Source organism: Gilliamella sp. CG13 (assembly GCF_046635805.1).
Classification (GTDB): domain Bacteria; phylum Pseudomonadota; class Gammaproteobacteria; order Enterobacterales; family Orbaceae; genus Gilliamella; species Gilliamella apicola_I.
On the sequence record NZ_JBIDFM010000002.1, the window covers coordinates 57,672 to 288,357 of the forward strand.

Consider the following 230,686-nt stretch of genomic DNA (forward strand, 5'->3'; position numbering starts at 1 on the left):
AATGAAGTCAGTACCTTAGCAACAATACAATAATCTTTAAGTATAACTGTTTGACTTTAGGCGATTTTATCGCCTTTTTTTATTGCCTTATAGCAGTTATCTTAAATCAAGTCTGATCATAACATCATTTGATGATTTTCATGACATCGTATCAACCACGAATTCAATAAACATTTTCATTATAGCTAGCGGTTGCCTGTCAGCAGTATAAAGCATATGGACTTCCCGAGCGGGAGGTAAATAATTTTGTAATATCGGTAATAATTTATCTTGTTTTATCGCCTCATTCAGCATCGGTTCGGGTAACATCGTTATCCCCAAACCTTCAATGGCGGCAATCGCTAATGCTGAAGTATCATTTGATTGTAATGAACCAGAAATAGAAAGATTGACGGCTTTGCCATTCACCGTAAATGGCCAAACATAATCATTTTTATTTCGATTCACATATTGATAAATTAGACACTGATGATTTTTTAAATCGTCAGGAACAGCTGGTACACCATTTTGCATCAAATAGCTGGGCGAAGCAGCAAATATAAGTTGAAAAGGTTTAAGTTTGCGTCCGATCAGACCAGAATCATTTAATTGACCGATACGAAACACAATATCATAATCCTCTTTTACTATATCAACATAGCGATCACTTAATTGAATATCAATGTTTAATTTAGGATAGCGTTTCATAAAACGGCCAATGACCGGAATTAAATTATAGTGTCCATAACTGACAGGTGCACTAATCCTTAATCGACCTTTTGGCTCTTCAATAAATTGTTGGGCTAATATCTTCGTCTCTTTTATTTCTGCAAGAATTAACAAACACCGTTGATAATACTGTTTGCCAAACACGGTAAGATGTTGCGAGCGAGTTGTTCGATTAAGTAATTTTAATCCTAAGTGTTTTTCTAAAAAAGCAATGTATTTAGTCACCATCTGCGGTGAAGTATTCAATGATACTGACGTAGACACAAACGATCCTGTTTTCACCGTCAATACAAATGCTTCCATACACTTTAATAGATCCAAATTATCAACTCCCAGTTGTTAATAAATCAATTTTTATAATATTTATTATCCCTTATTTTATAAAGATAATAAAACAAAATCATTTTGGGTGTGAAAACATAAAATTTACTACGAGATAAACAGGTATTGTCAATTAAACTTCTATTGAAGACAACGTTATAGATTCAAAACTGAATAATACAACAAATTGAAGATCGCTTGTTCTCCTAAATAATGACGTGAAAAGTAAACACCTTTATATTTTAATAATTTGCGCAAAGGGGATTTGGTTCTATCAAAACTAGCTTTATATCCTGAAGTTGGTGATTGGCGTGAACTTAACCAACATAAACTGTGTTTTATTCAAAATCAATTAGTTAAAGCATAGAAATCCAATAAACAGAAAATTACTCCATAGTCTATGGAAAACCGACATAACAATTACTTTATTAAGAAATTAAAAGGAAAAAAAATGAACAATCATGTTAAAAAATACACTGCAATTACCGGCGCAAGTTCAGGCATTGGTTATGCCACTGCAATTGAATTTGCTAAACGAAATAAAAACCTTATATTGATAGCAAGAAGAGAATCACAACTAGAAACATTGAAACAAAAAATTGCCGAATTAAATCCAAATTTGGAAGTCATCATTAAAATTTGTGATTTGTCGCAAGCCAATAATGTTTTTTCACTCTTCAAACAATTAGATAGCTATTATATTGAAACATGGATAAATAATGCAGGTTTTGGGCATTACGGAAGTGTTAAAGATCAAGATTTAGATAAAATACAATCTATGCTACATTTAAATATCGAAGCCTTAACAATTCTATCAACGCTGTATGTGCATAAATATCACCATCAATCTGGCACACAAATAATTAATATCTCTTCACGAGGTGGATACACAATTGTACCCAATGCTGTCACTTATTGTGCGACTAAATTCTATGTTAATGCTTTTACTGAAGGTTTAGCGCAAGAATTAAGACAAGCAAAAGCGAAATTAACGGCTAAAGTCTTAGCCCCTGCGGCAACCCAAACTGAATTCGGTCAAAAAGCGAATAATGTCAATGAATATGACTATAATAAAAGTTTCAGCCAATATCACACAGCAGAGCAAATGGCTGGATTTTTAATGGCGCTATATGATAGCGACAACATCATCGGAGAAATCAGCACAAAAGATTTTTCATTTACATTAAAAGATAGCATTTTACCTTATTCTGGCAATGCGGCTGAAAATCAAAAGATTTAAATAGTTAAACAATTAAACCGCAACTACTAAATATTCTATTTTTAAGCTCAAAACAGTAAATTAAGCGTGTTTTGAGTTATTTATCTTTAAACTAAAAAGCTTATTGTTAAATATAATCGCTCAGAATTATTTCTAAAAATTTGTCTCATGAAAATTCTTGGATAATTACATCTGAATTAAAGTCAATAACGATCCAATCTTAGCAATTCTCTCTTCAATTTTTTTTGCTGCTCCGTCCAATGAATATCCATCATCAATCAATTCCTGAATAAGGATAATCTTCTTTATATTTGCTAAATCAAATTGACGAGATTTAGATTGTGGATCGACCGTTTTAATGATACCTTTTTCTTCCCAATAACGTAATTTCCTTACTGGAATTTTAGTCATTTCAGAAACTTCTCCAATACCAACAATCACTGTTGATAAAAAGTTATCATAAGAATTTTTTAAGGAATTTTTTTCCATATCGAAAACCTACTTATACTCAGAGTGAATACCTATTATAAAGCACAATATCTATAAACAACAAATAATGTTGTACTAAAATTAAAAATGATCCTATAATGCAATAATTGCGCTTTAACTACAATTATTGGATATTAAGAACTAAAAATGAAATATAAATTAATCATAGGAACCATGTGCATTCCTCTTCTTGCACTTGCTGTCGTTACACAACTTTATCTACTATTGCCTGTTTCAACAAACCTATTGCATTTTGTTAAATATGCAACTGCAAGTAATATAGGATTATTAACCACTATATTTGGCATTTTCTATGCTATCGGACTGATAATCTGGGGAAGTTTATCAGATAGAATTGGGAAGGAATTAACCTTAATCATTGGTCTGTTATTGCTTACTAGTATTAGTTTTATTGTTCCATTTCTGCAAAACTATTATTTATTACTTTTTGCACGTGCTGTTCAAGGCTTTTGTGCAGCTTCATTTCCACCCGTTGCTCTAGCTTGGGTTTCGATCAATCTGTCTGACAGTTCAAAACCTAAAGCAATATCAATGATCAGTTGTGCATTTTTACTTGCAGCCACTATTGGTCAATGGCTAGGATCGTTATTAATTTCTAACTCACTCTTCTATGCAATGTGGATTTTAGGAGTTATCTACGCATGCGGTGCAACTATTTTCTATTTATACTATCTAAAAAGTGAGCAAAACAAGCTTAGCTCATCAAGCACAACTCTCATTTCAATATTTTCTAAATTACCTAATATACTAATAAATAAAAAATTATTACCAATATATATATGTTCGTTATTTGTTTTACTTAGCTTTGTCGCACTTTATTCTGTACTACACCGCAGTTCACTTATTAATTGTATACCAACTTTAAGAAACATTGGCATTTTTGGCATGTTCTTTAGTCTAACTGCAAGTTATCTATTTAAGGTGATCAAACCAGCATATGTACTAGCAATATCTCTTTGCTTAATGGCATTATCATTATTTATGCATGCGTTTTTTCTGAATGATCAATTAAACTTGCTCTCAATTATATATTTTTTCCATTTCATACTAATTATTGGTCTTGCGTATGCTGTTCCATCAATGATTGTTTGTGTAGCAACACAATCAGAGATAAAAGATAGAGGTATTGCAACATCATTATACACCTGCATTTTATTTATTGGTGCAAGTCTTGGGGCATTTTTGCCGACACTTATTAATCCACTTATTTTGATAATAGCGCTTTCTATTTTACTTCTGCTCTGTGTGATACAACTCATTATCAATTTAAGATTAAATCATTAAGGAGATTGATTTATGATAAAACAATTAATCAAATTCATATTTATATTAAGTTTTTTTTATTCAACGAGCTATGCTCAACAATTGAACGAAACAGAGGAAAGTACAATGACATCAACACAATTGATAAAGATCAGAACTCAACTTGAGCCAAACTTGCAAAAATTATTAGCTAATAATGAACTTGATTTTAATCTAGTTTTAACTAATAAAGGAATGCACAACAAACAACCTGTGACGTTATATCGTTTTGAACCACAAGAAACAATGCATCTTAATAACCAACATATCTCATTTTTACTTGATGATGATTCTTCAAAATTACAAGGGTTTGTCAGATTATTGCCACAATATCAATCAACCAATACACAAGTTTCTAAAGAAAAAGCTTTAGCAATAACGCTTAAATTCCTTGAAATTTATGCACCCGATTTATTGAAAAACTATAACAATAATTGGATAGATACTCATGACGAAGAAATTATTGTTAATGGAAAAAAAGTAACTTTAACCGGTATGAAAGTAAAATGTCGTGATTTAAATACAGGACTTTACTTTTGGACAATTATTGCACCAGATGAAACTATTATGGTTTTTGAAAGAGATGTTGAATGGGATTTTATTCGAGCTGGTCGACAAACACAAAAATGGTTACATGACAGTTGGTTAAGTAAAAAATTATAAGGAAAAAAATTATGGATAATAAAGTGAATTTAAAACCAGTACCTTACACAAATTTATCTAAGGTAATATATTTATATGGATTTGCAATGTGGATGACAATTATTACATTTAATAATATTATCGATTCTGGTACCAATACGCTTTTCATAGAACAAATGATTAGTATGAGTAATTTCAATCCGGATAGTGTAATTGGCTCAGGTTTATTATGGAAAGCAATTCCTTTAAATTATGCTTCACCTATTGCTTCTTTCATTTTATGGTTTGTGGTGATTGTAGAAATAATTATTGATGTATTGATGTGGAGAGCTTTTTTCAAGGTTTTAAAATTAACAATTCAAAAAAAACAACTTGATGAAAACTGTATAGCTTGCGTCAATCTGGCTTTATGCTCTTTTATGGGAATTTTTGTTTTATTCATAACTGGAGGTATCTGGTTTGGTTATTGGATGCATCAAGGGCAATTCCAACTAGCTCATCTTATTTCAATAATAATTTCTTTATTAGGATTAATTTATTTTAATCAGAATCGCTCATCAATTTCAAATAAATAGTCTCAATGGAATGGAATATGAATAACAATAAAATTATAATCGTTAGTGAAAAGTTTAATAATTTTGCTAATCACCCTCATGTATTAACAATTAAAAAATTCATGAATTCAAAATTGAACAATCATAATTTAATCATAGGTCAAGGATTAACCGACCAACATCATCTTTTATTAAATGACTCGTTATCTGAAAAAAGCAATATTCATAATAAATTAGATAGTTCAGTCGTTAGAAATCGTTTTACACATAAACATAAAACCAAAAATATTTTAGTGGGTACCACTAAAAAAATAAATGATCATCTTTATCATTTACCTATGATTATTGATGAAAATTGTGAACTAATGGATGATCATCAAACAGGTAAACACATACAAGGTATGCTTTTAGTAGAAGCTTTTAGACAAACTTTTATTGCTGTGACAGAAGAATTCTTTCCTTTAAAAATTAAAGATAGTCACAAAGCGTATTATGTTATTAATAAAATGGATATTCATTTTCATAGATTTGCTTTTCCTTTACCGATTAACATTGAATATGAGATTGATAATAGAGAGTTTTCAAACAGTGGTACAGCTAAATTTTCTGCCAATGTTCGAGCAATTCAAAACAATAAACTTTGTGCTGAAATGATAGTAAATTTTTCTGTATATCCAAACGAATTTATTTCTACTAAAGAAAATGAATTATCTTCACAAATAATTGATATGTTAACTTGTTCTATTGAATAATAACTAATTGATTTGCATTATATGGGAGAAGTTAATGAATAAAGCTGCTTTTTTTGATGTTGATAATACTTTAATCAACATCAAAAGTATGTTTGATTTTTATCACTATTGGGCTGAAATAACAGAAAATAAAGATAAATACAATTCTTATATTAAAAACTTTAAGCAAGACATTGCTAATAATGTTCCAAGAACAATTGTAAATCGAAAATATTATCAGGAATTTCAGAATCAAACTCTAGAGAGTTTAAATGATAGAGCAAATAAATGGTTTGAAAATTTATTACAAAAAAATCCACCGTTAATACATAAAACTATAGAACGTTTAAACTTTCATAAAAAAGAAAATTTCAGGATTGTTTTTGTATCTGGTTCGATGAAACCTTTGTTAGAACCTTTAGCTAGATATTTAGGTGCCAATGATATCCTCTGCACAACACTTGAAATTGAAAATGGGATACTGACAGGCAATATTTTACCACCACAAACAATTGGTGAAGGAAAGCACGTTGCCATGAAAAACTATGCAGTAATAAATAATATTAACCTAGGAGAATCCTTTGCATATGGCGATGATATTTCAGATATACCAATGCTTGAGTCGGTAGGCAATGCTGTCTGTGTTGACCCTAAAACAGACTTGATAAAGTATGCAAAGGAAAAAAAATGGGAGATTTTATAATATAAGATTTTAACTTTTTTTATTATCAAATATCAATTTTAATTCATCTTAACAAGCGTTTTAACTTGTTAAGATGTAAAAAAAGAAAACAATTAATTACGAAATTCGCATACCCGGTTTTGCTCCACTATCAGGTGACAATAAGTAAACGCCTTCACTATCATCTTTACCACTTGCACAAAGTACCATGCCTTCAGAGATACCAAAACGCATTTTACGAGGCGCTAAGTTAGCGATCATAATCGTTAATCTGCCCACTAAAACTTGAGGATCAGGATAAAACTCTTTAATGCCTGAAAAGACATTACGAGTTTCGTCTCCTATATCAAGTGTAAGTTGCAATAATTTGTCTGATCCTTCAACAACACTTGCATTTTTAATTAATGCAACACGCATATCCACTTTTGCAAAATCATCAAAATTGATCGTGTCAGCAATCGGTTCAGCAACTTTTTCTTTAGCTGGCGTCGCTAATGCAGCTTGTTGTTTTGTTTCGTCAATCATAGCAGTAATTTTATCCATATCTATACGGTTAAATAGGGCTTTAAATTTGTTAATATTGTGTCCGGTCAAAGGTTGATTAATCGAATCCCACGTCAATTGGCTACTTAAAAATGCTTCAGTGCGTTCCGCTAATGCTGGCACAATAGGTTTTAAATAGGTCATTAAAATACGGAATAGATGAATACCCATTGAACAAATATCTTGTAATGCTTGATCTTGCCCTTCTTGTTTTGCTACAACCCACGGCGCTTTTTCATCTATATAACGATTTGCTTCGTCAGCCAGTGCCATAATTTCACGTATTGCTTTACCGGATTCACGTTGTTCAAAATAATCAGCAATTACTTTTGATTTTTCAATGAACAAAGCATAAAGTTCTGGCTCAGCAAGATTATCAGACAATTTACCGTCAAAACGTTTGCTGATAAAGCCTGCCGAACGGGAAGCAATATTAACAACTTTATTGACTAAATCACTATTAACACGTTGGACAAAATCTTCCAAATTTAAATCGATATCATCAATATGTGGCGACAATTTCGCTGCATAATAGTAACGCAAGCAGTCTGGATCTAAATGTTTTAAGTAAGTACTTGCCTGAATGAAAGTTCCACGTGATTTTGACATTTTTGCACCATCAACCGTGACATAGCCATGCACAAAAATATTGGAAGGTTTACGATGTTCACTACCGTCTAACATTGCTGGCCAAAATAGACTATGGAAGTAGACAATATCTTTACCGATAAAATGATAAAGTTCAGTCGTTGAGTTTTTATTCCAAAACTCATCAAATATCGCTTTATTATTTTTATTACAGTAATTAAGGAAAGATCCCATATAACCTATTGGCGCATCTAACCAAACATAAAAATATTTACCGGGTGCATCCGGAATTTCAAAACCAAAATAAGGAGCATCACGGCTAATATCCCAAGGTTGTAATCCTGCTTCAAACCACTCTTGCATTTTATTCGCAACTTGATCTTGCAATGTGCCCGATCGGATCCATGCCTGTAACATTTCTGAAAAAGCGGGCAAATCAAAAAAGAAATGCTCTGAGTCTTTCATTATTGGGGTTGCGCCAGAAATAACCGATTGAGGATTAATGAGATCAATTGGATTATAAGTTGCACCACAAACTTCACAGTTATCACCATATTGATCTGGGGCTTTACAACGTGGACACGTGCCTTTCACAAACCGATCAGGTAAAAACATCTGTTTTTCTGGGTCAAATAATTGTGATATTACTTTTGTTTTGATATAACCATTGGCTTTTAGCTTTTTATAAATCTGTTCAGATATCTCACGATTTTCTGGACTATGCGTTGAATGGTAATTGTCATAACTGATGTTAAATCCAGCAAAATCACGTTGATGCTCAGTTTTAACTTCTGCAATCATCTGTTCAGGCGTCATCCCTAGTTGTTGGGCTTTAAGCATGATTGGCGTACCATGCGCATCATCTGCACAAATAAAGTAAATCTCATTGCCACGCATTCGTTGATAGCGTACCCATACATCAGCCTGAATATGTTCTAGCATATGTCCTAAGTGAATTGAACCATTTGCATAAGGAAGTGCACAAGTCACTAATATTTTGCGTTTTGTTGTCATGTCAATTTAATACCTTTTATTACATAATGTCGGGAATAGTACATCAAACATGGGATTATCGCTAGATTTATGCCATAATTTAATAAAAATTCTTTCCAGATTCAGAAAAATCAGCAAACTAATGACTCACGACATTTTGGAAAGCATAAAATAATTTGGCTGTTCTCAATATTTTACTTAAATAAGCATGATAATTATACAAATCAGCATAAAAGCAGATAAAACCGTAGATAAAAAATGAAGGCTAATCACCATGGAACCCAAAAAGATTCTTGAAAATTTTGCTCATCCTACTTTGCGAAAAAATTTGATCGAATTAGGTGCAGTTAAAAAGTGTGAAATGGAAAATCAAACTTTGCATATTCATTTAACGATGCCCTTTGCATGGCAAATCACTTTTGAAGAGTTGAAAAAAACTGTTACACCTCAATTACTCGAACTTGACGGTCTAAAACAAGTCAATTGGCAAATTGATTTCAACATTGCCACCCTTAAACGAGCAAACCATCAACAAGCGATAAAAAACATTAAAAACATCATCGCTATTAGCTCTGGTAAAGGTGGAGTCGGTAAATCATCAACCGCGATTAACCTTGCGCTTGCACTGCAAAAACAAGGCGCCAAAGTTGGTATTTTAGACGCCGATATTTATGGCCCGTCTATACCTACCATGTTAGGAACCGAAAAACAACAGCCACTTACTCCCGACAATAAACATATGACACCAATTATGGCCTATGAATTAGCCAGTAATTCGATTGGCTATTTAGTCGATTCGGATGGAGCAATGGTATGGCGAGGACCAATGGCAAGCAAAGCATTATTGCAAATTTTGCAAGACACGCTTTGGCCTGAACTTGATTATTTAGTGATTGATATGCCACCAGGGACAGGAGATATTCAATTAACACTCGCGCAAAGTATTCCTGTTACTGCCGCGGTGATTGTTACCACGCCTCAAGACATTGCCTTAATTGACGCTAAAAAAGGCATCACAATGTTTAATAAGGTTAATATCCCGACGCTAGGTATTATCGAAAACATGAGCTACCATATCTGTGAAAATTGTGGGCACCACGAGGCAATTTTTGGTGAAGGTGGTGCGGCACAACTTGCCGAAAAATATCAAACTCAATTACTTGGGCAAATACCGCTGCATAAAATGTTGCGACAAGACCTTGATACCGGAACGCCAACAGTTATTAGTCATCCAGACAGTGAATTTACTGAAAATTATTGTCGAATTGCCGGGCAACTTGCCAGTGAATTATATTGGCAAGGTGAAGCGATTTTACCGGATATCTCATTTAAAGCGTTATGATTGTTAAGCTGGATATTGGTTGTTTAACGAAACAGCCAATATCAGCCTTAAATTGATAAACATTGGATTTACAATCGAATCATATTTTTCGATAATTCTTATTATTTTTTATTTTGTTGGTTGGTTTTTAAGCGGTTAAACTCCATTTTGGCTTTTGCCAGTTGTTGATTAAACTGGGCATTAGCATGCAGTTGTGCCACGACACTCGCCGCCATCACTCTAGCCGCATCAATATCACTTTGCCAATGGTATCCACAAATAACACGACTTTCACCCACTTCAAGACCTCGTTTTAAAATTTCATTTTGACGTTGTGGGTTGATTTCAGCTAACACCAGCGATATAGCAAAACCAATTGTTGTATGTCCTGAGGGATAAGATCCATTAGTAGACAGCGTTTTTTCGTCTTCTGGTCGGCAAGTGGGCTCATTGAAAAACGAAAATGGTCGGATACGATTGTAATAATTTTTCGCCGAACGAGTAGCCAGATCACCAGCATCTTCTTTCATTGTCGTAATCAATTTATAAATTTCGGGTGTTTTGATAGCAGATATATCAAAACCAAACGACGTTGAAAATTGCTGAGTGACATTTTCCTTGCTAGAGTCAGCATCAATATAAGCTTGTCTTCCTCGTTCGGTATGACGCATCGATTTACCCCAATCATACATGGCTTTATCTCTTAAAAATTCAACACTGGTAAATGAAGGAGGTGGTGGTAACAATTGTAAACTATCAGGAGCTTGATTTTCAGTAAGAAAATAGTCATTAGGATGTGTTGTTACATCTTTTATTTCTACGGCGAATGCTTGAGCACATAATAAAGAATACAACATAATACTTCTAACTAACATTTTTTGCATAGACGGCCCCCTTTTCTTTCTCGATATTGATATTCCTATATCGTTGGTATTTAAAACGATTAAATTGCCTTGTTACAATGTCCATACAATAAAGTTTTCTAAATCTTATTGTCTAATCACATTGATTTATTTGATATTAATCAATATTAAATTGAATTATTGGATTAATAAATGACATCATTTACATTATGTGACAACTATCACATTTTCATACTGTCACTTTTTATCAATAGTGATATAAAAGATCGAATCACTCTTCAAGCCGTAATGATATTTAAAATAGAGGTATCATAACTGTTTATGATGCAAAAATTTTATCTCTAAACATAAAAAATACTGCGCCAAGCAAACAACAACCAGCCCAAATATAATCAGTTTTAAAAGGTTCTTTTAAGATATAAATTGAGAAGGGTATAAAGACAGACAAACTAATGACTTCTTGAATAATTTTTAATTGACCAGCGGTGGCAACTTGAAAGCCTATACGATTAGCAGGAACTTGCAATAAATACTCAAACAGCGCAATCCCCCAACTAATAAAAACGGCAACAATCCAGACTTGATTATGCAAAAAACGTAAATGGCCATACCAAGCAAACGTCATAAACATATTACTAAAAATTAATAGACATATCGTAATAAAAAGTTGATTCATGATTATCATCACTGCTAGTGGAAAGGTATGAGTATTATATACCTGTTACGAATGAAGGTACAAAATCGATAAAGAATGCCGAGTAGTTGTCATCGAAGATGACACCATTATCTTTACTGACTGTTTAATAACGAACATTATTCATGTTATAATGACATTCAATCTATTTATCCCTTCTTTAAAAAACAACATGATAAACAATGCTAATAAACGGTCTCGAATTTGGTCGTCAATTTTATGTTTGGCATTTGCAGCATTTATTTTTAATACCACCGAATTTGTTCCGGTAGGGTTGCTACCCAACATCGCTAAAAGTTTTTCAATGGATGAAGCGCATGCTGGATTATTATTAACTATCTATGCTTGGTCTGTTTCATTATTATCGTTACCCTTAACGGTATTAACTTCAAAAATGGATCGCCGAAAACTTCTTGTTTTCTTATTCTGTTTATTCATTGGTAGCCATATCTTAGCGGGTTTTGCTTGGGACTTTTATAGTTTAATGGTAGCCAGAATTGGAATCGCTTGTGCACACGCTGTATTTTGGGCTATTACTACGCCTTTAGCTGTTCGACTTGCACCCAATGGCAAAAAAGCTAAAGCAATGGGTTTTATTGTTGTCGGCGTTTCAATGGCAACAATTTTAGGTATTCCAATTGGCACGATAATTGGACAAGTTGTTGGTTGGCGGATTACTTTTTTATGTATCGGTTTTATTGCTTTTTGTGTCATGGTTTCATTACTCTATTTATTACCGCCTGTGCCAAGCACAGACACCTTATCTATCCGTGATATTCCGAAAGTGCTTAAACGACCAGTATTACTTAATATCTATCTGTTAACAGCAATTATTATTACTGGTCATTTTTGTGCTTATACCTATATCACCCCTTTTATGATAAATGTCGGTGGTTTTAACGAAAAAGTGGTGGTTAGCATTCTATTAGCTATTGGTTTTTCAGGTATGATCGGCAGTGTTGTCTTTGCTAAATATTCTGATAGACATCCAACAGCAATTCTAATCATTCCGTTGTTATTATTAATGATTTGTTTACTTTCGCTTTATGTTTGCTCATTCAATTTAATCACTGCAATCATACAAGGCATGTTATGGGGACTTGCGATCACCATTATCGGCATGGTTATGCAAAGTAAAGTCATCGATGTTGCTCCAGATGCAGCCGATATTGCAACCTCCGTTTATTCAGGTATTTATAATATCGGCATTGGAGCAGGTGCATTTGTGGGTAGCCAAGTCTTAGTTCGACTATCAACCGAGTATATCGGATTTATTGGTGCAATATTTGTTATTCTTGCATTAGCACTCTTTTTAATATTAACAAAAAGAACATGGTAAATTGCTAACAAGAGCTTGCCAAGCAAGCTCTTAACGCTATTATTGTTGACTTAACGACTCAAGCGCTTCCCAACGTGCAAAAACTGCTTCTAGTTCAGCTTCTTTATTGGCCAAATCAGTTAAAATCGGGCTTGTCACCTCGTGGGGTTGATTAAAAAAGTCACTGTGCCCTATTTGCGCTTGTAAATCAGCTATTGCTAATTCCAATTGCTCTATTTGGCTTGGTAATTGTGCTAATTCACGTTGTTCATGATAACTTAACTTTACTTTCTTTTTCGCTTCAGGCATTTTGGTTTCTGCTGTTACCGCTTTTTCATCGGATTTAACCGGTGCAGTATTTTTATTCACCGACACGGGTTTTGCTTGCTGCTGTTGCTGTAAAGCATCAGTATAACCGCCCGCATAAATACCGATATGACCTTGTTCTTCAAAAAACCAACATTGGGTAACCACATTATCAACAAATTGTCGGTCATGGCTAACCAATAAAACAGTGCCTTGATAATCATTAACTAGTTCTTCTAACAACTCTAAAGTTTCAATATCCAGATCATTGGTGGGTTCATCGAGAACTAATAAATTACTTGGTTTTAAAAATAGTTTAGCTAACAATAAACGATTTCGCTCACCGCCAGATAATGCACGAACAGGAGTTCTGGCGCGTTTTGGTGGAAACAAAAAGTCCTGCAAATAGCCAAGCACGTGACGAGATCGACCATTAACCATCACCTCTTGCTTACCTTCAGCCAAATTATCCATCACAGTCTTTTCAGGATCCAACTCAAGTCGATACTGATCAAAATAAGCGACTTCCAATTTGGTACCACAATGGACGCTACCCGACGTCGGCTGTAAGTTACCTAACATCAGCTTTAAAAGTGTTGTTTTACCTATACCATTAGGACCAATCAGCGCAATTTTATCGCCACGTAATACTTGTACCGTAAAATCATTAACCAGTAATTTATCTGCGACTTGATAGCTCACATTATCCAATTCAAAAACAATTTTGCCCGAACGCAACGCTTCTTCAATTTGCATTTTTGCACTACCCATGACTTGGCGACGCTGTGAATGTTCTTGTCTCATCGCCTTTAAAGCGCGTACTCTACCTTCGTTACGTGTACGGCGAGCTTTGATACCTTGACGTATCCACACTTCTTCTTGAGCTAATTTTTTATCAAATTCTGCATTTTGCAACTCTTCGACACGTAGTGCTTCCTCTTTTCCAACAAGATAACTATCATAATCACCACCCCATGAAGCCACTTTACCTCTATCGAGATCAATAATACGCGTTGCCATTTGCCGAATAAAAGAACGATCATGTGAAATAAACACAATGCTACCATTAAAACTTTTTAAAAATTCCTCTAACCATTTTATCGTTTCGATATCTAAATGGTTAGTTGGCTCATCCAGTAACAATACTGTTGGCTGACACACTAATGCTTTAGCCAATGCGGCTTTACGCAACCAACCTCCTGATAAGGATGACAGTAGCGCATCACCATCCAAGGAAAGTGAAGAGATAACATTACGAATACGATTATCAAGTTGCCAACCATTTTGCTGATCTAATTGCTCTTGTAATTTAGCTAATTTAGACAGATTACTTTCACTGGGATCTTGTTCAATACGATGAGATAAATCATAATAATCCCTCAATAATTGAGCTTGTTCTTTTAAACCTTCTGCAACGAAATCGAACACATTTCCTTGAATATCTCTTGGGGGATCTTGTTGTAAACGTGACACAACAACATTATTCTCATAAATAATTTGACCTTCGTCTAACGGTACTTCTTTATTTAATACTTTAAGTAACGTTGATTTACCTGCACCATTACGCCCAACAAGACAGACACGCTCATTAGCTTCAATCGACATATCAATATGGTCGAGTAGTGGTGCATCACTAAAGGAAAGATAAGCATTTGTAAGATTGATTAATGACATAGTTATTTTTTATTTGGATATTAAGTAATATGGCGTTATTCTATCATAAAGTTGTGGTCAGCAACTAAACTCAATTCTTCAAAATTTTTTAAAATTTCACAAGCTTAAAATCACTGTTCTCTTTCATTAAACGACTAATACTGTTATATTTATTTACATAAAGGAAATAAAATAAATTTCAGTATGGAGGTTATCATGAGTCATATGTGGACATTTCAGCGTGTAGGTGGATTAGATCAAGTTGTTTTTAAAAACGCCGACGATATTATTAATCTACCCAATCTTGACCCTAAATTATGGGTCGCACTCAGTTGCCCGACGACAGGGCTAGATTTTGACAAACGAACATTGGCACTTTTGGATGAAGATCAAGACGGTCGCATTCGCATTCCCGATATATTAGATGCTATCGCTTGGACAAGAGGTAAAATTCACTCTTTTGAAACAATCTTACATTCATCAGATATTTTACCTTTGTCACAAATTAATACAGAAACAGAACAAGGTAAAAAATTATTCATCACCGCTCGCAGCATTCTTGTCAATTTAAACAAAAGTGATTGTGATTATTTAACTCAAGATGATGTACAACAATCTATTAAAATTAATGCAGGCAAACTTTACAATGGTGATTTAATTTTTCCTGCATCCGCCGAGCTATCACCAGAAATGCAAACTTTTATCAAATCAGCAATAAAAATTGTTGGGGCTGAAAAAGATATGAGTGGAGAAAATGGAATTAACATAGATATTGCCAAAACATTTGTTCAAAACTTACAAATATGGCAACAATGGCAAAAGGATATAAGTAATACACAAACACCATTTGGCGAAAATAGTGCTGAAATATGGAACCTTGTTCAAACGCTAAAACCCAAAATAGATGACTATTTTTTACGTGTGGAACTTGCACAATATGCACCACAAGCACAAACAGCATTGAACGTTGATGAGAAGTATATTGTCCCAACAGAAAATGGGTTATTATCAGACGAAGCGCTAGCCGAATTACCGTTATCAAAAATCGATACCCATAACTCTCTCGATTTGGTCAATGGGCTCAATCCATTATGGAAAGCAAAAATTACACAATTTAAAACACTCGTTTCGCCGTTATTAGCTAATTCTAATGTACTAACAGAAGAAGAATGGCAAAATATTCAAACCAGTCTGGATCCTTACGCCTCGCTGATTAATTCAAAACCTAGTATGGTTCAAACCAAAGTTTCAGTTCAACCAACCGATAGCATTGAAGATTTATCAAACAAAACGATTAAAAACATGGCAAATAGTGATTTATTGGCTCAATTTCAAGAAATGGTTGATCAAGACAATAAGACACCAATTTCAGCCTCAGATGTATTAGTTTTAGAAAAACTCGTTCTATTTCACAAACATTTGTATCGACTACTCGTCAATTTTACCTCTTTTTCTGATTTCTTTTCACTTGAAAAAAGAGCGGCATTTCAACTTGGAAAACTCTATATTGATGGTCGCTGTGCAACGCTATGTGTTTCGGTAGATAATATTGCCAAACACATTACTATGTCTAACTACTCGGAACTGTGTTTACTTTACTGTGAATGTACCAGACAAGGTGAAAAAAAGGTGATTGCAGCGGCTATTACTGCAGGGCAAGGTGATTTACTTATCGAAGGTCGTAACGGTGTATTTATTGACAATGAAGGTAATGATTGGGATGCTAATGTAGTTAAGATTATTACAAAACCAATCAGTATCCAACAAGCTGTTTGGGCTCCTTATCAACGTATTGGTCGCCTAATTACTGAACAAATTAATAAATGGGCAACCAGCAAAGATGCCGATATCGAAAAAACCGGTACGCAAGTCTTACAAAATCCAGATACCAAATTTGATATTGGTAAAAGCGTGGGTATATTTGCCGCAATTGGCTTAGCACTTGGTGCAATTGGTACTGCTTTAGCGACCATTTTCCAAGCACTATTTTCATTAAGCTGGTGGCAACTTCCTTTGGTTATTATTGGATTATTTGTCATTATATCGGGGCCTTCTGTGATTTTAGCTTGGTTAAAATTAAGACACCGTACACTTGGACCACTTCTTGAAGCATCCGGTTGGGCAATTAATGGGCAAGTGAAAATAAACTTATTATTAGGTGGATTACTCACTAGTAAAGCAGAATTACCGAAAAATGCAAAACGTAATTTACGTGACCCAATGAGAAAACGTCGTAATAAATTTGCTATTGTATTTTGGATAGCTTTAGTATTAGGTATTGGTATAACAGGTGGGTGGTTATGGCATAAAGGTCATATAACACACTTTATAGAACAACAAAAGCAAGAACTTATACAAAAAACCACAGACACAGAAAAACAATAAAAACAAATCTATCATTATCGCCGATAGTGTCGGCGATAATGATGGTATCTTAATGTTGATAAACAGGGAATTGCCGACATATCGCTAATACTTTTTCTTTTACGGCTTGGATCGTTTGTTCATCATCAATATTATCTAATACATCGCAAATCCAATTAGCCAATTCACGAGACTCCGACTCTTTAAATCCTCGCCTTGTAATCGCAGGTGAACCAATACGAATACCAGATGTGACAAAAGGACTTTGCGGATCTTTTGGCACACTATTTTTATTCACGGTGATATTTGCACTTCCTAATGCTGCGTCAGCTTCTTTACCTGTAATTTTTTTATCGACTAAATCAATCAAAAATAGATGATTGTGTGTTTCACCAGAAACGACTTTATAGCCCCGTTTTAAAATCACATCAACCATTGCTTGTGCATTTTTAACGACTTGTTGTTGGTATTGTTGATAAGCTGGTTCCATTGCTTCTTTCAATGCCACCGCTTTTGCTGCAATGACATGCATTAAAGGCCCACCTTGCGCACCAGGAAATACCGATGAATTTAATTTTTTATAAAGATCTTCACTACCACCTTTTGCCAAAATTAATCCGCCTCTTGGTCCACCAAGGGTTTTATGGGTTGTTGTGGTAACCACATGCGCATAAGGAACAGGATTTGGATAAACACCTGCTGCCACTAAACCTGCAACATGCGCCATATCCACAAATAAATAAGCACCCACACTATCAGCAATTTCACGCATACGCTTCCAGTCAACAATACCAGAATAAGCAGAAAAACCGCCAATAATCATTTTAGGTTTTGACTCATTAGCAATGGTCACTAACTGTTCATAATCAATACGACCTGCCTCATCAACACCATAGGCAACAACATGATAAAGCTTGCCTGAAAAACTAACCGGTGCACCATGGGTTAAATGACCACCTTCAGATAAATTCATACCCAGTACTGTATCGCCAGGATTTAATAACGCGGTATAAACAGCAAAGTTAGCTTGCGAACCTGAATGGGGTTGTACATTGGCATAATCAGCACCAAATAACGTTTTTGCTCGTTCAATAGCCAATTTTTCAACAATATCGACATATTCACAACCACCGTAGTAACGTTTACCTGGATACCCTTCTGCATATTTATTGGTTAACTGGGAACCTTGTGCTTGCATTACTCTTGGGCTGGCATAATTCTCGGATGCAATTAATTCAAGATGATCTTCTTGACGTTGTTCTTCACCCTTAATGGCATCCCACAACTCCTTGTCATAATCGGCAATAGTCATTTCTTTACTAAACATTTTGACTCCTTATTTTCAATTACATTGGCTTTTAGGCTGTTGGTTAACTTTACGCTTAAAAATCACGATGAATTATCCTTACCTATCCAACATTTTATTTCAATCTTTTTTATGAGTTATAAATAATATTTATAGAAATAAGATTATAAAAATCTTGATAGGCTAAATATCCGATTAATTCACCAAACGGTTATAATTTAACCTTAACAAAAAAATGTGATTTTTTAATTTATTTGTTGATAAATAACAGATTAATTACACTCAAAATTGTCAGTTAACAGCATTCTATCTAGCTATTGAGATAAAAATACTCGCTGCTTTTTATTTTTCATAATATTAAGTATATACTTATGCAAAAGTTAATCATTGAGTATTTTGTTCTATGCCACTTTCGACATTAATTGTTTTACCTCTTTTAATTATTACCGTCGTGGTTGCCTCTTTTTTTAAACGCAAAAAGTGGCAACTGCTGGTGATCAGCCTGTTGACAGTTTTTGTAGTCATGGAGTTAACCTCAATCTATTTTAGTGGCGGCTTTATAGACTACCAGTTTTACGTCAATTTAAATATCAATGACATTATACAAGGGTTATTCATTTTTAAATTACAAGCACTCTTGGTGATTGTTGTTTTTTTGGGTTTTGTATTTTTACTGTTTAAGTTAGCGAGTTTATTTAAGCGAAAATGTCATCCATTACTTCGTTTGGTATTGGCTATGATTGCCATTATTAGCATCAGTTATCACAATGGACCGTTAAGCCGTTTATACGAAATTTATCAAGTGACAAACGCACCTCGTGAATCATTCGAACAAGCACTACAAACGCTCAATATGACAGATTACACTAATAAAAATCAGTTAATTAGTCATAAAGGAAAAAATATTGTCGTCATTTCGTTAGAATCGTTTGAACAAGGTTTTTTAGATTTTGCGGATATCACACCGCATTTAAGACAATTACGTCAAACATATACTTTCTTCCCGAATATGCCAATGAGTGTTGGTAGTAGCTGGACAACTGCATCAATGTATACTTACATGACAGGCGTGCCTTTTTTAATTGGTGGGTACTCAACTTCGCCATTGATGAAAAGCAATCAAACCCAATTAATCAGTTTAGGGGATGTATTGAAACAGGCAGGCTACCAAACACGCTATGTTATGGCTGGCCCTGATTTTGCAGGTATTGGACATACCGCTGAATTACTTGGTTTGAAAGTGATTTCTGAAAAAAACTATATAGGTCAGTATCCCAATGCACCTTTTGGATTATATGACAAAGATATTTTTGATATCGCCAAAAAACAAATTAATGATATGAATGAAGCAAATCAACCTTTTGCGCTATTCATTTCAACTGTTTCAACCCATGCCCCTAACGGATTTTATGATGAACGAATGACATCGGTTATCACACCTAAAGAAGATAATATGTCATTTGTTGCTGCCTCACTGGATTATAACGTTGGACAATTTATCCAATATTTAGAGCATAATGGATTGCTCGAAGATACGGTCTTTTATATTTTTCCGGATCACTTAATGATGGGTTCGGGTACCCCTACTATTCATCGCCTATCTGAAAAAGAGCGTCAACTTTATTTATTAACCAATGCTAAACCTGAAAATTTACATAAATCACCCGATCAAACAATCTATCAAATTGATTTACCAAGATTGATTTTAAATGGTGCTCAAATTAAAAGTAATGCTAAATTTTTAACTGATTATTTAACCCAAACCGACATGGATAAAAAACAGTTTATTGAACAAAATAAATCTAAAATCGCAACGTTAAATCACTCAGCTGAATACGTTAAATAGGTCAAACATGACACTTGATACCATGATCATAGTCACTACCGTCAGTTTTTTGGGAATGATTTCGCCCGGACCTGATTTTTTTCTAGTGCTAAAAAACAGTTTAAGTTATAACCGAAAAATAGCACTACTCACGTGTTTGGGTGTCATTATCGCCATATTAATTCATATGAGTTATTGTGTTGCGGGAATCGCAGTGCTGATTACCGCAACACCCTTACTTTATAATGCATTACGTTATGTTGGTGCTGTATACCTAATCTGGATAGGCATAAAAGCACTACTTGCCAAAAATAGCGGTACTCGTTATCTAAATTGTGAATCACATGGTAGGATGATCTCATCTGGCACAGCGTTTATTCAAGGCTTTTTATGTAATTTACTTAATCCTAAAGCTACTTTGTTTTTTCTCGCTATATTTACTCAGGTACTTAGTGCTAATTCAACGCTCATTGACAAATTATTAGTGGCACTGATAATTTGGGTAGAAGCGATTTTTTGGTGGCCATTTGTTGTCTTTATTTTTCAAACCCGATCGGTACAACGATGTTACGGTAAAATTCAGTTCATCATTGATAAAATTCTGGGTATCATTATAATCGCACTGGGAATAAAAGTAGCTTTAGGTGGTTAATGCCTCGTTATTTTCCAAATTCTAATACTTAATCGATCATAAATTTATAAGAAACATGATTGACGTAAAAATTAACTCGCTTTCTTTTTGAATATTTCTCTGTTACTTGCTACACTGTTAGCTATCTAATATATATTATTATTTTCAATTTTACTTATTGAAGATCATAAATGGCACAAATACCTTCTAAAAACTCCATAGGTTAATTGAAATGGATAAATTATTAAAATATGGTCGTGAACTTCTTGAATTGGAAATTCATGAAGCTCAAAAGTTACCTAATCGGCTAGGTGAAGACTTTATTACAGCTTGCCAGCTTATTTTAACTGCAAAAGGAAAAATTGTCGTATCGGGTATTGGAAAATCGGGGCATATCGGAAAAAAAATTTCTGCTTCTTTAGCCAGTACTGGTAGCCCTTCTTTTTTTATGCATCCCTCCGAAGCGCTACATGGCGATTTAGGAATGGTAAGCGAAAATGATGTAGCAATACTAATTTCTTATTCGGGTCGAGCAAAAGAGTTTAATTTTATACTCCCTATACTTGCTTCGATGAAAGTACCGGTGATTGCCATAACTGGCGGTTTAGACTCACCCTTAGCTAAAGCCGCTCAAGCCGTAATTGATATATCGATCGAAAAAGAAGCTTGTCCTATGGGGCTAGCACCTACTTCGAGTTCGACAAATACATTATTAATGGGTGATGCGCTGGTCATAGCCGTCATGCGAGCCCGAGGTTTTAATGAAGAAGATTTTGCTCGTTCACATCCGGCAGGCAGTTTGGGTGCGAAATTACTTAATCAAGTAAAAGATGTCATGAGAACGGGAGATTTAATTCCAAAAGTTCCCCATACTGCAACAGTACTTGAAGCTATGCTTGAACTCAGCCGTACAGGTGTGGGATTAGTTGCAATATGTCAGGATAATAATAAAATTATTGGCGTATTTACTGACGGGGATTTGCGTCGATTATTATTAAAAAATGGCACATTACAAGACAGTATTGAAGCTGTGATGACAAGTCCTGGTTATAGAATACCCGCAAGTTGGAAAGCAACAGAAGCTTTAAAATCATTTAATTATCACAATATTACTGCTGCACCAGTTGTGAATAACGAAGGTGAATTAGTCGGTGCATTAAATATTCACGATTTGCATCAAGCAGGAATTAGCTAAAACTATTAATAAATACCTATTGCAAAAAGGGGCTTTCTATTGAGATAATTACCAACCTAAATTTTTGTCGTTAGACGGAGATACAAGAAAAGTTACACAATTAACTGCTTGTGAAAAGAAAGATCACGGTCAGTTAATATTGTGTTGTAAATTTTAACCAAAATTAATAGATGATGAAACTACAATGGCAGAAAAGCGAAATATTTTTCTAATTGGCCCAATGGGGGCAGGAAAAAGCACAATAGGTCGACAAATTGCACAACAGTTAGGCATGGAGTTTTTTGACTCTGATCAAGAGATCGAAAAACGAACGGGTGCCGATATTGCTTGGATTTTTGACTTAGAGGGTGAAGACGGATTCCGCGCCAGAGAAGAAAAAGTCATTAATGAATTGACTGAAAAACAAGGTGTAGTACTCGCGACAGGCGGTGGATCGGTTCTATCAAAAGAGACACGTAATCGTTTATCTGCTCGTGGGATAGTGGTCTATCTTGAAACAACCATTGAAAAACAGATGGCAAGAACTCAAAAAGACAAACGGCGTCCATTATTACAAGGAGGAAATACCCCTCGAGAACTCTATGAAGAGCTTGCTGATGAACGTGAACCACTTTATCAAGAAATTGCTGATATCACTATTAAGACAGATGAACAAAGTGCTAAAGGTGTAGCTGGTTATATCATCGATAAAATAGAGCAAATTTAAGCTACTTATTATCAAGATAATGACTGATACTGAAATAGTAATAGTGTAGATGTCAAGTTAAGGAGTAAATATGCGTGTAGATAAAGATGACCGTTATATATCAGAAAAAGCGAATAAAGACTCTACAACTTCATTCAAATTACCAAGTTTTCTTAATTATTTTTCCAAGAAAAAATTAATTATTCTTGGTTCTGCTATGGTAATCTTTTTCTTAACGCTAAGTTTTGTGATATTAAGTTCTTCAACAGAAAATGAACCAACATCATTGACGTCGCCTGACGTCGATGGTTATTCATCAACAGATATTGAAAACAGCAACAACGCTCAATCTTTAACTGATGAGTTAAACGCATCAAGTAACACACAAACCACCGATTCAAGTTTATTGCCCAACTCTACAACTGCTTCAAGATCGAATCAATCATTAGACAGTCAAGAGCCACTAACCAGTAATAGTAATATTGTGGATGAATCAAGGAAAGCTCGTAATCAATCAAATGATTCGACTATAAAAAAACCAACAACATCGTCCCTTTCTGAGAAAAATGGAGCGAATAGTCATAATACTATTTCAAGTCATAACGGAAACAGGAATAATAACAATACTATTTATATTAAAGATGATGAATACACTATTCAACTTAGTGCTTCATCATCTATTGAAAACTTAAAAAAATTTGTTGAAAAAAATAATATTACTCATTACCAAATTTACGAAACTAAACGTAATAACAGTAAATGGTTTATTTTGATTAAAGGTATATATAAATCATCAGATGAAGCCAAAAAGGCTATAAAATCTTTACCTAGTGCTTTACAAAAGGATAATCCATGGGTCAAATCTGGTGCATCTGTGAATAAAGAAAAAGCTGAAAAATAAAGGATATGGTTCATTTATCCTACCAAAGACAAAATAGGAGTATCCTTTGAAAAAACAACGAGCCTTTTTAAAATGGGCTGGAGGAAAATATGAGCTTGTGGACACCATTAGGCAGTATCTACCAGAAGGAGATCAACTGATTGAACCTTTTGTTGGTGCAGGTTCGGTCTTCTTAAATACCAATTATAAAAGCTACCTTTTAGCTGATATTAACCATGATTTAATTGAATTATTCAATTTATTGAAATCAAAACCAAATGAGTTTATTAATGATCTAAAAATATTTTTCCAACCTCAGAACAATAAGCCTGAGGCATTTTATCAACTACGAGACGTATTTAATTATAGTAAAGATCAGTATTTACGATCGTTATTATTTATTTACTTAAATCGTCATTGCTATAACGGTCTATGTCGTTATAACAACAGTGGACTTTTTAATGTGCCATTTGGTCGCTATAAAACAATCTATTTTCCTGAGAAAGAGCTAAACTTTTTTGCAAAAAAAGCACAAAATGCGGAATTTATCTGTGCCCCATACCAAGAGGTCATGAAAAAAGCAAAGAAAAATTCTGTGATATACTGTGATCCGCCCTATTTATCGCCAAATGATTCGGCTGGATTTACGGCATATTATTCAAATAATTTTGGCTATGAAGAACATAAAAAACTCTCTAAATTAGCCGAAAAAATGGCTTATAAAAACAATATTCCAGTGCTTGTATCCAATCATGATACTGATTATACAAGAACGTTATATAGTAAAGCTCGCCACCTTTATCGAGCTGAAATGCGACGCTCAATAAGCTGTGATGGTGAAGGTCGAAAAAAAATTGATGAAATATTAGCGCTATACAAATAATCCTAAAAACATTTGAGTATTGGCTTGTATGATTAGAGGTATGTTATGAAAGAGTTTATTATTGCACCGTCAATACTTTCAGCAAATTTTGCTTGTTTAGGTGAAGAAACCCAAAAAGTGATTGAAGCAGGGGCTGATGTAATTCATTTCGATGTCATGGACAATCACTTTGTGCCTAATTTGACAATGGGGTCAATGTTTTGCCAAGCACTACGTGACTACGGAATAAAAGCCCCAATCGATGTCCATTTAATGGCATCCCCTGTCGAAGAACTTATTGTCTCTTTTGCAAAAGCTGGAGCTAGCAATATCTCTATTCATCCCGAAGCAACGATTCATCTTGACCGAACGTTGCAACTTATCAAAGATCATGGTTGTACCGCTGGTTTAGTTTTTAATCCGGCTACTCCGTTAGATCATTTAGATTATGTAATGGATAAAATTGATATTGTGTTATTAATGGGAGTTAATCCTGGTTTTGGTGGGCAATCTTTTATCCCGTCAACATTAAAAAAATTACGACAAGTTAAACAACGTATTATTGAATCAGGTCAAAATATACGACTTGAAATAGATGGGGGCGTCAAAGCCGACAATATTGCAGAAATAGCCCAAGCAGGCGCTGATATGTTTGTTGCAGGGTCTGCTATATTTGGTCAGCCTGATTATAAATCAGTTATTGATGCCATGCGAAAAGCATTAGCAGGAGTAAAATATGCCTAAACTGGATGACATTCAAGCAATAGCATTTGATCTTGATGGCACACTCGTTGATAGTGTACCCGGACTTGCATTAGCAATTCAGCAAATGCTTGCCGACTTACAATTACCTACTGTTAGCAAAGATCAAGTTAAAAATTGGGTAGGTAATGGCATCGATGTTATGTTAGAACGTACCTTTAAAGCAATCGATATTACCCCAACAGCAGAATTGTTTAGTCAAGCTAAAAATTGCTTTAATCAGCATTATGATAAAGTTATCGATGCAGAAACAAAACTCTTTCCACATGTTAAAGAGACCTTAAAAGTGCTTTATGATAATCATTATCCATTAGCACTTGTTACCAATAAACCTGCACAATTTTTACCTGCTTTATTAGAATCATTAGGCATTAAAGAATATTTCAAACTGGTGCTAGGTGGTGGTGATGTTATCAAGCTAAAACCTCATCCTGCCCCACTTTATCAGGTTATGGCAACGTTTGGGCTCTTTTGCGATCAATTACTATTTGTTGGTGACTCGAAAAATGATATTACCGCAGCAAAGAATGCTAACTGCCATACTGTTGCGTTAAGTTACGGTTACAACTATGGTGTATCCATAGCGACCAGCGACCCCGATTTTTTGTTTGACGATTTCAAAGATATATTAACCTTGTTACCACTGCCTAAAGCTGAGGCAAAAAAATAAGAATGAATAGATTAGGAATAAATTATGAGTAAACCGATTGTATTTAGTGGCGCTCAGCCATCAGGGGAATTAACACTTGGCAACTATTTGGGTGCCTTAAAAAATTGGGTCGCTTTACAACAAGAATACGATTGCGTTTATTGTATTGTAAATCAACATGCTATCACAGTACGCCAAGATCCACAGAAGCTACGCAAAGCAACACTGGATACCATGGCGCTTTATTTAGCATGTGGCATTGATCCTCAAAAAAGCACTATATTTGTACAATCTCATGTACCTGCTCATGCTGAATTAGGGTGGGCATTAAACTGTTACACTTATTTTGGTGAACTCAGTCGCATGACCCAATTCAAGGATAAATCATCACGACACGCTGAAAATATTAACGCAGGGCTTTTTGATTATCCTGTATTAATGGCAGCTGACATTTTATTATATCAAGCTAATTTAGTACCGGTGGGTGACGATCAAAAACAACATCTCGAACTATCACGTGATATTGCAATGCGCTTTAATGCCCTGTATGGTGACATTTTTACTGTTCCTGAACCTTTTATCCCTAAAGTTGGTGCAAGAGTGATGTCTTTACAAGACCCAACGAAAAAAATGTCTAAATCTGATGAAAATCGAAACAATGTGATTGGCTTACTTGAAAATCCTAAAGACATCGAGAAAAAAATCAAACGAGCAATGACCGATTCTGATGAACCGCCTGTTGTACGTTATGATTTAAAAAATAAAGCTGGTGTATCAAATTTATTAGATATATTAACTGGTGTAACAGGAAAACCAGTCACCGAACTTGAAAAAGAGTTTGAAGGTAAAATGTATGGACATCTTAAAACGGAAGTGGCGACTCAAGTGATTGATATGATAAGTCACTTACAAGCACAATATCACCAATATCGTGATGATGAAGATTATCTCTTTTCAATCATGAAAGAAGGCGCTGAAAAAGCTCGAGCTAAAGCGGATATCACATTGAAAAAGGTCTATGACGCTATCGGTTTTGTATAGTCTAAAATCAAATAACATAATTATTATTAACACTAAACAGTATTATTTGGCTTAATATAGGCATTTATTATCATCATGACAATAAAAGATATAAAAGCCATTTAATTAAAATAGGTTAGTTATGAAGATTATCATTCTTGGAGCAGGACAAACAGGCAGTGCGCTTGCAGAATATCTTGTTACTGAAAAACAGAACGATGTCACTGTTGTCGATGAAGATCATGATAAATTGCAATCTTTGCAAGAGCGCTTTGATTTACAAGTCATTTGTGGAAAATCATCTTATCCACAAGTATTAGAGAGTGCTGGCGCGGAATCGGCTGATATGCTTGTTGCCGTTACCAACTCTGATGAAATCAACATGATGGCATGTCAAATAGGGCATGTCATGTTTAATATTCCGCAAAAAGTGGCGCGTATCCGCGCACCGGAATACAATGATGAAAGATATCCTTTTTTTAATAAAGAGTGTATCAATATCGACCATATCATTGCACCAGAAAACCTTATTACTAACCATATCAGTCATCTTGTTCAATATCCAGGCGCATTACAATTTGCCTCATTCAACGATACCCGTGTATGTCTAGTCGCTGTTATGGCATATTATGGTGGCGCGCTAGTTGGCAGTGAGCTATCAGAACTTAAAGAACATCTTCCGCATGTTGAAGCTAGAGTCGTTGCTATCTACCGTAAAAATCGCTTTATTCGTCCTCTAGGTTCTACCTTAATTGAAGCTGGTGATATGGTGTATTTTATTACTCCGCCAACCAATATCAAAGCCGTGACCAGTGAGCTACAACGTTTAGAAAAACCTTATAAACGAATTATCATTAGTGGCGGTGGCGGCATTGCACTTGCACTGGCTAAGCGTTTAGAAAATGATTATCAAGTCAAACTAATTGAACGCAATGCCGAACGAGCAGAACTCATTGCTGAACAGTTACTTAATACCACGGTATTACATGGCGAATCATCAGACCAAGAATTGCTATCCCAAGAACAGATTGAACTGACAGATCTTTTTATTGCGGTAACCGGTGATGATGAATCCAATATTATGTCATCAATGTTAGCGAAAAGAATGGGCGCAAAAAAAGTCATCGTCTTAATCCAAAAACAAGCTTATCTTGAACTCATTAATGACAGTGTGATTGATATTGCTATTTCACCCCAACACGCCACTATTTCTGAACTTTTAAGTCATGTCAGACAAACAGGCATCGTCAAAGTTGTATCACTACGACAAGGCGAATCTGAAATTGTGGAAATCGTTGCGCATGGTGATAAAGAAAATTCAAAACTGGTCGGAAAAAACATCAATGGATTAAAACTACCTTCTGGGGCAACAATCGGCGCAGTTGTACGTGATGAAGATGTTATTATTATCAACACGGATTTAACGATTGAAGAGAATGATCACCTGATTATTTTCTTGCCGGATAGAAGAGCGATTACCGATATCGAAAAATTGTTACAATAACATTTAAATCGAAATTTTCTATTATACAAACTTGTTAAAAGCCAATAGGCAGTTCATAATATAAGCATAATTTTGACTCGGGGTGTTTTTTATTCATTAAAAAAACTGAGAGTTTACCCGTTGAACCTGATCTGGATAACACCAGCGTAGGGAAGTCTAGCCATTCAACTTTACAATAGGCAAATTCTTCCCGATAAATCAAATAAGGAATGAACATGTCAGTAACTACGTCTCTTCAAATCACTCAAGTTACACCTTTTATTAATCTTGTCAAAACGCAACGCCCATTAGTTCATTGTATAACAAATGATGTTGTACAAAATTTTACTGCTAATGTCCTACTTGCTATTGGTGCTTCACCAGCAATGATTATTGCTGAACAAGAAGTGGCTGAATTTGTTAAAATTGCTAATAGTTTACTGATCAACATCGGCACAATTAATCACAATACTGCCAAAAGTATGCTACTTGCAGCAAGTCAAGCTCAGCAGAGCCAAACTCCATGGGTACTTGATCCTGTTGCCGTTGGTTCGGCACTTGCTTATCGTACCGAAATTGCGCATCAATTATTATCATTTAAACCCACCGTTATTCGTGGCAATGCTTCGGAAATCTTAGCGCTAAGCGGTCAATTTGCATCATCAAAAGGCCCGGATAGTCAAGACTCGACAAAATCCGCTTTACAATATGCCAAACAATTGGCACAAGACTACCAGACTATCATCGCTATGACTGGTGACATTGATTATATTACTGATGGTCATACGACTTACGCTATAGCAGGCGGTGATATTGCTTTAACCAAAATTACCGGAACAGGCTGTTCCTTATCTGCTATGGTTGCAGCGTTTATTGTAAATTCAACCGATCCACTTTTAGCCACAGCAGCCGCTTGCTTTATGATGAAAAAAGCTGGAGAAAAGGCAAATAAACAGCTTGGATTAGGCAGTTTTGCCGTATCGTTATTAGATCAATTATCACTATTTTATTCATCATACTAATAGGGACGTAGCATGCAGAAAAAGTTGGATCTTACTCTCTATTTAGTGCTTGATCCGACACTATGTGGAGGAATCAGTGGCATGGTCGACACAACCAAAATTGCCGTTGCCAACGGTGTAACCGCCGTACAATTACGATCAGAACAAGAATTGACAGGCAAAGATTGGTATAAAGCTGCTTTAGCCTTAAAAGAAGCACTCAGTCAGACATCGGTACCGCTATTGATTAATGATCATGTTGATATTGCTTTAGCTGTCGATGCAGATGGTGTGCATGTTGGTCAAAATGATTTGCCCGTTGATGTAGCTCGCCGATTGATCGGTAATAATAAATGGTTAGGGCTATCTGTTTCGAATCAGCATCAACTTGAAACCGTGCCTTGGCAAAACGTCGATTATATTGGAATTGGTCCTGTCTATCCTACCTCGACCAAGAAAGATGCATCCTCGGCACTTGGTATTGAGCAGTTAACTCAATTAGTCAAAACCAAACATTGCCCTGCTGTTGCCATTGGCGGTATCGACATAACAAAAGTAACAGAAGTGATGCAAACAGGAATTGAAGGCGTTGCAGTCGTATCGGCTATTTGTGGTCAATCCAATATTGAACAAGCAACCACTTTACTAATCAATAAAATACATCAAGCTAGATAGGAAGCAACATCATGACAATTACAGCCCTAACTATTGCTGGTTCAGATCCCAGTGGGGGAGCTGGCATCCAAGCCGATCTCAAAACGTTTTCGGCACTTGGTGCGTATAGCATGTCTGTCATTACCGCATTAACCGCACAAAGTACCCAAGGTGTTGATGCGGTATTGGCAATTCCCACCGAATTTATCGAAGCAGAATTTAACACCTTATATCAAGATATCCACATTGATAGTGTCAAAATTGGTATGCTAATGAATAAAGAAATTGTCACAACTGTCTATCAGTTATTAAAAAATCATCCTATACCATCGATTGTACTTGATACTGTTATGATTGCTAAAGGAGGGCATGCTCTTTTAAAACCCGATGCCATCACCGCCATACGAGAGCAATTATTGCCATTAGCAACAATTATTACACCTAACTTACCCGAAGCCGCAGCGCTTTTAGATTGTGATGAAGCGAAAAATGAAGATGAGATGCTAAAACAAGGGCAAGATTTACTTAAACTAGGTTGTAAAGCGGTACTAATGAAGGGCGGGCACTTAGCCAGTCAAGAAAGTCCCGATTATTTAATTACCTCAGACCAAACAATCCGGATGACATCCCAAAGAATTCAAACGAAAAATACGCACGGTACAGGTTGTACCTTATCAGCCGCTATTGCGGCTTTATTACCTAAAAACAGCTTAGAACACGCGGTTAAACAGGCGAAAGAATATCTTCACGGCGCCATACGCCATGCTGATGATTTAAATATTGGTAAAGGGATTGGACCAACACATCACTTTTATCGTTGGTGGTGATTCAAAAACACAATTGACGCATATTTGCGAACACTCTCTTCAAATTTTTCAAATTATGAGTGATTAAAAGAGGATGTAAAGTAGGTTTTGGACGTTTTAAACGTGTTAATGAAAACAGATAAATAAAAAAACTAACGTCCAAATTTGTTTGCTTGAATATAGGTTAATTAATATGAAATACCTACAAATTCATACCCAGCTTCATTGATAGCCGCTATAGCGGCTTCTTGTGAAATGGTCCCGTCTTCGATATCAACTTCATGTTTAGCCAAATCAATGGTTACTTTCGCTTTTGGATCAATATCGTTAATCGCTTTAGTAATCGTATTAACACAGTGCTGACAACTCATATTATCGACAATTAATTTCATAGTTGACCTCTCTTTTCAATTAAATCTTATCAGAATTCGGATCGCCTAAATTAGCGTAGGCTTTATAATTGTGTTCGATCCATTGACCCGCATTATTACTCGTTTGAAAATAATCAAACCCAGTAGTTTTCATCATACTTTGTGGGAAACAAAAAAGATTGCGTACAGTAAAAAAATGAAGCTAAATTTTTTGAAACGTCCACAATATTGTTTGCAAAAAGCATGCTTCAGTTACAAAGCCACAATGACATTATTTCTTTTATCATACACAATTTTTTATTCTGATAAAACTGGTTCTGACATATTATCGTTTTGCGTATAAGGTATTGCCTTTAGCATATCGAATTATTGCGTGAATGTTGCGAATTTTTTTGTTCGACGTTGTCATCGCAATACTTTTTAAAACTAGAATTTGTCAGGCATCTCTTTTATCGTTTCGATTTACTCATCAACGTGATTCACTTTAGCTTCAAATAAACTGGAATTTATAGGATACAAATAAAAACATCTCAATCATCTTTTCATGTTCAACACTTGGAATCATTATCAGATAACAAACGGAACAATCTAGGATTAATAGCATCATTTTCACTAATAGTGAATGGTTAACAATCTAAGTTTATCCATGGTTATCATAATTTAAAACGCCAAGATAATTTTTTTATAGAAAAATTTATTCATGCATTTAATTTATTTACTCTCTGAATTAACAACAAAAAATGCTATAAATCCAGAACTTCTTTGACACTATTGCTTGTTAAACGTTATACTAAAGGCGATATTTTGTACATCTGAATAGTTAAGCACTTTTTCAAAAGCAGTTTAAACATAGGGGGGTGTAATTTGGGTATCTTAAATAATATTTTTTCTAAAATCTTTCCAAGTGCTCAAGCGGCTGTCGGTAATGTCGCTGATGCCGTTAAAAATCAAGTCAACAGCATTACCGGTCATGATAAAGATGCCGCGTCAAATAATCAGAATCAAGACCAAAATCAAAATCAACAACATTCAGACAACCAAACGCCCATTTCGGACGTGGATGTTATGTCAATTCTTAATAATTTAGCGAGCAAATTTCCTGAAAAACTTAATTGGAAAACATCGATTGTTGATCTTTTAAAATTATTAGGAATAGACAATAGTCTAGATGCTCGTAAAAGATTGGCAAAAGAACTTAATTACACGGGTAGTACAGATGATACCGCTGCAATGAATACTTGGTTAATTAAAGAAGTATTTAAACGAATTGCCGAAAAAGGCGGTAATATTACCCATCTATTTTCTTAATCAAAGATTGTTACGTGATTTGTTATCCACCTGGTCTTCGGGTGGATTTTTTATATAGCATATTGTAATTCGTTCGACTCAATCAACGGCATTACGCTTTAAACGAGTGTAATCGATTCATTGCGGCTTCAAAGCTTTGTGATAATAAAATATCCGTGCAACGTGCAGATTCATCAATCGCTTTATCTATTAGTTCTTGCTCGGGCTTAGAAGGTTTATTTAACACAAAACCGACCACTTTATTTTTATCACCCGGATGCCCGATACCGATTCTTAATCGATAAAAATTTGGATTATTGCCTAATTTGCTAGCAATATCTTTCAAACCATTGTGACCACCATGACTTCCGCCAAATTTAAATTTCGCAATACCCGGATTTAAATCAAGTTCATCATGAGCAACTAAAATTTCTTCGGGTTTTATCTGATAAAATGAAGCCATCGCTTGAACAGCTTTACCACTTAAATTCATAAACGTGGTAGGCACTAATAAACGTATGTCATGTCCTGCGATATTGATACGTGAACTATAACCAAAAAATTTAGGATCATTTTTTAACGGTTGTTGATAACGTTGTGCAAGCAAATCAACATACCATGCCCCTGCATTATGTCGAGTTTGGGCATATTCATTTCCAGGATTGGCCAGTCCTACAATAAGTTTTATGGTTGTCATGATGTTTTAATTGTTAGCTGTTGTTACTTGAAGATGTTAAATTAAAAAGCCCCAAAAAACGGGGCATCTTTATCATTAAAAATCAATTATTGATGGAACATTGCAGAAATCGATTCTTCGTTGCTTATGCGACGAATTGCTTCTGCTAACATTCCTGATAATGTTAATTGACGTACATTTTTCAATGCTTTAACTTCAGCTGTTAATGGAATAGTATCACAAACGACTATTTCATCAATGGCTGAGTTTTTAATATTACTGACGGCTTTACCCGAGAAAATCGGATGCGTTGCGTAGGCAAATACTCTTTTAGCACCACGTGCTTTTAATGCATCAGCGGCTTTGCAAAGCGTTCCTGCTGTATCAATCATATCATCGACTAAAATACAATCTCTATCAGCAACATCACCAATAATATTCATCACTTCAGCTTCATTCGCTCGTTGACGACGTTTATCGATGATCGCCATATCGGTGTCATTTAACAGTTTTGCAATAGCACGAGCTCGCACCACCCCACCAATATCCGGAGAGACAACAATTGGGCGTTCAAAATCACGTTGAAGCATATCTTCTAAAATCACAGGGCTACCAAATACATTATCCACTGGCACATCAAAAAAACCTTGGATCTGTTCAGCATGAAGATCAACCGTTAATACTCTATCAACACCGACAGTTGATAAAAAGTCAGCAACCACTTTAGCTGTGATCGGAACCCGTGCAGAACGCACTCGACGATCTTGTCTAGCATAACCAAAATAAGGAATAACAGCGGTAATACGACCTGCAGATGCTCGACGCATTGCATCAATCATAACAAGCAATTCCATTAAATTATCATTGGTTGGTGCACAAGTTGATTGAATGATAAAAACATCCTCACCACGGACATTTTCATTAATTTGAACGTTCACTTCTCCATCGCTAAAACGACCAACAACAATATCACCAAGAGAAGTATAAAGACGATTAGCTATACGCTTTGCTAGCTCAGGTGTAGCATTGCCAGCAAAAAGCTTCATATCAGGCACGAGAAATCCTCAAGCATGTAATCATGATTACGTATCCGTAATCGGTTAAATCGGAGTGACAATTATATAATCATTTGGCGATCATGCTCAACCACATTATAAAAAATTATCAAAATAATTTAACCTGCCTAGCAAAATAGTGTAAGAGTCCATGGGTAATCAATATGTTTTTTGACGTCAACTTAAAATCGAGTAAACTAAGTAATCATCGCTATTTTAGAGTAGCTTTCAATTAGTTTAAATCAATTTTACAACACAAGTAGATAATCTAATGGCAGAACAATTACATACAGATATTGAAGAACAAAAACCGAAACGAACAATACGCAGTTTTGTGCTACGACAAGGTCGTTTGACCAAAGGTCAAGAACAAGCATTACAAAATTTATGGCCCGTCTTTGGTGTCGAATATAATGCGGGATCGCCCATTCACTTTGAACCTAATCAACACGTCGTTTTAGAGATTGGATTTGGTATGGGTGCATCACTCATCGAAATGGCAAAAAATGCCCCCGAGAAATCTTTTTTAGGTATTGAAGTACATAAACCGGGTGTCGGAGCTTGTTTAATGGCGATCGAAGAAAATCAATTATCAAACTTAAATGTGATGTGCCATGATGCAGTCGAAGTTTTAGAAAACATGATTGCTGATAATTCATTAGATAAGGTGCAAATATTCTTCCCTGACCCTTGGCATAAAGCAAGGCACAACAAGCGTCGAATTATTCAGCCTGCTTTTGTCGAACTTATCAGACGTAAATTAAAAGTTAATGGTATTTTACATCTAGCAACAGATTGGCAACATTATGCCGAACATATGCTTGAGGTGTTAAATCAAGCGACAGGTTATAAAAATTTATCATCAACAGGAGATTATATTCCAAGACCAGCAGACCGACCTATTACCAAGTTTGAAAAAAGAGGTCAAAATCTTGGTCATGGTGTTTGGGATTTACAGTATCAAAAACAATAACGTTATTAAGGAGCCGTTATGGAAAATCAAACTCTTGATTTCATTTATCATCGTCGTTCAATTCGTGCTTATAAACCCACCCCATTGACGCAAAAGCAAATAGCATCGATGATTCAAGCAGCACAATCGGCTCCGAGTTCTAACTTTCTTCAATGTTCAACCATTATTCGTATCACAGACAGTGATAAGCGAAAAAAATTAGCTCACTATTCAGGTGATCAAAATTATATTTATCAAGCTCCCGAATTTTGGGTGTTTTGTGCCGATTTTAATCGACATTTTCAAATTGATGCAACGATTCCTCTTGAACGAGCCGAACAACTTTTAGTGGGTTGTATTGATACCGCCTTGATGGCGCAAAATACGGTTATTGCAGCGCAATCGTTAGGATTAGGTACAGTCTATATTGGTGGTTTACGTAATAATATATCTGAAGTGACACAATTACTAGCCTTGCCAAAATATGTTATCCCCCTTTTTGGTCTCTGTATTGGGTATCCAGATCAAGAACCCGAAATGAAACCAAGATTACCGAGTGAATTAATCTTTTTCGAAAATCAATATCAACCAATCAATCAGACATTATTGGCACAGTATGATGAGCAAATAGAGGATTATTATCAAACTCGTAGTTCTAATCAAAAAGAAGGCGGATGGAGTAACAAAATAGCTGAAACGATCTACAAAGGACAACGAGAATTTATTCTCAACTATTTACATCAACAAGGCTGGGTGAAACAATAATGAACAATCACTATCAATTGGATAAAGTCGTCATATTAAGCCGACATGGAATCCGTACACCATTACAAAATACACTTGAATTTTTAGAACAAGCCACGCCGTTTAAATGGCCTAAATGGGATCATCCTTATGGTTATCTAACTACCCGAGGCGGTGCGCTAGAAGTTTATTTTGGACGATACTTAGCGACATGGCTTGAAAATCAACATATTCAATACCAAGCAACTTCTTCTGATGTGTTTGTGTATGCAAATAGTTTACAAAGAACCGTTGCTACAGCTCAATTTTTGACAGCAGGTGCTTTTGCCGGATATGACATCCCCATCAATCATAAATACCCTATTGAAAAAATGGATTCCATGTTTGATCCTAGTTTACGTAACGATTCTGACGAATTTAAACAAGCTGTTATTAAGGACATTGATGAAACTGTTACAGCAGAATCAATCTATAAAAATTTAGCGCCTGCTTATGAAATTTTAGCCGATATTTTAGACTATAAACATTCCAAATTTTATGCACAATATCAATGTGATTTAGCCGATATTCCTGTTGAAGTTTATTTGAAAAAGCATGAAGAACCTGCTCTGTTAGGTGCATTAGCGATTGGTGTTAGTGCAGTAGATGCATTTTTATTACAATATTATTCGGGCTTTCCCAAAGAACAGATTGCGTGGGGAAGAATCAACAGCCAAGCACAATGGCAACAACTTATTCAGATACGTAATCAATATCTAAACTTAGTCTGTCGAACTAAAACGCTTGCCAAACATTCTGCTACCGAATTGATTAATATGATAAACAATCTTATGCATCATGATGATCGAAAAATTCATTTACTTGTGGGACATGATAGTACCATTGCTTCATTATTCGGCGCATTAGACTTTGAACATTATCAGTTACCGAATCAATATGAAACAACACCAATCGGTGGTAAGGTAATTTTACAACGTTTTCGTCATTTAGAGTCTGGAACATACTATTTTAAAGCCGAATACGTTTATCAAAGCTTTGAACAACTATTTACCGGTGCTCAAATCAGTATGAATAACCCACCACAACATTTTACGTTGCAGCTTAAAAATGCCATGCAAAATCAAGATGGATTTTATGACTGGCATGATTTTGAGCAGCGTTTAAACATGTTTAAAGGATGATTTAATCAATTCACTTCTCACGTCAGCATTTATCCTACATGGCGTGAGATGATTTTAACATTTAGCTCCCTGTTATGGTTAAATACCCCTGTTATATTATCTCACCTAATCACTAGCCCCAACCTTATCTTCAAGGAGTGGATAAAATAGATAAAAACGGCTTCTTGTTTATTAATGTAACCGATACCATAAAAGTTATCTTATTTTCGCTCAACATGTAAACTGCATATTAACGCTATATTTCATTTCGTTGTAAGCAGAATCGCCTCATGAATAAATTGATAATATTAAATAGAATAGAGTTATCTTCTTGAATTCTTTGAGTTGAATTAAAACATCGTCATCAACAAAACATCTTACTCATAAACAACAAAATAATGTAATCGATTTCATAAAGTGTTATCTAGATCACTTTTTTCATCATTTTATGGTGATACTATCCACCATAAAAGAGAAGCAAGTTCATCCATAAAAAAAATATGTAAACGATTTCTTAATGAATGCAGGTTCATTCAAATTCGATTAAAGGAAGTAAATTATGAATCAAAATACTAAGTCAGCAAGGCATAATAAGAATTATTGGATTTTCAGTTTTTATTTCTTTCTCTACTTTTTCATCATGGGTGCCTATTGCCCATTCTTTCCCGTTTGGCTGAAAATGAACGGGCTTGATGAAGCCAAAACTGGCTATGTTTTTTCGTTTATTTCATTTTTTGCACTACTCTTCCAACCTTTATTCGGTTTAATTTCAGATAAATTAGGACTAAAAAAACATCTCCTTTGGCTTATTACTCTACTTTTAGTCTTGTTTGGACCATTTTTTATTTATGTGTTAGGGCCTCTTCTACAATTTAATGTTACTGTCGGTGCGATAGCTGGAGGGTTTTATCTTGGCATGGTTTTTAGTGGTGGTGCGCCTGCTATTGAAGCCTTGGTTGAAAAAATAAGCCGACGCAGTGGATTTGAATTTGGGCGTTGCCGTATGTTTGGCTGTTTTGGTTGGGCAATTTGTGCATCATTTGTTGGAATTATGATTTCGAAGAATATTAATGCGGTTTTTTGGCTCTGTTCTGGTTTTGCATTATTTCTACTTATTTTAGTGAAATTAGCCGATCCCGCTAAAACTTCCACCACCGATATCGTTGAACAAATGGGATTAAATAAGCCGGAATCCTTTAATTTTAAACTCGCAGTCGATTTATTAAAAATGCCGAAACTTTGGTGTTTTATGCTTTATATAATTGGCGTCGCCTGTACTTATGATGTTTTTGATCAGCAGTTTGCAAACTTTTTTACGTCGTTTTTTTCCAGTGAACAAGTCGGTCAAGAAGCCTTTGGTTATGTCACAACACTCGGTGAAATTTTAAATGCAACCGTCATGTTTTTTGCTCCATGGATTGTGAAAAAAATTGGTAGCAAAAATACGTTATTAGTTGCCGGTGCTATTATGTCAATTCGTATAACTGGCTCAGCATTTGCCAGCAATGCAGTTGAAGTTATTATTCTAAAAACCTTACACATGTTTGAAGCGCCACTATTACTTGTCGGGGCATTTAAATATATTACTAAACACTTCCCTCTACGATTATCGGCAACCGTTTATTTGATTGCATTTTGTTTTGCTAAACAACTTTCAACGATGTTTATGTCCACACTTGCAGGTCTAATGTATGTCGAAATTGGATTTACAGGAGCCTATCTGGTGCTTGGTTTGATTGCATTTAGTTTTACATTTATTTCATCTTTCACTTTATCCGGACGAGGGCCTTGGGATCTATTCATACCTAAAAATAAACACCCGTCTGAAATACAACAATAACCAAATTTTTAACAATTTAAGATAAATTGAGGTTTCTATATGAAAGTATTCGTTACTGGTGGTTGTGGATATATAGGAAGTCATACCTGTGTTCAATTGATTAAAGCAGGTTATACGCCAATTGTGATAGATAATTTATTCAATAGTAAAGCATCGGTATTAAAAAGAATCCAACAAATTACGCATCAGCCAATCAATTTTTATCAAGGTGATGTACGAGATGCCAATTTATTAGCGCAAATTTTTAATGAACATGATATTCAAGCAGTGATCCATTTTGCGGGTTTAAAAGCCGTCGGTGAGTCGGTATATAAACCACTTGAGTATTATGAAAATAATGTCTATGGCAGCATTGTGTTAATGAAGGCAATGCGTGATGCAGGCGTCAAACAATTAGTTTTTAGTTCATCCGCAACCGTTTACGGTGAATCAGCCCCCGTACCTTATGTTGAAACCTTGCCACAAGGTTTACCAACCAGCCCTTATGGAAAAAGTAAGTTAATGGTCGAACAATGTATTATGGATTTGGCTATTGCCGAACCTGATTGGTCATTGACTTTACTACGCTACTTTAATCCTGTGGGGGCTCATCCTAGTGGATTAATAGGCGAAGATCCTCTTGGTATTCCTAATAATCTTATGCCATTTATTACCCAAGTTGCTGTAGGAAAAAGAGAATCATTGGCGGTGTTTGGAAATGATTATCCGACGCAAGATGGAACGTGTGTTCGTGATTTTATTCATGTTGTTGACTTAGCTGATGGTCATATCGCCGCATTAAAAGCTGATCATAATCAATCCGGTGTCCATATTTACAATCTAGGATCAGGTGTTGGGTATAGTGTTTTACAAGTCATCGAAGCATTTGAGAAAGCGTCAGGAAAACCGTTAAAGTGGCATTACGCACCCCGACGTGCGGGCGACCTACCCGCATTTTGGGCAGATGCAAAAAAAGCAGAACAGATACTCGGGTGGAAAACCCAATTAACGCTTGATGATATGGTCAGAGATTCTTGGAATTGGCAATCGAATAACCCACAAGGTTATCCTCAAGATTAATGAAAAAGATGAAAACCAGCAATATGTTAAAAGAGGCAAACATGCAAATATTTAATCCTGTTGATCATCCCCACCGTCGTTATAACCCATTAACGGCTCAGTGGGTCTTAGTATCACCGCATAGAGCCAAGCGACCTTGGCAAGGTCAACAAGAAACACTAAATCAAGAACAAAAACCCAGTTACGATCCTAACTGTTTTTTGTGCCCCAGCAATAAACGGGTCACGGGTGATAAAAATCCGGACTATACAGGTACTTTTGTATTTACTAATGATTTTGCCGCATTAATGGATGATACTCCTGATTCGCCGCCAGCTGATGATCCTCTTTTTCAAATGCAAAGCGCCAAAGGAACCAGTCGAGTAATCTGTTTTTCCCCCGATCATAGTAAAACCTTGCCAGAATTAGACTTAACGGCAATTGAGGGAGTAATTAAAACTTGGATATCACAGCAAAAAGAACTAAGCCAAAATTATCCTTGGGTGCAAATATTTGAAAACAAAGGTGCTGTAATGGGATGCTCTAATCCTCATCCACACGGACAAATTTGGGCAAATAGCTTTATCCCAAATGAAATCGCTCGTGAAGACCAGAATATGCATCATTATTTTGAAACCTATCACCGCAATTTATTAGTTGATTATGCCGAAAAAGAATTGATCTATCGTGAGCGAATAGTTGTTGAAACAGAGCATTGGCTTGCTGTCGTGCCTTTCTGGGCAACATGGCCATTTGAAACGTTATTATTACCCAAAACACATATTGCACAATTAACCTTATTAACCGACGACCAACAGATTGATTTAGCGGTGGCGCTGAAAAAATTAACAAGTCGTTATGATAATTTGTTTAATTGCTCTTTCCCCTACTCTATGGGTTGGCATGGCGCACCATTTATGCAAGGTACCACTGACTATTGGCAAGTTCATGCTCACTTTTATCCTCCTTTGCTTCGTTCAGCGACAGTCAAAAAATTTATGGTAGGTTACGAAATGTTAGCTGAAGTACAACGGGATTTAACGCCTGAACAGGCAGCTGAAAGACTGCGCAATGTCAGTGATGTTCATTATAAAGATAAAAAGGATAAATAGATGAAAGCATTAATCGATAAAACTAAACAAGCTTTTGCAACCCTATTTGGTTATCAACCCGATATCACTGTGCAAGCACCAGGACGAGTCAACTTGATTGGTGAGCATACCGATTATAACGATGGTTTTGTATTACCTTGTGCGATTAATTATGGCACTGTAATAAGCTGCCATAAACGTACCGATAAATTAATACGTGTAATTGCCGTTGACTATGATAATCAACAAGATGAATTTTGGCTAGATTCCCCTATTGAGAAACATTCACAATATCAATGGGCTAATTATGTTCGAGGTGTAGTAAAACATTTAAAAAACTATGCAAATACCCTTTATGGTGTTGATTTAGCAATTAGCGGTAATGTCCCCCAAGGTGCAGGATTGAGTTCATCGGCTTCGCTTGAGGTGGCTATCGGCAAAATGTTTCAAGTTCTAAATAATTTACCTTTAGATGGCACTAAATTAGCATTAATCGGTCAGGAAGCGGAAAATCAATTTGTTGGTTGCAATTGTGGAATTATGGATCAATTAATATCGGCACTTGGACAAGATCATCATGCTTTACTTATTGACTGCCGTACGCTCTCTGTTCATCCAGTTTCAATACCCGATGATTTAGCTGTTGTTATTATTAACTCAAATATTAAACGTGGATTAGTCGATAGCGAATATAATACTCGTCGTAGGCAATGTGAAGCAGCAGCAACAGCGCTGGGCGTAAAAGCATTACGAGACGCCACATTATCAGATTTATTGAAAATTAAACCAACGCTTGATCCTACCGTTTTTAAACGTGCACATCATGTCATTACCGAAAATGAACGGACTTTACTGGCATCTCATGCACTTGCACGTCGTGATTACAAATTACTATCGACATTAATGGCGCAAAGTCACAATTCAATGCGTGATGACTTTGAAATTACAGTACCTGCTATCGATTATCTGGTGAACATTATCAACAAGGTTATCGGTGAACAAGGTGGAGTTCGTATGACAGGTGGCGGTTTTGGCGGCTGTGTTGTTGCACTGGTAAATAAAAATAAAGTTGATGCAGTAAAAACCGTTGTAAGCAATAATTATCAGAATAAATTTGGTATTAAAGAAGATATATATATCTGTCAACCAAATGAAGGAGCGCACGCCATATGTCTTTAACAACGATCATTACACTATCTAATAAGCAAGGGATGCAGATTAAATTATCTAACTGGGGAGCGACTTGGCTTTCTTGCTTAATACCGGTTGATAATAAAAATCGTGAAGTACTTCTTGGTTGTAGTTCGTTAGCGCAATATCAACAACAACATGCTTATTTAGGTGCAACTATTGGGCGTTATGCTAACCGTATTGCTCATGCATCTATTGAATTAGGCGATAAACGCTATCCGCTTGTTGCCAATGAAGGTAAAAATCAGCTTCATGGCGGAAAGTTAGGCTTTGATAAGCAATTATGGCAAATTGATGATCAATCTAATCAACAAGTCATTTTCAGTTTAATTTCTTGCGATGGTGATCAAGGTTATCCCGGTGAACTGAAAGTTCAAGTGACCTATCAACTTACAGATAATAATCAAGTTATCATCAAGTTCAATGCCTCTACCACGCAAACTACTGTGGTAAATTTAACCAATCATGCTTATTTTAATTTAGATGGCGAAACAAGTAACACTATCCTCAATCACACTTTACAAGTCAATGCTAACCAATTTTTGCCCGTTGATAATCATGGCATACCTGATGACAATTTAGCTAGTGTCGCTGAATTTGATATGGACTTACGCCAAGCAAAACGATTATCAGACCGATTACTTGAAAGTTCTGAACGACAAAAAACAGGTGGCTATGATCATGCGTATTTACTGGACAAAACCCAAACAATTGCCGCGCAATTAACCTCATCCGATAATAAAGTGACCATGAATGTCATAACGACCAAACCAGCGTTACAAGTTTATACCGGTAATTTTCTGCAACATACACCTAACCGTCATAATGGGGAATATGACAATTATGCAGGTATCGCGCTAGAAGCACAATTTCTACCAGATAGCCCACATCACCCCAAATGGCCACAACCTAGTTGTTGGTTAACACCTGATGAAACCTATCAATATCAAACGATCTATCAATTTTTAATTGAATAATATTATATCAATTGAGTATGTAAACGGAAAAATGAACACTTAATGCTATATGAGCTAACACCAATGGAGTTAAGTCCAACTGGATTTAATGGGACTTACTACCACGGTAACACCTCAATTTTATTCAATGCGCGTTTATAACCAACGATGAATATTCCGATAAAACCATCAAAGCTTTTTGTCAAGTTACCCTAACAATTTTGATAAGAATTCGGTATGATAGAGCTATCATGGCAAATGGACATTATGATTGATGAAAAGTAAAAGTTTAACTGCAATTTTTCCGGGAACGTTCGATCCAATTACTAACGGGCACATCGATTTGATTACTCGAGCTTCGCTGTTGTTTCCTCGATTAATTGTTGCAATTGCGGAAAATCCGAATAAAAAAACGTTATTTAGTTTGAAAGAACGGGTCAATTTAGCATCCAGTTCAGTTGAACACTTACTTAATGTACAAGTGATTGGATTTGATAATTTAATGGCAGATTTTGCACAAACTCATAATGCAACGGTCATTGTTCGAGGTGTTCGAACCACTCAAGATTTTGAATACGAAAGACAATTAGCCGAAATGAATCGCGCATTAAAACCGGATTTAGATACTTTATTTTTAATGCCATCAATGACTATTGGTTTTATCTCTTCAACCATTGTGAAAGATGTTGCTTATCATGGTGGCAATATTACCAATTTAGTTCCTTTACATGTCAAAACAGAATTGTTAAAACGGTTAACATAACGTTGAATTTATATGGTTATTTTTTATACTCCACCTTCAAAAAAACAAGCTCCACAAAAATTAACGGTCACCATCTCAGCGATAGATGCCTTCGGACAAGGAATTGCAAATCACAAAGGCAAAACTATTTTTGTTAAATCAGCCTTACCCGATGAAACTGTTGATATCCAGTTGACAGAAAATAAAAAAAATTATGCTAAAGCGAAGGTCATCAAATACCACAATCAAAGTGCCCAACGGGTAAAACCATTATGTGGCTATTATCAAAAATGTGGTGGCTGTGAATTGCAGCATATTTCAACGGATTTGCAGCAAAGTGCAAAGTATCATGCGCTCATTAATCTCATACAAAAAGAAAGTGGGCAATCGTTAACTCATATCACTGACTCAGCACCGCTTATTATTGCTGATCAACCTTATCATTATCGCCGACGAGCCCGACTTTCAATAAATATTGTAAAAGGTGAATTATTTATTGGTTTTCGTCAGGCTGAATCAAATCAAATTATCAATATAGAATACTGTCCTGTATTGGTCGAAAGCTTGGATCAGTTACTCGCTCCTTTGCAAAAAATATTACGTCAAATTAAATCAAAAAAATCACTTGGGCATATTGAATTGGTTGCTGTTGATAGTGGCATTATCATGGTATTAAGGCATACTTTTCCTATGACCAATGAAGACACTCAGTTACTAACAAACTTCGCTGAAAAAAATGGTATTTCACTCTACTTTCATGGCATAGATTTACAGCACATTACCGGCCATACGGAACATTATTATCTAATCAATCAGTTAAAGCTTACTTTTAGTCCTTTGAATTTTATTCAAGTCAATAGCAACGTTAATCAAAAAATGATTGAACAAGCGCTTGATTGGCTAACATTAACATCAACCGATAAAGTTTTAGATCTCTTTTGTGGTATGGGTAATTTTTCATTACCTATGGCTACCTATTGTCAATCATTAACGGGCGTTGAAGGCGTAGAAGAACTAGTTGAAAAAGCGAAATTAAACGTTATATTAAATAGCAACAAGGTTTGTGCCGAAACTCATTTTTTAACGAGTAATTTAGAGGATAATCAACAATTTTTTACATGGAATCAATCACAATTTGATAAAGTTTTATTAGATCCTGCCAGAGCTGGGGCATTTAATGCAACAACAGAAATTGTTAAAATGGCTCCGTCAAAAATTGTTTATATCTCATGTAATCCCGCAACATTAGCGAGAGATAGCAAAGTGTTAACTCAAGCGGGTTATAACATTGCTCAAGTAGCAATTTTAGATATGTTTCCACAAACTAAACATATTGAATCAATGTTGTTGTTAACCAAATCAGGATCATAATTATGGTATCAATTAGAGGAGCACACCAACATAGTGAAGAGCATTACTCTCTTGCACAGTTTGATGTCGAACAATGGGCAAAACAAGAATTACAACTGACTAACGCGGATAGTTATCAGACGTTTAAACAAGTCTGGGATTTTTGCTTTGAAAGCAGTGCCGGTGCAGCTGAGCAAGTCTACTGTTTTCAAAATGCCGTTGAAATGGTTGAAATATTATCCACACTTAATATGGATATCAACAGTTTATGTGCGGCTTTGTTGCTCCCTTTCCTTGAAACTAAGATTATACGTCGAGAAGATATTCCTGAAGATTTTGATCGTGAAATGATGCACATTATTTCTAGCATTGTTCGAATGAAAGAAATTCGTCAACTTCGCGCCATCCGCAATGGCAGTGCAACGTCTGAACAGATTGATAGCATCCGCCGTATGTTATTGGCAATGGTTAATGATTTTCGCAGTGTAGTGATAAAAATTGCCGAACGCATCACTTATTTACGTAATTTGTTAAATGCTCCACAAGAAGAACAAGTACTGGCTGCTAAGGAGTGTTTTAACATTTATGCACCGCTTGCCAACCGTTTAGGAATTGGTCAATTAAAATGGGAGCTGGAAGATTTTTGTTTCCGTTATCTCTATCCGAATGAATATCGCTTTATTGCTAAAAAATTACACGAAAAACGCCTTGATCGTGAATCCTATATCAATCATTTTGTTAAGCATCTACAAGCGTTAATGAATAAAGATCATATTCGTGCAGAAGTTTATGGACGCCCGAAACATATTTACAGTATCTGGCGAAAAATGGAACGCAAACACCTTGAATTTGAAGATCTTTATGATATTCGTGCTGTACGGATTATTTGTGATCGTATTGAAGATTGTTATAACGCATTAGGTATTGTCCATAGTCATTATAAACATATTGCTAAAGAATTTGATGATTATGTTGCCAACCCCAAACCAAATGGTTACCAATCAATTCATACCGTAGTGTATGGCCCAGAAAATAAAACGATTGAAATTCAAATTCGAACTGAGCAAATGCACAATGATGCTGAATTAGGCATTGCTGCACACTGGAAATATAAAGAAGGCAGTACTGATAAAATGACTGCTTATGATCAGCGAATTACTTGGCTACGAAAATTATTAACATGGCAACAAGAGATGTCTGAAAGCGGTGAAATACAAGAAGCCGTACGTAGCCAGATTTTTGATGATAGAGTCTATGTCTTTACGCCTAAAGGTGATGTGGTTGATTTGCCTACTGGCTCAACACCGCTTGATTTTGCCTATCATATTCACAGTGATGTAGGTCATCGTTGTATTGGTGCAAAAGTTGGAGGACGAATTGTACCATTTACTTATAACCTAAAAATGGGCGATCAAGTTGAAGTAATCACTCAAAAACAACCTAATCCAAGCCGAGATTGGTTGAATCCAAATACCGGATTTGTAAATAGTAGTCGGGCACGAGCTAAAATTCAGGCATGGTTTAAAAAACAAGATCGACATAAAAATATAGCAGCTGGTCAACAAATTTTAGAAGATGAGCTGGAACCTTTAAATATCAGTTTGAAAAGCGTTGAAAAAATGCTGATTGATAAATATAACGCCCATTCCTTTAATGAAGTTCTTGCCGGTATTGGTAGTGGTGATGTCAGAATAAATCAATTGGTCAATTTTGTTAATGCCCAAGTCAATAAACCTACCGCTGAAGAAGAAGACGAAGCGGCATTAAAACAAATTGTTCAAAAATCCAATTCACAAACGAAAAATATCAATAAAACCGGTAATAAAAAAGGAAGTGAAATTATTATTGAAGGTGTCGGTAATTTAATGTGCACTATTGCAAATTGCTGTCGTCCTATTCCCGGTGATCCAATTGTCGGTTTTGTAACTCAAGGGCGAGGTATTTCCATTCATCGGGCGGATTGTGAACAGTTACAGGATTTAAAAAATCACGCTCCTGAACGAATCACCAGTGCGGTTTGGAGTAATGAAACCAATTCAAGTTATACCATGGTGATACAGATCATCGCTAACGATCGGAGTGGCTTATTACGTGATATCACAACCATTTTAGCTAACGAAAAAGTCAATGTACTTGGATTAATAAGTCGAAGTGATATGAAGCAACAATTGGCTAACATTGATGTCGACATGGAAATCTTTGATCAAGACTCGTTAAATCGTATACTCAATAAAATAAAACAGCTACCCGATGTCATTGAAGCAAGACGCCAGCAAGGGTGAGCTATTTTTTAAGCCACCCTCACTACCTTAAGTTTTGCTCAGACATCATTTCGTAATGTGATTTAGTTACGTTCTAACACTTCAAAGTAATAATCGTAAGGATTTTTATCATCAGCTTGATGATGTTCTTGAAAAACTGATTGCCAAGTTTCGGGGGCATAATTAGGAAAATAAGTATCACCTTGTAAATCAGCATCAATATGCGTTAAGTAAAGTCTATTGATAAACGGTAAAACTTGCTGATAAATATTGCCACCACCAATGATAAAGACTTCCTGACATTGTTGACTATTGGCCACTACCAGTGCCTCATCAATAGATGAGACCCAACTTATATTAGGGTTTATATCTGATTCGGCTTCGGTTTTTGCTTGCCTTGAAATAACAATATTATGTCGATTGGGTAACGCTTTGCCGATAGATTCAAACGTTTTCCTGCCCATAATAACAGGTTTATTAAGCGTATTTTTTTTAAACCATGCCAAATCAGCAGGTAAATGCCAAGGCATCTGATTGTTAAAACCAATAACACGATTATGTGCCATGGCAACAATGATACTAAGTGTCATGTGAGTTTGTTTATACATAACCTAAAGCTTTAATTCGTTGATTTACATTTTTGGGAAAAACAGTTTGCGCCCAAAGTCGTTGACTTAAAGAAAGCAAAGACTCTTTTTGCCCATTAACAATCCAATTAGCAAGTTCAGTTGCAACATCAGGATAGACCGTTGGTTTTGGCGAAGGTAAATCTAACCAATACTTAAGTTTAATGCTATTTAAGGTTTCCATCACCGTTGCCATATCTAATGTATGTAAACATTGAGCATTATAGATTTGTTCAAACTGACCCGAGACAGGTTTAGTCAAAATCTTTTTACCCAAAACTAATGCTTCAGATATTAGTGCAAATCCCGTGTTAGAAATAATCCCCGAACAGCTTATTACCGCATCCATAAAACCGTCACGACAAAGAGGGTGCAAAGTAACATTATCGTTTTGTGATAATTGCTTTATATTTGGATGAAAACAGATAAATTGATGTTTAGGAAATTGTTTAAGTAATTCAACAATTTCAGTCATATTTTCAAATGGCAAATAAACAACAATGGAACCATTTTCGGTAGGCGCCACTTGAAATGAATCAATCATGGGTGGCAATAATTTATGTCCAAAATGAAACCAGTGTAAACCAATTGGCTTGGTTACTGGCGCATAATACTTCATGATCACATTTGCAATCAGTCCATATTCTTTGGGTTTTAAATACTGACAAACCGCCTGATTACTGATACCTAAGCATTCTCGATGCTGATGATGAGCAGCCCAAGCGCTTACCGGCTCAAAATCACTAATAATACAATTATACTTTGATAAGTCCAGTTCGCGAACATCTTTAATTAACCGAAAAGCACGGATGCGTTGAACCGTTTTACGAAAATTTATCTTTCCATTGACTGTTGCAAAGGTAACACCCCGAAAAGTCTTATAATGACCAAAAACGTCCATATCAAAATAATCTTTTGGATCACGCCCACTAAAAATATACTCAACATCAGCGCCTGCCTTTTTTAGCGCTTTGGCTAAAGTTCGACATCGGCTAATATGACCATTTCCTGTTCCTTGAACACCAAAAAGAATTTTCATATTGTAATGATTAGTCAATTAAAATTACTGCATATCATACCAGAAGCCTAAACAATTATCTTGCTTATTTTAAACAATAAAGGGGAATTTTGAGACAAATTTGAAAATGAGTTTAAGGGTCAATCGCAATACGAATTTCATTAATTCGCCAAACTTAAAAAAAGTCTATAGTTGATTTTTATAATTAATATAGTTATTCAATCTGTTAGCTTTCAATTATACTGTTTAAAAATAAGAAATGTTTAAAAAACGTGCTATATCGTGACGTTTGAAGTACAATATTGCTTATTAGCGATTTGATGCGTTGTGAGATTGTAATATGTCAGTAAGGATCCTCAATATACAATTTAAAGGCATCGTTGTGTTAACAGCGGTTTTGTTGCTGTTTGGTTATTCTGTACTACCATTATCAAAAATGGGAAAGTCTTTTGACTCGACTTGTTTTTTAACGACTCATTCCATTTTAACATTCGATCAAAGCTTGGATCCTCATCACGCTAAATCTTTATCATCAAAAATAAATTGTTCATTAATCAATCATTGTGCTGTATGTGGGGCAATCGTTTCAAACTATGCCATTAACCTCGATAGGCAAATCAACTTTACACATTTTTTATCACTTAAATTCATTGCAAATGATAATGAATTTATTCCTGAATTAAGACCACCACGAATTGCTTAATAAGTTATCGCTATTAGATAGTAGTTGTTAATCACTATCAGTTATAAACAAACGTTATCTATCGTTATGTTTGCTCACATCACGATTTCAGCGTTATTGTTAAATCAGTTAATTTATTATGGGAATATTATGAAACGTCGACATTTTTTAATGAATTTTACGGCTGCTGTAGGTGGATTAGTTGCAACCAAAGCCATTGCTAAAATGGAACATACCAAGATGACGGGTATGACCTGCGAACTCAATTCTGATGATTGTAACAAGGGGGATAATATGCACGAACATATGAATATGAACATGAATATGAATCACGATCAAAAACCACAAAAGCTTTTGCCTACTTCCTCACTAAAACAGAACGACAATTTACCCAGCTTGATCAATTTAAAAAATGAAAGTAATCAACCGGGTGTATTTGAAGCGACCTTACACCTCAAACCCGTCAAAATTGCCTTAACACCTGAAATTACGACGGAATTTTGGGCATATAACGGTATGATTCCCGGCCCTAAAATTGAAGTTAACGAGGGTGATCACGTTAAAATCACAGTAAAAAATGATCTGCCACAAGCCACGACCGTGCATTGGCATGGTTTACTTATTCCATCGAATCAAGATGGTAACCCTCAAGATGCCATTCCAGCGGGAAAAAGTCGTGTTTATGAATTTGACGTTCCTAAAGGAAATGCAGGCACATTTTGGTATCATCCTCATGGACATGAAACAGTAGCTGAACAAGTTTATCGAGGTTTAGCTGGAACATTCATCGTTCGAAGCAAAGATGATCCTTTAAATTCTCTTCCTGAACAACACTGGTTCTTTTCAGATTTAAAATTAACGGATAAAGGTGAAATTGCCGATAATACCATGGTTGATTGGATGAACGGTCGTGAAGGTCAATTTGTATTAATTAACGGTAGTTATCGACCTAAAATTAAAGTTGATTCAGCGACACGTGTAAGAATCTGGAACGCTTGTTCAGGTAGATACCTGAACTTATCCATTCCTGATTGTGATGTCTTTTTAGTGGGGACTGACGGTGGATTATTGTCTGAACCTGTATCACTAAATAAACCATTACTGTTATCCCCTGCCGAACGGGCAGAAATTGTTATTCTACCTAAAAAAACGGGGACGGTTTATTTGCAATCTATCGGTTACGATCGAGGCAAAATGGGCAATGTACCACCTGAACAAGATATGTTACTTGCAGAATTAGATTTAACGCAGTCAAACTCAATCACCTTGCCATCAACACTTCGTACCTTACCAAAACTTGGACAAGCCACCGCACACAAAAAACTGGAATATACCGAAGTGATGGACATGAAAGAGCCGCGTGGCGGAATGTTATTTTTAATCAATGGCAAACGCCATGATATGAATCGTATCGATCTTGAAAGTAAAATTCACGAGGTTGAAGAATGGACTATTCATAATAACTCTCATATGGATCATAACTTTCATATTCATGGTGCACAATTTATGGTCGTTTCACATGAATTTAATGGTACCAAAACACTCCCCCAATACGTGGCATTAAAAGATACAGTAAATCTTCGACCCCATGAAACAATCACGATAAAGATTCAACAAAATATGCCCGGATTACGCATGTATCATTGTCATATCATTGAACATGAAACACTGGGTATGATGGGTCAATTGATGGTAAAATAGTTTTTTATCTTTATCTATCTTGTCATTAAACGTTCGACAAGATAGATAAATTTCCTTTTTAACTGAATCTTCATTTTCTTGATAACAATACAAGTAATAAATGTTTTTCATTTTGGCAAATAATGCTAACATATTGCCACTATGATCATGACTAATTTCTGGCAAATACTCAGTAAACGCTTATCAATCAAAACAGCTTTATCGCACTTATTATTAGGTGTAATTGCTACTGGGTTTAGTTTATGCCAACAAGATGCTATTCCTAATGAGTCAACGGTTTCTCACGTTGGGATTATGGCGAACAATGAAATCGTTCAAGATCAACAAGTGTCAATCCGAAAGGTGTCACCATCGTTAACCAACCCCAAAAAATTCAGTACCAATACTGTCTTTATGGCGACTAATTACGATATTTTATCCACCAATAAACCCATTCAAATAACTTCACATAATGCGATAAGAGCAGGTCCTAAAAACACTATTTAATTTAAGAGTTTATTACTTAATTTTTATGTTGTTATCTAAGGTGTCGACCTTACATTCCCTATTAGAAGAAGAAAGAGAAATTTATGTTATTAAAATTATTAACTAAAGTTTTTGGTAGCCGTAATGAACGTGTGCTAAAAACCCTGCGTAAGCGTGTTGAAAGAATTAATGCATTAGAACCTGCAATGGAAGCATTAACTGATGATGAACTTAAAGCAAAAACAGTTGAATTTAAACAAAAATTAGCATCAGGTACCCGTTTAGATGATATTTTAGAAGAAGCTTTTGCCGTTGTCCGTGAAGCCAGTAAACGTGTTTTTGGTATGCGTCATTTTGATGTTCAGTTAATTGGTGGTATGGTTTTAAATGAGCGCTGTATAGCCGAAATGCGTACAGGTGAAGGTAAAACGTTAACCGCAACATTACCCGCTTATTTAAACGCATTAACAGGCAAAGGTGTGCATGTCGTCACGGTCAATGATTATTTAGCACAACGTGATGCTGAAAATAATCGTCCTTTATTTGAATTTTTAGGTTTAACCGTTGGTATTAACCTGCCCAATATGCCGCCAGCAATAAAACGAGAAGCTTACAGCGCTGATATCACTTATGGTACCAACAACGAATATGGATTTGACTACTTACGTGACAATATGGTGTTTAGTAAAGATGCGCGTGTTCAACGACCATTACATTATGCTTTAGTCGATGAGGTTGACTCAATTTTAATTGATGAAGCAAGAACACCGTTGATTATTTCTGGGCAAGCCGAAGACAGCTCAGATAAATATGTGAGTGTTGATAAAATTATCCCTCATCTTATTCGCCAAGAAAAAGAAGACTCAGATCAGTTTCAAGGAGACGGTGACTTTTCAATTGATGAAAAATCACGTCAAGTTAATCTAACTGAACGAGGATTAATTAAGGTAGAAGAACTACTAATTAAACAAGGTATCATGAAAAATGATGAGTCGCTTTATGCGCCAAGTAATATTGTGTTAATGCATCATGTCAATGCGGCACTACGAGCCCATCATTTATTTCATCGTGATGTCGACTACATCGTTAAAAATAACGAAATTATTATTGTCGATGAGCATACTGGACGAACAATGGAAGGACGTCGTTGGTCTGACGGCTTACATCAAGCGGTTGAAGCAAAAGAACATGTTAAAATTCAGAATGAAAACCAGACGTTAGCTTCAATCACTTTCCAAAACTATTTCCGTCTATATGAAAAATTAGCCGGTATGACGGGTACTGCCGATACTGAAGCCTTCGAATTCCATCAGATTTATGGTTTGGATACCATTGTTATACCAACTAACCGCCCAATGCAGCGTAAAGACCAATCCGATTTAGTCTATATGACTGAAAAAGAGAAGATTGCAGCCATTGTCGCTGACGTACAAGATTGTGTAAAACGAGGACAACCAGTACTAGTGGGGACTGCATCGATTGAAAAATCAGAATTGGTATCCAATGCATTTAAAAAAGTTGGCATTAAGCACAACGTATTAAATGCCAAGTTCCATGCCCAAGAAGCAGAAATTATTGCTAATGCAGGGAGTAAAGGCGCTGTCACTATTGCAACCAATATGGCGGGTCGAGGTACCGATATTATGCTTGGCGGTAACTGGCAAAGCGATTTAGCAAAACTTGAAAATCCTACTCAAGAAGATATCGAAAAAGCTAAACAAGCATGGCAAGTTAAACATGAAGAAGTTATTGCACTGGGCGGGCTTTACATTTTAGGTACAGAACGACATGAATCCCGTCGGATTGATAATCAGTTACGCGGTCGTGCTGGTCGTCAAGGAGATCCGGGCGGTTCACGTTTTTATTTATCGCTTGAAGATCCGCTGATGAGAATCTTTGCGTCAGAACGTGTTGGTAATATGATGCGTAAATTGGGTATGAAAGAAGGCGAAGCGATCGAACACCCATGGGTCAATAAAGCGATTGCGACTGCTCAAAAGAAAGTTGAAAGTCGTAACTTTGATATTCGTAAACAATTGCTTGAATATGATGATGTTGCCAATGAGCAACGTAAAGCAATTTATCGTCAACGAAATGAGATACTGGATAATACTGAAATTAAAGATACCATTACCGTAATCCGTGTTGATGTATTTAATGCGCTCATCGATCGTTATATTCCACGGGAATCAATCGAAGATATGTGGGATGTACCAGGACTTGAATTAGCGCTAAAACGTGATTTTGATTTGGATCTTCCAATTGCTAAATGGTTGGATGAAGAACAAAATCTTTATGAAGAGTCACTTCGAGAACGTATTATTCAAATTGCTCAACAAGCTTATGAAGAAAAAGAGCAAGCAGCAGGTTCAGAAGCATTTAGACATTTTGAAAAAACAGTTATGTTACAGACGCTTGATAACTTGTGGAAAGAACACTTGGCTGCGATGGATTATCTACGTCAAGGTATTCATCTACGAGGTTATGCGCAAAAAGATCCTAAACAAGAATATAAACGTGAATCCTTTAACATGTTTGAAGACATGTTAGAATCACTAAAATATGAAGTTATTGGGATATTAAGTCGTGTTGTTATTCGTTCACAAGAAGAAGTGGAAGAAGCAGAACGTCAACGCATTGCTGAAATGGAAAAACTATCAGCTAAGCAACATGCAAGTCATGAATCAGCTTCTAATATCGAAGGTGAAAGCGAAAACAATACAAGCTCAACTCAACCTAGAGTTCGCACTGAAGCCAAAGTGGGAAGAAATGATCCATGTCCTTGTGGTTCAGGTAAGAAGTATAAACATTGTCATGGTGCTGTTCAATAAGCAAAAAATTTAGTATCATCAAACATTATTGATGATTTAATCAGCGATTATCATCGTCGTTTAAATTCAAGGGAAAGTGTTCACTTTCCCTAATTTTACGGATAGATAAACAGAATTATGAGAAAACATACTGAAATAGCAATAGGAATTATACGTTCGGAAAATTGTCAAATTTTTATTACCCAACGTGGAGAAGACTCTCATTTAGCGGGTTTTTGGGAGTTTCCCGGAGGAAAAATAGAAGTAGGTGAAACACCTTATCAAACTTTGCAACGCGAGATTGCTGAAGAAGTTGATATCCAAATCCATGATGCTCAATTTTTAAAAGTAGTGAAACACAGCTACGATGATCGTGATATTACCATTCACGCTTATTTAGTAGAAGAATGGGACGGCGTTCCATTTGCTAAAGAAGGACAACCCAGCCGATGGGTAGATCAAGAAGAATTGAATGCGGATGAATTTCCTGATGCAAATCGACCTATAATCGAAATGTTAAAGAATCTCGATAAACAAATTTAAGAAGTAATTGCCATAAATTGTTAAAATCACATCATTTTCAAATTAGCTATGCGCTATTTAGACTTTTGGTGAATTCTTTGTTCAGCTAACGCTAAAAAAATAATCCCGATGATTATACTTATTGCGCCTATAAAGCGTGTTAATGTAATCTTTTCATTAAACACCATTACCGACACTAACATTACCGTAACAACTTGTAAATGCGAGGCTGCAAAAGCAGGGCCAACTGGTGCTTTTTTTAACAGTACCATCCAGGTCACAAATGCACCGGTATAACCTATCATGACTAAATAAGCCCAACAGTGGCTAAAAATACGTAATAACCAATCAACACTCAATTCGAAAGGCAAAGCCGATATTGCTGTCAGCTTAAAACTGGTTTGACCAAAAGTATCAAAAAAAAGCAGTAATATAAAGCCAATTAAATAGAATTTTTTCATTCCGTGAGTCCTACTAAAACTACTCCTGCTGTAATAAAAAATATCCCTAACAACCGAAAACACGTTAGGTGCTCTTTAAATAAGATTCGTCCTGCTAACATGACCGTTATCATATTAAACGAACCCAATAAAATACCTTGTGACAAAGGCACTTCGCTTAAAAAAGCTAACCAGAAAATAAAACCAACAAAATAAGATCCAAAACCAATCCAAAGCCAAAAATTACCAAATAGTTTATGCCAATAATCTAAACCTTGATTATGCTTTGAGGTAATCGCTGCATATTTAAAGGCGATTTGACCGACCGTGTCACAGCCGATATTCAATAGCCAAAGAAAAATAATTAAGGTTGACACGACTGACACACTCCATGAATTTCCAACACGCTGTGTTTAATCAAAAATTGACTTTGTTGTGCCAGTTGTTTTAGTTGTTGTTCAATATTTGCTGAGTGTTTTTCAAAAATTTGTCGGCATTTATCACAAATAAAGAGAATTGAAAGATGATCGGGGTCTTGAAAATGTGGGCAAACAATATAACTATTGCTTGATTCAACTTTATGTATAAAGCCTTGCTCAAGCAGAAATTCAAGGGCACGATAAATAGTCGGTGGTTTGGCTTGGGGTTCACTGACTTTTAATAAATCTAAAAGATCGTATGCACTCATAGCCTTATTTGCCGTTAACATGATATCTAAAACTGTACGACGTTGGGTTGTCAATTTAATACCGCGTTTTTTGCATAAGGTTTCAATCTTTTCAATTATCAGATTATGCATCGTGTTTCCCTTGCCAGTAATCATTATTTATTTAATGCTGCTCTTCTTCGTCTTATTTCTTTAGGATCGTTGATTAAAGGGCGATAAATTTCAATACGATCACCCTCTTTCACTAGTTCATCAAGCGAACAACGTTTTCCATAAATACCAATTAGATGATCATCTAATTGAATGCGACAAATAGATAAGATATTGGATTTTACTATTGCTTGCAAGATATTCGTCGATTCTTCAACCTGACAATCAATTATTGTCGGATTATTCGGTAACGCATACACAACTTGAACCGTTATCATATTAATAAATCTGCCTTGCTCGATTGGAAAACGCTTTAACCATATTTATCATCACATCTTTAAACATTGGGGTAAAAGTCATGTCTAATAATTTATTTTGAAATTCAAAATCTAAACTAAAACTGATTTTACTTTGGTTGTCAGAAAGTGTAGTAAACTGCCATTTGCCCGAAAGGTGCTTGAATGGGCCTTCTAAAAGGGTTAAATCGATTGAATTAGGTTCATTAATTTGATTTAATGTGGTAAATGATTTTTTGAAACCAAATTTTTCAACTTCAATAAATGCAGCAATAATATTATCCTGTTTTCTAATAATTCCCGTTGCGATACAATCGGGAACAAATTCAGGATATCGCTCAATGTCATTGACTAATGAAAACATTTGTTCAATTGAATACGGTTCAATAACTTCGTGAAATATATGTGCCATAACATTAATTAATTAAAAATAAAATTTGTGGCATATATTAACACGTAACTCTATAATAACGCACATTATGACTAAGAAAAAATCACACAAACCCGGTTCGGCAACCATTGCATTAAATAAACGCGCACGCCATGAGTACTTTATTGAAGAGGAAATTGAGGCGGGATTATCCCTACAAGGTTGGGAAGTTAAATCCCTGCGTGCAGGAAAAGTAAATATTAGCGATAGCTATGTACTGCTTAAAGACGGGGAAGCATGGTTATTTGGTGCAACCATTACACCATTAAATGTGGCTTCAACACATGTTGTCTGCGATCCCATGCGTAACCGTAAATTGCTTTTGAATGAACGTGAATTAAATTCGCTATTTGGTCAAATCAATCAAAAAGGTTACACAGTTGTTGCGCTTTCATTATATTGGAAAAATGCTTGGGCAAAAGTCAAAATTGGTGTGGCTAAAGGCAAGAAAGAGTACGATAAACGAACGGATATCAAAGAACGGCAATGGCAGGTTGATAAAGCGCGTATCATGAAAAACGCTAATCGCTAATCGCTAATCATCTTATTATTACTTTTGTCTCTCATCGTAAAAGCTATGGATGGCGTTTAATGTGTGGTTTGATGAAAATCGCGTTATGCTTTAGCGCTTTAAAATTAAGCAGATCATCTATAGTGTTTACACACGTCAGTGCCATAGTTTGAAAATCTTGTGCAATAGCATCAATCGGATAATAAGAGTAATCCAGATAAATATTATAATCATACGAACATAAGCAAATTTGGTCTGGATTAACTTTAACCTCGACTAAATAGCTCAACACTTCCTGCAATAAATTACCGGACGGAGTAAAAATAGCTTTCGGTAAACGCCCTAATTTTTGATGCAATCGTTTGAGTAAGTCATAACCTTTATTTGGGCAATAACTATCACAAATGATCCAGTCAGAAGCTGGCGTTAAGCCTGCATTCGTTAAACCTTGTTTAAATCCTTGTAACCGAGCACGAATTGAAGTGAGTTGTGCATCACAACCAATAAAATAAAACTCATTTAATTTTTTTGCATAAGGTTCGATTAATTCAGCTACCGATCCTATTGCCTCACTTGTAATAAATGGAAGTATGGTATGCTCAATATAACGATCAAAAAATAACACCGGAGTATGTTGATTAATACTCATGTAAAACTCATCGCTATCTAGTGATGTGACCACTATCATTGCATCCACTTTTCGTTCAACCAAATTTTGCGCTACATTAATTTCAACCTCTTTATTATAGTGGCTACAAGTAATTAAAAGCTGAATATTTTTTTCCCGAAATGATGCTTCTAAATGGTGTAAAAACATCGAAAAAAACGAGTTCGACATATCAGGAACAATGACACCAATTGTATTGGTACTCTTCGCCTTGACTAAGTATCGACGAATATGCGATTGCTCTTTATACTGCTCAGCTATTGCAAGCACTTTTTGGCGTGTAAGAGATGAGATTCGATATTTTTTATCTCGTTTATTAAAAATATGGCTGACGGTCGTTGCCGAAACGCCAGCCAAACGAGCAATATCATTGATTCTTAATTTATTACTCGCCATATTTCACCTTCCAGACTATCGTGGTGTGCGTTGTTGTTTATTGGGAAAAGTCGGGTTGTGATTTTCCGACGGATTTTGATACCAATACGCCACGCTGGCAATATCATCACAACGTTCATACAATCTTATATCATCATTTCCGATCTGTTGAAAAGCTAACTTAATATTTTTATGGAAAGCAACCGGATCAGGTAAATGCCAACGGTATAAACCATGCATCGGAAGTGCATCATCGCCGAAGCCATGTACCGGATTTGAATCACCTGTTTGAAAAAAATCCCGTGTAGCATCTCGATTAGTTTGATAAGGATAGCCCATAAACAGTGTTTGAAAACATTTTGCTTTAGGCTTACCTTGACTGTCACGATTATGAAATGCCCATGCCCCACCAAAATAGTCTTCTGAGCCAGTTGAATGTTGTGTTGGATACGCACTATCATCATCCAGATAAAATTTGAACTCGCCTTCTCCCCACCAATACCGTTCTAAAGCGGTTAAGGCTAAATACGTCCCCACATAATAGCCATGACCTTGTACGTTATCTAATATGACATAATCTTGTGCACACTGAGTTACACGCTGACGACGCCATTGTGCATGAAAATAGAGAGGCTGTTCGAACGGTTTTGGCATGATGGCATAATTAATAGTGAAAAAGAAATGTTGTAAATCTGCTTCATGCTCGTTGTGAATTTCTATTCTGGCTTTTTTATTGAATGGCATTCTAAAATAACAGTTAAATCCCCCTGTTGGATTAACCACAATCGGTAATGAATTGATATCACATCTTGCTCCAAATCCATTACAGAAAAAATCACCAATTGGGCTTTCAACTGACGGTATTGTTTCGTCATCCCAGTAGATACGAATAACCACATCACGCAAGACAAAACTACCACGATGTGTTCTATCGGTTAAGGTAAACCACATATGTCTAATTTCAGCAGGCCCGCTAATTTCTGCAATAGTTATTTTTTCCCCTGCGGGAATCGAGATACACCCTTGTCCTTTACGGCTAGGGCCTAAAGCACTCGCTTTCATACAAGACTTACCCTTTTCGCCTGTCATATTTTCAGGTGAAATAGTTCGAGTTTGTTCAAAGTTAAATTGTGTCACTGAATTGAATATATTCATTTTTAATCCTTAATATGTCTTAATAAATTCTTATTATTACCGTCTAAAAGATATGTGTTTTTATTAATCTTTTTTTTATGTGTTCCCTTTTTGGTCTCGACTTAAGAAGAAAATAGCAAAAATCATAAAACCTAAAACCACCAAACCTAAATTATTAAACGTCGTTGCGGCGCCAGCGGTATCATAAATGTCGCCAACATAAGTTGAGAACAAAATAACCCCAACTGAACCTGCGACTTGATAACCAATCAGGAAAACAGTGGCAGAAAGACGAGCATTAAAATTGTTATCAATATACTTAAAAACTGAGACTAAAATGGTTGAAATTTCTAAACAATGCATCAGCTTAATAATGGATATAATGACAATGCTATCAACATGAGCAGTTAAAAATATTCGTGATGCCGATATAAATGCAGCAAAAATAAGCGCATTTTTTGCGCCAACTCGATTAACAACAAAAGGAACACAAAACATGACTGCAGCTTCTAAGAACACTTGAAAAGAATTTAATAAACCATATAAATGATAACCATCATTTACATCGGTAAATTGTTGTGTGAAATAGACAGGAAACAGTTGCTGATCATAAATATTATAAAGGCTATAAGTGCCTAATACATAAATAACAAATATCCAAAACTTTTTGAGCGCAAACACAGAAAGGATTTCATTAAAGGTCAATTTTTCTTTCTTTTGAAATACCACACTTGAGGATTGAGTTAAGTCAGGTTTAAAATTGAGATTTAAAATCATAAAACAGAGACCGACAATTGACGCTGCCCAAAAATTAAGATGGGGATTAATACTTATTAAAATTCCGGCGATAAAAGTCCCTACTGCATAAGCAATACATCCCCAAGTTCGACATTGTCCAAATTCAAATCCAAACGCCCGACTAATCTTTTCACAATATGAATCAATCAATCCCATACCTGCGACCCAACCAAATCCTAAAAAGAAACTGCCAAAAATCACACCAACATAAAAGTTATGCTTTAAAAGTGGTTCATAAATATAAATTAATGCAGGTGCTGCGCAGGTGATAATAATACTTTGAAACCAAATAAGGTGTTTTTTTAAGACTAATTTATCTTGATAAACACCATATATAATCATGATAATTAACGAAATAAAGTAGTTAAATGAATAAATGATACCCGTTTGTTTCGCTGTTAAACCAATCTCTTTACTAAGCCAAATTGAGTAAAAAGAGAAAACAAAACTGCCTGCTGCGTAATACATAAAGCTATAACAGGAAGCAAACCAATAAGTTGGTTTTTTATAAAATTCACTTGTCATAATTTATCCTATGAAGAGTTAACCACTGATAAGGAATATAAAGAGCTAAAAATTTAGCTTTAATGGGTTTATTGGATAAATGTGATCCACATCAAAAATTATTTCTAAGACTTGCAATAAACAGCAAAATTCATCATGGTGTTTTGTTAACAATAGGTAAATCTAAAAGTAAGATAATCATTATGCTGATAAATTCAAAAAAATTTGAACGTTGAACTTTAAAACAAGATATCAGACAACTTTTTAATTCATAAATCGCAACAAGGTGGGTTTACCCATTGAATGATTAAAAATGTTTTAATTAGACGCCATTAACTGTGTTTTAAATGATCAAAAAATGAGGAATGTCGATTCAGCAACTTGCGTGAGACGATAAAATGTAACACGGTTAAGTATCCCTAAAAAATCTAACTTATAACTGCAAGATAGTTAACCTATATTAGATATATAAATTTAGTGAAAAAGACATCAAATTTAACTCAAACATATATGACAATCTAAAAAGTTGACACACATGATATAGCTAAAATATAACAACAATTTAAGATGGTTTATCGACTTGTCAGTTATGTAAGAATTGATAAAAATAGTATAAAAAAAATTAGAGTTACATTATTTAACTCTAATCAATTAGATGTTATTTTAAGGTTATATTTAAACGACTTAGGTATTTTAAAAAAATAAATTATGACCGAAAAACAAAATGAATATCACAGGCTTTATCAAGTCATCGCATCAGAATTAAAAAATCGGATTATTAGCGGTATTTACCCAATAGGAAGCAAATTACCTTCAGAAAGATTGGTGTGCGAAGAGTTAAAAGTTAGTCGTTCTGTCGTAAGAGAAGCAATAATCATGTTAGAAGTTGAAGGTTTTGTTGAAGCACGTAAAGGATCGGGTATCCACGTTATTGGCAATAGCTCGCTTAAAAACCTTTCATCAACTTCAGGAGGATTAAATTTTGTAAAAAGTGGGCCTTTTGAACTGTTGCAAGCACGCCAACTTATTGAGAGTAATATTGCTGAATTTGCTGCCACACAAATCACCAAGGGAGATATTGTTAAATTATTAGAAATTCAACATAATGCTCAAAAAGAAGATCATCATCGCGATCCCTATTGGGATATTAAATTCCATACTCAGATTGCCATGATTACTCGTAACAGTGCTTTAACTATCATTGTTGAAGAGACATGGCAACAGCGCACGTTAAATCCTTTATGGAAAAAACTTCATGAAAATATGCCAGAACAAACCATTAATAATTGGGCAGATGAACATAACCAAATTTTGGAAGCTTTAATTAATCGAGATCCTAAAGCAGCAAAATTAGCGATGTGGCAGCATTTAGAAAACACTAAAAAAGCACTTTTTGATGCTGCAAATAAAGATTTTGAAACAAGACGTGATCACTATTTATTTTCTGATAATCCCGTCATTAGTATCAATAACAATGAATTAGACTAAACTAAACAAATCATCAAGCTTTAACTCACTCGTAGCTATCAACTAATTAAAAATAAATTTAGCAAAATTAATTGACGCTATCTTGTGTTTAAGGCTCAAAATGATAATCGATAATGACTTTTATTACTTTAAATGCATTGATCACTTATCGTTGATCGTCAATTTGAATGCCTAAAGGCGGTTCAAAATGAAACTTACTGAGTTCTACTTTTCCAAGTTTTTGGTGCGATAGATCATAAAAACTGCGTTGTCCATCTTCCTCAATAATCGTAAAATTGGAAATCATTCCGCTTGGTAACACTGAAATGATAAAATTCTGACTTGAACTGTCTGTTGGCTTTAAAGTGAATGAATCTTGTTTACGTGTAACTTGATAGTGGTTCCAAATAGGATTATGACTATCGGTAATTAAAAGCATTAAACGATTATCAACGGCTTTTTTTAAATCCATCACCGTGACTTGTTCGACTGTTGGCGTATAGACCCACATATTACTTCCATCCGAAATAATAGTTGTTTCCTCTGGCTCTGTCATTTTCCAATTGAAATAGTAAGGTCTTGTTACCCAAAGATCCCCCTTTCCTTCCTGAACTTGCTGATTATCTGCTGTTTTTACATCTTGTGAAAAGCGTGCATAAAATCCGTCAACTTTGTCTAAACGCTGTTGTAAGACCTCCTTATCACCTGCCCAAGCGGATACGCTAACTAATAATCCCATTAATACTAAAAATTGTTTCATAACGAATCCTTACTTTTTTTATCTATAACAAAGCGTTAAATAGTGTTCGTAAATCTGATTAGGTCAAAATATTACCGTTTTTCGTTAAGTTCGAAAAGTTATTTTCTTTTCTTTTTCACTTATCAATTAACAAGTATATAATATAATGAATTTTTCAAACTTGGATACCACCTGTTATGCCTAGCATGTCATTTGATTTTACGACCGATGAATTTCAGCCTTTAGCGGCAAAAATGCGTCCACGTAATTTATCAGAATACATTGGACAAACTCAGCTACTAGGAGCAGGAAAACCATTACCGAAAGCCATTGAAGCCGGAAACCTTCATTCAATGATCTTATGGGGGCCTCCGGGAACTGGGAAAACCACATTAGCTGAAATTATAGCGCATCATGCTCATGCTAAAGTCGAAAGAATTTCGGCAGTCACATCCGGAATCAAAGATATTCGTGAAGCCATTGAGCGAGCAAAAATCAATCAGCAAGCGGGTATCCGCACGATCTTATTTGTTGATGAAGTTCATCGTTTTAATAAAAGCCAACAAGATGCATTTTTACCTTATGTTGAAAATGGTACAGTTACTTTTATTGGGGCGACAACTGAAAATCCGTCATTCGAACTCAATTCAGCGCTGTTATCACGAGCTAGGGTTTATTTACTCAAATCATTAACCAATGCCGATATCGAAAATATTTTACAACAAGCCATTGATGATCCGGTTCGAGGTTATGGCAATAAACATGTCGTGTTACCACCAGAAACAAAAAAACAGATTGCTGAATTTGTTGGAGGGGATGCCAGACGTGCACTGAATACACTTGAATTATTAGTGGATATGTCCGGTGGCAATGAACTAACACCAGCGTTACTCAAAGAAGTCATGGGTGAGCGTAGTGCCAGATTCGATAATCAAGGTGACCGATATTATGATTTGATTTCTGCCGTCCATAAATCAATTCGTGGTTCTGCGCCTGACGCTGCATTATACTGGTATGCAAGAATCATTACTGCTGGTGGTGATCCCCTCTATGTTGCTCGTCGATTACTGGCAATTGCCTCTGAAGATGTCGGGAACGCCGATCCAAGAGCAATGCAAGTTGCATTGGCGGCGTGGGATTGTTTTACGCGTGTTGGCCCCGCCGAGGGAGAACGCGCCATTGCGCAAGCTATAGTTTATTTGGCTTGTGCACCGAAAAGTAACGCCGTCTATCTTGCTTTCAAACAAGCTATGAGTGACGCGCAGTCTAAGCCAGACTATGATGTACCTGAACATTTACGTAATGCACCAACCAGTCTAATGAAAAATTTGGGCTATGGAGCACAATACCGTTATGCACATGATGAACCTAATGCTTTTGCAGCAGGTGAAAATTATTTTCCGCCTGAAATGGCTGATAGTAAATATTATCAACCAACTGATCGTGGTGCAGAAAAAAATTATGCCGATAAACTTGCATGGTTAGAAGCCCAAAATAAAGCAAGCGCAATTCAACGTTATAAAAAACAAAAATGATTCATAAGTAAAACCTTTCTAAACCATTTTATTTTATTACAGAAAAAAACGTTTACTAACCGATAGTTAACAAAATAAAAAAATGTTAACTGACTAATAAATACACTATATATAGTAATAAAATGATTAATAGGCACTATATATTGTATATTTTGACAAATATCAATTATGATAAGCTCCACAAAAAACGGGATAAAACTGGATGGAAAATGAATAAATCAATATTTGTGACCAAGCGAGATGGTAAGAAAGAACCTATCAATCTTGATAAAATTCACAAGGTAATTACATGGGCAGCAGAAGGATTAGAAAATGTTTCGGTATCTCAAGTTGAATTACGTTCACATATTCAATTTTATGATGGGATCCGAACATCTGATATTCATGAAACAATTATTCGAGCTGCCGCCGATCTTATATCGCAAGATTCACCAGATTATCAATATTTGGCTGCACGTTTAGCCATTTTTCATTTACGTAAAAAAGCGTATAACCAATTTACTCCTCCACCACTTTATGAACATGTAAAAAAACTAGTGGCAAGTGACCGTTATGACAAACACTTACTTGAAGATTATACGCAAGAAGAGTTTGAACAAATGGATAAAATTATCGATCATTGGCGTGATATGTCTTTTTCGTACGCAGCAGTAAAACAGCTTGAAGGAAAATACTTAGTTCAAAATCGGGTAACAGGCGAGATTTATGAAAGTGCACAGTTTTTATATATTTTAGTCGCAGCTTGTCTTTTTGCTAATTACCCTAAAGATACGCGTCTTAGCTACATCAAACGCTTTTATGATGCAGTCTCAACTTTTAAAATTTCATTACCAACGCCAATTATGGCCGGTGTTCGCACCCCAACACGCCAATTTAGTTCATGTGTACTTATCGAATGTGATGACAGCTTAGATTCTATTAATGCGACGGCAAGCGCAATTGTCAAATATGTGTCACAACGTGCAGGCATTGGGGTTAATGCGGGCAAAATTCGAGCGCTTGGTAGTTCAATTCGTGGTGGTGAAGCTTTCCACACCGGTTGTATCCCATTCTATAAATATTTTCAAACAGCGGTAAAATCCTGTTCACAAGGCGGTGTTCGTGGTGGTGCTGCAACGGTATTTTACCCGCTTTGGCATTTAGAAGTCGAAAGTCTATTGGTTTTACGTAACAATCGAGGTGTTGAAGAAAACCGTGTTCGACATTTGGATTATGGTGTTCAGATTAATAAATTAATGTATCAACGCTTAATCCAAAACGAAAACATTACCCTTTTTAGCCCGTCAGATGTTCCGGGTCTATACGAGGCGTTTTTTGCCGATCAAGCAAAATTCGATGCGTTGTATCATCAATATGAACAAGATGTAAACATTCGAAAACGTGTAGTGAAAGCGGTAGAACTCTTTGCCCTGTTAATGCAAGAACGTGCATCAACTGGACGTATTTATATTCAAAATGTTGACCACTGTAATACTCACAGTCCATTCAATGCTCAGCTTGCGCCTGTACATCAATCTAATTTATGTATGGAAATTGCGTTACCAACTAAACCGCTGAACAATGTCAACGATGAAAAGGGTGAAATAGCACTATGTACACTGTCCGCCTTTAATTTAGGTGAAATTCAATCGTTAGATGATTTTGAAGAGCTTACCGATTTAACGGTTCGTGCCCTTGATTCACTGCTTGATTATCAGGATTACCCTGTTCCTGCTGCTCGCAATTCATCCATTAATCGCCGTACATTAGGCATTGGTGTCATTAACTATGCCTATTATTTAGCAAAACATGGGGTAAAATATTCAGACGGCAGCGCTAATAATTTAACCCACCGCACGTTTGAAGCGATGCAATATTATCTTTTAAAAGCATCAAATAACCTAGCGAAAGAAAAAGGTGCATGTAACTTATTTAACGAAACGACCTATTCACAAGGGATATTACCGATAGATACCTATAAAAAGGATCTTGATACCATTACAAAAGAGCCATTACATTATGATTGGGAATCACTGCGTGAATCAATTAAAACTCATGGTCTACGTAATTCAACCTTATCGGCGTTAATGCCTTCTGAAACGTCTTCGCAAATATCTAATGCGACTAATGGTATCGAGCCACCTCGAGGATATGTCAGCGTTAAAGCATCGAAAGATGGCATCTTAAAGCAGGTAGTACCTGACTATAAAGATTTAAAAAACTTCTATGAACTACTTTGGCAAATTCCTAATAACACGGGTTATTTACAATTAGTTGGTATTATGCAGAAATTTATCGATCAATCAATTTCGGCTAACACCAATTATGATCCGACAAAATTCCCGAATGACAAAGTACCGATGAAACAGCTACTTGCTGATTTATTAACCGCATATAAATTTGGTGTCAAAACACTCTACTACCATAACACACGTGATGGGGCGGAAGATATTCAAGGGGATATTGCACTAACTGAAAGTGATGACGGTTGTGAAGGCGGGGCTTGTAAAATTTAATTGCCCTTTTAGACAAAAACAAAGCATCACTTTAAAAACATTCAATGGGGGATTTTGATCCCCCAATATTGCCCCTTTTCCGCTGTCGACAGGTAGTGGTAAAAGTAACTAAATTCAGTTAGGAGTACGATTATGAATATGAATTACAGTACCTTTTCGCATGTACATAACGATCAGCTTAAAGAACCCATGTTTCTTGGTCAACCGGTTAATGTGGCGCGTTATGACCAACAAAAATATGAAATGTTCGAAAAATTAATCGAAAAACAACTTTCGTTTTTTTGGCGTCCGGAAGAAGTCGATATATCTCAAGACCGCATTGACTATGCGGCACTACCCGAGCATGAAAAACATATTTTCATTAGTAATTTAAAGTACCAAACATTATTGGATTCGATTCAAGGTCGTAGTCCAAACGTTGCTTTACTCCCTTTAATTTCAATTCCTGAACTTGAAACTTGGGTAGAAACGTGGTCGTTTTCAGAAACAATTCACTCTCGTTCTTACACACACATCATACGTAACATTGTCAATGATCCCTCGGTGGTATTTGATGACATTGTGACAAATAAAGAGATCCAAAAACGTGCGGGTGACATTGCGGGTTATTATGATGATCTAATTAGCTATGCGAGTTATTACAACTTATTAGGTGAAGGTAAACACACAGTTAACAATAAAACCATTACCATAAGTTTACGTGAATTGAAAAAGAAACTGTACCTTTGCTTAATGAGTGTTAATGCCCTTGAGGCCATTCGTTTTTATGTCAGCTTTGCTTGTTCTTTTGCTTTCGCTGAACGAGAACTAATGGAAGGAAATGCAAAAATCATCAAACTCATTGCCCGTGATGAAGCCCTTCACTTAACGGGAACTCAATTTATGATTAATACGCTTCGTAGTGGTGAAGATGATCCTGAAATGGCTGAAATCGCAAAAGAGTGTGAACAAGACTGCTATGACCTGTTTTTACAAGCAGCGAATCAAGAAAAAGAGTGGGCAGCATACTTATTTGAAGGCGGTTCAATGATTGGCTTAAATAAAGATATTTTATGTCAATATGTTGAATACATCACCAATATTCGTATGCAAGCGGTCGGATTGAAATTGCCTTACGAGGTAAAATCTAACCCGATTCCATGGATCAATAATTGGTTAGTATCCGACAATGTTCAAGTTGCGCCACAAGAAGCCGAAATGAGCTCTTATCTAGTCGGTCAAATTGATTCTGAAATCAATGAAGATGATTTGAGTGATTTTACTTTATAATTTACGCTGTCATTAAAACTTCCTATCCTGACTTGCACAGGTTTAGTACTAAAGCCTGTGCATGTTTTGTCTTTAGCGGTTAACCAAATCTAAGTAATTACAATCCAATTTCTTTTTTTAATTTATATTACATTTCTTAATGTTTGATTAATAATCTTTTTAATTGTATTATTTAACCGATATTAGTTAAATAAATCAAAAGGAAGTAAGAAGTAAAATGAATAAATTCATGGTAAATTTAATTGCTATTACGTTACTATCAGGTTGTAAAGTTGAATTAGCACCGACAGTAAACCTTAGCGACGTGCAAAGTGAAACAGCAAAAACCGTACAGTCAAAAATATTGATTGAAGTTTCATCATGTACTGACTTTAAAGATTCACGACAAGAATCATCCACGTTAATAAAAGCAAAAAATGAAATTCAAAAAATTTTTGCGGATGCAAAATATATTGAATGTTATCGAGAAAAAATGGATTCTAAAGCAGTATTTGAAATACCGATTATGGTAGGAGGAAAAACGGGTAATGGTGATATCCAAATACGCAATAACGAGTCAGGTGGTATGGTTGTTGAAATGTCAAAAAAATTAGAACAAAAGATCAGTAATCACCAAAATTCGACATTTCGCAAAATCAATACATCAATCAGTATTAACGTCAATAATGATTTGAATCAAGCACAACAAATTATTGGTTATGCTATCTATCTTGATAACAATGCGATTCCTGTATCTAAGTATGATTTAAAACCAGGTCAGCATACGATAAAATTATCTGATGTTTCGGTATCTGCAATATTAACTAAGGGTTCCGCTTTAGTTTATGAAAATGCTAATGATTCAATCGATACAAAAAATTAGCTATAACTAAAATAAAAGCCTATCAACGCTTTTATTTAGTTTATGATATTTAAAATGTAAGGTAAAAACTATCGAATTGCTATTTAGCTTGACGAAATTATGTTGTTTTTTTGGGGTATAAATCATAATAGATAACAGTAAATGTTTTCGTGTTAATTACTATCAATATTTGAAGCATAATTAAATAAAACTGTGTTATATTGTAGTTGCACTAACGTTTGAAACAGTACTATTCATCGATCTTGAAAAAACTTACTTCATTTTTACTTACATTAATTATAGGTTTTAATATGAAAAAACTTTTATTGAGTAGTCTTGTCGGTTTAGTTTTGGTTGGTTGTGGTGAAAAAAAAGTAACTGAAGAAATGCTTATTGGTGAGTGGGATTGCACATTTTCAGGGCAAGAGGCAAAATGGGAAAATGGTAAATTTTCTGACTATGCACCACTCAAACAAGATAAAGGGATGATTAAGTATTTTATGAAGGACAATACCTTATTTTTCAATTTTGGTACAGATACATCTTATCCATATAATTTAAAAGCTTATTATAATGATTCAATGGATATAAAATCCAATAATGGTGTTACATCAAAAACGCAAAAGACCATGAACTATTTATCACCGGACAAATTCAAAACAACGGAATTAACTGAAATTCTTATCGATAATGCTCCAAACGCAAATCGAAAAATGAATGTAGAAATAAATTGTGACCGTGTAAAAAATTAAAACAAAAGTTCAAGCAACAAACTAAACTGTTGCTTGACAGTCTGTGAAAATCAGGTGACGATATGATTATTGAATGGTCTTAATTTTATTCCCATGACGCAAGTGCATTTAATTTATCCTATTTCACCACTTGATTTTAGTGATGCTGAGATAAATATTAACTTTCTCAAACAACACCTTGACCAATTTCAACAATGGTCGATGAAGCAATTTAAACAAAATGCAGATATTGATGAATTAGTGCATCTACGCAGTCAATTTATCGATAAATTACTTGCACGATTATGGTGTTATTTTCAAATTCCCGATCAAACTTCATCAACTTTAAAAAATAATCGTATTTCATTAATCGCTGTCGGGGGGTATGGGCGAGCAGAGCTACACCCTTTGTCAGATATTGATATTTTGATATTAAGTGATTATCCGCTTAATTATGACATCGAAAAACAAATCGGCAAGTTAGTACGGCTGCTTTGGGATCTTCATTTGGATATAGGTCATAGTGTCAGAACGCTAAAAACGTGTTTGCAAGAAGCTAAAAACGATATTACTATCATGACCAATTTAATTGAATCAAGATGGGTTGCGGGTAATAATCCATTATTACAAACCCTTCGACAACACATTTTTAGTGATAAAATTTGGCCTTCTCCTGCTTTTTATCGTGCTAAAATTGCCGAACAACAAGCCCGGCATCAGCAATATCACAGTACAACTTATAATCTTGAACCTGATTTAAAAAATAGTCCGGGCGGTCTACGGGATATGCAAATTATTCAATGGATTGCGATTCGTCACTTTGGCGATGAATTTTTGCAAAAAATTGCTGATTTTCATTACCTCACTCCAGAAGAGGTAGACGAATTTAGAACTTGTCGTAAATTTTTATGGCGTATTCGTTTTGCCCTTCACAGTGTCATTACTCGCTATGACAACCGATTGCTTTTTGATCGTCAATTAAGTATCGCCAAGCTTTTAGGCTATCAAGGTCAAGGAAATGCACCTGTTGAACAAATGATGCATGATTACTACCGAATTGCACACAACGTTACTGAACTCAATCAGATGTTACTGCAATTATTTGATGAGTCTATTCTTGAAGTTAATCCAAGCAATAAACCCTATGCTATCGATGAGCACTTTCAAATCCGAGAAAAATTAATTGATGTAAAAGATGATAGTATCTTTAAAAAAGATCCGACAATGATACTGCAACTGTTTTACACCATTTTGCTCAATCCTCAAATCATCGGTCTCTATTCTAATACCATTCGTCAGTTACGCTCTGCAAGGCGAAAACTCACCACATTATTATGTGAACACCCTAAAGCCAGAACACTATTTATGTTAATCATTAAGCATCCGGATGCCATTGCAAAAGCAATTTTACCCATGCATCGTTATGGTATTTTAGCGGTCTATATACCTGGTTGGAAACATATCGCTGGTATGATGCAATTTGATCTATTTCATACCTATACAGTTGATGAACATACGGTACGATTATTAATAGAGCTTGATAGTTTAAAATCAGAACAAGGGAAACAAAAGCATCCTAATAGCTCAAACGTTTTTGCTAAATTATCCAAACCTGAACTGTTAATTATTACGGGTTTATTTCATGATATCGGTAAAGGTCGACATGGTGATCATTCTGAAATTGGTGCTAAATTAGTTGAAAAATTTTGTCAATTACATGAGCTTGAAACAAAAGATACTGATCTGATTATTTGGTTAGTACGCTATCATTTATTGATGTCAGTCACGGCACAAAATCGAGACTTACAAGATCCTGCTGTGATTCAAGAATTTGTTCAACAAGTTAAAAGTCGGCGTCGCCTTCAATATTTACTCTGCTTAACCGTTGCTGATGTGTGTGCGACAAACGAAACACTTTGGAACAGTTGGAAACAAAGCTTAATACGTCAACTGTATTTTAATGCCGAACACTTATTTGATATTGGAATACACCAAATACCGGAACAGCGGAGTATTGCTCGTCAACACAAGCAAGAAGCACTATCCATCTTAATCGCTCAAAATTATGATGAGCAACACATCAAAAACCTTTGGCTAAACTATCGGGTTGATTACTTTTTGCGCTACACTACCGAACAGATTGTGTGGCATGCTCAAAATTTGTTAAACCACGACTTAACGCAAACACTAGTTATGATCAATCCGACGCCGTATCATGGTGGTACAGAAATCGTTATTTACTCACCAGACCGACCTTATTTGTTTGCTACCGTCTGCAACAACTTAAGTATGCACAATTTAAATATACTTGAAGCGCTTATCATCACCAATAAACAAGGATTTGCGCTTGATACCTTTATTGTACTGGAACCTAACGGCAATACCGTTCAATCTGATCGCTATGAAGGTATAATAAATGCACTTGAAAAAACATTACAACAACCGACTTATAAAGGTGTTACGGTAAAACCGCCTAAACAACGATTACGCTATTTTTCAGTGCCGACACAAATTAACTTTTTATCATCCTTTAACGAAAGTCAAACCTATATGGAATTGATTGCTTTAGACAGACCAGGACTTTTAGCTTGTGTTGGAGAAGTTTTTGCTAACTTAGAGATATCTTTAAGGAGTGCCAAAATTGCCACTATCGGCGAACATATCGAGGATCTGTTTATTTTGACCGACAAACATAACCATGCCCTTGATGATGATACTTGTCATAAACTAAAACAATCCATCATTGTTGCGCTCGATGCAATGAATTAATCACATAAATTAAAGATAATAACTATGCAATTTTTTACTATTTTGTTTCCTATTTTTTGTATTTTCGTGGTGGGATTTATTGCGCAGAAAAAATTACATTTTGATGTGGCAAACCTGTCCAAAATGTCACTGTATGTGCTTTCACCCTTTTTGGCATTTAAAACATTTTATACACATACCTTAACAACAGAATACTTATTCTATATTTGCTATATTTTTGGTCTCTGTTTTGCTCTAGTCATCATTATTTCGATTTGGTCTATTTTGATGAAATATTCCAGCAAAGAACGCTGTGCAATGATTTTAAGCGCTTGCTTTATGAATAATGGTAATTATGGCACACCCGTATTGCTTGTCTTTTTTGGCACAATAGGATTTGATCTGGGCGTAATTATGATGGTGCTACAACAATTTGTCATGAGTACTGTTGGTATCTATTATGCGGCAAAAGGTAGCGCACGAGATGATATCGTTACGCAAAAAGATGTCTTTAACAAAGTTATTCGAATGCCTGTGGCGTATGGGGCGTTTTTAGGTATCCTTTTTCAACTTTGTAACATTCCCTTATCTAAATCGATTATGACGTCCATTGGGATGATTGGTGACGCATCCATCGTGGTGATTATGATTATATTAGGTATGCAATTAGCGAAAATAAAAATCACCCAACTGGATTATCCTAAATTATCTTTTGCACTCCTCACTCGGATGATTCTATCGCCAATTGTTGCTTGTGCCATGGTCTACTTCATGCCTATTGCACCGGTATATAAGCAAGTGCTAATAGTACTAGCGGCGATGCCAAGTGCAGCAAACACGACATTAATGTCGGTACAATTTGACACACACCCTGAACTTGTATCAAGTGCCACTTTTTTCAGTACTTTAATCAGTTTAATTACCCTACCGATTGTTCTATCTTTGGTTGGAGCACCTATCCCATATTGATTCATGATCTCTCGAGCTGAGAGATCTTATCTTTCACCATCAAAAACCATTTTTTTGATAAACGTTATCTGGATTCGGCCCTACGCGTTGATTTTGGTTAAGTCCATTAATCGCTTGTATTTCATCTGAAGTGAGTTCGAAATCAAAAATATTAGCATTCTGCATAATTCGATCCGGATGTGCTGATTTAGGGATCACAATGTAACCATTTTGAATATGCCAGCGTAATGTCACTTGTGATGCTGATTTCTGATATTTATTACCAATTTTAATAAGAAGCGGATCATTAATGACTTTGTTACGAGCCAACGGTGACCAAGCTTCAATAGCAATCTTTTGTTGTCGTAAATATTCCACTAATTCGATTTGAGTTAAATAAGGATGAATCTCGATTTGATTAAGCATGGGTTTAATATTTGCTTTGGTTGAGAGTAATTCTAAATGCGAGATTTGAAAATTACAAACGCCGATTGCCCGCACACGCTTTTCTTCATACAGTTTTTCGAACGCCTTCCATGTATCAAAAAAAGTGTCACTTAATGGCCAGTGAACTAAAAAAAGATCGAGGTAATCAAGCTGTAAATCTTTTAGCGACTGATTAAAACCCGCTAATGTTTTATCATAACCTTGATTGCTATTATTGATTTTAGTGGTAATAAACAATTTATCACGTGCGACATGGCAATCTTTAAGAATTTGCCCGAGTTGCTTTTCGTTCTGGTAAAGCTGAGCGGTATCAAACGCTCGATATCCCGCATTAATAGCCGCATTTACTGCACATGATAATTCATCAAAATCAGTTAATTGATAAGTGCCAAAACCGAGTTGCTGCATTGCTACATGATGACTAAGCATTACTTTACTGTTGATCGAAATCGTCATGATAACCCCTTCTATTTTATTCAGATTATTGATCAATTATATCGATCATATCGATATTATCAATTAATTTAGAGTATTATCTCTTCTTCATCACCATCCCAATCTTTTTCGAATTGATTCACAAACTCAACCAATATAGCGTGACGTTTTAATGCGATTTTTTTAGCAATTTGTGTATTCATCCTATCTTTGAGTAAAAAGAGTTTTTCATAAAAATGGTTTATTACTGTATTAGGTTGTTTATAGTTTTCTTCATTTAATGATGTTCTGGGTAATATAGTGGGATCATACATAATATTGTGCTTGTTACCCCCATAGTAAAACGTCCGAGCGATACCAATAGCACCAATGGCATCTAATCGATCTGCATCTTGTACAATTTGCCCTTCTAACGACAATTCTTTTTTTTGAGTAAGATTTTTTCGATATGACATATTTTCAATAATGTCAAAAATATGTTTAATTTCGCTTTGACTGATCGTTTGTTGAATTAAAAAATCGTGTAACTCACTCATGGCGTGATTCACATCTGATACCACTTTTTCATCGATAACATCATGAAGATAGGCACTTAAAATCACGATAAAGTAATTGGCTGTTGGCTCATGTTTTAAAATTTGTTTTGCCAATTTAACTACTCTTTCAATATGCGCCATATCATGACCAGAAAAATCGTCAGCAAGTTTTTGTTTAACAAAAGTTTGAACATTATTGATAATTTTTTGTTGATCGACCATTTTCTTTGATTCCTGACTCATTCGATTTATCACTTCCTTAATGTGGGACACTATTTTGAGATATGATTAACATTTAGGTCAAATTATGCTTGATGCCATTGATAAGCGAATAAACTAAGATGACCTAAAATTTTAGTTAACAAAAAAGAGGCGATTTTTTTCTACTTTTTTGATTTGATAGAATGATATAAATCAAACTATCTTTTTAATTTAACTTTTCGCTCGGATAATAACACACCACAGAGCGTAAATAATGTGCCAAACGCAGCAAGCCAAGTAAACGGCTCATTCAATATAATTACCGCACCAATAATCGTTAATACAGGGACCAGATAGAGATAAATGCTAATCTTTACAGCCCCCACTAATTTCACCGCATAATTCCAAGATACAAAACAAATTGCAGATGCCCCTACGCCTAAAAACAGGATATTAAATAGATTGGTTGTATTGCTAAATCGGGCTAAATTTAGTTTAAAATCGAATAAATAAAGTGCTGGAAGCATGAGCAATAAACCATAAAAAAAGAATCGTCGGGTTAATAAAATCGTGTTATACCCTCGATGACTACTTTTTTTAGTTAAAATCGAATAACATGCCCAAAATAAACAGGCTAACATAGCGAGCAGATCACCAAGCGGATTCATGGCAAGCACATATTTACCATTAAAACAGATTAATCCAACGCCAATCGAGGCAAATAAACAACCAACGTAAAAACGCTTAGGTGGTGTTTCAGCCTTGAGAAAAAACATAGCTAATAGCGCAGTAAATATGGGGGCTAATGTTGTGATAATTCCTACATTTGAAGCAGTAGTATAGGTTAATGCAATATTTTCACATAAAAAATAACAGGTAATCCCACATAATCCAGCACATAAAAACATGAACTCTTGTTTTACTCCTTGCCAAACTAACAAACGAGGGCATAGAATCCAGAGCGTTACATAACCCAGTAAAAAACGAAAAAATAAAATCTCTATCGGTTTAAACTCAATTAATAATGTTTTGGTGGAAATAAACGTCGTTCCCCAAAAAAACACAGTCATTAATGCAATTAAATGCCCCTGTGTTCTTTTTGTTAATAACATAAAGACCTCAATCTTACAGCAATGTAGCCCTTTCTGAGTAAATTTTTACTCACTTTTTAAAGGCATTGATAAATATATTAGGAATAATACAAAAATTATGTCTAGTGCTTACTTGATTTTGTTAAAAATAATGCTATTTAAGAATATGCACTTATACTAACGCTATGCTCTTTTGTGTGCAAACAATTTCAAGTCGTTATAATGATAGGTAAATATAAAGAAGAAAGATGACAGATAAAAAAAATCCACCCGAAATTCGAGTGGAGGGCAAAAAATGAAAAAACGTAATCTGTTAATATAGACAAGCAAAAACCCAAAAAGTTCAATTTAATTTCAGATATTTTTGAAATTTTATTAAAATAATTTTTAATTATTTGATTTATCTTTATTTGTTTAATTAAATTTTTTTCAAAAAAAGTAAAATTTTTTACTTTTTCAACATCCACTAATTAATCATGTCAGCTTTGTAACCCATCCCCTCTAACGCTAGTTATAAAGTCACATTTACAAATGAAACTATTTAACGCTTTTAATAAGAGCAAAACTATCATAAAACAAACATTTGATTGCCTAACCAAAACTAAGCTAACTTGTATTCATGCTTGATTTCACCTATAATGTCCCGATATTGTATTACGTTACTTATCACAATTGGGGCTGATTCTGGATTCGACGGGATTTGCGAAACCCAAGGTGCATGCCGAGGTGCGGTAGGCCTCGTAAATAAACCGCAAAAAAATAGTCGCAAACGACGAAAACTACGCACTAGCAGCTTAATAACCTGCATAGAGCCTTCTCTCCCTAGCCTCCGCTCGTAGGACGGGGATCAAGAGGAGTCAAACCCAAACGAGATCGTGTGGAAGCCTTGCTTGGGGCGGAAGCATTAAACTTAATCAAGCTAGTCTATCGGTAGCGTGTTTGTCCGCAGCAGGTAGGCGAAATCTAAAGACAAACTACGCATGTAGTACCAAGGATGTAGAAATTTCGGACGCGGGTTCAACTCCCGCCAGCTCCACCACATACTGTTCCATAGCAGTTTATTAAAGCAATTAATTGATTGAAAAATAAAGAATTAATGGATTTTTGCTCCACCCCTATCCAAACTAATCCGAGGGAGTCTAACTCAAATTGGCATATTGATTGGCATACATGATATGGATTATACTTTTCGTATGCCAAAAAGGAGATAGTCATGGGGGAAAACAACAAAGCCATTATCGAATAGTGAAATACAAAAATCTCGAGCCATTGATAAAGAGTTATCACTCTATGATGGTGATGGACTTTATGTGTTAATTAAACCGTCAGGTAGAAAATTATGGCGTTTCGTTATCAACGTCCTGATTTTGGAAAAAGAACTGTTCTTGGATTAGCAACTTATCCTCATATATCGCTCGCCGATTCACGTAGTATTCGTCATGATTATCTTACTTTATTAGCAAAAGGTATCGATCCACAAGCCAATATCGCGTAGCAAGAAGAGTAAGACTGTCATTTTCATATTAATTATCGATATGATCACTAGATCATGAGGAAAAAAGTTTATTGATCTAGAAATTTCACTTAAAGTGATATCATTTATTAATACATACGTTAAATGGAAATCACATGAAGATACATTATTTTAAACAATAAATTGCTCTCCAATTGCCTAATTATAAAGTTGTTTATCGTTCATTTCCTAAAAGCGATTTTGGTTCTCTTGAACGAGTAGAAATAGATTAGAAAAGTAAACTTGGTGGAATTGATTTTTAGTCAATGATTTGGCTAAATCTTGATATTTAAGACTAAATTATTTATAAGAAAGTTCTGAATAAACTATTAGATCCAAATGAAGAACAAGAAAAAGGAGCAAGTAATACAATTATTTATTGTGATTTTTTTTTAAATTAGCTTTAATTAAAAATTTCATTTAAAATAATTAATCAACTAATTTAATTTTTGTTGTAAATAAAACTTGTTATGAATAGTCCTAATCAAATAAAGAAAAATATTATCAATTGGATATCTAGTGGTAATTCAATTTATGATTATCAAGATAGCGATGTTATGATTGATGAATTATGTTTTTTGGAAAGAAGAAATAGAGCTGATTTGGTATATGCAAATGGTAAGCTAACAGCTTTCGAAATTAAATCCAAAGCTGATAGTTTGATTCGATGGGAGTCTCAATGTTCTGCATATTTGAAAGTTTTTGATTCAGTTTGGTTGTGTTGCCATAATAAACATGCTTTGCGATCTTTAAATATAACTCCAAAAGAAGTCGGAATTATTATTGTTGATGATACAAAAACAGGATTAGCTATTCTTAGAGAAGCGAAAAAAAATAATAAAATCAATGCATTTTATCTTTTAGATTTGCTCTGGCGAAGCGAGCTAGATGAATTATGTATTGAAAACAATTTAAAAATAATTAGAAAAGAAAAAATTAAGGAAGTCAGAACTAGAGTCAGTTATGAGATCCCTCTTGATATTATTAGAAATAAAGTATTGCAAAAACTCAAATATAGGTATGGAAATAAAACCAACTTAATGCATTCTAGCTATTGATGTTATATGCTGATTTATTCTTATTCCATTCCAAGTTCCAGAATTACCATACTTGCGTTTTTGTGTTGCAATATCTGAAATACATTGATCTCCCCAGCTATAGTCTGTTCCATGATAAAATGGTTCCACAATTATTGAATTCGCTAAATTCATATATTTATAGAATTCGTGGCTAGCCCCTGTTTTCATTTGATACCAAAAGTAATCATGGTAATAAGTTACACACGGGATTATTTGCATTCCAGGTATATAGTCAATCGCCGATATAGGATTAGTTGATCCGTAATCACCATAAATTAAATTAAGGTTAGGATATGAATTTTTAATCTTAAAATATAAAGGTAAATCCAAATTAGGTATTTTTTCCCAAACGTCTCTGTTTGCAGTTTTTTGAGAAGGAAAAGATGTCGATATAATTGATAAGTCTATTTGTGGATAAAATAACGAGAGTTGTTCTAATAATTCAGATAAATTATTTTCAATTATGTTTATATCATTATCTACAATTGATCCTAGGTCTAAAATAACTAAATTTGATTTAATGTTACTTGAAACTGATAGTAGTGAAAAAAGATTATTAATGGAGTTGCTAGATAAATCGATTAGCCGAAATGCTATCTTTTGATAAGGTCTATTTTGTAATTTCAAGAAAAACTGAACATTATCTCTCATTGTTGATGTTTTTAAAATACTAACTACTGGTATTAAATTTTTATTAATAACTAATATTTTTTCATAAAAATCAAATTTTCGTTGAAAAGCATTATTATGATCTAACAATCCGTAATGAATATTGTATTCTGTATTAATATCTGAGATAATTGGAGAAACATCAACCATAAATTGATGTTCACCCCATTTAGGAAGAAATTCCTTAAACAAATAATCTTTTTTTGATTCTCCCCTTGTATTAATAAATGGCAAAACATTTTTTTTATCATTTTTATCAATATTAATCAAGGCATGAATATCATTTTTTCCTAATTTTAAATTCACAACATGAAACATATTAGCTCCTTATATCATCTGTATTATTTATTCTTCTTTTTCAAAAGACGCCAAAGCGTTTTGATAGCATTATATACCGGTATAAATTATTCGTAATCTAGTGCATCAGATAAGAATTTTATTTTCCCTACTTTTAAAACTTCCAAGTAATGAGCAAAAAATAATGCTTAAATATCAATATTTTATTTGCTATTATTTTGTATTAATCGATATGATTCATTGTTTTTAATTTCTATCTAGATAAAATTTAGTTGTTCCTTAATCAAATGTTAAACAACAAACGAATTTTTCCACTAAAAGCCACTTTTCCATTCACCAACAGAAAATGTAATTTTCCCTTGAGATGACATTATTTTTAATTAAAAAATTTCAATTTTTTTATTCAAATTCTACTCACATTCCTTTTTACTCAAATTAAAGTAAGTTATTTCCGTGTGATAAATATAAAAATATTTATTTTGCGATATTTTGAATAAGATATTGTTAAAATTGAAGCGATGAGTGTGAAGTTTACAATGTGGCAGGTTTTTACCTATTAATATATCTGACCTTAAGGCAAGATATTATGATTTATTTTGTATTCACAAATTAAGCTTAATTGATTTAATATTAGTTAAAAAATCAATAATCTAAAAATTTTTCTAGTTTTTCAGTTACTGCTTTCAAATTTATACAATTTTATATTTTAAATATTCTTTAAAAATTGTTAACAATATCTAAACGTAAAATTACCCTTTTTTTGAACATTTTGCAATAGTTAATTTTAAAGAGTAACACTATGAAAATTCATTAAATTTAAATGCAGTAACCTAGTTAAGTCTTATTTTCCAATACAAAACGAACTGAAGATACGACCTAATAAATCATCTGAAGTGAATTCACCAGTGATTTCGCTTAGCGCTTCTTGGGCAAGTCTGAGTTCTTCGGCAAGAAGTTCACCAGCATGGAAAGCCGTCAGTTGGTACTTACCATTGTTGAGGTGTTCTGACGCTTTTTCGAGTGCTTGCAGGTGTCGTCGACGTGCTAAAAAGCCGCCTTCAGTACTACTGGTAAAACCCATGGCTTGTTTTAAGTGATCACGAAGTAACGTTACCCCTTCCCCTGTTCGTGCAGAAAGTTGGATAAGTGAGTAACCATTGACTTGATTGTAACCTAATGCTTCACCAGTTAAATCTGCTTTGTTGCGTATGACTGTAACAGGCATATTTTTGGGTAGCCGTTCTATAAATTCTGGCCATAACTTTTCGGGATTGGTTTCGGTTGTGGTGGTGCTATCGACCATAAATAGTACCCTATCTGCTTGTTCAATTTCTTGCCAAGCTCGTTCAATACCAATGCGTTCAACTTCGTCACTGGCATCACGTAAACCCGCAGTATCAATAATATGTAGGGGCATACCATCGATATGAATATGTTCACGTAATACGTCACGCGTTGTGCCTGCAATATCGGTAACAATCGCCGCATCACGACCCGCCAGCGCATTAAGTAAGCTTGATTTACCGGCATTTGGACGACCAGCTATCACCACTTTCATCCCTTCTCGTAACAGTGAGCCTTGTTTTGCTTCTTGGCGAACTTCGTTTAAGCGAGTAATCACTTCATTAAGTTGTGCTTCTATTTTGCCATCTGATAAAAAGTCGATCTCTTCTTCAGGAAAGTCTATTGCGGCTTCGGTAAAAATGCGTAAATGAATTAATGATTCAACCAATTCATTAATTTTTTTCGAAAACACGCCTTGCAAAGATGAAATCGCTGATTTTGCAGCTTGCTCAGAACTTGCATCAATTAAATCGGCTATGGCTTCGGCTTGGGCTAAATCTAATTTATCATTCAAAAAAGCACGCTCTGAAAATTCACCCGGCTTTGCAATACGGACGTTAGCAATCTCTAATACCCGTTTTAAAAGCAAATCTAAAATGACAGGCCCACCATGTCCTTGTAACTCTAGTACATCTTCGCCCGTAAAAGAGTGAGGATTAGGAAAAAATAGCGCTATTCCTTCGTCTAAGGTTGTGCCGTCAGAAGCTAAAAATGGAAGATACTCCGCATAGCGAGGTTTTGGTATTTTACCGAGTATCGCTTGCGCAACGGTTTGCGCCTGTGGCCCCGAAATTCGCAAAATGCCCACACCACCTCGACCGGGTGGCGTTGCTTGTGCAACAATGGTATCTGTTTTCATATATGTTTGTAGCTGATTTAAATTTGAATGCCTAATAATAGCATGGACGCACGGCAAAAACAGTAGTGACTATGGGTTTTGCCGTTATTCATTGATTATTTAAGTGATAGAATCAGTCGGCTGATTATTCATCTTTCTTTGGATGATCGAATAACCAAGAATTTGCCAATGCTAGGGGTTCTCGGATTAATGCGACATATTTTTCTTCATTTCCCCACCCTAATGGTGCCGATAAACCTGATATTTCGTTAAAGCCTGAACGTTTAGCCAGCATTAGCGAACGCAGCATATGAAAATCATTAGTTACCACAACTGTCTTGCCTAACGGCAATACACGATTGGCATACACAAATTGTTGAGCTGTTCGCGTCGATTTATCTTCTTGGTATACCCGTTTTGGATCAATACCTTTATTAATTAGATATTGTGCCATCACACTTGCTTCGGTCGCCGACTCATTATTACCTTGTCCCCCACACACAACAACTTTCGTTCGTGGATTACGTTGTAAATAATCGTAGGCAACATCTAATCGTTGGGCTAAGGTGTAATGAGGAACAGCAGGATTACCTACAACAAGTGCACCTAATACAACTAAGGTGTCGGCATCTGGCGCTGGCTTTTGTTTAGAATAAAGATAAATAACGATGTTAGTGATAACAAAATAAGTCAAGATTAACGCTAAGCCATACTTAAATAATTTGGCGATCATTTCTTTTAACTCCTATTTTTTATAACAATGTTCAAAATGGTCATTGACTAATCCCATTGATTGCATAAAAGCGTAACAAATTGTTGACCCAACAAAAGAAAAGCCTCGTTTTTTTAATGCCTTTGATAGTTTATCAGATATATCGGTACTAACAGGCACTTCACTAAGGTCTTTGTAGTGATTGATAATTGGTTTACCGTCGACAAAAGACCAAATAAATGTCGAAAAATCTTCATTATTACTTTTCATTGTTAGATAAGCTTGTGCATTTTTTATAATACTATTTAGTTTTAATCGATTTCGAATCAGTCCTTTGTTTTCGAGTAAACGTTCAACATCTTTTTGGGTTAATGTAATAATTTTTTCAGGGTTAAAATCAAAAAAACAGCGCCGATATTCTTCACGTTTTTTCAATACGGTGATCCAAGATAATCCCGCTTGTTGTCCTTCTAAGCAGATTTTTTCAAATAATTTAAGACTATCATACTGGGCAATTCCCCATTCGTTGTCGTGATAATTTATGTATAAAGGATCGTTTGAAACCCAGTCACAGCGTATTTTTGTTTTAGTCATCATCCCCAAATTCATCCTTAGTTAAAATAGTTTATTGATAGTACAACATAAAATAATTAAATGTTTTAATTATTATAAATCAAATGTTCAGTTTTACCGCATTCATTAAATTTTTTTATGATGAAATTAAATACAATTTTTTATGGCAGAATGTTATTTTTATAACAAGTTTTAGTTATAAAAGAGTCATTTTCTTTATTTTCTATTTTATATTAACCATACAATTAAGGTTTTTTCATGAGTCAATCTGAAATTAACGCAGAATGGCAGCCTGCTGCAAGGCCATTAAACAGTAAAGATTTAAAAACATTAGTTTTGTCTTCTTTGGGGGGAACGTTAGAATTTTATGATTTTGTCATCTATGCCCTGTATATCGATACGATTGTCAAACCTCTTTTTTTACCTCATACGTTATCACCTTTAACATTAGATCTTTTTGCATGGGGAATTTTTGCTGCTGGCTACTTGGTTCGCCCTGTTGGCGGTATCATTATGGCTCATTTTGGCGATAAAGTCGGTCGCAAAAAAATGTTCACACTTAGCGTGGCAATGATGGCTTTACCCACATTTATTATTGGTATTTTACCCACCTACGAAACCATTGGAATTTTTGCACCGTTGTTATTATTAGTGATGCGTATGTTGCAAGGAGCAGCCATTGGCGGTGAAATGCCGGGCGCTTGGGTTTTTATTGCTGAACACGTGCCAAAACAACGTTATGGCTTTGGTGTCGGAACCTTAACTTCGGGTATTACTGGGGGTATTTTACTTGGTTTTATTGTGACCATTATTATTGATCTTTGTTTTAACCAACAAAATATTTTAGATTATGCTTGGCGGATCCCTTTTATTGTTGGTGGTATTTTTGGTGTCATTTCGGTTTATTTGCGTCGGTTTTTATCCGAAACCCCTATTTTCAAAGAATTAGCTGCCCGTAAGGCAATTGAAAAAAATATTCCTGTCATCTCTGTTTTAAAAAATCATAAAACGGCGTGTTTGATTGTAGCACTTTTAACTTGGTCATTATCCACTGCGATTATGGTGGGTATCTTAATAACACCTGGTCGTATTGTTGGTGGGATGTATCATTTTGCTAATCTGGATTGGCGAATTGGTGGTTGTATTGCAGCATTAACCTTAACTATCGGTTGTGTTATTTCTGGTTGGTTAGAAGACAAACTGGGGACAACAAAAACAGTGATCATAACATGGGGTGGTTTAGCTGTGATGAGTATCTATTTTTATAATACTTTGTCACCAACAATTTCACTTACTGAATTATATTTAACTTGGGCAATATTTGGTTTATTTATTGGCGCTGTCGCCATGACACCAATCATTGGTACAAGAACTTTTCCACCTGCGATTCGTTATTCGGGTTTATCGTTTTCTTATAATTTAGCCTACGCTTTATTTAGTGCCATTACACCGACTTTAACAATTTATCTTTTAAGCCCCGACCATTTACTGGGTCAATATAGTTATCTTGGTGCAGGTATTTATATCTCGTTTGTCGCGTTAATTGCAGTTGCGGTGGGTTTTTATCCGTTAGCAAAAAAAGGTTGGTCAAATAAACCCAATAATAAATAATTCTATCAATAAAAAAGCAGGATGTTTCCTGCTTTTTTATTCTATTTTAAATCCAGACAAATCGACATTTACCGCATGGTGACAAATTCTTCTGCGGCGGTTGGATGAATGGCTATGGTGTTATCAAAATCTTTTTTGGTTGCGCCCATTTTGAGTGCTACCGCAAAACCTTGTAATATTTCATCCATACCATAACCGATACCATGAATACCGATAATTTTTTCTTCATCACCAACACAGACTAATTTCATTCGACAAGGTTGGCGATGCTGTGTTACAGCTGTATACATCGCGGTAAATGTTGATTTATAGACTTTAACGTTTTCTTGTCCATATTGCAAAATCGCTTCAGGTTCTGTTAATCCAACAGTACCAATTGCAGGATGCGTAAAGACAACAGTTGGAATATTGTTATAATCTAGATGTTCATCAGGTTTATTATTAAATAACCGTTCAGATAAACGACGTCCTGCAGCCACAGCAACAGGGGTTAGGGCTGTTGCGCCTGTATCATCGCCAACCGAGTAAACACCGGCAACATTAGTGTTTTGGTACTTGTCTACAACAATAAATCCATTATCGTTAACCTTAATACCTGCCGCTGCTAAATTCATATTTTGTGTTGCGGGTTCACGACCAATTGCCCAAATTAGACAATCAACAGTATAACTTTCTCCATTTTCAAGGTGTAATGTTAACGAGTTATCACTATTTTTAGTCACTGATTTTGGTATCGCAAACGTGTGGAGTTGTTGACCTTCGCTGGCTATGACTTCCATTAAGGTTTCAATGATGAGTGGATCAAAACTGCGTAATGGTGTCGCTTGGCGTATAAATTGATGAGTTTGAGAACCTAATGAATGTAATACGCTGGCTATTTCACAAGCAATATACCCTGCTCCCACGACAGCTACACGTTTAGGTAAAGCTTTGAGCGCAAAAAAACCATCCGATGTAATACCATGTTCCGCACCAGGAATATTTGGTATACTCGGTTTTCCACCGACCGCTATTAATATGTGATCGGCGGTATATTGTTCGCCATTAACGTCAATAGTGTGAGAATCAACAAATTTGGCATAACCATAAATGACATCAACTTTATTATTAGTTAGTACACGGTCATAAGATTGATGTATTCGGTCGATGTAGGCGTTTCGGCTAGCCAGTAGTTTATCCCAACTAAATTGATTGATAGTCGTATCGAATCCATAATCAGAACCATAATGATTGATTGCTTCAGCAATTTGAGCGCCATACCACATGATTTTTTTGGGCACACACCCCACGTTCACGCAAGTCCCACCTAAAGATTTTGCTTCGATGATTGCGCATTTTTTGCCATATGAAGCCGCTCGGTTTACCGATGCAATGCCACCACTACCACCACCGATTGCAATATAATCATAATGTTTAGTCATTAAATTTCCTTCGTGCTGATTACTAAAATTAGCTATTAGCTTTGCATAAAGTGAAAAATAAAAAAAGTATTTATTTTAAAATTTAACAATAGTTATTAACGATTAATAATTACAATTAGTATATTTTTATTTAATAAATCATTTTTCTAATGGGTTAATTTTTAATATTAATATATTGATTTTAAATGATTTTTTAACAGCGTTGTTTCCAGTTATTGTGATAGGGTTTTTAGTAATACATAAAAATATCAAAAATTAGGGACTATGTTAAAGCGTTCGTTTTTTGTCAGTATTGGTCGATGCTGCCCTTAGAATCGGTTTGTAGAAGGGACAAGTGACCCCATTGTTGACGTAATTTTATGCCAGTCTCAATATTTGTATTTTTGAGCTTTCTTTGCTTGCATCAAAGTCCGTATTTATTGTGTTTGTTATTCATTATTTTCGTCTTCATCATGTTTACGGGGTTGATAAAAACGGGCGAAAAAAGTCCCAATTTCGAAAAGTAAACAAATTGGTATCGCTAATAATATTTGTGAAAATACATCAGGTGGGGTAACAAACATAGCAACGGCGAACACAGCCACAATGATGTAAGGTCTTTTTTTCCGTAAACTTTTTGGTGTGGTCACGCCAGTCCAACAGAGTAGTATAATGGCGACAGGGACTTCAAAAGCAAATCCGAATACCACAAATAACGTCATAACAAAATCAAGATATTTGGTGATATCGGTATTTATTGCAACATCAATCGGTGCTGTGTGGATAAAAAAGTAAAATGCAAGTGGGAATACCACAAAATAAGCAAAAGCAATACCTATATAAAATAGCACTGTGCTTGATATAATCAGTGGCACGACTAAACGTTTTTCATTTTGATATAACGCGGGTGCAACAAATCCCCACACTTGATAAAGTACATAGGGAATAGAAATAAATATCGCCACCACTGCCGTTAATTTAATGGGTGTAAAAAAAGGGGCTGCGATATCAGTTGCAATCATGCTACTACCTGTAGGTAATTGACTAATTAACGGATTAGCAACGATGTGATAAATATCATTAGAAAAGTAAAGTAGACAAATTAAAACCAATAAAATACAGATAATACAACGTAAAAGTCGTGTTCTGAGTTCAACAAGGTGTCCAATTAAAGGTTGAGATGCGTCGTCTGTCATGGTTTGTCTTTATTTGGGTTTTCAATATCGGTTTGAGTTGCTGAATCAATCTCTTTTTGTAACGATTCCGTCACACGTTTTAAATCATCAATTGATTCTTGAATTTCAGGTGTTAAGTTGGTTAAACCACTTTGTTCTGCTTTTTTTAAACTATCTTGTAACTCTTGCAGTTTTAACTCTTTGTTGAGTTCAAGTTGAACCGTTGCCGACATTCGTCGTAATACTTTAATCCAACCTGCTACTGTTTTAATTGCGATAGGCAAACGCTCTGGCCCTAATACCACCAGTCCAATAATTAATACTAATAATAATTGACCAAAGCTGATATCGAACACAACCTACTCTTTTTTTGTCGTTTGTTCATCGTTAGAGGAGTCTACAGTTTCAACTTTATTAGGTTGTTCTGTTGATGTTTTTTTATCATCATCCTCATTCATTGCTTTTTTAAAGCCTTTAATTGATGCACCAAGATCCGAACCTAATGAGCGTAATTTTTTGGTTCCAAACAGTAATACAATAACTGCAATTAATATGAGTAATTGAGGCCAACTTGGCATCATGATAATTATCTCCGACGTCATTTGTGATTTGATTATACACTTAAATTATCAGATTCCCAAATAACTCATCTAATGAATAATTAGCATAGAGATAAATGATATAATGAGTATTCCTATTGCACTGTATAAAATTCGTTCTCGTTTTTTTCGACACGTTAGTTCGTGATTAATCTGTCTAATTTGATGATTCATCTGTTTTGTCATGCGTGCGTAATCATTAAGTTTTGCAGGCAGTTCGGGCAAGAGCGTTCGCCATTGTGGTAATGAAGCCCATGCTTGCTGAATAATTGTTTTAGCACTATATTTGTCTTCATACCATTTTTCTAAGAATGGTTTAGCGGTTTGCCATAAATCGAGTTCTGGATATAGTTGACGCCCCAAACCTTCAATATAAAATAGCGTTTTTTGCAATAAGATTAATTGTGGTTGAATTTCCATTTCAAATCGTCTGGCAACATCAAATAGTTTTAGTAAAATTTGTGAGAATGAGATTTCAGCCAACGGTTTTGCAAATGCAGGTTCACATACGTTGCGCATAGCCATTTCAAAAGCAATCGGATCGGTAGATTCAGGAACCCAACCCGATGCAATATAGGTTTCAGCTATTTTGCGATAATCTTGATTAAAAAAGGCAAGGAAATTTTCAGCAAGATAGTACTGATCATCTTCTGTTAAAATTCCAATAATAGCGCAATCAATTCCAATGTAACGGGGGTTTTGTGGCTCGGTAATGTCAACAAAAATATTGCCCGGATGCATATCAGCATGGAAAAAATTATCTTTGAAAACCTGCGTGAAAAAAGCTTGAACACCTCGTTCAGCTAGCAGCTTCATATCAATGTTGTGTTGTTTAAGTGTTTGGCTATCACCAATTGGCACACCTTTAATGCGTTCCTCAACTAAGATGTTTTCTCGACAGAGTTCTTGATAAATGTAAGGTATATATAATATGTTACTATTAATAAAATTGTCACGTAAGCGTATGGTATTATAAGCTTCTTGTTTTAAGTCTAACTCTTTCATTAAGGTAAGTTCATAATCACGTACGATTTCAATTGCTCGCAACTTTGCACCGAACTTAATGCGTTTAGTAAACTGTTTGGCAAGCCAATACATTAAGCCGATATCCGCTTTTATGACTGGTATAATGTTAGGACGCAATACTTTAATGACAATTTCAGCTTGGCTGCGTTTTAATATGGCAGTATGAACTTGTGCAATCGATGCCGATGCCAATGGTTGTTCATCAAAATCTGAAAAATAATGATCAATTGGCTGACCTAGTGCTTTTTCGATTAATTGTTTTGCCACCTTCCCGTCAAAAGGATCAACTTGGTCTTGTAATTTAGCTAAACTGTCTGCAATATCTTTAGAAAGCACATCTCGACGAGTTGATATCATTTGACCAAATTTTATCCATACTGGCCCAAGCTCTTGCAATGCTTGACGTAATCGCTCGCCAATTTCTTCATGTTTTGCTTTCGGCCTTATCCAAAATAAACATGATATTAAAATTGGTAACCACTTTGAAAATCGATTAGTTGGCAATAATTCATTTAATTGATATGCACGAAAAACGGTTAATATTTTATAGAGTCTGAAAAATGTCATTAGATTTCATCGCTTAAAATTTAAAACCAGTATGTAACGCCACAATACCACCTGTCATGTTGTGATATTTGACATCTACAAATCCTGCATCTTCCATCATTTTTTTCAATGTTTTTTGATCAGGATGCATCCGAATTGATTCGGCTAAATAACGGTAACTGTCAGCATCATTCGCAATAACTTTGCCCATTAACGGTAACATAGTAAATGAATAAAGATCATAAGCTTTATTTAAAATTGGGTATTGCGGTTTGGAAAATTCAAGAATTAATAAACGACCACCAGGTTTTAATACTCGCCACATGGATTGTAATGCTTTATTTTTGTCAGTCACATTACGTAGACCAAAAGAAATGGTAATACAGTCAAAAAAATTGTCCGCAAAAGGTAACTCTTCAGCGTTAGCTTGCACATATTCAATATTTTTGAATAATCCTTTGTCTCGAAGCTTTTCGCGTCCAACTTTTAACATGGATTCATTGATATCAGCGAGCACCACTAATCCGTTAACGCCGACTAATTGTGAGAATTTTGCAGTTAAATCTCCAGTGCCACCAGCAAGATCTAATACTTTTTGACCTTTACGCACACTGCTATATTCAATGGTAATTTTTTTCCAAATACGATGAATACCAAATGACATTAAATCATTCATTACATCATATTTGTCGGCAACGGAATGAAAGACATCCGCAACACGTTTTACTTTATCTTGTTTTAAAACTTGCGTAAAACCAAAATCTATTTTTTCTTGATTATCGTTATTTTGTTTGTCAGAAGATTGAGACATAAAATTTACCCATCACAAAGATTTAGGCTATTTTAGCATAAGCCAGAATAAAAGTGATGAACTAAATCAACAACCTTTCGACCATATTGGATACGGTTTCAAAATATTCTAATGATGAAAGATTTGGGTCAAAATCTTTTTCATGGATGACCAAATCAAAATGATAATTTTCTTTTAATGCGTTTAAAACTTGATGTTCTTTATCAAACACTTGCTGATAATAATGTGCTAACGTATCAAAATCGATTGAAGCAAACAGTAATTTATTAGCCTGTACTTCAGCACTCGATATCCGTTCAACATGTAACATTGCAATTTTAAGGTAATCAGCCTCACTCAAATAACGCTTATTATGTGAGTTTGTTAATTCCCGCTCGATATAATTAATATAGCCATTTGATACGTATTGCGTGTTATAAATATTAGCGAGCTGTATTGGAAGTTCTTTAAATATTTTTTGTCCTATAATCGCCACTTTTCTAACAAAAAAAGGCTTGGCAGCTTGTGCAATAAAAGACCAATTTTGGTAGGGGTTTTCGCGTATTTGAGTAGCACTAATATTTATAAAGTTGCGATCAGCATCAATAATAATTGCTGGGCAACCGAAATAAAGCTCATGATTTTTTATATCTTGAGGTTCACTGGTAAATATAACCGTTGGTTTGATTTTATATTCATTCAAAATAAGTTTGACACGATCACTCCAGTCTTTCCAGCCATTTGGATAAGACTGGATTCCAGCTTCATCTAAAACATGAATATGAATATTATGACGGTCTTTGAAGGTTTCTTTCAACCATGTGAATCGATCACTGACTTTAGGTTGTTTTGATAAATGGCTTTTGTCAAACAGTTGTTGATCACGTGATGGTTCACAGCCAAGAAAAATATGTAATTCATTGACCTGACTCATCGCTTTTTCAATTAAATATATATGTCCACTATGTAGAGGATAAAACTTACCAAAAATTAAACCAACTTTATGTTTAGACTCCATACCACTTACCAATGCATTTAAAACTTGTTAACAATCTACAGAAAAAATATTCATTTTCTAACCAATTGATGCTATTTAACATATACTCTATTTTATCAAATCCCATTAACCTTTATAGGTATTAATGTTTTGAGCAAAAATAAAGTAATCATATTTTTTAATTATAATGTTGATAATAAGATACCTGTAGCAACAGAAATATTTAGTGCCGCCATATTATCATTACCGTGTAAATGTACAACTACATCTGCACATTCTACCAGTTTTCGATTAATTTGTTGAAAAATAACGATAGCGACTTTTTTATTGAATTTAATTTGGTGTAATTCACTCGATTTAATTGACTTAACCGGGCATGGTAATAAGGCAACAATCTGATAATCATGTTGTTTTAATCGTTCAAGCGAAGCAACAAAGTCATCACTCTTTATCGACTCAATCGCTTCGATTCCCCCTTCGGCAATACGCATTGCTGCGCCACTATTGAGTAAATTAGTCTGACGCAATATGACACCGTTTACACCATAAAATGCGGCGCTTCGAATAATTCCACCTAAGTTATGGGGATTATTCACATCATCAATTGCTAAAACACAATCTTGGTTTTTGCCACTATTTTTTTCGAGGTAATCGACTAATGTAAGTGGTATACGTTTTTTAACAATTAAACAAATCCCACCATGATGCTCCGTTTGGGTTATTTTCGCAATTTGTTCAACCGATACGACATCGTAGCCTAAACGTTGATTGACTAACCAGCTAATTAAATCTTTAAACTGATAGGTCATATCTTGAGTAATAAATAATTTGACGATTGCTGAGCGTCGATGTTTGAAAACAGCTTTACAACTGTTTTCACTATAAACGAGGGTTTCTTCTTTACGTTGACGATATTCATCATAACCATAAGTAGGTGTTTGCTCATTATCACGAACTTTTTTCTGCCATGGGGAATCATGTTCGACAAATTGACCATACTTAAAATTTGATTCTAAATTACGATTCAGTTTTTCTGTCCCGGGTTTATTGGTTTTAGGTTTAAATACTTCAATACGGTCATTTACTGATTGTCTAATTTTGGTTTTAGACTGAAATGAATCTTTTTTAAAATTGTCTTTACGACCCGTCATTTTCTGCTGAGTTGAGCGAGAACGTTTCTGAGGTTCACTGTTCTTCGCATAAAAAATGGTTGGTTTATTTTTTTCAGAATTGTTGTTCATTTCAATCTCACTTTTGGTCAGTTATCGTGTACGAATGGTTGGAGCTATTTTATCTAATACACCGTTAACAAATTTGTGGCTATCAGCAGCACCAAACGTTTTTGTTAGATCGATTGCTTCATTAATCACGACTTTGTACGGTACATCTTGGCGTTTGGTTAATTCATATAGCGCAATTCGCAATATTGCTAATTCAATTAGACCTAGCTCTTCAACTGTACGTTCAGTGAGGTATGGCGCCATTTTATCATCTAACTCTGCTGTATTTTTACCCACCCCATTTAAGAGTTCTCGAAAATACTTGGAGTCAACGCCTTTCATATCTTGTTCTGCAATAAAACTGGTCTCAACATCGGCAAGATCATTTCGGGAAACTTGCCAAGAGTATATTGCTTGTACCGCACACTCTCTTGCTCGACGACGAGGATTGACTGATGCCACTAACTTACTCCTTAATTGCTTTAATAACGTTTAGCATTTCAAGCGCAGTTAATGCTGCTTCAGCACCTTTATTACCCGCTTTTGTGCCTGCACGTTCAATAGCTTGTTCTATAGATTCAGTTGTTAAAATACCAAATCCAACTGGGATCGAATAATCTAGGCTTGCACTTAATAAACCAGAACTTGATTCGCCAGCAACAAAATCAAAATGCGCCGTACTACCTCGAATCACGGTTCCTAATGCAACTATTGCATCATATTTTTTGGATTGTGCTGCTACTTTTGCCGCTAGTGGGATCTCATAAGCACCAGGTACCCAAATGACTGTAATGTTTTTATCATCGACTTGCCCAATACGTTTTAATGCATCGGTAGCGCCATTAACAAGACTATCATTTATAAAATGATTAAAACGTGCCACAATAATGGCAACTTTTGCTTTTGGTGCGATAACTTTAGCTTCAATAGTTTGCATACTAATTCCTTATCAATTGATTTTTAAATGCAATTTCACTATCTTTATTCGTGAAAAAATAACTGCCAAATTGTATCACAAACTGCAGATTTCTCCTATTAGCAAATAGCGCTACGAGCAAGATCTTTACATCAAATATCTAAAAATAAGACTGTACTATTTTTAAAAATAATTTAATTAAGCTCATATTGTAGATAATCAATTTAGAATAATTGATGTTTTAAGACTGATCACTCATTTTAGTTTTTATTTTCAAGACGATGTTTTAATTGACCAGTCATGAAAAATAAAAAAATGAATGAGAATTAAATTTATTTTTTAGTACTTGCAAGCTATTTTGAAAGAATTACAATGGTGGCTAAATTTTTTATGAGGGTAAGATTAATGTATATTGATAATATTCGAAATGAGTTAAATGAAGCAGCTGATGTGTTAAATAAATTTATTTCAGATGATAAAAATTTAGAACATATTCAGCAAGCCGCTATATTATTGGCTGATTCGTTCAAACATGGTGGTAAAGTGCTATCATGTGGGAATGGCGGTTCTCACTGTGATGCTATGCATTTTGCAGAAGAGTTAACAGGACGTTATCGCAACAATCGCCCTGCTTATCCTGCAATAGCGATATCTGATGTTAGTCATATTTCGTGTGTAGGTAATGATTTTGGGTTTGATTCGATTTTTTCTCGGTATATCGAGGGTGTAGGTCAAAAAGGTGATGTACTACTAGGTATTTCTACCTCAGGTAACTCTGCTAATGTGCTAAAAGCAATTGAAGCAGCAAAACAAAAAGGGATGAAAGTGATTACGTTAACCGGTAAAGATGGCGGTAAAATGCATGGTCTTGCTGATGTGGATATTCGAGTTCCCCATTTTGGTTATGCTGATCGTGTTCAAGAAATTCATATTAAAGTGATTCACATTTTAATCATGCTAATCGAAAAAGAGATGAGCAAGTAAATGTGCGAATTATTGGGCATGAGTGCGAATGTGCCAACAGATATCTGTTTTAGTTTCACCAGTTTAGTCAAACGTGGTGGTGATAAGGGCCCGCATAAAGATGGGTGGGGTATTACTTTTTATGAAGGTAAGGGGTGCCGTACATTTAAAGATCCTGAACCTTGCAGTTATTCGCCTATTGCCAAACTTGTTCAACAGTATCCAATAAAGTCAAAAGCAGTCATAGCCCACATTCGCCAAGCAAATCGAGGAGGCGTAGCACTTGAAAATACGCATCCTTTTACGCGTGAGTTATGGGGAAAAAATTGGACTTTTGCCCATAACGGGCAGCTAACAGGTTATGAAGATCTTGATATGGGGATATTTGAACCTGTAGGTCTGACTGATAGTGAATATGCATTTTGTTATCTCATTAATCAACTTCACAAGAAATATCCGCAAAAACCCAGTAATGATCTGGAAGTATTCAGCTATATTAAGCAATGCGCTGACAAACTAAGCCAACTTGGGGTATTTAATATGTTACTCTCTGACGGTCAATATGTTTTTGCTTATTGTTCAACTGACTTACATTGGATAACACGTAAAGCACCTTTCGGAAAAGCAAAACTTCTTGACGAAGATGTTGAAATTGATTTTCAAAAACACACTACGCCTAATGATATCGTCACAATCATTTCAACGTTGCCATTAACTTCTAATGAAACATGGTACAAGCTGAATACTGGAGAAGCGATTTTATTTAATAAAGGGGAAATTAATCCGTTTTCTTCATTTTAACTCACAATATTGAAACTTTATTTTAAATTAATACTGTAGAAAGCCGACAACTGTCAATTCGATTAGTATTAAAATTATTAAAGTTGCATACCAAAATCCGATTTTTATATCGAGCAACTTATATAAATAAACGGCGATAGGTATAAGCCAACAAACTTCGCCATAGCCAATTCGAATTAATTCAATCCCACGCAATAGTTTTACTTTTAAATTACTCTGATTTGTTGTTCAACATTCTCTTACAGGCTTGGCAATAAAAATACCTCATTTAAACAATGCAATTAAAAGTGGTACTACCAATAATGTTTTTGTAATACCAATAATCAGAATCCCAAAAGACATTAACAATAAAGCCGGCATGTTAGACCCTGTTTCTGTGGCAATATTTGCCCTTTCTGTTATGTAGTATTTGGGATTATATTGGCAATTATTTTAATCTTTCAGCTAAATAACCTTGATAGTCAGGAATTTCAATTTCTATTTCTATTTCTTGCGTAAAAATGGAGGATTGAATCAGTGCATTAGCGGTTGCTTGATTAGTCGCAACCGGAATATTCCAGACCGTTGATAAACGAAGTAAAGCTTTGACATCAGGATCGTGTGGTACCGCATTGAGCGGGTCCCAAAAAAAGATAAGAATATCAATTTTTCCTTCGGCAATTAATGCGCCTATTTGTTGATCGCCACCCATAGGGCCGCTAAGCATAGGTGTAATATTTAGACCTGTTTCTTGTTTAATTAATGTTCCCGTAGTTCCTGTACCACATAAATGATGATGAGAAAGCTCTTCTCGATTTTTTTTACACCAATTTAATAATGACTCTTTTAAGTGATCATGTGCGACTAAAGCAATATTTTTTTTGGCAGCTAACTGACGAGTGGTATAACGCATAATGTTGTCCTAATCTATTATTATTGCTGATGTTTTTAACAGAGTATCAATTAAAATTCAAGTTTTATTTGATTAAATTAGGGACAATAAAAAAGGCACCGAAGTGCCTTTCAAAAATATCAAATTGCAATTAATTAGAATTGATAGATTAAACCAAGTGCAACAGTATCTTTTGTTGTCGCTTTAATTTCTGATTTGCTAAATGTGCTGCTATCATATAATGCACGACGTGCACCGATATCATCTTTATCTAACAAGTTGATTTTATAATCTACAATAGCTTGTAAGTTTTTGTTGAATGCATAAGTTAAACCAACATCAACATATTTAACAAGGTCATTACCTTTAAGCCCTGCATCGCTAGAATAGCTAGAAGCATCTTTAACTTTGTGTTGGATATAAGCAACAGATGGAGTTAAACGACCAATATCAAAGTCGATTCCGTATTGAGCAACAATTTCAATACCTTTGGTTTTTAAGTCATCTGCATTGTGGTTAGATGATGCATTATCCCAACCATATTTTTGTTTACCTTGAATATATAGCGCAGCTAAATAAACATTGTCATTGTCGTATTTGATACCTGCTGACCATGCTTTAGCATTTTTGTGACCACTAGTTTGAGTGTAACCAGCACCAACAGATAAACCAGTATCAAGCACATCCCAATCGATAACAGAACCCCATGCTTCCGCACTATCATGACCGTTGTTACGATTCACTGCATTGAAATGGCTAGTTGAGCTGTTATCACCGTTATCAGCATATTGAACAGCAAAGCGTAAACCATCAACTAAACCGAATAGATCAGTATTACGATAAGTTGCTACAGCTTTAGTACGTGCAGATAATGCATAAAGATCATTATTTGAAGCATCACCACCAAATTCTGGTAAAACGTCTGTATAAGAAGTTAAAGTTTTTAGCACACCGTCATTACGACCATAATCGAATGAACCAAAATCACCAAAATTCAAACCAGCAAATGCATAACGAGTTTCGTTGTCAGCATTTTTACCAGTTTTAGCTTCGTATTCCCAACGTCCGTAACCAGATAACCAGTCAGTAACTTGAGTTTGACCTGACATACCTAAACGTGCAGTCGTTTTATCACCTTCGCCTGTTTGGTTGTTTCTGTCAGTAATATAGTTTAATGCATAAACTCGACCATAAAAATCGACTTTATTGCCGTCTTTATTCCACACTTCAATAGAAGCGTTTGCAGTACCTGCAATTAAAAGAGCAGGAATAGCGATTGCTAATAGATTACGTTTCATTTTGTTACCCTCATAGGTATTTATATTTTTAAAGATGCAAATTACTTTGCTCTCGGTTAATAAATAACTGCAAAATTAAGCAATTATATTATTACTGTGATATCTTGTATTAGATATAAGATTTCTGCTTACATTGCAGATAAACAATGCAAATAAGTAAATTTCTACGAAATTTAGTTTATTTTAGTACCTACAATAAATTTTTTTAAGCATAAAATGTTTTTTTGGGCGGGAATAAATTCAAAAGGCGATAAAAAAGACACCTAAGTGTCTTTTTTATAATTTAAGAAGAATTAGAATTGGTAGATTAAACCAACACCTAACACATCTTTTGTACCTGGAGTATTTGCTTTCTTATGACCACGATTATTAGTCGTATTCATCGCTGCACCAATGTCTTTATGGTCAAGTAGATTAAATTTATATTCTACGATAGCGCTGAAATTTTTGTTAAGATCATAAGTTGCACCTAAAGATACGTATTTAGCCATAGGTGAGCTATGAGATCCTGAACGGTAATGCGCTTTATTATCACCATCATAACCACTTGTTAGTTTATGTTGAACATAAGCTAAAGATGGAGTTAAACGACCAACATCTAATTCAATGCCATATTGAGCAACTAATTCGATACCTTTAACTTTTTCATCTGCAATATGACCTTTATGATCGATATAACGATTTTTTAACTTGCTTTGGAAATAGTTAGCAGCTAAATATAAATTATAGTTATCGTATTTAATACCAGTAGCCCAAGTATTGTGACGTTGATCACTTGAAGTTGATTGAGCATAACCAATACCTGCAGTTAAGCCTGTGTCAAAAATGTTCCATTGAACGTTTGTACCCCAAGCTTCTCTTGATTCACCACGAATATTATCTTTAGTAAGTGAGTTATCACCATTATCAGCATATTGTACTGCAAAGCTGATATCATCATTTAAACCAAAGAAGTTATTGTTACGGTAAGTTGCTACAGCTTTAGTACGAGCAGAAAGCACGTTCCAATTGTTGTTTGCAGCGTCACCACCAAATTCTGGTAATACGTCTGTATATGCAGTAATTGCTTTTAATACGCCATCATTACGACCATAATCAAATGAACCGAAGTCACCAAAATTTAATCCAGCAAATGCATAACGAACTTCACTATGACCAGGTTTTTGATCATCTTTTCCAGATTTAGCTTCATATTCCCAACGACCATAACCAGATAACCAATCTGTGATTTGGGTTTGACCTGACATACCTAAACGAGCAGAAGTATCATCGCCTTCACCTGCTTGACCACGATCAGTGATGTGGTTAGCTGCTTTTACACGACCGTAAAAGTCTACTTTATTACCATCTTTGTTCCAAACTTCAATAGATGCATTTGCGCTAGCTGCAACTAAAAGTGCAGGAATAGCGATTGCTAATAGATTACGTTTCATTTCTTACCCTCATGGTTATTTATTAAAAGACACTAACTAAAAAGTTTAGTGCCTATTTATGTACAATGATTATTCATCCAAAAATAATATTACTATTATTTTCTTCCACTTTTTACAGTAGTGTAAATTATGTATAAAAATTTTTTAAAAGCAAGTGAACTTTTCGTTAATTTTGATGTCTAACCCCAAAAACGAAACCGTTTGATTATAATTTATACATATTTGCTAATTATCACTAATTTGCGTTTTATCATAAACATCCAAAAATGTTTGTTTATTTATACCAGTTAAAAATTTGCATTTCGTGGCGTTCTTGGGAAAGGAATCACATCCCTTACGTTTTGTACGCCAGTGACATAAACAATTAAGCGCTCAAATCCAAGACCGAATCCAGAATGAGGAACAGTACCATATCGACGTAAATCACGGTACCACCAATAATCTTCTTTTTTAAGCCCCATTTCGTCCATGCGCTTATCTAACATATCTAAACGCTCTTCACGTTGCGATCCGCCAATGATTTCGCCAATGCCTGGCGCTAACACATCCATTGCAGCAACCGTTTTACCATCGTCATTCATACGCATATAAAATGCTTTAATATCTTTTGGATAATTTTTAACAACGACAGGCGCTTTAAAATGCTGTTCAGCTAAATAACGTTCATGCTCTGACGCTAAATCGATTCCCCAACTCACTGGATTTTCAAATTTGGCATCACAGTTTTGTAAAATAGTAATGGCATCGGTGTAATCAACTTGAGCAAAATCGGCATTAATAAAGTTCTCTAAACGATTGATTGCTTCTTTATCAATATGCTGAGCAAAAAATTGCATATCATCAGCACGTTTTTCAAGCACGGTTTTAAAGACATACTTCAACATATCTTCTGCAAGTTTTGCATTATCATTTAAATCAGCAAACGCAACTTCAGGTTCCATCATCCAAAATTCAGCTAAATGGCGTGTTGTATTGGAATTTTCAGCTCTAAAAGTTGGCCCAAAAGTATAAACTTTAGACAATGCACAAGCGTACGTTTCTGCATTTAATTGCCCTGACACCGTTAAAAAAGCTTCTTTTCCGAAAAAATCTTTATCAAAATCGACTTTCCCCTTGTCTGTTTTAGGTAGATTTAACATATCAAGAGTGGAGACACGGAACATTTCACCTGCACCTTCAGTATCTGATGCGGTAATAATTGGCGTAGAAAGCCAAAAAAAGCCTCGTTCATCAAAAAATTGGTGAATAGCTTGCGCTAATGTATGACGTACACGAGTAATCGCGCCAACAATGTTGGTTCTTGCTCTTAAATGAGCAACTTCTCGTAAATATTCAATTGAATGACGTTTAGCAGCCATTGGGTAAGTTTCAGGATCATCAACAAATCCATAAACCTCAACTTGTGTTGCTTGTAGCTCGTATTTTTGTCCTTGTCCCGGAGATTCAACAACTTTACCTGTTACTTTAACTGAACAACCTGCCGTTAACCGTAAAATATCTTGTTCATAATTTGGTAGATCTTTTTCTATAACAGCTTGAATGGGATCAAAGCACGAACCATCATAAACAGCTAGAAATGAAATACCGGCTTTCGAATCACGGCGTGTTCTTACCCAGCCTTGAACAGAAATAGTGCTACCAACAGCAATTTTGCCTTGTAACACATCAACAATAGGAGCAACTGAATTCATTTTAATTATCCATCTCTATATTAATTAAGTTAAATAGTATTAAAAATAATACAAGTATATTCTAAATGCCACTTAGTTACCTAACTTTAGTCTCAGTTGGCATTAAATTAAATTTTTAAATAAAACATTTATAATTTGATTTACGTTTTTTATAAAAATAAGTTTAATGATTAACGTTAAACGTTCTTTTTAATTCATTAATAAAAGCTAAATCTTGCGATATTGTCTTACCTGGACTATCTGACAATTTTGCAACAGACTGATTATTGCATTGCGTCAATTTCAATACGATATTTAAGGCTTTGGTATTTGCTTCAGTAGACGGAATATCACACGCCAGAAAGCCCCCGATACCAAAAGACAATTTTACTCGATGGTGAAAATGTTGATAAATCTTTATCGCTTTGTCAAAAGTTAAACTATCGGAAAATACTAACATTTTTGTTTTAGGATCAATCCCTAATTGTTGGTAATGGGCAATCGCCTTTTCACCCCATTCAATCGAATCACCCGAATCATGGCGTAATCCTTGATAGTGATTAGCAAAGTAAGTATCAAAATCACACAAAAATGCATCCATGGTAATACAATCTGTTAGGGCTACCCCCAAATCTTGAGGATATTCATCTAACCAAACTTTAAGCGCTGTTTTTTGGCAATCTTGCAAAGTTGGGGTTAATCGCTGATGAGCTTGAAACCATTCATGTGCTTGAGTACCAACAGGGGTAAGTCCTAGTCGATAAGCCAGTAAATAGTTACTGGTACTATGAAAATTGTCAAAATGGTTTTTTAGGTAATCGACAACAGCAGATTGTACGGCAAATGAGTAACGCCTTCGGGTTCCAAAATCCATTAAATTAAAGCCCGACATATCCATATTTGCAGTTTGCTCTTTAAATCTTGTTAATTTATTTTTGAGTTGGGCTATAGCTTCCGACACGCCAATATTAGGAGAACGATCTCTATGTGCTATTTCGCTAATAACTGCCAGTAATGGGACTTCCCATAAAATTACATCCAGCCACTTTCCTTCAATTCTTATATCAAGTCTTCCTTCTCGATTAGTTATCGTCAATAATTGACTATTAAAACGCCAATTCTTGAGCCAGTTTAAATAATCAGATTTAAAAAAGGAGATGCCAGATAGATAATGAAATTCATCATCGGAAAGCGTTAATGATTCCATTAATTTGACTTGATGTTTTATTTCATCAGCATATTGACCTAATAAATCATCACTTCTACAACGAAACTCCGCAACGACAGTGGTATCTGGGTAATGATGAAAAACGGCTTGCTGCATATGCAACTTATAAGCATCAGTATCTAAGATTGATGTAATTATAGCTGGTAACATGTCTTTTTGTTGTTAATACTCTAAAAAAATTCTAGAGATTATAGCAGAATAATATTGAAGATATAGATTAAATATATAATAACCTATCTTCATTAGGCTATAATATTAATAACAAACCAGATTAAATAATATAACCTAACTATGCTCAAAAGAATTAATTAAACATTATCAATAACGATAAGTGCAGTTGTGAAAATCATGCAATATTTATCGAATTTTAATTATTTATAAAAATAAAAGGCACAATAACTATGACAACGAATAATACCAAAACACAACCAACTGCAAAGTATCGACTGGACTATAAAGCACCCGATTTTACCATTACGGATATCGATCTTGATTTTAACTTATCTGCACAAATCACAACAGTCACGGCTCGAAGCCATATTATACAAAAAAATGCTAAAGCCTCAGACTTAGTTTTAGATGGAGAAGACTTAACATTAATCGCTATCAATATCGATGAACAGCCTTGGCAGGATTATCACATTACCGACTCAGGCATTATTATCCACAATGTTCCATCAGATGAATTTACACTAACCATCGTCAATGAAATAAAACCAATTGATAACACTGCACTAGAAGGATTGTATGTTTCTGGAGAAGCACTTTGTACACAATGTGAAGCTGAAGGATTTCGTCATATCACATACTATTTAGATAGACCCGATGTTTTAGCGCGTTTTTCAACTCGAATTACCGCCAATAAACAACAATACCCATATCTGCTTTCTAATGGTAACCGCATTGCACAAGGAGAACTTTCAGACGGTCGTCATTGGGTACAATGGCAAGATCCATTTCCTAAACCCGCCTACTTGTTTGCATTGGTTGCTGGAGATTTTGATATTCTTAAAGATCAGTTTATAACTCGTTCAAACCGTAAAGTTGATCTGGAGATTTATGTTGATAAAGGCAATTTAGATCGTTCACATTGGGCAATGACCAGTTTAAAAAATGCTATGCGCTGGGATGAAACACGTTTTGGATTAGAATATGACTTAGATATTTTCATGATTGTTGCCGTTGACTTTTTTAATATGGGTGCTATGGAAAATAAAGGTCTAAATATTTTCAACTCAAAATATGTCCTTGCCAAACCAGAAACAGCCACTGACGATGATTATTTGGGTATTGAAGGTGTAATTGGTCATGAATACTTTCATAATTGGACAGGCAATCGTGTTACTTGTCGTGATTGGTTTCAACTTAGCTTAAAAGAAGGTTTGACGGTTTTTCGTGATCAAGAGTTCAGCGCGGATATGGGCTCTAGAGCCGTTAAGCGAATTGATGATGTTAAAATCTTGCGTAGTGTCCAATTTGCTGAAGATGCAAGTCCGATGTCTCATCCTATTCGTCCTGATCAAGTCATAGAAATGAATAATTTCTATACAGTAACTGTGTACGAAAAAGGGGCTGAAGTGATACGAATGATGCATACCTTGTTAGGCGAAGATAAGTTTCAAGCTGGCATGAAACGCTATTTTGAACGTCATGACGGAAGTGCAGCAACTTGCGATGACTTTGTCGCTGCTATGCAAGATGCTTCAGGCATTGATTTAACACAATTCAAATTATGGTACAGCCAATCAGGTACACCAGAATTAACCATTACAGATAGCTATGATGAAAAAAGCAAACACTATTATTTAACTATCGAACAAAACACGCCTGCAACCTTAGATCAAGCTGAAAAGAAAGCTTTGCATATACCTGTTGATATTGAATTATATCAACATAACGGCGAAATCATTAAACTTGAGCATAACCAACTGCCAATTCATCACGTTTTAAATTTAACACAAGCAAAACAACAATTTGTTTTCGATAACGTGAATGAAAAACCGATTATTTCATTATTACGTGATTTTTCTGCACCGGTAAAAATGACCTATGATTATCAAGATAGTGATTTGATTTTTTTGATGCAACATGCAACCAATGCTTTTAGTCGTTATGATGCTGCGCAAATGCTATTAATTAAATATATTCGGGCAAATGTTAAAAATTATCAAGATAATCGACAACTAAACCTTCCTGATTCAGTTATCGATGCATTTAGAGCAATATTATTATCCGAATCAACAGATCCCTCTCTTATTGCCCAAATCATCACTTTACCTTCGGAAAATGAACTAGCCAATTTATTTAGTATCGTTGACCCAATAGCCATCTATCAAGTCCGCCTGTTTTTATTAACGTGTTTCGGTAATGCACTTTATGATGAATTAACCGCATTTTACCGTCACAATAAAATCGAAAATTATCGGATTAAACATGAAGATATTGCTAAGCGCTCATTAAAAAATGCCTGTTTGATGCTTTTAGCCCATGCCGATGAGAAATCACAAGCAAATCATCTGGTTCATCAACAATATTATCAAGCAGATAATATGACAGATACCATCGCTGCATTAACAGTTGCTGTTAAAGCTCAGCTTGATTGTCATCAAGAACTTTTAGCCGATTTTGATAATAAATGGCATCAAGACGGATTAGTAATGGATAAGTGGTTAGCTTTGAATGCATCGAGTCCAGAAAAAAATGCACTTTCAACGGTGAAAAAACTTTTAACTCATCGATCCTTTTCGCTCAGTAATCCCAATCGGATTCGCGCTTTAATCGGTGCTTTTGTTAATAATAATCCTGTAGCTTTCCATGCAACTGATGGGAGTGGATATCAATTTTTAGTCGAAATATTAATGGAATTAAATCAAAAAAATCCGCAGGTTGCGGCAAGATTGATCGATCCATTAATCAGATTAAAACGTTATGACCAACGACGTCAGCAACAAATGCGTCAAGCACTTGAAATCTTATTAAAACTGGATCATTTATCAAAAGACTTATATGAAAAAATTAGCAAAGCTTTAGCTGCATAATACTCAACACATCATCCTGTTTTCCTCGAACGGGATGATGTTAAAATTATTTGAAACTTGATATGTTTTTGCTTTATATTCAGACACAAATAAAACATCCAACTTTTTACCATTACTTAACAATATTAAAAATCATGATCAACATAAAATCTATTACACCGACAGAACTTGCAGAAAAATTAAATCAGAAACATCCTCTGTTTTTACTTGATGTACGAGAATCTAATGAAGTAGCAATATGCCGCCTTGAAAATTCCGTCCATATTCCAATGAATCTTATCCCACTTTATTTAGATAAAATACCCGATGAAATCGACATTGTACTTTACTGTCACCACGGAGTTCGGAGCCTTAATGTTGCCAATTATTTAGCTGAAAATGGTTTTGATACTGATTATCTTTATAATCTTAGTGGTGGGATTGATGCTTGGGCATTAACCGTTGATACGCAAATGCCAAGATATTAAATGCCCGCCTTCACAACGGGCACATTTTGGATTTTATTCTTGTGGCATCACCCAATAACCATTTTGATTGTGAGCTTGCATATAATCCTTAAATTGTTGGGATTGATAAATACGTTTAACATCCTGCGCCCATTGACTGTTTTCATTACCTTCATTCACCACAACCATAATTTCTAAATCGGGGACAATGGTTTCCAAAAGCAATGCTTTGCTTGAATCAATGTTGGCCGAATAAACAATACTCCCCGGAATGACAGCAAAATCAAGCTCATTAAGAACTCTAGGAATATTTGCCGAATCCATTTCAATAATATCGATGCCCTTTAAGTTTTCAGCGATATCATTTTTACTCGCTAAAATAGGATTCGTATTTTCTTTCAATTTAATCCATCCTGCTTTTTCAAGTAAATTATAAGACCGTGCAGCATTTGAAGCATCTTGAGGAATCGCCACTTTAGCTCCAGAAAAAACCTTATCTAATGATTGATATTTATTAGAGAAAATCGCCGCAGGTACCGATGGCACATGCACAACTGGCTTTAAATTAGCTTTGCGTTGGGCATTAAATACATTCATATAAGCAGTATGCTGTGCAACGGTTAAATCAATGCTTCCTTCACTCAATGCCACATCTGATTCTAATAAATGTGGGAAATTAACCAATTTAACTTTATATCCTTCTAATTCAAGAATAGGTTTTACCGCATCTCTAAAAAGATCATTATACGGGCCGGGTGATACCCCCATACTAATCTCTTTTTTGGTTTGATTATTAGCTTGTTTTGAGGAATTATCACAAGCGATCATTAAACATGCAGAACTAAATAAAGCCACAATAGCAATATGTTGTAAAAATTTATGTTTGATAAAACCATTTTTCATTTGAGTTACCCTTTATCGGCTATCGACATTTGTTTTACTCTAGCACAGAAATAATGGTTTATTTATTCCAAGTTATTCTATCTTATAACTTTTTGGAATAAGATATAAAAAACGATTATTAGGTTGAAAAATTAAGCTGTGCTAACGTTAAAAACATCTCATAATCATTTTTTGGATATATTATGCATCAGCCCATTGCAAAAACTATTCATCAGCTTTTCGTTACATTACATCAAAATCCTGAGCTTTCAAATCAGGAGTTCAATACCACTAAAATATTGAAAACGTATTTAGAAAAAGCAAACATTAAAATTTTAGAATTAGGTGCTAAAACGGGGGTCATTGCCGAAATAGGAACAGGTTCACCTATTCTGGCTTTACGAGCTGATATTGATGCGTTACCCATCCATGAACAAACAAATTGTGATTATCGTTCCCAAAATAAAAATGTTATGCACGCTTGTGGGCATGATGTACATGCATCAATCTTAATGGGAGCGGCTTATCTTTTAAAAGAACACGAAAAAGATTTAACAGGGACCATTCGTTTACTATTCCAACCTGCGGAAGAAAACTTTAGTGGAGCCCTACAATTTATCAAAATTGGGGCATTAAAAGGGATAGATGCCATACTCGGTTTACACAACAACCCTAATTTAACCATTAATCAAATGGCATCACGAGCTGGCCCTTTTTCAGCTAATGTTGATCGCATTGAAATTATCATAACTGGTGTTGGAGCACATGCAGCAAGACCTGAATCGGGTATTGATCCTATTGTTATTGGTGCACAAATTGTAAACGCCATACAAACTATTTCAAGTCGTTCTGTAAGTGGTCTTGATGCTGTAATTGTCAGCATTACTAAATTTGAAGGTGGAAATACTTGGAATGTGATACCTGAAAAGGTTGAAATGGAAGGCACGGTAAGGACCCTTACACCGCAAATCAGAGCTAAAGTCAAACAACAGTTAAGGTCTATTATTGAACATATTGCTATTGCAATGGGCGCAAAAGCTGAATTAAAATGGTTCGAAGGCCCTCCATCAATCATAAATGTAGAAAAATGGGTCGAGCTTGCAAAAAATATTGCGAGACAAGAGGGTTATGAAATCATTGATTTTCAACCTCAATTAGGCGGTGAAGATTTTGCCCATTATTTACATCATGTACCGGGCGCATTTATTAACCTTGGTTCTCAAAGCCCTTATGCACTTCACCACCCTAAATTTCAAATTAATCCTGACATGATAATACCTGCAGCAAACTATTTAGCTAAACTTGCCAAACAAGCGCTTATCCAAATAGACCAAAGTTAATAGGGACGCAAGAATGATTAGATTTGAAAATGTATCCAAGCAATATGAGCGAAACGGCATCACCACTCAAGCCTTAGACAAGATCAACTTAACCATTGATAAAGGGGATATTTTTGGCATCATTGGTTATAGTGGTGCAGGCAAAAGCACCTTAGTTCGTTTAATCAATTACCTTGAAAAACCGACACAAGGTCAAATCATTATACAAAATCAAATTTTGAATCAACTATCCGGTTCTGAGTTACGCCAAGTTAGGCGAAAGATCGGCATGATATTTCAGCACTTTAATTTACTTGAATCAAAAACCGTTTATGAAAATATTGCTATTCCTTTAATTCTAATCAAAAAAGATAAACATACAATTAAACAAAAAGTAAATGAATTATTAGAATTTGTTGGATTAAATGACAAAGCAGATAGTTATCCTAAAGAGCTGTCTGGCGGACAAAAACAGCGAATCGGCATAGCAAGAGCGTTAGCCAACGATCCGGATATTTTACTTTGTGATGAAGCAACTTCAGCGCTTGATCCTCAAACTACACGAGCAATCTTAGATTTAATCAAAAAAATCAATGAAAAATATAAAATAACGGTAGTATTAATCACGCACGAAATGCATGTTATTGAACAAATTTGTCATAAGGTAGCCGTAATGGAAAAAGGTAAAATTATTGAACAAGGCAACGTGCTGGATGTATTTGGACACCCACAACACCAAACAACTCGAAATTTTGTCAATTCAGTCATTAGCAATCAAATTCCAAAGGGTGTCGTTGAAAATTTGTTAGAAGTAGAAGGTAAAAAAGACAATATTAAACTATTTAAACTTGAATTTTTAGGACGTTCAGCCTCAGAACCCGTTATCAATTCGCTTATTTTAAAACAAATTGTTGTGGTTAACATTTTATTTGCTCATATGTCAGAAATTGAAAAAACAGTTTTAGGCAGTATGTTTATTCAGCTAAAAGGTAACGATAGCAATATCCAAGAAGCTGTACAATTCCTTCGAAAACATGGCGTACAAGTTACTGAAATAAACCACTGGGAGGAAAACTAAATGCAATTTTTGACCAATACTCTTGAATATTTCAAAGCTAATTTTTCAACCACCGTGACAGTTGAACAATTTATCCAAGCGAGTTATGAAACATTTTATATGGTGTTTTTTGCTTTAATATTGGGCTCCGTAATTGGTATTTCACTCGGTGTTTGTTTAGTGACAACTCGCCCAGGAGGATTGCTTGAAAATAATCGAATATATCGGATTATGAATCCTATTATTAATTTAGTTCGTTCGCTACCTTTTATTATTTTACTAGTGGCAATTGTCCCTTTTACTAAATTTATTGTGGGTAGTTCGATTGGTACAACAGCAGCTATCGTGCCTTTAACATTTTATGTCGCCCCTTACATTGCTCGCTTAGTTGAAAATTCTTTACTTGAAGTAAACAGTGGCATTATTGAAGCCGCTGAATCAATGGGGGCAACACCAATCCAGATCATTTGGTACTTTATATTACCTGAAGCATTTAGTTCATTGATTTTAACCCTAACCACTGCCACTATCGGCTTAATTGGAGCGACAGCAATGGCAGGTGCAGTTGGCGCAGGCGGCATTGGTGACTTAGCCATTTCATATGGTTATCAACGTTTTGATACCACAGTTACCTATATTTGCGTGGTCATTTTAGTTATTGTGATTCAATTGGTGCAAAGCACAGGTAATTTTTTAGCTCGCAAAGCAAGGCATGAATAAATCAGAATATGTGATTATTATTTGAACCGATTAGAAACGCAGCTTAATGCCAGACTAAAAAATGATTTAACACGCTAAAAACCTCATTTAGTTTTTTTGACTATTACAAATCAAGATTCAGTGATTTTTAATTAAAAAATGCTTTTTACCTTAAGCATTACCATAATATAAGGATTGACAATATGTTTTATCGATTTCTTTATTTGCCATTATCAAGTAAAATAACGTTAATTTTAATTAATTAAGGTAGTGTAGGAATCATAGTGACTGACTCATTACAGCAAAATTTGGTTGAAATTCATGATATGTCATTTTATCGAGGAACAAGACCAATTTATAAAAATATGAGCTTGAATGTCCCAAAAGGCAAAGTGACAGCGATTATGGGGCCTTCAGGTATTGGTAAAACCACGCTACTACGTCTAATCGGTGGTCAATTAAAACCTCAATCAGGAAAAATATTATTCGATGGTGAAGATATTCCAAGTATGTCTCGCGCCCGACTCTATGAAGTTAGAAAACGCATGAGCATGCTATTCCAATCTGGCGCACTATTTACCGATCTTTCTGTTTTCGATAATGTTGCCTACCCGATTCGTGAACACCTTGATTTACCTGAGCCTGTATTACACAATTTAGTATTGATGAAACTCCAGTCTGTTGGTCTTCGAGGCGCCGCCCGTATGATGCCGTCAGAATTATCCGGAGGTATGGCAAGGCGAGCCGCGCTAGCCAGAGCCATTGCCCTTGACCCTGATTTAATTATGTTTGATGAACCTTTTGCCGGTCAAGACCCAATCTCAATGGGCGTCATTGTTAAATTAATCTCAGAAATCAATCAATCGCTTGGATTAACCTGTATTGTTGTCAGTCATGATGTGAATGAAGTCCTTAGTATTGCGGACTATGCTTACATCGTTGCTGAACAACACATTATTGCAGGCGGAACCTCACAGCAATTACGCGAAAATGACGACTTGCGTGTAAAACAATTTCTTGAAGGCTTAGCTGATGGACCAGTCCCTTTTCATTATCCCGCTGATGACTATAAATTAGACCTAAGCCGAGGTATATAACATATGTTTAATTTACTTGAAAGATTGGGAAAATGGTTAATTAATCTTATCGCTTTAATGGGGCGTTCAGGGATGATGCTTTTTGGAGCACTCATTGGACGTCCACAATTTGCGAAACAGTTCCCATTACTGGTCAAACAATTTTATTTTGTTGGCGTACAATCTTTAACGATTATTATTGTATCTGGACTTTTTATTGGTATGGTGCTTGCACTACAAGGTTATTTTATCTTAACCACATTTGGTGCTGAGGCAAGTTTAGGTATGATGGTTGCGCTGGCTTTATTGCGTGAACTAGGCCCTGTTGTTGCTGGATTATTATTTGCTGGACGTGCCGGCTCGGCGTTAACAGCTGAAATTGGTCTCATGAAAGCTACCGAACAACTATCAAGCATGGAAATGATGGCAGTCGATCCATTACGGCGTATTATTGCACCCCGTTTCTGGGCTGGATTTTTCTCTATGCCGTTTTTAACGGCTATTTTTGTCGCAGTTGGTATTTTAGGTGGTGTATTAGTTGGCGTTGATTGGAAAGGTATTGATGCAGGATTTTTTTGGTCTTCCATTCAAAGTAATGTTGACTGGTGGCATGATTTAGGCAACTGTTTTGTAAAAAGTTTTGCCTTTGCAATTGCCAGTACTTGGATTGCACTTTTTAATGGTTACGATTGCGTACCAACATCTGAAGGAATTAGTCGAGCAACTACCAATACAGTTGTTTATTCATCATTAGTTATTTTGGGGTTAGATTTTATTTTAACCGCATTAATGTTTAGTCATTGAGGTCATTAAACATGAGTCGTAAAGTCGAAATTACAGTTGGATTATTCATGGTACTAGTCATTTGCTCAGTACTATTTTTATGTTTTCGCGTTACCGATCCTACATCTTTTACTAGCCATAATTCATATCGAGTATACGCCGTATTTGACAATATTGGCGGATTAAAAGTTAGATCACCAATCAAAATTGGTGGGGTGGTAATTGGTCGAATAACCAATATTAGCTTAACATCATCAGGAAGTGATATTTATAAACCGTATGTAACAATGGATATCGATAGTCAGTACAATAAAATTCCAAGCTCCAGCTCACTATCAATCAAAACCTCAGGAATTTTAGGTGAACAATTTATTGATATCAATTTGGGGTTAGATCAATCGACCGAATTCGCCATTGACGCATTAGATGCCCCTGATGCCACTAATACAACGGCTCAAAAAAATGACAAACCACCTTATTTTCAAGAAGGATTTGTTGTTAGCAATACTAAACCAGCAATGGTGTTAGAAGATTTAATTGGTCAGTTTCTTTATAGTATGGGTGATTCATCAAATAAAGAAAAGAAACAAAATACGCAAGATACAAATGAACAGTAAGGAGTTGTCATTATGTTAACCAAATTTAAGCAAACTATTTTTTTAATTTTCGCTTTAGCAGTTAGTATGTCAGCTTTTGCTGAAAATAATCCTTATGATGAAATGCAAGTGGCCGCTGACAAAATTTTTAGTACCATGAAAGCACAACAATCAGCAATCAAATCAAATCCTAATTTGCTCAAAGATATTGTGAGATCTGACCTATTGCCTTATGTACAAGTCAAATATGCGGGTGCGCTAATTCTAGGCAACGCCTATAAAGATGCGACCGATGCGCAACGTACAGCCTATTTTAATGCTTTTGAAAACTATCTCGTTCAAGCTTTTGCGCAAGCATTATCTATGTATAATGGGCAATCTTACCAAGTTGAAAAAGCGAAAGATTTAACTGGAAAAACATTAATTTCTATTCGAGTATTATTAAATCAACCAGACAAAGGTCAACAACCATTACGTATTGATTTTCAATGGCGAAAGAACTCGGTGACGGGTGAATGGAAAGCTTACGATTTAATTGCCGAAGGGGTAAGTATGATTACTACCAAGCAAAATGAATGGTCAACTATTTTAAGACAAAATGGTATTGATGCATTAACGAAGCAATTAAATGATCTTTCCAATCGTAAAATAGACCCGAATCAAAAACCTAAAGGTTAACTTAACATGTCACGAATCACAACCGAAAAGCAACAAGATATATTATATCTAAAGGGTGAGCTTGATGCTCACTCCTTAAGTGATATATGGTCAATACAAAATACACTATTAAAAGAGGTGAAAAAAATTGATGTGGCACAGCTGATTCGTGTTGACTCTTCGGGACTTGCCACACTTGTCTATTTTTGTAATAAATATAATGTTACTTTAGACAGTGTGAATCCTCAGTTACTTACTTTAATTGCGCTTTATGATTTACAACCAGTGATACTAAAATAAGTTACGCTCATCTTTAATCAAAAGACAAATTAAGATAATATGAATAATATTCAACATAAAATCACAAAAAATAATGAGTTTTAATAATGGACAAACAGCAAATAATAGATAAATTAAAAAGTTCACTTAATCTTGAGGAAGTGCATGTCATGACTAATGATGGTAGTCATTTTCAGGTCATTGCTATTGGTGAATTATTTGCAGATCTAAGCAGAGTTAAAAAGCAACAAGTTATTTATGCTCCTCTCGCAGAATTTATTAATGATAACCGTATTCATGCCTTATCAATTAAAACTTATACTCCAACAGAATGGCAACGTGAGCGGAAATTAATGGGATTATAGTGCCCTCTTCATCAAAACTAAATGAATGGCTATTTCCATAACCTGATGTTCTATAAAACAACAATATCATTGTACAAAGGTATCGCAACATGACAAACCCATTACTAAAAACTACACCACTTCCTTTATTTTCTCAAATCAAGCCTGAACATGTTTTACCTGCAATTCAAGAGGCTTTGAAAAATTGTCGTCATACGATTGAAACCGTATTAACTAAAAATAGTCAATACACTTGGGATAATTTAATCCAACCCATTGATGAAATGGACGAAAAATTTAGTCGAGCATGGTCTCCAGTAAGCCATCTTAATTCTGTAAAAAATAGCCCTGAACTTAGAGAAGCCTATGAAGCTTGTTTGCCATTATTATCAGAATACAGCACATGGGTTGGACAGCATAAACCGCTTTATCAAGCCTATAAACAGATTAAAGAAAGTGAAGAGTATACCAAACTGACTAAAGCGCAAAAAAAGGTGATCGATAATGCATTACGTGACTTTGAGTTATCCGGAATCGGATTACCGGAAGATGAACAAAAGCGCTATGGTGAAATCGTTGCTAAACTTTCGGAACTCTCCTCTAAATATAGTAACAATGTTTTAGATGCGACCATGGGGTGGACAAAATTAATCACAAATTTAGATGACCTTACAGGCATGCCAGAAAGTGCATTAGCAGCAGCTAAAGAGCAAGCCAAAGCCAAAGGTCAAGAAGGCTGGTTACTCACCCTTGATATCCCAAGTTATTTACCTATTATGACTTACTGTGATAATCGTGATCTGCGTTTTGAGCTTTATCAAGCTTATAATACAAGAGCATCAGACCAAGGACCCAACGCGGGTAAATGGGATAATACTGAAATAATAAAACAAATTTTATCATTGCGTGATGAGCTAGCACATTTATTAGGCTTTGAGACTTATGCCGATAAATCCTTGGCAACTAAAATGGCTGAATCTACACAGCAAGTCATCGAATTTTTAACTGATTTAGCAAGTAAGGCAAAACCGCAAGGCGAAAAAGAACTAGCCGATTTAAAACGTTATGCTTACGAATTTTTTGGCGCTAGTGATATTAAACCTTGGGACATAGCTTATTACAGTGAAAAACAAAAACAATATCTTTATACCATCAATGATGAAGAGTTGCGCCCTTATTTCCCAGAGCAAACTGTTATAAATGGTCTATTTGAAGTTGTTCATCGTGTATTTGGCATTACGGCAAAACAACGACAAGGCGTCGAAGTTTGGGATCCTGAAGTTAAATTTTATGACCTGTATAATACAGATGGTGAATTAAAAGGTAGCTTTTACCTTGACTTATATGCTCGTGAACATAAACGAGGAGGCGCATGGATGGATGATTGTATTGGTCGTATGCGTTTTGCGGATGGTCACGTGCAAAAACCAGTTGCTTATTTAACCTGCAATTTTAACCGCCCTATTGGCGATAAACCTGCACTATTTACACATAATGAAGTCACAACGCTATTTCATGAGTTTGGACATGGACTTCATCATATGCTGACTGAAATTGATGTCTCTTCAGTTGCAGGAATCAATGGTGTGCCATGGGATGCAGTTGAATTACCAAGCCAATTTTTAGAAAACTGGTGCTGGGAACCCGAAGCATTAGCGTTTATTTCTGGACATTATGAAACAGGTGAACCTTTACCTACTGAAATGCTTGAAAAAATGTTAGATGCTAAAAATTATCAAGCAGCGCTATTTATTTTACGTCAGTTAGAGTTTGGGCTGTTTGATTTTAAACTTCACAGTCAAAAAGATCCTGATATTTTAGAAACATTAAAGCAAGTTCGAGAATTAGTCGCTGTGGTTCCAACTGTTGAATGGGGACGATTCCCTCACGCCTTTAGCCATATTTTTGCAGGGGGCTATGCCGCAGGTTATTACAGCTATCTCTGGGCTGAAGTATTATCAGCAGACGCCTTTTCTCGCTTTGAAGAAGAAGGCATTTTTAATACAAAAACGGGAAATGCTTTCCTTGATAATATTTTATCGCAAGGTGGAAGCGATGAACCTATGACACTGTTCAAAAACTTCCGAGGTCGCGAACCCCAACTAGAGGCTTTACTACGTCATTATGGTATCCACTAGTACTCATTCTGCTCAGCTAAGCCAATTAGCTGAGCAGTGGTTGTCCACACATGGAGATCTTCCGTTTGTCCTACTTAATCAACATGATCAGCTAGCGCTACAAAAAACAGACGAACCTAAATTAGGTGCCATCGCTGTTGATTTTACTTCTGGCGTCATGGCGCATCGCCGTCAATTTGGTGGAGGACGCGGTGAAGCGATAGCAAAAGCTGTTGGGGTAAAAGGTGATTACTTACCTACCGTCGTGGATGCAACGGCTGGGCTTGGACGTGATGCATTCGTATTAGCGGCTGTAGGTTGTCATGTCACCATGTTTGAAAGACATCCTGTCGTTGCGGCTTTGTTAGACGATGGTCTACAACGTGCCTATCAAGATCCCAATATTGGTAGTTGGCTTCAGCAGCATTTACATCTTATCTATCATTCGAGTATTAATGGACTTGATTCCTATCCAGATAAGCCAGATGTTGTCTATCTTGATCCGATGTTTCCACATCGTCAAAAAAGTGCGCTAGTCAAAAAAGAAATGCGTATTTTTCAACAATTGGTAGGGAGTGATAGTGATGCAGACAATTTATTAGCACCGGCAAGGCGCTTAGCTAAAAAACGGGTTGTCGTAAAAAGACCGGATACTGCACCTTTTCTCGCCAATGAAAAACCAACCGCTGAAATTAAAACCAAAAATCACCGATTTGATATATATACCCCTGTCAGTGCACTATAGGAATGATAAATATTATGCGATTAGATAAATTTCTCGCTCATCATTTAGGCATTAGCCGTACAATTGTTAATAAAGAATTAAAAGCGAAAAAAGTTACCGTGGATGGTGAAATCATAAAATCAGGAGCTTATCAACTTAGTCCAGAACAACTTGTCGAATACGATGGTTATGAAATCATACCCATCACACAAAACCGCTACTTTATGTTGAATAAACCTCAAGGCTATGTCTGCTCGACGGATGATCCTGATCATCCAACAATTCTCTATTTTATTGATGAACCCATGTCTGAAAAACTTCATGCAGCAGGACGACTGGATCTAGATACGACTGGACTTGTGTTATTAACCGATGATGGTCAGTGGTCACATCGCATTACATCTCCTAAGCACCATTGCGAAAAAGTATATCAAGTGACGGTTGAACACCCATTAACCGATAATTTAATTGAAATATTTCACAATGGCATCCAGTTAAAAAGTGAAAAAATACTGACAAAACCGGCTAAACTGACAATTATCGATGAATTTCATGCGGAATTAATAATTAGTGAAGGACGTTATCATCAAGTTAAACGAATGTTTGCGGCGGTAAATAATCATGTTATTGCATTGCATCGCAAACAAATTGGCAATATTATTCTCGATGTTCCTGAAGGTGAATATCGTCCGCTTACGGAAGATGAGATTAAATCATTTTGTAAATAGCCAATATAAAGCCGTCATTAATAAGTGAATTTAATGATCAAGCTAATTTAATCGAGCCATTATTATCAAAAAATGAAAAGTTAATAATTAATGAAAGCCAACAATCCATGAAGGAATCGCTACGTGCAGCCCTATGACAAACCAATAGAGATCAACATCTCGAAAAAAGCACTTATTTTTATTCTTGGATTATTATCTATGTTAATGCCACTATCCATAGATATGTACTTACCAAGTATGCCAACCATCGCCGAAAATTTTCATGTTTCTGATGCAACAGTACAACTCACCATTAGTTGTTATTTATTGGGATTTTCATTTGGTCAACTCATTTTTGGTCCTTTAACTGATAGCTATGGGCGCCGTTATGTCTTAATTTTTGGGTTAATTATTTTCATATTAGCTTCTATAAGTTGTGGAATTGCGGCCAACATTCATCAATTGATTACGGCTCGATTTTTTCATGGTATAGCTGCTGCTGCAACAGCTATCGTTGTGAACGCATTAATGAAAGACATTTATCGTGATCGTGATGAGTTTTCTAAAATGATGTCTTTTGTTATGTTAATCTCAAATGTCGCTCCGCTACTTGCACCGATTATTGGCGGATTTGTATTATATTGGTTTAATTGGCAAGCCAATTTTTTTGCCCTTGGATTAATTGCATTGTTGTGTTTAGTATTCGTTTTTACGGCTATTCCAGAAACATTAAGTCAATCTAAACGAGATAAATTTAGTTTAACGCGCATTCTCAGTAATTTCATAACGTTATTTCGGCATAGACAAGTATTGTCTTATATGATGATCGGGGCATTTTCAGGGGCTGGATTATTCTCATTTCTTAGTTTAGGGCCATTTGTCTATATGAACTTGCATGGTGTCGAATCAATCCATTTTGGTTATTATTTTGCGCTCAATATTACCGTAATGATTATAATGAATACGATTAATAGCCGTTTTGTTCGCCGTGTCGGTTCAATCAAAATGATGCAATTTGGGCTTTTAATTCAATTTATCATGGCTATCGCACTTACAGTGGTAACTATAACCAATTTAGGGTTTATCTATTTAGTTATCTGTGTAGCGGGTTATATTGGTTGTATATCAACCATTGGCGGAAATAGCATGGCGGTGGTGTTGGATTTCTATTCTCATATTGCAGGCACGGCATCTTCGCTGGCAGGCACGCTTCGATTTGCGGTAGCGGGGGCTATTGGTGTAATACTTTCTACGTTAGTCGCTGCTCATCCCCAGACAACCGTTAATCATAACATGAGCGAATGGCTCATGGTTGGTTCAATGGTAATCTGTAACTTTATTGCGGTCAGTTTATTTTTGCGTATAAAATCTTTCAGAAGGAATGAACAATGATCTATCAATTGGGTGATTTAAAACCACAAATTCATCAACGCTGTTTTATAGCTAATTCGGCGGATATCATTGGTAATGTAGTTTTAGAAGAAGGTGTTTCAATTTGGTTTAATGCCGTTTTACGAGGTGATATCGCACCTATTCACATTGGCAAAAATAGCAATATACAAGATAATTCAACGATACATATTGAAACGAATATTCCGTGTATCGTAGGTGAAAATGTCACCGTTGGCCATAATGTTATTCTTCATAGCTGTACCATTGACAATAACGTTTTAATTGGCATGGGCAGTACCATATTAAATGGTGCTAAAATTGCCAAAAACTGTTTAGTCGGTGCCAATTCCCTTGTTACGCATAGCTTACCCTATGAAGAAGGTTGCTTAATTCTTGGCTCCCCAGCTAAAATCGTACGTAAATTAACGCAAGCAGAAATCGCAGCCAATATTGAAAATGCACAACATTATGTTCAAAATGGCGAAAGATTCAATAAAACGCTCAATCTTGTCGATTAATCGTAGCCCAATAAATTGTGATTTAAACATATTCACTCTGTGAGAGATTGCAATTTATGGTAAAATACCAACCATTTACTGCGATATTTTTAAGGTACATGTTTGAAAAAGCAAAAAATCACAGGAAAACAGATAATAATTGAACTTATTCTATTAGCGTTAATAGGATTATCCGTTTGCTTGTTTTTATCACTATCGACTTATAACTCATCGGATCCGGGTTGGTCACGTACGGCTTGGCATTATCCTGTCAGTAATTTTGGTGGTTTAATTGGTGCCTATGCTTCCGATATTTTGTTCCAATTTCTAGGCTATATTGCATTTAGTTTACCTGTCATTATTGCATTAATTTGTGTACAGTTAGTTGGTTATTTTTATCGACATGCTAACGAACCGATTAATTATTTCAGTGTCTCTTTTCGGATAATTGGTATTTTAGCCTTTGTTTTTAGTAGTACGGGTTTTTTTGCATTAAATATTAGTGATCCAAGCGAATTTGAAGCTGGTGGTTATCTTGGTTCAATCGTCATAGAAAATCTTTTACCTATGATGAATAACTTTGTTCTTTCTTTGATTCTTCTTGCTGTTTGTTTTGCTTGTGTTACTTTATTAACGGGGCTATCTTGGCTTTACATAATTGAAAAACTTGGTGCTTTTGTTATGGTTTTGCTTACGCCAGTAAAATGGTTATTGTTATCCCGTCGTGTCAATCACGTTAATCAAATCGATACTGACCCCAAAAATCAAAAATTATCTCAAGACCAAGAACCTCAAATAACACTGTCAATCAATTCAAATAGTAGTCAATTAGATATTATGGATGATTTTCAAACAAATATAAGCAGTGAGAATAGTGAGCCGTCATTAGAAACAAGCATTAATAAAACATCTGATAGCTCAACAACCTCTTTAGCGGCTAACGAGAATGAACAACTCATCAAAACAGCAGCAGAGCTACTACAAACATTAGAAACATCAAAACAAACGCAATCATCCAAAAAAACATCGAGCAAAAAGAATAGCAATGAACTTAATCAAAGTGATATCTTAGCTCGTATGGAATTGATTTTGAAAAACATCAATGAACAACAAAATCAAGACCAGATAACTCAAGCTGACGGTCAAGACTTTCAAGCTAAAAAGCTTGAAATAACAGAGCCTTTTGAAGAAGATAAATACACTATCACCGATGCGCCGAGCAAACCGTTATTTACCTTAACGCATAATGCGAACGAAACAAAACCCGATAGTCAAATTATTGTACCCCACGATGAAGCAACCAGAGAAATATCATCTTTTAAAGAAGTAGTTACACCTTTTACCACAAAAGTTGAAAATCAGAATCAATTTGAAGTTGAAAACCAAATAACACCACAACCCGAAGATGTCGACATTGATGTACTTAAACAAGAAAACCCAATCATCGATGATATATATCCAGAAGAGGTAAGGCTTGAGGAGACTCAAGTGCAAACTTTTGCTTTACGTGAAAATGACAGCGAAGAGGAAGAGAATGATGAGGGTGAAAGTTTGATTCACCCATTATTAAGACGTGATGATAAACCATTACCAAAACCAACCACACCACTGCCGTCATTAAACTTGCTTACTGCACCACCAACAGCACGCATTGAAGTGGATCATGCAGCCTTAAATGCGATGTCAGAATTGATTGAAAAAAGCCTTTCTGACTATCGAGTCAAAGCGAAAGTTGTCGATTACATGCCTGGCCCAGTTATTACTCGCTTTGAAATTGAGCTTGCACCAGGTATCAAAGCTGCTCGTATTTCTACGCTAGATAGGGATTTGGCACGTTCGCTTTCAATGCCATCTGTACGTGTGGTAGAAGTCATTCCAGGCAAACCTTATGTTGGCATAGAGTTACCGAATAAAAATCGACAAACAGTCTATTTTAGAGAAGTCTTAGACAGCCCACAATTTAGAAATGCCCAATCGCCACTTACGGTCGTGTTAGGTAAAGATATCTCAGGGCAATCTGTAGTTGCCGATTTAGCAAAAATGCCACATTTATTGGTTGCCGGTACCACGGGGTCGGGTAAATCCGTTGGTGTCAATGCCATGATTTTAAGCATCTTATATAAGTCATCGCCAGAAGATGTCCGGTTTATTATGATTGACCCTAAAATGCTAGAACTGTCGATTTACGAAGGGATCCCGCATCTATTAACACAAGTCGTGACCGATATGAAAGACGCCGCTAACGCCCTTAATTGGTGTGTTAATGAGATGGAAAAGCGTTACCGACTTATGTCAGTTTTAGGTGTACGCAATATTGCTGGTTATAATGAAAAAATTAAACAAGCAGAAGAAATGGGTAGACCGATTCCCGATCCACTTTGGAAACCAACCGACAGTATGGATCTCAATATGCCGACATTGGAAAAATTACCTTATATTGTCGTCATGGTTGATGAATTTGCCGATCTTATCATGGCAGTAGGTAAAAAAGTCGAAGAATTAATTGCAAGGCTTGCTCAAAAAGCACGGGCTGCGGGTATTCACCTTGTATTAGCAACGCAGCGTCCATCCGTAGATGTAATTACAGGTTTAATCAAAGCCAACATCCCTACGCGTATTGCTTTTACAGTGTCGAGTAAAATAGACTCACGCACTATTTTGGATCAAATGGGGGCAGAATCGTTACTTGGTATGGGAGATATGCTATATCTTGCGCCTAATAGTTCAATTCCGATACGTGTTCATGGTGCATTTGTCCGTGATGAAGAAGTCCATGCGGTCGTTCAAGATTGGAAAGCACGTGGTACGCCAAAATACATTGAAAATGTCACCGTAGCCACCGATGACGGCGAAAGCGGTAGTTCAGATAGTCTTGACGAAGAACTGGATCCCCTATTCGATCAGGTTGTAGAATTTGTTGTTGAAACTCGCCGAGCTTCAATTTCAAGCGTTCAGCGAAAATTTAGAATTGGTTACAACCGAGCAGCAAGAATTGTGGAGCAAATGGAAGTCGAAGGCATTATCAGTGCGCCAAGCCACAATGGAAATCGTGAAGTACTTGCTACATCATCGCATAATGATTACTAGTTCTTCAATTACCAATCTATTTTTAAATAGATTGGTAATGTGCCAGTTTAATTCATTCAGTTACCTTTTCTAACAATTTCAAAAAGACAAGCAAGTTTGACATTTCATATAGGTATTAATCATATAGGTATTAATCAATAATGAACGATTATTCAAAGCAAGTGGCATTCATAGAATCAAAACTGATTAAAGATCAGCAATCTTTACCAGTACAATTTGCCATTAAAGCTCTAATCAGAGAGATATGCTTATCACCCAAACCTGGGCTGGTTGATATGAATAATAACGGTGCTCACCGTGATATGAATTTTCAAACTTTTATTGCCAGTATTGAGGCAATATCGTGTTGGTTTGAACCCTTCTATCAGTATGGAATAGATTCAGCTAATAAAGATCCTCATCTTTTTTTAACTGATATAAGACCTATCGGGATACAGTGCGAACAAGCGATGTACCATGCTACACATCAAATTAATACCCATAAAGGTGGGATTTTTGCTTTTGGTTTGCTACTTGGCGCTATCGGTAGATTAACGAAACAACAACGAGAAATCAATATTCAAAGTATCAGCTATGAAGTGTCGACAATTTGCCAAGGCATTGTTGATCATGAGCTTAAACAAAATCATCAAATAAAATCTGTCGGTGAAAAGCTATTTAAACTACACAACCTATCTGGCGCACGAGGAGAAGCAGAATCAGGTTATGCTACAGCAATAAATATCTCGCTCCCTATTTACAAACAGATGCAACATAATGGTTATAATGAAGAAGATTCCTTATTACAAGCATTGCTATACTTGCTTGCCTATAATCAGGATACCAATTTGGTATCAAGAGGAGGGCTTGAGGGTTTAAACTTTGTCAAACAACAGGCTAAGCAGATTATTTTGCAAGGTGGCATTACACACCCAGATGGCATTCAGCTATTAACTCAACTTGATGATAAGTTGATTGAACGCAATTTAAGCCCTGGTGGTTCTGCTGATCTTATTGCAATAACCTGGTTTTTGTCTCAATACTAGCAAAAAATGATATTGATCAAAAAAAATTTAAAATAATATTGATTATCATTACTAATGATATATTATTTCACCCCCCAAAGTATTAAATTAACTTAAAAAAACAATGAAATTGAAATCAATATCTTTATTAGTAATCAGTGCTTTTAGCGCCAATTGTGTACAAGCTTACAATCATGATGTGACTACAGACATTATTTTACCTTTCAACCAAATCGATGAACGTTATTTTTTAACAAATAGCAGCACTACACCAGTGAATATTATTGCAGAAAATGGTTTAACGATTAAAGATGATGCATCTTTCCATTTGGGTTTTAGTGGCAAAACAGCTACCGAACCCGCCTCAAATGCACAAGGTGACATTAACATGTTCATCAAAGGCAATTTTCAAATCTATAATGACACGTGGATTGGTAAATTTGATACCAAATTCTTTACCCAATATTTAGGATTACACAGTGATTTTCCTTTTGATCCTATAGAGCACGATATTAACGTTCATGTTTCGGGTGATATTAATGTTGAGTTAGGTGCAGATAAACAACGAGGTGGTTTGATGATTTTAGCCGGTAACGTAATGCGCACCGGCCCAAATTCTACAGGAAAAACAACGGTTATTGTTGACGGTGATACGAATATTCGTAGTGGCGATAATCATCTAGCTGGCACCGCCTCTGCCCCTGCAAGACTGACCACCCGTACCTTTAATTTAACGGGCGGAGACATTGAAATCATTGGTGCAAAAACAGTATTAGAAACGACAAACAAGGATTCTAATCGTTCTTCTGTTTTAATAGGTAAAACAGGCAAAATGATTGTCATGCGAGAGGGAACGGTTGATGTCAGCCGTGGTGGTAATTTCGATGTTGTAGATCAAGGAATCTTGAGTGCCAGCCGAGGTAATGGTTTTATAAAACTCGCACCAAATGGACAAGTAAATGTTGGTAAAAATGCGACAATCGAATCCTCTAAGGGTTCACTGTCAATTAGTGATCAAACCAATAAAACATCTCAACTCAATATTGATGGTATCGTTAGCTTTGGTATTTCTGATACCAAACAGGTCAATGTGATACGCGGTGATAACATCAATCTTTCATCTAATGCCAAATTTTCAGTAACAGATGACTTTATCAAAAATGGATTGAAATATACGACAACCGATGTAAATGCGACAGTTTTAGCCGCAAATAATAAATTAACGATACACTCTATTCAAGACGGTCAACTAAAACCACTTGTTCAAAATATTTATGGGGACTTGAACTTTAAGCAATCGGGAAATGAACTTGTATTTGTCAATGCGAGCAATGTCACCAATTTCGATGATGTAAAAAATGCACAAAATGCAGCTAAACGCCAAGTCTCACGTTATTATCAACAATCAGGTATTTCTTCAAAAAATGTCGCAAAACGATTGACCGATAATTTGGTAAAAGTCGCTTATGAATCAATGTATAACACAAATAATAATGAAATGATAAGTAAAACTAATACCAAAGCTGGGGAATTAAATTGGCAAATACTCAGCAATATGGCACGTGGTAATTTAGCCATTGAATCAAAAGGAACGACACTATTTTTTAATCAAAATATCGCTGGGCTTTATAATAACAATCATGGTTTACACTTAACTGAAATCGCAATGAATTCACTGAATGATACCAAAGCCATTTTAGATAAACGAGGTCACCAATTTCATCTAAACCAAGGTGAAGAAAATAATTTATGGGTTAACCTGACTCACCATTATGAAAATACCGATAATAATCAGGGCATTTCTGGATATAAATACACCTCTAATGGCTTTATGCTCGGGTTTGATAAAGAAGTTATCGATAATCTTTTAGTGGGTAGTGCCATTGGTTATTCCACAGGGAAATATAAGGATAAAGCGGCTTCATCAAATGATTCTGATATCCATCAATATCAAATTCAGTTATACAGCAGTTATAAATTTCCTAATAATATGCTTGGGTCTACGTTCGCAGGTTATTCCTTTGGAAAAAATGATTTAAAAACTCACGATAGTTTTAATACTATTAAGGAAAAATTTAATAATAGAACGTGGAATTTTGGTGGTGCTGTTGGCTATCATTGGCAAAATACCGAAGAATTTGCAATGATTCCAAGTATTGGTTTAACTTATATTTATACCGAAAATAGTGCTCACAATGTTAGCTATAATCAAATCAACTTGGTTAAATATGGTCAAGCGACAAATTCTGCGGTATTGATGCCACTTGATTTGACCACAACATATTCTTTCTTCAAAAATAAGGATAGTCAATTAACTTTAACGGGTCAAACCGGCTATACTTTTAATTTTAGTCGCAACAAATTTGATAGTGATATTACTCTTAATGGTATCAATGGTTTATCTAAAATGCGTAACTATTCATCAAACAGGACTAAAAATCAATATAATTTAGGGGCTGGAATCAATTATCAATATCAGTTGATAAATTTAAATCTTGATTATCAATACTTTGGTCAAAGTAAAAAGAATAGTCATTATTTTACAGCAAGTGCTAAGATAGATTTCTAAAATTTCAAACTTGATTGTATTAAAGTTCGCAACATAAAACTATGGTGGTAAAATGTATCACCTTAGTTTTATATTAAATAATATCTTTCAATCGTTCTTGATATTCAGTATCATTCGTAAACTGCCTTTTAATGATAAAAACGTACATTTATCACTGATGTCTTTAATAAAAATTAGCTATTTACTTATTTACTCTTCTGATTTTAGCACTTAACACTATTATCAAATATAAGGAATACGTTATGACAATCTTTGAAGAAAAAGCATTAGCATTAAGTACAAAACTGCAGTGTAAATTTCATCATGCTTTAGATAATCAGCCTCAATATATCACTTTAGCCATGGAAAAGGTTTTATTTCAGATCCAATACTGATGATAACCTTGCTTCTGAATCTATTTTACCGAATGCATTTGAATCCAAGTTTACTAACGTATTGATGAATAAGTCAACAATACAACCCATAGCCAAAAAATCATTAATTAAATCGATAGAGTATGGAGTCTGTAAATAGCGTATTTAATTAATAATTTTTATCTCATCTGCATTCATATTGTTGAACCATCAACTTTATTGCTGAAGAATAAAATATGAAATCTATGATTAATCAATTAACGCTTAAAACTAAGCTTATCAGTTTGATTTGCGCTGTATTTATATTTTCAGTTGTTGTTCAATATATTTATATTATCTATGTGATAAACAAAGAGTATTTTTATCTGTCTTCCCAACGATTTAAAAATATTGCCGAATTAGTATCAACTAATCATAATCTCATTGATCAAGTCAGTAATCCCACGTCAGACAATTTACAAGCAATCCAACATTATACCGAACAAGTTCGCCAACTTTCTTTAGTCGATTTTATTGTCATTTTTAATATGCAAGGTGTACGGTATTCGCATCCCGATATAAATAAAATAAGAGAACCTAGAGTAGGTGGCAATGAACAAAAAACGTTACAAGAAGCGCCCTATCAATCCTCATCAACAAGAACATTTGACGATTCAATTAGCGCAATGAGTCCGATATTCAATGATAAACGTCAACAAATTGGTATGGTTTTAGTTGGACAAACACGCCAAAAAATTAATTATCTGGCTTCAAAGTCAAGCCAACCAATCGGGTTATCATTATTTGTATCCTTTACGTTAGCTGTTATTTTAGCTTGTTTGTTATCGCGTCATATTTCGAAACGATTTTATGGATTTAAACCTACCCAAATGGCTCAACTTTTTGAAGAACATAATGCCATTATTAGAACCGTCAAAGAAGGCATAGTGGTGATTAACCGAAATGGATTAATTTCACAAATTAATGATGAAGCCGTTAGAATATTACATATGGATAAGAGTAAGGAAAACATTATCGGCAAGCCCATTAGCACCCTGATTCCTAATACACGTTTAAATGAAGTTATGAACAAGGGGATTGCTGAATATGATTGTGAGCAAAATATTGATGGTGTGGTAATTTTGATTAATCGTATTCCATTATATGTAAAAAATAAATTAGTTGGAGCCATTGCTTCTTTTCGTGATATAACTGAAATACGCCAGTTAACAGAGAAATTAAAAGACATTAATCGTAATGCCGACACATTACGTTCTCAATCACATGAATTTAGTAATAAATTGCATGTAATTTATGGGCTAGCCTATCAAGATAATAAAAAAGAATTAGTCAATTATCTAGAAGGTATTATTGGCAATAAACAACCAAAATTAGATGAGATTAGTCAGTACATTAAAGACCCCATTATTGCTGGCTTTCTTAATAGTAAATTGAGTCGAATAAAAGAATTAGGGGTATCGTTAACTTTTAACATTAATGGAATGCTCGCCCCTATTTCTAATCACTTAGTCATTCATAGTTTAATCACTATTCTTGGCAATCTAATCGATAATAGTTTAGATGCCGTTCATAGTTTAGCTGATAAAAAAATAGAGATAAATTTTACTATCCAAAACGGCTATTTTTACATCGAAATCATGGATAACGGGATAGGTATTTCTGAAAAAGAGGTAAAGCATATCTTTCAAAAAGGCTATTCAACCAAAGGAGATAATCGTGGTATGGGATTATATTTGGTTTTATCTTGTGTTAATGAACTTGGCGGTAATATTCAGTTATTCAATCTTGGTAAGAAAAAAGGAACATGCTTTAAAATATCACTGCCATTAGCAGTCCTTTATCGAGAAGTATCATAATTGTAATGACCTGATAATTTATAAATATGTCTCATGAAAATGAAATTAAATAACATATAAGTTACCTAATTGTAGTTAACCGCAATTAGGCTTTAACATTTATTATTTATCTAACGTGATTTCATCCAACGATAAACTAAAACTTGGCACAAATATTTCTAAAAAATAATTCATTTCAGGACTTCCACGTTCAGACAATGTCTTTTTCAAACGCTGCTCAGCCAATCTAAACTCATTATTACCAGCACTAAGCTCTTCAATCGTCTTAAGATAAGCACATAACGCATCAGCCTGTTTGACAATGTTTTTTTCTGTTTCATCATAAAAGTCATCATCAATGAGCGTTCTAAAATCATCTTGTAACTCTTGCGGTAACATATTAATTAGCTTGTTTTGGGCAATTTTTTCAATCTTTTTGTATTCTGTTGTAATTTGAGGATTATAGTATTTAGTCGGTGTAGGAAGGTCTCCAGTAATCACTTCAGATGCATCATGATACATAGCTAATAAAGCGATTCTTTCAGGATTAACTTTTCCATCAAAATGTTTGTTTTTGATGATTGCTAACGCATGTGCAACAAAAGCAACTTGAAGACTATGCTCAGATACATTTTCTATTCTAACATTGCGCATTAACGGCCAACGATTAATTAATTTTAATCGTGAAAGATGAGCAAAAAAATGGCTTTTATTCATATCATCATCTCATGAGTTATAAAAACAAAAACGCTTCCATTAAAAAATGAAAGCGTTTAAATTCATTTTTAAAACAAATTGTTAAGCTAAAACAAGCTGTTTTGTACCCAATGCGAGCGGAACAGTTTGATCATCAGCAAATGTAACATATTCCCATGCACTTTGTTTAGCTAACAACGCTTGTAATAATTGATTATTTAATGCGTGTCCTGATTTGTAACAAATCACTTCACCTATCATGTTGTGACCACTCATATACAGATCGCCGATAGTATCTAGCATTTTATGGCGAACAAACTCATCCTCAAATCGTAAACCATCTTCATTGAGAACTTTATAATCATCCACCACAATGGCACAATCTAAACTACCACCTAAGCACAAACCTTTAGATTGTAATGCTTCGATATCTCGCATAAAACCAAATGTTCTTGCACGGCTAATCTGACGAATGAAAGATTCAGATGAAAAATCCAACTGATAACGTTGAGAACTATTATCAATTGCTGGGTGATGAAAATCGATTGTAAAATCCAATCTGAATCCACTATATGGTCTCACTTCAGCCCATTTATCCCCATTTTCAACACGTACCGTCTCTTTGATGCGTAAAAACTTTTTAAGCGCATTTTGTTCAACAATGCCAGCATCAAGCAGCAAATAGACAAACGGGCTTGCGCTACCATCCATAATAGGAATTTCTGGTGCATTAACCTCAATAATAATATTATCAATACCCAGTCCTGCTAATGCTGAATTGATGTGCTCAACCGTCGAAATACGCACATTATCTTCATTAACCAGACAGGTACAAAGCATTGTATCGCGAACCGATTTAGCATCCACAGGAAAATCAACATAAGGATTCAAATCAGTTCGACGATATATAACACCCGTATTTTCAGGAGCAGGACGCAACGTCAAAGTAACTTTTTTGCCAGTATGTAAACCGACACCAGTTGCTTGAATTGTCTTTTTTAATGTTCTTTGTTTCATTAGCACCTACTGTTTTTTTATTTGTTTCTATTGAACTATGACAATAAAAAATCAAATAAGTTCACTTTTAATTCGCTTGTTTACGAATAAAAGCAGGAATATCTAAAATCTTATTTTCTTCAAGCGGAGAAATTGCTTGTTCATTCACTACTTTAGCTAATTTCTCTTCTTGTTGACCCAAATTGTTATTTTGGCTAAACAATGAGTTTTGTTGAATTGGTTTGGTTATTTTCGCTTCAGGACGTTTATCCATACCAATACCCGTTGCAACCACAGTAACACGAATTTCATCTGACATATCTGGATCGAAAGTTGTACCAACAACTACTGTTGCATTATCAGAAGCAAAAGCTCTTACCGTGCTACCCACTGTTTCAAACTCTTCCAAACCAAGATCCAAACCAGCGGTTACATTAACTAATACACCACGCGCACCAGATAAGTCGATGTCTTCAAGTAGTGGACTTGAAATAGCCATTTCAGCCGCCTCTTCAGCTCGATTATCGCCACTTGCACGTCCAGAACCCATCATAGCATATCCCATCTCTGACATCACTGTTCTAACGTCAGCAAAGTCAACATTGATATGTCCTGGTTTGGTGATTAATTCTGCGATACCTTGCACAGCACCTTTTAATACGCCATTTGCTGCGGCAAATGCATCTAATAGTTTAACACCACGACCTAAAACTTTTAACAATTTATCATTTGGTATAGTAATAAGTGAATCGACGTGTTTTGCTAACTCAGCGATGCCTTGTTCAGCAAAAGCCATACGCTTTTTACCTTCAAATCCAAATGGTTTAGTCACAACAGCAACCGTCAAAATACCCAATTCTTTAGCAATTTCGGCAACAACTGGAGCAGCGCCCGTACCTGTGCCACCGCCCATACCAGCGGCAATAAACACCATATCAGCACCTTCAATTGCACTGCGGATGACCTCACGATCTTCCTCGGCAGAGTTTCTACCCACTTCCGGATTAGCACCTGCACCAAGACCTTTAGTCACATTCGTGCCGATTTGGATAGTTTGACCTACCTTAATTCTTTTCAATGCTTGCGCATCAGTATTTGCCGCAAAAAATTCAACACCTTCAATATGCTCAGCAATCATATGTTCGACAGCATTACCACCGCCACCACCGACACCAATAACTTTAATGACTGCTGCTGGTTCATCATCTGCAACCATAGGCTCAAACATAACTTATCTCCAAATATACGATCTAAGGACATTGTACATATAACCGCCAACAATGTCCACGAAGTTCTTGAAATATATTAGCTAAAATTCTTTTTTAAACCAACCGGTCAATCGTTTAGCTATCCCTTTTAATGATGACTTATGATTATCTTTGCCATCATCACTTAATAAACTTTGTTTCCCGTAATGTAATAATCCTACTGTCGTTGAACAATAAGGCTTTTGTACATAATCAGTTAATCCTGAAATATTTAACGGCTGTCCTACACGAACTTGATTTTGAAAAACTTTTTCAGCACACTCCACCATTCCTTTTATTTGTGCTGCACCACCAGTTAATACTATACCTGCAGCTAATTGATATTTTACATTTTGTTTTTTTAATTCATCTTGTAGTGATAATAATTCTTTTTGTACTAACGATAATAATTCTGAATAGCGAGGTTCAATGACATCAGCCAGTGTTTGACGTTGTAAAGAACGAGATGGTCGACCACCGACACTTGGCACATCAATAACTTCATCTTTACCAATTAATGAACCAACAGCACATCCATAACGAATTTTGATATTTTCAGCATCCATTGGAGGAGCACCAAATGCATAAGCGATATCGCTCGTCACGACATTTCCTGCATAGGGGATGACAACTGAATGACGTAATGCTCCGCCTGTGTAAACTGTCACATCCATCGTTCCACCACCAATATCAATGACACAAACCCCTAACTCTTTTTCATCATCAGTTAATACTGCATAGCTTGATGCTAACCCCGAAAAAATAAGCTGATCAACTTTCAATCCACAACGTTCAACTGCTTTTACTATATTCCTTGCCATATCATTATGACAAGTGACTAAATGCACTTTCGCTTTCATCCGAACGCCAGATAATCCTATTGGATTTTTAATTCCTTCTTGCAAGTCAATGGAATATTCTTGCGCAATTACATGTAATATTCTGTGTTCATCTAGTATTCTTACTGATTTGGCAGTATGAACAACATTCTCAACATCTTCGGCAGTCACTTCTTCATCGGCAATTGGCACCATGCCTATCTCATTTTGACAACGTATGTGTTTGCCAGAAAGACTTAAATAAACAGAGGAAATCTGGCAATCAGCCATCAATTCAGCTTGATCAATTGCACGTTGGATTGATTTAACTACAGACTCAAGATCGTTTACACCACCTTTATCAACCCCCTTTGATGGGCAATGTCCAACGCCGATGATATTGACAATACCATCGGGAAGAACTTCGCCAACAAGAGCGAGTACTTTTGATGTACCTACTTCTAGTCCAACCACCAATTTTTTTTCTGTTGCTTTCATATTTCAGCCTTAAATTATTCCCTACTGAGCCATTTTTTCTCTTTGTACTGAAATGCCATTCTCATAACGTAAATCAGCGACCGTTATTCTTTCATCAGCTGGTATTCTTGATTGAATTTCAGGAAATAATTTGATAAATCGTTGATAACGTTGTTCGATATGTTCGTTACCTAACATCAATTTTATTTCATGATTTTCTTCACAAAAATCGGCTATACACTGTTTCACCATTAGCTGCCAAGCATTTCGCTCATCAGCTATCGCAGATTGAATATGCAAAGCTAATTGATTACTAGCTAATTTTTTTGAAAGATCATCTAATTTATAATACGTTTCTAATACTGGTTTTGCTTTACCTTCCGGACCATAAAGTCTGGGTAATTTTAACTCGCCAATACGATCTAGCGGCACACTAAATACATTTCCATTTTTATCTAGTAAAAATAAATCATTCCAATAAAAGACCGGTTTGTACTCTTCGACATAAACAATTAATTTATCTGGCCATTGCTTACGTACACTAACCTGCTTTACCCACGGAAATCTTAATATTTCTTGTTGTATATCATTTACATCTTGACCAATATAAGTATTAGGTAACCCTAATCCCAGAATCGCTTGTCTAAGGTCATCTTCGGTCGTATAAGTGTATTCGCCACTAAAATTTAATTGTGACAATACCATCTGCTCTGGATCATCCATCCAATTTTTAACACTTTGAATGACCCAAACGCTAATAACGATAATTGTTAGTAGAAACAAAAAGCCAATCAACTGCTCTTTGCTACTAAAAATAAGCAAGCGCCTAGTTTTTAGGTTTTCCCTTCTATGAGCGGCTTGCCGAATTTGTTTCATAAAATAAGGCCAGTTATATTGTTGCTGAATTCAAGATTCGACTAACAAGCTCTTTAAATGACCAGCCATGTTGTTTTGCAGCCATGGGAACTAAACTATGATCTGTCATTCCTGGTGCGGTATTAACTTCTAACAAATAAGGGATTTGATTAGCATCAAACATAATATCAACTCGTCCCCAACCTCGGCAGCCAACCGCTTTATAAGCATCAAGTGCTAACTTACGGATCTCTTGCTCTTTTTCATCAGATAATCCACTTGGGCAAAAATACTGCGTAGAATCTGACAAATATTTTGCATCGTAATCATAAAACTTTGTCGCCGGTTTGATATGAATTGACGGTAAAACGTCTTCTCCAACAATAGCAACGGTAAATTCTGATCCAGATAAAAATGATTCAACCATAACAGAATTATCATATTTAAAAGCATGTTCGAGAGCTGTCTTAAGCTCATTAGCGTGATTAACTCGCGTCATTCCTACACTTGAACCTTCATGACTTGGTTTTACAAATAGAGGAAGCCCAAGCTTTTGCACAATGGCATCAGTATCAATTGAGCAGCTCTTTTCTACCATAACATAATCAGCAACTGGTAAACCTAGTGCTTTCCAAACTAATTTAGTTTTTAACTTGTCCATAGTTAGTGCAGACGATAAAACATCACTACCGGTATAAGGAATATTTTGATAAGTCAAAATTGCTTGAACAATACCATCTTCACCACCACGGCCATGAAGAATGACAAATGCTTTAGTAAAGCCATCTTCTTTTAAGTTGGTAATTGGTTGATCTTTAGTATCTATAAGATGGGCATCAACTCCACTAGCCAATAATCCTGCTAGTACAGCTTGACCTGATTTAAGCGATACTTCTCGCTCTGCAGATGTTCCACCATACAATACCGCAACTTTATCAATCATTATAGACCTTCTCCTGAAAAAATTTGAGCATCGGCTAACTGACGTGCAATACGACCTACACTACCCGCGCCTTGAGTTAATAACAGATCTCCACCTTTTAAAATTTCTTTCATCATTTCAGGTAAGAGATCTAAATCTGAAACATAAATCGGATCCACTTTGCCCCGATTACGAATTGAACGGCACAAAGAACGACTATCTGCTCCGGCAATCGGTTGCTCACCAGCAGAATAGACGTCTAACATTACAAGCGCATCAACCTGAGATAGCACTTGAGCAAAATCATCAAATAAATCACGAGTACGTGTATATCGATGAGGTTGGAATAGCATAACTAAACGACGACCCGGCCAACCATTTTTAGCCGCTTGTATCGTTGCATTAACTTCACTTGGATGATGACCATAGTCATCAACCATCATAATGTCTTTACCATTAGCATGCGGAAAAACGCCTAGTAAATCAAAACGCCGACTTGTACCAGCAAATTTTGCCAATGCATTAATGATCGATTGATCATCTATGCCATCTTCAGTCGCTGCAATAATTGCGGCCGCTGAATTTAAAGCATTATGTTTACCGGGTGCATTTAATTCGATTTCTAAATCATTACGATCTGGACGACACACAGTGTAGTAACTGACGCCTCGTTCTTGGCGATAATTTTTAATTACCACATCCGCTTCTTCACTAAAACCGTAAGTAATAATTTTACGTCCAACAATCGGTAATAATTCACGATTAATTGGATCGTCATAACACATCACCGCTAGACCATAAAAAGGTAAATTACGCAAAAAAGAGATGAATGTTTGTTTAAGATTTTCCACACTACCTTGATAGGTGTCCATATGATCTGGTTCAATATTGGTAACAATAGAAACCATAGGTTGTAAGTGTAAAAATGAAGCATCACTTTCATCTGCTTCAGCAATAAAATAACGGCTACTACCTAATTTAGCATGCGTGCCTGCCGCTTTAACTAAACCGCCATTAACGAACGTTGGATCAAGTTTCGCTTCGGCATAAATAGCGGTGACCATGGCGGTTGTCGTTGTTTTACCATGTGTACCCGCAATAGCGATACCATATCGGAAACGCATAAGCTCGGCTAACATTTCAGCCCGCTGAATAACAGGAATACGAGCTTCCCGCGCTGCTACAACTTCAATATTATCTTGTGAAATTGCGGAAGAGATTACGACAACGCTTGAATTAATCACATTTTCAGCTGCATGACCAATCACAATTTTCGCACCTAATTTTTTTAGATGCTCAGTAACAGCATTTTCTGCAATATCTGAGCCACTAATTTCGTAACCTTCATTAGCAAGAACTTCAGCAATTCCTCCCATACCTGCGCCACCAATACCCACAAAATGGATATGTTTGACACGTTTCATTTGAGGAATAATTGCTCTTAATTCTGCTAATTCCTTTGTATTCACAATCTAACTCCTAAATATTCTGTAGTTGAGTATTTTGTTTATTTTTTATTGAGCTTTTTTAATTTTGTAAAATTCTAATTATGCATTTTAAGCTATTATTATCTAAACATTGATCTAACCTGCAACATCTTGACACGATTATTACATAAAGTTATATCAAAAACTAATTATTTTATCACTGATTTTATCGTATCTGCCACTCTTTCGGTAGAATTTGTAATAGATAGACTTTTCGCCTTAACCGCCATTTCGATTAATTTATCTCTATTTAAATTTCTTAACACACTCATCAATGATTCGCTATTAAAGTCAGGTTGTTCAATAATCTTTGCAGCATCAATATCTGAAAGCGATTTAGCATTCCAAAATTGTTGGCGATCTTTATGCATAAAAGGGACAAAAATCGCACCAATGCCGACAACTTCGATTTCACTTACCGTTAATGCCCCACTGCGACAAATCACAATATCCGCCCAACGATAGGCTTCTGCTACATCAGTAATAAATTCAGTCACTTTATTTTTTGTCATATCACAATCTTGATAGGCTCGCATAACAGGTTCTAGCATGCCTTTTCCTGTTTGATGCCAAACAACAAATTTATCGGATAATTTTGTCATTACCTGAGGAACAACATCATTGAGTACTTTTGCCCCTTGACTTCCGCCCATTACTAAAACTCTAATTGGTTCTTGACGATTTTCAAAACGTTCGTTAGGTTCAGCAATAGTTAATAAATCGTCACGAACAGGATTTCCTACTACTTCAGCTTTTGGAAAAGCTGTCGGAAATGCTTGTAAAACTTTAGTTGCAATTTTTGCAAGCCACTTATTAGTTAACCCTGCTACACCATTTTGCTCATGTAATACGACAGGAATTCCTAATGTCTTCGCTGCAATGCCACCCGGCCCAGACACATACCCTCCCATACCAAGTACAACATCCGGTTGATAAGTTTTTAAGATTTTTCTGGCTTGTAGAACCGCTTTTAAGATTTTATAAGGTGCTTTTAGCATTGCAGCAATTCCTTTACCGCGTAGACCTGATATTTCTATAAAATCAATCTCGATGCCATTTTCAGGGACTAAATGCGCTTCCATTCGATCTGCTGTGCCAAGCCATCTGACTTGCCAGCCTTGTTTCATTAAATAATGCGCAACGGCAATACCTGGAAAAACATGTCCACCTGTACCACCTGCCATAACTAATAATTTTTTCATTACTTTATTGACCTTATTCTTGCTTGGGCTTGTTGTTGTCTAAATTCAAAATCGATTCTAAGTAGGATCGCCACAGCCACACTCATTACAATTAAACTCGATCCACCATAGCTAATGAAAGGTAACGTTAATCCCTTAGTAGGTAACATTCCAGATGTTACCCCCACATTAACAAAGGTTTGAAAACCAAACCAAATACCGATTTGGCAAGCTAAATAGCCAGAAAATTGTAATCCTTCATTTAATGCTCGATACCCAATCGCCAATCCCTTAAAAGCCAGAGAAAAAAGTAATGTCAGCAGGAAAATGACGCCAAGATAACCAAATTCTTCCGAAATAATAGCGAAAATAAAATCGGTATGGCGTTCAGGTAAATAACCTAATTTCAGAATCGAGTTACCCATTCCTTGCCCAGCAAATCCTCCATTACCAATTGCTATTAATGAATTCACTAACTGGTAACCTACACCATTAGCATCTTCCCAAGGATTAAGAAATGTTAATAACCGTTTTAAACGGTATGATTCAAATAATATTAAACTGACAACCGCTGCAACACCTGTCGATAAAATAGCGATAAATTGCCACAACTTTGCACCAGCGATAAATAGAATTCCGATAGTAACAATAAATAATACAATTACTGTGCCTAGATCGGGTTGAAGTAATAGCAAAATGGAAAGCACAGCCATAACGACCATTGGCTTAAAAAAGCCCCAAAATCCATTTTGTACTTCATCTGACTTTCGAGTCAAATAACTTGCTAAAAATACAAATAAAGCCAATTTAGCAAGCTCTGCCGGTTGAAAGTTAAAAACGCCTAGCGGAATCCATCTTGCAGCGCCATTAATGGAAGACCCCACGCCTAAAACAGCAACAAGCATGATAATTGTCATAATGAGTAATACTGTTCCAAATTGCTGCCAACGTTTCATTGGGATCGATAAGGTTATACACATTAAAACAAGTGAAATACCCAGCTGTATGAGTTCACGCTGAGTATAGAAAAAAGGATTATTATCATTCGATGACATTGATGCTGATGTCACCATAACTAATCCGAATATCATCAATCCAAATACCGTCCAAAGCAATTGATTATCAAAAGGGACGTGAGGATTAACTTGCTTTTTTATAGCCAACGAAATCATTTTTCACTCCTTTGCGCATATTGTTTAGCCAGAAGTGCAAATTGATTTCCTCGCTCTATATAGTTTTTAAATTGGTCTAAACTTGCACAAGCTGGTGAGAGTAAAACAATATCGTTAGCCTCTACTTTTTGAGCGATTATTTGCATAGCCTCAGCTAATGTCGCAGTCATTGTTGTGATTTTGGGTGCTAATTTTGCTAATAACTCACGATCTCGACCAAAACAAAAAATCTCAAGATGACTATTTTTTAGATATGGAATTAATGGAGAAAAATCAGCTGATTTTCCATCACCACCAAGCAATAAAAATAATTTTCCATGACATACGACACTTTTTAAAGCAGCTTCCGTACTACCTACATTGGTTGCTTTAGAATCATTAATCCATTTGACCCCATTTTGTTCCAAAACTAATTCAAAACGATGAGGTAAACCATGAAAGTTGGCTATTGTTGCTAAACTAGATTGTCGTGATATTGATAATTTATCTGCAATAGCTAATGCTGCTAACGCATTGAGATAATTGTGGCTTCCCGTTAGTTTCATTGTGTTAGTCGATAAAACGGGCTTTTCCTGCGCAATCAAATGTGCATAATCATCATCCAGATGATAATCGCCTGAATGTAAGCCAAATAACACATTATGACTATCTTTTTCTTTTGGAAAAGTTAGTTTATCATCATGATTTACAACACAGTATTTTGCATTCACATAAATTCGTTGTTTAGCCTCTACATATTGTTTGAGTCCTAAAGGATACCTATCCATATGATCTTCTGAGATATTCAAAATCGTTGCAACCGTTGCATGCAAACTGTGCGTGGTTTCAAGCTGAAAGCTAGACAGCTCAAGTACGTACACATCGCAATCTTGAGCCAGTAAAGATAGTGCAGGTTGACCTATATTGCCACCGACACCCACTTTGATACCTGCAGACTTAACAATTTCACCAACTAATGTCGTCACCGTCGTTTTGCCATTAGCGCCTGTGATTGCCACAATCTTTTTATTAGGTAGTTGATTAACTTCACGACAAAAAAGCTCTATATCGCCAATGATTTCGATACCTTTATCGGCAGCTTGTTTGAGTTCAGGGGTTGATAAAGCGATACCAGGGCTAACAATTATTAAATCAGCATCGAATAGCCAATCGACATTTAAATCGCCTAAATGATAGGCAACTCGTTGATCCAGTTGTTCTAATCCTGAAGGTAATAAACGAGTATCAATTACTTTAGGAATAACATTTTGCGCAAGAAAATAGTCAACACAAGAAAGCCCTGTGACACCTAACCCAATGATAACAACATTTTTACCCTGATAGCGAATCATGATTCAATCCTGATTTAATTTAATTAACGTAATTTCAAGGTTAATAAACCAATTAAGACGAGCATTAACGAAATAATCCAAAAACGTACAATAACTCGAGGTTCTGGCCACCCTTTTAATTCATAATGATGATGAATTGGAGCCATTCTAAAAATTCGTTTGCCACGCAATTTAAATGAACCTACTTGTAAAATGACAGATAGGGTTTCAATAACAAATATTCCCCCCATAATGAGTAATAAAAATTCTTGGCGTAAAAGTACGGCGATAATTCCAAGTACTCCACCTAAAGCCAATGAACCGACATCACCCATAAATACCATTGCGGGATAAGTGTTAAACCATAAAAAGCCAAGCCCTGCACCAATGATAGCAGTACAGACAATCATTAATTCACCACTAAATTTGATATAAGGTATATGCAAATATTCTGCAATAATTGTATTCCCTGTCGCCCACGATACCAGCGCTAAGCCCGCTGCCACAAATACCGTTGGCATAATTGCAAGTCCATCAAGTCCATCCGTTAAATTAACAGCATTACCTGACCCAACAATCACAACATAAGTGAGTAAAATAAATACTAATCCCAACTGAGGCATGACATCTTTAAAAAAAGGGACAACCAACACGGTTACTGAGCTATCTTTTCCATATACATAAAGGCCAAAGGCAACAATAAATGCAATAACAGATTGCCAAAAATATTTCCATCTAGCGATAAGACCTGCCGTGTTTTTTCGAATAACTTTTAAGTAGTCATCAGTAAAGCCAATAATGGCATAACCAATCAGGACAAATAACGCCACCCAAACATAAGGATTACGTAAATCTGCCCAAAGAAATACTGATAACGAAATCGACGCAACGATTAGCGTCCCGCCCATTGTTGGCGTTCCTTTTTTGCTTAAATGGGATTCCGGTCCATCATTACGTATTACTTGTCCAATTTGTAATTTTTGTAACCAATCAATGACTTTTTGCCCCATTATTAACGATATCGTTAGCGAGGTTAATAGACCCAAAATAGCTCTTACGGTTAAATAAGAAAATACATTAAAAAAGGTAAAATATTTCACTAAATATTCTGATATCCAAACCAACATAATTTTAATCCTAATTTATTTTTTGTTGTTTAATTAGTTCTATAACGTCTTCCATTTTAGCACTGCGAGAACCTTTAACTAGCATGGTTAAGGTTGGATACTGACGCAATAACGTTATAAGGTAATCTGCTGCATCTTGTTTATTATAAAAATGATGACCGACTTCACTTGCTTGGCTAATGAATTGGCTCAATTTACCGACACTGACAACACAATCAAGTTTTTGTTGTTTAGCTAATGTGCCAATTTGTTGATGATATTTTTGAGCGTCTTGCCCTAATTCACCCATATCGCCAACGACGAAAACTTTATAGCCCGATTGTTTTGCCAGAACATTAATTGCAGCAGACATTGAACCCACATTGGCGTTATAAGTGTCATCCCAAATTAATTGATTTTGGTTTAATTTAATCGGGAAAAGCCTTCCTTTAACTGGTTTTAATGTTGATAATCCTTGTTGAATGCAATCTAAGCTTGCTCCGACAGAAATCGCTAAAGCTGAAGCTGCAATTGCATTTGAAACATTGTGTAACCCTATTAATGGTAATTGGATTTCGCATTCACCAAACGGTGTATGTAATTTAAATGTGGTCACATCTGCCATTTTAATATGACTTGCATAGAAATTGGCTAATGGATTCTCTAATGAAAAAGTCCAAACAGTTTTATCTGTTAATTGCTCAAACCATTTATCTGAACAGCTATCTAAATTGATGATAGCAATACCATCTTTAGTCAATCCTTCAAAAATTTCACCTTTTGCGGTAGCGACACCTTCAAGTGAACCAAAACCTTCAATATGCGCTTCTGCAATATTATTAATTAATGCTGTTTGTGGATGAACTAACTGAGTTGTATAAGCAATTTCACCAATATGATTAGCACCTAGTTCTATCACAGCAAATTGATCATCTTTTGTTAATCTCAATAGTGTTAATGGTACGCCAATGTCATTATTGTAATTACCTTGAGTATAAAGCGTTGTTCCACAATTTTGTAGAATGGCTGCCGTCATTTCTTTAACTGACGTTTTACCCGATGATCCGGTCAAGGCAACAATTTTAGCGGAACTTTGTTGACGAATAAAACCGGCAATTTGCCCCAACGCTTGACGTGTGTCTTTAACCACTATTTGTGGAATAGAATTATCCTCAATTGGGTGATTTACGATTACGGCAACGGCACCATCTTTAATTGCTTGTTCGGCAAAATGATGACCATCAAAATTCTCACCAACAAGTGCAATAAAAAGCGATTGTTTTGTAATTTTACGTGTATCAGTACTAATAACATCAATCATAAAATTACCGTCATGAATATTTAATAATTCACCGTCTACAATTGTTCTGATTTGCTTAATATTTAATGGAATCATGATTGATTCTCTACCCCTAAAAGCTGTTTCACTGTTTCTTGGTCTGAATAGTGATGTTTCGTGTGACCCACGATTTGGTAATCTTCATGACCTTTACCCGCAATTAATATCACATCATTTGGTTTAGCTTCTGAAAGTGCTTTTTTGATTGCTTGTACTCTGTCAGTAATAATCTGAACATTTGAATTATTGATGATACCTTGCTGAATATCATCAATAATTTTTGTTTCATCTTCTGTTCGTGGGTTATCATTCGTCAAAATAATTTTGTCAGCATATTGCGCAGCGATTTCTCCCATTAAAGGTCTTTTGCCTACATCTCTATCACCACCGCAACCAAAAATAACCCATAATGCACCTTTACAGTGAATACGACTTGCTTGGAGTGCTTTTTGTAAAGCATCTGGCGTGTGAGCATAATCCACAATAAATGTCGGGCTATTATTGGCATGTAAAACCTCCATTCGCCCACAAATAGGTTTGAGAAATGAAGCCATATTCACAACAGCGAAAAATGGGAAATCAAGCGTTAATAGCGTCGCTACACATAATAATAAATTTGAGACATTAAACTCACCCAGTAAACGACTGTGTATAATGGTATCGCCCCAACTAGAATGCATATGAATTTTGGCACCCTTATCATGATATTCAATCATCGACACACCAACATAAGGTATATTTAAGTTTTTTAATTTACTTAACGATTTGGGTTGACACGATACGGCTGTTACCTGAGAAAGCTTTTCAATCCAACGTTTCCCATAATTATCATCATAATTAATAATTGCTTTGCCTGCACTTTCGACTTGTCTTTCTTTATTATTAGGCGTAAATAACGACCATTTTGACTTAGCGTATTTACCCATTGTTTTGTGATAATCAAGATGATCTCGACTTAAATTAGTAAAAACTGTTGCAGCAAACGTAACACCTTTGACACGATTCATCACTAAACCATGCGAAGAAATTTCCATGGAAACCACTTTGACATGTTTTTTAACAAAATCGGCTAAATATGTTTGAATTTCAACGGATGAAGCCGTTGTATTGTTTGACGGTTGAAGATGATTATAGATCCCATTTCCAATCGTTCCTAAAAGTGCAACTTTCTGATTTAACAGATTAACGCATTGGGCAATAAGCTGAGTGACTGTCGTTTTACCATTAGTACCTGTCACACCAATAACAGATAATTTTTTAGAAGGTGAATGGTAAAAATGATCGGCAATGCTAGAAAGTTTTTTAGATAGTTGAAAAACTTTAACCTGAGGAATATTTCTTTTTCCATGCTTGATATAATTGATACGTAAATCATCAGATTTTCTATTTGTTTCAATTAATATAGTCACCGCACCAGCTTCTAAAGCTTGAGGAATGAATGATTTACCATCAACGACATTTCCCTTGATAGCGACAAACACATCATTTTTATTTACCATACGGCTATCAATACATATATGATTGAGCGAAAAATCTTTGATCGCTTGATCTTTGTTTCCACCTAATAAACTAAATAAAGTTTTAAATGTGCATGTAGCCATTAATACCACCTATCAATAAATAATCATTTGGCCATCAACTTGGCGATCTGGTTTGACATTCATAGTTCTTAAAACTCCCCCCATAATTCGGCTGAAAACAGGTGCTGATACAGAGCCACCGTAATACTGACCCGCTTTAGGATTATCAATCACAACAACCAGAGAATATTTTGGTGCTGTTGCTGGCGCAATGCCTGCTGTATAGGCTAAATATTGATTAACATAGCGCCCACCAGATAATTTTTTTGCCGTACCAGTTTTAACAGCAACACTATAGCCTGGTACAGAAGCTTTTGTACCACCACCAGTGACAGCAACAGCTTCCATTAATTGGACAACCGTTTTAGCAATTTTTTCGGGTACAACTCGTTCACCTTGCACTGGTTCAGTGACTTTTAATATCGAAACAGGTCGATAAATCCCATAATTCCCGATAGTTGCATACGCTCTTGCTAATTGTAATGGCGTGACACTTAAACCATAACCAAAAGAAAAGGTAGCTCGTTCAATATCCGCCCATTTTCGTGCTCTATCTGCTGCAATTGAACCACTGACTTCACCGCCTAAACCCAGTGATGTGGGTTGTCCCAACCCGAAACGACTATAATATTCAACTAGTTCGGCGGGTTGCATTTGTAATGCGAGTTTACTGACACCAACATTACTTGATTTTTCTAAAATTCCTGCCAAATTCAGGGATTTTTGATATGACACATCTTTGATTTCATAGCGATTGACATAAAAAGGTCTGGTATCAACTATCGTATTAAGATCTGCAATCTTTTTTTCTAAAGCGGCCATTACAACCAGCGGTTTTACGGTCGAACCCGGTTCAAATGCATCAGTAACCGCACGATTTCGCAATGAATTATAATTAATTGATGATCGATTATTTGGGTTATACGATGGACTTGTTGCCATCGCTAAAATCTCCCCTGTATGAACATCAACTAAGACCGCAGTACCACTGTCAGCTTTGTTAAACTCAACAGCCTGACTAAGCTCGCTGTAAACCAAAGACTGTAAGCGTTCATCAATACTCAATACTAAATCCGATGCCTTTTCACTCTCAGTGCGCTCTAATTCCTCAATGACGCGTCCAAATCTATCTCGTCTTATTATTCGTTGACCCGATTCACCGGTTAACCATTTGTTATAACTTTTTTCAATCCCTTCTGAGCCTTTCTCATTACGGTTTTCATCGGTATCCGTTAAACCGATTAATTGGGCAATACTTTCAGCTGCCGGGTAAAAACGCTTCGAGGTCTTAGCAAATGCAACTCCCGGTAACTTTAACTTTTTCAAATAATCCGATATTGTTGGCGTAACTTGTCTGGATAAATAAACAAATCGCATCGATGGATTACTTAATTTTTGCTCCAGTATGGCTATTGGTATATTTAATGCTTTTGCTAATCCTTGCCATCTTGCATCATTCGTATTCACGCCACCTTTTTGAATAACTAATTTTGGATCAGCCCAAACATCATACATCGGTACACTCACGGCCAATGCTCGCCCGTTACGATCAGTTATCATAGCCCTTGGCGCATCCATATCCTGACGACGTAAAGAACGTTTATTACCTTCAGCAATCAGTTTATCAGGATGAATGATTTGTAAAATTGCCATTTGAATAATAAGCGCAATAATGGCAGCAATAATTAAACTGTAGACAACATAAAATCGCCCGGGTGCAAAAAACTGCTTTTTACTATTCAATTTATTAGTTTTAACCGCTTTCTTGTTTTTAGTGAGAATTTTCATTATTTACTCTTTATCACTATCACGGTTTCATTTTCAGGAGTCACGTAAGACATCCCTAGTTGATTTTTAGCTTTAGCTTCTACGCGTTTTGGATCGGCAAGTACATTTTCTTCGATAACTAAATTACGCCATTCACTTTCTAATACATCTTGCTCTAACAAAAGTTGCTCACGTTCAAATAACTGCTTGCGAACTTGTTGCGTTGTAATTAGTACTGCACCAGCTGATACGACAATCAGTAACAATAGAAATAAGGACATTTTTTGATGACCAAATAAATCACCAATAATTAAGCCAAACAAGCTTTTATTCGGTTTTCTTTGACTATCTACTTCAACGTAGATATTGTCTTGATAACTTTCACTGTTTGGGTTAGTGTTCATTTTTCTTTTCTGCTATCCTCAGTATTGCGCTTCGAGCACGTGGATTATGATCAATTTCATTAGGACTTGGTTTAACTTTTCCAAGTGACTTTAATTTAGCGCTGCCATATTGTTTTATTTGTTGCTCTGTTAGTGGCAATCCCGCTGGTAAAACAGGACCTTTACTTTGTTTATTTATAAACTGTTTCACAATTCTATCTTCTAAAGAATGAAAGCTAATCACAGCAAGTCTTCCTTCATTCGCAAGAATTGACAGACTATTATTTAACGCATGTTCTACTTCTTCTAATTCGCTATTAATATAGATACGAATGGCCTGAAAGCTACGTGTTGCAGGATGTTTATTTTTATCTTTTCTTGGTGTCGCTTTTTCAATGATATTCGCCAATTCCAATGTTCGGGTTATAGGCGAAACTTTATTCTGTTCAACAATTGCTTTTGCGATTCGTTTCGCAAATTTTTCTTCGCCAAAAGTTTTTAACACCCAAGCTATATCATCTTCATCACTTTTAAGTAACCATTCACTTGCGGTCAAACCCTGATGAATATTCATACGCATATCGAGAGGGCCATCACGCATAAAAGAAAAACCCCGTTCAGGGTCATCCAGTTGTGGCGAAGATACCCCCAAATCTAATAAAAAACCATCTATCTGACCTAATAGACTTAAATTATCAATGTATTGATATACATTGGAAAATTCTCCTCGAATAAAAGTAAATCTAGGGTCAACAATTTTTTTTGCTGCTAATTCAGCTCGTTCATCACGGTCAATAGCGATTAATCTACCTTGTTCGCCAAGTTGTTCAAGTATGAGACGTGAATGTCCACCTCGTCCAAAGGTTCCATCAACATAGATGCCATCTTTTTTAATATTTAGTGCGTCTATCGCTTCGTTCAATAAAACTGTAGTATGTTGATAATCCATCAATTTTTACTCATATTAAATTGTTAAACTTTTCAAATTACTGGATAAGTTTTCCATATCGGTTGGCAAAGCGGCAATGTCCTCACCAATTTGTTGATACCATATTCCTTCATCCCAGATTTCAAATTTATTGGATTGTCCAACAAACATTGTCAGTTTTTCTAGCTTAGCGTAGGTACGTAACGTTTGTGGTAATAATATTCGACCGGAATTATCCATTGAACACTCGGTTGCATAACCTAATAATAGGCGTTTGATCCTTCGTTCCGCTTCGACAATAGAGGATAAAGTCGAAAGTTGTTGTTCAATCATTTTCCACTCAGTCATCGAATAAAGGGCAAGACAAGGATGATATAAACCAATTGTGCATACCATGCCTTCAGACAATAATTCCCGATAGCGAGTGGGGATAGCCATTCGCCCTTTACTATCGATATTGACTGAAATTGCACCACTAAACATTCAAGCGCCCTTATTCATGAAAATTTTGCTAATTTTTATTTGTTATAAATCAAAATATTAAATAATTTGTACTTTATTACCACTTTATCCCACTTTTTACCACAAAAATTTACAAAATAATAGATATTTAATTAATTAATTTTTTAATAATTGCAGTTGGATTTTTTCATTAGCGTGTTGCAAATTAACTATCAGTTTTATATGAAGTTAAATAAAAAAAGGACATCACTCTGTAAAATTTAAGATTATTTCAATGTTCAACTAAACTTATCTTTGCTAACCAAGATTATTAACATGTATAAAATGTAAACATTGCAGATATTAAGAAAGGTAAAACAGTATTGATGACAATAAACAGATAACAACTTTGATTAAAAAATTAAATTCACAGCAACTAGTTGTGTATTAATTTCATTAAAATCAAAGTAATATTAAAGATAGATATTTGCCAACCTGTTGGTTGGCAAACAAAAAATTAATTAGCGAGGAGCCCAAAATCCTATCACATTAACGTTGTCTTGCTGTATAACTGCCCTTATTGGCATCTGGTTAAAATCGGTACCTTGTTCAGCTTGTTCTAACACATTAATTTTACTTTCACCGACTAAATGTAAATAAATATTTTTACTACTTAATATGATAGGCAGTGTTAGAGTGATACGGTCAAGTGGTGCCGTTAAGGGTGTCATACCAATCACTTTTCGATTTGAGTGCATATCCAAGCCCAATTTTAAATTATCAGCTCCCGGAAACAGCGAGGCAGTATGACCATCTTCACCCATTCCCAAAATCAAAACATCAAAAGGCATCGGTACTTTATCTAAAAGCTGTTCTGTAACTTCAGCACCATCAAACGGATTATCACAACTATTTTTTAAACCAACAAAATTTGCAAGTTTTGCTTTATTTTGTAATAAATAAGTCATGACTAATTTTTCATTACTGGCATCATCCGTATCATCGACCCATCTATCATCAACCAAAGTGATATAAACGCGATTCCATGCTAAGTCTTGTTGACTGAGCAAAGTAAATAAAGGAATTGGCGTTTTACCACCCGAAACCGCAATAGATGCATGGCCTTTTTGTTCAATAGCCTGCTTAAGATTATTCACTATACGAGCAGTAAGTTCTTCATTTAAAACCTGACTATTTGCATATCTATTAAGTGTAAACATATTGATGTTCCTTTATTCAAATTCGTGCCAAGAATGCCCATCTTTTGTAATTAAAGCAACAGAAGCAACCGGTCCCCAAGTACCAGCTTGGTAAGTTTTCGGCGGCTCTTTTTCTGAATTCCAAGCACTAATAATAGAGTCTACCCATTTCCAAGCCGCTTCTACTTCATCACGATGAACAAACAATGCTTGGCGACCTCGCATTACTTCAAGCAATAGTCGTTCATAAGCATCGGCACTATGCTGTTGAAAAGCCTCATTAAAGCTTAAATCAAGTTTAGTCGTTTGTAAATTATGTGTGCTATCTAAACCCGGTACTTTGTTCAGAATTTCAATGTCCAAGCCTTCATCAGGTTGCAAGCGAATGGTTAATTTATTTTGTGGTAATGCAGGATAGGATTCACTAAATATATTCAAAGGCAATGATTTAAAATAAACCACGACTTCCGCACATTTGCTCGCTAAGCGTTTACCTGTACGTAAATAGAAAGGCACACCAGCCCAACGCCAATTGTCAATATCAACTCGAATAGCAACGAATGTTTCTGTGCTGCTTTCTTTATTAGCGCCATCTTCTTCTAGATAACCCGGTACGTTTATTCCATTAACAAATCCTGATGTATATTGACCACGAACAACTTTATCATGAAGGTTTGTCTTATCAATAGGTCTTAGCGCATTGAGCACCGCTATTTTTTCATTACGCAAACTTTCATCTTTCAAATTAGCCGGTGGAGACATCGCAATCATTGTCAAAATTTGTAACAAATGATTTTGAACCATATCACGCATTTGACCAGCTTTATCAAAGTAACCCCATCGACCTTCAATGCCAACTTGTTCAGCAACGGTAATTTCGACATGATCGATAGAATTACGGTTCCATAAAGAGGCAAAAACCGGATTAGCAAAACGTAAAGCTAAAAGGTTTAAAACCGATTCTTTTCCTAAATAATGGTCGATACGATAAACCTGCGATTCATCGAAAAATTGTGCAACAGAATCATTAATATCACGAGATGATTGCAAATCCGTACCAAGGGGTTTTTCCATTACAATTCGATTGTGTTTTTGGTTTAATCCAGCGTGCGCTAAACCTTTACAAATTGTACCGAAAGTCCCCGGATGCATTGCAAAATAAAAAATTGCTGTACGATTCTGCTCGAGTTTATTTTTTAAATCGTTGAAACCAGCGATATCATTAACATCTAACTTATGAAAATTAAGACGTTGGCTAAATCGTTGCCAAATATCTTCATCTAATGGTTCTGACATAAATGTTGTAAGTGCTTCTTTAGCCACTTCACTGTAAGCAGATTTATCCCAATCTGCACGACCAACCCCTAATATTTTGGTTTCTTCAGGCAGTTTTCCATACTTTTCTAATTGATATAAAGATGGTAATAATTTACGCCTTGTCAAATCCCCTTTAGCGCCAAAAATGACTAAATTGCAAACTGGGACATCAGACATGGTTTTCTCCTAACTAAAATGATATCAATATGTTTTATTCTATTATGTTGAGTTGTCAGTGTCACCCAGTTAATGCTATAAATCATAACAATAGGCATTTGCCTAATTTAATCTAACACAAAAACAAAAAGGTCACCGTCTGGGTGACCTTTTGTTAGAAGCATTATTGGATGATACACCAATGCGTGAATCTAAACGCGCACAAAGTCCATATGAACTAATTTAGGCTTGAATGGATGACGTTGTACAGCTTGTACTTTTGCTTTAACCGCTTTACCGTCAACTTCAATAGTGAGCACTTCAGAATAAAATTCTGGTTTTTCTTGCATATTGAAAATATGGTTGTGATCAAGCACAACAGATATTGCAGGTTCAGTTCCACCATAAATAATAGCTGGGAATTGACCAGCGTGACGCAGGCGGCGGCTCGCACCCTTACCATGCTCTTTTCTAACTTCTGCTTTTAATGTAAACATGTTTATTTCTCTATGTTATTTAAATAAAAAACCAATTACAGGCGACCCAGTAGTTGGTTATGAAATTGGCGCTTTAAAAAGCTTGAGGATTATAAAGCGTTATGCTTGTAAACGCAAACAATTAATCAATTGGTCAATAGAATTGATTGCGTTTAAACATAACTCGCTATGCAATATTAGACCAATTTAATTTTAAAGCCATATGACGTTTTTTGTGTTGGTGATAATTTAAATGTTTGATTAATACACGCACTTTCAACACACACCATCTTTTTATATTCTTGGTCATCAAAATCAGCCATCGCTTTAGCTTTATCTGTCCATGGATTCCATGTAACAACATCACTAGCATTAATGTTTGTGAGCTCAATTGTTCGACTAGTATCATTTATGGTTAGGGTGTTTTCAGCATGGGTATAAATACGATCGACTTCTTGATTAAAGGTTAATTGTCCATTAATTGTTGGTTTATTTTCAACAGACAAACGATCTTGATAAGTATTACCTAACCCTTTAACAGTCACATCATCGATATCACTAATACCAAAATAAGTATGTAATGCACTTGTTGCCTCAAAATCACCTTGACAACTTAATGTAACTTCACAGCTCTTGCCGACATGAATCGTTAACCAAATTTTAAAAGGTTTGGCAAAATAGGATTCAGTTTGGGGATTATTCGTTAATGACAAGATGATATCGACACCATTAGCATCTTCCTTGCATGAGTCTAACGTCCATTCAACAATACGTGCAAAACCGTGTGAAGGATTACCTAATTGCCCAAACCAAGGCCAACAAATGGGTACACCGCCACGAATAGCCGTTCCTTTTTTAAAAAAGGTTTTTTCACTTAACCAAATAACTGGGGACGTTTCGGTTGAAGGTTGCCAAAATAATAAATGCGCACCTTGTAGTGATATCGCTGCCGTGCATGTTTTATGGTTAACCGTTAAAATGGGTAATTCACCAAAATGCGATTGTTTTACTGAAGGGCTTATTGACGCTGCTGACAAACCATTATCCAAGATATCGTTAACAATACTCATACTTTCTCCTACAAAAAATAGTCTAACCGATAATTAATATCGAAAATTAATCGTGATTGTACGCTCTTTACACGAAATTTAAAAATACCAAAATAGTAAAAAAAGCTTTTTTTCATGAATTGAAGTAAAATAGTGCAACATTTATATAACCATTCATCAACCGCTATTAAGTTTCAGGATAGGCAGATGTTTTCATATAAAATTCCACTTAGCTTATATATACATATGCCTTGGTGTGTACAAAAATGTCCTTATTGTGATTTCAATTCTCATACCATCAAAAAAACACCTGATTATCGTGCTTATATTGATCATTTGATTAAAGATTTACAGCAAGATATAGCACTTTGTCCTGAACGCTCGATCCATTCGATTTTTATCGGTGGTGGTACGCCAAGTTTATTTTCAGCCGAATTGATTGATCATCTGTTAACCAAAATTAATGAACTAATTCCAATTGAAAAACAGGCCGAAATCACCATCGAAGCTAATCCAAATTCTGTTGATGCAGAAAGATTTACAGGCTATCAACAAGCAGGAATAAATCGTATTTCAATTGGAGTTCAAAGTTTTCAAACTGATAAACTCATCAGATTAGGACGCGTTCACAATCCCCAAGAAGCAATCAATGCCGGGAAATTAGCACATAAACTAAAATTGGACAGTTTTAATTTAGATCTAATGCATGGACTTCCCAATCAAAGTTTAGATGATGCCTTGTTTGATCTTAAACAAGCCATAGCCATTAATCCTCCCCATTTATCTTGGTATCAATTAACCATTGAGCCTAATACACTTTTTGGATCTAAACCACCTGTCCTTCCTGATGATGATAAACTTTGGGAAATTTATCAAGTTGGACACCAATTGTTAACTCAACATGGTTATCAACAATATGAAACGTCGGCTTATGCAAAACCGGAATTGAAATGCCAGCATAATTTAAATTATTGGCGATTTGGTGACTATTTAGGGATTGGGTGTGGTGCACATGGTAAAATAACCCAACCTAATGGGGACATTATTCGTACCGTAAAAACACGTCATCCCAAAGGGTATCTCGAAGGGCGTTATATCGAAAAATTTTATACCGTACCAAAGGAAGATCTTGCATTCGAATTTTTTATGAATCGTTTTAGATTATTTGAAGCAACACCTAAAATTGAATTTGAGCAACGGACTTTTTTACCTTTACAAACAATTGACAGGCAAATTAATTTAGCAATTGAAAAAAATTACCTTACTGAGGATAAAGAATATTGGAAAATAACTGAACAAGGAAAATTATTTTTAAATTCTTTACTTGAGATTTTTTTATAATTACTTAGTTGATTTATAATAATTATTTTGAATTTTACGCAAATTTAACATTATAAATACAAACATTTTAGAAAAAAATTTACATCGAGTTACATACATTTACTAAAAAATAGTGCATAATATATCCGACAATGTATTTATTTCATTGTTTTCCTATTCCTTATGTTTTCCCAATAACCTAGTTATTGGGACTTTTTTTATCTGCCACCCACATTAAAAAAGTTTACGATATTTAATTAACTTTGGAATTGAAAATAAATCTTTCTAATTCTGTTAAGGTAGAGGTGCCTTCCATTGGACCTTTTTGTGAAACGGCTAATGCACCACTTGCATTTGCATATTGCAAAGCTTTTTCAACACTAAATCCCGCAAGCATTAAACTGACAAATGTTGCTGCAAAACAATCTCCTGCGCCTGTTGGATCGATTGATTGCGTTGTAAAACTATCGACATGAATCTTTTTAATCGTATTTTGTTCATCATAACCATAATAAGTTGACCCCTTCGCTCCACATTTTACAACAATATGTTTGATCCCTTTTTGAAGCAATTTTATTATGGTTTCTTGTTCGTTTTCATTATTATGGTCGGCAAAATAATTCACTTCACTTTCACTAGGTAAAAAGATATCAGTATATTCCATGATATAACCAAAAGATTGCTCCATCTCTTGAATATTAAACATTTCTTTGCGTAAATTTGGGTCGAAAGAGATAGTCCCTCCTTTTCGTTTGATGATATCTAATGCTTTGCGCACTGCATCAATTGCTCGAAACGAATACAACGACGAGCCCATAACATGTAAATGAGTACAATCTTTCAACAAGTTTTCGTTGATATGGTTGAATGAAAGAAGACCGCAGGCACTATTAGGAATATTGAAAATAAAATCTCTTTCATTAGAATTGCGGTATGATACGAAGGCGCTACCCGTATTAGCTTTATTATGAAAAGTGATGCCATCCGTAATGACACCATCTTGTTTAAGCCGATTAACACACATTTTGCCAAAGGTATCTTTACCAACACAGCTAAAAAACACGACCGGAAACCCTAACTTTGCCACTTGGTCAGCAAATATAGCTGGCGCACCACTCGGAAAAGGGCCTATAAATTCGCCTGTTTGATCGAAACGCTGATTTTGTTCCTTTGCTAAAAATTCAACTAGTAGCTCCCCGATAGAACAAATCTTAAAATTCACATTATGCTCCTAATTCATTTTGGTAAATGACACTAAATTTATTTGCGGCAAATTGTTTGAAACTAGAATCTAATAATTGCTGATGATATTCGGTTACAGCCGGTCGGGATAAGATCATCACATCCATATTTTTTAGCTTTCCAATGCTATGATCATCATTATAAACAACACGCTGAGGTAAAATACCAATGATGTGATGAGCTTTTTTGATTAATTGTTGATATATACTGATTTGCTCAGTATCTTCAATTATTATTTGGTTATCATGATTAATGGCGGTTAATTCAACAATAAAATGTGAAATCGAATAATCATTTAAAATTGAATCGCTGATATCATTATGCAAAATATTATTTTTTAATAATACACCACCAGTAAGCACAATATTAGCATCGGTGAACTCTTTCGCTAATTGTGCATTATTAATATCATTCATGATTAATTTTAATGATTTTTTAACATGCAAATAGGGAATAAGCTTTCTTGTAAGTCTGCCATGACTTAAAAAAATGGTATCGCCATCATTAATATAATTTAAGCAATTCTTCACTAAATCAATATCATAAATATCATCAACAGGTAATGAATTATTCGCCGCTACAATATGCGTTTTATTATTTGTACCTTCTGGTGACAAATAAATTGCCCCACCAAAAGAACGCTTTAAATATCCTTGTTGTTCTAAATAGGTTAAATCTTGACGAATAGTAACAGTTGAAACTTGAAGCATGTATGATAACTCTTCAACTTTAATTTCACCTTTTTTTCTTACTATTTCCGCAATATCCAATCTACGTTTCAAAAGGGCTGAAGACACTTTAGCCAATTTTAATGTCCTGTATTACATAAAACGAATTAAGATTAATGATAATAGAATTTATCATACAAGTGGTCAACAATAATTAATAAGTTATGTTTTATCGAAGATACCACATCTTAACATTATCAAAATCACAGGGTTACATGTTAACCATTTAAATTTATCTTTATCAATTTAAATTACTTTTACTGTTGAATAAATGTTCAGTTTTGTGATCCAACTCACGGTAATGACACTGGCATAACTTTCGTTTTGCAATCATAATTTAATAAAAATACTTTCATTTTAAAATTTAGTTCTGGTTGCAAATCAATTTAAGGGGTTGTCATATGTCGATCATTTCAAGTCATAATATGTTAAAAAAAGCACAGCATGAACATTATGCCGTTCCAGCTTTTAACATACATAATTTAGAAACCATGCAAGTTATTGTTGAAACGGTTGCCGAATTACAGTCCCCTGTAATATTAGCCGGTACGCCTGGTACATACTGTTATGCCGGTACAGAAAATATTATTGCCATTGCCGAAGCGCTATCTAAAAAACACAAAGTACCATTAGCCGTCCATCTCGATCATCATGAAGAATATGATGATATCGTTGAAAAAATTAATTCAGGGATACGCTCAGTCATGATTGATGGCTCTCATTTCTCTTTTGAAGAAAATATTGCATTAGTAAAACGCGTTGTTGATTATGCTCACCGCTATGATGTGAGTGTTGAAGCTGAATTAGGTAGGCTTGGTGGCGTTGAAGATGATCTTGTGGTGGATGCTAAAGATGCTTTATATACCAATCCTAAACAAGCAGTTGAATTTATTGAACGAACAGGAATTGATTCACTTGCCATTGCAATTGGGACTGCTCACGGTCTGTATAAATCCGAACCTAAATTAGATTTTGATCGACTTTCTGAAATTCGTTCTATGGTTGATATCCCACTGGTATTACATGGCGCTTCAGGTGTTCCAGACAAAGATGTTCGTGAATGCATTCAACGTGGTATTTGCAAAGTCAATGTTGCAACGGAACTCAAAATCGCCTTTTCTGATGCGCTAAAACACTATTTTATCGAAAATCCAAATGCCAATGATCCTCGACATTACATGAAACCAGCAAAAGCAGCAATGAAAGAAGTGGTTAAAAAAATCATTACAACATGTGGATGTGCCGGTAAACTCTAAGAGGTCAATCCTATGATCTATACTTTAACACTTAATACGGCAATTGATATGAATATCCGTTGCCAAGGTCTTAATCCCAATGCAGTGAATCGTACTTCACATACAGAATATAGTCCCAATGGTAAAGCTGTTAACGTTTCAATTGTTTTGAAAAAATTTAATAAATCGACATGTGCATTGGGCTTTTTTGGTGGATTTTCAGGAAAATATATTATTGATGAACTCACCAAAATGCAGATTGAAATCAAACCTTGTTTTATCGATGATATCACTCGCATTAACGTTTTTATTAATGATGGACAAAATGAATATAAGTTAGTGGGGAAAGGGCCTTTTGTGCCAGATAAAAAGAAAGCTGAAATGCTAAACATCATTGATTCTCTCGATCACAATAGCTATTTAGTCATCAGTGGTAGCCTACCTAAAAACATCGAGCCTGAATATTATCAATCTGTTTTAGATATATGCCAAACCAAAAATATTCAAGTTATTTTAGATATTAGTCATCCTAAACTCGCTCAATTACTTACTTATAAACCGCTATTAATCAAACCCAATAATGATGAACTGAAAGACATTTTTGGATTAGAAACCCAAACAACGGAACAAGTCATTGCATCGTTATCAACGGTACATTCACTTGGTGCTCAAAATATTTTATTAACTATGGGGGAAAAAGGTCTTTACTTTTCAGATGGTCAGCATGTTTGGTTTTGTAATGCCGTACCAATCAATTTGATCAGTTCTGCTTGTGCAGGCGATGCGTCACTTGCTGCATTTCTTAGTGAATGGCTACCAACACAAGAACACGTTGAAAAAGCAATGAAAAAAGCCTCTGCAACAGGGGCTAATGTTGCAGAATCAGATGGATTAGGTCTACTCGATAAAATCAGTACCTATATGGAGAAACTTGTAGTTACCCAAATTAAATAAAGGGGGCGTTATGAAGAAGATACTTGCTGTAACAGGCTGCCCAACCGGTATCGCACATACCTATATGGCAGAAGAAGCGCTAAAATCAGCTGCGCAAAAAGCAGGAATTGAAATTAAAGTAGAAACCAATGGTGCAAGTGGTGTTGATAATGCAATTACCGAAGCTGATATGGCAAATGCCATTGGAGTGATTATTGCGGCAGATAAAGATGTTAATCCTGATCGCTTTAATGGTTTACCTGTTATTGAAGTTCCCGTTAAAGAGGGTATACACAAAGCTGTAGCATTAATAGAGCAGATTACTTCAGGGACGGTTCCTATTCGTAAAGGCGTACAGAATAGTGTTAATAATGCGAGTTTAAACCAAGTGGAAGTCAAAGAATCGATTGGACGCCAGCTCTATAAACACTTAATGAGTGGTGTGTCAAACATGCTGCCTTTCGTTGTCGCTGGTGGTGTACTCATAGCTTTATCATTTTTATGGGGTATTTATTCCGCAGATCCTAATAATGAACAATATAATGAATTTGCAGCAATGCTTAAACAAATCGGTGGAAAAGCATTTGACATTATGGTGCCTATTTTCACCGCTTTTATAGCCCATTCCATTGCAGGTAAGCAAGGGATGGTTGCTGGTTTTGTAGGTGGATTAATGGCTACGGCTACTGGAGCAGGTTTTTTAGGCGGTATTCTCGCTGGATTTGCTGCTGGTTATCTGATGCTGTATCTCAAAAAATGGTTAGATCATCTACCTCGCTCTTTCGAAGGACTGAAATCAATTTTTATTATGCCATTAATCGGTGTATTTGTTATTGGTGCAGGGATGTATTATCTCGGTAAACCCATCGCCATAGCGAATAACACAATGGCTGTATGGCTTGGTTCATTACAACATACTAATCCAATTTTACTCGGTATTGTCATTGGCGCTATGTGTTCCTTTGATTTTGGTGGCCCTATTAATAAAGCAGCTTATGTAACAGGTACTATGTTATTGGGTGAAGGAAATTACTATTTTATGGCTGGGGTTTCAGCTGCTTGCATTGCACCGCCTTTTGTTATCGCCTTTTCGACGACCATTTTCCGTCAAAAAGCCTTTACAGAAGAAGAACGTGCTGCGGGTATTGTCAATTATGTTCTCGGTTCCACACATATTACCGAAGGCGCAATTCCATTTGCGGCAAAAGATCCTTTGCGCGTCATTCCAATCATGATGTTATCGTCTGCCATTGCATCCGTATTGACATTTCTATGCCAGATTCAAGTGCCTGCTCCACATGGCGGCTTTTTAGTACTGCCACTGGTAAATAAACCATTTTTATGGGTAGCTTGCATTTTTATTGGTGCGCTGGTTGGCGCTGTGTTACTGGGTTTACTGCGTATGCATGAGAAAAGAAAATCAAAATCGATAACAATGCGTTAATTAATTAACAATTAGTTAGACATTAAACAATTATTCAGGATAAATTTTAAACAGGAACACCATATGAATAATTTAACCTTATCAATCAATGATATCTCGATTTTAAATGGTAACTATTCCAAACAAGAAGCCATTAAGTTAGTCGCTGAAAGTATGATAGCATCCAATTTAGTCACCAATGACTATACTCAAGCAATGTATGATAGAGATGCGCAAATATCGACTTTTTTAGGTAATGGTATTGCCATTCCTCATGGTACCACCGATAAACGTGATAGCGTATTAAAAACAGGTTTGAAGATTATCTATTTTCCGAAAGGCATTCACTGGGATGAAGATGATAATATTGCTTATGTTGTCGTAGGCATTGCAGCAAAAGCTAATGAGCATCTAAATATACTGCGTCAACTTACTCGAGCGGTGATTGCTGAAAATACCTTAGCACGCATACATGCCGTTCAAACTCCCGAAGAGTTATTGGCTATTTTACAAGGGTAATTAATATTTATCCTCCTATGAGTGTGGATCACCTTAGCTCATAGGAGATAATCACAATCTAGTGGAATTGTGATAACTATTGAGTTCCATAAATTTGCATTTATCAGACTTGCAAATAGTCACTATAACTTGCATCTTTGTAAACATATTTAAATGAATATTGGAAATGAAGACTATTTTCGTTTAAGAATAACTCTCAAATCTTCGTCAATCATTTCAACTGACTCAAAGTGAAATTGTGGTGCGAATGCAAGTTTTTGCAGATTGGGCAATATACACATATTTAACGCATTATGTCCCAATAATTTAGGGGCATAATAGATAACAAGTTCATCCACTAAATCTTGTTCAATTAATGCACCTGCCAGATGAGCGCCAGCTTCAACCCAAACCGTATTCATCTGTTTTTCAGCCAATAGCGAAAATAATTTAGATAAATCTATTTGCTTGCAATGCGTTGGTTCAATAATTATTTTGATATTTGGCTTTTCTATGGGAGTATCGTTTTTTCGTATCACCCATGTTTCACCAGATTGATTAAAAATATTTTCAGTTCCTGTTAACTCATCTTGACTGTCGATAATGACTCGAATTGGTTGTCTAACATCTTCTAATGAATATATTTTTTGTACGTCATCCGGCAATTCATTATATCTAACCGTTAAACTTGCATTATCTGCTTGTACCGTCGCCCGAGTACTTAAAATACAACTGGCTTGAGCACGAAACTGTTGTACATCTTCTCTTGCCTTGTTTGAAGTTATCCACTTGCTTTCACCCGATGCCATGGCAATTTTTCCGTCTAACGAAGCCGCCAGTTTCAGTTGGACAAAAGGTAAGCCTGTGCGCATGCGTTTTAAAAAACCTTTATTAATCGCTTCCGCTTGGTCAGCTAAAATCCCTAGGGTTACCTCAATACCTGCATCTTGTAAACGTTTAATGCCCTTACCTGCAACATTAGGGTTGGGATCTTGCATGGCGATAACGACACGTCTAACCCCTGATTGAATTAATGCATCGGCACAAGGTGGCGTTCGACCAAAATGACTACAAGGCTCTAAAGTAACATAAGCGGTTGCACCTTTTGCTTGTTGTCCCGCCATTTGTAGGGCATAAACTTCTGCATGTGGTTGACCCGCTTTTTGATGATAACCAGTACCAATAACTTGATTATCTTTAACGATGACACACCCGACATTAGGATTAGGCGTTGTCGTGAAACGACCCAGTTTTGCAAGCTCAATCGCTTGATGCATGTAAACGTGATCTTGATCAGAAATTGTTGTCATATTATTAATTATTTTTGTTGTAATTTAGCAATTTCATTACTAAATTGTTCAATATCATCAAAACTAAAATAGACAGAAGCAAAACGAATATAAGCAATTTTGTCTAAATTTTTAAGCTCCTCTATGACATAGTCACCAATTAATTTTGCAGGAACTTCTCGCTCACCCGTTGCTCTCAGTTTAGACTTAATACGTGTAATGGCATCTTCAATAGCATCAAAACTAACAGGACGCTTTTCAAGTGCACGCTTAATGCCATTACGGAGCTTTTCTTCGTTAAATGGTTCACGAACTTTATTGCTTTTGATGACATTAGGCATGATTAATTCAGCAACTTCAAATGTGGTAAAACGTTCATTACACTCCACACATTGACGACGGCGACGGACTTGGTAGCCTTCTCCAACCAAACGAGAATCAATGACTTTAGTATCTTCAGCATTACAAAACGGACAGTACATAAAACATCTCTATAATGACATAATATACATTACAATATCTGAAAATGTTAATTTAAACAAGGTTTACCTTAATAAAGTCAATTTGTTTTTGAAAATTAGCCTGAACACTTAAATATCCAGCCAAACAGACCGTCGCCAATTCAGCGACGGAAAGCGAATTACCAATCTAACTGAATCAAAAAATCACGTAATTTGACAAAATCATCAGGCATATTATGCGAAAGTAACGGCATATCTGCACGCTCAGCTAATGCTTTAGGTAATGGAATGGTTCGCCCCAAAATATCTTCAACCACTTCTTTGAATTTTGCAGGGTGTGCAGTACCTAAAAATAATCCATATTCACCGGTTTGCAGTTGGTCACGAAGCGCACGATAAGCAATAGCGCCATGCGGTTCAGATAAATAACCTTTTTTATCCAGTTCACGAACGGCTTGTTTAGAAACTTCATCGGAAATAGCGGCATGTCCAAGTGTTTTTAAAACCCAACCTTCACGGTGATAAATTTCTTCTATACGTGGCCAGTTATTAGGTTGGCTCACATCCATTGCATTAGATAGCGTGGCAATAGTAGGATGAGGTTCCCATTTGCCCGTCTCTAAATAACGAGGAACGGTATCATTAGCATTAGTCGCGGCTATAAAGCGTTTGATCGGTAACCCCATCGTCTTGGCTAATAATCCGGCAGTTAAGTCACCAAAATTACCACTTGGCACCGAAATGACCAACTGTTCTCGTTGCTTTGACGTGAGCTGGGCATAGGCTTCAAAATAGTAACAAATTTGGGCGAGTAACCGGCTAATATTAATTGAATTTGCTGAATTTAAACCAATTGCTGTCTTTAACTCTTCATCATCAAAGGCTTTTTTAACCAAAGCTTGGCAGGCATCAAAATCACTTTGAATAGCAATAGTATGAATATTATCGCCCAATGTACAAAAGAGTTTTTCTTGTAGAGGGCTGATTTTTCCTTGTGGATATAAAATTACCACCCGAATATTAGGTAGATGATAGAAAGCATGGGCAACGGCAGCACCAGTATCACCCGACGTTGCCGTTAAAATAGTGATTTTATCATCGGCAGCAACTTGAACTAATGCTTGCGCCATAAAGCGCCCACCAAAATCTTTAAAGGCAAGTGTTGGGCCGTGATATAACTCTAAAGTACCAATATCATTTTCAACTGCTGTGACTGGCGCAGGAAATTGAAAGGCATTATTAACTAAACGTTGCATATCTTGATGACTGATTTCATCGCCAATAAATGCGGATAAGATTTTGGCACTTCGCGTTACAAAATCGAGTTTTAATAATGATTCAATTTCGTTTGCAGAAAATTTTGGCAATATTTCTGGAAAAAAAAGCCCTTGGTTTCGTCCTAATCCTTGCTTAACGGCCTGAGCAAAGCTAACTTGCTGAGCGTGATCTTTTAAATTATACAATTTCATGATATTTTCCGATAATCTTTATGCTTTAATTGGTTACACTTTTTGACAACCTTTTTAGCGTTTAGTCAGTCATAAATTAGAATAGGTTTAAGTTTAACTCACGTTTCAAAAATGGATAAACTTAAATTACTCTTGCCCCTTGTTGATCAATTTTACAAATATGCGTAAACCCATCACTATTTTGTAAATAGCGACTTTTAAGAAGTAGTTCGATTTGCTGCGCAGTCTCTAATTTATCCGCAATAACAAACATGGTTGGTCCAGAACCTGAAATGCCTGAAGCTAATGCACCAAGTTGTTTTACACGTTGCTGTGTTTCATCAAAGTTTGGTAACAACTGTTTGCGATAAGGTTCAGCAATATTATCGATCAGCATGGCAGCGGCTAATTTAGATTGCTGGGTATAACAGGCATGCACAAAACCTCCTACATAACGACCATGAGCGACACAATCTGATTTTTGATATTGTGCAGGTAAAATAGCCCGTGCTTCAGCTGTTGAGACTTTGATTCCCGGATAAGCCATAACCCAATACCAATCTTCAAAATGAGGAATAGATTCACTGATTATGCCCATTTCATCTAGAATCAGTTGTATGCCACCTAAATAGCAAGGCGCAACGTTATCATAATGCACACTACCAGAAATTCGTCCTTCCAGTTCACCCATCATTTTAAGCATTTCAATTTGATTAAAAGGTTGACCAAAATACTCATTTAAGGCAACAAACGCACCCACGACTGAACACGCACTTGACCCTAAACCTGAACCAATAGGCATATTTTTTTCAAGTGTGATACTAACCGGTAACGTTTTACCCATTGCTTTACAAAAACGCTGCCAACATTGATATACAATGTTGTATTTAGGGTCTCGTGGCAATTTTTTAACAAACTGACCTTTACTAACCAGTTTAAATTCTGTTGATGATTCAACAGTGATACAATCACCCAGCATCGTTCCACTTATTGGGCTAATCGCTGCACCTAAAATATCAAATCCAACACTGATATTCGCCATTGATGCAGGAGCATAAACTGTTATGGATTGATGTGTCATTTAACCTCCGATTTTTCCTGAAGTTGTACGCAAAATATCGGCAAACACACCCGCTGCAGTGACATCATTACCTGCTCCATAACCTCGCAAGACTAATGGGATTGGCTGATAGTAGCGAGTATAAAATGCTAAAGCATTTTCACCATTTTTAACTTTATAAAGTGGGTCTTCACTATCGACGGCTTCAATTTTAACACTACATTGTCCGCCCTCAATGCTGCCTACATAACGCAATACTTTGCCTTCTTGTATCGCTTTTTCGGATTTTGCTTTAAATTCAGCATCCAGTTGCGGTAATTTTGTCATAAACTTTTCGATACTTCCTTGCGCATATTCTTTGGGTAACACCGATTCCACTTTTATCTGATCTAACTCAAGTTGTAATCCTGCTTCACGGGCTAAGATTAATAGTTTTCGAGCAACATCTGTCCCTGATAAATCATCTCTTGGATCGGGTTCAGTAAAGCCTTTCTCTTTTGCTAGCTTCGTCGCCTCTGATAACGACATGCCTTCATCGAGTTTACCGAAAATAAAAGAAAGCGAACCCGACAAAATACCCGAAAATTTAATGAGTTCATCACCGGCATTGAGTAAATTTTGTAGATTTTCAATAACGGGTAACCCTGCCCCCACATTGGTATCATATTGGAACTTACGTTTACTTTTTTCAGCTTCTTGTCGTAAACGTAAATAATAAGCCATTGAACTGGTATTCGCTTTCTTATTAGGGGTAACCACATGGAAACCATTGGCTAAAAAGTCTGCATATTTATCAGCCACTTCACTACTAGAAGTACAATCAACCAAAATTGGATTGAGAAGACGATTATTTTTAGCAAATTCAATTATGCTTTCTAAGGTATAAGGAATGTCAGATTGTTTAATCTGTTCTCGCCAATTTTTTAGATCAATGCCATCACGATTTAATAAACTGTGTTTAGAATTAAACAGACCGCAGACCCGCAGATCAATCTGTTTATTTTTAAGCCATTTTTGTTGGCGTCCTATCTGATCAACCAGTGCTCCCCCTACACCACCTACACCAACGACAAAGACATCTAACATTTTGTCGGTGCCAAATAGCATTTGATGAGTAACACGCACCCCCATTACGGCGACATCATTATCCACAACAACCGAAATTGAGCGTTCAGATGAACCTTGAGCAATAGCCACAATATTAATATTAGCTCGCGCCAAAGCAGTAAAGAAATTAGCTGATAGACCTCGTAGCGTGCGCATACCATCACCAACCACCGAGATAATAGCAAGCTTATCAATTACTTCAATCGGCTCCAGTAATCCATCTTTTAATTCTAAATAAAATTCATCATTTAATGCTTCTTGAGCTCGATATAATTCTGTTTGAGGAATACAAAAGCTAATACTATATTCAGATGAAGATTGCGTAATGAGTACTACCGAAATACCGGCATAAGACATGGCAGCAAAGACCCGTGCCGACATGCCGACCATTCCTTTCAAACCAGGGCCAGATACATTAATCATAGCCATGTTATTGAGATTAGTTATGCCTTTTACTGGTGTTGTTGAGTCAACGACATTGGCACCGATCAATGTTCCCGGCGCATCAGGATTATTGGTATTTTTGATGAGACAAGGTATTTGGAACTGAGCAATAGGTAAAATAGTTCTTGGATGAAGCACTTTGGCACCAAAATAAGATAGCTCCATGGCTTCTTGATAAGACATAGTCTTGAGTAATTTAGCATCCGGTACAATACGAGGATCACAAGTATAAACGCCATCGACATCCGTCCAAATCTCGCAACAACTAGCTTGTAAACAAGCCGCTAACACGGAAGCGGAATAGTCAGAGCCATTACGCCCAAGCACAACGAGTTCCCCTTTATCATTTCCGGCGGTAAAACCAGGCATCAATATTATATGGTCTTCAGGGATATGCATATCACTAATTCGATGTGTGGATTGAGCAATATCAACCGTTGATTCCAAGTAGTCACCTTCTGCAATTAACATTGCCACTGGATCAATAACCGTGACGAAATGCCCTTTTGCTTTAAGCAGAGCTTGCATAATGGCAATAGAGAGTTTTTCACCTCGACAAATGATAGAAGCATTGATGCTATCGGGGCATTGTCCTAATAAACGAATACCTTCAAGTAGCTGTTTGATATGATTTAACTCATTTAATGCAAAATGTTTCATGGCTTCGTAAGCAAAATTTGGTTGTGCTTTTGAAAGACCTTCTAACAAATCCGCAAAGATTTTTTCCGCTTCATAAAGGTTATTTTTAATATCTTGCCCATCAACCGTTTTCTCAACCATCGCTACTAAATGGTTAGTGATTTTTGCCGGCGCCGATAATACTGTCGCTGTTTGCTCTTGTTTAGCATTATTCTCAATAATTTCTGCTACTCGCAAAAAACGTTCTGCATTAGCGACAGATGTTCCTCCAAATTTTAATACTTTCATATCACACCCACCCTTACTATCCTAAGTTATGTCATTGACCATCCAAAATACCATTGAGCCAAAACGTCTGATAAAAACTCATTGCAGTTAAATAAGATTTTTTTCTTATCTTGCCTGAAGTCGTTTCATCTTATAAGAAATTTTGAACCTCATATCTTCAATACAAAATAAAAACCCGCCTTTTTTGGCGGGTTTTCTTATATTTTTTAGAAAAATATCAACCCGCCCTAGATCGCATAATGGTGCCTAAGGTGATAATAATGCCTGTGATTGTCATTATTATGTTCATGATATTCCCTACTCTGTTTTTATTGCTATACAAAATAAAACAGCCCGACATTTTCATGTCGGGCTGCTATATCAAAATACTTTTTTGCTATTTTCGTATTCATTAACCACTTTGTTCAATGCTTGATATATGCTTTGTGCATCTTGTTTTTTCAATGCTTCATCAAGGATATTTAAATACGATAACATCAATTTTTGATTATCTTCGGCAAACTGGGGTGATACTTCCTGATCTTCATACAACATGACATAAGTTCGCGCAAACCCAAAAATCAAAAAATACACGGCAGCATTTTTTGGATCGTCTTGAATTAATGAGCGCATAGCTTTACGCAGTTTGACATAACTATCTGTGCCCGGCAAACTTGTCGCAAATGTTTTTGTTACTTCAGAGAAAGTCATTGCCATAAACCTTAATCAAAATTATAGGATAAAAGAATAGCAATCCATTAGCTTAAGTGCAAGTCTATTTTGTTTACTAAACTTAATTTTTTACTATTCTAAAAAACAATTAATTTATTTTGTTTTACTCTTTAAATACTGATAATCCTGCTTGAGCTTGAGCCACAGGCATAATTTCAATCGAAGTCACATTAAAATGTGGTGGTGTATTGACTAACCATGAAATGGTATTGGCAATATCGTCAGGTGTAATATAATCCACACCTTTATAAACAGCAGCGGCTTGTTCATTATTACCATGAAATCGCACATTAGAAAATTCAGTTCCGCCACATAATCCCGGTTCAATATTGGTCACTCTAATTTTTTTACCCAGTAGATCTGTTCGTAAATTGGCACTAAATTGTTTTACAAAAGCTTTAGATGCACCGTACACATTACCACCTTTATAGGCATAACTCCCCGCAACCGATCCAAGATTAATGATATAACCAAAATTACGTTCAACCATTCCCGGTAAGATTTGATGAGTTAAATGCACTAACCCAATAATATTTGTTTCAATCATGGTTTCCCAATCGTCATAATTAGCTTGATAGGCAGGTTCCATCCCTAACGCCAAGCCAGCATTATTAATGAGGATATCAATGGGTTGAAATTCTTTAGGAAGTTGTAACAATAGGGATTCTACCGCATCATTTTTGGTCACATCTAAAACCAATGGTAAAAAATTGCACCCCAGTTCGCTGGCAAGACTTTTTAATTTATCTTCTCGCCTAGCAGTTCCGATAACTTTGTAACCATCAGCAATCAACTTACGACACGTTGCTTGACCAAAACCTGAAGATGCCCCTGTCACTAATGCAATATTCATCGTAAATCTCCTTATTGATTAATTTATACCTTTGAGTATAGCCCTGAAAGCGTCAACATGCCTTATCAAAAAATGGCAAAGTAGTCATGTTACACTCATCTAACTTAAGAAATAAGAATAGGAAGTATTCTTTACAGTAACGTGTAAAGAATAAAAAACCCGCTATTTAAGCGGGTTGATCATTAACTTTTCCTTTGGCGGTTTGTTCAGCGGGTTCTTCATCTTTTAATGGAACAATCAAAGTATCAATATGCGTATTATTGATAAGTTGACGAGCGGAAGACATTAATTTACTCCAGAAATCTTGATGATGACCACATACAACAAGATCGACGTTGAATTCATGAATAGCTTCAATCAATACCTGACCAAACTCCCCATTACCTGATAATGTATGAGCAATAGGATAACCAGCATCATCGGCTAATTTATTTAAAGCAATATGGGCATCTTCGGTAATTTTATCCTTCATATCATTCATATTAATATCAACTAAACCTGTGTAAAGATCAGAATAATTAATACCAACATGAATCAATGAGACTTGAGCATTATAAGGTCTTGCCATCGATACCGCTTTTTCAACAAGCACTTCACTTTCAGGTGATAAATCCACTGCGACTAATATATGTTTATAAGCCATTGTTCTTTACTCCTTTCTTTTTTGGCGCTCAGATTAAAAGTAAAATTAATATCTTCTTTTTTACTACTAAATTAATTTTTGAGCAAGCCAAAAAAGTGATCCAGATAGCAAAATTGAAATTGGCAATGTTAAAATCCAAGTTAATGCAATATTTTTTATCGTTTTGCTTTGTACCCCACCACCATCAACAATCATGGTACCGGCAACCGATGAAGAAAGAACCTGTGTTGTTGATACAGGCATTCCTGTATAACTGGCGATACCAATTGATAATGCGGTTGTAATTTGCGCTGACACACCTTGTGCATAAGTCATCCCTTTTTTACCAATCTTTTCACCAATGGTGATTGCAACACGTCGCCAACCAATCATAGTGCCTAATGCCAGTGCTGAGGCAACAGCAATAATAATCCAAACAGGTGCATACTCAACGGTTTTGAGTAAATCATTATTTAAAGATTTTAAATATTGTTTATCTTCGGTGGAAACATTAGGTTGTTTTGCAACATGCGATACGGTATCGGATAAACAAAGTAAAATACGTCTTGCTTGTGAACGTTGATCGACCGTTAATGCTTCATAATCATTAAGTTTATTAAATAATGAATTAGCAATACCGATCGTCATAAATGAACGAGAGTAGTCGCAGTGATATTGATTAATATCGGTTGTTGGAATTGTTGAATCGATAGCTGGTTGATGACCAATTACGCTGGTTAAATCTTTTTGATGTGAAACAAAATACTCTTCAATATTGTGAATTGCATTACGCGTATTAGTGATGTCATAAGTAGATGCACTCATATTCACAATAAAGCCTGCTGGTGCAATTCCCATTAAAACTAACATTAACAAACCAATCCCTTTTTGCCCATCATTCGCACCATGTGAAAAGCTAACACCTGCTGCTGATATAATTAACATGATACGGATCCAAAAAGGAGGTTTCTTTTTACCATAGAGCTTTTCACGCTGTTCTGGCGTCATAAAAATACGTTCTCTTTTTTTACTGCTTTTTTTACTTTGACCTTTACGAGTCCAATATTTACGCAATAAAAATATCATTAAACCCGCAATGATTAACCCAACCAGAGGGGAAACAATTAATGACAGGAAAATTTGAATCATTTTAGGAATATTAAGCGCTTCAATAATTGAAGTATCCATGATAAATGCGTTAGCAAGCGCAACCCCAATAATTGAACCAATTAAGGTGTGCGAACTTGATGCAGGAATACCGACATACCATGTCCCTAAATTCCAAATAATGGCAGCAAATAAAATTGAAAAAACCATTGCCAGTCCATGCGCTGAACTAACATTGAGTAATAAATCGGTTGGTAAAAGGTGAACGATTGCGTAAGCAACACTTAACCCACCCAAAAGTACACCAAAAAAATTAAACACGCCAGCCATAAAAACAGCGAGTTGTTCTTTCAATGCTCTTGTATAAATAACAGTTGCCACAGCATTAGCTGTGTCATGAAATCCATTAATTGCTTCGTAAAAAAGAACAAAAAGCAATGCAAAGACTAATAATATAATTGTTGAAAATTCTAAATCAGCAAATAGATGAAACATAATATATCTTTCTGTAGTTAATGGCGGCTCTATTATCCTTGAGAATAAGGCAATGAGCAAAATAATTTTTATATTTTTCGCTTCGCATAACGAGCGGCTAAAAAGGCACAAATCATCAATTGAATTTGGTGAAAAATCATTAAAGGTAAAATCATTATTCCCATAATCGAGATAGGAAAAATAACACTTGCCATAGGAATACCACTAGCAAGACTCTTTTTTGACCCACAAAATACAATGGTGATTTCATCTTCTTTATTAAAGCCCAATAATCTTGCGCTATAAGTAGTGAACAATAATACAAGAATTAATAATAAAATAGAAAAAAAGATGACACTAAATAGCGATAACACGCCAACTTGAGACCAAATTCCATTTACGACAGCGTCACTAAATGCCACATAAACCACTAAAAGAATAGATAAACGATCCGTTTTAGAAATGATATTTTTATATTTGTCTACCCATTTGCCAATATACCGTCTGGATAAATGACCAATAATAAAGGGTAACATTAATTTGAGCATAATTGAGCTAATGGCATCCATGATATTCATGGATGCAACAGCCTGTGTATGCATCAATAAACCAACTAATACAGGCGTGATAAAGACACCTAATAAAGTGGATGCTGAAGCACTACAAATGGCCGCAGCGACATTACCTTTTGCAATTGATGTGAAAGCTATAGCGGATTGAACGGTGGCAGGTAGAACGCAAAGGTAGACAAATCCTAAATAAAGATTTTCAGAGAGGAAAGTTGGCACCAATAATTGCATCATGACGCCCAAAATCGGAAAAACCACAAAAGTGGTGATAAAAATCAGCAAATGTAATCGCCAATTTTTAATGCCAACAACGATTGCTTGAAAAGAAAGTTTTGCACCATGCATAAAAAACAGTAAACCAATGGCGAAGGTGGTCAAATGTTCGAATGCAGTTTTGGTTTCACCTTTACAAGGAAACAAGCTAGCAGTCAGCACAACGCAAATCAGAATTAATAAAAATGGATCTATCTTAAAACGTTGTAATATATTCATAATTAACAGTTTACACGTTAAAAAAATCGCCACAATTGTGGCGATATAGTTACAAATAAAAAAATACTATTCTAAAAAGCTACGTAACACGTCTGAACGGCTAGGATGACGCAATTTACGCAGTGCTTTGGCTTCAATTTGACGAATACGTTCACGTGTTACATCAAACTGTTTACCAACTTCTTCAAGCGTATGATCGGTATTCATATCAATACCAAACCGCATACGTAAAACTTTTGCTTCACGTGGGGTTAATCCAGAAAGAATATCACGTGTTGCGCTACGTAAACTTTCAGATGTTGCCGCATCTAATGGTTGCTCAAGAGCCGTATCCTCGATAAAGTCCCCTAAATGTGAATCTTCATCATCACCGACTGGGGTTTCCATTGAGATTGGTTCTTTGGCAATCTTAAGTACTTTACGTATTTTGTCTTCAGGCATTTGCATGCGCTCTGACAACTCTTCTGGCGTAGGTTCACGACCGATTTCTTGTAACATTTGACGTGAAATACGATTCAATTTATTAATCGTTTCAATCATATGTACTGGAATACGGATAGTTCTTGCCTGATCCGCAATCGAACGAGTAATCGCTTGTCTGATCCACCAAGTTGCATAGGTTGAAAATTTATAACCACGACGATATTCAAACTTATCAACTGCTTTCATCAAACCAATATTACCTTCTTGGATAAGATCTAAGAACTGTAAACCACGGTTTGTATATTTTTTAGCAATAGAAATCACTAAACGTAAGTTTGCTTCAACCATTTCTTTCTTGGCACGACGAGCTTTTGCCTCACCAATAGACATACGACGATTAATATCTTTAATCTGTTCGATAGAAAGATTAGTTTCCGTTTCAATTTTTTGAAGCGATTCAATTTGTGCAGCAACTTGCTCTTCAAACTCTTTTAAATTAGCGGCAAAAGCCCCTTTTGAGCTTGATGCTTTAGTAAACCAGTTCATGTTATTTTCATTACCCGTAAAATAGGTCATAAACTGTTTTTTCGGCATTTTACTTTGTTCGACACAAATCTTCATAATGACACGTTCATGTGCTCTTACACGATCCATCATGCTTCGCATATTGTTGACTAGAATGTCGAACTGTTTACCAACTAAACGAAATTGCTTAAATATTTCAGATAAATTTTCGATCTCTTTTTGTGCTTTTTTGTGAGCTCGTCCGTATTTTTTGATCGCTTCTGATGTTTTATCGTGTTGCTCTTTTAATTCAGCAAATTTAGCACGTGCAACTTCAGGATCGATAGAGACATCATCGTCTGCTGAAGAATCGCTATCTTCATCTTCGCTTTCATCATCACTGTCATCAAGTTCGATGTCAGCTTCACTATCTTCCAAATCTTCAGGAAGTGCATCACCTGATCCTTCAGCATTAGGATCAACAAAACCAGTGATTAGGTCGGATAATCGTACCTCACCACTTTCGGTTAAATTATATTGTTCTAAAAGATATGTAATTGCTTCTGGATATTCTGATACCGACGTTTGAACTTGGTTAATCCCATCTTCAATACGTTTGGCTATATCAATTTCGCCTTCACGAGTTAGTAGTTCAACTGCCCCCATTTCACGCATATACATACGGACGGGATCGGTTGTTCTACCAATTTCTGACTCAACATTTGATAATACCAATGCCGTTGCTGCTTCAACGGCTTCTTCATCAGGGACATTATCTGAAAGTAATAAATCATCAGAATCTGGGGCTTCTTCAAGCACTTGAATCCCCATGTCATTAATCATTTGGATTATATCTTCAATCTGATCTGAATCAATAATCTCTTCAGGCAAGTGATCGTTGACATCAGCATAGGTTAAATATCCTAACTCCTTACCTCGAATGATTAGGAGTTTAAGCTGTGATTGAGAATTTTGCTCCATAAAGGTATCCACATTAAAGTTGTTCGGTCATGTATATTATATATGTAAAACGCGGTAAAATTTGGTTCTACATATACCCAATATTTAGTCTTTTTTCGATAAAACAAGTATAAGTGTCGCTAATTCTTTTTTCTCTGCGGTACTTAAGCCGGAGACTCTCTCTTTTGCGATCAGTTCATCTTGCCGTTGGGCGAGTATATTATCATATAACTCTTTTAACGTATGCGAAAAAATTGACTCTATTTGATTGTCTTGATAATGGTGCTCCCATATTGCTAACCGATTTAGTTGCTTATAAAACGGTTTATCAATATATTCAGTTAAGATCTGTGCAGTAGTTATATTTGGGTAATGTTGGCATAATTCAAGTAGTTCAATAAAAATTTCAATCCCCGCCATTTTCACTTGACTGATAGCTTTAATATCGGTGACTAGCTTAGCAAGATAAGGGTACTGAATTAATAAGCCGATTAAAATACGCATAGTAGTAAGTTTTACCTGAGACACAGGCGTATTAACCACCGTGGTTGTATCGTTTTTAGTGCGACTTGCACGCAAAAATTGCTCAAGCTGAGACACATCAAGTAAACCCAAATATTTACCTAATTGTTGCAACAAGTTTAAACGGAATGCTTTTGCTTTTACTTGATCAATTAAAGGTAAAGCGAGTGAACTTAATTTAGATTTTCCTTCAGGCGTTTTTAAATCAACTTGTTTCAAAAGTTCATCAAATAAAAACTTAGATAAATTTGGTGCCCTTTGTAAATAGGACTCAAATCCATCTTTACCTATTTTTCGAACCAAACTATCCGGATCTTCATCTTGTGGTAAAAAAGCAAAAGTTATCTCTTTACCGTCAATTAAGCAAGGTAATAAAACATTGAGTGCTCGCCATGCTGCACTACGCCCAGCATTATCGCCGTCATAACAAAATAGGACAGAATCTGTTGCTCTAAATAACAGCTTAATATGCTCTTCAGATGTCGCTGTACCAAGTGCCGCAACTGCATAATCTATCCCAAATTGGGCAAGCGAGACAACATCCATATATCCTTCAACCACCATCAGTTGTTTAGGATTACGATTCACTTCTTGTGCTTCATAAAGACCATACAACTGAAACCCCTTATGAAAAATAGGCGTTTCGGGTGAATTGATATATTTCGCATTATCATTGATGATCGTTCGCCCACCAAAGGCAATCACATTACCTTGTCTGTCACGAATCGGGAACATAATTCGACCACGAAAGCGGTCATATTGGTTACCATTATCATTCGTGACTAACATACCAGCTTGATTATAAAGCTCGGCTTCTGCTTTGCTTTTAACCACGTTTTGTAAGGTTAATCGCCATTCATTTGGCGCAAAACCAATTTTATACCGATTGATAATTTCGGCATTCAATCCGCGTTGTTCAAGGTATTGATTGGCATCTGTTGATGTTGGTTGGGCTAATTGTTGCTGATAAAAATGGGTAATTTTAGCCATTAACGTATATAAATCTCGGCGAATATTTCGAGATTCAATATGTTTGGATTGGTCTATTTGCTTGTTTGCGCTATCGACATAAGGGACACGGATCCCTTGCATATTGGCTAGCTCTTCAATAGCTTCTGGAAATGATAAACGTTCATATTGCATCAAGAAAGTGACGACAGAACCCGTTGCACCACAGCCAAAGCAATAATAGATCTGTTTTTTTTCGTTAAGCGAAAAAGAAGCCGTTTTTTCATCATGAAAAGGACAACAACCAAAATAGTTATTTCCCTGTTTTTTCATTTTAACACGTTTACTGATCACATCTAGAATGCTAGATCGAGCAATCAGTTCTAAAATAAAATCGCGAGGAATTTGACCTTTCATAATGAACGTTCAACCAATATTGGCATTTTAGAAAGACAACAAGCCGTACCTTGTGTACGGCTTGTAAGAATTCTTTATATTAAAAATATAACAAATTGATTTTTATATCAATTTAAATTTTAAGTATAAATAATCGCAAAAATATTAATATAAACGAGTGCGACGAGCGTTTTCTCTTTCTAATTTCTTAGCATGACGTTTAACAGCCGCTGCTTTAGCGCGTTTACGAATTGTCGTTGGTTTTTCGTAAAATTCACGGTTACGAACTTCAGCTAAAACTCCTGCTTTTTCGCAAGAACGTTTAAAACGACGTAATGCTACATCGAAAGGTTCATTTTCACGTACTTTAATTACTGGCATGTGCCTCTCACCTCAAAATTGGTTAATATCACAAAGGACTAAAAATTAGTGCGCAATTTTACCTCTAATCAACGTATGTTGTAAAGTAAAAATTTGATTTATTCTAATACAGCAAATTAATTTGCTAAACAGCTTTTGGCATCAGATAATTACTCTAATTTTAATAAGAAAAAATAAGCAGGAGCTTTTATGTCACCATTTATTACAGGTCAATATCCTAAGCGCCGACTCAGACGTAATCGGGCACAAGATTTTAGCCGACGTCTAATTGCCGAAAATAATTTAAGTGTTAATGACCTGATTTATCCGGTTTTTATTGTTGAAGGAAATCAGATTACTCAACCGGTTGCATCTATGCCAGGTGTAAACAGAATGAGCATTGATGTGTTATTGAAAGAAGCCGAACAAATTGTTCGATTAAGCATTCCGGTTTTATCTTTATTTCCCGCTATTGAACCTGAAAAAAAATCGCTTCTTGCAGAAGAAGCTTATAATGAAAATGGTTTAGTCCCAAAAGCCGTACGTGCATTAAAAAAAGAATTTCCTGAGCTTGGCATATTAACCGATGTAGCACTTGATCCTTATACGACGCATGGACAAGACGGTATTATTAATGAACATGGTTATGTTCTAAATGATGTTTCTGTCGAAACACTTGTTAAACAAGCCTTGATGCAAGCTCATGCTGGTGTTGATGTTATCGCACCAAGCGATATGATGGATGGACGCATTGGCGCAATTCGTGACGAACTCGAAGCCCAAGGTTTTCATAATACGCAAATAATGGCTTATTCCGCCAAATATGCCTCGAGTTTTTATGGCCCTTTCCGAGATGCAGTCGGCTCAGCTAAAAATATAAAAGGTGGAAATAAAAAAACTTATCAACTTGACCCATCGAATAGCGATGAAGCCTTGCAAGAAATTTATCAAGATTTAAGTGAAGGTGCTGATATGGTCATGGTAAAACCCGGCATGCCTTATCTTGATATTATTCGCCGAGTGAAAGACACCTTTGCCGTTCCGACTTTTGCCTATCAAGTATCTGGGGAATATGCCATGTTAAAAGCAGCAATTGAAAATAATTGGTTAGATGAAAAATCAGCAATTATGGAATCATTACTTTGCTTTAAACGAGCCGGTGCTGATGGCATATTAAGCTATTTCTCTAAACAAGTCGCCGAATGGTTAAATAACACTTAACAAAATTAATTTTAACCATTTATAAAATTGACATGCATAGATTTGCATGTCGATTTTTACCCGCCTCTTTATTTAAGATTTTGGTAAACATAAAATTAGTTAACCTATTATAAAATATCTAGATTTTAAAATCATCTTAATTGTTAATCGTCCATTAATTTAGTTTTCTTAAAATTTCAATATCGAGAAAAAATTTCTTAAAAAAACTTCAAAATTTACAAATCAGAATAATGTAAAAAAGTGTTAGCTCACCTACTTGTTAAGCTAAATATCTGATAATATTTGTGATAGCAAGTGATTAGGGAGTAATAAATGATTTATGAATTAGTTCCATCTGAATTACACAATGATCTTAATAATTTTCTTCATAACTTAAGAAGAATAACTCTGCAACGTTTTGAAGCATGTCCATTTTGTGGTAAAAGCGATTTTTATTTGATTCGGACAAACCCGACCAACACTTATCGTTGTAAAGCATGCAATAAGTATTCTACCGCGGCGACGAATACTCCTTTCAATCGTTTGACACCATTTAATTGGTTAGAAATAATATTCACTTACCGTATAAAAAATAAAAGCTATCAATATATTGCCAAAAAATTAGCATGTTCACTTGAAAAAGTTATACGACGTGATCATGCAATCATTCAATATTTAAAAATAAATTATACTTGTTTATACAGGTGGTATACCGATAATAAACAAGCCAAAATCACCACAACCTTAGAAGAACAACATCAAGTCATAAACACCAAAATAATGGCATTACTCAATGAAAAAACGCCTACTTGTCTCCATTGTGGATCATCAGAAACAATCAAAGTCGGAACACGAACATGCTATCGATGTAAACGTTGCCGACAAAGTTTTAATATTTTAGGTGATACCCAATTAAATAAATTACCTAGAGCAGACTTATGGTTACAATTTATCGATTTATTAGTATCAGGTGAAAATAATTTACAAATCGAAAAAAAGATGAATTTTAGCAGTAACACTGTCAGACGTTGGCGTTCTGCATGGTGTGACATGATGAAAAACTGGGATTGTAATGCATTAGCGGTATGGTGTAGCCGTCACTAAAATATGAATATTTTTAAGAAAACAAAATGAAAACGTTTAAACTTAAAAATATTCATTAAACAGATAAAACAACTTTAATCTTCACCAAATTTATCGTAATCACGACATAGCGCAATAGTATCTTCGATTAACCGTCTTGCTATTGTGCCATATTCTGGGATTTTAGGAAGATTGGAATAATGATACCAACCAGCATCAACTAATTCGTTTTTATCTATTTGTATCTCTCCGCTGTCATAATCAGCTAAATACGCCATCATTAGCGAATTAGGGAATGGCCACGGTTGTGATGCCACATAACGGATATTTTTTATTTGTATCTTGGATTCTTCGAAAACTTCTCGCTTAACGGCCATTTCCATTGTTTCGCCAATTTCAGTAAATCCCGCCAAGACAGTATATAAATCATCCTGATTATGACGAACATGCTTTGCAAGTAAAATTTTATTTTTGTCTCGAATAGCAACAATGATAGAAGGTGAGATTTGTGGATAATAACGCTCTTTACAGTTATCACACATACAACACCATTCCGTCTTACTGATATACATCTTGCTTCCACAATAGCCACAATACTTGTGAGAACGATAAAATTCAGATAATTGAACTGCTCGCCCTGCCATATGGAATAATGATTGATCGGCTTCATAGGTAAGCAAAGATCGAATAGAACTCATAGAGTTTTTCATTTGCTTGCAAATAAGCCAAGCCGTTTGTCCATTCCATTCACCGATTGGTTGTGCAAGCTCTTGAGTAAAACCCAGTTCGTTTGCTTGTCCAAACGGCACTTTACCATTCGGTAACCATAGACGCCCATTTTGACTAACAAACCAATATCCCTTTTCATCTCCGGTTAAATGTAATTGTTGCTGTATATTCATAATTAATTAATACTCAAAAACAGATACGAAAAAGGAGGATTTTACTCCTCCTTCAAATTCTCATTATTTCTTTTTCTTTTCGTGAAGACCTTTTTTCTCTAATTCCCAATAGATAATACGTTGCTGCGCAATCGTAAATAAATTACTGACAATATAGTATAAAACTAAGCCAGATGGGAACCATAAGAAGAATACTGTAAAGATTAATGGCATATAGGTCATCAATTTTTGTTGTAATGGGTCTGTGACAGGTGTTGGTGACATCTTTTGAATTAAGAACATTGTCCCACCCATTAATAACGGTAAAATATAATATGGATCTTGTGCTGATAAGTCATGAATCCAAAGGGCAAATGGCGCATGACGGAGTTCGACACTATTACCTAACATATAGAATAATGACAAGAAAATTGGCATTTGAATCAATAGTGGTAAACAACCCCCTAACGGATTCACTTTTTCTTGCTTATAAAGCGCCATGGTTTCCATGCCCATTTTTTGTCGGTCATCACCATAACGCTCTTTTAACGCTTGTAAACGAGGTTGTAATAACTTCATTCTAGCCATTGAGCGATATTGCGCACGTGTTAATGGGAATAAAATACCACGAACGATAAACGTGATAGCAATGATTGCAATTCCCCAATTACCAACAAAACTTTGGATAAATTTCAATAAATAAAATAGAGGTTGAGATAAGAACCATAACCAACCATAATCCACAATTAAATCAAGATGTTTTGCTGTTTGCTTTAATTCGCTTTGAATTTCAGGCCCTAACCACAATTTTGCACTAATCGTTTGCGTACTGCCTGCTTGCACTGTCGTGGATTCACCTTTAAAACCAATGGTTGCTTGCGAATTCTTCGCTGCAGCTCGAGAATAGAATAAATTCTTCTGATCCTGTGTTGGAACCCAAGCCGATGCAAAATAGTGTTGCAACATCGCGACCCAGCCTGTTGTTGTTTCGATAGATAACGCTTTATTTTTAATATCATCAAAACTGTATTTGCTATAATTTGTATCAGCGCTAGAGTAAGCCGTACCACGGAAAGCACTTAGCCCTAATCCACCACCGCCTTCAGTCACGGCATCATGAGGTAACTCAATAGTCTGTTTTAACTGCCCATACATCGCAACTTCAACAGACGTTGAACTTTGGTTATCAATTGCGTACTCAACATCAATTGCATAACTGCCACGATGTAACACATAATATTTAGTGTATTTCACGCCATTGATTTGATAACTGAGCGGTACGCGCAGTTCATCTTGCCCGTCAGCTAACGTATATTCGGTCTGCGCTGTTTGATAAACAGGACGTTGAGAGTTTTGCGTCGCATTATCAGGGCCATCTTTACCGGTTAAACCACTTTCGGCAATATAAACATAATCAGGACGTGAGGTTAACAATTGAAAAGGTGTACCTGAATGGAGAGTCTGCTCATATTTTAATAATTGAGCCGCTTGCACATCACCGCCATAAGTATTAATGGTAAGTGAAAGAACATCAGATTTGACAATAATGCTCTTACCAAGCAGTGAAGCATCATTCGAATCATTATCACTAACATGTTGTGTCATTTGATTGGTAATAGGTGGTTTAGGGGCATGATCCTCTTCCCAAGCCTTCCAAATAAAAAACGATACAAAAAGTAAAGCAATAACTAAAATATTACGTTGAGATCCCATTAGTGTTTTTCTCTATTGTTTTTAATATTAGGAGGAACAAGATCTTCTCCTCCCTCATGTAAAGGGTGACATTTTAATACACGTTTCACTGTTAGCCAACCTCCTTTTAATAATCCAAAGCGTCTTAGCGCAATTATTGCATACTGAGAACACGTTGGGGTAAAGCGACATTTTGGACCAAATAAAGGGCTAATGACTTTTTGATAAACACGAATCATTAAAACAAAAATATTTATTATCAATAATTTACAAGCCATTACATGCTGTTTGATAATCAATAAAATTTTGTTCAAATTTGGTGTTTGCCGACAATTTTTTGGCATAGTTTATCTAATGTAGCGAAAAGTTGTTGATTATCTAATTCTATAACAGGTTGCTTCGCCATTAAAATAAAATCAATGTTAGGTAATTGATGTTGATGATGACGGAAATACTCTTTAGCAAGTCGTTTGATCCGATTACGCTCATGTGCTCGCTTAACCTGCTTTTTAGCTATAGCAAATCCCAAACGTGGATGCGATAACTGGTTTTTACGAGTAATTAGCGTAAGGAAAGGCGATCCCGCTCGTGTGGATTCTTGAAAAACATAATTGAAATCAAAGGGAGTTAACAAGCGCAACTCCCGAGGAAAAGTGAGTTTAGTCACTCAACTTTAAATTAGCTAGAAACAGTTAAACGAGCACGGCCTTTAGCACGACGGCGAGCAAGAACTTGACGACCGTTTTTAGTAGCCATACGTGCACGGAAACCGTGAGTTCTGTTGCGTTTTAATACTGATGGTTGAAATGTGCGTTTCATGACGATTTATATCCAAATCTAATTTATCAACAAGTTGTAGAGTAAAAACTCCACAGCATTAATTAAAGAGGTCGGAATTATAGAGGCTATTTTATTTTTCGTCAATGAGATTTTAAAAGATAAATGATATAAAAATAACCTAAAATAGTCATCACTGCCGTAAGTATCAGATATCATGTCACCCTTTAATTTCGAATAAATTAATCATTAAAAGTTAGGACTCGCTTACTTTTTTCACCGCCGACTTCACGTGCTAATTTAGGAACTAAATAACCCGATACCTGTTCAGATAACTGCTTCATTAATTGTTTAGCGTGCTTGTCTTCTACTAAAAAATGAGCGGCACCTTGTACTTTATCTAATAAATGTATGTAATAAGGCAAAATACCATTATCAAACAGCTTATTACTCAATTGTGCTAACGTCGTCACATTATCATTAATATTTTTCAATAACACACTTTGATTAAGAACGGTCACATTATGTTGCTTTAATTGATTAACCGCTTGTGACACATCATCATCAATTTCATTAGGATGATTAATATGCGTGACAACAACAATTTGTAAACGACTTTTAGCAAAAAGTCGACAAAGTGTAGCGGTAATACGAGAAGGAATCACTACCGCTAAACGGGTATGAATGCGTAGCCGCTTAACATGCTTAATTTTTTCTAATTCACTGATTAAATAATCCAACTCATGATCTTTAGCCATTAATGGATCACCACCAGATAATATGATTTCATCAAGTTCTGGATGATTCGCAATATAATCTAATGCAACCGTTAAATTTTTTTTATTACCCTGATTTTCATGATAAGGAAAATGTCGCCTAAAACAGTAACGGCAATTAATCGCACACGCCGTTTTAGTCATCAACAAGGCTCGATTGTGATATTTATGCAATAATCCCGGAATAGCGTTATCTTGTTCTAGCAACGGATCGGCACTAAAACCACTAACTTCAATCATTTCATTATCATTACAAAGCACTTGTAACAATAGCGGATCCGTATAGTCACCCTTCTTCATTCGATGAATAAAAGCCATAGGAACTCGAAGCGGAAACTGTTTTTTCGCTTGTTTCATTGATATAGAAATCGTATCTGGATCCAAATCTAAATAACAATAAAGTTGCTTGATATCGGTCACAACATTAGCAAGATCAAAAATCCAGTCATCTTTATTTGGTAGTTCAACTTTTTGCTGTATAATATGGCTCATTTTTGTAATTCAGAATGATAGTTGGAGCTTTTATGGCATCTTATAGTACTAATGAGTTTAAAGCCGGTCTTAAAATAATGCAAGATGGTGAGCCGTGCGTAATTGTTGAAAACGAATTTTATAAACCCGGAAAAGGGCAAGCAATTAACCGCGTTAAAATTAAAAAATTACTTTCTGGTAAAACCGTTGATAAAACGTTCAAATCAGGTGAATCAGTTGAAGCTGCCGATGTTGTCGATATGAATCTAACTTATTTATATACCGACGGTGAATTTTGGCACTTCATGAATAACGACACATTTGAACAATTATCTGCTGATGCGAAAGCGGTTGGAGACAACGCTAAATGGTTAGTTGATCAAGCAGAATGTATCTTAACATTATGGAACGGACAACCTATCGCCGTTACCCCACCTAATTTTGTTGAACTTGAAGTTATCGAAACAGATCCAGGTTTAAAAGGTGATACAGCAGGAACTGGCGGTAAACCGGCAACATTATCAACTGGTGCTGTTGTCCGTGTACCACTGTTTGTACAAATTGGTGAAGTACTTAAAGTTGATACACGTTCAGGCGAATACGTTTCACGTGTTAAATAAAATCGGTTAAGTATCTTAACGATTGAAAGAATATAGCGAGGCTTAAATAGTCTAGCTATATTCCAAACAACGCTCACAAAGTTACTTGTTAACATTGATAAAATATCTAAACTCTTTTTTATCCTTCATTTCCAGTTTTCAAACAACGACTAATAGTTATTTAGCACCGATATAACCTAATTGTCGCCATGATTCATAAACTACCACCGCAACGGAGTTAGATAAATTCATGCTACGGCTATTGGCTAACATAGGAATGCGAATTTTATGATCTTGTGGAAGCGCATCAAGTATAGAAGCTGGTAATCCCCGTGTTTCTGGGCCAAACATCAAAAAATCATTGTGTTTATAACTAACTTCACTATGTGACTTTTGCCCTTTTGTGGTTAATGCATAAACTTGGGTGGCTAAATCAAGTTGATTTGATTCTAAAAAATGATGAATATTTTTATAACGTTTTACATCGACAAACTCTTGATAATCCAATCCTGCACGCCTAAGTTTTTTATCATCCCAAAAGAATCCCATTGGTTCAATAATATGTAAATTAAAGCCCGTATTTGCACAAAGACGGATAATATTACCTGTATTAGCAGGAATTTCGGGTTCGAACAAAACAATATTTAATGGCGCTTTAGACACAACAATTCTCTTCTATTTTTTATTTTGGATAGGCAATACTATCACAACTCTTAGTCCCCCTAACGGACTTTTCTCTGCTTTAACAGTTCCGTGGTCTCGTGTAATCGCATTACAAACAATAGCTAAACCTAAACCTGTCCCACCTGATTCACGATCTCGTGCTTCGCTGGTACGATAAAAGGGTCTAAAGATCTGTTCTAATTCATTATCTGCCACCCCTAACCCATCATCGTCAATAGTAATAGTTAGGTGTTTATGATGCGCAACAAAATCCACCACAATTTTATGATTTGAATAACGAAAAGCATTGCGTATTACATTTTCAAGCGCACTACATAACGCCGCTGGATAACACAAAATAGTCTGATTGCTGGGTGGATTCATAATTAAGAAATCTTTTCCAATTTGTTCTGCTTCAAATGTGGCATTATCAAGTACTTGCTTAAATAACACATTAATACTATTTAATTCCCGAATCTCATTATTATCATATTGATGTCTGGCTAATGATAATAAATCTCCAATCATGGCATCGAGTTTTAAGGCTTCATTATTAATACGAGTGACTTCTGTGCCTTCGCCTTGCTTACGACGCAATAATGATGCGGCAAGCTGTAAACGTGTTAATGGTGTTCGTAATTCATGAGAGATATCGGAAAACAAACGTTGCTGAGATTCTTGCATTCGTTTCAGTTCCCGTAACATATGGTTAAAACTTGCACCTGTTGCTTTATACTCAGAAGAACCAATTGTTTCGAGATCTGGCCACTCTTGTAAATTACCTTTAGCAACCTGATCAGCTGCACTTTTTAAACGTCTTGCTGGTTTTGCGATACTCCAAGATAACCAAAGTAAAAATGGCGAGCTAATTAACATCGTTAATGCTAACAACAAAAAGGGATGATCGAAGATAAGGCTAACAAACTGCGATTGAATATCCGATGCTGGTTGTAAAACATACAATTTATATTGCTCTTTAGCGTAATTAACCAGAAATGGACCGATGATTTCTTGCGAACCATAAATCTTTTTAGCAGGATCATCAACATTATGAGATTTTTCACTAAAGTTTTTTACTAAATCTATGTTTTTAGTATCTGCGGTTATGATTTGCTCATTGGGTGTTAAGATAAATAAGAATTGTTCGGATTTTTGATGATTATCCATAACAACAATAAAACGCATCCACCAACGAAAACTATTTTTAGGAACATTGATTAGCTCTTTTTCGAGCTGATTAGCGAGTATATTGCCAGTTTCTTTTTCTTTATTCGCCAAATAAGTTAAATTTCGGGAATCCAGAGTCGGCAAAACGATAATCAGCATCAAAAAAAAAGCTATTGTAAGTAAGAATATAGTGAATATTCGGATAGTCAGACGATCAAAAATCCACATATCTTCTTACCTTTTTAATAAACAACATCTAACTTTGTAACAGATCATCATTCTGATCTACGACAAATAGATAGCCCTTAGATCGCAATGTTTTAATCCACGGTAAGCCATCACTACGGGGTGGAAGCTTCTTACGTAAATTAGAAACATGAACATCAATTGAACGCGCAAGAGGAATAAACTCTTTACCAAGCACTGTTTCACTCAAGGTATCACGAGAAATTATTTTTCCTGCATTTTCAAGAAGTTTTAATAATATTTGAAATTCGGTGCCTGTTAATTCAATATATTTGTCATCAAAAGAAACAGATTGTTGCTTTCGATTAACGGTTAATTTATCAATCGTATATTGAAGAGACTTCTCACCAAAGCCACCAACTAAATTATCCCAACGTTTACGACGTAATAGTGCGTTAATCCGCGCAACTAACTCCCTATCATTAAATGGTTTCAAGATATAATCATCTGCACCAAGTTCAAGTCCAATAATTTTGTCAAACTCGTTGTCTTTAGCTGTTAAAAAAATAACTGGAACCGTGTATTTATTTCTAAGTTGAGATAAAACACTTAATCCATTCATTTCAGGCATCATAATATCAAGTAATATAAGATCAATGGTATTATCAAACTTATCTAAAGCCTGTACTCCATTATTAGCTGTTACAACTTCAAATCCTTCTAATTCTAATAATTCACACAACAACGAGGCTATCTCTGGATCATCATCAACTACAAGTAATTTGTTCATTACAACCCTCTTAATCCTATTGATTCATAATATTTATATTTTAATTAAAATTAATCCTATTATTGATATAGCTTTTATTTTTTCCTTACCGTTATTATATATGCAAAAAGTGCTAACAATATACAAAATTCTTAGCAATTTTATTCTTTAAATATTTTAACGTTACAAAAACCCTGTTCAATAAGGTATAAAGCCTGTAATTTACTCATTACACCTCGTGCACAATAAAGTAAATATTGCTTAGATTGATCTAAATCGCCGAATTGAGTGGCCAACTTATAAAATGGAATAAGCTTAACTTCAACATCGCTTAATTCAAGAGGCTGATCTTCTTGTTCATCTGGGGAACGAATATCAATAACCACATGTTCATCATTAAGTTTACTAACAGTTTCTACTTGCGTGATAGTTGTATCGGCTTGTTTAGCAATTTCGCGGATATCGATATTTTCAGCTTCGTCAACCGCCTTATCTAAAATAGAAAAATCAAAATTCAACTCTTCGGCTTCAATTTTTTCTTTTACAGCCTTCACGGTTGGACTTTTCGAAATCACACCACAAAATTCTGGCATCGTTTTAGCAATATCTTCCGTTCCAATCTGACGAGCAAGATTAATAATAGTTTCTTTATCATGCGTAATAAGAGGACGTAACACTAAAGTATCACTGACATTATCGATTAAGCGTAAATTGGTTAAAGTTTGACTTGAGACTTGCCCTAAAGCCTCACCAGTCACTAACGCTTCGACCTTATAGCGCTGAGCAATTTTTGAGGCAGCTCGAATCATCATTCGTTTAAGAATAACGCCCATTTGACCGTCATCCACCTTTTCAAGAATCTCACCTACCACGTCGGCAAAATCGATAGCAATAAAACGAACTTTATGCGAACTCCCAAAACGCTCCCATAAATAGTGTGCCATCTGTTTAACACCAATTTCATGTGTCTTACCGCCAAGATTAAAAAAGCAATAATGAACACGACAGCCACGTCTAATGAGCATATAGCTTGACACACCAGAATCAAAACCGCCTGAAATTAACGAAATCACATCTTCTTGTGTGCCTGTTGGAAACCCACCAATACCATCATATCGACCTTTAACAAGCAACAACTTATCTTTATCAATTTCTAAATTAACGGTAATGTCAGGGCGAGTTAATTTCACTTTAGATGAAGCAACATATTGATTAAGCCCCCCACCGACATAACGCTCAACATCAATCGAGGTAAAATCATGTTTTCCTCGACGTTTAACCCGTACACAAAATGATTTGTTTTCGATTAACGGCGCATAGTAATTCAATGCTTTTTCGAATATGTCGTGAATATCCACATAAGGCAGCTCATCGACCGCTAAAATATGATGAATACCGGGAATCCGGATTAATAAATCAAGAATTTGCGCTTCACTGTTGGCAACTTTTGGACGGACTTCAATAAAATCCCAATGACGAATAACCGCAACGTCTTCAATATGACGTTTCAAAATGTTACGAATATTACTGGTCAATATTTTTATAAAACGTAAACGAACAGATTCACTTTTAATGGTAATTTCAGGAAACAGCTTAACAATAAATTTCATAAAACAACGATACTATAATAAAAATGGCGACATTATACTGATTTTTACCCCGGAAACATACAATTGATTACGATAAATACAGAAAATAAGAAAATATACTTGCTTGTTTGTCACACTTTCGCTAATATTTCGCATCTATAAATTTTTGTTGTATAACACTTAAAAAGTGACAGGTTAAAATGTACGGAATTTTAATAGCAGGTTATTTGGTTATTGCTTTAGCAATAATTGTACTAGTATTAATACAGCGTGGTAAAGGTGCTGAAATGGGCTCTTCATTTGGGGCAGGTGCATCTGCAACCTTATTTGGTTCATCAGGCAGTGGTAACTTTTTAACACGTACAACTACCGTTTTAGGTGTGCTATTCTTTGCATTAAGCATTGTGTTATCTAACATGGTCGGTACCAGTAAATTCAGTCACATTGACGTGAATGAAAGTACGCCTGTGACAACACAACAAAATACAAGCGAACAAGCAACACAACAAACAACAAATGATAATCCGACATCGGATATTCCAAATTAATTACGGCGCCGTGGTGGTGAAATTGGTAGACACGCTATCTTGAGGGGGTAGTGCTCTAAGGGCATGCGGGTTCAAGTCCCGCCCACGGCACCAATTCAATAATCAACAACATTCTTCAAAATCCTTTAAAACACATTAAAATCAGCATAAATAAGGCTTAAAGCCTAGTTTGCTATTCTTCAAGCGTCCATAAGATATATTTACAACCACATTATTTATGTTATACGTATCTCATATAACTAAAAATCGTATAACGATGGCTTGTATAACTGTCCTATTAACAGTTACTCAAATCAAAACAACTAAATTATAAGATAAAGATTATTCGTTATCAGACGGCAACAATTTATTTTTGAGTTTAATTTGGTTTGATTATTTTTATTCTTTTGCTTTTGAATAAGGTTAAGGTATTGGTTGATATAAGGCTTAATCACTTAAATTATTCTCTTTTTTTAAATTGCGATTAATATTTGTTAATACTGGTTAATTTTTCTTATGTTATCACTACACTAACAAGAAATGACTACATATTATTTTCTTTTTAAGCTATTCTATTAAGTACGCTATAACTAATTTTTTTGTTATAGCTTTTCTATTAGCCTTTAATCATTTGGCTATATTACTTAATCCAATTTACTAAACCAAACAATGGAATATATCATGAAAAAATTCATTCCTATATTATTCTTATGTAGTTTGTATGGTAGTAATAGTTATGCAGATGAAAGTCAAAATAGTTTCCAAAAACAACCTCAATCACAAACAAATACCGATTATACTGAATATAAAGCTCATTTAGCCGATAATCTTTCTTTGTCATTTTTTGTTGATAGCCAAGAACAAAAAGCCATACCCGTGTTATTGAAAGATGGCAAAAAATATCAGCCAATTAGTATCAAATACTGTATTAAAAATTCTGATGCTTGCTGGCGACAAATTATTTATCATAATTCACTTTCTCATATTAGTTACAACCTTGATAAACCCGAAAGCAGAAAGAATTTATTGATATGGAAAATAGAGTATCTCGATAATGGTCAATTAGCTGAAACCGATTTTACACAGGCGCCAAAAACAGGAGCTTTACCTGATGGGGATGATGATTATGATCCGTATATCCTTTGGCAATCAGACTTGAGCAATTATTAGTTCAAAATAATGTCAGCAAATAAGTTAATATAATAAGAATTAGCAAATCGATAATTTGCTTTTTGATTATATTAACTTATGTTTTCTTTAAAAAATGAAATTTAATCGGTCACCACAAATTAGAATTTTATTCTTCTAACTCAATTTGTATTGAAAACTCACGTTAATTTACTAAAAAAGCATTTCTAAAATTATCTTTTCAAATCAATAATAATGGCGATAACTAAAATAAGAAATATCCTATATGAATATCTAAATTTTCCTTAAAACTTAAGCAGTTTAAAAAATTTTATAATTAACAACTAGTTGTTAAAATTGTATTTTTATGTTAATTTGCATCATCAATTTAACAATCTTATAGTTAGACATAAGAGTTATTGGATATTTAATAAGGATATGTATGTTATCAACTATTATTATTATTCTAATTTTTATCACCGGTTGGTTATTCTTTGCCTATAATAAACTACGTGGTTTAGCCGAAAATGTTAAGCAGACACAGGCTAATATTTATGCTACGGTCAAAAAGAGACAAGATATAGCACAACGACTTTCTGATATTGCTTCGAGCTATGGGAATCACGAAAAGCTTACACACTTTACCATTACTGAAAGTGACAGCATTAGCAACGCAGCTACCCGCACATCACAGACTTCTCAGATCTTAGGGAATGTTCAAATGTTAGCTAATCGATATCCTGATTTAAAAGCCAATACAACTTACCAACAATTAATGGTTCAATTAGATGAAATTGAAAACTCCGTTCTGATACGAAGAGAAGCTTATAATGCAGCAGTACAAGTATATAATTCCACTCGCGGTAGTGTTCCTCATCTATTCTATGCTAGTAAACTAGGATTTGGTGAAGCGGCCTATTTTGAAATGGATCAAAATGGTACTGAACAACAAGTATCGTTTAAAACCGACGATGGTAAAATATTAAGAGACACAATTGGTAGAATGGCCTCAGTAGCTTCAGGAAGGGTAAAAAAAATTAAAGAAAAAACAAATAATAACTCAGAAGATAATCAGTCCAATCAACAAAATTAGTTAATCCTATTTTTACACCTTCAGCCTTGTTGTTTTATCAGAATAACAAGGTAATCTTCATTTAAAATAATTTTTTGTTTTTCATAGCAATTAATTAAATTTTTAGCATTCTATAGTTGTAGGTTTCAAAAATGAAGGTAAAACACTCTTCTGGATATTGTTAACCCATACCTAGTCAATTTTGATATTCTTTTTATTAAAAGCTAATTGAGGAATTTAATATCAGACAATAACCTCTTTATCGACTTTCATCAATAAAGAGGTGGTATAAATCAATCCAGTATTCCGTTATGCAAAGCCTTTTAATCCAACCACATGAACATGTTCTTGATTGTTTATCACTTTACGTACCAGTTTGTAGGTTGTACCTTTTTCTGGACTAATGTTTTCAGGTGCAGCAATAATAAGCTGCATTTCTAACCGTTCACAAAGTTCAAAGAGTGTGGCAATAGACTTGGCATCAAGTCGAGCGGCTTCGTCCAAGAATAATAAACGACATGGTGAGATGTCTTTATTACGTAAGCGTTTGGATTCTTCTTCCCAACTTTGTATAACCATTAATAGTATTGACATACCGGTACCGATTGCTTCACCGGTTGATAATGCACCACTTTCAGCACGTAACCAACCATCTGCCCCCCGATTAACTTCAACATCCATTTCTAGATAGTTGCGGTAATCAAGTAATTCTTCACCAATATTTTGTGCGGTTCGTTGTCCCATATCGATATGAGGATTTAAACGTTGATAAAGTTTTGCTAACGCTTCAGAGAAGGTTATGCGGTTATTGCTGAAGAGATCTTGATGCTCGTTCTGGTCATCGGCTAATGCCGCTAACAGTGATGAGTGAGCTTCACGAATCGTGACATTTAATCGTACACCATTCACCTGTCCAAATGCCACCGCTTGCAAACCTTGGTTAAGCATACGGATACGGTTTTGTTCACGCTGAATAGTTTTACGGATAATATTTGCCACACTTTTTGAGCTGATCGCTAACTGTTGCTCACGTGAAGTTAATTCTTCGGTCAATCGTGATAATTCAATTTCCATTTGTTCAATGGCTTCAATTGGGTCATCCGTTTTAACGATATCTTGGCGAATTCGCTCACGAAGATGTTTATAAACCGCAATGTAAAATTGAATTTTACGTTCTGGTCGTTTTGGATCTTCGGATAATCTCAATACATCACGTAAGTGCTCGTTATCGTTGACCGCTAAACGTAGTGAACCTAACGCTTTATCCGACATTGAACGTAGTTCATCTGCACTTAAATATGCCAGTTCACGACGATGTAATCGGCGTTCAACACTGTTTTCTTTAACTAGACGTAATACTAAGCACCACCCTGCTTTAGCTTCAACAACTTGTTCTCTTAGCTGTTTATAATCTCGCAGTGTTTGAGCAAGTCGTTTTTGCATTTGGGTCATTTCGCTTTCACACATAATGAGCTGCTTTTCAAGCGAAGTACAATGTTGACGATTACTATTCAGTTTTTGATGAATTTCATCACGACGAGCTCGAGCACGTTCTTCAGTGATCGCATCCGCTTTCACACCAATTTGATCTATTTCTTTATGCAGTTCATTAAGCATATCTCGTTTAGTTTCAAAGGCGCTTTTTAGTGAAGCTAACGTTTGATTATATTGATTATACTTATCTTGATATTGCTGCATTTGACTGCGTGCTTCAGTTCTTTGTGCTTCAACAATTTCTAATCGAGCGCGCAATTTTTCGTTCAAATCAGTATTTTCATTCAACATTCCAGCTGAATCTTCGTAACTAAAGTGAGCCCGGCGTTGCATCACTTCCGTAAGTGCAAAGACTTGCTGGCGAATAGTGTGTTGCTGTGCTTTAACGATGTTGTATTGTTCACGTAATGCTTCGTTTTGCTCAGGATCACTTTGTAATACAGCAACTAACGGTTCAAGCTCAGAAACTGTATGGCGATGACGGCTGACGTATTGCGCCGCATCTTGTGCTTCAGCAACCTGTTCACGCAATTCATCTACTCTATCCGCTAAATCATCATCAGCCAGTAAATGCATTTGAGCAACTAATCGGTTTACTGTCACTAATTGCTCTTTACAATTGGCAACTTGCTGTTGATTTTGTTTATCAATCGATTCTTGTGATGTTAATTGACGTTCAATTTCATTGCGTCTTGTCGCTAATTTTTGCGCTTCAGCTTCGGGATCGATATCAAAGGCAACCGATAAATATTCACCAATAAATTGACCAACATTTTGTTCAATACGTTGTAATTTTTGTAAATCAAATGAGAGGTTAGCATAACGTTCATGCAGTTCATCTCGCTCTAATGATAGTTTTTCAAGATGAATTTCACGTGCTGCTCGCCCAAATAACGGAACTTTTGGAAAACTGGAGAAGCGCCATTGGCGTTCACCTGTTTTAACTAATACAGCCTTATTCATCTCTTCACAATCAAAAACACTATCATCAAATGAGGATGGATCACCTTCAATAAAATAGATATCTTCTGGATAATCTTCTTCACTGGTGGTCAGATTTTCAAGTTGTGCTTTAACTTGCGACAAATCCGGCACCACAATTGCTTGACGTGATGGACCATATAACGCTGAGAAGTAAGGTGCATCATCAATGGTGACATCTTCGTAAATTTCAGAAAGTAATACACCATTAAATCGCTCAGCTAATGCAGATAAACGACCATCATCAACCCCACTTGGTTGATTAAGTTGTTCAATTTGAGTATCTAATTGATTTCGTTTGAAGGTTATCTGATCGCGTTCTGTAACTAATGCGCGTTCTTGTTCAAGTAGCTGTTGCATATGTTGCGTAACAGCTTGACTGTGGGTAAAGCTTTGTCCAGTTTGCTCTTGTAGGGCAATTAAGGCATCTTGTGCTTTTATCCACATTGGTGCTTTTTGTCGATAATCCGCTATTTTGGATTGAATTTGTTCAAGTTCTTGTCTGAATTCGATTCGTTTTTCACTTGATTCATTGGCCAATATTGCGTTTTCATCAAGTTGTATTTCAAGTTCTTGTTTCAACTCGTCAAGTTGATCATATTCAATTTGGCGACCAAAACGTTTACAGAATTGGGTTAATAGTGATTCGGCTTCTTTTTGTTCAAAAAAGCGTTGTTCTAATTCATCAAGTTGGAGTTGTAAATGTTCTGCTTGTTCAGCTTGATAACATTGTGACGGCCATTGTCTTAATGCTTCTTTGGCTGCACGCCAAGCATCACTACGAACAACATCGCCGACTAATTTCACCACTAATTGATATGCCCGATCAAATTGATTTATCGCTGCATCAGAAACACTGAGTCTTTGCTCCATTTCAAGCACTTGATCAGTTATTTCTTTTTGTTTTTCTTCAAAAATCTCAAAATGATTTTCGATATTGCTTATGCCTAATTTGGGTAATTGACATAAAGATTGAGCATTTTTTAGTGCTTGCAAAGCTTGTTGATATTGAATGGCACGGGTTTGTTGTACATCAAGCGCTTGTTGATAATCCGCTAATTGCGTTTTGATTTCATCCACTTCGCGTTCGGTGTGTTCGACTTGATCTCGATAAGTTTGATACTGTTCATTTGCTTCAAGTACAACTTCATTTTGCTCTTCAAGTTTTAAATTGAGATCATCTAAATCGGCTTGATAACGGTCAATTTTTTCTTGTTGGCGTAGCGCTGTTTGCGCTAAATTAAGGTGATCATTGGCTGCTTGTAAGTCGGTTTCTAAGTCACTTTGTGCATCTTGAAACTCTTTAAGTTCTTTTGCCATTTCAACTTGGCGGAACTGGTTACTAATGAGCAAATCTTGTGTTTTAAACATATCACGACGCAAACCCAGCACCGATTCAATATGTACACGACGCTCGTTAGCATGACGCATATAATCCGCAGCCACATAATCGGTTGATTCAGTGATAAGATGTTTAAATAGGTCTCGGTCAGATTGAGTCACCCGAATAGCTTCTAGTGTCATTCGGTTTTCACGAAGTGCCGCTTCCATATCCTGAAACGCTTTACGTACACCACTATTTTCAGGAAGTAAGTAATCACGAAGTGAGCGAGTAATCGCACTTGAAATACCACCATATAGTGACGCTTCAATCAATCGGTAATATTTACTACGATCGGATGAGGAACGTAAGCGCTTAGGTAATACACCAAAGTCAAACATAACCGAATGATAATCGGTAATTGAATTAAATTGCTTAAAGATAACGCCTTCTATTGTTTCGACTTTATCTTTTAATTCAGGCAAGGATAAAATTCTTGCTTGTTTATCATTTAAACGTTCGGTTACCAGTTCAGTTGGGCTAATGCCAACAGGTAAACCTTGTAATAGAAAAGGTTTGATATCGACTTTTTTATCACGCCCAGCCACTTGCTGTAATCGAACACCGCATATAATTCGCTGATTACGTGAGTTAATGACATCGAGCATGGAATAACAAACGCCAGGTTTTAATTTACCGTGTAGACCTTTATCACGTGATCCTGATGTTGCACCGGCTTCAGTAGTATTTCGAAAGTGTAATAGTGTTAAATCAGGAATTAATGCGGTCACAAACGCCGCCATGGTTGTGGATTTACCTGCCCCATTCCCCCCTGAAAGCGTGGTGACAAGTTGATCTAATTCAAATGTTCTGGCAAAAAAACCATTCCAGTTTATTAGGGTTAATGAGTGAAACTTACCGTGTCCAATCATAATTATTCAATCTCCTCATTAACATCTTCTTCTTGTTCTTCGTTATTATCATCGTCTAGGATAAGCGATGATTCGATTTTGATTGCTTCACCGTCTCGAATTAAACGTAATTGCGCTTCTTGTGCATCATCACTACTACGCACGTCTGCACCAAAACGGAAGATAGATTCGTTGATACGAAAACGGCTACTGTCATTTCCTACAATAAAAAATATCATGCCTAAACGACGTAATCGATTAAGTGCCGTTTTGACTTTATCAAATAGCTTTTGTCGATCCAAATCTGATCCAGTCGACCGTTGATTAACTAATTTAAGTAATTTACTTTCATCCGCTAACGAAACAAGTTCGTCAAAGAGTTCTTGTAAGGTAAAAATACCTTCATGCGCTAGCCGTTCAGGACTGAGATATAAGTAACAAAGGACTTTACCAACTAACATATCAAGTTCTGATAATACCGAACGGGGAATTAATGTTGTTGAACGAGGACGAAGGTAAAAAAAACCTTCTGGTGCACGAATTAATTCGACATTATAACGTTGATAAAATTGTTCCAGTTCAAGTTGAAAATCCATTAAAAAGGCGTGATTATCGAGTTCATCTATACCGATATGACGTCCGGAACGCAATAAACTATCAAGCTCAGGAAAAAGGGGATTGGCAATTGCCTGTGCTAATTTAACGGGCATATATTTATCGATAGATGCTTGGGAACTTGCCGCAATGCGCCCCATGACTTCATCAAGATGATGAGCTGTTTGTTCTAATTCTAAATCTTTAGTATCTGTTGATGACATGTGCTTGTACCTTAGCTCCATAATCGTTAATAGGTTTCCATTCGGCTGGGATACCGAGTAAATCATTTTCGGCAATCCCTAAACGAATAGCCTGATCGATAAATAATCTTGCAATATCAAAATGTTGTTCTCGAGGGAACTGTGCTAGATAACTATGAATAGCGATACTCATATCCAGTGGTTTATTTTCTTGTTTGAAGACCAATAAATTTTGTTCGATATGGGCAATAATGTGTTCTTGAATCTCTTCAATCATTTCAAATTCAAGTTCTGACGGTAATTCACCTGTTACTTCTGCTTCATGTAGTGCAAGTTCTTCATCACGCATATCAAGTAGGCGATCAGCATTGGCAAAAATAAGTGACCATGGTAAATCGAAATAGCCTTGTATTGATTTACGTAATCGCTGTGAAAAGACTCTATTTTTATCTAAGTCAATAGCGGTTCGGATAAATTTATGAACATGGCGATCATAACCAATCCAAAGATCAATCGCCTTTTGTCCCCAGCCAATAATACGATCAAGTTTGCCTTGTAAATCCATAACCACATTATTGATTTTATCAAGTTCAGGATTATCCATGGTTGCATCTTGAATCAAGAGCAGACTTGCTTGGAGTTTATCGCCTGCAGCGGCGAGTGTATCTTGCAATTCTCGTAATGTTTGTGACGTTTCAGTGAGTAAGCCTTCACAACTACTAATTGCTGCTTGCCAATCTTGGCTTAATAATGCCGAAATATTTTGTTTTACATCCGCTTGTTGCTCATCCATTACCCGTTGGGTAATATCAATACTATCAAAAATCTCTGCAACGGAGTATTTCAAGGGTGCAAAAACGTTACGATGCCAGTGAAGATCATCACCACCTTCTAGTGCTGCATCAGCCGCACGTTTTAGCTCTTGAGCAACAATAGAAAGCTGAATTGATAAACGTAACGTAGAAAATTCTCGTTGACGAATATAGTAATCCGAAATGCCTATTCCCAAAGGCGTCAAACGATAAATTGAATAACCATCCGTCATTTCGCTAGCAAAACGCGTAATTAATCGCTGGCGTACTAAATCATTAATGGCATTATTTGCTCGAACAGCAATGGTATCTTCACTCTGTTCAAAAATTTGTGATACATGCCTGAAAGCATCAATTAATTCAGATTCAGTCATTTCACCATCAAAGCGTTCGCTATTTAAGACGGCTATCGCCAATAAAAAAGCGAGCCGTTCAACTGGCAAATTAATTGAAAAATCATTTTTTTTTGCCCAAGAGACCAGTTCTGGCACTGATTGGGAAAAATCCATCATAGTGGTTCCTTAATAATAGATGCTCAATTGTTGAATGCGCCCTAAATATAAATGAGTAAGACAATATATTGCGTTAAGGACAAAATACTTTTGATTATATAACAAATTGTAATAGTTAAAAATAGCAAGTTTAAGATTTGTTATTCATAATATGTTTTTATATATCAAAAAAATAAAAACATAATTTGGTTATTTATATTCAAGAATTGTAATGCAATTATTTTATTACTAAAGCGATCAAAAACGAACAAAACATATTTTATATTTAATTATCATATTAAACATTTTTTGATGATCAATAATTACACAAATAGCATTGACTTTTTTTATATCGATATGATAATGATTATCATTTTCATAAAATATAAGGATTTTTATCATGCGTAAATTATTTGTACTCATCTTATCAGGAAGTGTTACTTGTATGATATCACAATCGCTTTCTGCTCATGGTATTTGGATCGCTAATCGGGTTGATCAAAAGCAAATCGTTTTAGGTGAAGGCCCGTTAGATAATGGTTATCAAACGGAATATGTAAAAAAGATTCATGCTTATAATGGTAATTGGACTTCTTTACCGATTAATCAAAAAAAACATCAAAATTATGTGACCGTTGAACCGACAGAAAATACCGCTGTTGTAACGGTTAGTTTTGATTATGGTTATTGGACTAAAAATGCACAGGGTAAATATGTTAATCTTCCGATGAATAAAGTAGAAGGAGCGAGTAAAGGAACCCATGCCATTAAATACAGTGTCAATTATTTATCATCCGTCAACGCACCTAAACGGGTTGAAGATATTCCGTTACAAATAGTACCAGCAGTTGATCCAACTCAATTAAAACGCGGTGATAATTTACTCGTAACGGTGTATAAAGATGGTCAGCCATTAACAAATACTGCTGTTATTATCGATGTCGTTAATAATTTAGATAAAACGGTTACAACTGATGATAAAGGTCAAGCGACCATTACTATTCCTAATCAAGGCTTAAACGTAGTAGGTGTCGAAATAGGTTTTCCCCTAAAAGATAGCCAACTTGCGACTCAAGAAAAATTTTTTACAACACTAGTTTTTACACTCATGCCAGAAGAAGATTAATTTAAACAATAAAAACGGGATTAAAAAATCCCGTTTTTATCTTGATTTTATACTTCAGCTTCGACAGGTCGAGGAATAAAGAAACTACAAACTAAGGCTAAAATTGTAATGATTAATCCTAATAACATTCCATTAAAATAACCCTTAACGGTATAACCACTTATCATTTGTACAGCAGGCAATAAAGCAAAACTTAATCCTGCACCTAAATTAAAAGCCCCTGCATTCATGCCTGGCAGAAAACCTAAGTTTTCTTTAGGCGATAAGACTATACCAAGACCATTTAAAATGATATTCGCCATTCCTGCATAAAAAATACCTAATGCAATAACACCAATAATTAATATCGGTAGTGAATCAATCCCGTAGAACATGATCATTAATTGACTAATGACACATCCTATTAAACCTAATTTAAGTACCTTATTGTAACCTAAACTTGGCGCCAAACGTCCAGAAAATGGCCCTATCAACCACCCAATTAAGGCATAAGGTGTTAATAAAATAAGTGAAGCCCAATCAGCTTCTAAACCAAATCCGATTTCAGTATTTTGCGCTAATGACATCACTAACCCATTAACGACGGCAAAAATCCCTGTCATAGTTAATAGTGTGGTTAACAATATTGCCCAAGTTGCTCTGGTTTTTAAATGTACTATCGTTACTAATGGTTGTTTACTGGTTTTTTCTGTTTTCCAAAATAGAATAAAACAGATACCAGCAAAAATAGTTAATCCTATGACTTTAAACCAGTTGGCAAGGGCTAAATTCCCTGCTTCATTTAGCGCTAGTAACAATGCAGCAACGGTAAGCACAATGAACAGCACGCCTAACCAATCCATTTTGGTTCCTTCAGAAGGTTTAGACTCAGGTGCATAACGATGAACAAAATAGGTAGATAGCGCTGCGGAAATCGCAATAACCCAAAACACCGAACGAAAACCGCAATAAGTTGCAAGCAGACCGCCGGCAATTGCATCTATGCCAGCAATACCGCCATTTACAGCAGTCACTATGCCCATTAACATGCCATATTTTTTGACATCTTTAACTTCATGACTGAGCATCAGTAAACAAAGTGGAACGACTGGCCCTGATACACCTTGAATAATTCGCGCAATATATAATACAACGATATTCGGTGCAACCGCTGCAAGCACCGTACCTAATGTCATAATAAACAACATAATCGTTAAGACTTTTTTACGACCTTTTATATCACTTAAACGGGGTAAAAATAATGAAAACAGTGCAGCAGAGGTAAAAAAAGCGGTTTGGGATAATCCGACTTGAGCGTCGTTAGAACCTAATTCTTTAGCAATAGTGACTAATACTGGGCTTAACATACTCGCATTGAGTTGAAATGCTACACAAGCAGCAAGCAATGCAAACATTAATGTTAGCATACTATTTTTTTTCTGGCTTAATTCGGCCATATTTTACCTCGTTAATACTTATTATTGGACAATACTTGGTTTTACCATAACCTCAACAGCAAATTACAGAGCTATTAATTGTTACGTATAAATCAAAACAACACTGTTTTGTGTTTATAAGACTGACACTAAAAATCCCAACGATTTAATATCAATTGGGATAGGTTAACGTTTTATCTCGCCAGCATTATTTACTGATTTTTCCATAAATCTTTTTAATTGAACTATTTTTATTGAATATTCTGATAAATTCCAAGTTTTATACGATGAATCACAAGCCAACTAAACCTGTTTTCTTTCTAATAAATGCAAAGCTATCAGTAGAAGGAATGATCAATTTTAGGTAAACTAACACATCTATTTCTTCCTTAATTAGTTCACTATCAAAAAGATTTAATCACATTGGTTGCAGGGTAAATATTTTAATTTTAATTCACAGATTTAAAATCCAATTATTATTAAATTTAATATTAATATTTCGATAATAAAAAATAAATTCCCTACTCGCACCGTCGCTAATTTATGCTAAAATCGAGAAACATTTACAAGCTCACTTAACATAAGGACGTAACGCAATGCATATCGGTATACCTAAAGAACGGTTAGCCAATGAAGCAAGAGTTGCTGCTACACCACAAACTGTTGGACAACTGTTAAAACTTGGTTTTACAGTTTCAGTTGAACAAGGTGCTGGACATGCTGCTCATTTCGAAGACCAAGCTTTCATTGATGCTGGAGCCACAATTCAAAATACTCAAGATATTTGGCAAAATGACTTAATTCTTAAATTTCACGCACCAACTGATGAAGAAATCGCGTTGATGAAAGAAGGATCAACTCTCATTAGCTATATTTATCCTGCTCAGCATAAAGAGTTATTGGAAAAACTTGCTGCCAAAAACATAACAGTCATGGCAATGGATTGTGTGCCACGTATTTCACGAGCACAATCACTTGATGCATTAAGTTCAATGTCTAACATCGCTGGTTATCGTTCAGTTATTGAAGCGGCAAATCAATTTGGTCGTTTTTTTACCGGTCAAGTTACCGCTGCAGGTAAAGTCCCACCAGCAAAAGTTTTAGTCATTGGTGCCGGTGTTGCCGGTCTTGCTGCAATCGGTGCAGCGGTGAGTTTAGGTGCAATTGTTCGGGCATTTGATACTCGCCCTGAAGTTGCCGAACAAATTAATAGTATGGGCGCTGATTTTTTAGAATTAGATTTTGAAGAAGAAGCCGGTTCAGGCGACGGCTATGCAAAACAAATGTCAGCAGCTTTTATTGAAGCTGAAATGGCTTTATTTGCTGAACAAGCCAAAGATGTGGATATCATCATCACAACCGCTCTTATCCCCGGTAAACCTGCGCCGAAGTTGATTTCTAAAGAAATGGTAGAATCAATGAAACCAGGTAGTGTGATTGTAGATTTAGCGGCACTAACAGGTGGTAACTGCGAATTAACCAAACCAGGTAAAGTTTTTGAAACCAATAATAACGTTAAAATCGTTGGTTATACTGATTTAGCTAATCGTATGCCTGCACAAGCCTCACAGCTTTATGGTACGAATATTGTTAATTTGCTAAAACTGCTCGCTAAAGAGAAAGACGGCAATATTGATATCAACTTTGATGATGTTGTTATTCGTGGTGTGACAGTGGTTAAAGATAAAGAAATCACTTGGCCTGCACCACCAATACAAGTGTCGGCTCAACCGCAACAAAAAGCGACAACGCCTGTTGTAAAACCCGAACCGAAACAAATGGCACCACAAAAAAAATTTGGAATTCTGGCTCTGTTAATCATCGCCTATTTTTGGATTGCTAATTCAGTTCCGGAAAGCTTTTTAGGGCATTTTACTGTTTTTGCCTTATCCTGTGTTGTGGGTTATTACGTTGTTTGGAATGTCACCCACTCTTTACATACACCACTTATGTCTGTAACAAATGCGATTTCAGGCATTATTTTAGTCGGTGCCATATTGCAAATTGGTGATGATAATGGTTTAACGACTGCCATTGCCTTTGTAGCTATTTTGATTGCTAGCATCAATATTTTTGGTGGATTCTTTGTTACTCAAAGAATGCTAAAAATGTTCCAACGTGGCAAATAGAGGGGAGTATCAATAATGTTCAGTAATGGAATTATTCAAGCAGCCTATGTGATTGCTGCATTACTTTTTATATTTAGTCTACGTGGACTTTCAAATCAAGAGACAGCTAAATCTGGTAATATTTACGGTATGATCGGCATGACTATTGCACTTATTGCTGCCGTTGCAAGTATTAAAGGTGGATTGCATTGGATCATTATTGCCATGATTCTGGGTGCTGCTATTGGTTTATACCTAGCCAAAAAAGTCGAAATGACGCAAATGCCTGAACTGGTGGCATTACTTCATAGCTTTGTTGGGATGGCAGCAGTACTTGTTGGTTTAAATAGCTTTTTAGATTTAAATAGTGCAATACTGATATACCATAGTAGTGAAATGACCGTCCATTTAGTCGAGATTTTTGTCGGTATCTTTATTGGTGCAGTAACATTCTCAGGTTCTATTGTCGCATTTGGCAAACTTAATGGACGCATTAGCTCAAAACCGTTATCTATTCCAAATAAACATTATTGGAATTTAGCTGCAATTGTTGTCTCAATCATTTTAATGTTTACGTTCATTGAGCTAAAAACAGGCGCTGGCGCACTGGTCTGCTTACTTGCCATGACCATTATTGCATTCGTATTTGGCTTCCACCTTGTTGCATCTATCGGTGGTGCAGATATGCCTGTGGTTATTTCGATGTTAAACTCCTATTCAGGTTGGGCTGCCGCCGCTGCCGGATTTATGCTAAGTAATGATTTATTAATTGTTACCGGCGCATTAGTTGGTTCTTCAGGCGCCATTCTTTCTTATATTATGTGTAAAGCAATGAATCGCTCTTTCATTAGCGTTATTGCAGGCGGTTTTGGTACTGACGGTAGCTCAGCTAACACTACTGATGAAGAACAAGGTGAATATCGTGAAATGCAACCTGCTGAAGTTGCACAAACGTTAAAAGAAGCGCGTTCTGTCATTATTGTTCCGGGTTATGGTATGGCAGTTGCGCAAGCACAAGGCGCTGTCAGTAATATTACAGAAAAACTACGTGGTATGGGAATTGAAGTGAGATTCGGGATTCACCCCGTTGCAGGACGTTTACCAGGTCACATGAATGTATTATTAGCAGAAGCTAAAGTCCCTTATGATATCGTACTAGAAATGGACGAAATCAATGATGATTTTCCTGATACAGATGTTGTTTGGGTCATTGGTGCAAATGATACGGTTAACCCTGCGGCAGAAGAAGATCCAAATAGCCCTATCGCAGGCATGCCTGTACTTGAAGTTTGGAAAGCGAAAACGGTGATTATTTCTAAACGTTCAATGAATACGGGTTATGCAGGCGTACAAAACCCACTATTTTTTAAAGAAAATAGCTATATGTTATTTGGCGATGCGAAAGATAGTGTTGAAAAAGTATTACAGAATCTGTAATGATTATTGATTAAATCATTTTATTTAACTGCGGTTTAAACCGCAGTTTTTTTATAACCAAATTATAGGTTTTATTAAATAAAAAAATTAAATTAGCGATTTTCGAGTTTAATTTGTTCTTTATGATAAAGATAATAGGCGCCACGTGAAACCATACGAAGTTGAAATATAAGATCTTCGATGAGTTCCTGACGTTGAACGATATCAAAATCAATTGCTTCGGCACCCGCATTAAATGCAATGGTTACCATTGCCGCTGCTTGAGCTTCATTATAGTAATGGGGCATGTTATTGGCATTATCAAGATAATCAACCAGTTCAACAATAAAATGTTGTATTTCGCGAGCGATAGCGGAGCGAAAAGCTGATGAGGTTCCGGCTTTTTCACGTAGTAATAATAAAAAAACTTTCGGATTTTTATCAATAAACTCAATGAAAGTTGTGACAGAGGTGCGTAAGACACTGCCTCCTTTCTCAATACGTTTTCGAGCTTGACGTAATAATTGACGAAGTGTTAGACCACTTTCGTCAACCATTGCTAAACCTAACTCATCCATATCTCGAAAATGACGGTAAAAAGAGGTCGCTGCAATACCTGCTTCACGTGCAACTTCACGCAAACTTAAACTTGCAAAACCTTGCTCTGCGTTAAGTTGATTAAATGCTGCATCGATTAAGCTACGGCGTGTTTTTTCTTTTTGTTTTGCACGCACGCCACCTGATTTGCTATTTTTCATTTTTATTTTTAATAACTTTAAATAAATTGATTCGTTCTAAAATAATTATTTCGCCACGTTAAGTAATTTTTCTTTTTCAGCAAATACTTTTGGCATATGATCACGAATTGTTTTAGCAATGGTTTCATAACGAGACCGTAATGGTGAACCTGGTCGATAAATCAGCTCAATACTTCGTGAAGGAACAGGATCAGTACAAGGGATATAACAAATATTATCACGAGTTCGCTCGTTTGGCGCGGCTAACTCAGGAAATAAAGTAATTCCACGACCGGCTGAAATCATACTGCGTAAAGTCTCAAGACTTGTTGCTTTAAATTGCTTGTCTTCGTCGATTCCAACTTGGAAACAATAACCCATAGCGTGTTCACGTAGACAGTGTCCGTCTTCTAACATGAGGAATTTTTGCCCTTTCAAATCTGAAAGCTTGATGGTTTTTTGATTAGCTAAATCGCTATTTGTAGGTACAGCTAAGAACATTGGTTCATCAAATAAAGGTAACTCAATAAATTGTGCTGTCTCTTTAACTTGAGCAACAATCGCACAATCAAGTTTACCACTTTCAAGTTGTGCAACAATATTGGCCGTTTGAGCTTCGTGCAAATAAAGTTCTAATTGAGGAAAAGATTCATGTAAAACCGTGATGACATGAGGCAATAAATAAGGTGCAATGGTGGGAATTAATCCAATATGCATTGGCCCTGACATCTCTTCACCTTGGCGGCTTGCCATCTCTTTCAAAATTTGGATATTACGTAATATCTCTTTGGCTTGTTCTACAAGCATCATGCCAGTTTGAGTAAATAAAACCTTGCGACTAGTGCGTTCTAACAACATTACGCCAAGTTCATCTTCCAATTTTCTGATCTGTCCACTTAAGGTTGGTTGACTTACATTACAAGCATCAGCTGCTTTACGAAAATGCCGGAATTCAGCTAAAGAAACAAAATATTCTAAATCACGAATATTCATAATGCCCCCGATAAGTTATCAGTTAATAGTATATACTCAAGTGATTTTGGGAACTTAATTGCAGTATAAAAATTAACGGTAAAAATGTCTTGTAATCATGTTTTAACGTTGTGTCTGTTGCTGGAAATTATTGTTTCCCTACAATTAACTCAAAAAAATTCAAGTATAAGTTTAAATAATTATAATCAGTTCCATGATATTACATAGATACAAACGAAATTAAATAAGTCGTTTTGATTGAACGATATTACTATATTGTACTATATAAATAAATGTTATTTTTGATAATTGTATTTAAAAAAATCAGATAGAAAAATCATTGACTGTTTTACGACGACTTATTCAAGGAGTTTAATGATTACTTAATAGTTATTGGTTTGAGCCGTGGAAAGTTAAATTCAATTAGGCTATAATTCGGTATTATATTTGGTTTACAATTTATAACAAATTTTGAGGTGCGCTATTTTTAAACAAGTTTCCCGCTTTTATCGTAAAATGTTTTGCCATGATAAACACCCTGAATCACATTATGTGTCCATTCCTCGTAATGAACATAATATCTCTCGCAAAGAGATAAGTGAAAATGCGCTTAAAGTACTTCATCGATTAAATAAACAAGGGTATGAGGCTTATTTAGTTGGAGGGTGTATTCGGGATCTTCTTTTAGGCAAAAAGCCAAAAGACTTTGATATTACAACCAATGCGACACCAGAACAAATACAAAAGATTTTCCGTAATTGCCGTTTAGTTGGCAGACGTTTTAGACTTGCCCATATTATGTTTGGTAAAGAAATTATTGAAGTGGCAACTTTCCGTGGTGAACATGATAATCAATTGGATCAAACCAATATGTCTAGACGTTCGCAATCCGGAATGTTATTACGCGATAATGTGTACGGAACCATAGAGCAAGATGCTATCCGTCGGGATTTCACCATAAATGCACTGTATTACAGTTTAAAAGACTTTAGCTTACGTGATTATTGTGGCGGTATTGCAGATTTACAAAAAGGTCTAATTCGCTTAATCGGCGATCCTCAAGTACGCTACCGAGAAGATCCGGTCAGGATGTTAAGAACGGTACGCTTTGCCGCTAAATTGGATATGGAAATTGAAGCACAAACAGCAAAACCCATTAAGCACCTAGCACCATTATTGAAAAATATTCCAGCTGCTCGACTTTTTGATGAGTCGCTCAAACTGTTACAAACGGGAAATGGTTACGCAACTTATAAATTATTAAAAGAATATCATCTTTTTGAACAACTTTTTCCAGCTATTAACCGATTGTTCACAAATAATCAAAATAGCTTTTTAGAAAAAATCATTGAGCAAGTTCTTAAAAATACCGATTATCGCATTGCTAATAATAAAAGGGTTAATCCGGCATTTTTGTTTGCTGCATTTTTTTGGTACCCAATTATTGAGCAAACACAATTGACTTGTATTGAAGGTGGTTTGCAATTTCACGACGCTTTTTCTGTTGCTATTAACGATGTTCTTGCTGAACAATGTAAAGTGCTCGCCATCCCTCGACGGTTAACCTCTATTATGGGCGATATATGGCGTTTACAGCTACGCATGAAGAAAAGAGAAGGCAAGCGAGCATTTGCAATTTTAGAAAATCCTAAGTTTCGTGCTGCTTATGATCTTCTAGAAATGCGAGCATCAATTGAAAAAGGCGAATTACTTGAACTGGCTAAATGGTGGGATGAATTTCAATTTACATCGCCTGAAAAACGAGTAATCATGGTCAAACAACTCAATAAAACATTTAAACGCAAAGGAAAACGTTAATTTTTCATTCGCACTTTTATAAATAACCGTTATAATGTGTTAATTATAAAAAACATAATTAATTTTAATCATTGATGAAAAAATTAACGCCATCACTAATCACATTAACCATAGTTTTTTCCTTATATAACAATGTTTGTTATGCTATTGCTTTGCCAAAATCTGATAGCAATAACGCTCAATGTCTAAATAATGTGCCTAGATTTGATCGACCATTAGTCAATGGTAATATCAATACATTACCGGTTAATGCTGAATCAAACGAATTTGAAGCTAACTATCCAAATACAGCCACTTACAAGGGTAATGTATCAATTGAACAAGGCAATCGGGTTATAAAAGCCGATAAAGTGACAATAAACTCACAAAATAATACCCAAACCGTCACCCTCGATGGCAGTATCAATTATCAAGATAATTTAATTCAAATGAAAGGCGATCATGCATCGATGAATCTTAATAATAACGATACTGCAATAACATCAAGTAAATACCATTTGGTAAATCGCCTTGGTCGTGGTCAAGCCGATGAAATCAAACTTGAGAATAATCGTTATGTGATCTTGAAAAATGGTAGTTTTACGTCTTGTCCTATTGATAACAATACTTGGAGTATCAAGGGTACAACCGTAATTCATGACAACAAAGAAGAATTGCTTGAAGTTTGGAATGCGGTTTTTCGAGTGGGAAAAGTACCTGTTTTATATTCACCTTATTTACAATTACCTACCGGAAATAAACGACGCTCAGGGTTATTAATGCCGAATCTTAGCTTTAATAACAAAGATGGCGTTGATTTTTCGCTACCTATTTATTGGAATATTGCACCTAACTATGATGCAACTTTTCAACCAAGAATCCTAGTAAAAAGAGGATTTCAATTAAAAACTGAGTTCCGTTATCTTAACGAACTTGGTGCGGGTACGCTTGCCTTTGATTGGCTACAACATGACAGTCAATATAATAAAGACCGTGATAATAAAGCCAATGGTATTAATTATGATGATAATCGTCAACGCTGGTTATTTTATTGGAAAAACGATGAACTGATTAATTACAATTGGCGACTAAAAATTAATGCTACACGTGTCAGTGATAACCAATATCTTTCGGATTTAGATTCCGATTATGTTTCATCAACGGCGGGTTACCTTTCTCAGCTTTATCAGTTGGGTTATAACGACGAAAATTGGGACATTACATTAAGCCAATTAAACTTTCAGACTTTCCGTACTAATTTAAAAGATAATCTTTATCAAACTCAACCGCAGTTAGATATTACCTATTACAATTATGATTTCGGGCCATTTAAATTTAAAAACTATGCGCAAATCAGTCATTTTGTTAGCAAAGGGAAAAATGAACCTAAAACTTGGCGTACTCATATCGAACCAACATTAAACTATACGTTAACTAATTCTTGGTCTTCGATATCAACTGAAGCTGGTTTTATGGCCACTTATTACAATCAGGATTTACCGAGTAATAGTAACCGTTTCAAAAATCTTGATAAAAATGTCAGTCGATTTATACCCAAAATATCGGTTGATGGTAAAATTATTTTTGAACGAGATACAACCCTTATTGAGGGTTATACCCAAACATTAGAGCCACGTGTAAAATACATTTATATACCTTATAAGAAACAATCAAATATATTAAATTATGATTCGACCTTACTCCAATCAGACTATATTGGATTATTTAGGGATCAACCTTATAGCGGTCTAGACCGAATTCCATCTACTAATAAAATTTCAACCGGTATAACAACACGTTTCTATGATATAAATAAAGTTGAACGATTCAATTTTTCGATTGGGCAAACCACGTATTTTACTAAATCAAGAACCAGTGAAAACAATACCAAATTGGATAGAAACTCTGATACTGGTAGTATAACTTGGGCAGCAGACAACTTTTGGCAAATTTCAGATGAAATTGTATTTAGAGGTGGGGTGCAATATGATACTCGCCTTGATGCAATATCATTAGCCAACAGTATTTTTGAATATCGTCCTTCGAGTAATAAATTAATTCAATTATCATACCGTTATGCAAATCATAAATACATCGATACGGTTGATTTAAACTCGATTTATAATAACTATAAGCAAAATATTTCTCAAACTGGTATTATGACTACTTGGCCACTTTCTGAAACACTTTCAGCAGTTGGATCGTATTATCATGATGTCAAAAAAGGACAAATGGTCGATGGGTTTGTTGGATTACATTACAGCGACTGTTGTTGGGGGATGACAGTGCAATATGGACGAAAACTAACTGATTGGAATATCGATACGCATAAAAGTAAATATGAAAATAAATTGTCTTTAAACTTTGAATTACAAGGATTTGGACGCCGAAGTGACGCAAAAGCAAAAATGTTAAATTACGGCAAACTTCCTTATGTCTCAGCGTTTGAATAAATTGTTCAAAAAAACATAATCAATTAATTTATTACTATAGCAATGACACTATAGCAAAAAAATGAGTTAAAAATATGAAATTATTAAAACTAATTATTGCGTTAAATTTAAGTTTAAGTATTGGTTTGCTTAATCCTTTAACAGCAAATGCTGCGCCACGCGTTATTGAGCAGGTTGCTGCTGTTGTCAATAATAACGTCATTTTAGAAAGTGATGTTCAAGAAATGCTTAAAACCATTAAAGCAAGCACAAATCCTAACAATTTACCGAATGATAAAATACTTCGTCAACAAATCATTGATCGTTTAATTGTTGAAAACTTAATATTACAAAAAGCAGCTAAAGCTAAAATTACAGTCAGTGATGATGAAGTAACTAAAGCAATAGCTCAGATTGCAAGTGAAAATGGCATGACCGTCAATCAATTACGCAGTAAGTTATCAACGATGGGAATTAATTATTCAGCTTATCGTGAACGTATTCATAACGATATGCTAATTGATCAAACCCGTATGAATGAAGTTAGACATCGTATCAATATTTCTGACAAAGAAGTGGAAAATCTATCAAAAAGTTTGACCAAACAACTCACGAATAATTTAAGCGTAAAGATTAGTCACATTTTAATTGCTATTCCTGAGAAAGCGTCTAAACAACAAGTTGATGTTGCAACCGAAAAAGCACGGGATGTAATCAATCGAGCTAAAAAAGGCGAAAATTTTGCTAAACTGGCTGCCTCATATTCAAACGATGATCTTGCCTTAAAAGGCGGTAACATGGGGTGGCGTAAACTCAACGAGCTACCAACGATATTTGAAGAACGTTTAGTTCGTGCACCTAAGGATAGCATCATAGGACCAATTCGTTCTGGGGTAGGATTACATATTTTAAAAGTTGATGATACTCGCACTGAAAAACCAAAAGCAATTACTGTTCAAGAAGTGGATGCTCGTCATATTTTGATTAAAACAAATGTCCTTGTTACAGACCAAATAGCTAAACAGAAATTAACAGACATTCGAAAAGCAATCGTGAGTGGTGCTACCACTTTTGAAGCAGCAGCGAAAGCGTATTCTGAAGATCCCGGTTCAGCCGATAACGGCGGTAATTTAGGTTGGAGTATGCCAGAACGTTATGATACCGGCTTTAAAAATGGATTACTTAAACTTAAAAAAGGTGAAATCAGTCAGCCTGTTCAATCTGCTTATGGTTGGCATTTAATTCAGCTACTAGATACCAGAAAGGCAGACAAAACCGAATCAGCAAAACAAGATCATGCTTATCGACTTATATTTAATCGTAAATTTGCTGAAGAATCTCAAATCTGGATTCAAGAATTAAAAGGTGACGCATATATCAAAATCAAAGGTGTAGATGATAATGAATAATCGAGTTCACCAAGGACATTTTGCCCGTAAACGTTTTGGGCAAAACTTTTTACATGATGATTATATTATTGAAAGTATTGTTGCCGCAATTCAACCTAATAAAGATCAGGCACTTGTTGAAATTGGGCCTGGTCTTGCAGCACTAACTATACCCGTGAGTAAACTTGTCGATCACCTTACTGTCATAGAAATTGACCGTGATTTGGCGGAAAGACTAAAACAAAATCCTTTATTAACTGACAAGTTGACCATAATCGAACAAGATGCACTTAATTATGACTTTAATATACTTGCAACTGAATTAGGTAAACCATTACGCGTGTTTGGTAATTTACCTTATAATATTTCCACACCTTTAATGTTTCACCTTTTTGAATTTGCAAATATCATCACTGATATGCATTTTATGCTACAAAAAGAGGTGGTTACACGCTTGGTCGCAGCGCCGAATAGCAAAGATTATGGTAGATTGAGTGTTATGGCACAATACTATTGCCAAATCATTCCCGTTTTAGAAGTTCCTCCGAGTGCTTTTAAACCTGCGCCTAAAGTTGATTCGGCGGTAGTTAAATTAATCCCTTATAAGCAAAAACCTTACTTAGTTAATGATGTTAAGATACTTTCTCGATTAACTACTGAAGCCTTTAATCAAAGGCGTAAAACGATTCGTAATAGCTTATCCAATATGTTCTCTGTAGAACAACTCATTGAATTAGATATTGATCCAACGCTACGAGCTGAAAATTTAACTGTGCAGCAATATTGCCAGCTTGCCAACGCATGGAAATGATGTCATGGCAAACTTACTTATCGGTGATATTCATGGTTGTTATGATGAGTTTATGCGATTGCTTGAAAAAGCTGGATTTTCCTCAACCGATACGTTATGGTTAACCGGTGATCTTGTAGCACGAGGTCCTAAATCATTAGAAGTTTTAAGATTTGTCAAAACGAATACCAGCCAAATTCGGCTGGTATTAGGTAATCATGATCTTCATTTGTTATCAGTTTATGCTAATGTTACGCCGCCTAAAAAGAAAGATAATCTTGAAGAGGTGATCAATGCACCAGACTATGATGAATTGATGAATTGGTTACGTAAACAGCCTTTAGTTCAAATTGATGAAAAGTTAAAAATCATTATGACCCATGCAGGTGTCTCACCGCAGTGGGATATGGAAACATTAAAAAAATGTGCTCATGATCTCAATAAAATATTATCTAGTGATTCTTATCCCCTCTTTCTTGACAAAATGTATGGAAACTTTCCGGATGAATGGTCATCTGAATTACAAGGTTTTGATCGTCTACGTTATGCCACCAATGCGTTAACACGTATGCGATTTTGTTATGATGATGGTCGACTTGATTTTTATTATAAAAAACCACCTGAGCAAGCGCCAACCAAACTTAAACCCTGGTTTTTAATTCCTAGCCAAATACCGCCTGAATATTGTATCGTTTTTGGACATTGGGCGGCACTGAATGGTAAAGGTACGCCGGAAAATATTTTTGCACTTGATACGGGATGTTGTTGGGGTGGAAAATTAACTTGTTTAAGATTTGAAGATAAGAAGTATTTTAAGAAAAGAAATATTGAAGCTAAAAAATTAGATAAATCATTATGAAAGGGTCATTTACTATGTCTGTTTTATCCGTCATTAAATCCATATGGAAAGTTATCAATTTCCTAAGAGAGCTTTTTTTTAACATTATATTCTTGATTGCCATATTACTCATTTCAAGTTTTATTGCATTATTTAAAGAATCACAAAGTTTAGACGACGTTCCACAAAATGGCACATTAGTTTTAGATCTTGAAGGTGTTATTGTTGATAGCACACTTTATAATGATGATATTTATCATTTACAAAACAAGATATATGGAAAACGAGTAAATCTTGCTCGAGAAAACAGTTTATTTGAATTAACACAAAAGATAGATCAAGCTGCCGCAGATCCAAATATAGAAAATATGGTATTAAGATTAGATAATTTTGTTGGGGCAGATTTGAGTTCACTACAATATATAGGTAAATATCTCACTAAATTTAAAAAGGCGAATAAACCCATTTATGCCTCAGGCACAAACTTTAATCAAAGCCAATATTATTTAGCAAGTTATGCTGATAAAATTTCTCTTACCCCGCAAGGTGCCATTAATGTCTATGGGCTTGCTGCTAATAACCTATACTACAAGACTTTACTGGATAATTTAAAAGTGAACACGCATGTTTTCCGTGTTGGTACTTACAAATCAGCTATCGAGCCTTTTATCCGTAATGATATGTCTGCTGAAGCAAAAGCGAATACCACAAGATGGTTAACATTGATGTGGAATAATTATTTAAATGACATTGCTTCCCAACGAAAACAAGCACCATCACAACTGGTTCCTAGTCCGGAAATCATGCTATCTAGATTGCACGAGGCTAATGGCAGCATGAGTCAGTATGCGTTATCAAATGGTTTAGTGGATTTCGTAAAATCGGATTACCTTTTTGAACAAGATTTTTATGAATTTGTTCTAAAAGGTAAAGATTTACCTGAAGTCAGTATTTATGACTACAAATTAAAAGATGATAAAAAACAGGATACTAATTCAGTTTCTAAACCGCTTATTTCTATAGTTTTTGTGAATGGTACGATTTCAGATGGTGAAAATGATAGCAATATCGCCGGCAGTCAAGAAATTGTTGATCAACTCAGAACAATTCGTGAAAATTTAACCGACAATAACATTCAAGCTGTTGTGTTAAGAGTCAATAGTCCTGGTGGCGGTGTAGAAGCATCAGAAGCCATTCGTAGCGAACTTGAAGCATTACATGAATATCAAATTCCTATTGTGGTTTCAATGGGTGGTATGGCTGCGTCAGGAGGATACTGGATTTCAACTGCATCGGATTATATTGTTGCTAGCCCTAATACGATAACTGGATCTATTGGTATTTTTGGAATGATTCCAACTTTTGAAAACTCGCTTTCTCATATAGGGGTTTATAGTGATGGCGTGTCAACTTCTCCATTGGCAAATAATAACTTTGCTAAAAACTTGCCTGAAGAGATGAATCAACTCATACAGATGAATATTGATAATGGTTATAGTACATTCATTTCTTTGGTGGCAAAATCACGTAAAATGACCACAGAAGCAGTGGATAAAATTGGTCAAGGCCAAGTTTGGCTAGGTGAAGAAGCCTTTAAAAATGGGTTAGTAGATAAACTAGGTGATTTTGATGATGCCATTGAAATCGCCGCAACGTTAGCTAATTTAACTGATTATCGAATTGATTGGCAAAAACCGGAAGTCAACTGGTTTAGCGCTTTTTATTCAGATATGATTGCTATGTTACCAAAATCAACGGCGGAAGTTTTATTTGAAAAACTTCCTGAAGTAAAACAAATTCGTGAACAAGTTTCTTTATGGGATAAATTTACTGATAAACAAAATCGCTATATTTATTGTCTGAATTGTGCTGATGTTAAATAACATCATCTTATGCCACCAAAATTTTGGTGGCATAATTTTATTTATTACCTTCCTGATAAAAGTATCGCATTTTATTCATCGCATCTTGAATGTATTGATAGTTTGGCGTTTGATCAACTTCATGATTTCGTGAATCCATATAATGGCTAATACCCATTCGATTAACAAAATAGATATTATCCAACGTTCGTACCGCATAAGAACTGTAATTTGACATTAACAACCAATTTCTATCTGTGATTGGACTAAATAAATCATACCCTGTTGAATAATCAGATATGTCATTTTGAACATGTAAATAATGTTTCATTAACGAAGGTACAACATCTTCATGACTTGTCAAACGTTGACTATTTTCCTGAAGGATTTTTATATCTTTCGCTCCAATGATAATAAAAGGCACCTTAGTTTGTGCATCGGTATAATTCCCATTATGCCCCCAAAACCCTAGTCCATTATCATTGATTTCTTGAGAATGATCACCCGTAATAATTATTAACGTATTATTGAGTGTTCCCGATTTTTTTAGTTCATCATAAATATTTTGCATCAAATAATCATCATAATAGACACTCTGTTTATAACGATTAAGAATTGGCAGTGGATTAGTATTATTATTCAAGGTGATATAATTTATATCGCCTACGGGTTTATACTTTACTTCAAAGTCATTTGGAAAATCATAACCATGAGGAGCATCATAAAATAAAAACGAAAAAGTCGGTTTAGAGGTATCCCGATTTTGATACCAAGCTAGCCAATCATTGGTCATCTGTTTATCACGATATGAAGGCGTACCATTTGGACTGCTAATTCTCAAATTTTTAATGGTTACAAATGCTGTGCGGTCAAATTCAGGAGACGAAACTTTAGCAGAGGTAAAAATACCAATATTATAATTTTGTTGCTGTAAAGTAGTAATAAAAAGTGAGGGAATACTATTACGCAAAAATGCATCCCAATAAGTACCAGGGATACCATAAAATAATCCGAAAATTCCAGTACGGGTTGCATTACCTGTTGAATAATGATTATCAAAAATGACACCATTATTTTGTTTAACAAATCGATAGGTATTGGGTGAATTATCTTCATTGAAAGTATCGTAACGCCATGAATCTAAGACGATAAACATAATATTCATTTTTTCTTTATTTTCAGGATCAATCACTAAACTATTTTTAGGATAATAGATATTTGCACTTGATTTGGTGTACTGATTAATCACTTTACGCTCCCCTGCTTTATCAAAAAAACCCATGATTTTTTTTGAAGTAAAGGGACGATAAAGAGGAAGATACTCTTTAACTACCATAATGGGTGAATAAGCATAATAGAAAGCCACCATATGGATTACATGACTAATTAACGCAGCACCCAATAACATGATTGTGGCTATAACAATCATTCGTGTCTTCTTTCGATGATCTTTTGATTTAGTCATCTTTTTATCTAAAAAACACAGAATAAGTAATTCGATACAAAATACTAAAGTGGCAAGTGCTAACATTACAATATAAGTAATAATTGAAAAATCTACCACTTGTCCAGAAAAGACTAATGAAAGAACTGATTGATTAATATGAAAGCGATATTGTTGAAAAACAATCGTATCACAAAATAATACTATCTGCGCTAAACTAACCAACAAAGCAGCAATAGTATTAAAATAACATTTTTTTAACCAAATTAAAGAAACGAGAATCAAAAAAATCAGAAGATAAAATGAAAAAAAATGCCCTAGCACGGCAAAAAATGAAAAAAAACCACTTTGCCATGAAAACGTGACTCCAGGTATCAAAAAGTATCTGATTGCAATTATGGATGAGATGAAGGTATTGATTAAAATAAATGTATATAATTTTTTCATAATAATTGATTACTTTTAAAAATATTCAGCCATATATCAATTAGATAATACAGTAAGATATAATTAAAATTCCATTTACAGAAAAGTTGATGCTTAAAAGTTGGATTACAACGAGAGCAATAAGGGCTCAAAAGAGCCCTTACTATATGAATAAATTTGAAACTATCGACGATCAGCAAAAATTCTTAACAACAAAATAAACAAGTTGATAAAATCAAGATAAAGCGTTAATGCACCAAGAATAACATAACGTCTAAACATATTCGGGTCATCTTGTGATATGTTTTCGCCTAATTCTTTTAATTTTTGAGTGTCATACGCTGTTAACCCTGCAAAAACAAAAACACCAATATAGGTTACTGCCCACATTAATGGTTCACTTTGTAAAAATATATTTACGATCGAAGCGATAATAATACCAACTAATCCCATAAATAGGAAACGCCCAAAACCGGATAAATCACGTTTTGTCGTATACCCATAAAATGCAAGTGCACCAAACATACCCGCAGTGATAAAGAAGACGCTTGCTATTGAAGATGAGGTATAAACAAGGAAATAAATAGAAAAAGTACAACCATTTAAGACTGAATATAACATAAATAATGTTGTCGCCGCTGCACCTGATAATCGGTTAATTAAACCAGAGATAACAAATACTAATCCAAGCTCAGCAATCAATAGAACCCACATTATGTTATATAATACTCGCATAAGATGCACATTCGTTGATGCAAACCACGCAATCATTGCCGTTAAAAGCAAACCTACCGTCATCCAACCATAAACATGACTCATATATGTTTGCACACGGCTACCGGATTGTTCAATAATTGAACCATTAGGAGTATATCCTGCCATTCCTTACCTCTCATTAAAAATAAATTGACATAACATAGCTATTATATAGTAAATAGTAATTAATACCATTTTTTCAATGCATCAACATCAGATTTTTTTGCTTCAACCCAATTATTACCATCAATAGTATTTTCTTTTTTCCAAAATGGTGCTTCATTTTTTAATATATCCATAATAAACTCAGCTGCCGCAAATGCATCTGAGCGATGTGCACTACTCACCCCAACAAATACAATTTTTTCATTAGTTTTAATATCACCCACTCGATGAATGACAGCGATTCGACTCAATTGCCAACGTTGTCTAGCTTGTACAACAATATTGCTCAATACCTTTTCTGTCATTCCCGCATAATGCTCTAAATAAAGTCCAATGGTCTTTTTTTCTGTACAACGAACTTTACCAATAAATGTTACCACCGCACCATCTTGTGGTAATTCAGAAAGCCAGCTAATAATTTCATTAGTATTAATCGATTCATCGTCAATTTTAATTATCTCCATTTTATCCTCCCGTTACGGGCGGGAAAAATGCAATTTCATCGCCTGATTGAATAATATAGTTAACATCCACAAATGTTTGATTCACTGCACATAATACTGTTTTTTCTTTTAATGCCAATGCCCACTTATCACCGCGTTGACTAAGTTGTCCAATAAGTTCAGAAATAGACCAGTGTTCGGCATTCAATTTAATATTATCTATTCCAACTAACTCTCTGGTTTGAGCAAAAAAAATAATTTTATTCATGATGTTCTTTTTCTATGTTTGTGCAACAAAATCACCAGATTTTCCACCTGTTTTTGATAGCAACCTTACTTGTGTTATTACCATATCTTTTTGAACTGCTTTACACATATCATAAATGGTTAATGCGGCAACCGAGGCAGCAACCAGCGCTTCCATTTCAACGCCGGTTTGCCCATTTAATCGGCAAAAAGATTCAATTCTTATACAACTTCTATCAATATCTGCTTGAATATTGATCTCAATTTTAGTTAATAATAATGGATGACATAAAGGAATGAGGTCCCAAGTCTTTTTTGCAGCTTGAATCCCGGCAATTCGGGCTGTTGCAAAAACATCACCTTTATGATGTTTTCCTTGAAGGATCATATTTAATGTTTTTTCATTCATTAAAATTATTGACTCTGCTTTTGCTTCTCGCGTTGTTATTTTTTTTGCTGAGACATCAACCATGTGCGCATCACCACGCTGATTAATATGTGAAAATAACTCTGACATCTTTTATCCCTTTCATAGTCATCAAAAATCCGATAAGATCAAGATAGCAAATTTTACAACTTGAAACCACTTTTCACATCTTAAAATTAGATTTCATGGTGTAGCTTTTGCGAGTTTATTCAATTTTACGTACAATACGAATTTAATTTAACCATTGATGTGATTTTTCATGCTTATCGCTCATGTAGCTTTACCTGTACCATTACACCAGCTTTATGATTATCAATTAACTATGCCTGCTCAAATTGGTATGCGGGTCAAGGTTCCTTTTGGGTATCGTGATGCTATTGGTATTATTGTTAGTATCGATAAACATACCGATGTTGATATTAATCATTTGAAATCCATAAAATCAATTGTTGATGAAACACCCGTATTTAATGATTCAATATGGCAATTATTAAATTGGGCTGCAAGTTATTATCATTACCCAATAGGTGAGGTGTTATTCCATGCTTTACCCATTTTATTAAGACAAGGGCGAGCAGCAAGTAAAGATGAAATTAAGAGATGGCAATTAACTGAGCTTGGTAATGAGTTCAATATTGACTCAATGCCTCGTGCAACCAAACAAAAACAACTATTATTAGCCTTAAAAAATAATACGCTACAAGAAACCGACTTCAATTCAGCTGTCTATCTTGCATTACAGAAAAAACAGTTAATAGAACAAGTCCGTTGTTTACCAGAAAGTAATGAATGGCAAACTTGCTATACAACAAATACAACGTCAATTGAGCTCAATGCACAGCAATCAAATGCCATACAAAGCGTCAATAAACAGATTGATAATTTTAATGTGTTTCTTTTAGAGGGAGTGACCGGTTCAGGCAAAACTGAAGTCTATTTAAATATTTTATCTCACGTGTTATCAATGGGAAAACAAGCATTGGTATTAGTACCTGAAATCAGTCTTACACCACAAACCATTACCCGATTTAAACAACGTTTTAATGCACCGATTGACATTTTACACTCAGGATTAACGGTCAAAGAAAGACTGGGGGTATGGTTAAGAAGTCGTAATGGCGAAACAGCTATTGTCGTTGGAACACGCTCTTCACTTTTTACACCATTTAAAGAGTTAGGTATCATTATTATCGATGAAGAACATGATAGCTCTTATAAACAACAAGAAGGTTGGCGCTATCATGCTCGAGATTTAGCAATAATCCGAGCCAAAATTGAAAATGTTCCGATTTTGTTGGGTTCTGCAACGCCTTCACTTGAAACACTCAAAAATGCTATCTATCATAAATATCAGTTACTCCCGCTTACTGAAAGAGCGGGTAATGCAACGCTGGCTAAACAGTCTATTTTAGATATTCGAGGTTTAACCCTCGATGCAGGATTATCACAGCCATTAATTGAGCAAATCCAGAAACACTTATCTGATAATAATCAAGTCATGCTCTTTTTAAACCGACGGGGTTTTTCACCATTACTAATCTGCCATGACTGTGGTTGGATTGCAGAATGTCCTCGTTGTGACAGACCCTATACTTATCATCACAAACAGCATAAATTGAGTTGTCACCATTGTGATACACCACGAGCTGTTCCTCAACAATGCCCTAAATGTGGATCGACTCACCTCGTGCCAATTGGATTTGGAACTGAACAGCTTGAAAAAAGACTCGAAGTTTTATTCCCCGATATTAAAGTTAGTCGCATTGATCGCGATACAGTCAGTAAAAAAGGCGCATTGAATAATTATTTACATGATATTCAACAAGGCGGAGCTCATATCTTAGTTGGCACTCAAATTTTAGCGAAAGGCCATCATTTTCCAGATGTTACTTTAGTTGGAATTATCGATGTAGACGGAGCGCTATTTTCAAGTGATTTTAGAGCAACAGAACGATTTGCACAAATTTATACTCAAGTTTCTGGTCGGGCAGGTAGGGCAACCAAAGCTGGCGAAGTTATTTTGCAAACCTATCATCCAGATCACCCACTTCTTAATATTTTATTAAATGAGGGATATCAAAAATTTGCAAGCGTAACACTACACGAACGTCAATTAACACAGTTACCCCCTTTTAGCTATCAAGTATTGATCCGTGCAGCAGATCGTAATAATCGTTATGCTCCCATTTTTTTACAAAAAATTCATGACTGGTTAAAAGCAAACTGTGATTTAGGTTTATGGCAACTTGGCCCGATGCCTGCAAATCAAGCCAAAAAGGCAGACTACCATCGGTGGCAATTACTTTTACAACATACTAATCGCAAATTGTTACAAGAAATATTGGATAAACTTATTCTCAACATTGAAAAGTGGGGAGAAAGTTCACGAGTACGTTGGAATATAGATGTCGATCCGGTAGATTATTAGGGTTAGGCATTTTCCACCAATATGAATTGGTGGAAAATAATATCACAACGCTATTTTCCCGATGTTTTTATCAAGAGTGGCTTGCCCGATACCAGAGACTTCTTTAAGTTGTTCAACCGATACAAATGGTCCAAATTTTTCACGATATTCAACAATTTTTTGAGCTTTACTTAATCCAATTCCTGTTAATATTTTTGTCAGTTCTTGCGCTGACGCAGTATTAATATTAACTTGAATGGTCTGCTTTTGTTCTTGCTTAACGGGTGATATTGGCGTTGGTTCCGCTAAACTGATTGATGAAAAGATAAAAGACGATAGTAAAATACCAAATAATGAAATTCGTTTCATATAATTAACCTCTAAAATAGTTACGCAATTAAATTTGCGTTAGCACTATCTCATTTAATTTAATGAAACGATTTAACTTGTTATAAAAATGAGAAAAGCCACACAAGTGGCTTTTAGTTTTAACAGTGTCTATATCAAATTTTCGATGTATATCACAAATTTGAGTTTGGCATAATTTCAATTTTTGCTTTAGAACGCATATCCGTAGCTAAAGAATTATAGGTATTTTGCAAATAATAACGCAGTAAATAAGATGAAACATCTTGCCACTCACCATCTTTAACTTGTGTTAATACCGTGATATAAGCATCATGTTTATTGATATATTCAACCCCATAGACACGTTTATCGGTTGCAGAAGGAACTAAATTAAACACCATATCAACCACTTTCCTATCAAGTTCATTAGAATCTCTTTTCAAGATATAATTGGTAGAAAATTGTACTTGTTTTGATGTGCCTTTTTCATTTAACTCTTTCACAATATCATCCACTGTTGATTTAAAACGACTATCAACAATATCATCATAAAGTTTTTGATGTATTTCGTTTTTTACCTCTTCAAATGAAGCAATTCCTTCAGGTTTATAATCGACAACTTGAATGATAAAATCTGACATGTCTAAATCTCGTCCTACAGGTATTATTTCTGAAATTTTACCCGTCACTTTATCATCAGCAATCATGTCGCTACTAAATATGACATCTCGTACTTCTGGATAACGAGCAATTGAACTTGCATCATTATAATAAGTCCAATCTGTTTCTTTAACGTCTAAACCAGCCTCTTTAGCTATCGCATCGAAATCGTTAGAATGGTTAACTAGCGCTGACTTCATTTTATCTTCAGCATTTTCAAAATGTTGTTGAATTTTATTTTCTTGAAGCTTGGTCTTAATTTGGTATTTTGCATAATCATAATCCATAGATTTAGCTTTTTGTAAATCATCTAGTTTGACAATGACATAACCACCTTCGACTTGTATTGGTTTAGAAACTTCACCAATATTGTGTAAATTTGCCTGTTTAAAAGGTTGTGGTAAGTCATCATTATCAGCAAACCAACCTAGTGAACCATTTTTGCCATAAGGGGAAACATCTTCATTCTGATTAATATTCTTCAATACTGTTGAAAATTCGGTTCCCGATGATAGGTCTTTGACGATATCTTCAGCTTGATTATAGTCTTTTACAAAAATCACACTAAACGATTTTTTGGCAGGATAGGTATATTCCTTTAGGTTATCATTAAATTCTTTTTTAATGTCTTTATCATCAATACTGATAGTGTTTAGATAATCTTGCTTAGAATTTGCTATGTATTTAAATTTAACTCTTTCCTTTCTAAAAAAAGAATTTTTATGCTCATCATAGTATTTTTGCTCATCTTCAGTCGTAATATTGACATCATCCATTTTGACAATAGAAGAACTGATTGGCGCGGCATAAATAGTTCTTGTTTGATCAAGTAATTGTGAAAAATCAGAATCATTTGGTACAACAAAATCACTATAGATTAATGAACTGATAAGCTGTTGTCGCTGTGCAGCTGCTCTAATAGACTCCGCATAAGCCTCTGGTGTAAAGTTATTTGCCGCAAGAAGATTTAAATATTTTTGATTACTAAACTTTCCGTTTTCAAAAAATTCCTTTTGCTTGCTAATCATTTCTTTTAAACGATCGTCACTAATATTAAGGTTGAGCTCTTTAGATAATTGATAAGCGAGATAGTTATTAATTTGATCAGCAAGAACATCTCGACGAATTTGTTTAATAAAAGTGCTATCACCCATCGCTCTTGATGATTCTGCACTAGCCTGAGCCTCAAATTGCGCTCGACTAATCCCTTCACCATCCACTTTCGCTATATATATTTGTTCATCACGTGCACTATTACCGCCACTGAACACGCCGGTAAAAATAAAACTTATAATAATTATAGCGAATATAATTTTAACAGCTACATGGTTTGCAGCTGCTCGGATTGTTTCCATCATTTCTAAAGATTCTCCATAAAACCAATAATTAATTTGGCAAGTATAGCATATTTACTAAAATAGGCTATTGTCAGAATGTTAAGCAAAAAAAAAGATCAACATGCGTTGATCTTTTTAAAATTTAGATAATTAATTTAATCGAGCTGGCACTTCAACATTCCCTTTTACTTTTTTAATGGCCTTTTTAGTCGGTTGTTTTAAAGTAACTTTATTGGTAACAGGTTCCATTCCAAATGGGTTATTTTGAAGTGCAACGGTTATAACATCATCAATCCATTTTACAGGTATAATTTCAACTTCAGATTTAACATTGTCTGGGATGTCTTCCAGATCTTTGACATTATCCATTGGAATTAACACGGTTTTAATGCCACCACGATGTGCTGCAAGAAGCTTTTCTTTCAAACCACCAATTGGTAACACTTCTCCACGCAATGTGATCTCACCTGTCATTGCAACATCAGAACGAACAGGATTACCCGTTAATGTTGATATTAATGAAGTACACATAGCAATGCCTGCACTTGGACCATCTTTTGGTGTCGCACCATCTGGCACGTGCACATGAATATCACGTTTTTCATAAAAATCACTATTGATACCCAATTTCTCCGCTCGAGAACGAACAACTGTTAATGCAGTTTGAATGGACTCTTGCATAACATCACCTAATGATCCAGTATAGGTAAGTTTTCCTTTACCTGGAACACTGACAGATTCAATAGTTAACAAATCACCACCGACCTCTGTCCAGGCAAGTCCAATAACTTGTCCTATTCGGTTTTCATTATCCGTTTTTCCATAATCGAAACGTTGCACGCCTAAGAACTCTGCTAAATTAGCTTGCGTGACTTTCACTTTTTTCAATTTACTATCTAGCGCTAATTGTTTAACAACTTTGCGACAAATTTTGGCTATTTCACGCTCTAAACTTCGCACACCTGCTTCACGAGTATAATAACGAATAATACCGATAATGGCAGAATCTTCAATGTCAATTTCTTTTGATTTTAAGCCATTATTTTCAATCTGTTTAGCAATTAGATGTTGTTTAGCAATATTCAATTTTTCGTCTTCTGTGTAACCAGAAAGTCGAATCACTTCCATTCTATCAAGTAATGGAGCAGGAATATTCATTGAATTTGCCGTTGCAACAAACATCACATCGGATAAATCATAGTCAACTTCCAAATAGTGATCACTAAATGCATTATTTTGCTCTGGATCAAGAACTTCTAATAAGGCAGAAGCAGGATCACCACGCATATCAGATGCCATTTTGTCAATCTCATCTAATAAGAATAATGGATTTTTCACCCCAACTTTAACCATACGTTGAATTAATTTACCCGGCATAGAACCGATATAAGTACGTCGATGTCCACGTATTTCTGCTTCATCACGTACACCACCTAAAGCCATTCGGACATACTCTCGCCCTGTTGCTTTAGCTATTGACTGACCAAGCGAAGTTTTACCAACACCTGGCGGCCCAACTAAACATAAAATAGGGCCTTTTACTTTATTGACTCGTCCTTGCACAGCTAAATACTCTAAAATTCGGTCTTTGACTCTCTCAAGTCCATAATGATCCTTATCTAGAATCTTTTGAGCAGCTTCAATATCTTTTTTCACTTTACTTCGTTTATGCCAAGGAACTTGTAACATCCAATCAATATAACCACGTACCACGGTCGCTTCCGCTGACATTGCTGGCATCATCTTAAGTTTATTAAGTTCAGCCATAGCTTTTTCTGTGGCTTCTTTTGGCATTTTTGCTTTAGTGATTTTGGTTTTTAACTCTTCAAACTCATCAGGTTTATTATCAATATCACCCAATTCTTTATGAATAGCTTTGATTTGTTCATTTAAGTAATATTCTTTTTGCGCTTTTTCCATTTGTTGTTTTACACGCTGACGAATATTTTTTTCAACTTGCAACAAATCGATTTCAGCTTCCATCATTGCAATAAGCAATTCGAAACGTTTTTCTAAATCAGCTGTGACTAGAATTTGTTGTTTCTGATCCACTTTCAAAAATAGCGTTGCCGCAATAGAATCTGATAATTGTGAAGGTTCTTTTATTAAACGAATTGAATCAACCACTTCTTGTGTGATTTTTTTGTTGAGTTTTGAATATTCTTCAAAATTAGATAATACAACGCGGACAAGCGCTTCATTGAGATCTTGAGCGCGTTTTTTCTCACTAAGTGGTTTAATATTAGCAATTAAAAAGTCATCATCATTTTGATCAACAATATCAACTATTTTAGCTCGCTCTACGCCTTCAACTAAAACTTTCACTGTGCCATCTGGCAATTGGAGTAATTGTAGAATATTCGCTATCGTGCCAATTTCATATAAATCTTCAATATCTGGATCATCTTGCGATGGATTTTTTTGGGTAACAAGAAAAACTTGCTTATCCATTTCCATTGCACTTTCAAGGCAACGTATAGATTTATTTCGTCCTACAAAGAGAGGGATCACCATGTGTGGGAACACAACAACATCACGTAATGGTAAAATAGGCATAATCATTGATTTAGTTTGTTTTGTTTTCATATTGTTCTCTCTGGTAATACAAACTTATTAGGTAGATATTGGGATTGTTTTGAGATATTCAAGCCTATTTTATTATTGTTTAAAACATATTATTCCTTAAAAGCCTTGACGAATTCAATCACTCATAATGTTTAGTTTTACTTATACAATTTTTTCATCAGTATACTGCCACTTTCATGGCAGTTTATTTCTATCATTAAGCTAAAAGTTTCGTGTTATCTCGATACACTAGCTTAGGTGGTTGAGATTTTTCAACCGTGTCTTGTTCAACAATCACTTGTTTAATATTTTTTTCTGATGGTAAATCATACATCGTATCTAATAAAATATTTTCAACAATCGAGCGTAAACCACGCGCCCCTGTTTTACGTTGCATCGCTTTGACGGCTATGGCGTCTAAAGCTTCTTTAGAAAACTCAAGATCTACACCATCTAAATCAAACAATGCTTGATATTGTTTAGTTAATGCATTTTTAGGTTCAGTCAATATACTGATTAGCGCATCTTTATCCAATTCAGATAGTGTACCAATCACAGGTAACCGTCCAATAAATTCTGGAATTAAGCCAAATTTCACTAAATCTTCAGCTTCGATTTGGGCTAACAGTTCAGATTCAGAAGCTTTTTGCTTGGTACTTTTAACATCAGCGCCAAAACCGATTCCTGTATTAGTTGAAACACGATTTTCAATGACTTTATCCAAGCCACTAAATGCGCCACCACAAATAAATAGGATTTTTGATGTATCAACTTGTAAAAATTCTTGTTGAGGATGTTTACGTCCCCCTTTAGGTGGAACGGATGCAACCGTACCTTCAATAATTTTTAACAATGCTTGTTGAACTCCTTCGCCCGACACATCCCGTGTGATTGATGGATTATCTGATTTTCGTGAAATTTTATCAATTTCATCTACATAAATAATACCACGTTGCGCTTTTTCAACGTCGTAATCGCAATTTTGTAGTAATTTTTGAATAATATTCTCAACATCTTCGCCCACATAACCCGCTTCCGTTAGCGTTGTGGCATCGGTCATTGCAAAAGGAACATCCAGATATCGAGCCAATGTTTCAGCTAATAATGTCTTTCCACTACCTGTTGGTCCAATTAATAAAATATTACTTTTACCTAATTCAACATCTCTCGGATTAGAATAGTTGCGTAACCGTTTATAATGATTGTAAACCGCTACAGATAATACTTTTTTGGCGCGATCTTGACCAATAACGTACTCATCAAGATGTGCACGAATTTCATGAGGGGTTGGTAAAGGTTTACTGATAAACTCTTCATGGGAAAGAAAGTTTTTAGTTTCCTCTTTCAAGATATCATTACACAAACCAATACATTCGTTGCAAATATAAATAGATGATGGCCCTGCAATGAGTTTACGAACTTCATGCTGACTCTTACCACAAAAAGTACAATAAAGTAATTTTTCGGAATTTGTTTTATTCACTTTAACCACCTACCTAGTCTGTTATTAAGATCGTTTACTGTATATGGCATCCACTAAACCATATTCAACCGCTTTTTCAGCAGACATAAAGTTATCACGATCTGTATCTCTTTCAATCACGCTAATATCTTGACCTGTATGCATCGCCATAATTTTATTTAATCGACTTTTAACCTGTAAAATTTCTTGAGCATGAATTTGTATATCAGAAGCTTGACCTTGAAAACCGCCTAATGGTTGATGGATCATCACTCGAGCATTAGGCAAGCAGTAACGTTTTCCTTTTGTACCGGCAGTTAGAAGTAAAGACCCCATTGAACAAGCTTGGCCTAAACAAATAGTGCTAACATCAGGTTTGATAAATTGCATCGTATCATAGATTGCCATTCCTGCTGTTACTACACCACCAGGTGAATTGATATAGAGATGAATATCTTTTTCAGGATTTTCGGCTTCTAAAAATAGCATTTGAGCAATAATTAAATTAGCCATGTTATCTTCAACTTGACCTGTTAAAAATATAATCCGCTCTTTCAATAAACGTGAATATATATCATAAGCCCTCTCTCCACGAGAACTTTGCTCAACCACCATTGGTATAACACTCATAAATGGTTCCAAAGGCATTTTTATCTCCTAATTAAACAAAATAGCCCAAACAGATAATCCTTATTTGGGCTTTAAAGTAATTTTTTTAAACTGAATAAAACTGCTAATTAAGCCATTTGCTGATTCATTAATTCAGAAAATGAAGAATTTTTATCAGTTACTTTTGCACTAGCTAATAACAGATCAACAACTTGATCTTCTAGCGCTACAGAACGGATATTGTCCATCGCTTTTTTATCTTTGCGGTAATATTCTATCACTTCTTTAGGATCTTCATAAGCCGTTGCTATTTCATCAATCAATGTTTGCACACGAGCCTCATCAGCTTTGAGTTTATTACTTTCAATAATTTCACTGAATAATAATCCAATACTGACACGTCGTTTTGCTTCAGCTTCAAATAACTCTTTTGGTAGTTCCATTGGTTGTTTCATGTTGCCACCAAAACGTGATAAAGCCTGTTGACGTAATACATCAACTTCACGATCGATTAACGCAGTTGGAACGTCAATTTCATTATTTTTAACCAATCCATCGATAACTTGTGATTTGATTTTGTTACGAATTGTCGCATTAAGTTCACGTGTCATATTTTTACGAACTTCAGCGCGTAAACTTTCGATTGTTCCATCAGCAATACCAAAACGTTTAATAACATCTTCAGTCAGCTCAGGAAGTTCAAGCTCTTCAACTTTTGTCAATGTTGCAGCAAATACAGCTGGTTTACCTTTCAAGTTTTCAGCGTGATAATCTTCCGGGAAGGTTACATTAATATCAAACGAATCACCTGCTTTATGCCCAATAATCGCATCTTCAAAACCTGGGATCATTCGACCTTGTCCTAAAACTAATGCAAAATCATTAGCTTTTCCACCTTCAAACTCTTCTCCATCTACTTTACCCACAAAATCTAAAGTCACTCGATTTTGTTCGCCTGCAGCTTGTTCTGTTACTTTCCAAGTACCTTGTTGTTTACGTAGTGTTTCAATCATAGTTTCAACATCTGCATCGACAACTTCTGCAACAGGTTTTTCAACTTCAATTTTATCTAAATCTTTAACTTTAACGTCAGGATAAACTTCGAATTCAACGTTAAATGTGTAATCTTCTCCATTTTTATATTCTTTAGGAGTATAAGTTGGAGCACCAGCTGGATTTAATTTTTCTTGAATAATCGCATCAATAAAACTTTTTTGCATTAAATCACTTAATGCTTCTTGTAAAATTGAAGCACCGTAACGCTGTTCAACAAGTTTTAAAGGCACTTTTCCTTTACGGAAACCATCAATACGAACTTTTTTAGCCGTATTAACTAATTCTTTATCAATAGCTTTTTTAATATTTTCAGCTTTAATAGTAATTGACAAACGTCGACCTAAACCTTGTGTTGTTTCTACCGAAACTTGCATCTTTATACCTCGGAATTATTGAATATATTCAGCCCATAAATAAATCATCAATGATATTTGGGCTTAAAAAAATTATAAAATAGGTTGGCATTATACCGACCGAAACTGGCTACGTCGAGCTATTTAATAGTTTCTTCTCAAGTGATTTCAAGCGTTTATTCATTTCATCAATATGTAAAACTAATGAAGCGGTTTTTCGCCATATTTTATTCTCTTGCAATGGAATACCTGATGAATAAACGCCTGGCTTAGTGATCGGGCGCATAACCATGCCCATTCCAGTCACAGTGACTTGATCACAAATTTCCATATGTCCATTGATTACACTTGCGCCACCAATTAAACAATGACGTCCTATAGTCAGACTTCCTGCCATTATTACACCACCAGCAACGGCAGTATGGTCACCTATAATATCATTATGGGCAATTTGGCATTGATTATCAATAATCACCCCATTACCAATCACGGTATCATCAAGTGCACCACGATCTATCGTAGTTGATGCCCCAATTTCGACATTATCACCGATAATAACACGTCCAAGTTGAGGGATTTTAATCCATTTACCTTTGTCGTTCGCATAACCAAATCCATCAGAGCCAATAACGGTTCCAGATTGAATCAGGCAATTTTTACCAATAACGCAATTATGATAAACAGTTACATTAGCCCACAATTTAGTGTCGGCACCAATAGTCGTATTTTTTCCTACAAAACAACCCGCTCCGATAATGCAGCCATCCCCTAAATGTACACCGCTTTCGATAACGGCATTAGCACCGACCGAAACATTAGCGCCTAATTGAGCGGTAGGGTCGATCACAGCAGAAGGCGCGATATCTTTGGCAGGATCAGGGGTTGTATCAAGATATTGTGCTAATTTTGCATAGGCAAGATAAGGATTTTTAACAATCAATGCAGCACCGTGCCAATACTTAAGGCTATCTTCAGTCATCACAATAGCAGAAGCTTTACATTCTGCTAATTTGCTTTGCAATTTTTGATCCGCCAAAAAAGTGATTTGCCCAGATACAGCGCTTTTCATTGAAGCTATACCGGTAATGAGTATATCTGCATTACCGTGTAATTGTGCGTCAAGATAGTTTGCTAGTTGCTCTAAACGACAAGCCAACATTATTTTTTGACCTTTTCCAATACTTTTTCAGTGATATCAACGGCATCAGAGGCAGAAAGTGCTGCTTCGGCTTTCAAAATAAGATCATATTTTTCAGTAGCAACAATCTCTTTAACTGCACTTTGAATTTGTTTCAATAATTTTTCTGCTTCTTCATTTTCACGTTTACGATATTTTATTGAAAAATCTTTTGCTTTACTTTCAAAATCAGCAATTGTTTTATTTAATTTGCTTTTTTCCGATGCAGATAGTGTTGGACCATCTTTTTTCAAACGAGCACTTGCATTCTTCGCTTTTTCTTCTTGATCTTGTAACGATTTGATTTGTGATTCAAATTCCTTATCTAATGCTTTACCAACGGCTTCCCGTTGAGGCATTTGTTGTAATACAGACATCACATCTATAACACCAATTTTTATTTCTGCATTAGCTATACCTGTATAAAGAAGCGCTGCACTAAGACTAATAATAGATATAATTTTTTTCACTTTTTTCACCTATGTGTATTTCATTTAATTACAACATGGTTTTACCATGTTGAACCTATGTTAAACTGGAATTGTTGAGACGAATCGCCGTCATATTTCTTAAGCGGTATTGCGTAAGAAAATACTAATGGTCCAAGTGGTGACATCCACTGTACTGCAACACCTAGCGAAACTCGTATATTTGAAGGAGAACTGTAATCATGCAAATGATTACCTTTTAAGTTCCATTCGGTATCCCACACCGTACCTGCATCAACAAAGAATGATGTTCGAATACTATCGGAATACTTTTCACTAATAAAAGGCGTTGGAACAATTAATTCAGCACTTGCAAACGCTAATGCATTACCACCTACCGCATCTTTAGACTCTACACATCCTGAAGTATTATTTAAATTACTACAGTTTGCTCTATTAAAATAGACTGCTTTAGGCCCAACAGTATTGGATTTAAATCCTCGAAGCACGGTCGAACCACCTGCATAAAAGTTTTCATAAAATGGTAGCTGTTTTCCACCAAAACCATTTCCATAACCTAATCGACCACGCGTTAAGAATACCCAATTATGATCGTTATCAAGAGGATAATAATAAGATGCATCTGCAACCACTTTATAGAAGCGGTTATCAAATATTGGAGCCGTAATTTTTGCGTTAGCCGATACTTTTAAACCTTCTGTCGGGAAATAACCACGATTTAATGAATTATATGTCCAATTCGCATTTAATAATAAATCATTAGTATCATAGGTCATGGAGTGTTTATTTTTAGTGTTTTCACCCATTGAATGGAAGTAACGCCACATACCATATTGTGGTTTCATATCGGATAATTTCCGATTAGCATACTCGCTACCAAAACGGATAAAATTATTTTCACTAATTGGGAAACCTAAATTAGCTGATGCACCCCACAACTTACTTGAATAAACAGATTCATCATCATCATCATCTGCTTTATAAGTATTGTAATAAATGCTTCCACCTAAGCTCACCCCATCAATAGTAAAGTAAGGGTTTACAACTGATATCGATGCAGTTTTATCGGTATTTGTCGTATTTACATCGAATGAAACACTATTACCCGTACCTAACCAGTTATCTTGCGAAATACCAGCATTAAAACTAATACCACTATCAGAACCAATACCGACACCAAGTTTGATGCTACCTGTGTTACGCTCCGCGACTTTGTAAGTAATATCAACTTGATCTTCGGCCCCCGGAACACGCTCAGTTTCAACATCTACTGATTCAAAAAATCCTAGTCGACTTAAGCGATCTTTACCTAATTCTACAAGTCCATTACTCAGCCAAGAACCTTCCATTTGACGAAGTTCACGACGGATAACACCTTCACTTGTTATGGTATTACCTTCAATGTTGATATTACGAACATAATAACGCGGCCCTACATCAACAAACATAATTAATTTTACGGTATGCGTTGAATCATCCATTTCAGGTTGAATACTGACTTTTGGATAAGCATAACCAAAATTTGCAAGTAGCTGTTTTACATTATCTTCAATATCAGTAATTTTTTTACCATTATACAGATCACCCGTTGAAACACGCTCTTTTGCTATTTTAGTAATCGCATCCTTATGTCCGGCAAAATCCCCTTTGAAGTCAAAATCAGATAATTTATATTGTTCACCTTCATGAATATTGATAGTGACATAAATACCTTTCTTATCTGGCGTTAAACTGACTTGCGTGGATTCAATATTAAAACGCGCATAACCTCGATTTAAGTAGAAGCTTTGTAATTCATCTAAATCAGAAGCTAATTTTTGTTTTTGATATTTGCGATCGCCAAGCATGTTCCACCACGGCACTTCATCACGCAGTGAAAAGCGTGAAATTAGCTCTTCGGACGAAAATGCCTTAGCCCCAACAATGTTGATTTGATCGATTAACGCTGATTTACCTTCCGCTACAACTAGCTTTAAATCAACGCGGTTACGAGATAATGGTGTGACAACAGCTTTAATTCGAGCATTATATTTACC

Annotated in this window: 204 protein-coding genes, 1 tRNA gene, 1 other RNA gene, 3 pseudogenes and 1 riboswitch (2 of these 210 only partly in view); of the genes and pseudogenes, 99 read left to right on the forward strand and 110 right to left on the reverse strand. The window is 35.5% G+C overall.

The window, feature by feature from the left end:
- Positions 1-33, forward strand: the final stretch of a protein-coding gene (gene tolC, locus ACGH6R_RS04230) for an outer membrane channel protein TolC (protein ID WP_267349733.1). 1,317 nt of this gene lie to the left of the window's left edge; 33 of the gene's 1,350 nt are visible here — the last part of the coding sequence; its start codon lies off the left edge, out of view; the stop codon is at positions 31-33.
- A gap of 105 nt (positions 34-138) precedes the next feature.
- Here the strand turns inward: tolC and ACGH6R_RS04235 are convergent, their stop codons facing one another.
- Positions 139-1,011 carry a LysR substrate-binding domain-containing protein gene (locus ACGH6R_RS04235; RefSeq protein ID WP_411598987.1) on the reverse strand — a complete coding sequence of 291 codons (873 nt, stop codon included), beginning with the start codon at positions 1,009-1,011 and terminating at the stop codon, positions 139-141.
- A 469-nt stretch (positions 1,012-1,480) separates the two neighbouring features.
- Here ACGH6R_RS04235 and ACGH6R_RS04240 point away from each other — a divergent pair, with 469 nt between their 5' ends.
- Entirely contained in the window at positions 1,481-2,269 is a 789-nt protein-coding gene (locus ACGH6R_RS04240; protein WP_411598988.1) for an SDR family NAD(P)-dependent oxidoreductase, read from the forward strand.
- 165 nt (positions 2,270-2,434) lie between these two features.
- Here the strand turns inward: ACGH6R_RS04240 and ACGH6R_RS04245 are convergent, their stop codons facing one another.
- On the reverse strand, positions 2,435-2,737 hold the full coding sequence (locus ACGH6R_RS04245) for a MerR family transcriptional regulator (RefSeq protein WP_411598989.1): 303 nt from the start codon (positions 2,735-2,737) through the stop codon (positions 2,435-2,437).
- Positions 2,738-2,911: 174 nt separating this feature from the next.
- Here ACGH6R_RS04245 and ACGH6R_RS04250 point away from each other — a divergent pair, with 174 nt between their 5' ends.
- The 5 genes from ACGH6R_RS04250 to ACGH6R_RS04270 all read left to right on the forward strand — a co-directional run bounded on the left by ACGH6R_RS04250 (position 2,912) and on the right by ACGH6R_RS04270 (position 6,690).
- Positions 2,912-4,042 carry an MFS transporter gene (locus ACGH6R_RS04250; RefSeq protein WP_411598990.1) on the forward strand — a complete coding sequence of 377 codons (1,131 nt, stop codon included), beginning with the start codon at positions 2,912-2,914 and terminating at the stop codon, positions 4,040-4,042.
- Between the two features lie 105 nt (positions 4,043-4,147).
- A complete protein-coding gene (locus ACGH6R_RS04255) occupies positions 4,148-4,723 on the forward strand; it encodes a hypothetical protein (RefSeq protein WP_411598991.1) in 576 nt (191 codons plus the stop codon).
- 11 nt (positions 4,724-4,734) lie between these two features.
- A complete protein-coding gene (locus ACGH6R_RS04260; RefSeq protein WP_411598992.1) occupies positions 4,735-5,277 on the forward strand; it encodes a DUF2165 family protein in 543 nt (180 codons plus the stop codon).
- 17 nt (positions 5,278-5,294) lie between these two features.
- A complete protein-coding gene (locus ACGH6R_RS04265) occupies positions 5,295-6,008 on the forward strand; it encodes an AfsA-related hotdog domain-containing protein (RefSeq protein WP_411598993.1) in 714 nt (237 codons plus the stop codon).
- A 34-nt stretch (positions 6,009-6,042) separates the two neighbouring features.
- Positions 6,043-6,690 (forward strand): HAD family hydrolase, encoded by a 648-nt coding sequence (locus ACGH6R_RS04270; protein ID WP_411598994.1) that lies wholly within the window; start codon positions 6,043-6,045, stop codon positions 6,688-6,690.
- A gap of 96 nt (positions 6,691-6,786) precedes the next feature.
- Here the strand turns inward: ACGH6R_RS04270 and metG are convergent, their stop codons facing one another.
- Positions 6,787-8,814, reverse strand: coding sequence for a methionine--tRNA ligase (gene metG, locus ACGH6R_RS04275; RefSeq protein ID WP_411598995.1), 2,028 nt, complete (start codon positions 8,812-8,814; stop codon positions 6,787-6,789).
- Between the two features lie 253 nt (positions 8,815-9,067).
- Between metG and apbC the strand changes: the two genes are divergently transcribed.
- Entirely contained in the window at positions 9,068-10,135 is a 1,068-nt protein-coding gene (gene apbC, locus ACGH6R_RS04280) for an iron-sulfur cluster carrier protein ApbC (protein WP_411598996.1), read from the forward strand.
- A gap of 101 nt (positions 10,136-10,236) precedes the next feature.
- On the opposite strand, the gene ACGH6R_RS04285 is transcribed toward apbC, so the two are convergent.
- Together ACGH6R_RS04285 and ACGH6R_RS04290 are read right to left on the reverse strand one after the other, a co-directional pair.
- On the reverse strand, positions 10,237-10,998 hold the full coding sequence (locus tag ACGH6R_RS04285) for an acid phosphatase (protein ID WP_411598997.1): 762 nt from the start codon (positions 10,996-10,998) through the stop codon (positions 10,237-10,239).
- A 298-nt stretch (positions 10,999-11,296) separates the two neighbouring features.
- The gene (locus ACGH6R_RS04290) at positions 11,297-11,653 is read right to left on the reverse strand and encodes a DMT family protein (RefSeq protein ID WP_267359414.1); all 357 of its coding nucleotides are present in this window, start codon (positions 11,651-11,653) and stop codon (positions 11,297-11,299) included.
- A gap of 190 nt (positions 11,654-11,843) precedes the next feature.
- On the opposite strand from ACGH6R_RS04290, the gene ACGH6R_RS04295 reads away from it, so the two are divergent.
- Entirely contained in the window at positions 11,844-13,010 is a 1,167-nt protein-coding gene (locus ACGH6R_RS04295; RefSeq protein ID WP_267349746.1) for a sugar transporter, read from the forward strand.
- A gap of 39 nt (positions 13,011-13,049) precedes the next feature.
- On the opposite strand, the gene ACGH6R_RS04300 is transcribed toward ACGH6R_RS04295, so the two are convergent.
- Positions 13,050-14,969 (reverse strand): ABC transporter ATP-binding protein, encoded by a 1,920-nt coding sequence (locus ACGH6R_RS04300; protein WP_411598998.1) that lies wholly within the window; start codon positions 14,967-14,969, stop codon positions 13,050-13,052.
- Positions 14,970-15,164: 195 nt separating this feature from the next.
- Here ACGH6R_RS04300 and ACGH6R_RS04305 point away from each other — a divergent pair, with 195 nt between their 5' ends.
- Positions 15,165-17,333, forward strand: coding sequence for a hypothetical protein (locus ACGH6R_RS04305; RefSeq protein ID WP_267380811.1), 2,169 nt, complete (start codon positions 15,165-15,167; stop codon positions 17,331-17,333).
- A gap of 49 nt (positions 17,334-17,382) precedes the next feature.
- Here the strand turns inward: ACGH6R_RS04305 and glyA are convergent, their stop codons facing one another.
- Positions 17,383-18,639 carry a serine hydroxymethyltransferase gene (gene glyA, locus ACGH6R_RS04310; protein ID WP_411598999.1) on the reverse strand — a complete coding sequence of 419 codons (1,257 nt, stop codon included), beginning with the start codon at positions 18,637-18,639 and terminating at the stop codon, positions 17,383-17,385.
- 382 nt (positions 18,640-19,021) lie between these two features.
- On the opposite strand from glyA, the gene ACGH6R_RS04315 reads away from it, so the two are divergent.
- The 13 genes from ACGH6R_RS04315 to thiD all read left to right on the forward strand — a co-directional run bounded on the left by ACGH6R_RS04315 (position 19,022) and on the right by thiD (position 31,092).
- Positions 19,022-20,464, forward strand: a complete 1,443-nt coding sequence (locus ACGH6R_RS04315; RefSeq protein WP_411599000.1) for an LTA synthase family protein — start codon at positions 19,022-19,024, stop codon at positions 20,462-20,464.
- Between the two features lie 7 nt (positions 20,465-20,471).
- Positions 20,472-21,095, forward strand: coding sequence for a LysE family translocator (locus ACGH6R_RS04320; RefSeq protein ID WP_267359403.1), 624 nt, complete (start codon positions 20,472-20,474; stop codon positions 21,093-21,095).
- A 211-nt stretch (positions 21,096-21,306) separates the two neighbouring features.
- On the forward strand, positions 21,307-22,269 hold the full coding sequence (gene gutQ / locus ACGH6R_RS04325) for an arabinose-5-phosphate isomerase GutQ (protein ID WP_267349756.1): 963 nt from the start codon (positions 21,307-21,309) through the stop codon (positions 22,267-22,269).
- A 184-nt stretch (positions 22,270-22,453) separates the two neighbouring features.
- Positions 22,454-22,975 carry a shikimate kinase AroK gene (gene aroK / locus ACGH6R_RS04330; protein ID WP_065558794.1) on the forward strand — a complete coding sequence of 174 codons (522 nt, stop codon included), beginning with the start codon at positions 22,454-22,456 and terminating at the stop codon, positions 22,973-22,975.
- Positions 22,976-23,045: 70 nt separating this feature from the next.
- Positions 23,046-23,855: an SPOR domain-containing protein gene (locus tag ACGH6R_RS04335; RefSeq protein ID WP_411599001.1), complete on the forward strand. Its 810-nt coding sequence runs from the start codon at positions 23,046-23,048 to the stop codon at positions 23,853-23,855.
- Positions 23,856-23,901: 46 nt separating this feature from the next.
- A complete protein-coding gene (locus ACGH6R_RS04340) occupies positions 23,902-24,717 on the forward strand; it encodes a Dam family site-specific DNA-(adenine-N6)-methyltransferase (protein WP_267349761.1) in 816 nt (271 codons plus the stop codon).
- Positions 24,718-24,762: 45 nt separating this feature from the next.
- Positions 24,763-25,440, forward strand: coding sequence for a ribulose-phosphate 3-epimerase (rpe, locus tag ACGH6R_RS04345; RefSeq protein WP_411599002.1), 678 nt, complete (start codon positions 24,763-24,765; stop codon positions 25,438-25,440).
- Positions 25,433-26,128 (forward strand): phosphoglycolate phosphatase, encoded by a 696-nt coding sequence (locus ACGH6R_RS04350; RefSeq protein WP_267380815.1) that lies wholly within the window; start codon positions 25,433-25,435, stop codon positions 26,126-26,128. The genes rpe and ACGH6R_RS04350 overlap by 8 nt, the downstream gene beginning before the upstream one ends.
- A gap of 24 nt (positions 26,129-26,152) precedes the next feature.
- Complete coding sequence (gene trpS, locus ACGH6R_RS04355; RefSeq protein WP_411596525.1) at positions 26,153-27,148, forward strand: tryptophan--tRNA ligase; 996 nt, start codon at positions 26,153-26,155, stop codon at positions 27,146-27,148.
- Between the two features lie 121 nt (positions 27,149-27,269).
- Entirely contained in the window at positions 27,270-28,631 is a 1,362-nt protein-coding gene (gene trkA, locus ACGH6R_RS04360; RefSeq protein ID WP_220215588.1) for a Trk system potassium transporter TrkA, read from the forward strand.
- 68 nt (positions 28,632-28,699) lie between these two features.
- A riboswitch (TPP riboswitch) is annotated at positions 28,700-28,801 on the forward strand.
- Between the two features lie 45 nt (positions 28,802-28,846).
- Positions 28,847-29,632: a hydroxyethylthiazole kinase gene (gene thiM, locus ACGH6R_RS04365; RefSeq protein WP_411596524.1), complete on the forward strand. Its 786-nt coding sequence runs from the start codon at positions 28,847-28,849 to the stop codon at positions 29,630-29,632.
- A gap of 12 nt (positions 29,633-29,644) precedes the next feature.
- The gene (gene thiE / locus ACGH6R_RS04370) at positions 29,645-30,286 is read left to right on the forward strand and encodes a thiamine phosphate synthase (protein WP_411599003.1); all 642 of its coding nucleotides are present in this window, start codon (positions 29,645-29,647) and stop codon (positions 30,284-30,286) included.
- A gap of 8 nt (positions 30,287-30,294) precedes the next feature.
- Positions 30,295-31,092 carry a bifunctional hydroxymethylpyrimidine kinase/phosphomethylpyrimidine kinase gene (gene thiD / locus ACGH6R_RS04375; RefSeq protein ID WP_411599113.1) on the forward strand — a complete coding sequence of 266 codons (798 nt, stop codon included), beginning with the start codon at positions 30,295-30,297 and terminating at the stop codon, positions 31,090-31,092.
- 167 nt (positions 31,093-31,259) lie between these two features.
- On the opposite strand, the gene ACGH6R_RS04380 is transcribed toward thiD, so the two are convergent.
- Positions 31,260-31,463: a heavy-metal-associated domain-containing protein gene (locus tag ACGH6R_RS04380; RefSeq protein ID WP_411599004.1), complete on the reverse strand. Its 204-nt coding sequence runs from the start codon at positions 31,461-31,463 to the stop codon at positions 31,260-31,262.
- Positions 31,464-32,306: 843 nt separating this feature from the next.
- Here ACGH6R_RS04380 and ACGH6R_RS04385 point away from each other — a divergent pair.
- Positions 32,307-32,750, forward strand: a complete 444-nt coding sequence (locus ACGH6R_RS04385) for a DUF3597 domain-containing protein (RefSeq protein ID WP_267349771.1) — start codon at positions 32,307-32,309, stop codon at positions 32,748-32,750.
- A 91-nt stretch (positions 32,751-32,841) separates the two neighbouring features.
- Here the strand turns inward: ACGH6R_RS04385 and pth are convergent, their stop codons facing one another.
- A complete protein-coding gene (gene pth, locus ACGH6R_RS04390) occupies positions 32,842-33,426 on the reverse strand; it encodes an aminoacyl-tRNA hydrolase (RefSeq protein WP_324100926.1) in 585 nt (194 codons plus the stop codon).
- A gap of 86 nt (positions 33,427-33,512) precedes the next feature.
- Entirely contained in the window at positions 33,513-34,460 is a 948-nt protein-coding gene (locus tag ACGH6R_RS04395; RefSeq protein ID WP_065558808.1) for a ribose-phosphate pyrophosphokinase, read from the reverse strand.
- A 271-nt stretch (positions 34,461-34,731) separates the two neighbouring features.
- Between ACGH6R_RS04395 and trmB the strand changes: the two genes are divergently transcribed.
- From trmB to relA, 11 genes are all read left to right on the forward strand, one after another.
- The gene (gene trmB / locus ACGH6R_RS04400; protein ID WP_411599005.1) at positions 34,732-35,433 is read left to right on the forward strand and encodes a tRNA (guanosine(46)-N7)-methyltransferase TrmB; all 702 of its coding nucleotides are present in this window, start codon (positions 34,732-34,734) and stop codon (positions 35,431-35,433) included.
- Between the two features lie 18 nt (positions 35,434-35,451).
- Entirely contained in the window at positions 35,452-36,177 is a 726-nt protein-coding gene (nfsA, locus tag ACGH6R_RS04405; protein ID WP_220215615.1) for an oxygen-insensitive NADPH nitroreductase, read from the forward strand.
- Complete coding sequence (locus ACGH6R_RS04410; RefSeq protein ID WP_411599006.1) at positions 36,177-37,337, forward strand: histidine-type phosphatase; 1,161 nt, start codon at positions 36,177-36,179, stop codon at positions 37,335-37,337. Before nfsA ends, ACGH6R_RS04410 begins: the two co-directional genes overlap by 1 nt.
- A 538-nt stretch (positions 37,338-37,875) precedes the next feature.
- The gene (locus tag ACGH6R_RS04415; RefSeq protein WP_267349776.1) at positions 37,876-39,156 is read left to right on the forward strand and encodes an MFS transporter; all 1,281 of its coding nucleotides are present in this window, start codon (positions 37,876-37,878) and stop codon (positions 39,154-39,156) included.
- Between the two features lie 39 nt (positions 39,157-39,195).
- Positions 39,196-40,215 carry a UDP-glucose 4-epimerase GalE gene (gene galE, locus ACGH6R_RS04420; protein ID WP_411599007.1) on the forward strand — a complete coding sequence of 340 codons (1,020 nt, stop codon included), beginning with the start codon at positions 39,196-39,198 and terminating at the stop codon, positions 40,213-40,215.
- A gap of 41 nt (positions 40,216-40,256) precedes the next feature.
- Positions 40,257-41,306 (forward strand): galactose-1-phosphate uridylyltransferase, encoded by a 1,050-nt coding sequence (gene galT / locus ACGH6R_RS04425; protein WP_411599114.1) that lies wholly within the window; start codon positions 40,257-40,259, stop codon positions 41,304-41,306.
- On the forward strand, positions 41,307-42,464 hold the full coding sequence (gene galK / locus ACGH6R_RS04430) for a galactokinase (RefSeq protein ID WP_411599008.1): 1,158 nt from the start codon (positions 41,307-41,309) through the stop codon (positions 42,462-42,464).
- On the forward strand, positions 42,455-43,453 hold the full coding sequence (galM, locus tag ACGH6R_RS04435; protein ID WP_411599009.1) for a galactose-1-epimerase: 999 nt from the start codon (positions 42,455-42,457) through the stop codon (positions 43,451-43,453). The genes galK and galM overlap by 10 nt, the downstream gene beginning before the upstream one ends.
- Positions 43,454-43,706: 253 nt before the next feature.
- Positions 43,707-44,195 (forward strand): pantetheine-phosphate adenylyltransferase, encoded by a 489-nt coding sequence (gene coaD / locus ACGH6R_RS04440; protein ID WP_267359378.1) that lies wholly within the window; start codon positions 43,707-43,709, stop codon positions 44,193-44,195.
- 12 nt (positions 44,196-44,207) lie between these two features.
- Positions 44,208-45,545, forward strand: a complete 1,338-nt coding sequence (gene rlmD / locus ACGH6R_RS04445) for a 23S rRNA (uracil(1939)-C(5))-methyltransferase RlmD (RefSeq protein ID WP_411599010.1) — start codon at positions 44,208-44,210, stop codon at positions 45,543-45,545.
- A 2-nt stretch (positions 45,546-45,547) separates the two neighbouring features.
- The gene (relA, locus tag ACGH6R_RS04450; RefSeq protein WP_411599011.1) at positions 45,548-47,806 is read left to right on the forward strand and encodes a GTP diphosphokinase; all 2,259 of its coding nucleotides are present in this window, start codon (positions 45,548-45,550) and stop codon (positions 47,804-47,806) included.
- A 62-nt stretch (positions 47,807-47,868) separates the two neighbouring features.
- On the opposite strand, the gene folA is transcribed toward relA, so the two are convergent.
- Together folA and ACGH6R_RS04460 are read right to left on the reverse strand one after the other, a co-directional pair.
- Complete coding sequence (gene folA / locus ACGH6R_RS04455; protein WP_411599115.1) at positions 47,869-48,375, reverse strand: type 3 dihydrofolate reductase; 507 nt, start codon at positions 48,373-48,375, stop codon at positions 47,869-47,871.
- Positions 48,376-48,385: 10 nt separating this feature from the next.
- Positions 48,386-49,450 carry an MJ1255/VC2487 family glycosyltransferase gene (locus tag ACGH6R_RS04460; RefSeq protein WP_411599012.1) on the reverse strand — a complete coding sequence of 355 codons (1,065 nt, stop codon included), beginning with the start codon at positions 49,448-49,450 and terminating at the stop codon, positions 48,386-48,388.
- 319 nt (positions 49,451-49,769) lie between these two features.
- Between ACGH6R_RS04460 and ACGH6R_RS04465 the strand changes: the two genes are divergently transcribed.
- From ACGH6R_RS04465 to mutT, 5 genes are all read left to right on the forward strand, one after another.
- Positions 49,770-50,132 (forward strand): hypothetical protein, encoded by a 363-nt coding sequence (locus tag ACGH6R_RS04465; protein ID WP_411599013.1) that lies wholly within the window; start codon positions 49,770-49,772, stop codon positions 50,130-50,132.
- A 129-nt stretch (positions 50,133-50,261) separates the two neighbouring features.
- Positions 50,262-51,812, forward strand: coding sequence for a multicopper oxidase family protein (locus ACGH6R_RS04470; protein ID WP_411599014.1), 1,551 nt, complete (start codon positions 50,262-50,264; stop codon positions 51,810-51,812).
- Between the two features lie 147 nt (positions 51,813-51,959).
- The gene (locus ACGH6R_RS04475) at positions 51,960-52,298 is read left to right on the forward strand and encodes a hypothetical protein (RefSeq protein WP_411599015.1); all 339 of its coding nucleotides are present in this window, start codon (positions 51,960-51,962) and stop codon (positions 52,296-52,298) included.
- An 83-nt stretch (positions 52,299-52,381) separates the two neighbouring features.
- Positions 52,382-55,108 carry a preprotein translocase subunit SecA gene (gene secA, locus ACGH6R_RS04480; protein WP_411599016.1) on the forward strand — a complete coding sequence of 909 codons (2,727 nt, stop codon included), beginning with the start codon at positions 52,382-52,384 and terminating at the stop codon, positions 55,106-55,108.
- 117 nt (positions 55,109-55,225) lie between these two features.
- Positions 55,226-55,630, forward strand: coding sequence for an 8-oxo-dGTP diphosphatase MutT (mutT, locus tag ACGH6R_RS04485; RefSeq protein WP_267349800.1), 405 nt, complete (start codon positions 55,226-55,228; stop codon positions 55,628-55,630).
- Positions 55,631-55,683: 53 nt separating this feature from the next.
- On the opposite strand, the gene ACGH6R_RS04490 is transcribed toward mutT, so the two are convergent.
- Genes ACGH6R_RS04490 through ACGH6R_RS04510 form a run of 5 tightly spaced genes read right to left on the reverse strand, consistent with a single transcriptional unit; the run spans position 55,684 to position 57,574 of the window.
- The gene (locus tag ACGH6R_RS04490; protein WP_267359364.1) at positions 55,684-56,070 is read right to left on the reverse strand and encodes an EamA family transporter; all 387 of its coding nucleotides are present in this window, start codon (positions 56,068-56,070) and stop codon (positions 55,684-55,686) included.
- Positions 56,067-56,426, reverse strand: coding sequence for an EamA family transporter (locus ACGH6R_RS04495; RefSeq protein ID WP_267349804.1), 360 nt, complete (start codon positions 56,424-56,426; stop codon positions 56,067-56,069). The genes ACGH6R_RS04490 and ACGH6R_RS04495 overlap by 4 nt, the downstream gene beginning before the upstream one ends.
- Positions 56,414-56,848 carry a zinc uptake transcriptional repressor Zur gene (zur, locus tag ACGH6R_RS04500; RefSeq protein WP_065558826.1) on the reverse strand — a complete coding sequence of 145 codons (435 nt, stop codon included), beginning with the start codon at positions 56,846-56,848 and terminating at the stop codon, positions 56,414-56,416. Before zur ends, ACGH6R_RS04495 begins: the two co-directional genes overlap by 13 nt.
- 23 nt (positions 56,849-56,871) lie before the next feature.
- Positions 56,872-57,144, reverse strand: a complete 273-nt coding sequence (locus ACGH6R_RS04505) for an RnfH family protein (RefSeq protein ID WP_267349808.1) — start codon at positions 57,142-57,144, stop codon at positions 56,872-56,874.
- A gap of 1 nt (position 57,145) precedes the next feature.
- On the reverse strand, positions 57,146-57,574 hold the full coding sequence (locus tag ACGH6R_RS04510; protein WP_267349810.1) for a type II toxin-antitoxin system RatA family toxin: 429 nt from the start codon (positions 57,572-57,574) through the stop codon (positions 57,146-57,148).
- A 67-nt stretch (positions 57,575-57,641) separates the two neighbouring features.
- Between ACGH6R_RS04510 and smpB the strand changes: the two genes are divergently transcribed.
- Positions 57,642-58,124: an SsrA-binding protein SmpB gene (gene smpB / locus ACGH6R_RS04515; RefSeq protein ID WP_065558829.1), complete on the forward strand. Its 483-nt coding sequence runs from the start codon at positions 57,642-57,644 to the stop codon at positions 58,122-58,124.
- A gap of 43 nt (positions 58,125-58,167) precedes the next feature.
- On the opposite strand, the gene ACGH6R_RS04520 is transcribed toward smpB, so the two are convergent.
- The 3 genes from ACGH6R_RS04520 to ACGH6R_RS04530 all read right to left on the reverse strand — a co-directional run bounded on the left by ACGH6R_RS04520 (position 58,168) and on the right by ACGH6R_RS04530 (position 61,602).
- Positions 58,168-59,166: a substrate-binding domain-containing protein gene (locus ACGH6R_RS04520; protein WP_411599017.1), complete on the reverse strand. Its 999-nt coding sequence runs from the start codon at positions 59,164-59,166 to the stop codon at positions 58,168-58,170.
- Between the two features lie 15 nt (positions 59,167-59,181).
- Positions 59,182-60,300, reverse strand: a complete 1,119-nt coding sequence (locus tag ACGH6R_RS04525) for a glycoside hydrolase family 172 protein (RefSeq protein ID WP_411599018.1) — start codon at positions 60,298-60,300, stop codon at positions 59,182-59,184.
- A gap of 75 nt (positions 60,301-60,375) precedes the next feature.
- Positions 60,376-61,602 carry an oligosaccharide MFS transporter gene (locus ACGH6R_RS04530; RefSeq protein WP_267380834.1) on the reverse strand — a complete coding sequence of 409 codons (1,227 nt, stop codon included), beginning with the start codon at positions 61,600-61,602 and terminating at the stop codon, positions 60,376-60,378.
- A 687-nt stretch (positions 61,603-62,289) separates the two neighbouring features.
- Between ACGH6R_RS04530 and ACGH6R_RS04535 the strand changes: the two genes are divergently transcribed.
- The gene (locus ACGH6R_RS04535; protein WP_267349820.1) at positions 62,290-63,069 is read left to right on the forward strand and encodes a GntR family transcriptional regulator; all 780 of its coding nucleotides are present in this window, start codon (positions 62,290-62,292) and stop codon (positions 63,067-63,069) included.
- Positions 63,070-63,214: 145 nt separating this feature from the next.
- Here the strand turns inward: ACGH6R_RS04535 and lolA are convergent, their stop codons facing one another.
- Positions 63,215-63,808 carry an outer membrane lipoprotein chaperone LolA gene (gene lolA, locus ACGH6R_RS04540; RefSeq protein ID WP_065558834.1) on the reverse strand — a complete coding sequence of 198 codons (594 nt, stop codon included), beginning with the start codon at positions 63,806-63,808 and terminating at the stop codon, positions 63,215-63,217.
- 176 nt (positions 63,809-63,984) lie between these two features.
- On the opposite strand from lolA, the gene ACGH6R_RS04545 reads away from it, so the two are divergent.
- From ACGH6R_RS04545 to ACGH6R_RS04575, 7 genes are all read left to right on the forward strand, one after another.
- Positions 63,985-65,322 (forward strand): replication-associated recombination protein A, encoded by a 1,338-nt coding sequence (locus ACGH6R_RS04545; RefSeq protein WP_411599019.1) that lies wholly within the window; start codon positions 63,985-63,987, stop codon positions 65,320-65,322.
- 209 nt (positions 65,323-65,531) lie between these two features.
- Positions 65,532-67,817 carry a class 1a ribonucleoside-diphosphate reductase subunit alpha gene (gene nrdA / locus ACGH6R_RS04550; protein WP_411599020.1) on the forward strand — a complete coding sequence of 762 codons (2,286 nt, stop codon included), beginning with the start codon at positions 65,532-65,534 and terminating at the stop codon, positions 67,815-67,817.
- 138 nt (positions 67,818-67,955) lie between these two features.
- Positions 67,956-69,086 (forward strand): class Ia ribonucleoside-diphosphate reductase subunit beta, encoded by a 1,131-nt coding sequence (gene nrdB, locus ACGH6R_RS04555; RefSeq protein ID WP_363317376.1) that lies wholly within the window; start codon positions 67,956-67,958, stop codon positions 69,084-69,086.
- 217 nt (positions 69,087-69,303) lie between these two features.
- A complete protein-coding gene (locus tag ACGH6R_RS04560; RefSeq protein ID WP_411599021.1) occupies positions 69,304-69,948 on the forward strand; it encodes a hypothetical protein in 645 nt (214 codons plus the stop codon).
- 290 nt (positions 69,949-70,238) lie between these two features.
- The gene (locus tag ACGH6R_RS04565; protein ID WP_411590275.1) at positions 70,239-70,679 is read left to right on the forward strand and encodes a hypothetical protein; all 441 of its coding nucleotides are present in this window, start codon (positions 70,239-70,241) and stop codon (positions 70,677-70,679) included.
- Between the two features lie 69 nt (positions 70,680-70,748).
- On the forward strand, positions 70,749-73,427 hold the full coding sequence (gene glnD / locus ACGH6R_RS04570) for a bifunctional uridylyltransferase/uridylyl-removing protein GlnD (protein WP_411599022.1): 2,679 nt from the start codon (positions 70,749-70,751) through the stop codon (positions 73,425-73,427).
- A gap of 24 nt (positions 73,428-73,451) precedes the next feature.
- On the forward strand, positions 73,452-74,375 hold the full coding sequence (locus tag ACGH6R_RS04575) for an AEC family transporter (protein ID WP_411599023.1): 924 nt from the start codon (positions 73,452-73,454) through the stop codon (positions 74,373-74,375).
- 39 nt (positions 74,376-74,414) lie between these two features.
- Here ACGH6R_RS04575 and ACGH6R_RS04580 read toward each other — a convergent pair whose 3' ends face one another.
- The 3 genes from ACGH6R_RS04580 to ACGH6R_RS04590 all read right to left on the reverse strand — a co-directional run bounded on the left by ACGH6R_RS04580 (position 74,415) and on the right by ACGH6R_RS04590 (position 77,085).
- Positions 74,415-75,257, reverse strand: coding sequence for an aldo/keto reductase (locus ACGH6R_RS04580; protein ID WP_267359344.1), 843 nt, complete (start codon positions 75,255-75,257; stop codon positions 74,415-74,417).
- Between the two features lie 68 nt (positions 75,258-75,325).
- Positions 75,326-76,015, reverse strand: a complete 690-nt coding sequence (locus ACGH6R_RS04585) for an HD domain-containing protein (RefSeq protein WP_267359342.1) — start codon at positions 76,013-76,015, stop codon at positions 75,326-75,328.
- A gap of 176 nt (positions 76,016-76,191) precedes the next feature.
- On the reverse strand, positions 76,192-77,085 hold the full coding sequence (locus ACGH6R_RS04590) for a DMT family transporter (RefSeq protein ID WP_267349843.1): 894 nt from the start codon (positions 77,083-77,085) through the stop codon (positions 76,192-76,194).
- 653 nt (positions 77,086-77,738) lie between these two features.
- On the opposite strand from ACGH6R_RS04590, the gene ssrA reads away from it, so the two are divergent.
- The 3 genes from ssrA (at position 77,739) to ACGH6R_RS04605 (ending at position 79,635) form a co-directional block, all read left to right on the forward strand.
- Positions 77,739-78,103: a transfer-messenger RNA gene (gene ssrA, locus ACGH6R_RS04595) on the forward strand.
- A gap of 300 nt (positions 78,104-78,403) precedes the next feature.
- A complete protein-coding gene (locus ACGH6R_RS04600; RefSeq protein WP_411599024.1) occupies positions 78,404-78,559 on the forward strand; it encodes an integrase arm-type DNA-binding domain-containing protein in 156 nt (51 codons plus the stop codon).
- A 488-nt stretch (positions 78,560-79,047) separates the two neighbouring features.
- Positions 79,048-79,635, forward strand: a complete 588-nt coding sequence (locus ACGH6R_RS04605) for a sce7726 family protein (RefSeq protein WP_411599025.1) — start codon at positions 79,048-79,050, stop codon at positions 79,633-79,635.
- Here the strand turns inward: ACGH6R_RS04605 and ACGH6R_RS04610 are convergent.
- The 4 genes from ACGH6R_RS04610 to ACGH6R_RS04625 form a co-directional block, all read right to left on the reverse strand.
- Positions 79,615-80,643, reverse strand: coding sequence for a beta family protein (locus ACGH6R_RS04610; RefSeq protein ID WP_411599026.1), 1,029 nt, complete (start codon positions 80,641-80,643; stop codon positions 79,615-79,617). The genes ACGH6R_RS04605 and ACGH6R_RS04610 overlap by 21 nt on opposite strands.
- Positions 80,644-81,463: 820 nt before the next feature.
- Positions 81,464-82,825 (reverse strand): tRNA uridine-5-carboxymethylaminomethyl(34) synthesis GTPase MnmE, encoded by a 1,362-nt coding sequence (mnmE, locus tag ACGH6R_RS04615; protein WP_267352301.1) that lies wholly within the window; start codon positions 82,823-82,825, stop codon positions 81,464-81,466.
- A 124-nt stretch (positions 82,826-82,949) separates the two neighbouring features.
- Positions 82,950-83,537, reverse strand: a complete 588-nt coding sequence (locus ACGH6R_RS04620; RefSeq protein ID WP_267380845.1) for a YdcF family protein — start codon at positions 83,535-83,537, stop codon at positions 82,950-82,952.
- Positions 83,538-83,549: 12 nt separating this feature from the next.
- Positions 83,550-84,113, reverse strand: coding sequence for a DNA-3-methyladenine glycosylase I (locus ACGH6R_RS04625; RefSeq protein WP_411589896.1), 564 nt, complete (start codon positions 84,111-84,113; stop codon positions 83,550-83,552).
- A gap of 234 nt (positions 84,114-84,347) precedes the next feature.
- Between ACGH6R_RS04625 and ACGH6R_RS04630 the strand changes: the two genes are divergently transcribed.
- A complete protein-coding gene (locus ACGH6R_RS04630; protein ID WP_411599027.1) occupies positions 84,348-85,700 on the forward strand; it encodes an MFS transporter in 1,353 nt (450 codons plus the stop codon).
- 68 nt (positions 85,701-85,768) lie between these two features.
- Here the strand turns inward: ACGH6R_RS04630 and gorA are convergent, their stop codons facing one another.
- The 10 genes and pseudogenes from gorA to ribE form a co-directional block, all read right to left on the reverse strand.
- On the reverse strand, positions 85,769-87,121 hold the full coding sequence (gene gorA / locus ACGH6R_RS04635; protein WP_267352305.1) for a glutathione-disulfide reductase: 1,353 nt from the start codon (positions 87,119-87,121) through the stop codon (positions 85,769-85,771).
- 428 nt (positions 87,122-87,549) lie between these two features.
- On the reverse strand, positions 87,550-88,296 hold the full coding sequence (gene tatC / locus ACGH6R_RS04640) for a twin-arginine translocase subunit TatC (RefSeq protein ID WP_267352306.1): 747 nt from the start codon (positions 88,294-88,296) through the stop codon (positions 87,550-87,552).
- Positions 88,296-88,631: pseudogene (tatB, locus tag ACGH6R_RS04645) on the reverse strand (Sec-independent protein translocase protein TatB); the annotation flags it as partial. The gene tatC and the pseudogene tatB, both read right to left, overlap by 1 nt.
- Before the next feature lie 3 nt (positions 88,632-88,634).
- A complete protein-coding gene (tatA, locus tag ACGH6R_RS04650) occupies positions 88,635-88,856 on the reverse strand; it encodes a twin-arginine translocase TatA/TatE family subunit (RefSeq protein ID WP_267352308.1) in 222 nt (73 codons plus the stop codon).
- Between the two features lie 69 nt (positions 88,857-88,925).
- The gene (ubiB, locus tag ACGH6R_RS04655) at positions 88,926-90,467 is read right to left on the reverse strand and encodes a ubiquinone biosynthesis regulatory protein kinase UbiB (protein WP_411596487.1); all 1,542 of its coding nucleotides are present in this window, start codon (positions 90,465-90,467) and stop codon (positions 88,926-88,928) included.
- A gap of 13 nt (positions 90,468-90,480) precedes the next feature.
- Positions 90,481-91,257, reverse strand: coding sequence for a bifunctional demethylmenaquinone methyltransferase/2-methoxy-6-polyprenyl-1,4-benzoquinol methylase UbiE (gene ubiE / locus ACGH6R_RS04660; protein WP_411599028.1), 777 nt, complete (start codon positions 91,255-91,257; stop codon positions 90,481-90,483).
- 61 nt (positions 91,258-91,318) lie between these two features.
- Positions 91,319-92,254 carry a multifunctional transcriptional regulator/nicotinamide-nucleotide adenylyltransferase/ribosylnicotinamide kinase NadR gene (gene nadR, locus ACGH6R_RS04665; protein ID WP_411599029.1) on the reverse strand — a complete coding sequence of 312 codons (936 nt, stop codon included), beginning with the start codon at positions 92,252-92,254 and terminating at the stop codon, positions 91,319-91,321.
- A 161-nt stretch (positions 92,255-92,415) separates the two neighbouring features.
- Positions 92,416-93,474: a TrmH family RNA methyltransferase gene (locus ACGH6R_RS04670; protein ID WP_267352311.1), complete on the reverse strand. Its 1,059-nt coding sequence runs from the start codon at positions 93,472-93,474 to the stop codon at positions 92,416-92,418.
- A gap of 21 nt (positions 93,475-93,495) precedes the next feature.
- A complete protein-coding gene (gene nusB / locus ACGH6R_RS04675; RefSeq protein WP_065558858.1) occupies positions 93,496-93,915 on the reverse strand; it encodes a transcription antitermination factor NusB in 420 nt (139 codons plus the stop codon).
- Positions 93,916-93,919: 4 nt separating this feature from the next.
- The gene (gene ribE, locus ACGH6R_RS04680; protein WP_411589901.1) at positions 93,920-94,390 is read right to left on the reverse strand and encodes a 6,7-dimethyl-8-ribityllumazine synthase; all 471 of its coding nucleotides are present in this window, start codon (positions 94,388-94,390) and stop codon (positions 93,920-93,922) included.
- A gap of 384 nt (positions 94,391-94,774) precedes the next feature.
- On the opposite strand from ribE, the gene lpcA reads away from it, so the two are divergent.
- The gene (gene lpcA, locus ACGH6R_RS04685) at positions 94,775-95,353 is read left to right on the forward strand and encodes a D-sedoheptulose 7-phosphate isomerase (RefSeq protein ID WP_267352312.1); all 579 of its coding nucleotides are present in this window, start codon (positions 94,775-94,777) and stop codon (positions 95,351-95,353) included.
- A complete protein-coding gene (locus ACGH6R_RS04690; RefSeq protein ID WP_267352313.1) occupies positions 95,354-96,133 on the forward strand; it encodes a class II glutamine amidotransferase in 780 nt (259 codons plus the stop codon).
- 427 nt (positions 96,134-96,560) lie between these two features.
- Here ACGH6R_RS04690 and ACGH6R_RS04695 read toward each other — a convergent pair whose 3' ends face one another.
- The 5 genes from ACGH6R_RS04695 to pncB all read right to left on the reverse strand — a co-directional run bounded on the left by ACGH6R_RS04695 (position 96,561) and on the right by pncB (position 102,783).
- A complete protein-coding gene (locus ACGH6R_RS04695; protein ID WP_411599030.1) occupies positions 96,561-97,025 on the reverse strand; it encodes a methylglyoxal synthase in 465 nt (154 codons plus the stop codon).
- Positions 97,026-97,159: 134 nt separating this feature from the next.
- Positions 97,160-98,302 (reverse strand): porin, encoded by a 1,143-nt coding sequence (locus tag ACGH6R_RS04700; RefSeq protein WP_267352315.1) that lies wholly within the window; start codon positions 98,300-98,302, stop codon positions 97,160-97,162.
- A 293-nt stretch (positions 98,303-98,595) separates the two neighbouring features.
- Positions 98,596-99,735 carry a porin gene (locus ACGH6R_RS04705; protein WP_065558864.1) on the reverse strand — a complete coding sequence of 380 codons (1,140 nt, stop codon included), beginning with the start codon at positions 99,733-99,735 and terminating at the stop codon, positions 98,596-98,598.
- Positions 99,736-100,022: 287 nt separating this feature from the next.
- Positions 100,023-101,426: an asparagine--tRNA ligase gene (asnS, locus tag ACGH6R_RS04710; protein WP_065558865.1), complete on the reverse strand. Its 1,404-nt coding sequence runs from the start codon at positions 101,424-101,426 to the stop codon at positions 100,023-100,025.
- A gap of 163 nt (positions 101,427-101,589) precedes the next feature.
- The gene (gene pncB, locus ACGH6R_RS04715; protein ID WP_411599032.1) at positions 101,590-102,783 is read right to left on the reverse strand and encodes a nicotinate phosphoribosyltransferase; all 1,194 of its coding nucleotides are present in this window, start codon (positions 102,781-102,783) and stop codon (positions 101,590-101,592) included.
- 251 nt (positions 102,784-103,034) lie between these two features.
- Here pncB and pepN point away from each other — a divergent pair, with 251 nt between their 5' ends.
- A complete protein-coding gene (gene pepN, locus ACGH6R_RS04720) occupies positions 103,035-105,671 on the forward strand; it encodes an aminopeptidase N (protein WP_411599033.1) in 2,637 nt (878 codons plus the stop codon).
- A 137-nt stretch (positions 105,672-105,808) separates the two neighbouring features.
- A complete protein-coding gene (locus ACGH6R_RS04725) occupies positions 105,809-106,138 on the forward strand; it encodes a rhodanese-like domain-containing protein (RefSeq protein WP_411596546.1) in 330 nt (109 codons plus the stop codon).
- Positions 106,139-106,171: 33 nt separating this feature from the next.
- On the opposite strand, the gene ACGH6R_RS04730 is transcribed toward ACGH6R_RS04725, so the two are convergent.
- Positions 106,172-107,020: a MetQ/NlpA family ABC transporter substrate-binding protein gene (locus tag ACGH6R_RS04730; protein ID WP_411599035.1), complete on the reverse strand. Its 849-nt coding sequence runs from the start codon at positions 107,018-107,020 to the stop codon at positions 106,172-106,174.
- A gap of 182 nt (positions 107,021-107,202) precedes the next feature.
- On the opposite strand from ACGH6R_RS04730, the gene ACGH6R_RS04735 reads away from it, so the two are divergent.
- The 20 genes and pseudogenes from ACGH6R_RS04735 (at position 107,203) to ACGH6R_RS04830 (ending at position 128,115) form a co-directional block, all read left to right on the forward strand.
- Positions 107,203-108,339, forward strand: a complete 1,137-nt coding sequence (locus tag ACGH6R_RS04735; RefSeq protein ID WP_411599036.1) for an amidohydrolase — start codon at positions 107,203-107,205, stop codon at positions 108,337-108,339.
- Positions 108,340-108,352: 13 nt separating this feature from the next.
- Positions 108,353-109,396 carry a methionine ABC transporter ATP-binding protein gene (locus ACGH6R_RS04740; RefSeq protein WP_411599037.1) on the forward strand — a complete coding sequence of 348 codons (1,044 nt, stop codon included), beginning with the start codon at positions 108,353-108,355 and terminating at the stop codon, positions 109,394-109,396.
- On the forward strand, positions 109,397-110,095 hold the full coding sequence (locus ACGH6R_RS04745) for a methionine ABC transporter permease (RefSeq protein WP_411599038.1): 699 nt from the start codon (positions 109,397-109,399) through the stop codon (positions 110,093-110,095).
- Between the two features lie 263 nt (positions 110,096-110,358).
- Positions 110,359-111,171 (forward strand): phospholipid ABC transporter ATP-binding protein MlaF, encoded by an 813-nt coding sequence (gene mlaF / locus ACGH6R_RS04750; protein WP_267352324.1) that lies wholly within the window; start codon positions 110,359-110,361, stop codon positions 111,169-111,171.
- Between the two features lie 3 nt (positions 111,172-111,174).
- The gene (mlaE, locus tag ACGH6R_RS04755; protein WP_065558871.1) at positions 111,175-111,954 is read left to right on the forward strand and encodes a lipid asymmetry maintenance ABC transporter permease subunit MlaE; all 780 of its coding nucleotides are present in this window, start codon (positions 111,175-111,177) and stop codon (positions 111,952-111,954) included.
- An 11-nt stretch (positions 111,955-111,965) separates the two neighbouring features.
- Positions 111,966-112,550: an outer membrane lipid asymmetry maintenance protein MlaD gene (gene mlaD / locus ACGH6R_RS04760; RefSeq protein WP_267352325.1), complete on the forward strand. Its 585-nt coding sequence runs from the start codon at positions 111,966-111,968 to the stop codon at positions 112,548-112,550.
- 12 nt (positions 112,551-112,562) lie between these two features.
- The gene (gene mlaC / locus ACGH6R_RS04765; RefSeq protein ID WP_065558873.1) at positions 112,563-113,207 is read left to right on the forward strand and encodes a phospholipid-binding protein MlaC; all 645 of its coding nucleotides are present in this window, start codon (positions 112,563-112,565) and stop codon (positions 113,205-113,207) included.
- A 6-nt stretch (positions 113,208-113,213) separates the two neighbouring features.
- Positions 113,214-113,486: an STAS domain-containing protein gene (locus ACGH6R_RS04770; RefSeq protein ID WP_065558874.1), complete on the forward strand. Its 273-nt coding sequence runs from the start codon at positions 113,214-113,216 to the stop codon at positions 113,484-113,486.
- Positions 113,487-113,572: 86 nt separating this feature from the next.
- Complete coding sequence (locus ACGH6R_RS04775) at positions 113,573-113,830, forward strand: BolA family protein (protein ID WP_065558875.1); 258 nt, start codon at positions 113,573-113,575, stop codon at positions 113,828-113,830.
- Between the two features lie 89 nt (positions 113,831-113,919).
- Positions 113,920-115,947, forward strand: a complete 2,028-nt coding sequence (gene prlC / locus ACGH6R_RS04780; protein ID WP_411599039.1) for an oligopeptidase A — start codon at positions 113,920-113,922, stop codon at positions 115,945-115,947.
- The gene (locus tag ACGH6R_RS04785) at positions 115,934-116,671 is read left to right on the forward strand and encodes a class I SAM-dependent methyltransferase (protein WP_411599040.1); all 738 of its coding nucleotides are present in this window, start codon (positions 115,934-115,936) and stop codon (positions 116,669-116,671) included. The genes prlC and ACGH6R_RS04785 overlap by 14 nt, the downstream gene beginning before the upstream one ends.
- A 14-nt stretch (positions 116,672-116,685) precedes the next feature.
- Positions 116,686-117,378 carry a 16S rRNA pseudouridine(516) synthase RsuA gene (gene rsuA / locus ACGH6R_RS04790; protein ID WP_411599041.1) on the forward strand — a complete coding sequence of 231 codons (693 nt, stop codon included), beginning with the start codon at positions 116,686-116,688 and terminating at the stop codon, positions 117,376-117,378.
- Positions 117,379-117,501: 123 nt separating this feature from the next.
- Positions 117,502-118,749: a Bcr/CflA family multidrug efflux MFS transporter gene (locus tag ACGH6R_RS04795; protein WP_267352330.1), complete on the forward strand. Its 1,248-nt coding sequence runs from the start codon at positions 117,502-117,504 to the stop codon at positions 118,747-118,749.
- Entirely contained in the window at positions 118,746-119,267 is a 522-nt protein-coding gene (locus ACGH6R_RS04800; RefSeq protein ID WP_411599042.1) for a gamma carbonic anhydrase family protein, read from the forward strand. Before ACGH6R_RS04795 ends, ACGH6R_RS04800 begins: the two co-directional genes overlap by 4 nt.
- Positions 119,268-119,369: 102 nt before the next feature.
- Positions 119,370-119,906, forward strand: a pseudogene (locus ACGH6R_RS04805) (DNA translocase FtsK 4TM domain-containing protein); the annotation flags it as partial.
- 885 nt (positions 119,907-120,791) lie between these two features.
- Positions 120,792-122,333: pseudogene (locus tag ACGH6R_RS04810) on the forward strand (DNA translocase FtsK); the annotation flags it as partial.
- Between the two features lie 140 nt (positions 122,334-122,473).
- Positions 122,474-123,358, forward strand: coding sequence for a triphosphoribosyl-dephospho-CoA synthase CitG (gene citG / locus ACGH6R_RS04815; RefSeq protein ID WP_411599043.1), 885 nt, complete (start codon positions 122,474-122,476; stop codon positions 123,356-123,358).
- A 103-nt stretch (positions 123,359-123,461) separates the two neighbouring features.
- On the forward strand, positions 123,462-125,906 hold the full coding sequence (locus ACGH6R_RS04820; protein ID WP_411599044.1) for an autotransporter outer membrane beta-barrel domain-containing protein: 2,445 nt from the start codon (positions 123,462-123,464) through the stop codon (positions 125,904-125,906).
- Between the two features lie 242 nt (positions 125,907-126,148).
- Entirely contained in the window at positions 126,149-126,280 is a 132-nt protein-coding gene (locus ACGH6R_RS04825) for a hypothetical protein (protein ID WP_267352334.1), read from the forward strand.
- A gap of 215 nt (positions 126,281-126,495) precedes the next feature.
- Entirely contained in the window at positions 126,496-128,115 is a 1,620-nt protein-coding gene (locus ACGH6R_RS04830) for an ATP-binding protein (RefSeq protein ID WP_411599045.1), read from the forward strand.
- A gap of 102 nt (positions 128,116-128,217) precedes the next feature.
- On the opposite strand, the gene yfbR is transcribed toward ACGH6R_RS04830, so the two are convergent.
- From yfbR to ACGH6R_RS04935, 21 genes are all read right to left on the reverse strand, one after another.
- Positions 128,218-128,811 (reverse strand): 5'-deoxynucleotidase, encoded by a 594-nt coding sequence (yfbR, locus tag ACGH6R_RS04835; protein WP_411599046.1) that lies wholly within the window; start codon positions 128,809-128,811, stop codon positions 128,218-128,220.
- A gap of 81 nt (positions 128,812-128,892) precedes the next feature.
- Complete coding sequence (gene lpxC, locus ACGH6R_RS04840; RefSeq protein WP_267352337.1) at positions 128,893-129,807, reverse strand: UDP-3-O-acyl-N-acetylglucosamine deacetylase; 915 nt, start codon at positions 129,805-129,807, stop codon at positions 128,893-128,895.
- A gap of 67 nt (positions 129,808-129,874) precedes the next feature.
- Positions 129,875-131,014, reverse strand: coding sequence for a cell division protein FtsZ (gene ftsZ, locus ACGH6R_RS04845; RefSeq protein WP_065558885.1), 1,140 nt, complete (start codon positions 131,012-131,014; stop codon positions 129,875-129,877).
- Positions 131,015-131,095: 81 nt separating this feature from the next.
- Positions 131,096-132,349, reverse strand: a complete 1,254-nt coding sequence (ftsA, locus tag ACGH6R_RS04850) for a cell division protein FtsA (protein ID WP_065558886.1) — start codon at positions 132,347-132,349, stop codon at positions 131,096-131,098.
- A gap of 21 nt (positions 132,350-132,370) precedes the next feature.
- On the reverse strand, positions 132,371-133,204 hold the full coding sequence (locus ACGH6R_RS04855) for an FtsQ-type POTRA domain-containing protein (RefSeq protein ID WP_065558887.1): 834 nt from the start codon (positions 133,202-133,204) through the stop codon (positions 132,371-132,373).
- 13 nt (positions 133,205-133,217) lie between these two features.
- Positions 133,218-134,126: a D-alanine--D-alanine ligase gene (locus ACGH6R_RS04860; RefSeq protein ID WP_411599047.1), complete on the reverse strand. Its 909-nt coding sequence runs from the start codon at positions 134,124-134,126 to the stop codon at positions 133,218-133,220.
- Positions 134,126-135,574 (reverse strand): UDP-N-acetylmuramate--L-alanine ligase, encoded by a 1,449-nt coding sequence (gene murC / locus ACGH6R_RS04865; RefSeq protein ID WP_411599049.1) that lies wholly within the window; start codon positions 135,572-135,574, stop codon positions 134,126-134,128. The genes ACGH6R_RS04860 and murC overlap by 1 nt, the downstream gene beginning before the upstream one ends.
- Before the next feature lie 167 nt (positions 135,575-135,741).
- Positions 135,742-136,794, reverse strand: a complete 1,053-nt coding sequence (gene murG / locus ACGH6R_RS04870) for an undecaprenyldiphospho-muramoylpentapeptide beta-N-acetylglucosaminyltransferase (protein WP_267352339.1) — start codon at positions 136,792-136,794, stop codon at positions 135,742-135,744.
- A complete protein-coding gene (ftsW, locus tag ACGH6R_RS04875; protein ID WP_267352340.1) occupies positions 136,794-137,945 on the reverse strand; it encodes a cell division protein FtsW in 1,152 nt (383 codons plus the stop codon). The genes murG and ftsW overlap by 1 nt, the downstream gene beginning before the upstream one ends.
- Positions 137,942-139,276, reverse strand: a complete 1,335-nt coding sequence (murD, locus tag ACGH6R_RS04880; protein ID WP_267352341.1) for a UDP-N-acetylmuramoyl-L-alanine--D-glutamate ligase — start codon at positions 139,274-139,276, stop codon at positions 137,942-137,944. The genes ftsW and murD overlap by 4 nt, the downstream gene beginning before the upstream one ends.
- A 23-nt stretch (positions 139,277-139,299) precedes the next feature.
- Complete coding sequence (mraY, locus tag ACGH6R_RS04885) at positions 139,300-140,382, reverse strand: phospho-N-acetylmuramoyl-pentapeptide-transferase (RefSeq protein ID WP_267352342.1); 1,083 nt, start codon at positions 140,380-140,382, stop codon at positions 139,300-139,302.
- Between the two features lie 10 nt (positions 140,383-140,392).
- A complete protein-coding gene (murF, locus tag ACGH6R_RS04890; RefSeq protein WP_411599050.1) occupies positions 140,393-141,757 on the reverse strand; it encodes a UDP-N-acetylmuramoyl-tripeptide--D-alanyl-D-alanine ligase in 1,365 nt (454 codons plus the stop codon).
- Entirely contained in the window at positions 141,754-143,301 is a 1,548-nt protein-coding gene (gene murE, locus ACGH6R_RS04895; RefSeq protein WP_411599051.1) for a UDP-N-acetylmuramoyl-L-alanyl-D-glutamate--2,6-diaminopimelate ligase, read from the reverse strand. The genes murF and murE overlap by 4 nt, the downstream gene beginning before the upstream one ends.
- A gap of 12 nt (positions 143,302-143,313) precedes the next feature.
- Positions 143,314-145,068, reverse strand: a complete 1,755-nt coding sequence (gene ftsI, locus ACGH6R_RS04900) for a peptidoglycan glycosyltransferase FtsI (RefSeq protein ID WP_267361433.1) — start codon at positions 145,066-145,068, stop codon at positions 143,314-143,316.
- Positions 145,068-145,451, reverse strand: a complete 384-nt coding sequence (gene ftsL / locus ACGH6R_RS04905; RefSeq protein ID WP_267352346.1) for a cell division protein FtsL — start codon at positions 145,449-145,451, stop codon at positions 145,068-145,070. The genes ftsI and ftsL overlap by 1 nt, the downstream gene beginning before the upstream one ends.
- Positions 145,441-146,379, reverse strand: coding sequence for a 16S rRNA (cytosine(1402)-N(4))-methyltransferase RsmH (gene rsmH, locus ACGH6R_RS04910; RefSeq protein ID WP_411599052.1), 939 nt, complete (start codon positions 146,377-146,379; stop codon positions 145,441-145,443). Before rsmH ends, ftsL begins: the two co-directional genes overlap by 11 nt.
- Before the next feature lie 15 nt (positions 146,380-146,394).
- Positions 146,395-146,841: a division/cell wall cluster transcriptional repressor MraZ gene (mraZ, locus tag ACGH6R_RS04915; protein WP_065558897.1), complete on the reverse strand. Its 447-nt coding sequence runs from the start codon at positions 146,839-146,841 to the stop codon at positions 146,395-146,397.
- A 479-nt stretch (positions 146,842-147,320) separates the two neighbouring features.
- Positions 147,321-148,019 carry a 6-phosphogluconolactonase gene (gene pgl, locus ACGH6R_RS04920; protein WP_267352348.1) on the reverse strand — a complete coding sequence of 233 codons (699 nt, stop codon included), beginning with the start codon at positions 148,017-148,019 and terminating at the stop codon, positions 147,321-147,323.
- Between the two features lie 12 nt (positions 148,020-148,031).
- Complete coding sequence (gene zwf / locus ACGH6R_RS04925) at positions 148,032-149,492, reverse strand: glucose-6-phosphate dehydrogenase (RefSeq protein WP_267352349.1); 1,461 nt, start codon at positions 149,490-149,492, stop codon at positions 148,032-148,034.
- A gap of 191 nt (positions 149,493-149,683) precedes the next feature.
- Positions 149,684-149,968, reverse strand: coding sequence for a 50S ribosomal protein L25 (gene rplY, locus ACGH6R_RS04930; RefSeq protein ID WP_065558900.1), 285 nt, complete (start codon positions 149,966-149,968; stop codon positions 149,684-149,686).
- A 176-nt stretch (positions 149,969-150,144) separates the two neighbouring features.
- Positions 150,145-151,017, reverse strand: a complete 873-nt coding sequence (locus tag ACGH6R_RS04935; RefSeq protein WP_411599054.1) for a D-hexose-6-phosphate mutarotase — start codon at positions 151,015-151,017, stop codon at positions 150,145-150,147.
- Positions 151,018-151,203: 186 nt separating this feature from the next.
- On the opposite strand from ACGH6R_RS04935, the gene hemW reads away from it, so the two are divergent.
- On the forward strand, positions 151,204-152,337 hold the full coding sequence (gene hemW / locus ACGH6R_RS04940; protein WP_267352351.1) for a radical SAM family heme chaperone HemW: 1,134 nt from the start codon (positions 151,204-151,206) through the stop codon (positions 152,335-152,337).
- Positions 152,338-152,569: 232 nt separating this feature from the next.
- Here hemW and ACGH6R_RS04945 read toward each other — a convergent pair whose 3' ends face one another.
- Together ACGH6R_RS04945 and ACGH6R_RS04950 are read right to left on the reverse strand one after the other, a co-directional pair.
- Positions 152,570-153,538 (reverse strand): sugar kinase, encoded by a 969-nt coding sequence (locus tag ACGH6R_RS04945; RefSeq protein WP_267361424.1) that lies wholly within the window; start codon positions 153,536-153,538, stop codon positions 152,570-152,572.
- A gap of 1 nt (position 153,539) precedes the next feature.
- Complete coding sequence (locus ACGH6R_RS04950; RefSeq protein WP_411599116.1) at positions 153,540-154,355, reverse strand: DeoR/GlpR family DNA-binding transcription regulator; 816 nt, start codon at positions 154,353-154,355, stop codon at positions 153,540-153,542.
- Positions 154,356-154,687: 332 nt separating this feature from the next.
- Between ACGH6R_RS04950 and ACGH6R_RS04955 the strand changes: the two genes are divergently transcribed.
- The 4 genes from ACGH6R_RS04955 to ACGH6R_RS04970 all read left to right on the forward strand — a co-directional run bounded on the left by ACGH6R_RS04955 (position 154,688) and on the right by ACGH6R_RS04970 (position 158,396).
- Positions 154,688-155,542 (forward strand): tagatose bisphosphate family class II aldolase, encoded by an 855-nt coding sequence (locus tag ACGH6R_RS04955; RefSeq protein ID WP_411599055.1) that lies wholly within the window; start codon positions 154,688-154,690, stop codon positions 155,540-155,542.
- 12 nt (positions 155,543-155,554) lie between these two features.
- Positions 155,555-156,475, forward strand: a complete 921-nt coding sequence (locus tag ACGH6R_RS04960) for a 1-phosphofructokinase family hexose kinase (protein ID WP_267352354.1) — start codon at positions 155,555-155,557, stop codon at positions 156,473-156,475.
- 10 nt (positions 156,476-156,485) lie between these two features.
- A complete protein-coding gene (locus ACGH6R_RS04965) occupies positions 156,486-157,898 on the forward strand; it encodes a PTS fructose transporter subunit IIC (protein ID WP_411599056.1) in 1,413 nt (470 codons plus the stop codon).
- A 63-nt stretch (positions 157,899-157,961) separates the two neighbouring features.
- Positions 157,962-158,396 (forward strand): PTS sugar transporter subunit IIA, encoded by a 435-nt coding sequence (locus tag ACGH6R_RS04970; RefSeq protein WP_267361416.1) that lies wholly within the window; start codon positions 157,962-157,964, stop codon positions 158,394-158,396.
- 173 nt (positions 158,397-158,569) lie between these two features.
- Here the strand turns inward: ACGH6R_RS04970 and ribD are convergent, their stop codons facing one another.
- The 13 genes from ribD to rpsU all read right to left on the reverse strand — a co-directional run bounded on the left by ribD (position 158,570) and on the right by rpsU (position 174,073).
- Complete coding sequence (ribD, locus tag ACGH6R_RS04975; RefSeq protein ID WP_411599057.1) at positions 158,570-159,685, reverse strand: bifunctional diaminohydroxyphosphoribosylaminopyrimidine deaminase/5-amino-6-(5-phosphoribosylamino)uracil reductase RibD; 1,116 nt, start codon at positions 159,683-159,685, stop codon at positions 158,570-158,572.
- 8 nt (positions 159,686-159,693) lie between these two features.
- The gene (nrdR, locus tag ACGH6R_RS04980; RefSeq protein ID WP_065558910.1) at positions 159,694-160,146 is read right to left on the reverse strand and encodes a transcriptional regulator NrdR; all 453 of its coding nucleotides are present in this window, start codon (positions 160,144-160,146) and stop codon (positions 159,694-159,696) included.
- 158 nt (positions 160,147-160,304) lie between these two features.
- Positions 160,305-161,594 (reverse strand): threonine synthase, encoded by a 1,290-nt coding sequence (gene thrC / locus ACGH6R_RS04985; RefSeq protein WP_411599058.1) that lies wholly within the window; start codon positions 161,592-161,594, stop codon positions 160,305-160,307.
- Positions 161,595-161,715: 121 nt separating this feature from the next.
- Entirely contained in the window at positions 161,716-162,654 is a 939-nt protein-coding gene (gene thrB, locus ACGH6R_RS04990) for a homoserine kinase (RefSeq protein ID WP_411599059.1), read from the reverse strand.
- Positions 162,655-165,111 (reverse strand): bifunctional aspartate kinase/homoserine dehydrogenase I, encoded by a 2,457-nt coding sequence (thrA, locus tag ACGH6R_RS04995; RefSeq protein ID WP_411599060.1) that lies wholly within the window; start codon positions 165,109-165,111, stop codon positions 162,655-162,657.
- A gap of 360 nt (positions 165,112-165,471) precedes the next feature.
- On the reverse strand, positions 165,472-165,801 hold the full coding sequence (locus ACGH6R_RS05000; protein ID WP_065558914.1) for a hypothetical protein: 330 nt from the start codon (positions 165,799-165,801) through the stop codon (positions 165,472-165,474).
- A gap of 124 nt (positions 165,802-165,925) precedes the next feature.
- A complete protein-coding gene (locus ACGH6R_RS05005; RefSeq protein ID WP_267380884.1) occupies positions 165,926-166,675 on the reverse strand; it encodes an SDR family oxidoreductase in 750 nt (249 codons plus the stop codon).
- A gap of 166 nt (positions 166,676-166,841) precedes the next feature.
- Positions 166,842-167,318, reverse strand: coding sequence for a universal stress protein UspA (uspA, locus tag ACGH6R_RS05010; RefSeq protein ID WP_065558916.1), 477 nt, complete (start codon positions 167,316-167,318; stop codon positions 166,842-166,844).
- A gap of 66 nt (positions 167,319-167,384) precedes the next feature.
- Positions 167,385-168,899: an inorganic phosphate transporter PitA gene (pitA, locus tag ACGH6R_RS05015; RefSeq protein ID WP_267352362.1), complete on the reverse strand. Its 1,515-nt coding sequence runs from the start codon at positions 168,897-168,899 to the stop codon at positions 167,385-167,387.
- A 68-nt stretch (positions 168,900-168,967) separates the two neighbouring features.
- Positions 168,968-169,939 carry a bile acid:sodium symporter family protein gene (locus ACGH6R_RS05020; protein ID WP_411599061.1) on the reverse strand — a complete coding sequence of 324 codons (972 nt, stop codon included), beginning with the start codon at positions 169,937-169,939 and terminating at the stop codon, positions 168,968-168,970.
- Positions 169,940-170,005: 66 nt separating this feature from the next.
- Positions 170,006-171,847: an RNA polymerase sigma factor RpoD gene (rpoD, locus tag ACGH6R_RS05025; RefSeq protein WP_267352364.1), complete on the reverse strand. Its 1,842-nt coding sequence runs from the start codon at positions 171,845-171,847 to the stop codon at positions 170,006-170,008.
- 84 nt (positions 171,848-171,931) lie between these two features.
- Positions 171,932-173,713, reverse strand: a complete 1,782-nt coding sequence (gene dnaG / locus ACGH6R_RS05030; RefSeq protein WP_411599063.1) for a DNA primase — start codon at positions 173,711-173,713, stop codon at positions 171,932-171,934.
- Between the two features lie 144 nt (positions 173,714-173,857).
- The gene (gene rpsU, locus ACGH6R_RS05035; protein ID WP_034882800.1) at positions 173,858-174,073 is read right to left on the reverse strand and encodes a 30S ribosomal protein S21; all 216 of its coding nucleotides are present in this window, start codon (positions 174,071-174,073) and stop codon (positions 173,858-173,860) included.
- Between the two features lie 189 nt (positions 174,074-174,262).
- Here rpsU and hemB point away from each other — a divergent pair, with 189 nt between their 5' ends.
- Both hemB and ACGH6R_RS05045 read left to right on the forward strand, forming a co-directional pair.
- Entirely contained in the window at positions 174,263-175,273 is a 1,011-nt protein-coding gene (gene hemB, locus ACGH6R_RS05040) for a porphobilinogen synthase (protein WP_411599065.1), read from the forward strand.
- 312 nt (positions 175,274-175,585) lie between these two features.
- Positions 175,586-176,356 (forward strand): transposase, encoded by a 771-nt coding sequence (locus ACGH6R_RS05045; protein WP_411589933.1) that lies wholly within the window; start codon positions 175,586-175,588, stop codon positions 176,354-176,356.
- Between the two features lie 74 nt (positions 176,357-176,430).
- Here the strand turns inward: ACGH6R_RS05045 and nudC are convergent, their stop codons facing one another.
- The 6 genes from nudC to epmB form a co-directional block, all read right to left on the reverse strand.
- Positions 176,431-177,237 (reverse strand): NAD(+) diphosphatase, encoded by an 807-nt coding sequence (nudC, locus tag ACGH6R_RS05050; protein ID WP_267352368.1) that lies wholly within the window; start codon positions 177,235-177,237, stop codon positions 176,431-176,433.
- Between the two features lie 63 nt (positions 177,238-177,300).
- Positions 177,301-178,929: a membrane protein insertase YidC gene (yidC, locus tag ACGH6R_RS05055; protein ID WP_267380889.1), complete on the reverse strand. Its 1,629-nt coding sequence runs from the start codon at positions 178,927-178,929 to the stop codon at positions 177,301-177,303.
- Positions 178,929-179,186, reverse strand: a complete 258-nt coding sequence (gene yidD / locus ACGH6R_RS05060) for a membrane protein insertion efficiency factor YidD (RefSeq protein ID WP_267352429.1) — start codon at positions 179,184-179,186, stop codon at positions 178,929-178,931. The genes yidC and yidD overlap by 1 nt, the downstream gene beginning before the upstream one ends.
- A gap of 32 nt (positions 179,187-179,218) precedes the next feature.
- Positions 179,219-179,575: a ribonuclease P protein component gene (gene rnpA / locus ACGH6R_RS05065; protein WP_411589934.1), complete on the reverse strand. Its 357-nt coding sequence runs from the start codon at positions 179,573-179,575 to the stop codon at positions 179,219-179,221.
- Between the two features lie 11 nt (positions 179,576-179,586).
- Positions 179,587-179,727 carry a 50S ribosomal protein L34 gene (gene rpmH / locus ACGH6R_RS05070; protein ID WP_039105005.1) on the reverse strand — a complete coding sequence of 47 codons (141 nt, stop codon included), beginning with the start codon at positions 179,725-179,727 and terminating at the stop codon, positions 179,587-179,589.
- Positions 179,728-179,927: 200 nt separating this feature from the next.
- Positions 179,928-180,953 carry an EF-P beta-lysylation protein EpmB gene (epmB, locus tag ACGH6R_RS05075; RefSeq protein WP_267380890.1) on the reverse strand — a complete coding sequence of 342 codons (1,026 nt, stop codon included), beginning with the start codon at positions 180,951-180,953 and terminating at the stop codon, positions 179,928-179,930.
- Positions 180,954-180,985: 32 nt separating this feature from the next.
- Between epmB and efp the strand changes: the two genes are divergently transcribed.
- A complete protein-coding gene (efp, locus tag ACGH6R_RS05080) occupies positions 180,986-181,552 on the forward strand; it encodes an elongation factor P (RefSeq protein ID WP_034882790.1) in 567 nt (188 codons plus the stop codon).
- 156 nt (positions 181,553-181,708) lie between these two features.
- Here efp and trmL read toward each other — a convergent pair whose 3' ends face one another.
- The 4 genes from trmL to thiI all read right to left on the reverse strand — a co-directional run bounded on the left by trmL (position 181,709) and on the right by thiI (position 185,926).
- Positions 181,709-182,194 (reverse strand): tRNA (uridine(34)/cytosine(34)/5-carboxymethylaminomethyluridine(34)-2'-O)-methyltransferase TrmL, encoded by a 486-nt coding sequence (trmL, locus tag ACGH6R_RS05085; RefSeq protein ID WP_411589935.1) that lies wholly within the window; start codon positions 182,192-182,194, stop codon positions 181,709-181,711.
- 12 nt (positions 182,195-182,206) lie between these two features.
- Positions 182,207-183,589 carry an envelope stress sensor histidine kinase CpxA gene (cpxA, locus tag ACGH6R_RS05090; RefSeq protein WP_411589936.1) on the reverse strand — a complete coding sequence of 461 codons (1,383 nt, stop codon included), beginning with the start codon at positions 183,587-183,589 and terminating at the stop codon, positions 182,207-182,209.
- 28 nt (positions 183,590-183,617) lie between these two features.
- On the reverse strand, positions 183,618-184,337 hold the full coding sequence (locus ACGH6R_RS05095) for a response regulator (protein WP_065558927.1): 720 nt from the start codon (positions 184,335-184,337) through the stop codon (positions 183,618-183,620).
- Positions 184,338-184,477: 140 nt separating this feature from the next.
- Complete coding sequence (thiI, locus tag ACGH6R_RS05100; protein ID WP_411599066.1) at positions 184,478-185,926, reverse strand: tRNA uracil 4-sulfurtransferase ThiI; 1,449 nt, start codon at positions 185,924-185,926, stop codon at positions 184,478-184,480.
- Between the two features lie 179 nt (positions 185,927-186,105).
- Here thiI and secG point away from each other — a divergent pair, with 179 nt between their 5' ends.
- From secG to ACGH6R_RS05120, 4 genes are all read left to right on the forward strand, one after another.
- Positions 186,106-186,453: a preprotein translocase subunit SecG gene (secG, locus tag ACGH6R_RS05105; RefSeq protein WP_267361386.1), complete on the forward strand. Its 348-nt coding sequence runs from the start codon at positions 186,106-186,108 to the stop codon at positions 186,451-186,453.
- 7 nt (positions 186,454-186,460) lie between these two features.
- Positions 186,461-186,546: transfer RNA gene (locus ACGH6R_RS05110), tRNA-Leu, on the forward strand.
- A gap of 567 nt (positions 186,547-187,113) precedes the next feature.
- Positions 187,114-187,602: a hypothetical protein gene (locus tag ACGH6R_RS05115; protein WP_267352374.1), complete on the forward strand. Its 489-nt coding sequence runs from the start codon at positions 187,114-187,116 to the stop codon at positions 187,600-187,602.
- A gap of 400 nt (positions 187,603-188,002) precedes the next feature.
- Positions 188,003-188,653: a LemA family protein gene (locus tag ACGH6R_RS05120; RefSeq protein ID WP_411589937.1), complete on the forward strand. Its 651-nt coding sequence runs from the start codon at positions 188,003-188,005 to the stop codon at positions 188,651-188,653.
- A 288-nt stretch (positions 188,654-188,941) separates the two neighbouring features.
- Here the strand turns inward: ACGH6R_RS05120 and mukB are convergent, their stop codons facing one another.
- Genes mukB through mukF form a run of 3 tightly spaced genes read right to left on the reverse strand, consistent with a single transcriptional unit; the run spans position 188,942 to position 195,460 of the window.
- A complete protein-coding gene (gene mukB / locus ACGH6R_RS05125) occupies positions 188,942-193,360 on the reverse strand; it encodes a chromosome partition protein MukB (RefSeq protein WP_411599067.1) in 4,419 nt (1,472 codons plus the stop codon).
- A 2-nt stretch (positions 193,361-193,362) separates the two neighbouring features.
- Positions 193,363-194,094, reverse strand: a complete 732-nt coding sequence (gene mukE, locus ACGH6R_RS05130; RefSeq protein ID WP_363317426.1) for a chromosome partition protein MukE — start codon at positions 194,092-194,094, stop codon at positions 193,363-193,365.
- Between the two features lie 43 nt (positions 194,095-194,137).
- Positions 194,138-195,460 carry a chromosome partition protein MukF gene (gene mukF / locus ACGH6R_RS05135; protein ID WP_267352378.1) on the reverse strand — a complete coding sequence of 441 codons (1,323 nt, stop codon included), beginning with the start codon at positions 195,458-195,460 and terminating at the stop codon, positions 194,138-194,140.
- Positions 195,461-195,839: 379 nt separating this feature from the next.
- On the opposite strand from mukF, the gene ACGH6R_RS05140 reads away from it, so the two are divergent.
- Positions 195,840-196,565 (forward strand): DUF4198 domain-containing protein, encoded by a 726-nt coding sequence (locus tag ACGH6R_RS05140; RefSeq protein ID WP_411599068.1) that lies wholly within the window; start codon positions 195,840-195,842, stop codon positions 196,563-196,565.
- A gap of 47 nt (positions 196,566-196,612) precedes the next feature.
- Here ACGH6R_RS05140 and ACGH6R_RS05145 read toward each other — a convergent pair whose 3' ends face one another.
- Complete coding sequence (locus tag ACGH6R_RS05145; protein ID WP_411599069.1) at positions 196,613-198,001, reverse strand: MFS transporter; 1,389 nt, start codon at positions 197,999-198,001, stop codon at positions 196,613-196,615.
- 575 nt (positions 198,002-198,576) lie between these two features.
- On the opposite strand from ACGH6R_RS05145, the gene pntA reads away from it, so the two are divergent.
- Both pntA and pntB read left to right on the forward strand, forming a co-directional pair.
- Positions 198,577-200,109, forward strand: coding sequence for a Re/Si-specific NAD(P)(+) transhydrogenase subunit alpha (gene pntA / locus ACGH6R_RS05150; RefSeq protein ID WP_411599070.1), 1,533 nt, complete (start codon positions 198,577-198,579; stop codon positions 200,107-200,109).
- Between the two features lie 15 nt (positions 200,110-200,124).
- Positions 200,125-201,525, forward strand: coding sequence for a Re/Si-specific NAD(P)(+) transhydrogenase subunit beta (gene pntB, locus ACGH6R_RS05155; protein WP_411599071.1), 1,401 nt, complete (start codon positions 200,125-200,127; stop codon positions 201,523-201,525).
- Positions 201,526-201,617: 92 nt separating this feature from the next.
- On the opposite strand, the gene fabR is transcribed toward pntB, so the two are convergent.
- Positions 201,618-202,262, reverse strand: coding sequence for an HTH-type transcriptional repressor FabR (fabR, locus tag ACGH6R_RS05160; RefSeq protein WP_411599072.1), 645 nt, complete (start codon positions 202,260-202,262; stop codon positions 201,618-201,620).
- Positions 202,263-202,307: 45 nt separating this feature from the next.
- Positions 202,308-203,234 (reverse strand): DNA-binding transcriptional regulator OxyR, encoded by a 927-nt coding sequence (gene oxyR, locus ACGH6R_RS05165; RefSeq protein WP_267361364.1) that lies wholly within the window; start codon positions 203,232-203,234, stop codon positions 202,308-202,310.
- Between the two features lie 462 nt (positions 203,235-203,696).
- Here oxyR and pcnB point away from each other — a divergent pair, with 462 nt between their 5' ends.
- From pcnB to sppA, 6 genes are all read left to right on the forward strand, one after another.
- On the forward strand, positions 203,697-205,031 hold the full coding sequence (pcnB, locus tag ACGH6R_RS05170) for a polynucleotide adenylyltransferase PcnB (protein WP_411589972.1): 1,335 nt from the start codon (positions 203,697-203,699) through the stop codon (positions 205,029-205,031).
- Between the two features lie 74 nt (positions 205,032-205,105).
- Positions 205,106-207,463, forward strand: coding sequence for an LPS assembly protein LptD (lptD, locus tag ACGH6R_RS05175; RefSeq protein WP_411599073.1), 2,358 nt, complete (start codon positions 205,106-205,108; stop codon positions 207,461-207,463).
- Positions 207,464-207,537: 74 nt separating this feature from the next.
- The gene (gene surA / locus ACGH6R_RS05180; RefSeq protein WP_411599074.1) at positions 207,538-208,851 is read left to right on the forward strand and encodes a peptidylprolyl isomerase SurA; all 1,314 of its coding nucleotides are present in this window, start codon (positions 207,538-207,540) and stop codon (positions 208,849-208,851) included.
- Positions 208,844-209,641, forward strand: a complete 798-nt coding sequence (gene rsmA, locus ACGH6R_RS05185) for a 16S rRNA (adenine(1518)-N(6)/adenine(1519)-N(6))-dimethyltransferase RsmA (RefSeq protein WP_411599075.1) — start codon at positions 208,844-208,846, stop codon at positions 209,639-209,641. The genes surA and rsmA overlap by 8 nt, the downstream gene beginning before the upstream one ends.
- Positions 209,642-209,645: 4 nt before the next feature.
- The gene (gene apaH / locus ACGH6R_RS05190; protein WP_411599076.1) at positions 209,646-210,479 is read left to right on the forward strand and encodes a bis(5'-nucleosyl)-tetraphosphatase (symmetrical) ApaH; all 834 of its coding nucleotides are present in this window, start codon (positions 209,646-209,648) and stop codon (positions 210,477-210,479) included.
- 14 nt (positions 210,480-210,493) lie between these two features.
- Positions 210,494-212,341 carry a signal peptide peptidase SppA gene (sppA, locus tag ACGH6R_RS05195; protein ID WP_267352390.1) on the forward strand — a complete coding sequence of 616 codons (1,848 nt, stop codon included), beginning with the start codon at positions 210,494-210,496 and terminating at the stop codon, positions 212,339-212,341.
- 37 nt (positions 212,342-212,378) lie between these two features.
- Here the strand turns inward: sppA and ACGH6R_RS05200 are convergent, their stop codons facing one another.
- The 5 genes from ACGH6R_RS05200 to moaC all read right to left on the reverse strand — a co-directional run bounded on the left by ACGH6R_RS05200 (position 212,379) and on the right by moaC (position 216,317).
- Positions 212,379-214,211 carry a sulfatase-like hydrolase/transferase gene (locus ACGH6R_RS05200; RefSeq protein WP_411599077.1) on the reverse strand — a complete coding sequence of 611 codons (1,833 nt, stop codon included), beginning with the start codon at positions 214,209-214,211 and terminating at the stop codon, positions 212,379-212,381.
- A gap of 162 nt (positions 214,212-214,373) precedes the next feature.
- On the reverse strand, positions 214,374-215,072 hold the full coding sequence (locus ACGH6R_RS05205) for a Bax inhibitor-1/YccA family protein (RefSeq protein WP_411589948.1): 699 nt from the start codon (positions 215,070-215,072) through the stop codon (positions 214,374-214,376).
- Between the two features lie 59 nt (positions 215,073-215,131).
- Positions 215,132-215,575, reverse strand: coding sequence for a molybdopterin synthase catalytic subunit MoaE (moaE, locus tag ACGH6R_RS05210; RefSeq protein WP_411599078.1), 444 nt, complete (start codon positions 215,573-215,575; stop codon positions 215,132-215,134).
- A gap of 1 nt (position 215,576) precedes the next feature.
- Positions 215,577-215,822 (reverse strand): molybdopterin synthase sulfur carrier subunit, encoded by a 246-nt coding sequence (gene moaD / locus ACGH6R_RS05215; RefSeq protein WP_411599079.1) that lies wholly within the window; start codon positions 215,820-215,822, stop codon positions 215,577-215,579.
- Between the two features lie 12 nt (positions 215,823-215,834).
- Positions 215,835-216,317, reverse strand: coding sequence for a cyclic pyranopterin monophosphate synthase MoaC (gene moaC / locus ACGH6R_RS05220; protein ID WP_411599080.1), 483 nt, complete (start codon positions 216,315-216,317; stop codon positions 215,835-215,837).
- A gap of 169 nt (positions 216,318-216,486) precedes the next feature.
- On the opposite strand from moaC, the gene priA reads away from it, so the two are divergent.
- A complete protein-coding gene (priA, locus tag ACGH6R_RS05225) occupies positions 216,487-218,655 on the forward strand; it encodes a primosomal protein N' (RefSeq protein ID WP_411599081.1) in 2,169 nt (722 codons plus the stop codon).
- A 42-nt stretch (positions 218,656-218,697) separates the two neighbouring features.
- On the opposite strand, the gene ACGH6R_RS05230 is transcribed toward priA, so the two are convergent.
- From ACGH6R_RS05230 to bamA, 9 genes are all read right to left on the reverse strand, one after another.
- Positions 218,698-219,003, reverse strand: a complete 306-nt coding sequence (locus tag ACGH6R_RS05230; RefSeq protein ID WP_267352397.1) for a ComEA family DNA-binding protein — start codon at positions 219,001-219,003, stop codon at positions 218,698-218,700.
- A 152-nt stretch (positions 219,004-219,155) separates the two neighbouring features.
- On the reverse strand, positions 219,156-221,000 hold the full coding sequence (locus ACGH6R_RS05235) for a SurA N-terminal domain-containing protein (RefSeq protein ID WP_411599082.1): 1,845 nt from the start codon (positions 220,998-221,000) through the stop codon (positions 219,156-219,158).
- Positions 221,001-221,129: 129 nt separating this feature from the next.
- Positions 221,130-223,565 (reverse strand): endopeptidase La, encoded by a 2,436-nt coding sequence (gene lon / locus ACGH6R_RS05240; RefSeq protein WP_267352399.1) that lies wholly within the window; start codon positions 223,563-223,565, stop codon positions 221,130-221,132.
- A 196-nt stretch (positions 223,566-223,761) separates the two neighbouring features.
- Positions 223,762-225,027: an ATP-dependent protease ATP-binding subunit ClpX gene (gene clpX, locus ACGH6R_RS05245; RefSeq protein WP_267361334.1), complete on the reverse strand. Its 1,266-nt coding sequence runs from the start codon at positions 225,025-225,027 to the stop codon at positions 223,762-223,764.
- A gap of 24 nt (positions 225,028-225,051) precedes the next feature.
- Positions 225,052-225,654, reverse strand: coding sequence for an ATP-dependent Clp endopeptidase proteolytic subunit ClpP (gene clpP, locus ACGH6R_RS05250; RefSeq protein ID WP_065558960.1), 603 nt, complete (start codon positions 225,652-225,654; stop codon positions 225,052-225,054).
- 89 nt (positions 225,655-225,743) lie between these two features.
- Positions 225,744-227,045, reverse strand: coding sequence for a trigger factor (tig, locus tag ACGH6R_RS05255; RefSeq protein WP_267352401.1), 1,302 nt, complete (start codon positions 227,043-227,045; stop codon positions 225,744-225,746).
- A 109-nt stretch (positions 227,046-227,154) separates the two neighbouring features.
- On the reverse strand, positions 227,155-228,183 hold the full coding sequence (gene lpxD / locus ACGH6R_RS05260) for a UDP-3-O-(3-hydroxymyristoyl)glucosamine N-acyltransferase (protein WP_267352402.1): 1,029 nt from the start codon (positions 228,181-228,183) through the stop codon (positions 227,155-227,157).
- Positions 228,183-228,671 carry an OmpH family outer membrane protein gene (locus ACGH6R_RS05265; RefSeq protein WP_267352403.1) on the reverse strand — a complete coding sequence of 163 codons (489 nt, stop codon included), beginning with the start codon at positions 228,669-228,671 and terminating at the stop codon, positions 228,183-228,185. Before ACGH6R_RS05265 ends, lpxD begins: the two co-directional genes overlap by 1 nt.
- 41 nt (positions 228,672-228,712) lie before the next feature.
- Positions 228,713-230,686: the 3' portion of an outer membrane protein assembly factor BamA gene (bamA, locus tag ACGH6R_RS05270; protein ID WP_267361331.1), read on the reverse strand. Its footprint extends 450 nt past the window's final position; the window shows 1,974 of its 2,424 coding nt (coding positions 451-2,424); its start codon lies beyond the right edge, outside the window — the gene reads right to left on this strand; it ends in the stop codon at positions 228,713-228,715.

Excerpts from the sequence above, each read along its gene's own strand:
- ACGH6R_RS04235 (WP_411598987.1), bottom strand. The coding sequence starts at position 1,011 with ATGGAAGCATTTGTATTGACGGTGAAAACAGGATCGTTTGTGTCTACG.
- lon (WP_267352399.1), bottom strand. The coding sequence starts at position 223,565 with ATGAAAACAAAACAAACTAAATCAATGATTATGCCTATTTTACCATTA.
- ribD (WP_411599057.1), bottom strand. The coding sequence starts at position 159,685 with ATGACAACAATTTCTGATCAAGATCACGTTTACATGCATCAAGCGATT.
- ACGH6R_RS05235 (WP_411599082.1), bottom strand. The coding sequence starts at position 221,000 with ATGATGGAAACAATCCGAGCAGCTGCAAACCATGTAGCTGTTAAAATT.
- ACGH6R_RS05000 (WP_065558914.1), bottom strand. The coding sequence starts at position 165,801 with ATGACTTTCTCTGAAGTAACAAAAACATTTGCGACAAGTTTGCCGGGC.
- ACGH6R_RS04520 (WP_411599017.1), bottom strand. The coding sequence starts at position 59,166 with ATGGCGAGTAATAAATTAAGAATCAATGATATTGCTCGTTTGGCTGGC.
- fabR (WP_411599072.1), bottom strand. The coding sequence starts at position 202,262 with ATGAAAAATAGCAAATCAGGTGGCGTGCGTGCAAAACAAAAAGAAAAA.
- mukF (WP_267352378.1), bottom strand. The coding sequence starts at position 195,460 with ATGATGGATTTTTCCCAATCAGTGCCAGAACTGGTCTCTTGGGCAAAA.
- pncB (WP_411599032.1), bottom strand. The coding sequence starts at position 102,783 with ATGTTACCAGCTATAATTACATCAATCTTAGATACTGATGCTTATAAG.
- dnaG (WP_411599063.1), bottom strand. The coding sequence starts at position 173,713 with ATGAAAGGTCAAATTCCTCGCGATTTTATTTTAGAACTGATTGCTCGA.
- tatA (WP_267352308.1), bottom strand. The coding sequence starts at position 88,856 with ATGATGCCAAGTTGGCCTCAATTACTCATATTAATTGCAGTTATTGTA.
- pepN (WP_411599033.1), top strand. The coding sequence starts at position 103,035 with ATGACAACGAATAATACCAAAACACAACCAACTGCAAAGTATCGACTG.
- ftsL (WP_267352346.1), bottom strand. The coding sequence starts at position 145,451 with ATGAACACTAACCCAAACAGTGAAAGTTATCAAGACAATATCTACGTT.
- lolA (WP_065558834.1), bottom strand. The coding sequence starts at position 63,808 with ATGAAACAATTTTTAGTATTAATGGGATTATTAGTTAGCGTATCCGCT.
- lpxD (WP_267352402.1), bottom strand. The coding sequence starts at position 228,183 with ATGTTGGCTTGTCGTTTAGAGCAACTAGCAAACTATCTTGACGCACAA.
- ACGH6R_RS04240 (WP_411598988.1), top strand. The coding sequence starts at position 1,481 with ATGAACAATCATGTTAAAAAATACACTGCAATTACCGGCGCAAGTTCA.
- lpcA (WP_267352312.1), top strand. The coding sequence starts at position 94,775 with ATGTATATTGATAATATTCGAAATGAGTTAAATGAAGCAGCTGATGTG.
- galK (WP_411599008.1), top strand. The coding sequence starts at position 41,307 with ATGAAAGCATTAATCGATAAAACTAAACAAGCTTTTGCAACCCTATTT.
- ACGH6R_RS04770 (WP_065558874.1), top strand. The coding sequence starts at position 113,214 with ATGTCACGAATCACAACCGAAAAGCAACAAGATATATTATATCTAAAG.
- folA (WP_411599115.1), bottom strand. The coding sequence starts at position 48,375 with ATGACACTTAGTATCATTGTTGCCATGGCACATAATCGTGTTATTGGT.
- ACGH6R_RS04775 (WP_065558875.1), top strand. The coding sequence starts at position 113,573 with ATGGACAAACAGCAAATAATAGATAAATTAAAAAGTTCACTTAATCTT.
- thrA (WP_411599060.1), bottom strand. The coding sequence starts at position 165,111 with ATGAAAGTATTAAAATTTGGAGGAACATCTGTCGCTAATGCAGAACGT.
- ACGH6R_RS04590 (WP_267349843.1), bottom strand. The coding sequence starts at position 77,085 with ATGTTATTAACAAAAAGAACACAGGGGCATTTAATTGCATTAATGACT.
- mnmE (WP_267352301.1), bottom strand. The coding sequence starts at position 82,825 with ATGAAAACAGATACCATTGTTGCACAAGCAACGCCACCCGGTCGAGGT.
- nrdA (WP_411599020.1), top strand. The coding sequence starts at position 65,532 with ATGAATAAATCAATATTTGTGACCAAGCGAGATGGTAAGAAAGAACCT.
- ACGH6R_RS04605 (WP_411599025.1), top strand. The coding sequence starts at position 79,048 with ATGAATAGTCCTAATCAAATAAAGAAAAATATTATCAATTGGATATCT.
- nfsA (WP_220215615.1), top strand. The coding sequence starts at position 35,452 with ATGGAAAATCAAACTCTTGATTTCATTTATCATCGTCGTTCAATTCGT.
- mlaC (WP_065558873.1), top strand. The coding sequence starts at position 112,563 with ATGTTAACCAAATTTAAGCAAACTATTTTTTTAATTTTCGCTTTAGCA.
- ftsW (WP_267352340.1), bottom strand. The coding sequence starts at position 137,945 with ATGATTTCGTTGGCTATAAAAAAGCAAGTTAATCCTCACGTCCCTTTT.
- ACGH6R_RS05005 (WP_267380884.1), bottom strand. The coding sequence starts at position 166,675 with ATGAATATTGCATTAGTGACAGGGGCATCTTCAGGTTTTGGTCAAGCA.
- nrdR (WP_065558910.1), bottom strand. The coding sequence starts at position 160,146 with ATGTACTGTCCGTTTTGTAATGCTGAAGATACTAAAGTCATTGATTCT.
- ACGH6R_RS04255 (WP_411598991.1), top strand. The coding sequence starts at position 4,148 with ATGACATCAACACAATTGATAAAGATCAGAACTCAACTTGAGCCAAAC.
- ACGH6R_RS04690 (WP_267352313.1), top strand. The coding sequence starts at position 95,354 with ATGTGCGAATTATTGGGCATGAGTGCGAATGTGCCAACAGATATCTGT.
- hemB (WP_411599065.1), top strand. The coding sequence starts at position 174,263 with ATGTCACCATTTATTACAGGTCAATATCCTAAGCGCCGACTCAGACGT.
- ACGH6R_RS04740 (WP_411599037.1), top strand. The coding sequence starts at position 108,353 with ATGATTAGATTTGAAAATGTATCCAAGCAATATGAGCGAAACGGCATC.
- pntA (WP_411599070.1), top strand. The coding sequence starts at position 198,577 with ATGCATATCGGTATACCTAAAGAACGGTTAGCCAATGAAGCAAGAGTT.
- lptD (WP_411599073.1), top strand. The coding sequence starts at position 205,106 with ATGAAAAAATTAACGCCATCACTAATCACATTAACCATAGTTTTTTCC.
- thiE (WP_411599003.1), top strand. The coding sequence starts at position 29,645 with ATGCAGAAAAAGTTGGATCTTACTCTCTATTTAGTGCTTGATCCGACA.
- rplY (WP_065558900.1), bottom strand. The coding sequence starts at position 149,968 with ATGTTTACATTAAAAGCAGAAGTTAGAAAAGAGCATGGTAAGGGTGCG.
- rpoD (WP_267352364.1), bottom strand. The coding sequence starts at position 171,847 with ATGGAGCAAAATTCTCAATCACAGCTTAAACTCCTAATCATTCGAGGT.
- ACGH6R_RS04260 (WP_411598992.1), top strand. The coding sequence starts at position 4,735 with ATGGATAATAAAGTGAATTTAAAACCAGTACCTTACACAAATTTATCT.
- ACGH6R_RS04465 (WP_411599013.1), top strand. The coding sequence starts at position 49,770 with ATGTCAGTAAGGATCCTCAATATACAATTTAAAGGCATCGTTGTGTTA.
- ACGH6R_RS04245 (WP_411598989.1), bottom strand. The coding sequence starts at position 2,737 with ATGGAAAAAAATTCCTTAAAAAATTCTTATGATAACTTTTTATCAACA.
- pntB (WP_411599071.1), top strand. The coding sequence starts at position 200,125 with ATGTTCAGTAATGGAATTATTCAAGCAGCCTATGTGATTGCTGCATTA.
- ACGH6R_RS04285 (WP_411598997.1), bottom strand. The coding sequence starts at position 10,998 with ATGCAAAAAATGTTAGTTAGAAGTATTATGTTGTATTCTTTATTATGT.
- ACGH6R_RS05200 (WP_411599077.1), bottom strand. The coding sequence starts at position 214,211 with ATGAAAAAATTATATACATTTATTTTAATCAATACCTTCATCTCATCC.
- ACGH6R_RS04530 (WP_267380834.1), bottom strand. The coding sequence starts at position 61,602 with ATGACAAGTGAATTTTATAAAAAACCAACTTATTGGTTTGCTTCCTGT.
- mlaD (WP_267352325.1), top strand. The coding sequence starts at position 111,966 with ATGAGTCGTAAAGTCGAAATTACAGTTGGATTATTCATGGTACTAGTC.
- trpS (WP_411596525.1), top strand. The coding sequence starts at position 26,153 with ATGAGTAAACCGATTGTATTTAGTGGCGCTCAGCCATCAGGGGAATTA.
- ubiE (WP_411599028.1), bottom strand. The coding sequence starts at position 91,257 with ATGTCTCAATCTTCTGACAAACAAAATAACGATAATCAAGAAAAAATA.
- ACGH6R_RS04335 (WP_411599001.1), top strand. The coding sequence starts at position 23,046 with ATGCGTGTAGATAAAGATGACCGTTATATATCAGAAAAAGCGAATAAA.
- ACGH6R_RS04820 (WP_411599044.1), top strand. The coding sequence starts at position 123,462 with ATGAAATTGAAATCAATATCTTTATTAGTAATCAGTGCTTTTAGCGCC.
- ACGH6R_RS04535 (WP_267349820.1), top strand. The coding sequence starts at position 62,290 with ATGACCGAAAAACAAAATGAATATCACAGGCTTTATCAAGTCATCGCA.
- mraZ (WP_065558897.1), bottom strand. The coding sequence starts at position 146,841 with ATGTTTAGTGGTGCAATTTCAGTCAATATCGATAGTAAAGGGCGAATG.
- priA (WP_411599081.1), top strand. The coding sequence starts at position 216,487 with ATGCTTATCGCTCATGTAGCTTTACCTGTACCATTACACCAGCTTTAT.
- murE (WP_411599051.1), bottom strand. The coding sequence starts at position 143,301 with ATGGCTACATGCACATTTAAAACTTTATTTAGTTTATTAGGTGGAAAC.
- ACGH6R_RS04955 (WP_411599055.1), top strand. The coding sequence starts at position 154,688 with ATGTCGATCATTTCAAGTCATAATATGTTAAAAAAAGCACAGCATGAA.
- mlaE (WP_065558871.1), top strand. The coding sequence starts at position 111,175 with ATGTTTAATTTACTTGAAAGATTGGGAAAATGGTTAATTAATCTTATC.
- hemW (WP_267352351.1), top strand. The coding sequence starts at position 151,204 with ATGTTTTCATATAAAATTCCACTTAGCTTATATATACATATGCCTTGG.
- ACGH6R_RS04505 (WP_267349808.1), bottom strand. The coding sequence starts at position 57,144 with ATGATAACGGTTCAAGTTGTGTATGCGTTACCGAATAATCCGACAATA.
- moaC (WP_411599080.1), bottom strand. The coding sequence starts at position 216,317 with ATGTCAGAGTTATTTTCACATATTAATCAGCGTGGTGATGCGCACATG.
- murG (WP_267352339.1), bottom strand. The coding sequence starts at position 136,794 with ATGAAAAAATTATTAGTTATGGCAGGTGGTACAGGTGGACATGTTTTT.
- moaD (WP_411599079.1), bottom strand. The coding sequence starts at position 215,822 with ATGAATAAAATTATTTTTTTTGCTCAAACCAGAGAGTTAGTTGGAATA.
- ACGH6R_RS05230 (WP_267352397.1), bottom strand. The coding sequence starts at position 219,003 with ATGAAACGAATTTCATTATTTGGTATTTTACTATCGTCTTTTATCTTT.
- gorA (WP_267352305.1), bottom strand. The coding sequence starts at position 87,121 with ATGACTAAACATTATGATTATATTGCAATCGGTGGTGGTAGTGGTGGC.
- yidD (WP_267352429.1), bottom strand. The coding sequence starts at position 179,186 with ATGGCTTGTAAATTATTGATAATAAATATTTTTGTTTTAATGATTCGT.
- mukB (WP_411599067.1), bottom strand. The coding sequence starts at position 193,360 with ATGATTGGACACGGTAAGTTTCACTCATTAACCCTAATAAACTGGAAT.
- pth (WP_324100926.1), bottom strand. The coding sequence starts at position 33,426 with ATGACAACCATAAAACTTATTGTAGGACTGGCCAATCCTGGAAATGAA.
- ACGH6R_RS04305 (WP_267380811.1), top strand. The coding sequence starts at position 15,165 with ATGAGTCATATGTGGACATTTCAGCGTGTAGGTGGATTAGATCAAGTT.
- ftsI (WP_267361433.1), bottom strand. The coding sequence starts at position 145,068 with ATGAAAATTCTCACTAAAAACAAGAAAGCGGTTAAAACTAATAAATTG.
- ACGH6R_RS04525 (WP_411599018.1), bottom strand. The coding sequence starts at position 60,300 with ATGAATATATTCAATTCAGTGACACAATTTAACTTTGAACAAACTCGA.
- ACGH6R_RS04825 (WP_267352334.1), top strand. The coding sequence starts at position 126,149 with ATGACAATCTTTGAAGAAAAAGCATTAGCATTAAGTACAAAACTGCAG.
- pitA (WP_267352362.1), bottom strand. The coding sequence starts at position 168,899 with ATGTTTCATCTATTTGCTGATTTAGAATTTTCAACAATTATATTATTA.
- ACGH6R_RS04295 (WP_267349746.1), top strand. The coding sequence starts at position 11,844 with ATGATAAACAATGCTAATAAACGGTCTCGAATTTGGTCGTCAATTTTA.
- rsuA (WP_411599041.1), top strand. The coding sequence starts at position 116,686 with ATGCGATTAGATAAATTTCTCGCTCATCATTTAGGCATTAGCCGTACA.
- apaH (WP_411599076.1), top strand. The coding sequence starts at position 209,646 with ATGGCAAACTTACTTATCGGTGATATTCATGGTTGTTATGATGAGTTT.
- gutQ (WP_267349756.1), top strand. The coding sequence starts at position 21,307 with ATGGATAAATTATTAAAATATGGTCGTGAACTTCTTGAATTGGAAATT.
- ACGH6R_RS04470 (WP_411599014.1), top strand. The coding sequence starts at position 50,262 with ATGAAACGTCGACATTTTTTAATGAATTTTACGGCTGCTGTAGGTGGA.
- ACGH6R_RS04565 (WP_411590275.1), top strand. The coding sequence starts at position 70,239 with ATGAAAAAACTTTTATTGAGTAGTCTTGTCGGTTTAGTTTTGGTTGGT.
- tig (WP_267352401.1), bottom strand. The coding sequence starts at position 227,045 with ATGCAAGTTTCGGTAGAAACAACACAAGGTTTAGGTCGACGTTTGTCA.
- ACGH6R_RS04630 (WP_411599027.1), top strand. The coding sequence starts at position 84,348 with ATGAGTCAATCTGAAATTAACGCAGAATGGCAGCCTGCTGCAAGGCCA.
- zur (WP_065558826.1), bottom strand. The coding sequence starts at position 56,848 with ATGCATAATCTGATAATTGAAAAGATTGAAACCTTATGCAAAAAACGC.
- ACGH6R_RS04970 (WP_267361416.1), top strand. The coding sequence starts at position 157,962 with ATGAATAATTTAACCTTATCAATCAATGATATCTCGATTTTAAATGGT.
- rsmA (WP_411599075.1), top strand. The coding sequence starts at position 208,844 with ATGAATAATCGAGTTCACCAAGGACATTTTGCCCGTAAACGTTTTGGG.
- murF (WP_411599050.1), bottom strand. The coding sequence starts at position 141,757 with ATGATTCCATTAAATATTAAGCAAATCAGAACAATTGTAGACGGTGAA.
- ACGH6R_RS05095 (WP_065558927.1), bottom strand. The coding sequence starts at position 184,337 with ATGAACAAATTACTTGTAGTTGATGATGATCCAGAGATAGCCTCGTTG.
- oxyR (WP_267361364.1), bottom strand. The coding sequence starts at position 203,234 with ATGAATATTCGTGATTTAGAATATTTTGTTTCTTTAGCTGAATTCCGG.
- ACGH6R_RS05120 (WP_411589937.1), top strand. The coding sequence starts at position 188,003 with ATGTTATCAACTATTATTATTATTCTAATTTTTATCACCGGTTGGTTA.
- secG (WP_267361386.1), top strand. The coding sequence starts at position 186,106 with ATGTACGGAATTTTAATAGCAGGTTATTTGGTTATTGCTTTAGCAATA.
- ACGH6R_RS04490 (WP_267359364.1), bottom strand. The coding sequence starts at position 56,070 with ATGAAAAAATTCTATTTAATTGGCTTTATATTACTGCTTTTTTTTGAT.
- ACGH6R_RS04800 (WP_411599042.1), top strand. The coding sequence starts at position 118,746 with ATGATCTATCAATTGGGTGATTTAAAACCACAAATTCATCAACGCTGT.
- lpxC (WP_267352337.1), bottom strand. The coding sequence starts at position 129,807 with ATGAAACAAAGAACATTAAAAAAGACAATTCAAGCAACTGGTGTCGGT.
- ftsA (WP_065558886.1), bottom strand. The coding sequence starts at position 132,349 with ATGAAAGCAACAGAAAAAAAATTGGTGGTTGGACTAGAAGTAGGTACA.
- ACGH6R_RS04960 (WP_267352354.1), top strand. The coding sequence starts at position 155,555 with ATGATCTATACTTTAACACTTAATACGGCAATTGATATGAATATCCGT.
- ACGH6R_RS04380 (WP_411599004.1), bottom strand. The coding sequence starts at position 31,463 with ATGAAATTAATTGTCGATAATATGAGTTGTCAGCACTGTGTTAATACG.
- ACGH6R_RS05145 (WP_411599069.1), bottom strand. The coding sequence starts at position 198,001 with ATGGCCGAATTAAGCCAGAAAAAAAATAGTATGCTAACATTAATGTTT.
- nrdB (WP_363317376.1), top strand. The coding sequence starts at position 67,956 with ATGAATTACAGTACCTTTTCGCATGTACATAACGATCAGCTTAAAGAA.
- thrC (WP_411599058.1), bottom strand. The coding sequence starts at position 161,594 with ATGAAATTGTATAATTTAAAAGATCACGCTCAGCAAGTTAGCTTTGCT.
- yfbR (WP_411599046.1), bottom strand. The coding sequence starts at position 128,811 with ATGAATAAAAGCCATTTTTTTGCTCATCTTTCACGATTAAAATTAATT.
- ACGH6R_RS04250 (WP_411598990.1), top strand. The coding sequence starts at position 2,912 with ATGTGCATTCCTCTTCTTGCACTTGCTGTCGTTACACAACTTTATCTA.
- mraY (WP_267352342.1), bottom strand. The coding sequence starts at position 140,382 with ATGTTGGTTTGGATATCAGAATATTTAGTGAAATATTTTACCTTTTTT.
- galT (WP_411599114.1), top strand. The coding sequence starts at position 40,257 with ATGCAAATATTTAATCCTGTTGATCATCCCCACCGTCGTTATAACCCA.
- ftsZ (WP_065558885.1), bottom strand. The coding sequence starts at position 131,014 with ATGTTTGAGCCTATGGTTGCAGATGATGAACCAGCAGCAGTCATTAAA.
- rlmD (WP_411599010.1), top strand. The coding sequence starts at position 44,208 with ATGGTTATTTTTTATACTCCACCTTCAAAAAAACAAGCTCCACAAAAA.
- apbC (WP_411598996.1), top strand. The coding sequence starts at position 9,068 with ATGGAACCCAAAAAGATTCTTGAAAATTTTGCTCATCCTACTTTGCGA.
- ACGH6R_RS04460 (WP_411599012.1), bottom strand. The coding sequence starts at position 49,450 with ATGAAAATTCTTTTTGGTGTTCAAGGAACAGGAAATGGTCATATTAGC.
- ACGH6R_RS04580 (WP_267359344.1), bottom strand. The coding sequence starts at position 75,257 with ATGACGATTTCGATCAACAGTAAAGTAATGCTTAGTCATCATGTAGCA.
- ACGH6R_RS04290 (WP_267359414.1), bottom strand. The coding sequence starts at position 11,653 with ATGAATCAACTTTTTATTACGATATGTCTATTAATTTTTAGTAATATG.
- ACGH6R_RS05115 (WP_267352374.1), top strand. The coding sequence starts at position 187,114 with ATGAAAAAATTCATTCCTATATTATTCTTATGTAGTTTGTATGGTAGT.
- mutT (WP_267349800.1), top strand. The coding sequence starts at position 55,226 with ATGAGAAAACATACTGAAATAGCAATAGGAATTATACGTTCGGAAAAT.
- galE (WP_411599007.1), top strand. The coding sequence starts at position 39,196 with ATGAAAGTATTCGTTACTGGTGGTTGTGGATATATAGGAAGTCATACC.
- ACGH6R_RS04730 (WP_411599035.1), bottom strand. The coding sequence starts at position 107,020 with ATGAAAAATGGTTTTATCAAACATAAATTTTTACAACATATTGCTATT.
- ACGH6R_RS04745 (WP_411599038.1), top strand. The coding sequence starts at position 109,397 with ATGCAATTTTTGACCAATACTCTTGAATATTTCAAAGCTAATTTTTCA.
- tatC (WP_267352306.1), bottom strand. The coding sequence starts at position 88,296 with ATGACAGACGACGCATCTCAACCTTTAATTGGACACCTTGTTGAACTC.
- sppA (WP_267352390.1), top strand. The coding sequence starts at position 210,494 with ATGTCTGTTTTATCCGTCATTAAATCCATATGGAAAGTTATCAATTTC.
- ACGH6R_RS04735 (WP_411599036.1), top strand. The coding sequence starts at position 107,203 with ATGCATCAGCCCATTGCAAAAACTATTCATCAGCTTTTCGTTACATTA.
- ACGH6R_RS04265 (WP_411598993.1), top strand. The coding sequence starts at position 5,295 with ATGAATAACAATAAAATTATAATCGTTAGTGAAAAGTTTAATAATTTT.
- ACGH6R_RS04350 (WP_267380815.1), top strand. The coding sequence starts at position 25,433 with ATGCCTAAACTGGATGACATTCAAGCAATAGCATTTGATCTTGATGGC.
- moaE (WP_411599078.1), bottom strand. The coding sequence starts at position 215,575 with ATGGAGATAATTAAAATTGACGATGAATCGATTAATACTAATGAAATT.
- trkA (WP_220215588.1), top strand. The coding sequence starts at position 27,270 with ATGAAGATTATCATTCTTGGAGCAGGACAAACAGGCAGTGCGCTTGCA.
- rpe (WP_411599002.1), top strand. The coding sequence starts at position 24,763 with ATGAAAGAGTTTATTATTGCACCGTCAATACTTTCAGCAAATTTTGCT.
- ACGH6R_RS04965 (WP_411599056.1), top strand. The coding sequence starts at position 156,486 with ATGAAGAAGATACTTGCTGTAACAGGCTGCCCAACCGGTATCGCACAT.
- ACGH6R_RS04705 (WP_065558864.1), bottom strand. The coding sequence starts at position 99,735 with ATGAAACGTAATCTATTAGCAATCGCTATTCCTGCACTTTTAGTTGCA.
- ACGH6R_RS04475 (WP_411599015.1), top strand. The coding sequence starts at position 51,960 with ATGACTAATTTCTGGCAAATACTCAGTAAACGCTTATCAATCAAAACA.
- zwf (WP_267352349.1), bottom strand. The coding sequence starts at position 149,492 with ATGTCTGATGTCCCAGTTTGCAATTTAGTCATTTTTGGCGCTAAAGGG.
- yidC (WP_267380889.1), bottom strand. The coding sequence starts at position 178,929 with ATGGGATCTCAACGTAATATTTTAGTTATTGCTTTACTTTTTGTATCG.
- ACGH6R_RS04935 (WP_411599054.1), bottom strand. The coding sequence starts at position 151,017 with ATGAGTATTGTTAACGATATCTTGGATAATGGTTTGTCAGCAGCGTCA.
- ribE (WP_411589901.1), bottom strand. The coding sequence starts at position 94,390 with ATGCAAACTATTGAAGCTAAAGTTATCGCACCAAAAGCAAAAGTTGCC.
- trmB (WP_411599005.1), top strand. The coding sequence starts at position 34,732 with ATGGCAGAACAATTACATACAGATATTGAAGAACAAAAACCGAAACGA.
- relA (WP_411599011.1), top strand. The coding sequence starts at position 45,548 with ATGGTATCAATTAGAGGAGCACACCAACATAGTGAAGAGCATTACTCT.
- thiI (WP_411599066.1), bottom strand. The coding sequence starts at position 185,926 with ATGAAATTTATTGTTAAGCTGTTTCCTGAAATTACCATTAAAAGTGAA.
- citG (WP_411599043.1), top strand. The coding sequence starts at position 122,474 with ATGAACGATTATTCAAAGCAAGTGGCATTCATAGAATCAAAACTGATT.
- aroK (WP_065558794.1), top strand. The coding sequence starts at position 22,454 with ATGGCAGAAAAGCGAAATATTTTTCTAATTGGCCCAATGGGGGCAGGA.
- nudC (WP_267352368.1), bottom strand. The coding sequence starts at position 177,237 with ATGAATATACAGCAACAATTACATTTAACCGGAGATGAAAAGGGATAT.
- ACGH6R_RS05020 (WP_411599061.1), bottom strand. The coding sequence starts at position 169,939 with ATGAATATATTACAACGTTTTAAGATAGATCCATTTTTATTAATTCTG.
- ubiB (WP_411596487.1), bottom strand. The coding sequence starts at position 90,467 with ATGACATTTTTCAGACTCTATAAAATATTAACCGTTTTTCGTGCATAT.
- ACGH6R_RS04610 (WP_411599026.1), bottom strand. The coding sequence starts at position 80,643 with ATGTTTCATGTTGTGAATTTAAAATTAGGAAAAAATGATATTCATGCC.
- ACGH6R_RS04415 (WP_267349776.1), top strand. The coding sequence starts at position 37,876 with ATGAATCAAAATACTAAGTCAGCAAGGCATAATAAGAATTATTGGATT.
- ACGH6R_RS04855 (WP_065558887.1), bottom strand. The coding sequence starts at position 133,204 with ATGAAACAAATTCGGCAAGCCGCTCATAGAAGGGAAAACCTAAAAACT.
- galM (WP_411599009.1), top strand. The coding sequence starts at position 42,455 with ATGTCTTTAACAACGATCATTACACTATCTAATAAGCAAGGGATGCAG.
- rpsU (WP_034882800.1), bottom strand. The coding sequence starts at position 174,073 with ATGCCAGTAATTAAAGTACGTGAAAATGAACCTTTCGATGTAGCATTA.
- efp (WP_034882790.1), top strand. The coding sequence starts at position 180,986 with ATGGCATCTTATAGTACTAATGAGTTTAAAGCCGGTCTTAAAATAATG.
- epmB (WP_267380890.1), bottom strand. The coding sequence starts at position 180,953 with ATGAGCCATATTATACAGCAAAAAGTTGAACTACCAAATAAAGATGAC.
- asnS (WP_065558865.1), bottom strand. The coding sequence starts at position 101,426 with ATGAATTCAGTTGCTCCTATTGTTGATGTGTTACAAGGCAAAATTGCT.
- smpB (WP_065558829.1), top strand. The coding sequence starts at position 57,642 with ATGACTAAGAAAAAATCACACAAACCCGGTTCGGCAACCATTGCATTA.
- ACGH6R_RS04670 (WP_267352311.1), bottom strand. The coding sequence starts at position 93,474 with ATGAACAACAATTCTGAAAAAAATAAACCAACCATTTTTTATGCGAAG.
- ACGH6R_RS04315 (WP_411599000.1), top strand. The coding sequence starts at position 19,022 with ATGCCACTTTCGACATTAATTGTTTTACCTCTTTTAATTATTACCGTC.
- ACGH6R_RS04560 (WP_411599021.1), top strand. The coding sequence starts at position 69,304 with ATGAATAAATTCATGGTAAATTTAATTGCTATTACGTTACTATCAGGT.
- cpxA (WP_411589936.1), bottom strand. The coding sequence starts at position 183,589 with ATGTGGATTTTTGATCGTCTGACTATCCGAATATTCACTATATTCTTA.
- ACGH6R_RS04625 (WP_411589896.1), bottom strand. The coding sequence starts at position 84,113 with ATGATGACTAAAACAAAAATACGCTGTGACTGGGTTTCAAACGATCCT.
- ACGH6R_RS05140 (WP_411599068.1), top strand. The coding sequence starts at position 195,840 with ATGCGTAAATTATTTGTACTCATCTTATCAGGAAGTGTTACTTGTATG.
- surA (WP_411599074.1), top strand. The coding sequence starts at position 207,538 with ATGAAATTATTAAAACTAATTATTGCGTTAAATTTAAGTTTAAGTATT.
- thrB (WP_411599059.1), bottom strand. The coding sequence starts at position 162,654 with ATGACACATCAATCCATAACAGTTTATGCTCCTGCATCAATGGCGAAT.
- ACGH6R_RS04600 (WP_411599024.1), top strand. The coding sequence starts at position 78,404 with ATGGCGTTTCGTTATCAACGTCCTGATTTTGGAAAAAGAACTGTTCTT.
- rpmH (WP_039105005.1), bottom strand. The coding sequence starts at position 179,727 with ATGAAACGCACATTTCAACCATCAGTATTAAAACGCAACAGAACTCAC.
- ACGH6R_RS04270 (WP_411598994.1), top strand. The coding sequence starts at position 6,043 with ATGAATAAAGCTGCTTTTTTTGATGTTGATAATACTTTAATCAACATC.
- ACGH6R_RS04695 (WP_411599030.1), bottom strand. The coding sequence starts at position 97,025 with ATGCGTTATACCACTCGTCAGTTAGCTGCCAAAAAAAATATTGCTTTA.
- ACGH6R_RS04585 (WP_267359342.1), bottom strand. The coding sequence starts at position 76,015 with ATGAGTCAGGAATCAAAGAAAATGGTCGATCAACAAAAAATTATCAAT.
- secA (WP_411599016.1), top strand. The coding sequence starts at position 52,382 with ATGTTATTAAAATTATTAACTAAAGTTTTTGGTAGCCGTAATGAACGT.
- pgl (WP_267352348.1), bottom strand. The coding sequence starts at position 148,019 with ATGTTTACACTTAATAGATATGCAAATAGTCAGGTTTTAAATGAAGAA.
- ACGH6R_RS04700 (WP_267352315.1), bottom strand. The coding sequence starts at position 98,302 with ATGAAACGTAATCTATTAGCAATCGCTATTCCTGCTCTTTTAATTGCA.
- ACGH6R_RS04410 (WP_411599006.1), top strand. The coding sequence starts at position 36,177 with ATGAACAATCACTATCAATTGGATAAAGTCGTCATATTAAGCCGACAT.
- ACGH6R_RS04620 (WP_267380845.1), bottom strand. The coding sequence starts at position 83,537 with ATGATCGCCAAATTATTTAAGTATGGCTTAGCGTTAATCTTGACTTAT.
- ACGH6R_RS04785 (WP_411599040.1), top strand. The coding sequence starts at position 115,934 with ATGGTATCCACTAGTACTCATTCTGCTCAGCTAAGCCAATTAGCTGAG.
- ACGH6R_RS04575 (WP_411599023.1), top strand. The coding sequence starts at position 73,452 with ATGCAATTTTTTACTATTTTGTTTCCTATTTTTTGTATTTTCGTGGTG.
- coaD (WP_267359378.1), top strand. The coding sequence starts at position 43,707 with ATGAAAAGTAAAAGTTTAACTGCAATTTTTCCGGGAACGTTCGATCCA.
- clpP (WP_065558960.1), bottom strand. The coding sequence starts at position 225,654 with ATGCCTTTGGAACCATTTATGAGTGTTATACCAATGGTGGTTGAGCAA.
- ACGH6R_RS04300 (WP_411598998.1), bottom strand. The coding sequence starts at position 14,969 with ATGTCATTAATCAATCTTACAAATGCTTATCTTTCCTTTAGTGATGCA.
- ACGH6R_RS04545 (WP_411599019.1), top strand. The coding sequence starts at position 63,985 with ATGCCTAGCATGTCATTTGATTTTACGACCGATGAATTTCAGCCTTTA.
- ACGH6R_RS04320 (WP_267359403.1), top strand. The coding sequence starts at position 20,472 with ATGACACTTGATACCATGATCATAGTCACTACCGTCAGTTTTTTGGGA.
- ACGH6R_RS05045 (WP_411589933.1), top strand. The coding sequence starts at position 175,586 with ATGATTTATGAATTAGTTCCATCTGAATTACACAATGATCTTAATAAT.
- metG (WP_411598995.1), bottom strand. The coding sequence starts at position 8,814 with ATGACAACAAAACGCAAAATATTAGTGACTTGTGCACTTCCTTATGCA.
- ACGH6R_RS04830 (WP_411599045.1), top strand. The coding sequence starts at position 126,496 with ATGAAATCTATGATTAATCAATTAACGCTTAAAACTAAGCTTATCAGT.
- ACGH6R_RS05205 (WP_411589948.1), bottom strand. The coding sequence starts at position 215,072 with ATGGCAGGATATACTCCTAATGGTTCAATTATTGAACAATCCGGTAGC.
- mukE (WP_363317426.1), bottom strand. The coding sequence starts at position 194,094 with ATGGGGCGCATTGCGGCAAGTTCCCAAGCATCTATCGATAAATATATG.
- murD (WP_267352341.1), bottom strand. The coding sequence starts at position 139,276 with ATGATTCGCTATCAGGGTAAAAATGTTGTTATCATTGGGTTAGGTGTC.
- nadR (WP_411599029.1), bottom strand. The coding sequence starts at position 92,254 with ATGGAGTCTAAACATAAAGTTGGTTTAATTTTTGGTAAGTTTTATCCT.
- thiM (WP_411596524.1), top strand. The coding sequence starts at position 28,847 with ATGTCAGTAACTACGTCTCTTCAAATCACTCAAGTTACACCTTTTATT.
- glyA (WP_411598999.1), bottom strand. The coding sequence starts at position 18,639 with ATGTTTAGTAAAGAAATGACTATTGCCGATTATGACAAGGAGTTGTGG.
- rsmH (WP_411599052.1), bottom strand. The coding sequence starts at position 146,379 with ATGGATTATCAACATACTACAGTTTTATTGAACGAAGCGATAGACGCA.
- prlC (WP_411599039.1), top strand. The coding sequence starts at position 113,920 with ATGACAAACCCATTACTAAAAACTACACCACTTCCTTTATTTTCTCAA.
- ACGH6R_RS04860 (WP_411599047.1), bottom strand. The coding sequence starts at position 134,126 with ATGATTGATAAAGTTGCGGTATTGTATGGTGGAACATCTGCAGAGCGA.
- uspA (WP_065558916.1), bottom strand. The coding sequence starts at position 167,318 with ATGGCTTATAAACATATATTAGTCGCAGTGGATTTATCACCTGAAAGT.
- ACGH6R_RS04510 (WP_267349810.1), bottom strand. The coding sequence starts at position 57,574 with ATGGCACATATATTTCACGAAGTTATTGAACCGTATTCAATTGAACAA.